Origin of the sequence: Bradyrhizobium sp. SZCCHNR3119, assembly GCF_032487775.1 — a bacterium.
Lineage (GTDB): Bacteria > Pseudomonadota > Alphaproteobacteria > Rhizobiales > Xanthobacteraceae > Bradyrhizobium.
The window spans coordinates 3,688,882-3,919,567 of record NZ_JAUEUV010000001.1; the positions used below are offsets into that span (position 1 = coordinate 3,688,882).

Here is a 230,686-nt window from a genome sequence, read left to right on the forward strand (position 1 = left end):
ATGGCACCCTGACGAAGACAGCCGTCGCGGCAAACGTGGGCAACACGCCGATTGGGGTTCCGAACGTTCAGGCCAATATTGGAGCCGAGTGGGATCTTCCGTGGATGAGGGGCCTCACCTTGAATGGGGCGGTCATCTACACGGGTAAGCAATTCGTCGATACGGCGAATAGACAACCGATCGCGGATTGGACGCGTCTCGATCTCGGCGTCCGCTATACGACGGCGATCAATGGCTGGAAAACGGTCTTTCGCGCGAACGTACAGAATGTCACGGGTGAGAATTACTGGTCCAGCGTGGCCTCGTTCGGGACGTTCTTCCTCGGAGCGCCGCGCACGTATCTCCTGTCGATGACCGTGGACATGTAATCGCTGAGCGTAGGCGTTCCTGCTGCTCAAAAGAAAATCAGGCTGGTCGATATGCAAGTTTGCCTCCTTTCTCCATGGCGCTTGATCCCGACCGAAGAGGTCGATCCCGATCGAGTGACTGAGCTGCAGGCACAGATCCTCGACGCGGCGCGCTGGGCCGCTCCGGTCACGGCGGAGAAGGACGCCCTGTTCGTGATGGACGGCCATCACCGGCTGGCAGTCGCCCGTCGCCTGCAACTGCGGCTGATGCCCGTGATTCTCCTGGACTACAGCGCAGTGCGCGTGGAGAGCTGGCGCCCGGGCGAGACGATCACGCCTACGTGCATCTTCGCGATGGTGGTTACGGTGACAGTGCACTTAATTGCTGGGTATGGGCGTCGGCGCTGGGGGCAACAATCATGATCGGGTCGCGCCGGATTAAGCACACTGTCAACGTAATTCCGGTATTCCACAAGAATATCGCGGTGGATCATGCTGCGCTGCTCCGCCCTTCGGGCTGCTGCCGACTGGAACTTCGCGGGCGAGTCAGGGCCGGCCGGTCGTGCGGTTAGACGGTCAGTATCGACCGCCACTGCGCTCTTGTTGCTTGATCCAATCCGACAACGTCCGGGGTGCTGATCCGGAACGCGTGGGACGCGATTGTTTCGACGTTGCGGTGGGCTTGCTCCGCATCGTCGTCTCCGGGTGCGCGCGCTGACGCCTCGCAGCGTCCGCCTCTGCACCAGCTCTTGATGCATGGGCGAGCTGCTCCGCGGCCTCTTTTTCGAGACGGAGTTTTCTCAGTCGCTCCATCTTCTCGCGTTCTGCGTCTAAAGCTTGAGGCGGTTGCGTCCGCTCGCGAGCGGCTTCGGCCGAGACCAGCCGTCCGAGGATGGCGGGTTCGCCGAGGGCCTTGCACGCTTCCAGCCGATGAAGCCCCTCGACCAGGACGAAGTGGTCCTTCTCGCGCCGAATCAGGATCGCATCCTGTTGTCCGATGTCCAGAATGCTCTCCGCGATGTCTTGCACCACCTCGGGGTTGAGAGCGCTCCGTTTCTTCTCGGGAACGCGGATCTTTTCGATGGGGAAGCTTTCCGGCTCGGACACAGTTGATGCTCCCTGGTGATCGCGCCCGATCCGACGGACCGGTCGGAATGTGTCGCGGATCCCAAGTCGGAACGAGCATCGCGCAAGCGATGGCGACACGGGGCACGCGCATCCACAATAGGGACATTGCGCTTCGGATCGCAAGCGTGGCAATCGGGACACGGGGGCGTGCCTTGCTTGCGCGACGGCACCATCGCGACGTCATTGAATGCAGCTGCTGCGCTCAGGTGCGGGACACCCGCAAACTCGCGCGGGACGCTGAGCCGCAACGTTCAGACGGGTCGGCGCGGCGCGCCGCGAAAATCCGCCAGCGCCTTGCGGGCGACGATGCCGAGTTCCCCGAGCGTCGTCCGCCGGCTCTGGGCGGCGTCGGCCAGGCGTTGGGCGATGAAGACGCGGACCTCATGATCGCCGCCATTCGGCAGCACGCGGCAGGTCTCTTCCAGCGCTCGTTCCATGTAGGTTTTGATGGGATCGGTCAGCTCGTACACGTTACCCTCTCGCCGAACTCGCTGAGCTCAAAGCTTCCATGCCGTCAGCATTCGCCTCGGAATGCACGCCGACTGGCCCTGAATCACATGAGCTAACCGCCGCCGGTTTGGAATCCGTTAGCCTACGGGGCAGGCATGCAACGGAGCATGCGTGCCGGCGCTGGCAGCTTCTCAAATTTGCGTGCGCCAAAATTGCGCCGCAATGCTGCATTGCGACGCGATCGGCGCGACGTGAAGACGTTGCGATCACGGGAAGCGCGCAGGGCTTGGGAAAACAGGCCGACGATGTCTCGCGCGGCCATCCTTCGAGCCGCTCGTCTCCGGTGCGTTCCTCAGGACGAGGGCGACTTCGCGGCAGAATGGCGGATCCTCACCATGAGGGTCTACGATTCACCGCGGAAAATGTCCTCATTCCTGAGAAGCCCGCCGCAGGCGGGCGTCTCGAAGGATGGCCGCAAAGAAGACTGCCCGAAGCTATTCAAGCCATAAGCGATTGCCCTGCGGCAGAAGGGGAGGCGCTGCTGCCGGCGCGCGCGGCGGGACGCGGAGCGGAAGTCGCATCGATCCGATCGCCCGGCGCGGGCACTTATTTTTTCGAGCTTGCGCCTTTCAGCGCATCCCACGCGGCCTGGTTGGCCTGGTCGAAGGTCTTGCGGGTGTCGGCGAGCGCTGCGCTCAACACGGCCCAGGAGTCCGTGCCGGCCTTCTTCAAAGTCTGCAGCCTCGCCTCGGCCTCCGCCGCATCCGACTTCATCTGCGCGATCGCGGCTTCGACATTGGCCTGGCCGGTGGCTGCGATCTTCGCGGCGGCGTCATGGAATGTCGCGGCCGCCTCGCGCCACGCCTTGGCTTGCGCCGCGGCGACGTCCTTGAAGGTGGCCTGCTGCTGCTCGATCTGCTGGCCGAGGCCGTCGAAATAGGTCTTCACCTGCGCTTCGAAGCCGTCCCACTGCGTTTCCATATCCGCCTTGGCGCGCTGCCAGGCGGCCTCGCCGGCGTCACCTTGCGATTTCAGCGCGGCCTTGAACTCGTCGCGGCGCTGCTTCAGATCCGCGATCAGCTGATCGACTTTCGGCTTCATCTCGGCGGCCGACTGGCTCGCCTTGACTTCGAACGAGGCCAAAGCGGCATCCATCTCGTCGATGCGCTCCTTGGCCCAATTCAGATAGACATGCACACTGCTCTGCTCGGGCATCCTTGCCTCCATGCGTTGATCTCGCGGGATCATCGCCGGATCGGTGCCTGCTCATATTGACGTGAGTCAACGGACCGGAACGCAACGGTTTTGTGGCGGCGCGGGTCTTTGAAGCGAGTCTTTGAAGATCGCCGGTCCCGGTGTGTTCAAAACATCTCGAAATATTCGCGCTGCTCCCAGTCCGACACCTCGGCCTGGAAACGCTCGATCTCCGCGGTCTTGATGTGCACGTAATAGTCGATGAACTGCGCGCCGAACTTCTCGCGGAAGAACGGATCGTCATGCAGCGCGAACACCGCCTCGCGCAGCGACTTCGGCAACAACTCGGCCTTGGTCTCGTACGGCGTATCCGCCGATGGACCGGGATCGAGTGCGCGGTCGACGCCGTCGAGGCCGGAGAGGATCTGCGAGGCCATGTAGAGATAGGGATTGGCGGCCGGCTCGCCGATCCGGTTCTCCAGCCGTGTCGCAGAATCGCCGGCGCCGCCGAGCACGCGGATCATCACGCCGCGGTTGTCGCGGCCCCAGATCGCGCGGTCCGGCGCCAGCGAATAGGAGCGGTAGCGCTTGTAGCCGTTGATGGTCGGCGTCGTGAACACGGTGGAGGCGCGGGCATGCGTGAGCAGGCCGGCGAGATAGTTGCGGCCGAACGCGGAGAGCGGCTCGCCGCCCGCACTCGCCATGAAGGCGTTGCTGCCATCGGCGCGCGAGACCAGCGATTGGTGCAGATGCCAGCCGGAGGCGAACACGTTCGGCAGCTTCGGCCGGCACATGAAGGTGGCATGATAGCCGTGGCGGCGCGCGATCTGTTTGATCGCCGAGCGGAACAGCACCATGGTGTCGGCGGGCTCGAGCCCCTTGCGCGGCTGGAACGTGAACTCGCATTGGCTCGGGCCGAACTCGACCTCGACCGAGCGCAACGGCAGGCCGAGCGCGAGGATGTCGCGGCGCAAGATCTCCAGCACCGGCTCCATCTGATCGAAGCGTTGCTCGGTGAGATATTGATAGCCGTGCGAGAGCAGGCTGACGGACGGCGGCTGTCCCGGCTGGCCGGCATCTTCGACCGCCATCCTGGCGTCCTCGAGCTTGAAGACGTGAAACTCGACCTCCAGCCCCGCGACATAGTCGTAGCCGCGCTGGGCGAGATCGCCGAGCACGTTGCGATAGATCTGGCGGGTGGCGAACGGCACCGGCCGGCCGTCGCTGAAATAGACGTCGCACAGCACCCAGCCCGTGGTCGGCGCCCACGGCAGCACGCGGAAGGTTGTGGGATCCGGCACCATCACGACGTCGGCGGCGCCCTCCATTTCGCTCATGCCGAAGCCGCCGCCCTTGGTGAACACCGGGAACACCGTGCGGTGCGAGGTGTCCTTGGCCAGCATCGTGGTCGTGATCGAGCAGCCGCTCTCCAGCGAGGCGACCGCCTCAGTCGCGATCAGCGTCTTGCCGCGCAGGATGCCGTGCTGATCAGGGAACGAGAGCCTGATCACTTCGAGGTTCTTCTCCTCGACGATGCGGGCAAGCCTCTGCGCCGCTTCCCGCTGCTCGTCAGTCCACAGGCCATGGCGGCTTACGAAGGTCACGCGATCCTCTTAAGTATCTTGAATGGAAAACGAGCCACATAGTCGGTCATTCCGGGGCGATGCGCACGACAAAATGGCGAAGCCATTTTGCCGGAGCATCGAACCCGGAATCTCGAGATTCCGGGTCTGGCGCTTACGCGCCATCCCGGAATGACGGGAGTCGAAAGCGCCACTACTCCGCCGCGGTGAGATGCGTCACCTTGCCGGCGATGTCCTTCGGCACCGGGGCCGCCCAGGGCGCGCCGCGCCGGCGCTTGACGTCGACCTCCATCCAATAGAGCTCCCAGCCCTTGGTCGGGCCGATGCCGTCCATCGTCGCCGGGCCCTGGATGCTGCGCGCGGTCTCCGCGTCCAGGCACAGGATCGGCTTCTCGCCGCGCGCGACCTTCTCGATCTCGCCCCGCAGCAGGCGGCGATATTGCACGATCGCCTTGTCGCTGGTGCCGAGATGCTCCTTGGTGCGATCCTGGATCGGCCCCATCGATTCCACCGCCCACTGGTCGTGCACGTTGATGTCGTGGCCCATGCCGGTATAGGTCGCGGTCTGCTGCTCGCTGGCGTCGAAGCCGTAGTTATTTGCCTTGTTCCGGCGCGAGATGTAGTCCGGCAGCTCGTACATCTGGAGGCGCTGGTCGCGCATTTTCTGCTTGTCGACCGGCGCGCCATAGCTGGTGAAGATCGAATACCAGTAGCAGTTCTCGTCGTCGATCGGCACGTGATACTGCGTGATCGTCATCTCCGTGCTCATCGGAATCACGAAGGCGTGCGGGAACAGCTGGTTGGTGACGCGCACATGCGTGCTGACGTCATCGATCTCGCGCAGCGTGATCAGCCGCAGTCCATACTCGGTGTGCTCGACATTGATGATCGGGCGATCATATTCGCGCAGGATCTTGGTCATCGGCAGGTCGGTGCCGGCGGAGGCTCCGCGGAACTGGCGGCCATAGGCGGTCGAGGTGTCCTCGTCCTCGAAGAAGCGATGCAGATAGGAGGCGTGCGACGGATCGATGCCGACCTCGAGTGCCTGCAGCCAGTTGCAGGCCCAGTGGCCCTTGAAGGCGAAGACGTGAGTGTGCGGCGCCGTGAAGCAGTCGAGCTCGGGGAAAGCGGGCGGGGTGCCTTCGCCGAGATAGGCCCAGAGGATGCCGCTCTTCTCGACCACCGGATAAGAGCGCTGCCTGATGTTGGCGCAGAGGTTGGAGCCCGCAGGCTCCGCCGGCGTCTCCAGGCATTGGCCGCTGACGTCGAACAGCCAGCCATGGAACGAGCAGCGCAGGCCGCCGCCTTCGAGCCGGCCGAAGGCCAGATCGGCGCCGCGATGCGCACACTGGCGGTCGATCAACCCGTAGCGGCCCTGCGGGTCGCGAAACAGCACGAGATTTTCGCCGAGCAGCCGCACCGGGCGCACCGGCCGCTCGCCGCTGAGCTCATCGACCAGCGCCGCCGGCTGCCAGTACTGGCGCATCAGCCTGCCGCAAGGGTCCTTGGGCCCAACGCGGGTGATCAGGTCGTTCTGCTCCTGGCTCATCATGGTGGGGCGTTCCTTCCGTGGCTGCAGCTCTTGTTCGGCTATTGAACATATGGGCGAATTATGCCATGTCCGGACAGGGCCGCAAGCACGAGTTTTCACCGCGTTGCGGCGCGGAACGAGGCAATGCCGAAGCTGAAGCGCGAGGACGGCGGCGAGGCCGCCACCGATTACGTCGAGAGCCTCGATCGCGGCTTGCGGCTCTTGCACGTGTTCGGCACGCGGCCGGGCGCGATGACGCTCAGCGATATCGCGCGCGCATCCGATTTGCCGCGGGCGACGGCGCGCCGCATCCTGCTGACCCTGCAGCGGGGCGGCTTCGTCGCCAGCGACGGCAAGCTGTTCGCGCTGACGCCGCAGGTGCTGACGCTCGCCTCGTCCTTCCTGCGCTCCAGCCAGCTCGTCAGCGTGCTGCAGCCGGTGCTGGATCGTGTGGCCGAGCGCGCCAAGGAGATCGCCTCGCTGGCGGTGCTCGACGGCCAGGAGGTGGTGTTCATCGCCCGCGGCGGACCGGTGCGCGTGTTCTCCGGCGGGCTGGAGATCGGCTATCGCCTGCCGGCGTTCTGCACCTCGGTCGGTCGCGCGATGCTCAGCCAGTTCAGCGACGCCGAGCTTCGCGAGCGGCTCAAGTCAGCGCCGCTGCAGGCGCTGACGCCGCAGACGGTGACCGATCCGCGGCGGCTCGTGGCCATGATCGCTGCCGATCGCAACAACGGCTACTCGCTGGTCGATCGCGAGGCCGAGCCGCATTTCCGCTCGATCTCGATGCCGGTGCGGCGCTATGACGACGTCATCGTCGCCGCCATCAATATCGGCAGCCATGTCGACCGCATCTCTGTCGACGAGATGATCGCGCGCTTCCTGCCGCTGCTGCAGGACGCCGCCGCATCGGTGCGGCCGCAGCTGCTTTGATCCGACGAGCGGGCGCTTCATGCGGCAGGCAATTCACCGCCGCGGCCGATTGATACACCCTTAATCATGATCATCGCATGGCTGCCTCGCCGCGGCATGGCGATGTTTCATTAAGGCCGGCGCCTGATAGTGCGCGCCTTGATGCAATGAGGCAGTCATGGAGCGGCAAGACCCGGATACGCGACGCGAGCTGGTTCATCTGCTGTACGGATCGATGCTGCTGGTCGGGACCATCTCGGTGGCGGCCGTGGTGATCGGCGCGGGGATGGCCGTCGTGGCGCGCGATCCCGGCTACGCCGTGCTGACCCTGCTGCTGTTCGTCGTCGGCGCCGCCCGCATCATCAAGCTTCACCTGTTCGCTGTTCGGTTCGATCGCTTCAATGGCGTCGATATCGTCCGCTGGGAGCGTCTCTATGGCGTCGGTGCCGCCGCTTTTGCTCTTGCAGTGGGGGCCTTGTCGGCGCGCGCCTTCCAGATCGGCGATGCCCCGGGTATCTGGATTTGCTTCGGCCTGTCGATGGCCTTCTGCGTCGGCATCGTCTCGCGGGTCAGCCCGTGGATCGTCATGTCGTCGTCGGCCTTGCTGCTGATCCCGACTGCACTTTCCTGCCTGCTGCAGCCCGAGCCGATCTATCGCATGGGCGCCGGCATGTTGGTGCTGTTCTGGATCACCCTGCGCGGCACGTCGTATCGGTTGACGGCCGCCTTCACCGAGCGGATCGAGGCCAAACAGGCGCTCGCCCGCCAGGCAAACCAGGATTTTCTCACCGGCCTGCCGAACCGCGCGGCATTTCTTGCCGCACTCGACCGCCTCGATTGTCGCGCGGCGATCGTTGCGATCGATCTCGACGGCTTCAAGCCGGTCAATGATCGCTTCGGGCATCTGGCCGGCGACGAACTGCTTCGGCAGGTCGCCATGCGCTTGCGCGGCTGTGTCGGTGCAGGGCTGGCGGCGCGCTTTGGCGGCGACGAGTTCATGCTGTTGCAGGAGGTCCCGGACGGACCGGCCGGGCAGGAAGCGGCGCTTGCGCTGACCCGCGCCGCGGTCGGGGGATTGTCACGTCCGTTCCTGCTGGCGGGCGAGAGCGTGCTGATCGGCGCCAGCGCCGGCATCCTGATCACGCACGAGCCCGGCCGCATCGGCGCCGATGCGTTGCTCGACCGCGCCGACCGCGCCCTCTATGCGGCCAAGCACGCCGGTGGCCGCCGATGGTGCTGGGCCGACGAGATTGCACCAGCTGCGGCTGATGCCGCAGCTGCGCTGTCGCTCGCGAGCCCTCCGATTCAGCCTGCGGCCGACGCTCGCTTGGTCGCAGGGTCTGTCGTGTGAGACGGTGTGGACGCCGGGCGCGCGGCGTCCGCACGAAATATCGTGACGGCAGGCCGACTTACTCCTTCCGCTCCGAGGTCCAGCCCTTGTACTCGCCGACATTGTCGCGGGTAATGAGTTTCGACGGCAGGAGCTCGACGGTGGAGGCCGGCTTCTGACCGTTGAGGATGCCGACGCCGACCTGCACGGCGCGGCGCGCCATGAAGAACGGGTCCTGCGATGCGGACGCCTGGATCTGTTTCGCGGCGGGATCCTTCAGCGCGGCCTCGATATCGGGCGCGCCGTCGACCGACGTGATGATGATGCCGGTGCGCTGCTGCTGCCGCGCGGCGAGATCGGTGCCGATCGCCTGCGGATCGTTGATGGCGAAGATGGCGTCGATCTTCGGGAAACGCGTCAGATAGCCCTGCGCCACCGTCAGGCCGCCCTCGCGCGAGCCCTTGCCGTCCTGATCGCTGGAGAGCACCTTGATGCCCGGCGCCTTGGCGAACACACTCTTGCAGCCGGTGACGCGGTCGATCACCGCCGAGACCTGCGGTCCGTTCTCGATGATGACGTCGCCTTTGCCGCCGAGCTTGTCGACGATGTACTGGCAGGAAATCTCGCCAGCCTGGACGTTGTTGGTGGTGATGGTGGCGTCGGCGCCTTCGGCGGCGGTGTCGACCGCGACGACGATGACGCCCGCGGCCTGCGCCTTCTTGATCGCAGGCCCGATCGCCTTGGGATCGCCGGGGTTCAAGAGGATGAGGTCGACGCCGGCGGCGATGAAATTGTCGATCTGCGTCACCTGCTTGCCGAGATCATATTCGAAGCCGACGGTGGTGATCTTGACGTTCGGGTTGGCCTTCTTGGCCTCGAACTCGGCGCCCTTCGACAGCGCAACGAAGAACGGGTTGCCGAGCGAGCCCAGCGAGATGCCGATCGATTTCAGCTCCTTGGCCGATGACGGCGCGGGGCTCAGCGCGAGCGCGACGGCGGCAACGCCGCAAAGCAAGACAGTCTTCAACATAGGTTTCCTCCCTGGTCCTTTCATCACTTCTCGGCACGGTGGACCAGATGCCGTGAGAAAATCGATGGAGTGGCGCGGACGCTCGCTCCTCTGTGCAGAGATGGTTCAAGTCCGCGCCGAGCCCTGCAGCCGGTAGCGGTCGAGCGCGACGGCGCCGATGATGACGAGGCCCTTGATCACATATTGCCAGATGTCGGAGACGCCGGTGAGAATGAGGCCGTTCGACAACACGGCGATGATCAGCGCGCCGACCAGCGTGCCCCAGATCGAGCCGATGCCGCCGACGAACGATGTGCCGCCGAGGATCACCGCGGTGATCGCGTCGAGCTCGTAGGACTGGCCGAGCTGCAGCCCGTTGGCCGCATAGAGCCGCGCCGCCTGCATCGCGCCGCCGAGGCCGGCGAGCAGCCCGGAGATGCCGTAGACGAAGATCAGCACCGCCCACACCTTGATGCCGGCGAGCCGCGCCGCGCTCTCATTGCCGCCGACCGCGTAGATGTGCACGCCGAGCACGGTGCGGCGCAGGACCAGCCACGACAGGAAGATCACGAGCAGCGCGATCACCGAGAGCCAGGGAAGCGAGATGACGCCGGGAATGAGCGGCAGCGAGGCATTGCCGATGAAAGCATAAGGGATCGACGGATTGAACACGGTCGTGTCGGCACCCATCAGCCGCGCGAGCCCGCGCACCGCCGTGAGCGAGCCGAGCGTGACGATGAAGGGCGGCAGGCGCAGCAGCGCAATCAGCGCGCCATTGATGACGCCGAAGCCGAGGCCGGTGAGCACGGCCGCCGGCAGCCACAGCGAGCCGAGATCGGGAAGCTTTGAGACGGTGAGACCGGCCATGGCGGCCGCCGCGAGGATGGAGCCGACCGACAGGTCGATGCCGCCGGTCAGGATCACGAAGGTCATGCCGGCGGCGAGCACCGTATTCACCGCAGCCTGCTGCAACACGATGCCGAGATTCTGTCCGCTGAAGAAGCGGCCGTCCGAGAGGAAGTGAAAGCCGATGCAGAGGATCAGCAGCACAGGCAGCATGCCGACGGCGCGGATGACCGTGCGGATGCGCTGACGCTTTGTCTCCTGTGCGGCTGCGAAGCCGGGAGCAGGGGCGGCCTTCGCCTGAACTGAACTGTTGTCAGGCATCGACGTGCTCCGTTCCGGTGGCCAAGGCCATGATATCCTCCTGACTGATAGATGATGTCGCGCTGCGCCGGACCTCGCCGGCGATATGGCCTACGCGCATCACGAGCACGCGGTCGCAGATGCCGATGATCTCTGGCAAATCGGAGGAGATGACCAGGATCGCAGTGCCGGATTTGGCGAGATTGTCGATGATCGCATAGATCTCCGACTTCGCGCCGACATCGACGCCGCGCGTCGGCTCGTCCAGGATCAAGACCTTCGGCGTCGTCGCCAAGAGGCGCGACAGCAGCACCTTCTGCTGGTTGCCGCCGGAGAGGCCACCGACGGGAACACCAACGCTGGCCGCGCGAATGCCGAGCGCGCTGAAAGCTTTTTCCGCGCGGTCGCGCGCCTTGTCGCGATCGAGAAAGCCGGCGAGCTTGGCGTCGCGGCCGATCACGGCGAGGTTGATGTTGTCGAGGCAGGACATGTCCAGAAACAGGCCGAGCGCCTTCCTGTCCTCGGTCAGATAGGCGATGCCGGCGTCGAGCGCCTCACCGGGCGTGCGGATCGCGACGGGGCGGCCGTCGAGCTCGACATGACCTGAAATCTTCGGTGCCGCGCCGATGATGAGATGCGCAAGCTCGGTGCGGCCGGCGCCGATGAGGCCGGCAAGCCCGACCACCTCGCCCGCGTGGACGGTGAGCGAACAACCCCGGACGCGCTGCCCGTCAGCCATGTCGGTGGCCGTGAGCACGGGCCGGCCTGCGGTCGCATTCGGATCGTGTTCTTTCTTATAGAATGAGGACACCTCGCGCCCCACCATCAGCCGCACGATGGTGTCGGCGCGGATCTCCGGCTTGTCGAGCGAGCCTACGAGGCGACCGTCGCGCAACACGGTGACGCGGTCGCCGAGCGCATAGACCTCGTCCATGCGATGCGAGATGTAGATGATGGCGAGGCCCTCGCTGCGCAGCTGCCGGATCAGCGTGAACAGCCGTTCGCTTTCGGCCGCCGACAGCGAGGTGGTCGGCTCGTCCATGATCAGGATCTTCGAGCGCGCGTGCAGGGCTCGGGCGATCTCGACCAGCTGGCGCTGGCCCATCGACAGCTCCGCCACCAGGGTCGACGGCGTGAAATCGGCGCCGAGCCGGTCGAGGATCGGGCCGACGCGCTCGCGCATGGTGCCGCGTGCGAGCAGCCCGGACTGCGAGACCTCGCGCCCGAGATAGATATTCTCCGCGACCGTCAGGTTCGGCGCGAGCGACAACTCCTGGTAGATGATCGCGATGCCGGCCGCGCGGCCGCCGAGCGGTCCCTCGATGCGGACCTGATGGCCATCGATGCGGATCTCGCCGCCGGGATCGGGACGATAGGCGCCCGAGAGGATCTTCATCAATGTCGATTTGCCGGCGCCATTTTCGCCCATCAGGGCGTGAATCTCACCGGCATAGACGGTCAGGTCGACCTTGTGCAGCGCCTTGATGCCGAAGAAAGACTTTGAGACCCCACGCATCTCAAGGATCGGACCGCTCATCGTGCCTCCCGGCGCACGTCGTCTTTTATGTTCCACGTCTCGTTTGCAGGCGACGCAGAACGCACATTAAACTAGAGGCTGTCGCCGAGAGCAATACTGAAGAGGTATGTGTTGACGGATCGAGGTCGGCTGCAGATTGCGGCGTTGCGCAGGACTCTCAGCGGCCGGGCCGGTAGAGCTTCCGCCAATGGGGCAGCCGTTCGGCATAGGCTTCCGCGAGCGCAGGCTCCGGCGCGAAGGTCTCGATTCGTCGCGGCGGCGTGCATACGACTTCGATGGCCTCGCCCGTGACTGCCAGGCGTCCCAGCCGTGCGGCGCCAAAGGCCGCACCGGTTTCGCCTTCGGCGAAGCGATGGATGGGAACATCGAGCACATTCGCGAGCACCGACAGCCAGAACGGCGAGCGTGAACCGCCGCCGATGGCGTCGGCTTGCGTCATCGCGATGCCGGCGCTTGCGAGCGCATCGCGGCAATCGGCGAGCGCGAAGGCCACGCCTTCCAGCACGGCCTGCACCAGCGCGGGCCGGTCGGTGGCGTGGCTCAGTCCATCGAGCAGGCCGCGCGCATCGGGATCGTCATGCGGCGTCCGTTCGCCGGCGAGATAAGGCAGGAAGCTGACGGGCGAGGGCGCCTTTGGCCGCGCCCCGAGCGGCGCCAGCAGTTCGGCCTCGGAGGCACCAAGCAGCCGCGCCAGCCAGGCTAGGCACGATGCCGCCGAGAGGATCGCGCCGGCCTGGATCCACATCTTTGGGATCGCGTGACAGAAGGTGTGGACCACACGCTCGGGATTGGCGGCAACGTGATCGGTCGGTGTCAGCACCGCGCCGGAGGTTCCGAGCGTGATGAAGGCGGAGCCAGGCCGGATCGCGCCGATCCCGACCGCGCCGGCCGGATTGTCGCCGCCACCGCCGGCGATGATCGGGTGCTTGCGCATGCCCCAGCGCTGCGCCAGTTCGCTGCGCAGCCGGCCAGCTGGCGACGAGCCCTCGACGAGACGCGGCATCTGCGCGCGCGACAGGCCGCTGGCGGCGAGGCCGTCATCCGACCAGTCCCGCTCGTGGACATCGAGCCATAATGATCCGGATGCGTCAGAGACATCCTCGATCGCCTCGCCCGACAGGATCAGGCGGAGATAGGCTTTCGGAAGCAAGACCAGTTTGGTCGCCGCAAAGATCTCCGGCTCGTGCACGGCGATCCACAGGAGCTTCGGCGCGGCAAAGCCGGGCATCGCCTTGTTGCCGGTCACCGCGCGTAAGCCCGGCCAGCGCTGCTCCAGCAGCCTGCATTCCGCCGCCGATCGCCCATCGTTCCAGAGGATGCAGGGCCGCAACGGTGTGAAGCTGCTGTCGAGCAGCACCGGGCCATGCATCTGCCCTGACAGGCCGATGCCCTCGACCTCGGCCAGCTCGCGCGGATGCTCCGCCTGCAATGCGTCCAGCGTCGCAAAGGCGGCATCGATCCAGTGCGCAGGATCCTGCTCCGAATAGCCGGGCCTGGGCGTGCTGATGGTCAAGGCGTGGCTGCGGCTTGCGACCACCCGTTGCGCCTCATCGACGAGGATGGTCTTGACCGCCGAGGTGCCGAGATCGATCCCGAGATACATGTCTTATTCGCCCGACGGCTTCGATGTCTTTGCGCGACCAGTGTGCGTCTTGATCTTGCGATGGTTCAGGCTCGTCTTCAACTCGCCGATCAAATGTTTTGCAAAGGCCTCGCTGAGCGGCGGCAAGGTGCGCCCGGCGCGCTTGATGACGCTGAGGCGTCGGGCAAAGGCGGGATCATCGATCGGCCGCGACCGCACATCGCGTTCGGCGCGGATCTCGCGCGCCGAGCCCGGCAGGATCGCCAGGCCCAGGCCGGCGCGGACCATCGCGACCGCCGTCATCATATAGGTCGCTTCGCAGGCCGGATGCGGGATCAGGCCGCGCTGATGGAAGGCGCGCTCGACCACCGCGCGCACGCTGGTGTCCGACGCCATCATGATCAGCGGATATTGCGCCAGATGCTCGGGCGTCACCATCGCCTCGCGCCCGATCCGGTGCCGCGAGGGATAGATGACATGCATCTGGTCCTGCAGGCTGAAGATGACCTCGATGCCGGGCTGCGCGACCTCGTCGCCGGCCACGCCGAAATCGACGTCTTCGTTGCGCACGAGATCGAGCACCTGCTTTGCGACCACGTCGCGCAGCGCGAAATAGACGTTCGGCTTGTCGCTGCGGAACGATTGGATCGCGTCGGGCAGCAGCCCCGAGGCGATCGAGGGCAAGGCCGCGAGGCGGACGGTGCCGCGTTGCCTGGTGCTTCCGCCGCGTAGGTCGTGCACCAGCGTCTCGATGTCCTGCAGCAGTTTCTCGAAACCCGGCAGCGCCTCGGCGCCGGTGCGTGTCAGCTCGACCGAGCGGCTGGTGCGGTCGAGCAGCCGTGCGCTCAGCGTTTCCTCGAGCCGGCGGATCTGCACGGTCAGCGCCGGTTGCGACAGGTGCAGCAGCTTTGCCGCGCGCGTGAAGCTTTTCAGGCGCGCGACGGTGACGAAGGAGCGGATATGGGCGAGGGCAACATCCATAAGAAGAGACTATTGCTGCGATAAATTCATTTCAATTGTTTAATCACCAACCCGATGGCAAGCAGCGGCAAAACGGAACTAAACGCTTGCGCGACTAGAGACGCGCCGGGGGGAAACATGCTGCCGCTGCTTGGCCTCATCACCATCGCGATCCTGCTGCTCGTCATCATGACGAAGCGGATGTCGCCCCTGATCGCACTGATCGTCATTCCCATCTTGGCGGCGCTGATCGGCGGCTTCGGCTGGGACACCTCCAAGTTCATCGTTTCCGGCCTGCAAAGTCTCGCGCCCGTCGTCGGCATGTTCGTGTTCGCGATCCTGTTCTTCGGCATCGTCAGCGACGCCGGCATGCTCGACCCGATCATCGATCGCATCCTGCGCACCGTCGGCACCCGCCCGACCCGGATCGTGATGGGCACCACGCTGCTTGCGCTGCTGATCCATCTCGACGGCTCCGGCGCGGTGACCTTCCTGGTCACGATTCCCGCGATGCTGCCGCTCTACGAGCGGCTCGGCATCGACAAGCGCATCCTGGCCTGTGCGGCCTCGATGGCCGCGGGTGTGAATTTCCTGCCCTGGACCGGCCCGATGATCCGCGCCTCGGCCTCCCTCAAGCTGCCGATTCCGGAGATATTCAATCCGCTGGTGCCGGTGCAGATCGTGGGCATCGTTTTCATCTTTGCCGTCGCCTGGTGGCTCGGCCGCCGCGAGGAGCGCCGGCTCGGCCTTGGCGCGGGCACCACCGTCGAAGCGCCGCAGCGCGTCCTCACCGACGCCGAGAAAGAGCTGCGTCGGCCGAACAATTTCTGGATCAACATCGTGCTCACCGTCGTCGTGCTCGGCAGCATGGTGATCCTGGGCGAAAAGCTCGCACCTGCGATCGTCTTCATGGTCGGCACGTGTGTGGCGCTGCTGATCAACTATCCCGACGTGGACATGCAGCGCCGCCGCATCGATGCGCATGCGAAGGCCGCGCTGCTGATGGCCTCGATCCTGATCGCCGCCGGCGTCTTCACGGGCATCATGCAGGGTACCGGCATGCTGAAGGCGATGGCGCAGACCGCGGTCAGCTTCGTGCCGGCGGATGCTGCGAAGTTCATTCCGGTCGCGCTCGGCGTCGTGTCGATGCCGCTGAGCCTGCTGTTCGATCCGGATTCCTTCTATTTCGGCGTGCTGCCGGTCGTCGCCGAAGTCGGCGCGCAACTCGGGGTGCAGAAAGTCCAGGTGGCGCAGGCTGCCTTGCTCGGCCAGATGACGACGGGCTTTCCGGTCTCACCGCTGACGCCTGCGACCTTCCTGGTGGTGGGATTGTCGGGGATCGATCTGGCGGATCACCAGAAATTCACGATACCCTTCCTGTTCGGCGCCTCGGTCGTCATGACCATCGCCTGCGTGCTATTCGGATTATTTCCCATTTGAGCCGGAGGACCGCCATGCGGAGCATCAGGATCGGCGCCGGTGCCGGCTATTCCGGCGATCGCATCGAGCCCGCGGTCGAGCTCGCCCAGCACGGCGAGCTCGATTATCTCGTGTTCGAATGCCTTGCCGAGCGCACCATTGCGCTGGCGCAGCAGGCGCGGATGAAGGATCCGGCCGGCGGTTACGATCCGCTGCTCACGGCCCGCATGCAGGCGGTGCTGCCGATCTGCCGCGCGAAGAACATTCGCGTCATCACCAACATGGGCGCTGCCAATCCGCTCGGCGCCGCGGAGGCGACGCGACACGTGGCGCGCAAGCTCGGCCTTGCCGGCCTGAAGATCGCGGCCGTGACCGGCGACGACGTGCTCGCGGCGGCGAAGGCGAATAATCTCGCGCTCGACAATGGCGAGACCATTTCCGGCCTCGGCAACCGCCTCGTCTCGGCGAACGCCTATACAGGCGCGCGTGCGATCGCCGACGCGCTGGCCGCCGGCGCCGATGTCGTGATCACCGGCCGCGCGGCCGATCCGGCCCTGTTTCTCGGCTGTCTCGTGCATGAGTTCGGGTGGGCGATGGACGATTGGGACCGGCTCGGCCAGGGCACCGTGGTCGGCCATCTGCTGGAATGTGCGGGCCAGATCACCGGCGGCTATTTCGCCGATCCCGGCGTGAAGGACGTGCCCGGCCTTGCGCGGCTCGGCTTTCCGATCGGCGAGGTACGCGAGGACGGCGATCTCGTCGTGACCAAGGTCGCCGGCTCCGGCGGCTGCGTGACGCCGGCGACCGTCAAGGAGCAGCTGCTCTACGAGATCCACGATCCCGCGCAATATTTCCAGCCCGACGTGGTCGCCGACTTCTCGCAAGTGCGCGTGGCAGAGGTTGGCCCCGATCGCGTCCATGTCAGCGGCGGGCGTGGCAGGCCCAAGTCGGGCCTGCTGAAGACGTCGATCGGCTATGTCGACAGCTATGTCGGCGAGGGTCAGCTGTCCTATGCCGGGCCCGGTGCCGTCGCGCGTGGCCGGCTCGCGCTCGACATCGTGCGCGAGCGGCTGGCGCTGACAGGCGTGCAGACGAGCGAGCTGCGCTGCGATCTGATCGGGGTGAATGCGTTGCACGGCGAGGCGAGTTCGCAGGGTAGCGAACCGTACGAGGTGCGAATCCGCGTGGCCGCACGTACTGAGAGTCTGGCCGAAGCCGTCAGGATCGGCAACGAGGTGGAGACGCTCTACACCAATGGACCGGCCGGCGGCGGCGGCGCCTGGAAATCGGCGCGCGAGGTGGTCGCGGTCGCCTCCTGCCTTATGCCGGAAAGTGCGACGCAGATGCAGTTGGCGCTGCTGGAGGTCTAGAGATGAAGCTGCGCGACATTGCTCATTCCCGCACTGGCGATAAGGGCGACATCTGCAATATCTCGGTGATCGCCTATCGGCCCGAGGACTACGCGTTTCTGTGCGCAACCGTCACCGCTGCCCGCGTGAAGGCGCATTTTGGTGACATCGTGCAGGGTGAGGTGCTTCGATTCGAGATGCCCGGCATCGCTGCGCTCAACTTCGTTCTGAAGGATGCGCTTGGCGGTGGCGTCACCCGCTCGCTGCGGCTCGATGCGCACGGCAAATCGCTGAGCTCGCGCCTGCTCGATCTGGAGATTCCATCCGCTGACGACTCGTGACGGGCTTCGACTCAACCACGTCACGCAGAAGAACATTCAGGAGGCTTGATGATGATGATTGCGAGCCGACTGCCTGGCTGTACATCCCGGTCCGGTCATGCCGCACGCGAGGCCTTCGCCGGTGCGCTGGCGGTGATGTTGCTGTCCGCCTCGCCAGGGTTTGCCGCGCCGTGCGAGCAACTGCTGATCCTGCAGATCGCGGACACGACGATGTCGGGCGCGGAGGCGCGGCCGGCCGGATCGTTCGCACCGCCCACTGGGGCCGAAATTTCCGAACTTCCTGCATTTTGTCGCGTACGCGGCGTCATCTCGCCGGTGCCGGGCTCGCGGGTCGGATTCGAACTCTGGCTGCCGCAGGCCGGCTGGAACGGCAAGCTCGAGATGGTCGGCAATGGCGGTTACAGTTCGGCGATCGCCTACAAGGCGATGGGGCCGCTGCTCCGCCGCGGCTATGCGACGGTGGCCACCGATACCGGGCACACCGGAGATGACCCGGGCTTTGCGATCGATCGCCCCGAGGCGATCGTCGACTGGGGATACCGCGCGGTGCATGTCTCGATCGGTGTTGCGAAGTCGGTGGTCGCGGAGTTCTACGGCGAAGCGCCGAAGCACAGCTATTTCGCGGGTTGCTCCACGGGCGGCCATCAGGCGCTGATGGAAGCACAACGTTACCCGGCCGACTTCGACGGCATCATTGCCGGCGATCCCGGCAACAACCGCACGCATCTGAATGCCGGCTTCCTCTGGCAGTTCGTCAAAAATCATCGGCCAGATCTCAGCCTGATCATTCCGCCGCTGAAGCTCGCGGCGATCACCGATGCTGTCGTGAAAACCTGTCGCGGCAAGGACGGTGGTCTGCCGGCGGACAATTTCCTGACCGATCCGGAAGCTTGTGACTTCCGCGCCGAGCAGATGCTCTGCAAGCAGGATGATGCTGACGATTGCCTGACGCAGGAGCAGGCCAACGCGCTGAATGCGATGTATGACGGCGCGCGCGATTCCCGCAATGGTGCGCAGGTCTATTACGGCTGGCCGAAGGGCAGCGAGAATTCCGCTCGCGTGCTCGCGGCGCTTCCCGGCTGGAGCCTGTATTGGGCCGATCCGATCCATCCCGAGCGACCGGCGCGGCTCAACTTCTGGAAGGTGTGGGCGTTTCCGGACACGAATTGGGACTGGCACAGGTTCGATTTCGGTTCGGCCATGAAGGCCGTCGACGATCGGCTCGCATCTGAGATCAACGCCATGAGTCCGGACCTCTCCGCCTTCAAGGCGGCGGGCGGCAAGCTCATTCACTATCACGGCCTCGCCGATCCCGTGGTGCCGCCGCGGGACTCGATCGACTATTACGAACGGGTGGAGGCGATGGTGAGCGCCGACAAGCGCGCTGACGCTGGCGCGGATTTCTACCGGCTGTTCCTTGCGCCGGGACTCTATCATTGCGAGGGCGGCCCGGGGCCGAACGTGCTGGACACGCAGGTGGCGCTCGAGGCCTGGGTCGAAAACGGCGAGGCGCCCGAGACGATCGGTGCCACCAAGTTCCGCAATGATAGACCATCCGACGGCATCGAGATGAGCCGCCCGCTTTGCCCTTACCCGAAGATGGCGCGCTACAGGGGGGAAGGTGATCCGGCCGATGCCGCGAACTACGCCTGCGCTGACGGGCACCGCTATCCGACGCCGCTACCGGCCGCGGCTTATTTGCGCTAGGCGCGCCCGTGCGGACCATCAGGTCGGCGCACTGCCGGCCGTTCCGGCGATCGCGCCGAAGTCTGGTCACGGAAAGCTCGGCCCAGCTCTGCGTATCGCTGCTGGAGGTTTGAGCTGGGCGGCACTTCACGGATCGCGCCGGACAGCGCAAGGTGATGCCGGCCGCTTACCTCCGGAAGTCGAGAAATAAGCTTATGCATGATATCATTGTCGTCGGCGGCGGTTCTGCCGGCGCCGCGGTTGCCGCCAGGCTGTCCGAGAGCCCCGAGAAGCGGGTGCTGCTGCTCGAGGCCGGCGCGGATTGGCGCGCCGATCAGGCGCCCTGGGAGATCACGACACCGAACCCGATCCCGATCATCCACAACCGCGAATTCCAGGAGAAATGGCAGTGGCCACATCTGCTGACGCGTCGGGTGGCGGGTCAGGATGCGCGCTTCTACTGGCGCGGCAAGGGACTGGGCGGCAGCTCGATGATGAACGGCCAGATCGCCATTCGCGGCGTGGCCGCTGCGTTCGACGAATGGGCTGAGAATGGCTGCACCGGATGGTCGGCCCGCGAGGTGATGCCGCTGTTCTCCGTGATCGAGGACGATCTCGCATTTGGTGATCGCGAAGGGCACAGCCGCGGCGGCCCGCTGCCGGTCTATCGCGCGCCGCTGGACCATTGGGGCCCGATCGATCGCGGCCTGCGCGATGCGGCGCTCGCCAGCGGTTATCCCTGGTGTGCCGACGTCAACGGGCCGGATGGCGAGGGCGTTGCATGTTACCCGATCAACAGCCGCAACGGCCGGCGCATCTCGACCAACGAAGGCTATCTGGAGCCGGCGCGCGGTCGCGCGAACCTGGAAATCCGCGGGCGCACGCTGGTCGATCGCCTTGTCATCAGGGATGGCCGCGCCACCGGCGTGCGGGTCCAGATCGAAGGCCAGGGCTTCAGCGAGATTTTTGCCCGCGACATCGTGCTGTGCGCAGGCGCGATCCACAGCCCGGCGATCCTGCTGCGCTCCGGCATCGGTCCTGCCGACGATCTGCAGGCGATGGGGATCGCGGTTGAACGTGACCTGCCGGTGGGCCGGAATTTCTTCGACCATCCGCTGTTCCGCACCACCATTCAGTTGCGCGAAGCCATTCGCCCGACCGACCGCGACACCCGTCATACCAATTGCTGCGTTACCTATTCGTCGGAGCTGGCCGACGGCGGCAAGCGCGACATGATCCTGATCGCCTTCAATCATCGCGGCGTCGGCATTGCCGGTGCGATCGGTGCGGGCCTGTTCAACGCGTTTTCTCGTGGTACCGTGAAGCTCGCCTCGGTCGATCCGGAGATCGACCCTGTCGTCGAGGAGAACATGCTGTCCGATCCGCGCGACATCGCGCGGATGAGGGATGCGGTGAAACGGCTTTCCGTGCTGACGTCGCAGCCGGCGCTTTGCGATATCGCCGACTGGATCCGCCTCGCCGATACGGATCTCAGCTTGCCGCAGGCCGCCGCGCTGCCGGATGCCGAACTCGACGCGCTGCTGCGTCGGATCACCGGCGACATCCAGCACGCGGCCGGCAGCTGCCGCATGAGCGGCTTCAAGGACGCCAGCGGCGTGGTCAATCCAGACGGCACGGTCAAGGGGATCGCGGGCCTGCGCGTCGTCGACGCCTCGATCATGCCGTCGGACTGCCGCGCCAACACCCATTTCACCACGGTGGTGATCGGCGAGGCGATTGCGCGGATGATGCTGCGGCAGAGTTGAGACGCATACAGAACCGATCGGCGGTAGAGTTGTCGTTTGCAGTTGGTCGAGTCGAGCGCGCGAGGGAGGTCAGCGGTGGCGCTGAATATCTACGACACGCCGGAGTTCTTTGCCGGCTATCAGCGCTTGAACCGTTCGGTCCATGGCCTCGACGGCGCGCCGGAATGGCCGGCGCTCCGAGCCATGCTGCCCGAGCTCAAAGGCAAGCGCATCGTCGATCTCGGTTGCGGCTTTGGCTGATTCGCGCGCTGGGCGCGAGACCAGGGAGCGGTCGAGGTCCTCGGCATCGATCTCTCGGAGAACATGCTGGCGCGGGCGCGGGCGGAAACCGACGATCAGGCGATCCGCTACATACAGGCGGACATGGAAGCGCTGGAACTGCCCGAGGCCGGCTTCGATCTCGCCTACAGTTCGCTCGCCTTCCACTACATCAAGGACCTCGGTCGGCTGTTTGGCGCCGTGCAGCGCGCGCTGCTGCCGGGCGCCCAATTCGTGTTTTCGATCGAACATCCGATCTACATGGCGCCGACGCAGGCACGCTGGCAGGTCGCCGACGACGGCCGCAAGGTCTGGCCGGTCGACAGCTACGCCATCGAGGGCAGGCGCGTGACCGACTGGCTCGCCAAGGGGGTGGTGAAGCAGCATCGCAAGCTGAGCACGACGTTGAACAGCTTGATTGGTTCCGGCTTCCGAATCGATCACGTCGACGAGTGGGCACCCACGGCCGAGCAGATCGCGAAACAGCCGGCGCTCAGGGACGAAGTCGAGCGTCCCATGATGGTCCTCATTGCTGCACGCAGCACTTAGGACGCGAAATTGCAGAGCAGTTGCCACCTTAATGGTGTTGAGCCGATTGCTTGGGCATGCGACGTTTTTCATCACGACGTATCCCGATCGTTTTTGATCTCCGGTATTCCCGGTTTCTGGAACTGGCTGCAGATTGCAATGGACCAATACGACCTGATCATTCGCGGAGGACGCGTCCTCGATCCCGAAACCAACTTCGATGCGACAGCCGATGTCGCGGTCAAGGACGGCGTGATCGCCGCGATCGGCGACGTCGCGGGATCGGCGGCGCGGACCATCAATGCCGAGGGCCTCGTCGTCAGCCCTGGCTTCATCGATCTGCACGCCCATGGCCAATCGCTGCCGGCCGACCGGATGCAGGCTTTCGACGGCGTCACCACCACGCTCGAACTCGAGGTCGGCGTGCTGCCGGTCGCGCGCTGGTATGACGAGCAGGCCGCGCTCGGCCGCGTGCTGAATTACGGCGCCTCGGCCGGCTGGGTGTTCGCGCGCATCGCGACCATGACCACGCAGCAGGCCGCGTCGAGCGTGGCGGGCATGGGCGAGGCCATGCGCGACAAACGCTGGGTGGAGGAGGTCGCAACATCAGCGGAGGTTGCCGAGATCGTCGAGCGTGTGCAGGTCGGGCTGGAGCAGGGCGGGATCGGGATCGCCTTTCCCAACGCCTATGCGCCGGGCACCGGCGTCAAGGAGTTGTCGGAGCTATGCAGCCTCGCCGCGCGGCATGGCGTGCCGACCTACACGCACATCGCCTACATGTCGAATGTCGATCCGCGCAGCTCGGTCGAGGCCTATGTCAGGCTGATCGGCCTGGCTGGCGCGACCGGCGCGCACATGCATATTTGTCACTTCAACAGCACCAGCCTGCAGGATGTCGAACGCTGCGCCGAACTGGTCAAGACCGCGCAGGCGCAAGGGCTGAAGGTGACGGTCGAGGCCTATCCCTACGGCACCGGCTCGACGGTCGTCGGCGCCGAGTTCTTTGCCGATCCTGCCTTCTGCCAGCGCCAGGGCACCGGCTATGACGCGATCGAGATGGTGGCCGAGCGCCGGCGGCTCGCCGACCGCAATGAACTCCTGGAGCGGCAGCAGCGCGAGCCGGGCGCGCTGGTCCTGATCCATTTCCTCGATGTCGCGGTCAATCAGCGCCATCGCGACCTGCTCGACATTTCCGTGATGTATCCCGGCGGCGCGATCGCCTCCGACGCCATGCCGTGGATCCTGTCGAACGGTAGGGCCTATACCGGCGATGCCTGGCCGCTGCCGGACGATGCCGTGGCGCATCCGCGCTCGTCCGCGACCTTCACCAAATTCCTGCGCGAATGGGTCATCGATCGCAAAGCGGTGCCGCTGATGGAGGGCATCGCCAAATGCACCCTGATTCCGGCGCAGATCCTTGAAGCCTCGACCCCCGTCATGCGCAAGAAGGGCCGGCTGCAGGTCGGCTGCGATGCCGATATCGTCGCGTTCGATCTGCAGACGTTGCGAGACCGCGCCGACTTCCTCAACATGAACCGTGCGTCGGAAGGCGTGAAGCATCTGTTGGTGCATGGCGAGGCCGTGATCACCGATGGCATGCTGATGCGCGAGGCGCGGCCGGGCCGTCCGGTCCGGCGCGAGCAGGCGTCATGATCGTTCCGGTGTTGCTGGTCGCCGGCTTTCTCGGCGCCGGCAAGACCACGCTGCTCAATCATCTGCTGGCGCACCCGGATGGACGGCGCATCGCGGCTGTCGTCAATGATTTCGGCGCCATCGATATCGATGCGCAGCTCTTGGGCGCGGTCTCGGACGGCGTCGTCAGCCTGAAGAACGGCTGCATCTGCTGCTCGCTGCAGGGCGACCTGTTGCGCACGCTGTCATCCGTCATCAAGCGCGATCCGGCGCCGGATGCGATCGTGATCGAGACCTCCGGCATCTCCGATCCTGCGGAGATCATCCGCAACCTGATGGACCCCGTGATCTTCAAGGTGGCGCCGCTGGAGACCGTCGTCACCCTGGTCGATGCGCGCAGGCTGTTGGATGAGCCTGCGCTGGCGCAGGACGCGTTGTGGCGCTCGCAACTTCGTGCAGCGGATTTCGTGCTGCTGACGAAGACGGATCTGCTTGAACCAGGGGAACGCACCCGGGTCGAAGCCGCGATCGTCAGCGACAAGCCGAAGGCCGCGATCTTCGATGTGGTTCATGGAGCGGTTGCGCCCGATCTGCTGTTCTCCCGTGATCTCGGTGCGCCGCGCGCGCTGCCGAGCCGGGCACCGATGGCATCGGAGCCGTTCGCGGCCGTGACCTGGACCTCGCAGGCGCCGCTGTCGCTGGCACGCTTTCAGGCCGTGATCCGGCAGATCGCACCGCGCACGCTGCGGATCAAGGGTATCCTGCTGTTCACCGAGCATCCGGGACAGCCGATCCTGTTCCAGTCGGTGGCCACGCGCGGAACGCTGGCCGCCTCGCCGCTGCTGCCGCCCGACGGCCTCACCGCTCAGCTCGTGCTGATCGGGCGGGAGGGGGAGATCGATGCAGGCGAGATCGACCGGCTGCTGCAGAGGATTGTCATAGATTGAGACGCTAATCTCTTCGTCCGTTCCGCGGGACGACGCATAACTGTCGATGAAGAGACAATGTCGTCATCCCGGGGCGAGGCCGCAGGCCTCGAACCCGGAATCTCGAAGTGAGGAAGTGCGCAAACCAATCTCGAGAATCCGAGCTCGAGGTCTTCGCGCAAAATCGCTTAGCGATTTTGTCGCGATGCGTCGCCCCGGATAACGTGTTGCAGCTGAAAGAGACGCGATCTGCGTTTGTAGCTATTGCCCCTTCCCCACATACGGGCAGCCACCTTCGGCCAAGGGCCGGAACGCCTGGTCGCCGGGCACGGTGGTCTGATAGTCGTAGAGGTCCCACTTACTCTTGGATTCCTCGGGCTTCTTGATCCGCATCAGGTACATGTCGTGCACCATGCGGCCGTCCTCGCGCACCACGCCGTTCTGCGCGAAGAAGTCGTTGACCGGCGTCTTGCGCATCTGAGCCATCACGGTGTCCGATTCGACCGAGTTGGTCGCGGCAACCGCTTTGAAGTAGTGGCGCAGCGCCGAATTGACGCCGGCCTGATAGGCGGTCGGCATCGCGCCATGGCGCTTGAAGAATTCCTGGGCGAAAACCCGCGTCTCCGGCGTCCGGTCCCAGTAGAACGAATCGGTGAACAGCAGGTCGTGCGCATGCGCAAGTCCGAGCGCCGGCACGTCGGTGAGCGTCACCTGCAGCGCGACGACCTGCATGCCCTGACGGACGTTGAATTCGTCCGACTGCGCTACAGCGTTGCGGAAGTCGGAGCCGGCATTGGCGAGCGCCAGCACCTTGGCGCCGGACGATTGCGCTTGCAGCAGGAAGGACGAGAAGTCGGCGGTATCGAACGGGTGCCTGACCGCGCCGAGCACTTTGCCTCCGGCCGCGATCACGGCCTTGCTGGCATCGCGCTCCAGCGCCTGGCCGAACGCGTAATCGGCGGTCAGGAAGAACCAGGGCGTGCCGCCGCGTGCAACGACCGCCTTTGCGGTCGCATTCGAGGAGGCATAGGTGTCGTAGGTCCATTGCACCGAGGTCGGCGAACATTGCTTGCCGGTGAGGTCGGAGGAGCCCGCGCCGGAGATCAGGAAGATCTTCTTGCGTTCGCGCGTCAGGTTCTGGATCGCGAGCGCGACCGCCGAGTTGACGCCTTCGGCGACCACGTCCACACCCTTGTTGTCGATCCAGTTGCGGACGATGCCGACAGCGACGTCTGGCTTGTTCTGATGATCGGCCGAAATGATCTCGATCTTGCGGCCGGCGACGGTGCCGCCGATCTCCTCGGCCGCCATCTGCGCCGATATCACCGAGCCCATGCCGTTGCCGTCGGAATATTGGCCGCTCATGTCGGTAATGATGCCGACGCGCAGGACGCCGTCTTCCGCATGCGCCGCCGCATTGGCCAGCAATGTCGCCAAGCTGAATGTGAACAACGCCTTCAGCGCTGAACGCGCAACTCTCTGCATTTCGCCTCCCGGAATTTTTATTAGTTATCGTCAGCCTGACCTGAAGGATCGGCACACCGCTGGCAAGGTCATGCGAAGCATGGCCGCCCTGCGACGGCGAGGCCAGGACGTGGATGGCAGACGCAAGACGTGCGATGCGAACGCGCTCGCTCGATCAGGCGGTCTGGCGCAGTTCGGCTTCGTGTTGCTCGGCCCAGGCCCAATTGCCGCCGCCGGCGCGCTTGGCGGCATAGAGCGCGGCGTCGACCCGCTGCAGAATGTCGGCCACCTCGCTCTCCGAGAGCGGTTCGTCGCTGACGAGCAGCCCGGCGCTGGCCCCGATCACCACGGGAATGTCGGACAACAGGAACGGCATCGACAGCGCGCGAATTGCGTCGCGCGTCAGGGCCAGGGCTTCCTCGCGGCCATTGGCTCCCTCGGCGACCGGCTTCAGCAGCATGAATTCGTCACCGCCAAAGCGCGCAGCCATGCCGCTGCTTCCGATGCAGTCCGACAGCCGTGTCGCGACCTGGCGCAACAGATCATCGCCGGCGTGGTGGCCGTGGCGGTCGTTTACCGGCTTGAAGCCGTCGAGATCGATGGCGACGATCGAAACGCTGCCGGCAATGGTTTCCAATGCGTTGAGAAACGCGGCGCGGTTGGGCAGTCCGGTCAGGAAGTCGTGGTTGGCTTGCCGCGCGAGCGCATGCTTGGCCTCCAGCCGCTCGATGAAGGCCTTGCTTAGATGGCGCGAGGCCTCGCGGATGGTGAACCAGAACAACACCAGCATGCCGGCGCCGAGCCGGTAGGATATTTCGGGGCGTATCAACCCGGCGATCAGCGTCGGCGCCAGCAGCACCGCGGTGGTGCTCAGTACCACCCAGGGGCGGATCGCCGCCCGCGATACCATGCCGACGCAATAGGACATCGACAGCCCGAAGGCGAGCCAGGCGCCGGGCTGGTCGTCGAGCTGAAAGGCACGAAATGACAAGGCGCCGAGTGCAAGGCCGAACGAAGCCGCGCCCGCGGCATAGATGCGCTCCCAGTGAATGACATCCTTGTCCGAGAGTCGCGCAGCCCGCCGCTTGTAGCGCAGGAGGCTCACCATCCGGCCGATCGCATTGATCACGATCGCACAGGTAATCGCGATGTAGCCGGGGTCACGATGCGCGGCCGCCAGTGCGACCGAGCCGGTGATCGAGGCGGCATTGATGGCCGTGACCTGCGGCAGCGAAGTGTAAAGCAGATCGACGAGCTCGCGGCGGATCGCCGGATTCGGATGTAAAAATCTTGAAAACAGCCCTGGTCCCATGGTGGGCACCATGGGGCAGCTTTCCTAACAAGACGTGGCCGCGGAGGTGCCGCGCCGGGAAGGCTTCTTACTACCTTAAACTTTAGTCAATGACAGTTCTGTGGAGCCGAAACCAGGCTCAATCCGCGACGCCTGCCGTATGCCGCTGCGAGACCCGCGTCATCCGCGGCGGGTCGAGCTTGAGCGGCCGCAAAGGCTGCTTCTTCGCCATGGCATCCATGACCGCGCGGTCGGCCTTCTCGATCCGTTTTGCGGCAGCCGCATCGGCGAAGGCGCGATCGAATTTGTGCAACCGATAAAACACGATGCCACGGTCGATATAGGCTTCCTTCAGCCGCGGGTCGATCTGAATGGCCTGGTTCAGGTCGGCGATCGCAGCCGCCAGATCGCCCTTCCGATACGCGGCCATGCCACGTTCTCGGTAGAATTTGGCGTCGTTGATTGGCGCCGACGCCGGCAGCGCCGCCGTGACGTCTGCATTGCAGGAACCCGCATGCGGCTGCGTGCAGGACGTGCGATCCTCGTCGGAAGCATAGACGTCATCGATCTTTTCGACCGGTAACGGCAGCTGCTCGGGCGAAGCGCTGACCATCGTCGTCGCGGAGGAGGCCGAAGCCAATTCGGCGGACGCAGCGGCGGCCTCCGACCCGGCCGCTGCGCTGTCGGCCAGCTTGGCCGGCAGAGATCCGCCCTTGATCCTGTCGACCGCAACGAGGGTCGGCCTGAGCGGTGCGACTGCAGCCGCCGACATATGCATGAACAGCAGGTAGCCGCCGACCGCAGCCGCCGACGCGACGGTCAGCGCCATCACGCCCGATGCCACCCGATGCACCTTGGCGGCGACGGCGAGCTTAGAATCCTGCTCCTGCTCTTCGTGCGCAAGCGTCAACAGATGATCGTAGGCGGCGCGCTGTTCGCGATCGCTCAGGATGTCGTGGGCACGGACGATCTGCCGGAACTTCAGCGCCGCTTCGGGATCGCCAGGATTGACGTCGGGATGGACGCCCTTGACGGCCTTGCGGAATGCGGCTCGGATCTCTTCGGCATCGTCGTTTGGAAGAGCACCGAGCAAATCGTAAAGCGTCGTCATCGTCGCTCTCGCTGCAGGGCTCCCTCGTCTCCGATCGAAATTCCCGCCGCGAATTTACGCTGGAGCACTCGTACTAACTCTTTCACACGCTGGATGATGCTCATCCAGTACGGCGGAAAAATGACTGAATTACGCGGAGTTGGGACCATTTCGTCGTCGCATCGTCGTTAACGTTCCGGACCCTTATGGTTCCCTTGTCCGCGCACCCATGCCGATCGCCGAGCGAACATCCTGAAGGACAGTCCGCTTGCAATCAGGTCGCGAGGCGACGTCTCTCGCGTGAGAGGCGCCCCTCGCCACACATGGTGAATGGAAAGTTTGAAGCAGGTTCTAACGATTAAGGTTAAGGTTTTCTTTCCTGCGCGCCTGTTGCGAGACGGCCACGCTCATCGCCGCCTTGGTTTCTTCCCTGGCCGGAGCCGGTGAGTTGAGTTGTTGCGTGTAACGCAATCAAAGGGTGTTGCGTTTCAAGTCGATGAAAGAAGCGATCCGGCACGCTCCAGCCGAAGAGGCCGGTCGCTGCGAAACCGGCGGCTGCCGCCGCGGGCAAGCTGCGTCGCTCGCGCCGCTGCGCCGCGACCTGGCGCGACGCGCTTTCTTCGTGGCGTCAGATGAGTTAGCAGTTCTCGAGCCATGTCGAGAGCTGCCTGCATGTCCGATTTCCACGGTGTGTTTCCTTATCTTGTCTCGCCCATCGATTCGGACGGCAGTATTCGCGCCGGGGTGCTCGGGCGGCTCTGCGATGATTTGATTCATGCCGGCGTGCACGGGCTGACGCCGCTCGGCTCGACCGGCGAATTCGCCTACCTCAATGCGGCCCAGCGCATGACCGTGGTGGAGGCCACGATCGAGGCGGCTGACGGCCGCGTGCCGGTGGTGGCCGGCGTCGCTTCGACGGCAACCGCGGATGCCGTGGCGCAGGCCAAGGCGTATCAGAAGCGCGGTGCCGATGGCATCCTCGCCGTGCTGGAGGCCTATTTCCCGCTCACCGATGCTGGTGTGGAAGCCTATTTCCGTGCGATCGCGGATGCGGTCGACATTCCCGTCGTCATCTACACCAACCCGCAATTCCAGCGCTCCGATCTCTCGCTCGACGTGATCGCGCGCCTCGCCGAGCATCCGCGCATCGGCTACATCAAGGACGCCTCAACCAACACCGGCCGATTGCTGTCGATCATCAACCGCTGCGGTGACGCGATCAAAGTATTCGCCGCCTCTTCGCACATCCCGGCGGCCGTGATGCTGATCGGCGGTCACGGTTGGATGGCCGGACCCGCCTGCATCATTCCACGGCAGAGTGTCGAACTCTACAATCTCTGTCAGGCTGCATGCTGGGACGATGCGCTCAAGTTGCAGAAGCGGCTGTGGCGCGTGAACGAGGCGTTCGCGAGGTTCAATCTCGCCGCCTGCATCAAGGCGGGACTTGCGATCCAGGGCTATGACGTGGGCGATCCCGTCCCGCCCCAGGCCGCGCTCACGGCCGAGCAGCGCAAGGTGGTGGAAGAGGTGCTGCAGGGACTGGGGTGAGGTTTGGCTTCGGCTTCGCTCGCACTCTCTCCACATCGTCATTCCGAGGCAGCCCGAAGGGCTGAGCCCGGAATCCATACTCCCTGGCCGGTGTGCCGAAGCACGCGGGCAACGATCGGCCGTCAAACTTCTGTTCGTGGTTATGGATTCCGGGCCCATCGCTTCGCGACGTCCCGGAATGACGGCGACTGTTGTTTCGGTCGGCAGATCGGCTAAAACGCCTGCCATATTTCGACGTAATGTGAAGGACGACGAATGAACATTCTTCCCGGCAATATGCGGTTCGGCGCAGGACAGCCCGTCAAGCGGCTGGAGGATCAGAGGCTGCTCACCGGGAAGGGGCAGTTCATCGACGACAGGTCGGAGGAGGGCGCGCTCTGGCTCTACGTGCTGCGCTCGCCGCATGCCCATGCGAAGATTGCCTCCATCGACGCGACAGCGGCGCGTCAAATGCCCGGCGTCGAAGCCGTGTTCACCGGCGAGGATCTGATCGCGGACAACATCGGCACGATCCCGACGCTCGCCATTTTCAAGCGGCCCGACGGCAAGCCGATGACGGTGCCGCCGCGGCGGCTGCTCGCGCACGATCTGGTGCGCTTCACCGGCGAGCCGGTCGCGGCCGTGGTCGCCACCTCGCGCACGATCGCACAAGAGGCAGCCGAAGCCATCAGCATCGACTACAAGGTGATGCCGGCGGTGGTCGACCCGGTCGGTGCCATCAAGCCCGGCGCGCCGGTGGTGTGGGCCGAGGCGCCCGACAACATCGTGGCCGCGATGAGCTATGGGGATGCCGCCAAGGTCGAGGAGGCCTTTGCCGGCGCCGCGCACAAGGTCTCGCTCGAGATCGCCAGCCAGCGGTTGATTCCGTCCGCGATGGAGCCGCGCTCGACCATCGCCGAGATCGAGAAGAAGACCGGCCGTCTCATCCTGCACGTGCAGTCGCAGACGCCGGGCTCGACCCGCGACGTGCTGGCCGATATCTTGAAACGGCCGAAGGAGAATGTGCGCGTGCTGGTTGGCGACATCGGCGGCGGCTTCGGGCAGAAGACCAATCTCTATCCGGAAGACGGCATCGTGGCCTATGCCGCGACCAAGCTGAACCGCAGGATTCGCTGGCGCGCCGAGCGCACCGATGAATTCGTCGGCGGCACCCATGGCCGCGATCTCACCTCGACCGCCGAATTCGCGCTGGACGCCAAGGGCAAGGTGCTGGCCTATCGCGTGCGCTCGATCGGCGCGACGGGCGCCTACTCCTCAGGTGCCGGCAACATCATTCCGCTGGTGCTCGGACCCTTCGTGCAGACCGGCGTCTACGATCTGCCGCTGGTGCATTTCGAGGTCAAGACGGTGATGACGCACACCGCGCCTGTGGGTGCTTATCGCGGCGCGGGCCGACCCGAGGCGGTGTTCATCGTCGAGCGGCTGTTCGATGCCGCAGCGCGCCAGATTGGCATCGATCCGCGCGCAATCCGCAAGGCCAACTACATCAAGCCGGCGCAGCTGCCCTACACCAACGCTGTCGGGCAGGTGTACGATTCCGGCGCCTTCGCCCACATGCTGGAGCGCGCCTCCAAGCTCGCCGACTGGGATGGTTTCAATGCCCGCAAGCGCGAGGCGAAGAAACGCGGCATGCTCTATGGCCGCGGCCTCACCAGCTATATCGAGTGGACCGGCGGCCGCGCCCACACCGAGAAGGTCTCGCTGCACGCGACCGCCGAGGGCCGCGTCATCCTGCATTCCGGCACCATGGCGATGGGGCAGGGTCTGCAGACCACTTACACCCAGATGATCTCGGACACGCTCGGCATTCCGCTGGACAAGATCGATGTCGTGCAGGGCGACACCGATCTCGCCACCGGCTTCGGCAGCGTCGGCTCGCGCTCGCTGTTCGTCGGTGGCACGGCGGTCGCGGTTTCCTCCAACGACCTGATCACGAAGGCGCGCGAGAAGGCCTCAAACCTGCTGGAAACCTCGGTCGAGGACATCGAATATCGCGACGGCGTCCTCAGCGTGGTCGGCACCGACCGCCGCATCAGCCTGTTCGAGCTCGCGCAGAAGGAGCAGGGCGCCAAGCTCTCGGTCGACAGCGAAGGCGAGGTCGATGGGCCGAGCTGGCCCAACGGCACCCATATCTGCGAGGTCGAGATCGATCCGGAGACCGGCGTCACCCGCGTGGTGCGCTACACCACGGTCGATGACGTTGGCGTCGCCGTCAATCCGATGCTGGTCGCAGGCCAGATCCACGGTGGCGTGGCACAGGGCATCGGACAGGCGCTCTACGAGGGCGTCGCTTATGATGCCGACGGCCAGCTTCTGACCGCGACCTATCAGGACTATTGCATCCCGCGCGCGGACGACGTGCCGCCGATCGCGGTCACGCTCGACGATTCCGCGCCGTGCAAGACCAATCCGCTGGGCTCCAAGGGCTGCGGCGAGTCGGGTGCGATCGGCGGTCCGCCCTGCGTCACCAACGGCGTGATGGACGCGCTGTTCGAGCTCGGCATCACCAATCTGCAGACACCGCTGACGCCGCAGAAGGTCTGGCAGGCGATCCGCGATGCCAAGGCCGCGAAGGTGCAGGCCGCGGTTTGACGCCGCCATTACGGAGACTCCAGTGATCTTCCAATCTCCGTAGTTGGAGCCGGCCTCTCATCACAGCGACGGTGCGCTCCCCTCCCCCTTGCGGGGAGGGGTTGGGGGTGGGGGTCCACGAGTCCTTCTCTAAATTTGAGAGTTCGAGTCCCAGAGACATCAGCGATCATTGTGGTTCTAGCAACTGCAACCGAGCGCATGCTCTGACCTGCGCGTGGCGGGAAGCGGCCCGATGTCCTATTCCGCCTTTCCTGGAAATACTGAAAGCGAACTCAACTAAGTTAAGCGCGCGTGGATCCCCACCCCCGCTCCCCTCCCCGCAAGGGGGAGGGGAGCGCACGGTTGTTGCGGTGAGAGCTCGAACCGCTTTCCGGGAGAGTGCGCACGCGGGGAGGACGAATTTTGATCTCGTGCCGCGCTTCCGATCAACTGGCTAAGAAGGCCTACCTGTATCCCCTGCGGGTAGCTCCATCAGCACACTGAAATCGCCATCGCCTCCGCTGAAGCGCAAGCTTCCGCCATGCGCTTGCGCGACTTCGCTGGCGATCGCCAGTCCAAGCCCGGAGCCGCGTGAGGTCTCACCCTTTTGAAAAGGTACCACAAGGCGCGCCTGCGCCTCGGGCGGAATGCCCGGACCATCATCCCGGATGCAGATCGCAAGACCAGCGCCGCTCGGCTCGACGATCACCGTCAAGCTGCTTCGCGCGCCATGAACGAGCGCATTGTGGATCAGATTGGCCAGTGCTTCGCGCAGGCTGATCGCGTCGGCCTCGATCACGGCGTCAGCGTCGCACGGCACGAAGCCGATCGAAACTTCACGGTCGAGTGTCAGCGGCACTGCTTGCGATAGCACCGATTTGGCCAAGGCATTGATATCAGTCGGAGCAAGGCGCGGCGCCTGCGCCCGGTGCAGCACCATCGCGTGGTCCAAGAGCTGGTTGGTCAGCCGTCCGAGATCTGCGATCCGTTCCCGCAAAGCCTCCAGCGCCTTGGGCTCCTCGCCATCTGCCGCGAGAAGCTCGGCTTGTGCATCGATGGCGGCGAGCGGCGTCCGCAATTGATGCGTGGCGTCGGCGATGAAGCGCTGCATGATCTTGATGCGCTCGTCGAGCCGCTGCATGAAGCCGTCGATGGCGCCGACCAGCGCCCGCACCTCCGATGGCGGCGTGACCGCGATCGGGCTCAGGTCATCCGGCTTTCGCCGCGCGATCTCGGCCTCGATCCGCGTCAGCGGCGAGAACACCAGCCGCAGGCAGAGCGCGGTGGCGGCGAGTGCGAGCACGCTCATCGCGGCGATGATGCCGATTGCTTTGGATGCCAGGTCCCAGGTCAGCGCCTCGCGCGCGGCAAGGGTCTGCGCCAGGACGATCTCGGCCCAGCCATCGCCCGGCGCCCCGTCGATCTTGCGGGCCACCGCGGCGATGCGCACCTTCTGGCCGCGGAAGGTGCCGTCGCTCAAGCGCACGCCTTTGCGCAACGCGGCCGGCGGTATGTTCGCTGCGAGGTCGTCATAGCCGGCGACCACCACGCCGCGCGGATCGGTGACGCGATAAAAGACAAGATCGTAGGCCGAAAGGGTGGAAAACGCGGCCGCCGGCGGGTCCAGCGTCACCACGCCGCCCTGCAGATAGACATTCTCTGCGATCTGAATCGCTCCGCCGACCAGGAGCTTGTCATAGGCATCGCGCGCCGCGGTGGCAGCATATTGCCATGCCGCGAAGCTGAGAACGACGGCGCCGACCGCGAGGATCGCGCCGATCGCAACGAGCAGCCGCGCGCGGAGCGAGCCGCTGAGCTTACGAAGCTGAGAGCTGATAGCCAAGGCCGCGCTCGGTTCGGATTTCGACTGACGTGCCCGCGAGCTTGCGGCGCAGCCGCGCCACGAACTGCTCGACCGCATTGGGGCTCGGGTCCTGTTCGAAGCTGAACAGCTGTTCGACCAGCTCTTCCTTGCCGACATAGCGGCCCGGCCGCGCGGCCAGGATCTCCAGCACGGTCAGCTCGCGGCGCGTGAGATCGAGCGGCTGGCCCGATACGCTTGCCGTCCGGCCGGCGCGATCGATCGTCAGCGGTCCGATCGTCAAGGTGTTGTCCGACAGCCCGCAGGCACGCCGCAGCAGGGCGCGGGCGCGCGCTTCCAGCTCGCGATAATCGAACGGCTTGACCAGATAATCGTCGGCGCCGAGATCGAGCGCGCTGATGCGGTCGTCGACGGCGGAGCGGGCGGTGAGCACCAGCACCGGCGTCCGTAATCCCTTGCGGCGCAGATGTTTCAGGATGGCGAAGCCGTCCATGTTCGGCAGCATCACGTCGAGCACGATCAGATCGTAGGATTGCACCTCGACCAGTTCGCTGGCGGTGCGGCCGTCCTTCTCCCAATCGACCGCATAGCCGATGCGCTCGAAGCGGTTCACGACGGCGCAGCCGATCTCTGGCGTGTCCTCGACCAATAGGATGCGCAACGGCGTCTCAGCTCCGAGTCAGTTTGGGGTCAGTTCGCCCGTCTATCATCTCTGCCAAGGTTGCCGAAGTGCGCCACGTAAAATTTCGCACTGCAACATGGGGAGGATCGATGACAGTGCATCAGCCGCAGACCCAATTTGCGCCCCTGCTCACCGTCGAGGGCGTGACGCTGCAATATAAGACCCCGGATACGCTCGTCACCGCGACCTACCGCGTCGACTTCAACGTCTACAATTCCGACCGCTTTGTTCTGCTCGGGCCGTCCGGCTGCGGCAAATCCACGCTGTTGAAGGCGATCGGCGGCTATTTGCGTCCGACCGAGGGCCGCATTCAGCTCAAGGGTCGCGACGTCACCGAGCCCGGGCCGGATCGGATGATGGTATTCCAGGAGTTCGACCAATTGCTGCCCTGGAAGACGGTCGGCGAGAACGTCATCTTCGCGCTCACCGCGAGCGGACGCGTCGCCCCGGCGGAGGCGCGCGAGCGGGCGCGGGCCTATATCGACAAGGTCGGGCTGTCGAAGTTCATCGACAGCTATCCGCACACGCTGTCCGGCGGCATGAAGCAGCGCGTTGCGATCGCGCGCGGCATGGCGATGGAGCCGGACATTCTCCTGATGGATGAGCCGTTCGCCGCGCTGGATGCGTTGACCCGCCGCAAGATGCAGGACGAATTGCTGCAGCTGTGGGAGGACACCCGCTTCACGGTGCTGTTCGTGACGCATTCGATCGAGGAGGCGATCAAGATCGGGTCGCGCATCCTGTTGCTGTCGCCGCATCCGGGCCGTGTCCGGGCCGAACTCAACAGCATTCCATCGGACATGATGGGCTCGCCGCAGCAGGTCGCGCTCGAAGGGCGCATCAACGACATGCTGTTCGGTCACCACTGATCGGCCATCGCCAAGAGGACACGTCCATGACCGAAACGCTGGCCCTCCGTGCCGAAATCGTCAATCCGGAAACCCCGCTCGGCGACGTCCAGGTCGAAGCGGGCCTGTCCTGGTTCGAGCGGATCTATCGCCTGGGCGCGGTGCGCAAGGCCTTCATTCTGCTGGTGCTGGCGGGCATCTGGCAGGCCTATGGAACCTGGCTCGGCAATCCGCTGCTGTTTCCGACCTTCACCGACACGCTCGCCGCCTTCTTCGACAATATCCGCAATGGCGTGATTCCGGCGCGCACGCTGGTGTCGATGGAGACGCTGTTGATCGGCTACGGCATCGGCATCGCCCTCGCCGCGGCACTGACGACGATCGCAATCGGGTCGCGCCTTGGCGCCGATCTGTTGGAAGCGCTGACCTCGATGTTCAATCCCTTGCCGGCGATCGCACTGCTGCCGCTGGCGCTGATCTGGTTCGGGCTCGGCAAGGGCAGCGTCGTCTTCGTGCTCGTGCATTCGGTGTTGTGGGCGATCGCGCTCAACACCCATTCGGGCTTCCGCTCGGTCTCCAACACGCTGCGGATGGTCGGTATGAACTATGGTCTGCGCGGGCTGAAGCTCGTGCGCTTCATCCTGATCCCGGCCGCGTTTCCCGCCATCCTGACCGGGCTCAAGGTCGGCTGGGCCTTCGCGTGGCGCACCTTGATCGCAGCGGAGCTGGTGTTCGGCGTATCGTCAGGCTCGGGCGGTCTCGGCTGGTTCATTTTCGAGAATCGCAATCAGCTCGAGACGGCGAACGTGTTCGCCGGACTGTTCACGGTGATCTTCATCGGCCTCGTCGTCGAGAATCTCGTCTTCGCCACCATCGAGCGCAAGACGGTGCGGCGCTGGGGCATGCAGCATTAATTCCGGCTACAACAACAAGTCTGACATGAGGGAGGGAATTATGTCCTGGAAGGCATCACTTGGCGCGGCTGCTCTCGGGCTTTTCGCGCTGCTCGGCAGCGGCGGCGCATCGCAGGCCGAGGTCAAGGAAGTCAGGATCTCCAAGGGTTACGGCATCCTCTATCTGCCGCTGATCGTGATGGAGGACCAGAAGCTTCTGGAGAAGCAGGCCGAGAAGGCCGGGATCGGTCCGCTCAAGGTCAACTGGCTGATGCTCGACGGCGGCAACATCATCAACGACGCCATGATGGCGGGCTCGCTCGACATCGCCGGCACCGGCGCGCCTGGCTTCATCACGCTGTGGGCCAAGGCCAAGGGCATTCCGAGCGTCGAGGTCGTCGGCGTCAGCGGCTTGAGCTCGACGTCGTTGTGGATGAACACCAACAATCCCGAGATCAAATCGCTGAAGGACTTCAAGCCGAGCGACAAGATCGCGCTGCCCGGCATCAAGACCTCGCTGTCGGCGGTGATGCTGCAGATGATGGCGGCCCATGAGTTCGGTCGCGAGAACTACGCCAAGCTCGATCCGATGACGGTGGGCCTGCCGCACCCCGAGGCCCTGGCGGCGCTCACCTCCGGCAAGACGGAGATCACGGCGCATTTCACCTCGCCGCCGTTCGCTTATCTGGAGCTGAAGGATTCGAAGGTCCATCGCGTCGCCAACTCGGCCGACGTGCTCGGACGCATGACCATGGACGTGACCTTCGCGCCGAAGCGTTTCGTCGACGCGAATCCGAAGGTCGTCCAGGCCTTTCTCGACGCGCTGGACGAGGCAGACGCCTTCATCGCCCGCGACAAGGCGGCTGCGGCGGAGATCTACGCGCGGACCGCGAAGGTGAAGACCACGAAGGAAGAGATGCTGGAGATGTTGCAGGATAAGGACACCTGGTTCTCCACGACGCCGGAGGGCATGCTGAAGATCGCCGACTTCATGCATGGCGCCGGTTCCATCAAGGTCAAGCCGGCGGCCTGGCAGGACCTGTTCATCTCGCCGCTACGGGAGCGCAACGGCAGCTGAGCGCAGCTCGCGAACCACGCCGGTCGGTCGGACCGCCATTGGCCCGACGCCCGCGCGGCCTCGAAAGACCGTGCGGCCCGTCATTGCGTCTTCACTCAACCTGTGCTGTGAGAGCTTGGGCACCGGGAGAAGGGGAGAGCGCGATGCGCAGATTTTGGACCGTGCTGGCGGCGCTGGCCACGTTGAGCCTGACCAATTGCGGCTATAACGCCATCCAGACCAATGACGAGCAGGTGAAGGCCAACTGGTCGGAGGTCGTCAACCAGTACCAGCGCCGCGCCGATCTCGTTCCCAATCTCGTCAATTCGGTCAAAGGCTTCGCCCAGCAGGAGAAGGATGTCCTGCTCGGCGTCACCAATGCGCGGGCCAAGGTCGGCAGCATCCAGGCGACGCCGGAGCTCATCAACGATCCGGCCGCCTTCCAGAAGTTCCAGCAGGCGCAGGGCGAGCTGACCAGCGCACTGTCGAAGCTGCTTGTGGTTACTGAGAATTATCCGCAACTGAAGTCGGACGCGCTGTTCCGCGACCTGATGTCCCAGCTCGAGGGCACCGAAAACCGGATCACGGTGGCGCGCAACCGTTATATCAAGGCGGTGCAGGACTATAACGTCTCGATCCGCACCTTCCCGAACAATCTCACCGCGATGATGTTCGGCTACAAGGAGAAGGCGAACTTCACCGTGGACAACGAGCGCGAGATCTCGGTCGCGCCCAAGGTCGATTTCAACGTCCCTGCGCCAGCCCCTGCGAAATAGCCTGGAGCATCCGACCTTGCGCGCAATCCTGGCAGCGAGGGCCCTCGGCGTAGCGCTCCTGGTGTGCGTCCCCTTTCTTGCATCGGCGCTCGCCGACGTCGCCGTCCCTCCGCTCACCGGCCGCGTGGTCGATCAGACCGGCACGCTCGCTGCGAGTGATGTTGCGAGCCTGAATCAAAAGCTGAAGGATCTGGAGACGCGGAAGGGCAGCCAGGTCGCGGTGCTGATGGTGCCGACCACGCAGCCCGAGAGCATCGAGCAGTTCACGATCCGCGTCGCGGACGCCTGGAAGATCGGCCGCAAGAAGATCGACGACGGCGCGCTGCTGGTGGTCGCCAAGAACGACCGGCGGGTGCGGATCGAGGTCGGCTACGGCCTGGAAGGCAGCCTGACGGACGTCACGTCGCGGCGGATCATCGATGAGGACATCACGCCGAAATTCAGGCGCGGCGATTTCGCCGGTGGCATCGCCGCGGGCGTCGATCGCATCATTGGCGTGATCGACGGCGAGCCCTTGCCGGCACCGGAGCCGCAGGCCTCGCACGGGCAGGATCTGGACTTCGAAACGATCGGATCGTTCGCCCCGTTCGTGCTGTTCGGCGCCATCATGGCTGGCGGCATCCTGCGGGCGCTGTTCGGCCGGCTGCTTGGTTCGGCCGCCACCGGCGCGGTGGTTGGCGGGTTGGCGTGGCTGGTCGTTGGCTCACTCGCCGCAGCCCTGTTGTCCGGCATGGTCGGCTTCTTCATCGCGCTGATTGCCGACAGCTTTGCCGCATTCGGGCCGCCGGGGCGCGGCCGCTATGGCGGCGGCTGGTCAGGTGGGTCGTCGGGCGGCTGGAGCAGCGGTGGCAGCCGGTCGGATGGCGGATTCTCAGGAGGCGGCGGCAGCTTCGGTGGTGGCGGCGCCTCAGGAAACTGGTGACGCAATGGGCTGGCACATATGAGCGTCAAACGGATCGCCAGGCATCTTCTGCATCACCGCTGGCTGCAGCGGCGGATCTTCACGCCGGCCGTGCTGGCGCGGATCGAACAGGCCATCAGGAGCGGCGAGGCGACCCATGCGGGCCAACTGCGGTTCGTCGTCGAAGGGGCGCTCGATGGCGCGCCGCTATTCCGCAACCAGCCGGCACGCGAGCGCGCGCTCGATCTGTTTTCGCATCTGCGGATCTGGGACACCGCTCACAACAACGGCGTCCTCATCTATCTGCTGCTCGCCGACCGCGACGTCGAGATCGTCGCCGATCGCGGCATCCACGCCAAGGTCGGCAAGGATGGCTGGGAGAGCATCTGCCGCGCCATGGAGGCAGACTTCCGCGACGGCCGGTTCGAGCAAGGTGTGCTCGCCGGCATCGCCAAGGTGTCGCGCGAACTGGCCAAGCATTTCCCGCCGCAAGCCGGCACGCCGAATGAGCTGCCGGACCGGCCGGTGGTGATGTAGGCGGGCCGAAGCCTCACCACTGCGCGGGCTGGGCCGGTGGCCTGCCGGTCTCGAACAGATTGACCGGTGGCGGGACCGGCTCGCGCGCCGTCTCCAGCCTGTCGTTGCTCCATCGCCAGGAAGCCGGTGCCGGATGTTTGACGCGCATCGGTCTCGTAACTCTCGCGCCGTCGGAGGCCGCTGGGCCGTGTGCGCGGGCCACCGAGATCGCAGCAAGTGAAATCGCAACGGCGCCGACGGTCGCAAGAATGGATTGTCGGATCATGTTGATGCTCCAAGGATGCGTGAAGGATGCGTACAGGAACTCGTGAATAAGGGGACCACGCGCGGCCTGGAGCTCTGTCCAAGGTGCGGGGCAACCGGCTCGTGTTTCCCCTCATTCGGCTTTCAGATGCATCTCGAACCCCCACGCGATTAGGGGCGAAAAGCCGAAAGGACCTTTCGGCTGAAGCCAACATTCGGACCGCTCGTCGGTTTCAGGAAGGGGGAGGATCGCGCGCACGCCATGCTGCTCGCACCGCTGTGAGCGGTGATGAGCTGATCGGCGGCTGGCGGCGCCGATGCGCCGGGACCGAGCCGCATCGGTCCTGCCGTGTGCGTCAGCGATAACGCTCCGCCATCGCGCGCGCGAGCTCGGCCATCATGGCACGCAGCTCGGCAGGCTCCAGCACCTCGGCATCGGGACCGAATCGCAAGAGTTCGGTCGCGGCATGCCATGCCGTCGTGCCGATCGGAATGGTGGCGATGCGCCAGCCGTCGGCGTCGGCCGCGTCCGAGATGCGCGTGCGCGCCCTGACATAAGGCTGGCTCACGACCTCCAACAGCCTGACCCCGCGGGGCGAAAGCCGCACCCTGGCTTCGTTGGGATGCATCTCGGCCTCGAGCCGTTCGGTGGCGGCCTGCCAATAGGTGGCGAGATCGAAATCCGCCGGCCGCGCGAACGTCTCCTCGCGCAGGCTGCAATCGAGGATGCGCGCGACCCGGTAGGTGCGCACGCTGCCGTCGATCTGGCCGGCGAGATACCAGCTGCCGCCTTTGAGCACGAGCCCGAGCGGGGCGATGCGGCGGCGCTTTTCCGCGCGCCAGCTCTGGTAGCGGATGTCGATCATCCGGTCGGCGAGCAGCGCATCGGCGATCCTGCGCAGGTGCTGCGGCTCCTCCGCTTCGCCGAACCATGCCGGGGCATCGAGATGAAACCGCGCCTGCATCCGCGCAGCGTTCGGGCGCAGGCTGGCCGGCAGCGCCGCGATCAGTTTGGCCTGCGCTGCGCTCATCGCGCCGTCGAGCCCGAGTGCGGCCGCGGGCCCCGGCAGGCCCGCCATGAACAGCGCATCGGCCTCCACCGGCGACAATCCGTTCAGGCGTACGCGATAGCCGTCGAGCAGGCGGAAGCCGCCTTCGGCGCCGCGTTCGGCATAGACCGGGATGCCCGCCGCCGAGAGCGCATCGATGTCGCGATAGATCGTACGCACCGAGACCTCGCAAGCCTCGGCCAGCTCGGGTGCGGTGACCCGGCCCCGCGCCTGCAGGGTGGTGAGGATGGAGAGCAGCCGGCTCGCGCGCATGGCGCGTTAAACCATACCTGACACAGGATGTCAGGTATGGGATGGCACAACAGGGCTGCCTTCAAAAACGAGAGGAAGCAGCCCAATGACTTCAGCCGAGAGCTCAGCCGACCGCATCACCCTGTATTATTCGCCGCAGACCCGAGCCACCGGCACCCGCGTGCTGCTGGAGGAGCTGGGCGCGCCCTATGATCTGCACGTCCTCAACATGAAGGCGGGCGAGCAGCGCCAGCCGGCCTATCTCGCCATCAACCCGCTCGGCAAGGTGCCGGCGATCCGCCATCGTGGCCAGTTCGTCACCGAGCAGGTCGCGGTCTACATCTATCTCGCCGACCTGTTCCCGGAGGCGGGATTGACGCCCGCGCTCGATGATCCGCTGCGCGGACCGTATCTGCGCTGGATCGCCTATTACGGCTCTTCGTTCGAGCCGGCGCTGATCGACCATTTCATGCAGCGTCCGCCGGCGCCGATCACGCAGTCGCCCTATGCCGATTACGAGACGATGCTGGGCGCGCTGGAGGCGCAGCTCGCCAACGGGCCTTATCTGCTCGGCGAGCGCATGACCGCGGCCGACATCCTCTGGGGCACCGCCTTCAACTGGACCTTGACGTTCGGTATCGTGCCGAAGCGCGATGTGTTCGTGAACTACGCGGAGCGAATGACCGCGCGTCCGGCCTTCCAGCGCGTGACGGCGGAGGATGTCGAGATGGCCGCCCGCCACGCCGCGGCTATTGGCGGTTGAATGCTGCGCGGCCGCGCAGCTGCGGGCCAGCAATCACGCGCCGTTCGATTGCTGGCCCGTCGCGCGCCGCGCACGCGGCTGAGAGGAAGTAGGTAGCACCCGGGCTCTACAGACAGGGGTACGGCCGCCGTTCAGCGGTGGTCGCTCACATCGCTGCGAGCTGTGATTGAAATATGGCCGCCGCGCTGCGTCGGGCGGCGATTTCCAACAGAAAGCCGCGCCACCAGCAAACTTCCGACACAGGATTGCGGCGAAACGGCGCGCTCCCGCATGGCGCGAGCGGCCGGTTTCGCATCGGTCCTCGCGCGTCACCTCGAAGGGGCCTTCGTGTCGCAGCGATTTCTTTGCACGCTCGTTTTCAGCTTCATCCTGATCGCGCATCCGGCCTTCGCCGAGAGTCGAACTGCACCGGCAGCGCCGGCCCTGCCGTCCGCCGGAGCCTTGACCCCGGAACAGGCGCGGCGTGCGCTCGACACGCTGCAGGACGCCTCCAAGCGCGCGCAGATGATCGAGACCTTGCGTGCGATCGCCAACGCGACGCCGCCGGCACAGGCGGGCGCCGCGGTGCCGGTTCCGGCTGCGGGCCAGCCGGCGCAGCCTGCGCCCGAGGAGAAGCCTGCGATCCCGCTCAGCGCCGACAGTCTGGGCGCGCAACTGCTGCTCGCGGTGTCGGAGCAGGTGACCGAGATATCCCAGGACGTCGCCGACGTCGTTCGCACGCTGACCCATTTCCAGGCGTTCTACTGGTGGATCATCCGCACCGCCAACGATCCGTTGGCCTACAATCAGCTGCTCGACATCGCCTGGAAGCTCGCGCTGGTGCTTGGCTGCGCGCTGGCGGCCGAATGGGTGAGCTTGCGCCTGATCCGGCGGCCGCTCGCCTATCTCGAGCAGCGCCTTCCGCAGGCGGCGCGGGCTCCGGCCCAGGCGGTGATGATCGCGGACCCGCCATCCTCAATTGCCGATATCCTCACGCAACCTGAGCCGCGGCGCCGCCATTTGTCGCTGGTCCGGCTGTGGCAGTCGGTCGTCCGGCTGCCCTTCGTGCTCGGGCGTTTGTTGCTCGAACTCCTGCCGGTGCTCGTCTTCGTCGCGGTCGCCACCTCGCTGCTCGGCACCGGGATCGGCGACCAGACGACCGTGCGCCTCGTGATCCTTGCGGTCGTCAATGCCTATGCCCTGTCGCGCGGCATGATCTGCGCTGTGCGCGCGCTGTTCGGCCCCTTCGGCCTGATCCGGATCCGCGGCGAAACCGCGGCCTATATCGAGATATGGGCGCGCCGCATCGTCGCGGTGGCCGTGTCGGGCATATGCTTCGCCAATGTCGCGCTGCTGCTTGGGCTGCACCGTGCCGGATATTGGGGGCTGTTACGGCTGGTCATGCTGGTCGTGCATCTCTTCATCGCCATCATCATCCTGCAATGCCGCCGGCAGGTGGCGGACGTGATCCGGGCACCGTTCGGCCAGGGCGGGCTTGCGGCGCGGGCGCGCAGCCGTGCCGCGTCGCTGTGGCATTATTTCGCGATCGCGCTCGACATGGCGCTGTGGGCGGTGTGGGCGCTCAATATCCGCAACGGCTATTCGCTGATGCTGCAATATTTCGTCGGCACCATCGCGGTGATCCTGGTCGCCCGCGTCCTGACGATGGTCGTGCTCAGCGTGATCGATCGCGGCTTTTCGATCCGGCCCGAGATCCTGGAGCGGTTTCCGGGGCTGGAGACGCGCGCCAACCGCTATCTGCCCCTGCTGCGCCGGATCGTCGCCACCATCATCGCCTTTGCCGGCTTCGTTGCCGTGCTCGAGGTCTGGGGCGTCGACGCCGTGGTGTGGTTCTATGGCGGCCAGATCGGCAGCCGTCTGCTGTCCGCGCTCGCCACCATCGCCATCGCGGCGCTGGCGGCCGCTAGCATCTGGGAAATCAGCAATGCCCTGATGGAGCGCCAGATCGATGTGCTGTCGCGCGAAGGGCATTATGTGCGGGCCGCGCGCTTGCGCACCTTCCAGCCGATGCTGCGGACGGCGCTGTTCTGTTTGATCGTCACCGTCGTCGGCCTCACCGCGCTGAGCGAGATCGGCGTCAATGTCGCGCCCCTGCTTGCCGGCGCCGGGATCGTCGGCATCGCCATCGGCTTCGGCTCGCAGAAGCTGGTGCAGGATCTGATCACCGGGCTGTTCCTGCTGATCGAGAATGGCGTGCAGGTCGGCGACGTCGTCAGCGTCGCCGGGCTGTCCGGCACGGTCGAGAACGTCTCGATCCGCACCATCCGCCTGCGCGCCGCCGACGGCGCCGTGCACATCGTGCCGTTCAGTGCGGTGACGACGATCACCAATTCCAGCCGCGGCGCCGGCAATGCGGCGGTCAGCGTCAGCATCGCCTACAAGGAGGATACCGACCGCGCCGGCGAGATACTCAAGGAGATCGTCGCCGAGATGCGCCGCGAGCCCGAATATCGCGGGGTGATCCGCAGCGATCTCGAATTGTGGGGCGTCGACAAGGTGGACGGTTCGATGGTGACGCTGGTCGGCCAGATCCGCTGCACCGATTCCGGCCGCTGGCCGGTGCAGCGCGAGTTCAACCGCCGCATGAAGCGGCGCTTCCAGGAGCGTGGCATCGAGATCGCGTCCAACGGCCAGATCATCGTGATGCCGATGCCGCAGGCCACCGATGACGCCGGCGCGGATGGCGTGCAACGCCGGGCCCTGGGGTAGGCGGAGTAGTCATGATAGGCGTGTTCTGGTCGGAGGCGCGATCGCACGCGGGCGGACGGCTGCTCCATTTTTGCCGCTCATTCGGCCGTTCTCACCATCGATCAGATGATTTTCAAGGTGCTGCGGCCTCCACCGCGACCGCGTGGCTACGGACGTGCTTGCGTTCCCATGGCCTCCGATAGATGAAGACGACATTCGCAGTGCCCGCACTTAATGCTTGAATGTCCCAGCGATGAACGCCTGGGGCGCCAACTAGACGCTTGCCGCCTTCGCGCTCCGAAAAGCCGCGGTCGGTGATGCGTACGAGCGGCAATCGGGAACTTGCTTTGGCATCAACCGCCCAGCCGTAGCCGGTTGACGGATTTTCCTCAAGTTCGACGCTCGCGGATTGACCGACCGCCAGCCTCAACGTCTGATCTGCTGCTTTCGCTCGAGCGTCAATCGCCACGATCAGAACGATCGCCACTAGATATACGAGCCGTGCATTCATTGGTTGGCTCCAGCTTTGATCTCGGCGGCAACGAGCCGACAACTAAACATATATCGGGTCGATCTGGCCGCTATTTGTTGATCCAAATCATATCGATGCCGGCCACTTCGGCCTAACAAATATGCCTCGGGATCTATGAGTACCCCCAAAAAGGGGGGGCCATGAAGCATGCCGCTATTGTCTTGTTCGCGACGGTCTTCTTGGCGAGCGGGCAACTGCCGCAAGCACGATCCATAAAAACTCTCGTTCCTCAGCCGTAGGTCCGCTTCGGGTCCAAGAGCGGCCTATCGGTCCCCCACCGCTTACTTCCGGTCGAGGCGCGGAAGATCGGGCCGTCAGAGATCCCGGCCGCTTCGAGCCACGCATCAAGCGCGGCGACCGGCGTCAAGGTCTTGCCGTTCGCCACTGGCAGCGCATCGCCCGCGACCTTCTGGTCGAATCCCAGCGCACAGAGCAAACTGCGGGACTTAAGAGCTAATACGCTTCAACTGCTCGCTCGCATCCCAATCAGGTGGGGGACGACGCCCTTTACTGAACCATTTCATTCCATTTGAAATCCACACACTTCGCCATCGCGCATACACGGCTTGGCGCTCGATTGAGCTATCTCCGGCGGCATCGTCGTATCCGAAATGAATTCCGCAACATGGGCAAATCTCGTCTGAGGATGATTGGCCCGTCCAGGGCGCGAAGTCGAGAGCGTATCCACAAGCGGGGCAGAGATCGGGCAACGGGCACTACTTCAAAGGCAGAGAATCTCCAGAGATTAGCCAACAGCGCGCTGGCCCGCTTTGGGGCAATGGCTGCCGTATCGGCTAGGGAACGACCATATCCGGTCAAGCCCCGGGGCGCTAACCAGAAGGTTTCCGAAGGGCCAGAGCGGACGTCCTTCGTTGAAGTGCCTTCGCTGATCCCCTAGTATCGATGATAAGAACATCAGGGTGGAGTGCTGCATGATGCTCGGGAATATTGACTTCATGTCCGAAGATCCGCGACAGCCGGATGTGCTCAGTCTGTTGGCCCAAGCGGACGCATACTTTCACGAACTCTATCCTGCCGAAAGCAATCATCTGATTGGCGCTGACGATCTGCGAGCACAAGATGCGGTGTTTCTTACAGCGCGTCGCGACGGAGAGCTTCTCGGATCAATCGCATTTCGGATGCTTGCCCCAGAACACGCCGAGATGAAGCGGATGTTCGTGCGGATCGAAGCCCGCGGATTTGGGTTAGGTAGACAATTGTTGCGCGCATTGGAAGATGTTGCGCGCGATCGCAACGTCAGACGTATCAGTCTTGAGACGGGAATAAAGCAGCCAGCGGCAATCGGACTCTATCGCGCCGCGGGTTATCGAGATTGTCCTCCCTTCGGCGATTACAAGGCCGATCCGCTCAGCCTTTTCATGACCAAACGCCTTGAGCCTAACCAGGCTTGAAGAAAGATCGACTCTGTCCGCAATGGGTCGATGCAGTCACTCCCGTAAGGACCGACATGCGTCCTCCAGTTAAAGGCACAAAACCACGCTCGGCTCGCTACCGGAGCCAATTGATAGCTATTTCCGCTGTGGGTCACGCTCGGAAGAACTCAGGTTGAGCATATCGAGTCCGCTTCACCCCCAAGGAGCCGACACCTTGCAGGCATGCCGGGTCAGCCGCTTGGGGCCGATTTCGTTGAAAAAGTCAGCGGTTGCGACGCAGAGATATCGGTGATTCAGTCTGTCTAGTGGGCAGGACTGAAGGTCATGATGGGGCATCGGCAAGTCGAACAGGCTGCGTTGTTCTATGAGTTCTCGCTGGAAAGGCACATCCCCGCCGACCACCTCCTGCGGTCGATCGATAGGTTCGTCGACCTTGAGGACTTACGGCGGGAGCTGGCGCCGTTCTACAGCAACATCGGGCGGCCCTCGATCGATCCGGAGCTGATGATCAGGATGCTCCTGATCGGCTATTGCTTCGGCATACGATCGGAACGGCGCCTCTGTGATGAAGTCCACCTCAATCTGGCATACCGCTGGTTTTGCCGGTTGGGTCTGGATGGAACTGTCCCCGATCACTCGACGTTCTCGAAGAACAGGCACGGCCGCTTCCGTGAGAGCGATCTCTTCCGTCGCGTGTTCGAGACCGTCTTGCGCCGCTGCATCCGGGAGCGCCTGGTCGGCGGCGAAGGGTTCGCAGTCGACGCGAGCCTGATCAAGGCGGATGCCAATCGGCAGAAGGGAATCGAAGGCGATAAGGGGCTTCCGCCGGAGGCTGCGGGTCGAGCGATCGACGAGTACCTTGCCGTTCTTGATGATGCCGCGTTCGGTGCCGCGACGGAGGTCACGCCCAAGTTTGTGTCGCCCTCCGACCCGGCGGCGCGCTGGACGGGAGCGCACGGCGGCCAAGCCTTCTTCGCCTACTCGACGAACTATCTGGTCGACGTCGAGAATGCGATCATCGTCGATGTCGAAGCGACCACGGCGATCCGCCAGGCAGAAGTATTGGCCGCCAAGCGCATGATTGAGCGTTCAATCGAAAGGTTCGATCTTTATCCAAGCCGGCTTCTCGGCGACAGCGCCTATGGCTCAGCTGAGATGCTTGGCTGGCTAGTCTACGAGCAGGGGATCGAGCCGCACGTGACCGTCTTCGACAAGTCGGCCCGCACCGACGGGACCTTCTCGCGTGAGGCCTTCACCTACGACCATACCAGGGACGTCTATCGCTGCCCCGCTGGCAAACCCCTCACCACTACAGGGACGCTGGTGAACAACGATACGACGGTCCTCTACCGTGCGAGCAAGCACGATTGTCAAGCATGCTCTCTAAGAAGCAGGTGTTGCCCCAACACCCCGGCCCGAAAAGTGCCGCGCTCGATCTACGAGGGCGCTCGCGACATGGCACGCGAGATCGCAAGCTCATGGGAAGGCCGCACTTCACGCCGGCTCCGCAAGAAGATTGAGATGCTGTTCGCGCATCTCAAGCGCATCCTCAAGCTGGATCGGCTGCGACTAAGAGGGCCGAACGGCGCACGCGACGAGTTCACCCTGGCTGCAGCCGCTCAAAATCTTCGTAAGATGGCCAAGCTGATCCCGATGTCCACACCGACGCCCGCGTGAACCACACCGCGCCAATTCGTCCTCGAAACAGCTGGCGTTCACGACGAAACTACTGCCGACTTTTTCAACGGAATCGGCCAAGAGCGGTCATCCCTTGGGTTATTTGGTTATTGAATAAGCACCGGCTATGCGTCGGGTGAAGCGGCGAATTGCACTAGCTAGATTTCCCGTCCTAAACACTAGAGTTATGACCCATTCTGGCGTTCCCAGATGACGGAGTATCTCCGCGTTGCCCTGTACAGTTTTCTCCCACATGGTTTGGTCGGTATAGAACGCATTTTCTTCACTGCACCGGTCGAGCCGCCACGTTATCTCTGCTAGCAAGGCGTCGACACCTGACAGACGTCGAGCAAAGTCGAGTTCTCTTCGAGCACAAATCCGTTCGATCCGTTGGCGTGCCGCTTCTTGGTAGCGGATACCTAACTTTTCAAGTCGTGCATGGGTTGCCTCGTGGACGATGGCGGATGCGATCCATTCGACTGTTGTGGTTTCCGAAGCGACTATACGCTCATCCAGCAAGCAGGCGTTCAAGGAGTGCAGATAGCAACCGGCTCCATGCGGAATTAGGTGCACCCAAATTCTAGCAAGGTTGTTCTTGATGCGCCGGTGGTGAAGCGGGGCACAGCGTTCGATCAGCCGAAGCGCGTCTTCAATACGTTGAATGGCTGGCTTGGCGTCCGATTGAAAGCTGCCTACCCAAATGCCATCAACGACGTGACCTTTCGAAAACCAGAGGTCGATCCTCTCCACGAGGGAGGGCCTGGTCGCTGGAAAATCCTGCCGAGACATTCTGGTTACGTTTGCTTCCTACCACATGGCATGTCCCACGCGTCAGCTAAGAAGGACTTAAGAATTTAACTCAACAAGGATCGGCCGCTCGGGCTCGGCGGTATCCGCTTTGGGGTCAAAAGCGTCGGTTCGCGCTCGCAAGGGGGGCTTCCGGTCTGGTCCAGTCAGCAGACGTTCTCAACGCTTGCGTGTTGTGGCAGCCCTTCTCGTCGCTCTTGCGAGTTCGCCGATACTGAGCGTGCCCGTCGGGCAATCCGAGCATGCACGCCATGCAGATATTGCCCGTCGTGCCACCGTGTCGCACATGCGCGCGCTTGTGTTGTCGGGCAAATCAGGACGATCCTATCCCACGTCCCGCGCTCTTCAGGAGGGGCGTTTCGCGATCGTCACGATACGTGGAGTGCGGGATGCGGTGGCCGCGACAACGTCAGGCGCTTTGCGCAAGACGACTGACGATGTAGCGGACGGTGAAGTCGTGTGGTCCTGATATCCCGACGCTGATATCAAATCCGTGACGTGCGTCTCGATATCGCTTTGCGATGCGAGGACATGGCGCGGATGACGGTGGCCAGAAAGCCCGGTGCACCGAGGAGATCACGTATAAGCCGTAAGCCCATCGCGCAGGGAAGGCCGGGTCGTCCGGCTGATCCTGTGGTACCTGCCGCCTGCATTTTTTTCCGCAGGCGGGCCACGGGCCTCAGTCGAGGTCCGGCCTTCCTTGCGCCCTCCGTTTCACCGAGGGCGAGCAACACCCAAAGCTCGGACGCCTGCTGCGCCGCGAGAAGGCGAGCCCATGCGGGCTTTCACGGGAGGTGGACCGGCCCGAACTGCCGGGCGTCTCCAATTGCGGCAGTTTTGCCACATATGGACCTTGTTCTCGGCCCAAAACTGCCCCGGAGAAATCCCTAAAATTTCGGTAAGCCGAGCCAAAGTAAGAATTTGGCAAGCAATCGAAAGTTACCAAAGGCTCAACGTGTTCTGGAGAATTCGAACGTGAGCGAACAGGCCGAACAGACAAGCGCTGGCGCCGTCGTGACCGAGCCGGCTGCATCCCCGACGTCTCCCGCCCAGCCGACCATGACGGATGCGACGGGGCCCGCGGCCCATATGCTCGTATCTCCGAGGATCGCGCCCGATCACGAGGCGCCGACGGCCGATGCGGCCAAGGCTGAGGCTGAGGTTAAGCCGGAGGCCAAGCTTGACATCCGTCCCGACGCGGCACCGGCGGAGATCGCCAAGCCGGAAGCGGCGAAAATTGACGCCAGAGTTGAAACGATCACCCCCGCGGCCGGTGCGGCGAAGCCGACGTTAACCATCTTGGACCTGACCAAGCCCGAGCCGCGCAAGGTCGAACCTGCCAAAATCGAACTCATCAAGGCCGAAGCCCCGACGAACGAACCGCCAAAGGCGGACGTGCCGAAGCTTTCGGCTCTCGGTGTGACGGCGCCGAAGATCGCGGCAACGAATGCGGCACCGCCCAAATTGGACGCGCCCGCCAAGCGGCTGATCATGTCGAGCGCGAACGATGGTGGCGCCGGCGAGACCGCGGCGTCTGTCGCCGCGCGCGTGGCTGCCGCCGCGAAGGCGAGGCTCAAGCTCGAGCCCTTCAAGTTCGACGGATCCGACAAGACTGCCGCCGCCTCCGCCGCTGCGGCTCCGAAGCCGGAGAAGGAGAAGCCGGAGAAGGAAACGCCCGCGGCTTTCATGGTCGCCGGTCGGCGCGGCACGCCGGCCCTGGCTGCCATGTTGCTGGCCGCGGTGTTGGCCGGCGGCATCGGGGGAGCGTTCGCGACCATGGCCTTTTTGCATGGCTCCACGGCGCAGCCGACCGCTGCGGCGACCGAGAATGATCCGGCGCTGTCGGCGTCGGTGGCGCGGATCGATTCCGACGTTGCCACGCTGAAGGCGGGTCTCGAGCAGGCCAACCAGACCAGCCTGGTCGAGCTCAACAAGGCCGCCGATCGCCTCGACAAGCTCGAGAAGGCGCAAGGCGAACTGGCGGCCAAGATCACCAAGCCGACCGAATTGCAGAAGCTCAGCGACGCCGTGGAGCGGCTGCGCTCCGCCCAGGCTTCGGCGGCCGCCCAGGCCACGGCAAAGGAGACGACGAACTCGATCGCGCCTGCGCACGTTGCCTCCGTCGCGCCCGCTGCGCCGGTGGAAACGGCCGCCCCCAAGCCCGATGTCAGCAAGCCGAAGATCGTCGAAGGCTGGGTATTGCGCAATGTCGGCCGGGGTGGCGCGCTGATCGAAGGCCGCGATGGGCTTTACGAGGTCTATGCCGGCGATCCGGTGCCAGGGCTCGGCAAGATCGACGCCATCCGCCGGCAGGACGGCCGTTGGGTGGTGGTAACGTCAAGGGGCCTTGTGGTCTCGCGCTGATTGTCGATCTGAGAACTTGGCAGCAACTTGGCAGCGAGGCGCTTCACCCCGACGTGAAGCGCCTCTTTTCATGCTTGCCCGCAGCTCTCCGCTTTTCGGCTATTTTCGGCGGCTACGACAGGCCTGCGCGGCAAGCGTTGGGAATAGATCGTGCTCCGCGCTGTTCATTTCGGTGAGGGAGGCGTGTCTTGCGATTGTCGGTTCTGGGTCTTGCGATGCTGGTTCTTGCGCCATTTGCGCATGCCGGCGACACCGCACCTTTGGAGCGCGGCGCCGCCGTCACCGAACCTTATGCGCTGCGCGAGCTCGATCGCACCACGTTCGGCCTCAACCGCATGATCGTGGGGGAGCGGATCAGCGAGGCGCCGCTGACGGCCGCCGACCTGTTCGCGCTGCCTGCGATGCAGCCATTGCGCAAGTCGCTCGATGCCGAAATCGATCGCTATGTCGCGCAGCACAAGGCGACGTTGCCGGACGAGAGCATCGGCGTCGGTCCGTCCTTTGCATTTGAGCTGTTCGATCGCGCGGTGCTGGATTCGAAGGACACGCGATTCGTGTTGTCGGGCGTCGTCAATCGAATGGATCGCGCCTTCGTCGATCCGGCCCATTGCGGCGAGGTTCGGCTGCTTTACCGGCTGGTCCGGACCAATCAGCCCGAGACCGCCGAGGACGCCGTCTCACCGCGGCTGCCGATGACGCTCAATCTGGTTTTCAAGGCGCGCGGCGACGATGTCGTGCGAAGCGGTACGCCTTCCTGCGCCGAGATCGCCAAGCGCTGGCTCGATACGGCGGACATCGAACTCACGGGCAGCGAGCTCGCGGCAAAGCTGACCGGGGCAGATGGTTCGCTTGCCCTGATCAGGCCTGAGAACATCCTGCGCATCGAGACCAATCTGCAGATCGCGCATGCGCCGAAATCGGCGATACGCGATTTCCGCACCGATTACATGATGAAGGTGTTCGACTATCACGCCGAGACCGGCTCGTTCGAGGAGGCGGTCATGGAAGACCAGATCGATCGCGATCGGCTCCTCGCCGATCCGGCACTGGCCGCGGCGTTCAAGGCGTGGCTTCTGGAGCCGACCCATCTTGCCGAGTTCGATCACGGCACGGTGCTGATCCCCGATCAGTTCCTGGCCAAGGTCGCGGTGGCGCCGACGCCGGTGGGCTTCGTCAATTCGGCGCTGCAGCCGGCCTTCGGCCTGATGCAGGGCGAAGACACCACGCACGCCCCGGTATTCAGCGAAGCTGATGTCGTTGGTGCGCTGGAGAAGGCCGCCGCCAACGGAGTCCAGTTGCAGAACATCCGCTCGGTTGCCGGCTTCGAGCGCCGTCTCAACGACATCGGTTGTGGTGGTTGCCACCAGACCCGGGGAATCGGCGGCTTCCATTTCCCGGGTGTCGACTGGATGGCGGCCAAGCCGTCGAACGCAACGACAGTCCCGGGCTCGCCGCATTTCTTCGGCGATCAGGTGCGTCGGCGCGACATCCTGACCGCGTTCGCGGAGGGGCGCGAGCCGGACTTCACCCGGGGCTTTGCCAGCCGGCCGCAGGAACGGGCCAGCCATGAGCTTGCCGGCACCGTCTATGATGACGGCTGGGGCGGGCATTGCTATGTGAACCGGCCGGATCAGGCCGAGAACGACAAGAGCTTTTCGGCCTGGACCTGCGCTTCGGGCCTGTCCTGCCAGGCCACAGGCAATACACGGATGGGGATGTGCTTCATCTCTACCCGATAGGGTGAAGGACGATGCGTGAACGCCCGACATGTTCGGGCGTTAGGCTCCTGCAGGCGAAAGCGAAAGGAGCGGCTGATGGCCACACAGGCGGAGATCAACAAGCAGCGCAATCGGGCGATCGCCGAGAACGAGGAGCGGCAGCAGGTCGCGGGCAACATCCGCGTCAGCGGCTGGACTATCTTTTTTGCCATCGTCGCAGGCGTGATCCTGTTCTTCATCGGCTGGGCCGGGCTGCACCGATAGGCTCAGCCCACCGCGCCGCGTTCGCGCAGGGTTTGGATGGCCATCTCGTCGAAGCCGGCATCGCGTAGGATCTGGTCGCTGTGCTCGCCAATGCCCGGAGGTTTGCGCGGCCGGACCTTGCGGGCGCCCTCGATCCAGATCGGGCTGTTGATGGTCAGCATGGTGTCGTTCTCGAACTGCACCAGGACCTCGTTCTCGAGCATTTGCTGATCGGTCGGGATGTCGTCGAGGATGCCGACGACACCGAACACGAGGCCGTTGCCGTCGAGGGTCTTGCGCCATTCGGCCAGCGGTCTGGTGGCGAAGACCCGATCGAACTCGGCGATCAGCTCGACCGAGTGCGCATGCCGGTCGGCCTTGCTGACAAAGCGAGGGTCGTTGATCAGGTCTTCGCGACCGAGACAGCGGGCCAGCACCGGGAACTGCTTCTCCTCGTTGAGCAGCGACAGCATGAGCCAGCGGCCGTCCTGGCATTTGTAGTGATTGGCGACGGCATTCAGCGCGCGTTCGCGGGGCCGCCGTTCGATGAATTTGGCGCCGCAGAGTTTGGCCTGTGCCAGCACCGAGGCGGCCCAGACCCCGTTCGCCATCAGGTTGGAGGCGACGTGGCAGCCCTTTCCGGTACGCTCGCGCTGATAGAGCGCGGTCACGATCGCGCCATAGAAGGCCATCGCGCAGGGGTGGTCTCCCATCCCGGCCACCGAGCGCGCCGGCGTGGTGGTCTCGTCGGCGCGCACCAGATCCATCAATCCGGAGCGGGCCCAATAGGCGTTACTGTCGAAGCCCGGCTTGTCGGCTTCCTCGCCTTTCTCGCCATAGCCGGTGAACGAGGCATAGATCAGCCGTGCATTGAGCGGCGCAAGCATCTCGTAGGTCAGGCCGAGCTTGTTGCGGACCGCCGGCGGGAAGTTGGTGATGAAGACATCGGCCTCCGCCACCAGGCGCTGCAGCACGGTCTGTGCTTCGGGCTTGGTCAGGTCGAGCGCGAGGCTGCGCTTGTTGCGCGCTTCGAGGCACCAGGCGTAGTTGTGCTCGCTGCGGGGATAGCCGGGCAGGTTCGGCAGGTTGCGATAGGGATCGCCGGCGCCGGGCGGCTCGATCTTGATCACGTCGGCGCCGAAATCCGACAGCACGGTCGCGGCCGCGGGCGCGGCGATGAAGCTCGCGCAGTCCAGGACCTTCAGGCCATGGAAAATGCCCTTGTCGTTCATGAGGCGTCGCTCCCGTGCTCGCTTATTGTTTCCGCGCGCTGGAATTTTTCCTGCGCGCGTCGGAGGTTAGGCGAGCATTTGACTCATCTTGGGGGAGCAAGGCAATGCGATCTGTGGCGGGCAGACCTCGTATGACGAGGAGCGTGGTGTCTCGCTCCTGTCAGGTGCTGCGCCGGCTATCATCGCTTAGAAGTTCGCGCGCGCCGGACGAAAGTCCTGCGCGTCGTCCGCTACACTTTCAGGTTCTCGGCCGAGCTTCTGCCGCGGTTGGCGATCTCCTCATACTCGATCGTCTGCCCCTCGTTGAGCGTGGTGAGACCAGCCTTCTGCACTGCAGAAATGTGAACGAAAATGTCCTTGCCGCCTGCCGCGGGCTGGATGAAACCATAGCCCTTGGTCGGGTTGAACCACTTGACCGTACCTTTAGCCATACGTTGCCTCCGCGGGATACAAACAAGTCGGGCAAGGCGGTCCCCGCGAACCGCCATGTCCGGACGATCAGGATACGCCGGTTGCGGCAGGCGTGGTAGCGCAAACAGCGGGCGGTTTTGGCCTGAAATGACCGACATCGTGGCGGCTTTGCGGCTTTTCACCGCCTCGCCCAAACTCCCGCCAACGCTGCGCGCTCCCGCCGCATCGGGTGTAGGTAGGACGGTCCTGCATGCTTGGAGGTTCAACGGTCAGCCAAGTCCGGCCTCTACGACCTTCTCTCGTTGCGCCAAGGCGGCCAGGATTTTTGCATCGGTGGCGATCCGCACGTGCATCGGCTCGGTGCGGCCGCGAATGTCGAGGTCCTGCGCAGGCAGTTCATCCCCGGCAAGTCCTGCCGTCGTGCACACGCTCTCCGAGATGATCGCCTCGCAGCCAAGATTTTTAGTCATGTCCTGCAGCCTTGCCGCGACGTTGACGGCATCGCCGAGCGCCGTGAACACCATGTGGTCGCGATAGCCGATCTCGCCGACGATCACTTCGCCACCATGGATGCCGATACCGAAGCGGATCGGTTCGCGCAGATCGTGGCCGAGCGAGGTGTTGAGTTCGTCGACATTGACGGCAATTCTCCCCGCCGCCTGGACTGCCTGCCGGCAGGCGGTCTTCGGATCGACAGCGAGACCGAACAAGGCCAGCATGCCGTCGCCGATGAACTGATTGGGCTGGCCGCCGCACGCAATCACCGCTTGCGACACCGCGCCAAGAAACCGGTTGACGATGAACACCGTGTCGAACGGCAGCCGCTTCTCGGCAAGCCTGGTCGAACCGCGCATATCCACGAACAGGCTGACCAGATAGCGCTCCTGTCCGATGCCTGCGGCCTGCGTAGCCGCCGCTCCCGAAGTCGGAATGGGGATGAACAGCTGAAAGAAGGAGACGTCGCTGACCGGGCGGAGCTGACAGGCAAGCCGGATCGAGGGATCCGTCGCGCCGACTTGCGCAAGCACGAAAGCCTCGCGCGGCGAAGCCGCCGGCAGGTCGCCGCAGTCGCCGATCACACGAATGCGGCAGGTCGAGCAGCGCGCGCGGCCGCCGCAGACACTGGCATGCGGCACATTATAACGCAGGCTCGCCTCGAGAACGCTGAGCCCTTTCGGCACTCGCAAAGTGCGGCCGTTGTTATAGGACAGCGTGATGATGCCGCCGCGTCGTTCATGCAAGGCACGGGCACCGCGCGCCAGCAGCACGGCGCCGAGCAGGCCCAGATAGGCGACGATGAAGCCATTAATGATCTGATCGATGGCCGCCTGTTCGCCCGGAGTGCCCATGTGGCGTGCGGACAGATTCTCTGCAACCCAATGCGGCTCGGAGGCCGCCGACATGACGTCGCGGCCGCCGCGATAGAAGCCGAGCAGGGCCAGGGTCGGAATCAGCACGGCGCATGCCAGCAGCCAAGGGGCGGCGCGCTTGTAGAACGGCTTCATGCGCAGCCACATGTGGAGTCCGATGCAACCATGGATCCAGGAGACCACGAGCGTGACGGTCATCAGCCAGATGCGCGACGAGGCGCCAGCCCAATAGGCGTAGAGCACCTGCGGGTAGAGCTTCTCATGCCCATAGAGCGCTTCCGCTATTCGGACGCCGGCGATATGCGAGAAGATCAGCGCCGGGATGCTCAGGCCGAGCACCAGCTGGAGCGGTTCCATCGTCTTCCAGCTGAACTCTCGGCGCTGATAGAGGGCCCAGATGCCGAGCCCGGCATGGACCAGCGCGGCGGTATAGAACGTGACTGCGACCGGCAGGAATTGCCAGAACATGGTGTGATAGTACACGCCGGACGCGAGCGCCGGCAGCGAGACGTTGCCGAGCGCATGATTGAGGAAATGGCTGAGCAGATAGCTGAACAGCACGAGCCCGCAGGCGAGCCGCACCTGCCGCACGCCGATGCCACGAATTTGTCCGCGCGTGGGATGAGACGGGGGTTTCATGCGGTCCATGGCTGAGTGAACCGCAATCCTAGATGTTTATTCCGGCCGCGAATAGGGCGGCGGGTGAGGGCGCTCTCGCGACGCAGAAGGAAGCTCGAGTTCTCTGTCGATGTCGCGACCGCGAGGTCCGGGCCGGCGTTGACTTGCCGGGAGGAGTCGGGGAAAAGCGCGCCGTGACGACGATCTCTCCCAAAAGCGCGACACTGACGTCCGGCCGATTCGTGCATCGGCCGATGCTGATCGCAGCCGCGGTGATTGCGGCCGTGACCGTGGTCCGCGTCGTCTATGCCAGCGTGCTCGATCTGCGCACCGACGAGGCCTATTACTGGACCTGGTCGAAGGAGCTGCCGCAGCTCTGTTTCCTCGATCATCCGCCTGTCATCGCGTGGTTCATCAGGCTGGGAACGTCGATCTTCGGCGATACCAATTTCGGCGTCCGCTTCGGCGGTATCCTGGCGATGGTGGCGAGCCAGCTGCTGCTCGCCGATATCGTCCGTCGCGTCACGCACAATGTACGCGCGGTCGTGCTTGCCGTGCTGCTGCCGGAGGCCGCGCTCTATTACGGGTTGCTGATGGCCAAGGTCGCGCCCGACATCGCCGCGATCCCGTTTGCGCTCGCGATGGTCTGGGCGCTGGTCCGGCTGGTGCAAAGCGGCGACGGCCGCTGGTGGCTTGCTGCGGGCCTGTTCGGCGGTCTCGCGCTGCTGTCGAAGTTCACCGTCGTGCTGCTGCTGCCGGCCGTCGCGGCCTTCCTGCTGGTGCCGGATTGGCGCCGCCGCTGGATTGTCAGTCCCTATCCGTGGCTTGCTGTGCTGATCGCGATTGCCGTGTTCTCGCCGGTCTTGATCTGGAACCTGCAGCACGATTGGGCCTCGGTCAAATTCCAGCTGGTGCGCGCCACTGCGCCGCATGAGATGTCGCTGCGCACTGTCGGCGACTATCTCGGTCTGCAGTTCGGATTGGTTGGCTCCGTGCTGTTGCCGGTGACGCTGTCGGCGCTGATCCTGACCGCGTGGCGCGGCTATCGGGCGCGCGAGCCGGTGGCGATCCTGCTGTCGACCGCGGTGTTGGTGCCGTTCCTGTATTTCCTCTGGAAGTCGCTGACCCTGCGGATCGGCGATACCTGGCCGATGTTCATGTGGCCGATCGGCTTTGCCGCCGTGGCGATCAACATCGCGATGCTGCCGCGCGAGGGCTGGCCGCTCTGGATGGTCCGCTCGACCGTCAGTTGGGCGCGGACGGCGGTCATTGTCGGCGTCGCCACGGTCGTGGTGGTTTTCCTCTACTACACCGTCGCGCCGTGGAATCTCATCGGCAGGGCCGATCCGATCGGCGGCGAGGCCGGCTACGAGCAGGTGGTCGCGCGCGCCGAGGCGGAGCTCGCGAAGACCGGTGCGACCTGGATCGCGACCACGGATTACCGCACCTATGCGATGCTGCGCTGGTTCTTCAACGGCCGCGTGCCGGTGATCCAGATCAACGAGCGCGCGCGCTTCCTGGGTTTTCGCGATCCCGGCATGACGCAGATTGCGGGACATACCGGCCTCTATGTCGGGCGCGAGCCGGACCATACCGTCGCAATCTGGGCCCAGACCACCGCGACGCGTGAGCCGTTGGAGCGGGTGCAGCGGATCTGGCGCGGGGTCGTCATGGACACCTATGCGCTGGAAAAGCTGACCGGCTGGACACCTGAACTGTCGCCGCCACCGGATTCGCCCTTCTACCAATGGCGCTGGCTTGCGGGCGAATTCGACCGCGTGGCACGCGGCTGAGCCTCACTCGTCCTCCTCGCGCTTGCGCAGGAGGTCCTTGGCGAGATCGGCGAGCACCGGGCGCGGCAGCGCCGTGAAGGGCAGGGGTCGGGTGACGTCGATCGCCGCCAGGCCTAACCTTGCAGTCAACAGTCCGTTGAGTACGCCTTCGCCGAGCCGCTGCGACAGCTTGGCTGCGATGCCATGGCCGAGCACCTGCTGGATCAGGCTGTCGCTTGCGGCCATGCCGCCGGTGATGGCGAGGTGGGCGATGACATGGCGCAGCAGGCTGATCATGCCGAGCGCACCGGGCCGGCCGCCATAAAGCCGCGCCAACTGCCGGATCAGCCGCAGCGAGGCGACGAACACGAACAGCACGTCGACCAGGGCGCGCGGCGAGACGGCCGTCACCACGGAGACCCGCTGCGCGGCAACCGAGACCATCCGGCGCGCCTCGGCGTCGAGCGGGGTCATCAGTTCGCGTTCGGCCAGCTTGATCATGTCGGCGCCGTCGATGATCTCGTCGGTGTGGCTGGTCAGCGCGGCGCGGGCCCGGGCAAGCCGCGGATTCTGGTGTGCGATCTTCAGGAGATCGACAACGACGGCGCGGCTCTCGGCGCGATCGTCGGACAGCAGCACCTCGGCAGCACGGCGGTGCAGCTTCTCGATCGTCGCAAGCCGCGCCAAGCCATGGATCTCGCGCGCGATCACCGCGGCGAGTGCAACGGCGGCTGCAGCAGCAAGCGCAGCGCCGAAATAGCCGAGCCCTTCACTGCGGGCGAACAGATCCTCGATCAGATGGGTGACGCTGAGACCCACGCCCAACAGGACCAAGCCAGCGACCGAGGTCCAGAACAGCGCGCCCCAGCGAAAGCCGCGCCGCTCCAGGACGGGGGCCCCGATCGGCACCGGCAGTTGAACCGGCTCGGCCTCAGGCGTGATCTGGACGGTGCCGCGGGCCGGGCGTCCGGCCTCATCGCTGTCGACCACGACGACGCCGGGATCGTCGAGCCGGAAGGTGGCGGGACGGCGCTGCTTGGATCGTTCGCTCATAGCAGTCGGTCTCCGATCAGGAACTGAAGCGCACGGTCGAGCCTGATATGGGGAAGCATGGGGGCGCCGCCATCGGTATCGAGCAGGGGCGGCCGAAAGCGCAGGAAACGGAAATCGGTGGTTTCCGCCGAAGCGCTCGAAAGGCCACGATAGGCCTCGCCGCCGCTGAACAGCTCCGCGGCGTCGGCCGGCAGGTCGCCCGGAAAGGTCGCGACCTCGGTGCCGCCGTCGAAGATCTCGCCATTGGCGCTTTCGCCCGCCGCCGGCGTTCCCAACAGCGACGGCAGCTTGTCGCGGCCGCGCGCGACCATTGCCTCGCGGGTGGCCCTGACGGCGGCCAGCGCAACCACATCGATCGCCGCTCCCGTGCTCTCGGCCCTTGCGACCGCCTGGTCCACCGCCCGCCGCAGCACCGCTTCCAGCCGGTCGTGGCTGGTGTGATGCAGATGGTCGGCTTTGGTCGCCGCGAACAGGATGCGGTCGATGCGCGGCCGGAACAGGGGCGACAGCAATGTGCCGCGGCCGACGCGATAGCAGGCGAGAATGCCCGACAGCGCGGCTTCCAGATCGTGCAGCGCCTCGGGGCCGGCGTTGAACGCGGCGAGCGCGTCGACCAGCACGATCTGACGGTCGAGCCGGGCGAAATGTTCACGGAAGAACGGCCTGACGACGATGTCTTTGTAGGCCTCGTAGCGGCGGACCATCATCGCCCACAGCGAACCGTCCTTCGCGCTGCCTTCTGCAGGCAAGTCGAGTGGTGCGAAGGTGAGGGCCGGCGAGCCCGCGAGATTGCCCGGCATCAGGAAGCGGCCGGGCGGCAACAGGCTCATCGCAAAGCGTTCGTCGCGGCAGGCCCGCAGATAATCGGTGAACAGGCGCGCCGCCTCCAATGTCGCCTGCTCGTCCGCAGGTGCCTCAGGTGACAGTGTCGCCAGATGCGCCTGCCACTCCTTGGCCAGATGCGCCCGCGGCGCCTCGCGCGACAAAGTGACGCTCTCGCGCGCCCATTGTTCGTAGCTCTTGTCGAGCAGCGGCAGATCGAGCAGCCACTCGCCGGGATAATCGACGATGTCTAGCGTCAGCGTTCGCTCGGCGCCGTTCGGACGCTGGTAATCGATCACAAGCCGGAGCTCGCTGATATCGACGGTCGAGCTCGGCCAGCGCCGCTCCTCGATCAGCGCGCGCAGATGGTTTTCATAGGCAAAGCGCGGCACCGCGTCGTCGGGCTGAGGCGAAAGGTGGGCGCGGGCAATGCGGCCCGACGCCAAGGCCTCGAAAACCGGAAAGCGGCCGCCCCGGATCAGCCCGTGGATCAGCGCGGTGATGAAGACCGTCTTGCCGGCCCGTGACAACCCAGTGACGCCGAGCCGGACCGTGGGGTTGAACAGGCTCTCGCCATAATCGCGCAGGGCGCGCGCTGACAGCCGCGCTTCCTCGACGATTTCGGAGAAAAAAGGGGGCATGCGCGAAGCGTGAATCCGCGGTTAAAATGCGTGTGAACGACTTGTGAAAAGTGGCGATTGAAACAGCAGAATCAAGCTCATATTTCCGGCGCGTTTCCGGGCAAGACCGGGTAAGACGGGGCTTGAACGGATCGTTGACCATCTGGCACTCATAGTTGCCGCGTTAAGACTTGCGACGGGTTCCGCATGAGCGTGTTCAAACTGAAGCAGTTCGCCTCCACCTCCGTGCACGCCGCCACCGGCGCGATCCGGTGGAATTACGACAAGGTTGAATTGATCGCCGACGGCATCGTGCACGCGGTCGGCGTCAGCAGCGGCCTGGTCGCTGCGACGGTTCTGGTCGTGCTGACGTCGATCTATGCGCGCGCGCTCGATATCGTCGTGGTGTCGGTCTATGTCGCGGGTCTGCTGTCGATGCTGGTGCTGTCGGCCACCTACAATCTCTGGCCGGTGTCGCCGACCAAATGGGTGCTGCGGCGCTTCGACCATTCCGCGATCTATGTGCTGATTGCCGCGACCTACACGCCGTTCATCGCCGCGATGCAGAACGGCGCGCTGGCGATCGCGCTGCTGGTCGGCGTCTGGGGCGTCGCCATCTTCGGCATCGTCCTGAAGCTGCGCTGGCCCGGCCGGTTCGACACCGTGGCCGTCGGGCTTTATCTGGCGCTCGGCTGGAGCGGCATCATGATGTACGACCATGTCGTCACCATCATGCCGAAGACGGTGCTCGGTTGCGTGCTCGCCGGCGGCATCCTCTACAGCTTCGGGGTCATCTTTCATTCCTGGCGGCGCTTGCGTTTCCAGAATGCGATCTGGCATTGTTTCGTGCTGCTGGGTGCCGGCTGTCATTACACGGCGGTGCTCGACCTGGTTCTGACATAACGAATTGCTTGGAGGCGACGCATGCAGGTGACCGGCAAGAATGTGGTGGTCACCGGCGGCGCCAAGGGGATCGGCAAGGCGCTGTGCGAGGCGTTCGCCCGTGCCGGCGCCGCCAAGGTAGTGGTGGCCGATCTCGATGTCGCGGGCGCCCGCGCCGTGGCGGAGACGATCGGCGGCGCGGCCTTCCGCTGCGACGTGTCGCAGGAAAAGGACATCCTCCACGTCATCGAGGAGACCGAACGCCAGTTCGGCCCGATCGCTTTGTTCTGCTCCAATGCCGGGATCGGCGGCGGCTTCGATCCGCTGTCGGTCAATGTCGGCGGCGCCTCGGACGAGCCGTGGATGCGGAGCTGGGCGATCCATGTCATGGCCCACGTCTATGCGGCGCGCCACATGATCCCGCGCTACAAGGCACGCGGCGGCGGCTATTTCCTCAACACCATCTCGGCGGCGGGCCTGCTGTCGCAGGTCGGCAGCGCGCCTTATTCGACCACCAAGCACGCGGCCGTCGGCTTTGCCGAGAACCTCGCGATCTCGCACAAGGCCGATAACATCAAGGTCTCGATCCTGTGTCCGCAGGGTGTCGAGACCGACATGCTGCGCTCGATCCCCAAGGGCCCGCAATCCGGCGACGGCGACCTCGCACCTGAGCAGGTCGCGCAGGATGCGCTGAAAGGCCTCGATGAGGAGAGCTTCCTGATCCTGCCGCATCCGCAAGTCCTGGGCTACATGCGCAAGAAGACCGAGAACTACGACCGCTGGCTCGCCGGCATGGCCAAGATCCAGGCGAAGATGCGCGAGGAGTTTGGGAAGTAGTCGCGGCGGCATATCAGTGCCGCCTCGCCGTCGTCCTCGCGAACGCGAGGACCCATGCCGCGCGATCTCTCTTTGGTCCGTGTGGCGGACATATCATTCGACAATTTCACTCTGTGGGTATGGGTCCCGGCTTTCGCCGGGACGACAGAGAAGCAGACGAGGCGTTTCCTCCTCGCGACGCATCGCGCCCGAGTTTTGCTTCAGGTCCGCCCTCAAAAACGAGAGGGCGCAGGGAAGGCCGCATAGGCGTTAAGGTAGCGCGAGCATCGATTGATACTTGCGTTTTCGAGGAGGCTCGCGAAGGTGGCGCCCCAACGCGCGTTTTCTGCGGCGCAAGCAACGGATGGTTGGTTGTGGAATGATTGCTTGCAGCAAGGATGCAACGAGCTGCTGCAGGACCCGCCAAGCGCCAGGCGTCGTTAAGCGGCCTGCGTCCAGTGGGGAGAGTCCTCGAAGTCGCTGGCAAGCGGCTCGAGCAACAGGATGATCAGGAGGTGGGCCAGCAGGTAGGGCTTGGCAGAGCGCGGATCGGTTCCTGGCGGCGTCTTGAGGCCAATCAGACTCTTCAGTCGCTTGAACCCAAGCTCGATCCGCCATCGCAATCGATAGAGCGCAAGCACATCTTTGGTGGAGAACTCGTCCCGCGCGAGCGACGTGATCAGAATGACCCAATCCGCAGCCTCCAAAGTTTCTTTGGAGATGATGCGGTTTTCATCTTTTGCGTCTTGCCGGGCTTTACGCCGAGAAGCAGCAGCCGCACCGGTGGGCTTCTTGATTGCGACCAGACGCATAGCCAGAGGCGCGCCGCCCTTGCGCTTGATCCAAATCTCCCGATCGACCAGTCCGCGCGCCTTCGCGGCACGCAATTGGGCCATCAGATCGAACGGAAGGCCTTTGGCGTCAAGCCAACGTGCGTTCTTCCAGCCCGCTCGGATCAAAACGTCGGCCCCGGCTTCGCGGACGGCCGCAATGCGGTCAGGTTGCAGATAAGCGCGGTCAGCAATGCGGATCTCGTTCTTGACCACTGGTATCCGGTCAAACGTTTCGCCCTCTTGCTGATCTGTCAGCTCGAAGTGACCAAAGCGCTCATAGGGCAGATCAAATGCGCTATGAACGCGCCAAAGCTCACTGTTCTTGCGCGCAGCCGGTCCCGCCTGAGGCACTGTCGTCGCATCGATGATGCGGATCAGGCGGCCTTGGCTCGCCTTCGGAGCTGCCGCAGCGAGCAAGCCCTCCACCAGCACCGCAAACCAATCACCACATTGACGCAGCCGATAGAACAACGCCACGCTGGTGAGGTCGGCAAGGCCAACAGAAGCCGCCCATGCGGCTGTCGATCTCAGCCCTCTTTCACCCAAACAATAGGCCAGCATCAGCCGAAGTAACGTCACCGCATCTGGAATCTGCCGCCGACGCGCGAAGGCCTTCGTCTGGCGCGCAGTTTTCTCGAGCTGCGCAGCCCCGCCCAGCTGCGCAACCACTCTCGTCCAGTCCTCGTTCAGGAGCGATTCGTCTGCCATCCCCTGTTCGAATCACGGCGGATTCCAACACTCAAGCATAAACTTAACGCCTATGGGGAAGGCCGGGTGTTGGCTCACACCCATGGCCCGCCTGCAGAAAAAAATGCAGGCGGCAGTCACCACAGGTACGAGCCGGACAACCGGCCTTCCCTGCGCGGTGGGGGAACGGCTTATACGTACTCTCCCCGGTGAACGGGCTTTCTTGCCACCGTCGTCGGCGCGATGCCCTCGCATCGCTAAGCGATGTCGAGTTGCATCGTGCCAACTTAGCGCCAGCGTCGCGGCGCCAGGACCATACGATTTCGCCGTCCATCACCCTGCCAGTCGTCTTGCGCAAAGCGCCTGACAGGACAATGGCCACCGCATCCCGCACTCCACGTATCGTGACGACGCGCACGCCCCTCTTCGACGAGGCGGGACGTGCGGAAAGATCGTCCTGATTTGCCCGACACGGCAAGCCCACGCGCATGCGGCATGATGGCACGACGGGCAATTGCCGCATGGATCGCATGCGCCGATTGCCCGTCGGGCAATGGGCTGCCTCTGTCAGGTCGCCATTTCTCCATCCGTCATTGCGAGGAGCGAAGCGACGAAGCAATCCAGTATCCTTGCGGGGCTCTGGATTGCTTCGCTTCGCTCGCAATGACGCGCAAAGATCGCGGGCTCAATGACCGTTGCGATGCCGCGCCGTTCACCTGCAGGCCACCGATGTTGCGAACGACTCAACGGCGCCCTCGTTGATCCAAGCAGTGGGATTCCACCATCTAACTTGACGCCTCCATCCCCTCTTCGACCGTCCGCCATGCCCTCAGCGCGCGGGCATAGAGCAGCATGCCCTCCCGCACCACGCGCCGTTCTCGCTCCGACAATGGCGCCAGCGCGCTTGTGACCTGATGCCGGCCGAACGCATGCAGTGCGGCCAGCGTGCGCCGGCCCTTTGCAGTCAGGGACAGCGGCTTGATGCGGGCGTCGTCCGGGTCGGCCGTCTCATTCAATTCGCCGCTCTCGATCAGCTTGCGGACCATGCGGCTGACGCTGGATTTTTCCAGATGCAGGATCTCGCCGAGCTGCATCGCGGTCAGCGGGCCACGGATGCCGATCTCGATGATGGTGTGAACCGCCGATGGCGGATAGTCGGTCGCGGCGACGGTTGCCTCCATGAAGCCGAGCTCGCGCACCATCAGGCGCGATGCGGCGCGGATATCGTCGATCAGGCCGAGATCTGAATTGCTCATCTTGACTCCCCGCATATAGTTGTATCATACAACTGTTGTCAGGCGCAACGGCGCGCCCGACCTGCTTCCGGAGGACTGCGCATGAGCGACATCCTGCACGAGCCTGGACGGTCGGCGGGCAACCGGATGCAAAGGCTGGTCTGCCTCGTGACCGGCGGCGGCACCGGGATCGGGCGCGCTACCGCCCTGAAGATGGCGGCCGAAGGCGCGGATGCGGTGTTGATCGCTGGCCGCCGTGAGGCCGAACTGGAGGCAACGGCGGCACAATGCCGGAGTTTCGGCGTCGATGCCATCGCGGTGCGCACCGACGTGACGCGCCAGGATGAGGTTGAGCGTCTGGTACAGACCGCGCTCGACCGTCATGGCCGGCTCGACATCGCCTTCAATAATGCGGGTTATCAGGAGCGGCGCGCGCCGCTCCAGCAGCAGGACGTTGCGGTCTACGATGCCGTGTTCGACGCCAATGTGCGTTCGATGTTCTTTTGCCTGCGCGCGCAAATGGCGGCCATGGTCGCGCGCGGGCAAGGGCGGATCGTGATCAACGCCTCCGTGAGCGGAGTGCGCAATCCGAATCCCGGCTTCGCCCTGTATTCCGCGTCGAAGGCGGCGGTGATCTCGCTGACACGATCGGCCGCCATGGAAGCGGCGCCGCATGGCGTCAGGATCAACGCGATCGCGCCGGGTCGCGTCGTGACCGACATGATGCTGCGGGCCGGCGTCGGTGACGTCGCAACCGTCGCGGCGGGCCTGCCATTGCGGCGGATGGGCGAGCCCGAGGATATCGCCGAGGCGGTGGTGTGGCTGGCCTCCGACGCGTCAGCCTATGTGGTCGGTCACGTGCTGGCCGCCGATGGCGGATTTTTGGCCTCGTAGTTCGGGCTGGATCGAACCCGTGGCTGCGACCGATGAGATTTTGCAGGACATGTCGAGCGGCGGTGGGCACGGCGCTTTGCGCCTTTGCCCACCCTACGCAATCTTTCAATGCTTCTGCGCGTACAGGAGCGGCACGGCGGAATCGACCATCACCTCGACCAGGCTGGCGCCGCCATGCGCGAGGCTGCGGGACAGGGCGGAAGCAAGCTCGGACGCCTTGGTGACGCGCACCGCATCGCAGCCCATGCCTTCGGCGAGCTTGACGAAATCGAGGCCCGGCAGATCGAGCCCGGGGACGTTGCGCACCTGCATGACCTGGCTGAACGAGCGCATGGCGCCATAGCCTGAATTGTTGATGACGACGATTGTGAGCGGCAGCTTGCGCTGCGCCGCGGTCCACAACGCCTGGATCGAATACATCGCCGAGCCATCGCCGATCAGGCAGACCGTGCGGCGCTGCGGCCGGCCCAACGCCATCCCGACCGACGCCGGCAGGCTGTAGCCGAGCCCGCCGCTCGCCATCGTGTAGAAAGAGTCCTGGCCCCGCATCGGCATGAATTTCTGCATCGCCGGCCGATGTGACGGTGCTTCCTCGACCAGCGCGGCATCCTCCGGCATGGCGCTGGACAGCGTATGCAGCAGGTAATCGACCGGGATCGGGTCGGCCGGCTTCGGTGCTTCCGGCGCCGGGCGGGCCTGCGGCACGGTGCGCTCGATCTCCGGCAGCAACTCCAAGAGCGTCGTGAGCGCCGAGGTCATCGTTGCGATGATGCTGGTGCCGACCGGCGTGATGGATGCGGCATCGGGATCGTCGGTGAGCTGATAGATGGCCGTCGTGCCGTCGAAGATCGCTGCATGACCCTCGACATGGAAGGTGAAGACCGGGGCGCCGATGACGACCACGAGGTCGTGCGCATTCAGCGCATCCGACAGCTGTGCCGGCGAGGCATGTAGGAAGCCGGAAAATTGCGGATGCCGTTCCGGGAACGAGCAGCGCGCCGAAAACGGGCTGGCCCACACGGCCGCCTTGGCCTTCTCCGCCACTTTCACCATCAATTCGACGGCGCCGGCGCGATCGACGCCGGGGCCGACGACGATGGCGGGATTCTTGGCGGCGGCGAGTGCCGCCGCGAGCTCCTGCATCGCCTGCCGATCGGGGCCGAGCTCACGGCTGACCTTGCGCGCGCCGATGATCCCGGCCGCCGGATGCGCCCAGTCGTCGATCGGCACCGAGACGAAGGTCGGTCCGCAGGGCGGCTGCATCGCGACATAGTAGGCGCGGGCGATTGCTCCGGGAACGTCCTCGGCGCGTGCCGGCTCGACGCTGTATTTCACATAAGGCCGCGGGAATTCGCTGGCACGCTCGGCATAGAGGAATGGATGCAGCGGCATGATCGACCGCGCCTGCTGGCCGGCGGTGATTACCAGCGGCGTCTGGTTGCGATAGGCATTGTAGATGTTGCCGAGTGCATTGCCGACGCCCGCCGCCGAATGCAGGTTGACGAAACCGGCATTGCGCTTGGCCTGCGCATAGCCGTCGGCCATGGCGACCGCGCTCGCCTCCTGCAGCGCCAGCACGTAATCGATGTCGTCGGGCCAGTCGCTCAGGAACGGCAGCTCGGTCGAGCCGGGATTGCCGAACACCTTGTCGATGCCGAAGGCGCGGAGCAGGTCCAGCGTGGCGTGCTTGACGGTGAGGGGTTTTGTTTTGGACGACTTGCCGGACAAGGCATTTCCTCGGGTGCGGTGCTTGTTGTTTTCCGTCATTGCGAGGAGCGAAGCGGCGAAGCAATCCAGACCTCGTCCTTTGCGGCAGTTCTGGATTGCGTCGCTTCGCTCGCAATGACAGCGAGAAATCTCACCACGTCGCGGTGCCCTTCATCGTCGGCTGCCGCTCCGCATTCGCGGTCCACAATTCCAGGCCGGCGTCGGTGGGATTGGCGTTGACCGAGAACTCGCTGCCCTCGAACAGCGGCTGCACGCCGCGATAGCTGAACTTGCCCGGCACCTTGCCCTTCAGCTTGGCGGCGAACTCGACCAGCAGGGCGGCCTGCAAGGGACCGTGGAAGATCAGCCCCGGATAGCCTTCGACCTTGGTGACGTAGTCGCGGTCATAATGGATACGGTGGCCGTTGAAGGTCAGCGCGGAATAACGGAACAGCAGTACGGGATCGGAGACGTGGCTCTCGCGGTGCTGCGCGACCGGTGGAGGCGGCGGCGCTTTGGCGGGCGCGGCCGGCGTGCCGCCCATGTCGCGATAGACGATGTCGTGGCGCTCGCGGATCGCCACTCCCCGCGGCGTCGTGATGGTGTGTTCCACCGAGACGAAGCAGAGCTGTCCGGTCGAGCCGGCCTTGACCGCAATGTCGGAGATACGCGAGACGCGCGTGGCGAGATCGCCGACGCGCAACGGATCGATGAAGTTGAGCTCGCCGCCGGCCCACATCCGGCGTGGCAGTGGTACCGGCGGCAGGAAACCGCCGCGCGTCGGATGGCCGTCAGGTCCGAGCTGATCGTGCGGAAACACCGGCTGCGCCAGGCACCAATGCACCGTGTAGGGCGCGATCTCGCCGGTGACGGGATCGCCGATCTCCTGGAACAGCGTGGCGCGCAGGCCCTTGGTCAGTTGCGCGGTGACGATGTCGGACGCCTCGGTGGTGCGGCCGATCCATTGCTTGAGATGATCGAGATCGAGCTGTTCGGCCATCACGAACTCCGCTTTTGTGCGAGCGCTGCGCTTTCGCCGATGGAAGGCACCGCACCATAATGACGCTCCTCGCCGACGATGATCGCGGCCGGCGCGGGATAGGTGACGACGCCCTTGGGCGTCGCGACTTCGATCCGGCGCAGATGCGGATGGATCGACAGATCGGCCATGCTGTTGACCTCCGCGAAGGCGATGTCGGCGGTTGTCAGCCTGTCGAGCAGTTCGTCGCGCGTCATCGCGCCGAAGCGGTCGGCGACGATCCGGTCGGTGAGGGCGCGGTTGCGCACGCGCTCGACCATGTTGCAGAACCGCGGATCGTCCGGCAATGCCGGCTGGTCCAACACCTTGGCGCACAGCGTCTTCCACTCGCGCTCGCTCTGGATCGAGATCAGGATGTCCTTGCCGTCCTTGGAGGTGAAGACGCCGTAAGGCGCGATCGAGGGATGCGCCAGCCCGATGCGCTTGGGCGGATTGCCGGCCTCGGAATTGAGCAGCGGCACCGTGAGCCAGTCGGCCATGACGTCGAACATCGAGATCCGAATGTCGGCGCCCTGGCCGGTGCGGCCGCGGCCGATCAGCGCTTCCAGGATCGCGGCATGCGCGGTCGCGCCGGTCGCGATGTCGACGATCGACAGGCCGACGCGCGAGGGACCGTCGGGGCCGCCGGTGATCGAGGCCAGCCCGCTCTCGGCCTGGATCAGGAGGTCATAGGCCTTGCGATCGGCGTAGGGGCCGCTGTCGCCATAGCCTGAGATGGTGCAACAGATCAGCTTCGGATAGTCCTTGCGCAACCGCTCGCGCGCAAAGCCGAGCCTGTCCATCGAGCCGGGCTTGAGATTTTGCAGCAGCACGTCGGCGCCGGCGATCAGCTTCTCCAGCTCGGCACGCCCCTCTTGCGTCGCGAGGTCGACGACCACCGAATCCTTGCCGCGGTTGAGCCAGACGAAATAGCTGCTCTGGCCCTTGGCAGCGGCATCGTAGCCGCGGGCGAAATCGCCCTCGGGGCGTTCGATCTTGATGACGTGGGCGCCGGCGTCCGCCAGCCGCGACGAGCAGAACGGCGCAGCCACCGCCTGTTCGACGGCGATGACGGTGATCCCTTCAAGCGGCAGCATCGCTGACCTCAATAAGACCGCGGCATGCCGAGGACGTGCTCGGCGACATAGGACAGGATGAGATTGGTCGAGATCGGCGCGACCTGATAGAGCCGGGTCTCGCGGAACTTGCGCTCGACGTCATACTCTTCGGCGAAGCCGAAACCGCCATGGGTCTGGATGCAGGCGTTGGCCGCTTCGAACGAGGCGTCCGCGGCCAGCATCTTGGCCATGTTGGCCTCGGCGCCGCAATCGAGCCCGGCTTCGTATTTGCGCGTCGCTTCCGTCACCATCAGCTCGGCCGCGCGCATCGACGCATAGGCTTTCGCGATCGGAAACTGGATGCCTTGATTCTGGCCGATCGGCCGGCCGAACACGACGCGCTCCTTGGCGTAGTTGGTCGCCTTGGCGATGAACCATTTGGCATCGCCAACGCATTCGGCCGCGATCAGGATGCGCTCGGCATTCATGCCGGAGAGGATGTAGCGGAAGCCCTTGCCTTCCTCGCCGATCAGGTTTTCCGCCGGCACCCGCATGTCCGTGAAGAACACTTCGGTGGTGGCGTGATTCATCATCGTGCGGATCGGGCGGATCGTGAGTCCCGCCTGCTTCGCCTCACGCATGTCGACGATGAAGACGGAGAGCCCGTCGGTGCGCTTCTGCACCTGCTCCTTCGGCGTCGTGCGCGCGAGCAGGATCATCAGGTCGGAATATTCGGCGCGGCTGGTCCAGATCTTCTGGCCGTTGACGATGTAGCTGTCGCCGTCGCGCCTGGCGAATGTCTTGAGCGAGGATGTGTCGGTGCCGGAGGTTGGCTCGGTGACGCCGAAGGCTTGCAGCCGCAATTCGCCGCTCGCGACCTTGGGCAGCCACTTGGCCTTCTGCTCGGCGCTGCCGTGGCGCAGCAAGGTGCCCATCGTGTACATCTGCGCATGACAGCCGCCGCCATTGCAGCCGGCACGCTGAATCTCTTCCAGGATCGCGGCGGCCGCGGACAGCTTCAGCCCGGCGCCGCCATATTCCTCGGGGATCAGCACGGAGAGATAGCCGGCCTGGGTCAGCGCATCGACGAAGGCGGAGGGATAGGCCATCTCGCGATCGAGCTTGCGCCAATATTCGCCGGGAAACTGGGCGCAGAGTTTCGCCACCGCCTCGCGGATATCGGCGTGATCGTCCGCCTGATGCTGTTCAGTCATTCGTCGCTCCGCGGTGCGTCCGTGTCGTCCGCGGCCTCCCTATCTCGTTGTTCATAGCCTATGGCGAAGCCGTCCAGCCTTGGCAAGCTTCGATTTCTGCATGGCCGGCCACGAGGCCAGCAGGCGAACGATTGGCTCACATGGTTTGAAAGCCGAGATGCGCGCGAAAGCGGTTCTTCAGGAACACGCCGTCGCGCGGCGGCAGCGCCCGCTCGACATGTGCGGTGCTGATTGCGATCCGGGCGAAATGCGGGCCGCTCATATCCCGCAGCATGGGACGGAACGCGTCGAGCGCATCGAGATCCCTGATCTCGGTCACGGACGGAAAGCCAGCCCCGGAGGCGATCAGCTCGAGCTTCGCACCAAGCCCGGAATGGCTCTGCTGCATGCCGGTTTCGCCGAAATGGGCGTTGTCGAGCACGACGATGGAGAGATTCCTGGGCTTCTTGGCAGCGATGGTTGCGAGGCTGCCCAGCCCCATCAATTGCTCGCCATCCCCGGTGATCACGGCGACCGGGCGCGCAGGTTGCGCCAGCGCAAGGCCGAGGCCGACCATCGCCGCCCCGCCCATCGCGCCCCAGAGATAGAAGTTGGCCGGATGATCGCCGGCATCGAACACGTCGTAGGAGGACGAGCCGAGGCCGGTGACGACGAGCAGATCGCCGCGATCCTTGAGCAGCGCCTTCACCGCCGAACGGCGATCGAGAGCGTTCATCATCACTTCGTCTCCGTCCACTTCTTGGCGCCGATCATGCGCTGCGAAATCAGCACCGCGATCGGCTGATCGCTGTCGAAGGCGAGCGCTGCGGCGGCGGAGGCGACCTCGCCGGCGTCCTCAGGCCGCTCCAGCCGGAACACGGTCACGCCCATGATCTCGAAGGCCGCTGGCGTCGCCTTGCCCATCGGGACCTGCCACGGATTGAACTCGGCCCATTCGCCACGCATGGTCACGAAGGTCAGGAACGGGAAGCGGCAGCTCGCGAGCAGCGATAGCATGTTGACGCAATTGCCGACGCCGCTCGACTGCATCAGCAGTACCGCGCGCTGGCCGCCAAGCCAGGCGCCGGCCGACAGCGCCACGCCTTCCTCTTCCGTCGTCAGCACCGTGGTCTGGATCGCGTCGTCGCCATGGGCGAGCTGGATCAGGCGGGAATGGCCGGCGTCGGGCACGTAGCACACCTGCGCGACGTCGGCCGCCTTCAGCGCGTTGTAGATGGCGAGCGGCCAGTCGGGGCGATTGTCATTCAGAGCGGGGTCGGCCATGGCATCCTGCAATCGGTGTCACGCCGGAAAGGGCGCGTCCCAGCTTTAGCGAAAAGCCGGCCGGCTTCCCACCTCATCCGGTTCAACCCGCTATACCGGAATTGTATGGGGGCAGAGGGAAGCGGGCCTCACGGTTCGAGACGCAGCGACGCGGCTCCTCACCATGAGGATCGAATTTTGCCGCTCGACACCCCTCATCCCGAGGAACTCGCCGGAGGCGAGCGTCGCGAAGGTCGGCCGCGAGAGAGATCGTCGGCCGTGTTTTCGCATATGCGATAGCCCTGCCGCTTGCGGAGAGGGACAGGAGCTCACCCCGGAATGCGCACCGGCAGTGTCTCGTAGCCGCGCACGAAGCTGGAATAGACCCGCTTCGGTTCGCCCACCACCTCGATGCGCTCGAAGCGCTTCAGGATCTCCTCCCAGACGATGCGCAGCTGCAGTTCTGCCAGGCGCATGCCGACGCAGCGATGGATGCCGAAGCCGAAGGAGAGGTGGATGCGCGGCCGCTTGCGATCGATGATGAAGGCGTCGGGATTCTCGATCACCTCGTCGTCGCGGTTGCCGGAGACGTACCACATCACGACGCGGTCGCCCTTCTTGATCTTCTGGCCGCCGAGCTCGGTATCGACCAAGGCGGTGCGGCGCATATGCGCCAGCGGCGTCTGCCAGCGGATCACCTCCGGCACCATGGTCTCGATCAGGGCCGGGTTGTCGCGCAGCTTCTGGTATTCGCCGGGGTTCTCGTTCAGCGCCAGCACCGATGCGGTCATGGTGTTGCGCGTGGTGTCGTTGCCGCCGACGATCAGGAGGATCAGATTGCCCATCAGATTGTCGGGCGTCATGTGGCGGGTAGCCTCGCTATGCGCCATCATCGAAATCAGGTCGTTGCGCGGCTCGGCCTTGGCGCGTTCCTTCCATAGCTTGGCGAAGGTAGCCGCGCATTCCTCCAGCTCGCGCCGGCGCTGCTCCTCGGATTCGACGATGCCGCTCTTGGGCAGCGCGGTCGAGACATCCGACCAGCGCGTCAGCTTGCGCCGCTCCTCGAACGGGAAATCGAACAAGGTCGCCAGCATCTGGGTGGTCAGCTCGATCGAGACCTTCTCGACCCAGTTGAAGGTCTCGTTGCGGGGCAGGGAGTCCAGCACGCGCGCCGAGCGCTGGCGGATCAGCACGGCGAGTTCGTCGAGATGATCCGGCGTGAACATCGGCGACACCGTCTTGCGCTGCTCGCCGTGAACGGGCTCGTCCATGGCGATGAAGCTCGGCCATTCGTAGCCCGGTGCGACGTCGCGGATCATGATCCCGCCATGGCTCACGTCCGAGGAGAAGATCGCATGGTTGGTGTCGACATGCATGATGTCGTGATAGCGCGTGACCGACCAATAAGGCTCGATCGGCGCCTTGGTGCAGTAATGCACCGGCGCTTCCTTGCGTAGCCGTTCGAACCAGGGCCACAGCGTGTCGTTCTGGAACAGCCGCGGTGCGCCGGGATGGAAATCCTCGATCGGTGTGGAATAGGCATCGAGCCGGGCCTGCTGCAGCAGCTCAGCCTTTTCGGGACGGATCGCGGTCTGGACGTTCATCGGCATCCTTTGCTCAAAGGCGGTTCGAGTGCGTAGGGCGGGCAAAGGCGCGGAGCGCCGTGCCCGCCGTCTACCTGATCATAGTCCATTGGTGGGCACGCTTCGCTTTGCCCACCCTACATCTCTCCGTCATTGCGAGGAGCGGAGCGACGAGGCAATCCAAAGCAGCGTGTCTGGATTGCTTCCGCCTTCGCTCTGTGAGCTTCGGCGGACAGGTCGCTTCGCTCGCAGCCCAAGATCACGCCCCGAAGGCTGCCATGCTCCTACGGACAGTTTCGCCCAAACCAAGCCCGCCGTCTTGCGAATACACGCTTCAGGCGGCGATCCGTACCGGCAACTTCTCGTAGCCCTTGACGAAACTGGAATAGACCCGCTTCGGCTCGCCCATCACCTCGATATGATCGAAGCGCTTCAGGATCTCCTCCCAGATGATCTTGAGCTGCAGTTCGGCCAGCCGCAGGCCGACGCAGCGATGGATGCCGAAGCCGAACGACAGATGCTGGCGCGGCCGGGCGCGGTCGATGATGAATTCGTAAGGCCGCTCGATCGCGTCCTCGTCGCGATTGCCGGACACATACCACATCACGACCTTGTCGCCCTTGCGGATGGTCTTGCCGTGGAACTCGACGTCCTCCAGCGCGGTGCGGCGCATATGCGCGAGTGGCGTCTGCCAGCGGATCACTTCGGGCACGAAACTGTCGATCAGCGCCGGGTTATCCTTGAGCTTGCGGTACTGGTCGGGGTTCTGGCTCAGCGCATAGATGCTGCCGGACATCGTGTTGCGGGTGGTGTCGTTGCCGCCCACGATCAGGAGGACCATGTTGCCGAGGAAGTTCTTCGGGTCCATGTCGCGCGTGGCCTCGCTATGGGCCATCATCGACAGCAGGTCGCTCTTCGGCGGCTGCTTGATGCGCTCGTTCCAGAGCCGGGAAAAGTAGCGCGCGCAATCCATCAGTTCGGCCTGCCGCTCGTCCTCGCTCGCAACCAGCCCGCCGGGACCGGGAATCGTGGTCGCGATATCGGACCAGCGGGTCAGTTTGCGGCGGTCCTCCCAGGGAAAGTCGAACAGCACCGCCAGCATCTGCGTGGTCAGCTCGACCGAGACGCGGTCCACCCAATCGAACACTTCGCCGCGCGGCAAATTGTCGAGAACTTCGGCCGAGCGCTTGCGGATGTTGATGGCCAACTCATCGAGATGCGCCGGTGTGAACATCGGCATCACGGTCTTGCGCTGCGCGGCATGGCGCGGCGGATCCATGGCGATGAAGCTTTCGCGGCGAAGATCGGGCGGGACGTCGCGGATGGTGATGCCGCCGAGCACGGACGCGGACGAGAATGCCGCGTGGTTGGTCTCGATCTCCATGATGTCGTTGTATTTGGTCACCGACCAATACGGACCGAACATCGAGTCCCTGCAGTAGTGCACCGGCGCTTCCTGCCGCAGCCGGTCGAAATAGGGCCAGTGCGTGTCGGTGCGAAACAGCTCGGGGTCGCCGGGATCGAACTCGTCGAGCGGTAAAGCTCGTGCGCGCTCGCGTGCGGCGTCCTGCCGATCCTTCTGAGGATCCTCGGCGCGGTCGATGGTGCCGTGCATTGGCGTCTCCCCTCGGTATCTCCCGTTGGCCGCTCGGCGCTGTACGCCCGGCGGCATTTGTCGCGATTACATCCCGCTTAGGGTGCAGGAGCAAGCGGGAGTTTTGCCGCGGGCAGGATCGAGGCTCGGCCGGCCAGCCGCCACGCCGCCATGCTAGCCGTGCTTCGGGGCGCTTTCCGGTCGTGACAACGCATGGATCAGGGAATATGGCTACGACCGTAACATCGACAGGACTGCTGGGAGGCCGTTGAGATGATCCCGAACGCGCGAGCCATCTTCAATTTCGATCTGGGCGAGACCGCGGATGCCATTCGCGAGACCGTGGCCAATTTTTCGCAGAACGAAATCGCCCCGCGCGCTGCCGAGATCGACCGCTCCAACCAGTTTCCGCGCGATCTCTGGCCCCAGATCGGCGCGCTCGGCCTGCACGGCATCACGGTCGAGGAGGAGTATGGCGGCTCAGGCCTCGGCTACCTCGAACATTGCATTGCCATGGAGGAGATCTCGCGCGCCTCGGCCTCGGTCGGCCTGTCCTATGGCGCCCATTCCAATCTCTGCGTCAACCAGATCCGCCGCAACGGCAATGTTGCGCAGAAGTACAAATATCTGCCGAAGCTGATCTCCGGCGAGCATGTCGGGTCGCTGGCGATGTCGGAGCCGCAGGCCGGCTCTGACGTCGTCTCGATGAAAACCCGCGCCGACAAGAAGGGCGATCGCTTCGTTCTCAACGGCAGCAAGATGTGGATCACCAACGGCCCGGTCGCGGACACGCTCGTGGTCTATGCCAAGACCGATCCGAATGGCGGCCCGCGCGGCATCACTGCCTTCATCATCGAGAAGGGCATGAAGGGCTTCTCTACGGCGCAGAAGCTCGACAAGTTCGGCATGCGCGGCTCCGACACCTGCGAGCTCGTCTTCGAGGATTGCGAGGTGCCCGAGGAGAACGTGCTGGGCGAGGTCGGCCGCGGCGTCAACGTGTTGATGAGCGGATTGGATTACGAGCGCGCGGTGCTTGCGGCAGGACCGCTCGGCATCATGCAGGCCTGCATGGATGTGGTGCTGCCCTATGTGCACGAGCGCAAGCAGTTCGGCCAGCCGATCGGCACCTTCCAGCTGGTGCAGGGCAAGCTCGCCGACATGTATACCACGATGAATGCTTCGCGGGCCTATGTCTATGCGGTGGCGAAAGCCTGCGACCGCGGCGAGACCACGCGCGAGGATGCGGCCGGCGCGATCCTCTATGCCGCGGAGAAGGCGACGCAATGCGCGCTGGATGCGATCCAGCTCCTCGGCGGCAATGGCTATATCAACGACTATCCGACCGGACGGCTGCTGCGCGACGCCAAGCTTTACGAGATCGGCGCCGGCACCAGCGAGATCCGCCGCATGCTGATCGGACGGGAATTGTTCGAGAAAACCGCCTGACGCCGCGGTTGCACGAAAAATCGCCGGGCGGATCGAACCCCGGCGTCGTGGCGCCGACAAACGACAGGGGTATAGTTGTATTGTCCGTGCGTCGTCGGAGATCAATTCCGTGAATCAGATGAATTTCATCCCGCAGCCGCCTCCGCCGCTGCCGGGGACACCGGTTACTTTTGCGGGTGAGCGGGGCGAGTTTTTCGGCCTGGTCGGCCGTGGGGCGCTGCTCGAACTGGTCACACTGGGCTTCTACCGGTTCTGGCTTGCCACCGACATTCGCCGGCACCTGTGGGTGAACACGGCGGTGGATGGCGATGCCGCCGAATATACCGGCCGCGGCAAGGAGCTGCTGATCGGCTTCCTGTTCGCGATGGCGATCCTGGTGCCGATCTATCTGGCTTATTTCATCGTCAGCGTCGAAGCCGAGCGCCTCAAAGGCTTTGCGAGCGTGCCGCTGGTCATCGCGTTCTATGCGTTCGGCCAGTTCGCGATCTATCGCGCGCGGCGCTACCGGCTCACGCGCACGGTGTGGCGCGGCGTCCGCTTCTGGATGGACGGCTCGGGCTGGGCCTATGCCGGACGCGCGATGCTCTGGACGTTGCTGGTCGTCGTCACTCTGGGGCTGGCCTGGCCCTGGCGCGAGGCCGCGCTCGAACGCTACAAGATGCAGCATTCGCATTATGGCGATCTGCGGGGTGATTTCGCTGGCAGCGGCTGGGAGTTCTTCAAGCGCGCCTGGTATCTCTGGCTTTGTGCGCCATTCGCGCTGGTCTTGTTTCCGCTGTTTCCGTTCCTTTACGCGCAGTTCAAAGCGGTCGAATGGCGCTGGTGGCTGTCGGGCATCCGTTTCGGCGGCGTGCGGTTGCAGTCGAGCTTGAGCCCAGGCGCACTTTACGGGCTCTATTGGAAGGTGATCGGCTGGTTCGTTGTGTTGTGGCTGGCCACCGGAGCCTATTTTATCGGCGTCACATGGCTGGCCTTGAAGCTCGGCGGTGCGCCTATCGCGGAGGCGAAGGTCGCAGAGGCGCTCGCCAACAATATCCCGATGCTGATCATGATGGCGCTCGGCTACGTGGCGCTGATCCTGGCGATCAATGTCGTGATGCGGCTCTATTTGTTGCGGGACGTCTGGGCGCGGCTGCTGGCGTCGGTCGAGCTGCATGGTATCGAGGCAATTGCTGACATCTCGGCCAAGGGCGATCTTGCCAGCGCGCTGGGCGAGGGCTTTGCTGACGGTCTCGACGTCGCCGGATTTTGATTCGGGCGCATTCTCCGCATAGGCGCTTGCGATATGGATGAGACGGAGCAGGATCAGTCGGCGCAGGCCGGAGACGGACAGGCGATCTATTTCGACGGACTGTCGAACCGACGGCAGACGGTCACGGTCGTCCTTGCCAACCAGCTCGTGCTGCGCAGCGCCGACAATTTCGTCTCATGGCCGTATCTGGATATCCGGCGGGTCGATGCGCCGAGCGGCATTCTGCGTGTGAGCTGCCTGTCGGCGTCGCCGCTCGCGCGCCTGGAGATTCGCGACCCTGCGCTCGCGTCCGGGATTGTGGCGCGCTGCAGCCGGCTCGACGAGAACAGGCTGACCTCCGGCGCGATCGCGCGGATCATCGGCTGGTCGCTGGCGGCTGCGGCGTCCATCGTCGTGATGGTTCTCTTCGTCGTGCCCTTTGCCGCCGATCGCCTCACGCCGTTGGTGCCGCAGGCGATGGAGCGGCACCTCGGCGAAGCCGCCGAGGTTCAGCTGCAGGCCGTCTTCGGCAACAAGATGTGCCGAGCCGCCGCCGGGCAGGCCGCGTTCGCCAAGCTGGTCGAGGCGCTCCGTGGTCCGGCCGGGCTTGATGCGGACCTGGCGGCACAGGTTCTGGACACGCCGATCCCAAATGCGTTCGCGCTTCCCGGCGGCCGCTTCTTCCTCCTGAGCGGCCTGTTGGCCAAGGCGAACGACCCCGACGAGATCGCCGGCGTGCTGGCGCACGAGCTCGGGCATCTCAAACATCGCGACAATCTGCGGCAGGCGATTCACAATGGCGGCAGCTCGTTCCTGATCGGCCTGTTGTTCGGCGACATCACCGGCGCGGGCGCGGTGATCTTCGCCTCGCGCACGATCGTCACTGCTTCCTATTCGCGCGAAGCCGAGCACGATGCCGACAGTTTCGCGATCGAGGTGATGCACAAGCTGGGACGTCCGGCCGCGCCGATGGGCGAGTTGATGTTCCGTGTCACCGGCAAGGAGGGCGGCAAACAGCCGTCGCTGCTCGCAAGTCATCCGCTGACCGAAGAACGGCTCGCGCGCATGCGCGCCGAAGACCAGCCGCCGAGCGGCCCGCCGCTGCTGACTGCGGAGGAGTGGAGTGCGCTGAAGGGGATTTGCAGGTAGTTGTCGAGTCGTATTGGTGATATGCTCGGGTAGACAAATACTCAACGTCGTCCCGGCGAACGCCGGGACCCATAATCACTGAGCACAGTTGTTTTCGGCGAGCGTTGCGCAGTTTGCCTGCTTGCAGCGCCGCGGCGTATGGGTCCCGGCGTTCGCCGGGACGACTGCGGAGTTTGGCTCTGCGCCAAGGCTCCCACGGCGAGCATATCCGTCAATCCGCCAGGTGGTTCACCTGCTTCACCCAGGCGCGGACGTCGGTCAGCACCTCCGGCAGCACGGCCTTGACCTCGGCGAACGTCATGCCCGCCTTGATGCGTGGATCGTACAGCACATTGAGGATGTACTGGTCGTAGACGTCGAAATAGCCCATCGAGACATTGTCGTTGAACATGGTCCACGGCACGCTCGATGTATCGTTGATCGGGCCGAGCGACTGCAACAGCTCTTCATAGGCGCAATCGAGGAAGACGAAATCGCCGTTGTCCACGGTCAGGATCACGTCGGAATGCTCGATCTCGAAGGCATCGTTCTTGTGGAAGCCGGAGAGGCATTGCGGATCGAGCGAGGTCTTGATCTCGCGCGCCCGTTCGCTGCCATAGTCCTGGCTGATGGTGCGGTAGAGATCGCGGTCGCGCACCAGCTTGACCCGGACATTGGCATCCTCGCCGTTGTCGGTCATCGCAATGTCGAGATGCTGGACCCGTTTGCCGATGTCGCTGACGACCCTGGCGAGCTGCGTCTTGCGATCGGCGCGGTGGCCGTCCGCGAACACGCGCACCGGCGCGTTGTATTTTCTGATGCGATCGACCCGCCCGGCCAGATGGTATTCGGCTCCGAACGCGGTCTTGAAAAAGCCCTCGATGATCTCGGCATCGGTGAAGGTCTTCTTCTCGATCCGCTGCCGCGAGACAATAGCCGGAATGTCCCCGGTCGCCGCGGGGGCGGCCGTGACCGGGACAAGGAGGATGGCGAGCGCTGCCGTCCGAAACATCCACCAGTTTCGGCCGCGCCTCGGCGCGGCACTTCGGCTTTGACCCATGTGTTAGTTCTTGACGATCACCGTGGCGCCGACCGAGACCCGATTGTAGAGGTCGGTGACGTCCTCATTGGTCATCCGGAAGCAGCCTGAGGACACCGCCTGGCCGATGGTTTCCGGTTCGTTGGAGCCGTGGATCCGGTACAGCGTCGATCCCAGATAGAGAGCGCGGGCGCCCAGCGGATTTTCGATGCCCCCGCGCATGTGGCGCGGCAGGTCCGGCCGGCGCCGCAGCATCTGGGAGGGCGGAGTCCAATCCGGCCATTCCTTCTTGGCCGTGATGCGGTGGACACCGCCCCAGCGGAAGCCGTCGCGGCCCACGCCAATGCCATAGCGCAGTGCCTGGCCGCTCGACAGCACGAGATAGAGCCGGCGCTCGGCGGTGTTTATCACGATGGTGCCGGGCGCGTAGTTGGTCGGGTACATCACGGTTTCACGCGGGATCGGGCTGGCTCCGCTCTGGTAATAGTTCGGCCCGCTGCCGAACAACTCGCGCGTGTCGAAGAATTCCGCCCGGGCCAAGCCGCTGCTGGCGAGCAGCGGCGCCCCGGCCAACGTGACAGCCGCAATCGCCATACCCAATGAACGCGTCATTTCAATCCCCCGGCAAGCTATCGAATTATGCGAAAAGACAGGCCACAACCGGCCGTTTTTCGCAACCCACGGACCCGTGACAAACGGCGTTTCGCCAGCCGCCGTAACCTAAATTCCACGTCCCGAGCATGCGCGATCGGATCTTCCAACAAAGGCGTTAGCCAATCCTTTGCGTTGTTCGTGGTGCCATGGCTGCAATGCAGCTCTGCCCTTTGACTGAGCCGGCGAACAATGATTGATCTCAAATTCCTTGTGGTAAAGCGCGGTGTGAACGGAGCGGATGATGAACGGTGCGGAAAGTCTGGTGCGGACCCTGGTCGCCGGCGGTGTTGACGTCTGCTTCACCAATCCCGGCACCTCGGAGATGCATTTCGTCGCCGCGCTGGACCGGGTCGAAGGCATGCGCTGCGTGCTCGGCCTGTTCGAGGGCGTGGTGACCGGCGCCGCCGACGGCTATTTCCGCATGAAGGGCACCCCGGCCTCGACGCTGCTTCATCTCGGGCCCGGCCTCGCCAACGGCCTTGCCAATCTGCACAACGCCAAGAAGGCGCGCTCCGGCATCGTCAACATCGTCGGCCAGCACGCGACCTACCACATCGGCTTCAACGCGCCGCTCACCTCGGACATCGAAGGGCTGGCGCGGCCGATGTCGGACTGGGTGCGGACCTCGCCGAGCGCCAAGGCGGTGGCGGCGGACGGCGCTGCGGCAATTGCTGCTGCGAAGAGCGCGCCGCCGCAGATCGCGACCCTGATCCTGCCGGCCGATACCGCCTGGAACGAAGCCGATGGCATCGCGACGGTCCCGGCTGAGACCCAGCGTCCGAGCTATTCGGCTGACGCGGTCGAGAAGGCGGCCAAGATCCTGCACGCTCATGGTCCGGAGACGCTGGTGCTGATGACCGCCAGTGCGCTGACCGAGCAGGGGCTTGCCTTCGCGCAGCGGATCGCCGGCAAGACCGGCTGCCGCGTCATGGGCCAGACCTATCATCCACGGATGGCGCGCGGCGCCGGCCGCTTCTCGATCGACCGCATCCCTTACGTGATCGAACAGGCGCTGCCGATCCTGAAGAACTACAAGCATATCGTGCTGGTCGATGCCAACGATCCCGTCGCCTTCTTCGCCTATCCGAACAAGCCGAGCATGTTGAAGGCCGAGGGCACCGAGGTGCACCGGATGACGGCGTGGGGCGAGAATTCCGTCGCCGCGCTGGAAGCGCTGGCCGGCCATCTCGGCGCCAAGGCTTCCGATGTGCAGCCGCAGAAGCTCGCCGAGCTGGTCAAGCCGACCGGCGCGCTGAACCACACCACGATCGCGCAGGCGATCGCTTACGCGATCCCGGAGAACGCGATCGTGGTCGATGAGTCCATCACCACGGGCCGCGGCTTCTTCCCGCCGACCGCGGCCGCCGCCCCGCACGACTGGCTGCAGAACATGGGCGGCTCGATCGGATTCTCGACGCCCGTTGCGACCGGCGCGGCAGTTGCCTGTCCCGACCGCAAGGTGATGTGCCTGGTCGGCGACGGCAGCGCCATGTACACGATCCAGTCGCTGTGGACCCAGGCGCGCGAGAACCTGAACGTCGTGACCGTCGTGTTCGCCAACCGCATCTATCAGATCCTGCGCGGCGAGTTCGATGGCGTCGGCGCCGGCGAGCCGGGGCAGCGCGCCCAGGACATGCTCAAGATCGACCGGCCGACGCTGGATTTCGTCGCCATGGCCAAGGGCATGGGCGTCCCCGGCCGCGCGGTCACGACCGCCGACGAGTTCAACAAGGCGCTGGCCGAGGCGAACGCGGAAGCCGGGCCGCGCCTGATCGAAGTGCAGATGTAACCCCGCTCGCCCCGCTCGTGGCGGCCGCAAAACGGCCGCCGGTTGATGGCAGCGTCATGACCTCATTATGCGGTTGGCGACTCAGGCCGATTGCGTGTTGTTGGTGACGTCTCCATCCCTTTGCTTCTTGGGCGGCATGCACAGTGAATTGAACCGATTGATCTCCGCGCTGCAGGAGTTCTATGCGCGCGAGCGCTTCATTCTTGACCGCGACCTCGGCGAACGCGCGCTGACGCATCGGTTCGCGGTGCATCTGGAGCGCAACTTCCTCGGCTGGGACATCGACTGCGACTACAACCGGCTCGGCGAACGCAGGATGATCCTGCCGCGCGGCAGCATCGTCTCGACCGACGATACGCTCGGCAAGTCCATCTATCCCGACATCGTCGTGCACCGGCGCGCCGTTCCGGAAAACCTGCTGGCGATCGAGGTCCGCAAGGCAAGCAATCACCAGCCGATCGAACATGATCGCCACAAGCTGATGGCGCTGACCGACCCGCATCTCTGGTTCGCCTATTGGATCGGGGTGCTGCTGGTGCTGGATCGGACCGGGGTGAGGGGCGCGGAAGTCTTTGCCGGCGCGCGGCTGGATCAACAGATGACGGCTTGGCTTGCCGTCCGCCTCGTGCATATGGGCCTGCTCGCATCCTGAGCGATGGAGCCGAGGCCCGGCCGCTCGACCTGAGCAAACAGACGGTCGCCCAGCGCTCGGGCGCGGACAAGATCGACGCGCGTCAGCAAACAGGGGGCTTGCGGGTTGTGGCATCCCGCAATGAGCTGCCGCGCTTCGCCTCGGACAGCGCGGCAGATCGATGGCCGCTCCGGCAACGGAGCGGCCGGGCGTCTCGAAATGCTTACTGCTTCATCGTGTCGCTGGACGACTTGGTCGACTTCTTCGATTTCTTCTTGGTCTTGCTCATCTTCATGCCGTCGCCCTTGCTCATGGTGTCGCCGCTCTGGGCTGTAGGAGCGGTAGAGCCGCCGGCCTTGTCCTGGGCGAAAGCGGTAGACGACATCAAGGCAACTGCGGCCGTGGCGATGATCAGTTTGCGCATTGCGAAAAAACCTCCATGGGGTTTGGAACCGGCGCACCATAACGGAACTTGCGCCGCGTCGTTCCGTCGCAGGGATCAGTTATTCGTGAGAGTTCCGCCATCCAAAAGCCGCTTTACGCCCTCGCCGCGCGGGAACGGCGCTGGTTCTGTGGCGATTGTCTCGCGTGCAGATACCCATGCGCAGACGAGGAGGCGGACATGGACTGGCAAACGGCAATGATCGCCCACGAGCCGCCGCACGACATGCAGGAAGATGATTTCGGCTACGCCGCTGGCTGGACCATCAGCGGCCTGGCGACGCTCGGCACCATCGTCGCGGTCTGGCTGTTCGCGATCTGATCGAGCATTCAGCACACTGACCAAGCGAAGCGATCGCGGCCACGGCAGATGCCAGAGGCGAGCGAGTGAGGAGCCGCGCGAACGGCTTGAGGTCGGCCAGGCACCGCACCCATATTGGTTGCGGGTAGGATCAGAAGGAGGCCGTCATGCTGATTTGCGATCCGAGACATTTCGCTGCCGCCTTGCTGATAGCCACGCTGCCTATGGGATTTGCCTCCGCCGCCGGGCCCGGCGGTGGCGCGACGTCCGGCGGAATAGGCGCCGGCGTGGGTGCAGGAGGCACGGGAAGTGCCGCCGTCGGAGGCGGAGCACCGACGGGAGCCGTTGGGGGCGGCATCGGTCGGGTGGGGGGCGGATCACCGGGTTCAAGCAATCCAGCCGGTAATGGATCAGCCGGAACAGGAAACCCCAGCACGAATGCCCGCGGACTCGTCGGAAGTGGTACCAATGCGTCATCGGGAGTCACGACCCCCGCGACCAGGAGCGGCACCATCGGTGGTTTGGGTGGTGCTACGGGCGTCGCGCCCGCACCCGCCGACTTGCGTGGCGGCGCCTCGCCGGCCGCATCGAACCCAGAAGGTGCATCAGCAGCAAATAAGACGGTGCCAGAAGCCGTCCACGGTGCGGCGGAGGAGCAGATGCAAGTATCGTCCACTGGACTGTCTCGGCCGGGACCAGACGGATCGACGATCACAGTTCCCGCGCGGCCGTGCGGCCTCGCCGCTCACGAAACGGACGGAACGACAACCTGCATCGGAATTCCGGTTCCGAAGAGAAGCCGCCGATGACTGGCACTGCTGCCGTCGGCTGATCATGGCGTCGATCGCGGTGCTTCGCGGCCGGCGCGCCGCATGGTTGCCGGTGGCCGAGAACGGCGTTGCGCGATCGCCTTATCCCTGGAGTTCGTCTTCCAGCGTCAGCTGCATGAAGACAAGATCGAGCCACTTGTCGAACTTTCGACCAACCGATCGAAGCTGGCCAGCCGTGGAAAAACCGAGCCGTGCATGCAGCTGCAAGGACGGCTCGTTCGTCGCTTCGATCCCGGCGACCATGACGTGCTTGTTCATGGTGCGTGCGCGCGAGACCAGTTCGCTCACCAGCGCATAGCCGACACCAAGTCGTCGTGCGGCGCGATCGACATAAACGGAGTGCTCGACAGTGTGGCGATAGCCGTCCCACGGCCTGAAGGCACCGAACGACGCATAGCCCAGTAACCTGGAACGATCTGAGGCGACCAAGACCGGATAGCCGCTCTGTCTGCGCTCGGCCAGCCAGGCCATCCGCGCCTCAAGATCGGAAGGCCGATCATTCCAGATCGCCGTCGTATGCAGCACCGCATCGTTGTAGATCGATAGGATGGAAGCCGCATCAGCTTCTGTCGCGTCGCGGATTTGCAGTTCATCTATCGGCATCGGCGGCCTCTCGGGATCGACATCCGACTATTGCATCTCTGAGAAGCGCTCAGCAATTCTCAAAGCAGCACCGCGCGAATTCTCATATATTGACCGATCGTCAGCTCCGGTTGGTACATGCGTTGCTCTTGGAGAGGACGGTCGCACGATCGGCAATGAGCCAAATTTTGCGGCTATGTCATCGATACCCACAGGAGCTACAAATGAATTATCCTCTCACGACGCGCCGCGGCGCGCTCGTCGGCGCAGTTGCGGTCGCCGCAACCTCGACGCTTGCTGCTGATAAGGCAGCGGCATCGGGAGTCGGCGGGATCAACGCTGTTCCGCCGCTCGCGGCGCACTGGAATGAGCTCGACCTCGTTGAGATCCTGTCGCGGCCGGCGGCCTACATGTCTGTGAGCCAGAACAAGTCCGTGTACGATCCCGGCGGCGTGCAAGCATCTGAAGGTCACCGCGAACGCGGAAGCCTCGAAGCAACCGTCAAGGTTGTCAACGCGGCGCGAAAGGTGAAAAATTTCGTGTCGTTCAACTGGATCGGCTATGAGGTGTTTCGCGGGAATTATCCGCAATCGGACTTCGATCGCGTGCAATATGCGAGCTGGACCAAGGGGTTGAATTTCAGTTCGGAAATGAAACGGCGAGACAATGAACTCGTCGGGGAATTGCGGGCGCTGGTTCGGCCTGGCGACAATGAGTTCAACGAGCTTGCGCTTCAGACGGCTTTCGCCGGAACGCAATTGCCGCTGGAGCTTGCGCGCAAGCGCATCCAGACGATCGTGCTTACCGGCATTCACCTTGACTGGTGTATCGAGGGAAATGCGCGCGCGGCGCGCGACGCGGGTTACCTTCCGATCGTCATCGGCGACGCCTGCGGTTGCCAGAAGCCCGAACAGGAGGCGGCTGCCATGCAGCGCATCAACAACTTCTTCGCGCCGGTTATCTCCGCGGACCGGTTCGTGGAACTTCTTTCCCAGCGGGCCTAGGATCGATCCGAAGCGTCGCCGCTGGGCGACGCTTCGGAGGGCGCGCTGATGACAGAAGAACTGGACAAAGCGATCGGGACTCGCCTCAAGCAGCTGCGAGTGAAGGCAGGTCTCAGCCTGAACGAACTCGCAGCCCGGTCAGGCGTCAGCCGTGCCATGATCGGGCGAATAGAACGTGCGGAGAGCAGTGCAACGGCGGCACTTCTCGGAAAACTGTGTGCGGCACTCGACGTCACGTTGAGCGCGGTGATCGGCCTTTCGGATCGGCCTCCTGAACGTCTCACCCGGAAGGCGGATCAACCGGTCTGGCGGGATCCGGAAACCGGATATCGTCGCCGTCATGCATCCGCGCTCGATGCGGCCAGCGGCATCGAGATCATCAGTGTCGAGCTGCCTGAAGGGCAGCGCGTGTCCTATAGTCCTTGGGGCAGGCGCGCCTACACGCAGCAACTGCTTCTGCTCGAAGGTCGATTGACGGTCTTCGTCGGAGAAAAGCGCTTTGACCTCGACGAGGGAGACTGTCTCGATTTCGACGTCATGCGACCTGTCGCGTTCGAGAATGCCGGCCACGTGCCGGCAAACTACATCGTGATCGTCAGGCATTCCTAGGCAAGTTGGGCGCATCTGTTCGTCATTTGACGCCCAGGAACGTGACGTGCAGTTCGGCCCTCTCTCAGGGCTCACAGCAAATTTAATGCTTCGGGCGCCCGGCTTGCCGGCGAAACTGCTCAAGTTGCGCTTCCAACAGCGCTTCCGTCGCGGCCCGAGCTTTTGGATCACTATCAATCAGGCTGAAATGGAGCTCGGCTCTTTGAGCAACACGCTCCCATATCTTACTTACGCGATCGAACGGTGGGTCGATCCGCCTCAGCATCATCTCAGATTCGCAGTCGTCCATGTCTTGGGACGTGAACTCGGTGGAGCCATTGGCCCAATGGTTCATCGTAAGTACCCAGAAATCGATCAACTCGGTATCTGGCAGAAGTTGGAACCGTCTCCCTCGCTTCGTGTAACCTTGGACTTTTTCGAGACGTTCATGCTTCAGCAGAGCTTCTAGCTCGTCGCGCCGGTCAATCACTATGCATTCCTTAAAGCATAAAGGCGGTATTAATATGCGAATCGCCTATCTGGTTACCGCATTCGCAGTATAGTTTCCAGCCTAGGTTGAGCGTTTTTGCTGCGGCGTCTTTCTCCCTCCTTGTCGAGAGAGCCGCGCCTGGCGCGCCAGTACCGCACGGGCAGCCACGTAGGCTGTCCGTCGGGGATCGAGCCCGTTGCTTCGTCAATTCTTCCGGCAAGCCTGCTGCAAAATCCGCTTCAGTGCTTCCGCGATCTCTTCCTGCTCGCTTCAGGTCGCGCGCATCGAGCGCATGCAGGAAGAGACCCGCCGGGGAAGACCCGAGCGGGTCTCATTGCTATTGGGGACACCCGCAACGATAAATTAGGGCATCTGGATCGATACAGGCGCCATCTGCTCAATCAGAAAGTGAGCGTAATGTGGTTACTTGTGGCGTTCATGGTCGTGGTCGTCAGCGGGCTAAACTTCATCATTGAAAGGTCGTCTATGACGAAGAGCGTGAAAGCGGTCACGCGGCTGGCGGTACTCGCCGGGGCGCTGGCGACCACCTTCTATTTGGTCATCTAGACTCGCGAAGGGGGAATTGGGACGGCACCGATGCCGGGATGGGAACACGCCCGGAACAAAGTGCACGGATTTTACACGGATATGCACGGATGTTCCTACCCTGTTCCACCCGTGCAAGTCCTGCGATACTCTCTGGCGTGCCAGCGTCGAGCTAAATTATGTAGTGATTTCAGGTACTTCGATGGTGGGCGCACAAGGGATCGAACCTTGGACCTCTCCCGTGTGAAGGGAACGCTCTCCCGCTGAGCTATGCGCCCGGATTTCGGTGGCGGGGCGGCGATGAAGCCGGCCAGCACCCGAAGCAGTCCGTCGGAGGCTGCGATTTACGAAGTGCAGGCTACCGGTGTCAAGGTTTGCACGGTCTTTCGAGGCGGAATTCCTCGGGTCAAGCCGCAAGAATCGAGCAAGTCGGCCGCATGCGTGTCGCAGGGCGCTAGCTAGCCCCGATCTGGCGGGCGCGCGAGGCGTGGGCCTGCAGGGCGCGGATGCGCTCGGCCAGGGTGCCGCCCTGGATGCCGTTCGGGCCGGTGGCGGCCGTGCCGCTCGCATTGCCGTTGGCGGGATGGGGCGGCGCCGGCTCGGCCTCCAGCATCGCCTCGATGGCCGAGTTCGGCCCCTCCAGCTGCATGGCGAGCTTGGCGACCTCCGCGGCGATGTCGTTGATCCGCTCGCGCAACAGGGCGTTCTCCATCCGCTCCTGGGCCCAGGTGCTCTCCGCCTGCTGCTGGATCGTGTTCATCTCGCGCTGCAGCTTGGCGCGTTCGTCGCGGGCGATCCGGAGCTGCTCTTCCAGCGCCGCCTTCTCGCCCTTGAGCTTCTCCACGGCCGAGGATTTGCCGCCGGAGAAGCCGGCGAGCTCCTCGCGCAGCTCCTGCATGCTGCGCTCGGCGGCCGCGTTGGCCTGGCGGAGCTGATTGGTCTCGAAATCGCGCTCGGCCAATAGCTTGCCCTGCGTTGCCAGCCGCGTCTCCAGGTCGGCGGCCCGGCCCGCCAGCATCTCGGCCTCCTTGACCTGAACGATGAGCTGGCGATCGAGGTCGGTGACGCGCTGGCTGAGATTTTCGACCCGGCCGCGCGCGTCGGTCAGCTCGCGCGAGGTCGCCTCCTGCTCGCTGCGCTCCTGCGTCAGCCGCGCCTGCGTCGCGGCAAGGTCGGTCCCGGCCTCGCCGACCCGCGCCTTCAGCTCCTCGATCTGGGTCCGCACCGTGACCAGCTCGATCTGGCGGCTATCCGCCAGCATGGCCCGGTCGTTCAGTTCGGTTGAGAGGCGGGTGAGTTCACTCTGCTTGTTCTTCAGGGCCTGCTCGGCGGCGCGTAAGCCATCGGCCTTGGCGATCACTTCCTCCTCGGTGGTGCGGAGCTGGTCCTTCAGCGCCTTCTCCCGGGCTTCGAGCGCAAAGATCGTGGCGTTCTTCTCGCCGAGTTCGATCTTCATGCGGTTGATCGCATCGGTCTTCTTGCCGAGTTCGGCAAGCTGGTTGGTGGTCTTGCTTTTGAGGGTCTCGAGGCTGAGCTCAAGCCGCCGCGCCGACATGGCGAATTCGGCGCGGAGCTGGTCCTTATCGGCCTGGATCTCGGCCATCGACAGCGGTGTGGCGGCCTCGAGGCGGCGCGTGGTCAGCCGCACCGCCCGGCTGTGCACCAGGGGCACCAGCATCAAGGCGCACAGCATCGCGACCAGAAAACCGATCGCGAAATAAATGATCGGCTCGACCATGACACGCAACTCCAGGCCAGCTCGCGTAGCGGAGTTGGCGTTCGCAACCCGCTCGCCGCGAGTCCTGATGCGAACGTTACGACCGAAACGTCACGAGCATTACGTTCGCTCGTGGTTCTCTGGTGCCGACATCCGCAAAAGTAGTTCCCAGACGGGATACGTATGTCAGCCTCAAAACCACGACTTGATAGAATCACATTGCCACGCCAGCAGGGGCTAACGCCAGCATGTCGCCGCGCCAATGTCGATCCGTCAGTGCAAAATGTGTCTGATCGGTATCAGAACGGGTTCCAGGTCGGACTCGGAGTGTATTTGAGATAGCCGACATTGGCCCCGAGCCTCAGGCCGATACCGGAGCGGATCGGCACCAGCACGATGTTGTTGGCGGTGAGCGCGGTCATGCCGAAGCCGCCGACGATATAGGCCGAGCCGTCGATGCCGACGAAGCGCTGATAGATCGCGCTGGTCGCGGGCAGGTTATAGACCAGCGTCATCGTGCGCGCGCCGTCGCCGCCCCAGTCGAAACCGACCGAGGGCCCCTGCCAATAGACACGCAGGTCGCCGGCGTTCTTGGTGTAGAGCGTGCCCTCGCCGTAGCGCAGGCCGGCCACGAACGCGCCCGAGCCTTCTTCGCCGAGCACGTAGCCGTTCGGCAGCCCCCATTGGCTGACCGCGCGCTCGATCACCGAGGCGAGGCCGCGCGAGACGTTGCCGAAGAAGTGATGGCCGGCGGTGACCAACTCGTCAGGTCCGTAATTGTCCGGCCCGGGCGCGCGCTGTGGCGGTGGCGCGCTCGGGGGGGGCGGCGCCTGCTGCGCACTCGCCGGCAGAGCCAGCGCGAGACAGGCCGCAAGCGTCGCGGCAACAACGCGGGAAACGAAGCTCATGAAAGGATCCCCTGCAATCGAATGTCCGACCGTCGCTTAACCTGACGCCAACCACCCGCGAGCGATGATCAGAGAAGGGCATGGCCCCCTTCGACTAGCATCTTATCGGCACCAACTATGACCGGACAACGGCAACAACGAAACCTCGGAGGGGCAACGTCGCGGTTTTGCCTGGGAATAGTCGCGATTCTGTTTCTGGCGGCTGCCTCCGCCGCCGTCGTCGGAGCCCGGGCCGCCACCACCGAACGCGTCATCACCAACCGCTTCAGTGGGCTTGCCATCGACGGCTACGACCCGGTGGCCTATTTCGTCAATGGTAAGCCGATGCAGGGCCTGCAGGAGTTCGAGGCCTGGCAGGGCGGGGTGGTCTGGCGCTTCCACAATGAAGGCAACCGGGCGTCCTTCCTGGCCCATCCGGAAATCTATGGCCCGCAATTCGGCGGCTATGACCCGACTGATGTCGCCCGCGGCGTCACCGTCGCTGGTAATCCGCGGCTCTGGCTCGTGGCCGATCAGCGGCTGTTCCTGTTCAGCCGCGAAGACAATCGCGACAGCTTCGCGGCCGATCCCGACCGCTATTTACGCCAGGCCGCCGAGCGCTGGCCGGCGCTCATGCAGGATCTTCCGGAATAGGAACGGCGCAATCGCTTCAGGCTGCCGGCGTGACGGCGGCCGGATCTCCCCAGGCGATGAACGCGGGGATGATGAAGCCCTCGCGCCCTTCGCCGAAGCGCAAGGGGGCGCCGGTTGCGGTGGTGACCGCGCCGCCGGCCGCAGTCACCACCGCATGGCCCGCGGCCACGTCCCATTCGGAGGTCGGCGCCAGTCGCGGATAGATGTCGACCGTCCCTTCTGCGAGCCGTCCGAATTTCACCGCCGAGCCGAGCGGCAGCTTGACCGCTCCGGGGCGGCTTTCAATGAACGCCTCGGTCCGGGGATCCCCATGCGACCTGCTGACGGCCGCAACCCAGCGGTCGCCGGCTTTCGGCAAGGGACGCGTGTGGATCGGCGTTGGCGGCCCGATCCGATCATCCTCGAACGTCAGCCGCTCAGCGCCACGGCCGACCAGTCCCCGCCACAGCAATCCCAGCGCCGGTGCGCAGACAATCCCGAGCAGGGGGGTGGCCGCTGTGACCAGCGCGAGATTGACGGTGAACTCGCTGCTGCCGGCGACGAACTCCTTGGTGCCGTCGAGCGGATCGACCAGGAAGAAGCTGCCGCGAAATGGGCTAGCTGCCGCGCTGGCCCGTTCTTCCGACAGGGTCGGAATTTCAGGCGCAATCCGCGCAAGACCCTTGGCGATCACCCGGTCGGCGGCAAGGTCAGCTTCCGTGACCGGAGAGCCGTCCGATTTTTCGGTGACCGCCATCGCCCGGCGGTTGACGGCGAGAATGGCCTCCCCGGCCTCCACGACCAGCTGGGTCAGTGGCTCCATCAGCGCCGCGGCAGCCTCGAGGTCGACGATGGGTTCTTTAGCTGCCCCGGGGGTCATGGCGATTTCGTCCTCTGGAATGACACGAGCAGGCGACACAGGATTGGCGAGGGCCCGCGTTCTGCCATGTGTCACGATTTCGGGTCTTCGCGCGAGTCTTGCGCGGCCGGTATTCGATTGTTCGGGTGTGAAAGCGATGTGGGAGCGCAACGTCTGCCCGCAAAAACCTATACGCGGTTTTGCGGATCGGTCCTAAGCTCAGGTGGCCGTTCATGCGCTCGCAGTGTATCAAGCCTGAAAGGCTCCATGATTCGTCCGGTTTTTTCAGGAACTTCGAATGTCAAGCACATCGTCTCCCGCTCCTGCGTCTCAGCATCCTGCCCCCGATACGCTCGAACTGGCAGCATTGCTCTGCTCCAAGGTGTGCCACGATCTGATCAGTCCGGTCGGCGCCATCGTCAATGGGCTCGAGGTTCTCGACGACAATCCGAAACCTGAGGATCGCGATTTCGCGCTCGAGCTGATCCGCAAGAGCGCCAAGACGGCGTCGGCCCGGCTGCAGTTCTGCCGGCTTGCCTTCGGCGCGGCGGGCTCCTCCGGCGCGCAGATCGATCTCGGCGATGCCCAGACCATGGCGCGCGGCCAGATCGAGGATGCCAAGACCTCGATCGTCTGGAATCTGCCGCGGCTGCTGCTGCCGAAGAACAGGGTCAAGCTGCTGCTCAACATGATGGTCATTGCGCAGCAGACGATTCCGCGCGGCGGCGTCCTGACCGTCGATCCGGTCGGAGAAGGCGAAGCCATCAGCTTCCGCGTGTCCGCCACCGGCCTCAACGCCCGTCTGCCGCAGAACATCGTCAATCTTCTCGGCGCAACTCATGAGGGGGCGATCGATGCGCATGCGGTGCAGCCTTATTATACGCGTCTGCTGGCGGAAGCTTGCGGGCTGAAGGTGACGCTGGTGGCCGAAGGCGAGGCGATGGTGGTTTCCGCCTCTTGATGTCCGAAGCCGCGCGCGGCCTCGCGTGCGTTATGGTTAATCAAAGCTTGCGATAGTTCTCCGGCGATCGTTGAATCGGCGGAGGCATCTTATCTCTTTGTTGAGCCCATTCATTTCCGCTTACTCAACCAATATTAAACGGTTTGCATCGAAACTGGCCACGGTTTGAAGGCGCGTCATGTCGCGTGCCGCTGCGTGCGAAGGCCTGGTTTCATGGATGATCTGTTGCGTGAGTTTTTGACGGAGACCAGCGAAAGCCTGGATACTGTCGACAATCAGCTGGTGCGGTTCGAGCAGGAGCCGAACAACGCCAAGATCCTGGATAACATTTTCCGTTTGGTGCACACGATCAAGGGGACCTGCGGCTTCCTCGGCCTGCCGCGGCTGGAAGCGCTGGCGCACGCCGCCGAGACCTTGATGGGCAAGTTCCGCGACGGCATGCCGGTGACCGGCGAGGCCGTGACCTTGATCCTGACCACGATCGACCGGATCAAGGACATTCTGGGACAGCTCGAGGCGACCGAGGCCGAGCCCGAAGGCGCCGATCGCGACCTCATCGATGAGCTCGAGGCGATGGTCGAGCGCGGCATGGCGGCCATGGCGGCGGGCGGAGCGCCGGCCGAGGCGGCGGCACCTGCAGCGGTGGAGCCGGCGGTTGCGAAGGGCACGCTGATCGATCAGACCTTGGAGCGGCCGCTGCGTCCAGGCGAAGTCTCGCTCGACGAATTGGAGCGCGCCTTCCGCGAGACCGCGATCGAAGTGCCGGCCGCGCATGAGCAGGCGAAGCCCGTCGCCCCAGCACCCGCCGCCAAGACCGACGCAAAGACCGAGGCCGCCAAGGCCGAGCCGAAGAAAGACGCCAAGCCCTCGCGGCTCAGCAAGGCCGCCGCCGAAACCGAGGTTCAGGAGAGCGACAAGGTCGCCAACCAGTCGATCCGCGTCAATGTCGACACGCTCGAACATCTGATGACGATGGTCTCCGAGCTGGTCCTGACCCGCAACCAATTGCTCGAGATCGCCCGTCGCAACGAGGACACCGAGTTCAAGGTGCCGCTGCAGCGGCTGTCCAACGTCACCGCCGAGCTGCAGGAAGGCGTCATGAAGACGCGCATGCAGCCGATCGGCAATGCCTGGCAGAAGCTGCCGCGCATCGTCCGCGATCTCGCCACCGAGCTCGGCAAGCAGATCGAGCTCGAGATGCACGGCGCCGACACCGAGCTCGACCGCCAGGTGCTCGACCTGATCAAGGATCCGCTCACCCACATGGTGCGCAACTCCGCCGACCATGGCCTGGAGACCACCGCCGAGCGTGCCGCCGCGGGCAAGCCGGAGCAGGGCACGATCCGCCTCTCCGCCTATCATGAAGGCGGCCACATCATCATCTGCATCGCCGACAATGGCCGCGGGCTCAACACCGAGCGGATCAAGGCCAAGGCGCTCGGCAACGGCCTCGTCAGCGAGGCCGAGCTCGAGAAGATGACGGAAGCCCAGATCCACAAATTCATCTTCGAGCCGGGCTTCTCGACCGCCGCCGCCATCACCTCGGTGTCGGGCCGCGGCGTCGGCATGGACGTGGTGCGCACCAATATCGACCAGATCGGCGGCACCATCGACATCAAGTCGGTGGCCGGCGAAGGCACCTCGGTCACCATCAAGATCCCGCTGACGCTCGCCATCGTCTCGGCGCTGATCGTCGAGGCCGGCGGCGACCGCTTCGCGATCCCGCAATTGGCGGTGGTCGAACTGGTGCGGGCGCGCGCCAATTCCGAGCACCGCATCGAGCGCATCAAGGACACCGCGGTCTTGCGCCTGCGCAACAAGCTGCTGCCCTTGATGCACCTGAAGAAGCTGTTGCGGATCGACGACGGCTCGTCCTCGGATCCGGAGAACGGCTTCATCGTGGTGACCCAGGTCGGCAGCCAGACCTTCGGCATCGTGGTCGACGGCGTGTTCCACACCGAGGAGATCGTGGTCAAGCCGATGTCGACCAAGCTGCGCCACATCGACATGTTCTCCGGCAACACCATCCTCGGCGACGGCGCCGTGATCATGATCATCGATCCGAACGGCATTGCGAAAGCGCTCGGCGCCGCCGGCTCGGCCTCGCAAGGCGTCGCCGACGAGCATGCGCTGCATCACGCCACCACCGGCGAGCAGCTCACCTCGCTGTTGGTGTTCCGCGCCGGCACGGCGCAGCCCAAGGCGGTGCCGCTGGCGCTGGTCACGCGCCTGGAAGAGATCGCGGCCGACAAGATCGAGATCAGTAACGGCCGCTACATGGTGCAGTACCGCGATCAGCTGATGCCGCTGGTGCAGATGGAGGGCGTCTCGGTCCAGACCTCGGGCTCGCAGCCGATCCTGGTGTTCGCCGACGAGACCCGCGCCATGGGCCTCGTGGTCGACGAGATCATCGACATCGTCGAGGAGCGCCTCCACATCCAGGTCTCCGGCTCCCGCGACGGCATTCTCGGCTCCGCCGTGATCAAGGGCCAGGCCACCGAAGTGATCGACGTCGGCCACTTCCTGCCGATGGCGTTCGCCGACTGGTTCATCCGCAAGGAGATGGCGACCGAGGCGCAGACGCAGTCGGTGCTCTTGGTCGACGACTCGCCGTTCTTCCGCAACATGCTGGCGCCGGTGCTGAAGTCGGCGGGCTACAAGGTGCGCACCGCAAGCTCGGCGATCGAGGGGCTGGCGGCGCTGCGCTCGGGCCAGAGCTACAACATCGTCGTCACCGACATCGAGATGCCGGAGATGAACGGCTTCGAGTTCGCCGAGACCATCCGCGCCGATCAGCACCTGCACCATCTGCCTGTGATCGCGGTGTCCTCGCTGGTGTCGCCGGCGGCGATCGAGCGCGGCCGCCAGGCCGGGTTCTACGACTACATCGCCAAGTTCGACCGTCCGGGGCTGATCGCGGCGCTGAAGGAACAGGTCGAAGAGCAGGCCCGCGCCGAAGCCGCCAAGCAGGCCGCCTAACCGCAGCCGTTTCAGGAGTAGCGTTAAGATGAGCATCAAGACCGAAACCAGCGACGGCGCGGTTGCCGAATATGTCACCGCCGTGATCGGCGGCCAGCTGTTCGGATTGCCGATCTCGCGGGTGCAGGACGTGTTCATGCCGGAACGGCTGACGCGGGTGCCGCTGTCCTCGGTGGAGATCGCGGGCGTCCTGAACCTGCGCGGCCGCATCGTCACCGTGATCGACATGCGCGCGCGGCTCGGCCTTGCCAAGGCCGACGACGGCAAGCCGCCGATGGCGGTCGGCGTCGACCTGCGCGGCGAGTCCTATGGCCTCCTGATCGACCAGATCGGCGAGGTGCTGCGGCTGCCCGAGGATGGCCGCGAGGAGAACCCGGTCAATCTCGATCCGCGCATGGCCAAGCTCGCCGGCGGCGTCCATCGCCTCGACGGCCAGCTCATGGTCATCCTCGACGTCGATCGCGTGCTCGAGCTCGCACAAGACAAGATGGCTGCCTAGTGCGGCGCATTCGGAGCGCCGATCGATTCCTCTGCGTATTCTCGATCGGAACTTCGATTCAAAGCCGCGCTAGATTCACAGTTGCTGGTAGCACCAGGCCCTCGATGACGAGGCGATATGCACGAGAGTATTGGGTCGGAAAAACCTGAGGGGCTGACATGAGAACATGCCTTGTAGTCGACGATTCGAGCGTCATTCGAAAGGTTGCGCGACGTATCCTGGAAGGGTTGGATTTCCAGATCCTGGAGGCCGAGGACGGCGAGCAGGCGCTGGAGATCTGCAAGCGCGGCCTGCCCGACGCCGTCCTGCTCGATTGGAACATGCCGGTGATGGACGGCTACGAGTTTCTCGGCGCCCTCAGGCGCATGCCCGGAGGCGACGCGCCGAAAGTGGTGTTCTGCACCACGGAGAACGACGTCGCTCACATCGCCCGCGCACTGCATGCGGGCGCCAACGAATACATCATGAAGCCGTTCGACAAGGACATCGTGACGGCCAAATTCATGGAAGTTGGATTGATCTGAAGCGTTTCCTCCGGGACGAACAGACGCCGTTCAGTATTGCGTTCGGCGTCGTCGTTCCGGTTCGGCCCTGGCCTGTTTGGTGAACAATGAGCGTCGCGTTAGCAAGTTCCTCGATCCCGGGCTCGAGCAGCCAGGAGCCGCTGCGGGTGATGGTCGTCGACGATTCCGTCGTGATCCGCGGAATGATCTCCCGTTGGATCGGGTCCGAGCCGGACATGGTCGTGGTCGCCTCGCTCAGGACAGGACTTGAAGCGGTCAACCAGCTCGATCGCGCCAATCCCGATGTTGCCGTGCTCGATATCGAAATGCCGGAGCTCGACGGCATCGCGGCATTGCCGCGAATGCTGGCCAAGAAGCGCAACCTCGCCGTGATCATGGCCTCGACGCTGACGCGCCGCAACGCGGAGATCAGCTTCAAGGCGCTGTCGCTGGGCGCCGCCGATTACATCCCGAAGCCGGAAAGCACGCGTCAGCCGGACGCCGCCGACACCTTCCACCACGATCTGATTCAGAAGATCCGCACCTTGGGCGGCAAGGCGCGCCGCGCCGGACATGGAGCGCCGCTGCATGCGCCGACGCTGGTGCCGCTGCCGGAGCACAGGCCGGCCACCGTGCGTCCGCTCATCGCGCCCGTGTCCTCGCACGCGATGCCTGCCGCGCCGATGGCGCTGGCACGCCGTCCCTTCAGCTCGCAGACGCCGCGTGTGCTGCTGATCGGCTCCTCCACGGGCGGGCCGCAGGCGCTGATGTCGCTGGTGACGGACCTCGGCCCGGTGATCGATCGTGTCCCGGTCCTGATCACCCAGCACATGCCGCCGACCTTCACCACCATTCTGGCCGAGCATCTGGCGCGCGCAAGCCGGCGACCGGCGCATGAAGCGATCGACGGCGAAACGATCAAGGCAGGCCAGATCTATCTGGCTCCGGGCGGGCGCCACATGCGTGTCGCGCGCCACGGAGCCGATGTCGTGATCGCGCTCGATAACGGGCCGCCGGTCAATTTCTGCAAGCCGGCCGTCGATCCGCTGTTCACCTCCGCGATCGACATCTGGCAGGGCACCACGCTCGCCGTCATCCTGACCGGCATGGGCTCCGACGGCATGCGCGGCGGCAAGGACATCGTCGCGGCCGGCGGCAGCGTGATCGCACAGGACGAGGCCACCAGTGTCGTCTGGGGCATGCCGGGTGCAGCTGCCAATGCCGGCATCTGTGCCGCCATCCTTCCCTTGAATCAGATCGCACCGAAGCTGGTCCGATTGTTCGCAGGAGACCGTTCGTGACGCCTCTGGACTATGAGTATTTGCGTAAGCTCCTGAAGGAACGTTCCGGGCTCGACCTGTCGTCCGACAAGCAATATCTGGTCGAGAGCCGTCTGTTGCCCGTGGCTCGCCGCACCGGCTTTCCCGGGATCTCCGAACTCGTGCAGAAAATGCGAAACGGTTCGGAAACACTGACCACCGAGGTGGTCGAGGCGATGACCACCAACGAGACGTTCTTCTTCCGCGACAAGATTCCATACGATCATCTGCGCGACACGATCCTGCCCGGGCTGATCAAGTCGCGCGCCGCGCGGCGCTCGATCCGCATCTGGTCGGCGGCAAGCTCGACCGGCCAGGAGCCCTATTCGATCGCGATGTGCCTGCGTGAATATGGACCGGCGCTGTCGGGCTGGCGCATCGAGATCGTGGCCACCGATCTGTCGCAGGAGGTGCTGGAGAAGTCCAAGGCGGGCCTGTACAGCCAGTTCGAGGTGCAGCGCGGCCTGCCGATCCAGCTGCTGGTGAAATACTTCACCCAGCTCGGCGAGTTCTGGCAGCTCAGCGCCGACATCCGCGGCATGGTCCAGCACCGGCAGCTCAATCTGCTGCAGGACTTCTCCCATCTCGGCAAGTTCGACATCATCTTCTGCCGCAACGTGCTGATCTATTTCGATCAGGAGACCAAGGCTCGGATCTTCGAGCGCCTCGCCAAGGTGCTCGAGCCCGACGGCACGCTGATCCTCGGTGCGGCGGAGTCCGTGGTCGGGATCACCGATATCTTCCGGCCGAGCCAGGAGCGGCGCGGCCTCTACCAGCTCAATCCGGCGCGCGGCGCGCGACCGGGGTCTGCAACCCTGCCGCCGGGGCTGAAGGTGGTGGCCGCGCGCTGATTTCTCCGCCCGGGTTCGGACCGCCGCGTTCGTCCTTGCCTCGCCGTCCACTCGCATTCGTCGCAGAATGAATCGCGAGGGCCGGGAACTTTGCCTCTTGCTGCGCGTTGGCGCCGGTTATGTCCGGGGTAGACCGCGCATCGATGCAGGGGGCTGAATGAAGGCGGGTCTGCGTCCCAAGATCGTGGCGGGGGAGCTTCCCGTCATCGCAAAGTCCCCGACGGGCATCGACGGGCTGGACGAGGTCACCTTCGGGGGGCTGCCCAAGGGGCGGCCAACTCTGCTGTGCGGCGCCGCCGGCTGCGGCAAGACGCTGTTTGCGATGACCTTCCTGTATAACGGCGCGGTTCAATTCGGCGAACCCGGCGTCTTCATCGCGTTCGAGGAGCACCCCGAAGACCTGATCAAGAATGTCAGCTCGCTCAGCTACGACATCGAGAAGCTCATCGGCGACAAGAAGATCGCCGTCGACCACATTCATCTCGACCGCAACGAGGTCGAGGAGGCCGGCGAATACGATCTCGAAGGCCTGTTCATCCGCATCGGCTTTGCGATCGACGCGATCGGGGCCAAGCGTGTCATCATCGACACGATCGAGACGCTGTTCGGCGGCCTGGACAACCAGGCCGTGTTGCGCTCCGAGCTGCGCCGCCTGTTCGAGTGGCTGAAGTCCAAGGGCGTGACCGCCATCATCACCGGCGAGCGCGGCGACGGCACGCTGACGCGCTACGGGCTTGAGGAATATGTCGCCGATTGCGTGATCCTGCTCGACAACCGGGTTCACGACCAATTGTCGACCCGTCGGTTGCGCGTAGTAAAATATCGCGGCACCGCCCACGGTACTAACGAGTACCCCTTCATCATCGACCAGGATGGCGTGACGGTGATGCCGATCACCTCGTCAGGCCTGGCGCATGACGCGTCCACCGAGCGCGTTTCCACCGGAATTCCCGATCTTGACGCGATGCTGGAGAGCAAGGGCTATTACAAGGGCTCCAGCATCCTGATTTCAGGCATGGCCGGCTCTGGCAAGTCGACGGTAGCCGCGCATTTCGCCGACTCGATCTGCGGCTCCGGTCAGCGCTGCATCTATTTCGCGCTGGAGGAATCGCCCCAGCAGATCGTGCGCAACATGCGCTCCGTCGGCCTCGATCTCCAGAGATGGGTCGATCGCGGCTTGCTGCGCTTCTCGGCGCGCCGGCCGAACCTCTACGGGCTGGAGACGCACCTCGCCGCCATGCATCGCGAGGTCAAGGAGTTTGATCCCGCCGCCGTGGTGGTCGATCCGATCTCGGCGTTGATGGGGGCTGGGGTGGCAGGCGATGTGCATTCGATGACCCTGCGGCTGATCGATTTCCTCAAGTCGCGCGCCATCACAGCGGTGTTGACCAATCTGGGCGGCGGGGCTGCGGACAGTGCGACCACCGAAATGCAGATCTCCTCGCTGACGGACACCTGGCTCCTGCTCTACAATCGCGAAAGCAATGGTGAGCACAACCGCCAGCTCTATTTGTTGAAGTCGCGTGGCATGGCGCATTCCAACCAGGTGCGGGAGTTTCTGATGACCTCCGACGGCATTCGCTTGCGGGAGGTCTATGTCGGGCCGGAGGGGGTGCTGACCGGCTCGGCGCGGCTGGTCCAGGAGGCCAAGGATCGCGCCGATCGTCGGCTGCGCGAACAGGAGATCGAGCGCCGCGCCCGGGAGGTGGAACGTCGCCGCCACGAGATCAGCTTGCAGATCGAGGCGCTCAAGGCTCAGCTCGCGAGCGAAGAGAGCGAAATTTCGTACTTGAATCGCGACGTCCACGCGCGGGAGGGTCAGCTCTCCGCTGACCGGGCCGCGATGGTGATCAGCCGCACATCCAACCGTGGGGCCAGCCGGCCTTCCGATACCAGGACATCCAGGAAGTGACGGCCGCAATGACCGAAAATGACGGCTACAATCTCCGCCTTTACGTGGCGGGACAGACTCCCAAATCGGTTGCGGCGATCGCCAACCTGAAAAAGCTATGTGAGACCCATCTGCCGGGGCGCTACACGATCGAGGTGATCGACCTGATGAGGGATCCGGCGCTGGCGCAGCGCGACCAGATCGTGGCGATCCCGACCCTGATCCGGCAGCTGCCGGAGCCGTTGAAGCGGATCATCGGCGACCTCTCGAATGCCGAGAAGGTGCTGGTCGGTCTCGATATCGCACCGAGTTGATGGAGCAGGCGTGATCTCGCCGACCACGACAACGCAGGCAGACCGGCCGCGCAACGAGGCGGAAGAGACCGTCGAGGCGATCCACCGCGGCAAGGTCGATGCCGTGGTGGTGCAAGGCCCCGAGGGTCCGCAGGTCCTGATGCTGCAGGGGGCGGACGCGCCCTATCACATCCTGGTCGAGCGCATGAGCGATGGCGCGTTGACGCTCGATGGCACCGGCAGCATCGTCTATGTCAATTCCAGGCTCTGCTCGCTGACGGCGCAGAGCGCGGCCCAGCTGGTGGGCCGAAGCTTTGCCTCGCTGTTTGCAGGTACCGTGCCGGAGCAGGGCGCGGGCGACACGGCAAGCGAAGCCCAGCTCAAGCGCGCCGGCGGCGATTGCCTGCCGGTCTCGGTGTGGATGCGGCAGATGGTCATGGGGGGCGTCGTCGCGACGCTCGTCACCTTGACCGATCTGTCGATCCATCGCCGCGCCGAGGAGGTCGCGAGCGCCGAGCGCTTCGCGCGATCGATCCTGGAGCAGGCCACCGATGCGATCGTGGTTCTGGCGCTGGACGGGCGCATCACCCATGCGAGCGGCGTTGCGGAGCAGCTCGCAGGCAGCTCGCCGGTCGGGCAGCCGTTCTCGGAGGCGTTTCCGCTCGACGCGCTGAGCGCACGGCATCAGGGCGCGTTGGCGCGCTTCTCGCGCGAGAGTCTCGATCGTGCGCTGGCGACCAAGCCGTTTCATGGGCTCGAAGTGAAATTGCGCAAGGAGGGGCTGGCAGGGCGTTCGTTCCTGCTCAGCGCAGGGCCGCTGGTGAACGAGACCAAGGATGTGGTGGGCTCGATCGTCACCTTGACCGACATCACCGAGCGCAAGCGGGCCGAAGAGCAACAGACGGTGCTCGTCGCCGAGCTCAATCATCGCGTCAAGAACATCCTGGCGATCGTTCAGTCGGTGGCCGGCCAGACCTTGCGCACCGCGCCATCCCTGCCGGCCTTCAACAAGGCGTTCTCCGGCCGTATCCAGGCCGTCTCGATCGCCCACGACATCCTCACCCAGACGCGTTGGATCGGCATCGGCCTCAATGAATTGCTGGGGACCGTGCTCGCGCCCTACGGCCTCAGCGAGGGGCGGCTGACGACGGACGGCGCCTCCGTGCTGCTCGGGGCGCGTCTGGTGCTTCCGCTCTCGATGGTTTTGCACGAGCTTGCCACCAATGCTTCGAAATATGGTGCGCTGTCCAAGTCGTTCGGAAAGGTCGCGATCTCCTGGCGCCTGCTCGACGACCGCCACAGGCTCGAATTGACTTGGCTGGAGCGCGGCGGACCGCCGGTCGAGCGTCGCGGCGCGCGCGGCTTTGGCACCAAGCTGATCGACCGCGTGGTGCGGTTTGACCTGGATGGCGAGGCCATCTTTGATTTCGCGCCGGAAGGTCTTTGCTGTGTGCTCGGCTTTGCCCTCAGCGCCGAGACCTCGCCGCAGGAGCTGCCGGCTTCGGCCGTGCAGTCCGACTAATCAGCTCTTTCCAAAGCTAGCTCCTGGAAAAGGTCTCCTCGCAGATCCGCCGCAGCGCCTTCTCGCCGAACGGCTTTGCGAGGCGCGGCAGCGAGCGGAATGCAGGCGGATACAGCGTGGCGTCGTCGTAGCCCGAGGTGATGACCAGCTTGAGCCTCTGCTCGATCAGGCGCGGCAGGACCGCGAAGATCTGTTCGCCGCGCAAGTTGACGTCCAGCAGCGCGCCGTCGAGCCCGCCGCGTTCGGCCTCCTCCAGCACCTCTGATACCCGCGACACCGGGCCGACCACCTCGCAGCCAAAGCTCTGCAGGATCGTCTCGAGTTCGAGCGCGATCAGCCCCTCGTCCTCGGCAACCAGGATGCGCAGTCCGGCCAGGGAGGAATTTGTCGTCGCCATGGGGATACGGGGGCTAGTTGCCGAAACTCGGTCGCGGTCAGGTTCGCGCCTGCCTTTCTAGCGCTCCCCGGAGCGGAGTCGAGGTGTTTTCCGGCGGCTATGCCGGAATGAGGCGCGACGATGCGTCGCCCTCAAATGATCGCATGCGGCAGGAAACGGGAGCTGTTGCCGGTGATCGGGGTCGCGTCTTCCCGGATCGACACTCCGCAGGGCTCATGCGCCACCAGCCAGCTGCCGACCACCGGGAACACGCCGCCGAAATCCGGCAGCGGCGCGAGGGCCTGGCGGATGAACCCTTCGGCCCCATAGGGGCCATCCTGCGCGCTCACCGCGACCCCGTCGGAGACCAGGCTGACATTGGCGCCCTCGCGGGAAAACAACGGCTTGCGGACGAAGCTGGGGCCGATGCCGGCCGCCTTCGGATCGTCCTCGAAAAAGGCCGGCAGAAGATTGGGATGCCCTTCGAACATCTCCCAGAGCAGCGGCAGGATTCCCTTGTTGGACAGGATCGCTTTCCACGGCGGCTCGACCCAGCGCGTCGCAGCCTGCTCGAGCCGCGCGCCGAATGTATCCTGAAACATCCATTCCCAGGGATAGAGCTTGAACACCAGCCCGATCGCAGTGCCGTCGAGATCGACGAAGCCGCCGCCCTCGCGCCAGCCGATGTCTTCGATGTCGAGGACCGTGGTCGCGAGCCCGGCTTGGCTTGCGGTGTCGGCAAGATAGGTAAGCGTCCCGGCATCCTCGCTATCGCCGGTGAGGCCGGTCAGATGCAGATGATGGCTGCCGCCAAGTTCTTGCCAGCGTGCGATCAGTCGTTCGTGGATCGAATTATACTGGTCGGCCCGCGGCGGGATGATCCGCCGCTCGATCGCCTGTTCGAGCCAGGTCCATTGGAACACCGCCGCCTCGAAGATCGAGGTCGGGGTGTCCGCATTGTATTCGAGCAGCTTCGCCGCACCGCGACTGCCATAGCTGAGATCCAGCCGGCCATAGAGACTCTTGTCGTCGCGCTGCCAGCTTTCGGCGAGCAGCGGCCAGAAGGCTTGCGGGATTTTCAGCCGGCGCAGCAGGCGTTCGTCTTCGAGAATGCGGCCGATAGCTTCGAGGCACATCTCCTCGATCTCGGCCGTCGGAGTCTCGATGTCGCGCTCGATCTCCTCGAGTGTGAACGCGTAGTAGGCGCGCTCGTCCCAGTAGCGTTCGCCGTCGATCGTGTGGAAGTCAAATCCACATTGCACGGCGGTGTCTTGCCAGTCGTTACGTTCCGGACAGGCGATGCGCCGCATATGATCATCTAGCCGCCGGCGTGACCGCCGTGACCATGCGCGCCATGGCCATGCCCATAACCGCCATGACCATGACCATGGAAGCGATGCATGGCGCCGCCGAAGCCGCCATGGACCGCGCGACAATAAAGCATCCCATCCGGCCCGGGCACCGCTTCGAGCCCGGGGCCGCAGCGCCGCGCAGGTGTGAAGCCCATGGAGACGGCGCCAACCGCCGCAGTCCCCATCATCGTCAGCACCACCCGGCGCGACCGTTTCATCGCTGGCTTGATCCCAAAGAGTCAGATCCCAAAAGAGGGAGATCCCAAAGAGTCAGAAGAGTCTTTTGTTATGATTTTGTAGTCTGTGTCAAAGATCCATGCTCGATTCACCACATAATCGCGGAGATTTCACGGCGATCGCGCGACAAAATCTCAGCCGCCACCGGAAAAGCCGAATGCATGCGCAAAGGAGCCGAAGCCGCCGCGCGTGGCATGGCTCGACGCAGCGTCAGCCGTAGGCGTCGTGCTTCGGTGACCGTCGCTGTCACTGTCGAAGAAGCTGTAGTGCGAGGTGTGTCCGGATCCGCCGCTGCCGCCGCCTGATCGTCGCGTGCAATCAGTCCTGACATCATCGGCTTGCCCCGGCACGTTTGGCTGAGGATCGCAGGTCCGCTCGCTCGGCATCAGCGCATAGGCGCCGCCGCCGACCGCAAGCGTGCCCATCAGCAGCAACGCGACGTGACCGGAGCGTTTGGCGGGCGGCGCGGTGACCTGCGATCGACGCGGCCTGCGCTTGGCGAACTCGGTGCGATGCTCGGTCATGATCAGGTGATCATCGATGCGGCGTTGAGCGCACCGGCCGAGAGCGAGGCGAGACCGAGCCAGATCGCGGGCGCAAGCTCACCGGCTGCGATCCGCTGCGACAGATTCGGCACCGGAATCCTGACGAGATAGTAGACGATGACCTGGACGATCAGCGCGATCAGCGCCCAGATCAGGCAGTCCAGCACATTGGCCGAATGGGCGATCGCGCTGACCAGGGGCAGGGTGAAGCCGAGCAGGCTCAGACCGAGCGCGACCGCCGCCGCCGGATCATTGTCGCGGATCAGCTGGAATTCGTTGTGCGGCGTGACGCGCGTGTAGACGAACAGGTACGCCGTGACCGCAATGATCGCGGTGCAGAAGTACACGAGGAATGCCGGCAGCCCGGCGAGCGATTGCAGGATCATGAGGGTCGGCCGAATGACGTCGTCAGGGGTTGGTCGCCGCATTCTGCACTGCGGTTCGATGCCGTTTCGTAAACAAGCAGAAGCATCGGCTGCGAATTACTGAGCAGATTGTGAACCAGTTCATGAAGGGAAACACAGCCTCAGGTGACATTCGGACGAGGGGGATGACCGATGGCGACCGGGTTCAACAAGGACGTTCTGCCGCTGTTTCGGGACGTCGACATCGACTGCATGAACGCGAAAGGCGTTCATCTCGGCGACGCGCAATGGATGTGCGACGTCTCGGCAAACGAGGATTTCCAGGATCACGCCAATGCACGTCGCGTCTACGCGGCACTATCGTCCGGCTTCATGCCACCGGGTCACCGGTGGCCGCAGGCCGCACTCTCCATTTATTCGAATTGGATGCTGGACGGATTCCAGCCTTAGACGAAGGGATTGCACCCATGAGATATTTGATAGCAGGGACATTTGCTTTGGGACTGAGCGCCGTTGCGGCTGGTTCGGCCCAGGCCCAGTCGGCGTCGAACCCCGCCCTGAACGCGCCGGACCAGGTAGCATGGCAGTTCTTCATCCAGGTCAATAGCCGGGCTGGCGGCAGCAACTCGGTATTCGAAACCTGGGCCAGCGACACCGACACGTTCCAGCCGAATCCGCAATTCCCCACCGCACCGACGCCCCCGTCATTGCGGCGGCCGGTGCTGCCGCAGGTCGCGCGGGAAGGTGTGCAGGCGGCTGGCGGCCTGTTGCCCGCATTGCCGCCGGGCATCTCGGACGGTGTGACCGAGGAAACCCGGCGCAACAAGGCGACGTTTGACTTCATCGTCCAGAACGATCTGTACAAGGTGTCCGGGCTGAAGGCGGCGTTCGGCAAGAATCTGTCATTTCCCGTCGACGCGGTCGAGGTGAAGGCCAATTGGGTACCGGTCAGCGCCATTCCGGCGTTCACCAACAACCGTGTCACGATCGCGCAGGTGCCGCAGCTCTATCACGTCAACAGCGCCGGTGGCGTGCAGTATGCGCTGGTGGCGATGCACGTGATCAGCAAGCTGGTGCCGAATTGGACCTGGGCCACGTTCGAGCACAAATCCAATCCCGCGCGCTGCGACATCCTCGGCTGCCGGGACGCATTCGGCGCGCAGCAGGCGGTCGTGCCCTCCAATCGCACGGCGGGGCAGGGCTATCCGGATTGCGTCAAGACGCCGGCTCTCGCTGCGCTGCTCAAGGCCGCGGATATCGATCCGGTCTACGAGAACTACTGCCTGAAGGGCTCGCAGGCCGATTTCGTCGACAATGTCGGCCTCGATATCCGCGTCGGCAACTCGGTCACGGAGGACGGCTTCGTGGCGACCGCGTCATGCATGACATGCCATGGCCGCGCGGCGTGGAACAAGAACGGGCAGGCGACCTCGCAGGCCGGCTTCCTGTCGTTCAGTCCGAATGGTCCGATCGGTCCGCTCGGCGCGCTGCTGCCGAACTGGTATTGGAGCTTCAACTCGCAGCCGCCGATCTTCGAGGGCAAGCCGGGCCTCACGCGCACCGCAACGTCCGCCGACTTCGTCTGGTCGATTCCGTTCTGCGCGATCGACGATACCCAGTCGCCGGTGCCGCAGTCCAATTGCGCAGGTAAGTGATTCCGGGGGCGGCATGACCGGGCACAAGGTCGCGCTCTCCGGCAGTCTTCGCATCCCGCCTGAGGGTGCGACCTTGATCGGCGACGTCGATCCGGACGAGCCGCTCAGCGTCGTCGTTCACGTCAAGCGCCGCACGCCCGACATGTTCGCGCCGGGCAGTGCCGGCGATCTCGCCCGCCTCACCGGCAAGCCGCTCACGCGCCGCGCGCTGGCCGCGCAGCGCCGCCGTACCCATGCGCGGGCGGCCGCGCGGATCGAGAAGCGCGCGCGGGCCTCGGGGCTCAAGGTCGGTGACATCGACCTCGCCCAGCGCACCGTCGTGATCGAAGGCACGGCGCGGCAGATGGCGGACGTGTTCGGCGCCACCTTGCGGTGCTACGACGACGGCCGGCATCAATTCCGCGCGCGGGTCGGTCAACTGATGCTGCCGTCCGAGATCGCGCCGTGGACGCGCGCCGTTCTCGGCTTCGATCAGCGGCCGCTGGCGGCGCCGGCCCATCGGCTGCAGCCGCAGGCCGGTGACGGCACCGGCGTGGGTCTTTGGCCCAGCGAGATCGCCTCGCTCTACGGCATCCCGACCGATCGCGACGTATCCTCGGTCTGTGTCGGTATCGTCGCGCTCGGCGGCGGCTATCTCGCGTCCGACCTCGCGACGGCGATGGCCGCGATGGGCCGATCCGTGCCTGATGTCATCGATGTCACGGTGGAGGGCGACGGCAATCAGTTCGTCGACGGCTTCAGCCTGGCAGAGCAGGAGATTGCGCTCGATCTTCAGGTCGCGGCCAGCCTGCTGCCGAAGGCCCGCATCGTCGTGTATTTCGCCAACAATTCGACGGACAGCCTGACGCGCGCGGTTCATCGTGCGGTGTTCGACGACGTCAACCGCCCGCAGGTGGTCTCGGTGAGCTGGGGCAACAGCGAGCGGAGCTGGACGGATACCAGCCGCGACGCGATGCAGGCGGTGCTCGCGGATGCGATCAGGCTGCGCGTCAGCGTCACATTCGCGGCCGGGGATCTGCTGGCGACCGGCGGCCTCACGGATGGCAGGCTGCATGTCTGGTTTCCGGCCTCCAGCCCCTATGCGCTCGGCTGCGGCGGCACGGCGCCGACCCTGAACGAGGCGGGGAGCGCGGTCGTCACGGAAGCGGTCTGGAACCAGGCGCCGATCGGCACCGGCGGCGGCATCAGCGACGTCTTTCCGATTCCTGCCTATCAGTCGGGGCTGGCGCTGCCGGTCTCGCTCAATGATGGCGCGGTGCGCCGTGGCGTGCCCGACGTTGCCTGCGCCGCCGCCGATCGACCCGGCTACCGCATCGTGCTCAACGGGCAGGAGGTGGTGAAGGATGGCACCAGTGCAGCGACACCGCTATGGGCCGCCCTGCTCGCCATGGCGAATGCGGGGCGCGAGACGCCGGTCGGCTTCGTCAATTCCGCGCTCTATTCCAATTCGGCGCTGTGCCGCCTCATCACCAAGGGCGACAATCGCGTCGACGGCCGCGGCTATGATGCCGGCCCCGGCTGGAGCGCCTGCACCGGGCTCGGTGTGCCGAAGGGCGCCGACATCCTCGCGGTGCTGGGCTCGCTTCCCACCGTATAGGCAGGTTGCATTACGAGGCTGCGGCTTGGTCAAGCATCTGCAACACCGAATCTCCCGTCCTTCGCGTATGCTGGCTCAGCGCATCCGCAAACCCATCCGCGTCGCGGGCGCACAGAAGTGCCATGAAGGCTTCATGCTCCGTGACCGACTCGCTCCAGCGCCGGGCGTCGTAATTGGCCACCGCACGGGCGCGGAATACGTTTCGCTGCAGCGCGCTCCACATGTTGAACAGGACGTCGTTGCCGGCGAGCCTGGTGATCTCGGTGTGGATCTGCTGGTTCAGCCGGAAATAGGCTGCGCGTTGCGCAGCCCTATGCAGCGCCACGAGCTCGGCATGCATCGCCTCCAGCCCGGCGATGTCGTCAGCTGATGCGCGACTTGCGGTCTGGAAGCCGGCGGCGCGGTCGAGCGCGACCATCACGTCGAAGATCTGGGCGATCTCGGTCCGATCGATCGGCGTCACCACGGGGGTGCGATGCGGCCGCAATTCGATCAGGCCCTCGGCCGCGAGAATCTTGAACGCTTCGCGCAGCGGCGTGCGCGAGACGCCGAAGGTCTCGCACAGCATGCGCTCGGGCAGCGGCGCGCCGGCGGCGAGCTCGCCGTCGACGATCATCTCGCGCACCTTGGCGACGAGCTGATCGTGCAGCGACATGCGCTCCAGCGGGCGTTTCGAATGGTCCGAGGACAGTTTGAGCCGGGCCGGCTTGAAGCGCGTCTTCAGCCGCGTCCGGGGGGCGGATGTGCTCATGCTGGCGACGCCGCTCCGCGAATGATGTGCCTGGAAAGCAGGCGCTGCGCCCAAGGATCGGGCATTTATTGCTCCATAAACTTACGCTCTAGCCATTGATTATACGTCAAAAAAATGAAATTGCATACCGCATCCAGATGGCACGTCGCTTGCTACCCACTTTGTTGCTCGTCTGCTGACCCATTTGCGTCGACCATGGAGATCGAAGTGACACGATGTCTGCTCGCCTTTCTGACCGCCCTGGTGCTGGCCTGGCCTATGCAAGGCTTCGCCCAGGACGAGGCCAAGATCAAACTGGGCTATGCCAAATGCGCGCATTGCACGCCGATGTCGCTGACGCCGCAATTCGCGAAAGGCGTTGAGATCGACGCGGTCAGCTTCAACACCGGCACCGATGCGCTGACCGCGCTGGTCTCCAAGAACATCGAGGTCGCGCAGGTGACCTATCTGCATTACGCGATCGCGCTGGATAAGGGCTTCGACGTGGTCGCCATTTCCGGCCAGGTCAATGGCGGTTCGGCGCTGCTGCTTTCCAACGATCTCGACGTGCCGCAGAACGATTGGGGCGCGCTGAAGAAGCTGATCGCGAAGTACAAGGCCGATGGCAAGCCGTTCCGCGTCGCCGCCTCGCGCGGCAATGCGCAGGACATCCACATGCGCGGCGCCTTCGCCAAGCAGGGCATCGACATCAACAAGGACGTGCAGTTCGTCAACATCCCGAACCCGTCCGACCATCTGCAGGCGTTGCGCCGTGGCGAGGTCGAGCTGATCTGCACGGTCGAGCCGTTCGCCACCCAGATCATGCAGGCCAAGGCCGCGAAGTTCTTCGGCTTCCCCTATGATCAGGCCGCCGGCAAGCTGACCAACCTGATCGTCACCCGCTCCGATGTCATTGCCGCCAAGCCGAAGGCGCTGGAAGAGACGGTGCGCGCGGTGGTCAAGGTCGACGAGCATATCGCGGCCGACAAGCCGGCGCTGGTCGAAGTGATCTCGAAGATCACCGGTCTCGACAAGACGATCGCGACCGGTGCGATCGAGAATCTCGATCCCGATCCGAAGATGTACCGGGCATCTGCCGTGGCCATCGCCACCATGATGCGCGATCTCAAATACATCAATTCAGACGTGTCGGCCGCGGTCGAGAAGAACATGGATTATCGCTTCCTGGAAGCGGCGACCGGCAAGCCGAAATCCGAGCTCGGCTATTGAGATGAGCGCACTTGCTCACATCAGGAAGCTTGATCGCTACCTCGTTCCCGTTCTCATTCTTGCGGGATGGGAGGCGTTCTCGCGCTCCGGCGCGCTGCCGGCGGCATTGCTGCCGGCACCCTCGACCGTGCTCCTGGCCTGGGCGGATTGGGTGTTCGGCACCGACGGCAACACCCAGACCTACAGCGGGCATTGGTTCTTCGACATGGCCGCGAGCCTGTCGCGCGTTGCCGCCGGCTTTGCCATCGCCACCGCGCTCGGTGTCGCGTTTGGCGTCGCCATCGGCTGGTCGCGGGCGACCGAGACCGTGATCGAGCCGACGCTGCAGATGCTGCGGCCGATCCCTCCGGTGTCTTGGATTCCGCTCGCCATCATCTGGTTCGGCATCGCCAACAAGCCGGCGATCTTCCTGGTGTTCCTCGGCGCGTTCTTCCCGATCCTGCTCAACACCATCCACGGCGTGAAGAGTTGCGACCGCAATCTGATCCGGGCCGGCGCGATGGTCGGCGGCAGCGAGCGCAAACTCTTGCGCTACATCGTGGTGCCGGCGGCGCTGCCCAGCATCTTCGCCGGCTTGCGCATCGGCATCGGCTCGGCCTGGATGCTGACGGTCACCGCCGAAATGGTCGCGGTGAAGAGCGGCCTCGGCTATGTGCTGTGGGATTCCTATTATTTCCTGCGCTACGACCTCGTGCTGGCGGCGATGGCGAGCATCGGGCTGCTCGGCTTCCTCAGCGATCTCGGCATCCGCATGATCATGGCGCGCGTGCTGCATTGGCAGCGCAACACCACCTTGCGCGGCGGAGAGTGACATGGCGACAATCGATATTTCCCACGTCTCCAAGATCTTCCGGGACGCCAAGCGCAGCTCGAACGTCACCGCGCTCGACGACATCAACATCTCGGTCGCCCGCAATCAGTTCCTCTGCCTGCTGGGGCCGAGCGGCTGTGGCAAGTCCACGCTGCTCAACATGATAGCGGGTTTCGAGCAGCCGAGCAGCGGCAGCATCTGCATCGACGGCCAGCCGGTGACGGCGCCCGGCGCCGATCGTGGCGTCGTGTTCCAGCAGGCCAACCTGATGCCGTGGCTGCCGGTGTGGGAGAACGTCGCCTTTCATCTCTTGCTCAGCGGCAGCCAGAAGGGCGAGCGCCGCGCCAGGGCACAGACCTATATCGACATGGTGGGCCTCACCGGCTTCGAGAACCATTATCCGTCCGAGCTCTCCGGCGGCATGAACCAGCGCGTCGGCATCGCGCGTGCGCTCTTGATGAATCCGCAGGTGATCCTGATGGACGAGCCATTCGGCGCGCTCGACGAGCAGACCCGGATGGACATGCAGAACGAGCTGGTGCGCATCTGGCAGCAGCATCAGGGCACGATCGTTTTCGTCACCCACGGTATCGACGAGGCGTTGACGCTCGGCACCCATGTCGCCGTCATGAGCGCGCGTCCCGGCCGTATCCGGGAGATCATCCCGATCGAGCTGCCGCGGCCGCGCGACATCACCAGCCCGCAATTCAACGCGATGAAACGGCATATCCTCGAGCTCCTGCGTGGCGAGCGGACGCCGTCCCCCTTGGAAGTGGTCAATCAATGAATAGCAAACGTATTCTCCTGGGCATGCTGACGCCGTCCTCCAACACGGCGCTGGAGCCGATCACCTCGGCGATGGTCTCTGGGCTGCCCGGGGTGTCCGCGCATTTCTCGCGCTTCAAGGTGACGGAGATCGCGCTGTCGGAGCAGGCGCTGGCCCAGTTCGACAACAGCAACATCTTGCGTGCGGCCGAGCTTCTGGCCCACGCCAAGGTCGATGTGATCGGCTGGAACGGCACCTCCTCGGGCTGGCTCGGCTTCGAGGCCGATGTGAAGCTGTGCGAGCAGATCACGGCGGCGACCGGCATTCCCGCTACCACCTCGATGCTGGCGCTGAACGAGATCCTCGAACAGACCAAGGTGACCAGGCTCGGCTATGTCACGCCCTATCGCGATGACGTGCAGGCCAAGATCATTGCCAATTACGAGACGCTCGGCATCGCCTGCCAGGCGGAACGGCATCTCGGACTGCAGGACAACTTTTCCTTCTCCGAAGTGACGCCGGCGCAGATCGAGACCATGCTACGCGAAGTCGCGGCCCACAAGCCCGAGGCGATCGCGATCATCTGCACCAACCTGAAGGCGGCGCCACTGGTCGCACGGCTCGAGCTGGAGCTGGGGATTCCGATCTACGACACCATCGCGACCGTGGTGTGGAAGTGCCTGAAAATGACCGGTGTCGATCCCCGGCGCGTGAGCGAATGGGGCTCGTTGTTTCACAAGCTCGGCTGAAGCCGCGTAGGGAGGCGCGAACATGACCGCGTTCGACACTGTGATCCGCCACGGCACCGTGGTCACGGCCAGCGATATCTATCAGGCCGATGTCGCCATCAAGGACGGTCGCATCGCCGCGATCGGCGAGGCGATCACGGACGCCGCCGAGATCGTCGATGCCTCGGGCCTGTTGGTGCTGCCGGGCGGCATCGACAGCCACGTGCACATCTCGCAGCCGTCCGGTCCGGGCATCGTGATGGCGGACGATTTCGAGAGCGCGACGCGCGCCGCCGCCTTCGGCGGCAACACCTTCGTGATGCCTTATTGTCTGCAGGCCAAGGGCCAGCCGCTGCGCGAGGCGCTGAAGGACTATCATGCACTCGCCGATGCGAGTTGCTACATCGACCACTCCTTCCATCTGATCGTCTCGGATCCGAGCGAGGCCGTCCTGGGGCAGGAGCTGCCGGCGCTGGTCGCCGACGGCTACACTTCGCTCAAGATCTTCATGACCTACCAGGATTTGGCGCTGAGCGATTTCGAGATTCTCGGCGTGCTCGATGTCGCGCGCGAGACGGGCGCGCTGGTGCAGATCCATGCCGAGAATTACGATGCGATCCGCTTCCTCACCGAGAAGCTCGAGCGCGCCGGCAAGATCGCGCCTTACTTCCACGGCAAGTCGCGGCCGATCGCGGTCGAGCGCGAGGCGACCCATCGCGCGATCTCGCTGGCCGAGCTGATCGATGTTCCGATCGTGATCGTGCACGTCTCCAATCGCGAGGCGATGGAGGAGATCAGGCGGGCGCAGATGCGCGGCCTGAAGATTTTTGGCGAGACCTGCCCGCAATATCTGGTGCTGACCGAGGAGGACATGCAGGGCCTCAACATGGAAGGCGCCAAATATGTCTGCTCGCCGCCGCCGCGCGACAAGGAAAGCCAGCAGGCCTGCTGGGAAGGGCTGCAGCAGGGTGTGTTCGCGCTGTTTTCCAGCGATCATTGCCCGTTCCGCTATGACGACGAGGCCGGCAAGCTGACGCCGAAGGGACGCACCAGCTTCCGCTGGGTGCCGAACGGCATCCCCGGCGTCGAGACCCGGCTGCCGATCTTGTTCTCGGAAGGCGTCGGCAAGGGCCGCATCACGCTGAACCGGTTCGTCGCGTTGACGGCGACCAACCACGCCAAGACCTACGGCCTGAAAAACAAAGGCTCGATCGCGATCGGCTATGATGCCGACATCGCGCTGTGGGATCCGAACAAGACTGCGAAGATCAGCCAGGCCGGCCTGCATCACGGCTCCGACTACACGCCCTATGAAGGCATCGAGATCACCGGCTGGCCGATCGCGACCCTGCAGCGCGGGAAATTCGTGGTGCGCGACGGTCAGCTGGTTGGCGCCAAAGGCGACGGCCGCTACCTCACGCGCGGCAAGCCGGGTGGTGTGGCATAGGTCAGCCCCCTCCCCGCAAGGGGGAGGGGGCTGACCGTCTTCGCGGCGCGACCTCGAATCCCATCTGGCGCTCCGCAACATCCCGCTCTGCCGCGGTGCATCAACCTCCGGCGGTATCGCGGCGCCATCCGAATCCGGTTCTGGGTGCGTCGAATGGCTGTTACAACTTCGGGGTATATTCTTTCAAGGAAAGGATTGCTTCGATGCCCGCCCTTGCATTTTCAAACAATGACATTGCCGTCGTCGCCTGGACTTTCGATCGCCGGCTCGATGGCTGCCTCGGCTTTGCCGTCTATCAGATCGATGTCGACTCCAACACGGAGACCGCGCTGCCGGCGCTCGCCCGCTTTGCGGGACAGACCGCCGATAAGCTCACCACCGAACAGGCTCCGATTCAGAAATTCTGGTGGAAGGATCTCTATGCGAAACGCGGCGGCACCTACCAATACCGGATCGTGCCGATGGGCGGTACGCCCGGGCAGACGTTGAGCACGCTGGCCGGCGTCGCGCCGCTGCTCAGCAACAAGGTGACGCTCACGCCCAGCCGGCCGCCGTTCCACGCCTATTTCAATCGCGGCCTCACGGCGACCCAGGCGCTCAGTCACGAGCTGAAGGATCACCCCAGCATCAACGCGCTGGCTCCGCATATTCTCGATCCCAACGATCCGATCCGCATCCATTTGATGGGACAGCTGCAGGAGGGCCTCACCTCGCTGCTGAAGCGGGCGGATGATGAAGGTGGCCAGATCCATGCTGCGCTCTATGAGCTCAACGACCCGAACGGGTTGGAGAAGCAGCTGCAGGCCAATCCCAAGAGCCGGATCGTGATCCTGGGCAACGAGCAGGGGCAGGACACCGAGGATGCCGACGCTGACAACCGCGCGGCCCTGAAGCAGGCCGGCGTCGCGGTGATCGACCGCATCCTCGGCAAGGGCGACATCCCGCACAACAAGTTCATGGTGCTGACGCAGAGCGGCGAGCCGACCGCGGTGCTGTCGGGTTCGACCAACTGGACCTCGACCGGCCTATGCACGCAGACCAACAACGCCCTGATCGTGGACTCCGGAGCGCTGGCGCAGCGCTATCTCGACTATTGGAACGCGCTGAAGGCCGATGTCGACGCGGCCGCCGGAAACCAGAGGGCGCTGCAGTCGAAGACGCTGCGCGACTTCGCCCACGCCAACAACGATCAATCGATCGACAGTCCGATCGCGCTCGACAACGGCGTCACCATCGAGCCGATGTTCTCGCCCAACACTCCCGGCAAGCTCGGCAAGAACCCGAAGACGCCGAACGACATGGGACGGGTGTTCGAGCTGATGAACGGAGCCAAGCACGCCGTGCTCTTCCTGGCCTTCGATCCCGGCAACAACTCGATCCTGGATGCCGCCGGCAGGCTGCTCAAGGAGAAGCCCGACCTGTTCGTGCGGGGAGCGCTGACCAGCCCGCAGCGGGCGACGAATTTCTCCGCGGCGCTGCATTCGGGCGGTCACACCGAGCGGCCGGCTGATGGAGGCGATCAGGCGCCGGCCGTCAAGGTGGTCGGCGAGCGCGGCACTCCGAAGCAGCAGGGGGCCAAGGGCGACATCGATTTTCGCGCGGTGCCCGCCGAAGCCGTCAGTCCAACGGACGCGTTCGGCAAATGGGAAGGTGAGCTCGCCAAATACGGCTTTGCCATCATTCACAACAAGATCGTGGTGATCGATCCCTTCAGCGACGATTGCGTTGTCGTGACCGGCTCGCACAATCTCGGCTTCCGCGCCTCCTACAACAACGACGAGAACATGCTGATCATCCGCGGCCATCGCGGCCTCGCGGAGGCTTACGCCTGCCACGTGCTCGATCTCTACGATCACTACGCCTGGCGCTGGCTGCTGAAGCAGCACCCCGAGATCTTCGGCAAGCCGCTGCAGGGTGACGACAGCTGGCAGGACCGCTACATCATGGGGGCCGAGGAGAAGTCGCCGGAACTGCGATTCTGGCTGTCGGCAGCCGAGCGCGTCGCCGGCACGAGCGACAGCGGCGGCGCTGCGGCACCGACGCTGTCAGGGCCTGCGCCGAAAAAGCCGGCGAAGACGTCAGCACCGAAGGGCTCCGCCAAGCCGTCGCAGCCGGCCAAGACGACACCTGCGAAGCCGACGGCCAAAGCCGGCCCCGCCAAGGCGAAAACGTCCAGGAAGCCGGCAAAGAAAGCCTCGAAGAAAGCCGCCGCCGCAGCCAAGGCCTCCGCCGGCCGAAAGAAGACGACGAAGAAGAAGGTCGCCAAGAAGGCCTCAAAGACTGCAAAGGCGAGCAAGGCCGGAGCCAAGAAGGCGAAAGCGAAGACCGCAAAGCAGTCCGCCAAGCGGCACGCGAAGAAGGCTGCCGCGAAACGATCGAAGAGCAAGAGAACTGCGCGGAAATCTCGTTGAGAAAGCCGCTGACGATCATGACAGCTGCTCTGCAGCCGCCTGATTGGCGGGCCAGATCGGATCTGGCCGCCGGCAGGCCACCGCAGCGAAGCGGCTGCTATTTGTGACGCGTCATGGCCGGGCTTGACCCGGCCATCCACGTGTTTCTTCCGAAGGCACTGCGCGTCATAAGGCTTGGCCGCTGCTCGCTAGCGGATCCGGTATGATCCCGATCGCTGTGGCGCCCCTAGGAGACCACGAACTTGTCGCGGGCAGACCTGACGCACGGTTTGCTGCCAACGCAAAGCCGGCCACTCTTTTCCAATTAGTGAACACGCGGCGCGGCTCTTGCGAGGATCTTCTCTAATACTGCTTGTCGAACATACGTCCCGACAAGAATCTCGACCTCATCGCCCTCTTCGGCGCCTAGCAGCGCTTCTGCGACAGGTTTCTTGAAATAGATGATTCCGTTGTTCGGATCCGATCGGTCCGCGCTGATGGTGAATTGTACGACATTCTTGTCGTGTGTTAGATAGCGCAGGCGCACTGTGTCGCCGACAGCAACGGCGCTAGGCCTTACGATCGGCTTCGGCTCTTGCTCCTTCCGAGATTTTACGATGGGCGGCAATGGCTCAGTCGAGCCATTCTTCGAAAGATCAGCCGTCGGCTTGGAGAATTCTGCCTCCCGCGCGCGAAGCTCAATAAACCGCGCTTCAATTACTCCGCGTAGAATTTCGGCCTGCTTTTTGGGATTCTGAAACCAGTCTGTGGACCAAATGCGATGGAATTTCCAACCGAGCCCCTCCAATACCTGCTGACGCAGCCGGTCGCGATCGCGCGCGGATTTTGAAGAATGGAATGTAGCTCCGTCGCATTCTACACCAAGGATAAAACCATGGGCCCACTGCGGATGACGAACGCCGATGTCGATTGAGTAGCCCTTGACGCCAACCTGGGGCACAGGCGTACACCCCATGGCGCGAATTTGATCCATCACAAAGATCTCGAAATCTGAATCTGGCTCCTTCTTGGTCGCTTCACCCGACTCAAGAACGCCCGTTGCTGCATATTCCAACCATCGCTTAAGCATGTAGGCACCCTCGTTTCCCGTCGGCTCGGCCGAGATGTCAGCCGCCGACATCGACGAGAAGGTGACGATCTGTTGCTTCGCGCGTGTAAAGAGTACGTTTAAACGCCGCTTGCCAGCAGTGCCGTTGATTGGTCCAAAACGCTGCATAACTCGAGCGCCCAGTTCCTCTGGACCGTAGACCGTTCCGATAAAGATGACGTCGCGCTCATCGCCCTGAACGTTTTCAAGATTCTTGATGAAAAATTCTTCCAATCCATCATTATGCGTCGACCAATAATCCACGTACTGGGTCGCCGTTGGACTGCTACCAAGCGCGATCTCCATTTCCTCGAAGATCAAATCTCGCTGCTTTTGGTTGAGCGTCACAATGCCCAGAGACCGGTTCGGGTTCTTGGCCATAAACTCGATTGCGGCCTGGACCATTTCTCGCGCCTCGACCGGGTTTATGCCCGCCTTATACAGGCCTGGAACCGCTCGAAATTCGACGCCCATACCAGCGACGCCTTCCGACGCTGACGGGAAAACCACGAGATCGTCACTATAGACAAGACGATTCGAAAATTTTATCAGCCCCGAATGTTTGGAGCGATAATGCCAACGTAAACGTCGTGCCGGTCGGAAAGTCGCGTTCGCTAGCTCCAGAATAGATTCGTCCAGAACCGTATCGTCCTCGCTGTCGTCTCCATCGACATCGACCATTTTTCGAAAAAAGTTGCTCGGTGGAAGCTGATTAGTATCGCCGACAATCATCGCTTGCTTGCTGCGAGACAGGGCACCGATAGCTTCTTCCGGCGGCATTTGAGAGGCTTCGTCGATAACGCAAAGATCAAACCCCACCCCTTGCTTCGGAAGATATTGCGCGACCGCTAAGGGGGACATCATCCAACACGGCTTAAGTTCAAGCAGAGCTGCGCTAGCTCTCCGCGTCAGCTCACGAACTGATAGAAATTTTTGCTTCTTGTCGACCTCGTTCGTAATTAAAGCGAGATCCGTCCACTGCGACTTTCGTCCAACGCCATTGCCGCGCGGTGGCCGGGCCTCGGCTTTTAGTTTTCGCCGCAAGTCTTTTCGCGTTTCCGCTATGATCTCGCGATCGAGTTCAGCCAAACGGTTGCGCATGAAGTCGAGGCGGGCTCCAGGGAACCGGGCCAAGATAGGTCCGCACCGGTCAGACGCGTAGACGCGGCGCGCGAGCCACCGAAACGCCAAAGCTTCGAGCGCGGCGGCCAAACCGGCGTATCCGCCGGTAGCGGTGACATACTCATCGATTATCGCATGTAGATCCGATCGGCATTCTCTCCTCGCGCCGCCAAAGGCTACATGCATTGCTAGACCTTCCGGATCTTCGGCTCCGGCGCGTAGGGCTGCTGCCCTGCTGTCCAAAGGGCCGGTTACCATCGCGGACGTCTCGACAAGCTGTGTTCGCGTTCCGAAATCCGATCCAATTTCAGCGCACATCTCTTGCGCTTCTTTGACGCGCTGGACGCATTGCGCTCCGTGTGCAGCAAGGCCAGATCCGATCGAAACGGCCAACGCCCGCCCGTTCGGCAGTTCAACTATTGTGGAACACAAGTCGAGAACGGCTTTTAGTGGTGCGGTCGTCGTCTTCGCGCCGGCATAAAGGCCGTTGAGCGCTGCGGCGATTTGGGAGCGATTATTGAGCCTTTGTTCTTGAGCGAGGTAGTTTTCAATTTTCGTACGAAGTGCGGCGACCTCGTCAGATGAGGGCCTTTCATCGGGGGTGAACAGACGCGCACGTTCTCTTAGAAGGAGAAGATCATTTTCTTGCGCAATGGCGTCTGTCTCCCACTGAACGACGGCGTCACGCAAACCGCTGAGTGTCAATTTGTCTGAATGCGCCTCCAAAATTGGAACCTCAAACAGCATCTCAACTGAGCCATTTAGCAAGAAGGAGCGGACAGCATTTTGTTCGACACGTGGGAGCCGCTCCCGGACGAGGTCGCAAAATGCTGCCATGCCTTCCATAAAGTCGAAGTCGGTATCGATCCCCTTAAATCGGACCCCGTATAGGACGGGCGCCTGGGAGCTTTTTCGAAAGTCTCTTTCTCTCGCTTTCCAATCAACAAGTTCCTCAAGGTCGCTGATTGCGGTCGCTCGCTTCCATTTACTCCGGCTAAAGCCAATATAGGCAGTTTTCGCTTTGCGGTACGTGGCCGAAAAAAAGCGAAACCGGCCAGCAGTCTTGATCGCTACGAGCCAGCGGGCAGTTTCATCCACCTCTGGTGTCACATTAAGCGAGAATCTCTGCGATAGACCTTTTCTCGCTTCCTGCAGCCGTCGCCCTTCTATGTTTAGCATTCTCAGGGAGGCGAGAGCATTCGTATCGGAAGCAAGATCTGGTCGGCGAGCATGGAGATGATCCGGGTCCGTACTATCGATAATCGACCGAAGTATCCCAATATCGCTAAACCGCCATTGATCGCTGCCGGGTACAAGCGCCGCGAACCCTTCCATTTGGCTGATTAGCCTTTTGCCAATTGAAATGGCCTCACGCTTCTTCGCAATACTTTGCGCAAGCTCATCTGTGTCTAAGTTATTGACACCGTGCTTGCGGCAGAGTTCGTCGACTTCCATCAGGGCAGCGACAGTTTTCTCATCCGGTCTAGAGCGCAATTTTGAAAGAATATGCGCTTCGAGCGCCTGAAACGATTCACACTCCTCGACGAAGCTCGCGAGATGATCGCAATCAGCTTTGCTCGCAAGGCGCGGAATCAAGCTTAGCTGTGAGCGATCCGACAGCCGCGATGCTGCCTCGAGAAGCTTCGTCATTGAAGCTAACGTAGAAGCATCTTCGCGGCCCGTAATCCCAAATTTATCGGCTTGGCGGAGGCGATCCCGCAACACCTCTAGAGCCGTAGCAAGACCCTTTGCAAGCTCTAGGATAGCGTCCTGGTCGAAAGGCGTCAGATGCGAGGCTCGTATCCCTTGCCAATGCGCGCTGACTTTTGCGAGGCGGCCCGCAGCCTCCTCCAGGATCGTCGCGCTCGACTTGGTGTCTTCGATTGTTGTCTTCGTGACGGCGAAAGTCGTCGGAGCGTCTGCGAGTTGAACTGATTTTGGCAGATTATTCAAACGATCGGACGTTGCGACGCTCTTTCCAAGAATGTCATGAATCGTGAAACCCGTTCCGTCGAAAGGGAGCCTAAGCAGTTCGACATATTCGGCGATCTGTGCTCGCGCTTCCTTAAAGCGCCGAATGTGATCCTTGAGATCTGCGACGGGTCGGCCAGCATCCATCTCTAAGCGCTCGCGTAAGGAGCTGATTACGCGTTCTCGCATGGAGTGCTGCGCTTGCAGCGGCAGCAGGAATTCACCCAGGCCAATAGCATCTAGGCGAGCGCGCACGACTTCGAGCGCAGCTGTCTTTTCAGCGATGAACAGCACTTTCTTGCCTGCCGCAAGGGCAGCAGCGATGGTGTTAACGATCGTCTGCGACTTGCCTGACCCAGGTGGACCTTCGACCGCAAGATTCACGCCGTTCGCGATGTCAACGAGTGTGCTAAACTGGGATGCGTCGGCATCCATGACAAGGTGCGGCACAAGCCGCTCAACATGCTCCTTATCGACGTCGTATTCGTCAGCAAAGGGTGATGCAACGGGAGTGCCGCTGCCCGCCAGGAGCGGCCGGATGATATCGTTGGCCGAAAAATCCGTGTCGCTTGTGTTGAGGTCGTGATACATGGCCATTCGGGCGGACGGAAATACACCAAATGCGACCTGACGACGGACGCGCCATGTTACGCCCTTCGGCGAAAGTTTGGCAATTTCGGCCAAATACTCTTCGATTGAGCCGGTCGTGAACGCAGGCAGCTCAATGCTGAATTCCTGTCTTAGTTTTTCTAGAAGTACCGCGTTCGTTTCTGGCTCTTCACCGAGACCGCTGACCCAGAACTCGGCTCCGTCTCTCGTCTTCTTCTTCTCGATTTTAACCTGGAGTAAAATCAAGGGCGCGAAGGAAGTTTCAGAACTGGTTCTGTCCGACCACTCAAGGAAACCAAACGCTCCATGTAAGACGTTGAGCCCGGTCTCCTGAAGCCACGTGTTACATTTCGAGTTTAGGGCAGAAAGCTTGCGCTCCAAATCGTCCGGTAGAAGCAACGTCTGGATAGCATCGTCCGTGTGCCGACCATCGTCGGGAGACTCTCCCGCTTGAGGCAGGTCGTAAGACGGAAAGATGCCATTGTTCCTGGCGTGCTGGACGAGGTTGAGGTCCTGTTTCGTAGGGCGCGCACTCATCCCAAGCTGCGCTCTTAACCTGTCCTTCAGCGCGCGATCTGCTTTGCGGAGGATGTCATTGTAGCCATCGGCGTCCTTGTCGAGCTTTTCAAGTTGCGCCAAATAGTCTGGATCGCTGCGTCGCGCCGCGGCTAACGCGCGCTTGAATATGTTGGACCGTTCATCGGCCGGGTCTTCGTCAAGTGCCGGCAGCGGCTCCATCTGCATCCGCTGGCCGTTGCAAAGATTGAAGAACAGCACATCAGGCAGTTCGTCCACGACGCGTACATGCGCATTTGATCGAGGGTTGAGCTTCGTGGCGATGAGCGGATTGCGTCGACTAAGGTCGAGCAATTTTGGCCGCATCGTCTCGATCCGCCTATGGACGAGCTCTTTGAGTTCCTCGGCTGCCTGCGTTGCCATTTAAACCTTGATATCTCGGCTAAAGCGCTTTGTTTCAATACTTTAAACCATGTTGCTACCAAAGCGCGAGTGGACACAAAGGGAATTCCACTGCTTACATGGTCGTAGATCTACTCCCACCCAGGAGGGGGCTGACCTCTCAGAAAATTCGCTTTCTTTATGCGCGCGGCTGCTGCGACGGTGGAAGGGCCCTTTAGTACTCCAACCCTGAGATCAGGGGACCCGAGGGACAAGGCCACGACGGACGGATTGCTTGATTTGCGATCTGCTGAGCGACGGCGCCTTGATCGGTGCAAAATTACCGTTATGAAGCGGCCAATTTTGCTAACACTTTCAATGCGACCCACCCTGTCCAGTCCCTTGCGCAAGAATATTGTTATTTCGCTTTTTCAGAATTTATGTTTCTCTTCTCTCGTCTCGCCCCAACGAGGGGATGCTTCGCGGTCGTCACGGACGTCGGGTGCGGGATGCGGTGGGCCTGTCGGGTCGCAGCATGGCGGCATGATCCGGAAAAGCGCGTAGCGGTTTTCCGAACAAGATCATGCCCAAGTCGAGTTCATGCGGACGAACGATCCGGTGCGCACGGTCAAGCCGCGTGGTCCTGGCGCCCCGGTGCTGGCGTCAAGTCCGCGATGATGCGTTTGGCGCATCGTGGATGACAGGGGCAAGAGAGCCGGTCCCTGGGGAGAGCGCGGAGTAAGCCGTCAAACCATCGCGCGGGGAAGGCCGGGTGTTCTCGGCCAGACCTGTGGTGACTGCCGCCTGCTTTTTTTCTGCAGGCGGGCCACGGGCGCGGCCAGCGCCCGGCCTTCCCCATAGGCGTTAAGTTTATGCTTGAGTGTTGGAATCCGCCGTGATTCGAACAGGGGATGGCAGACGAATCGCTCCTGAACGAGGACTGGACGAGAGTGGTTGCGCAGCTGGGCGGGGCTGCGCAGCTCGAGAAAACTGCGCGCCAGACGAAGGCCTTCGCGCGTCGGCGGCAGATTCCAGATGCGGTGACGTTACTTCGGCTGATGCTGGCCTATTGTTTGGGTGAAAGAGGGCTGAGATCGACAGCCGCATGGGCGGCTTCTGTTGGCCTTGCCGACCTCACCAGCGTGGCGTTGTTCTATCGGCTGCGTCAATGTGGTGATTGGTTTGCGGTGCTGGTGGAGGGCTTGCTCGCTGCGGCAGCTCCGAAGGCGAGCCAAGGCCGCCTGATCCGCATCATCGATGCGACGACAGTGCCTCAGGCGGGACCGGCTGCGCGCAAGAACAGTGAGCTTTGGCGCGTTCATAGCGCATTTGATCTGCCCTATGAGCGCTTTGGTCACTTCGAGCTGACAGATCAGCAAGAGGGCGAAACGTTTGACCGGATACCAGTGGTCAAGAACGAGATCCGCATTGCTGACCGCGCTTATCTGCAACCTGACCGCATTGCGGCCGTCCGCGAAGCCGGGGCCGACGTTTTGATCCGAGCGGGCTGGAAGAACGCACGTTGGCTTGACGCCAAAGGCCTTCCGTTCGATCTGATGGCCCAATTGCGTGCCGCGAAGGCGCGCGGACTGGTCGATCGGGAGATTTGGATCAAGCGCAAGGGCGGCGCGCCTCTGGCTATGCGTCTGGTCGCAATCAAGAAGCCCACCGGTGCGGCTGCTGCTTCTCGGCGTAAAGCCCGGCAAGACGCAAAAGATGAAAACCGCATCATCTCCAAAGAAACTTTGGAGGCTGCGGATTGGGTCATTCTGATCACGTCGCTCGCGCGGGACGAGTTCTCCACCAAAGATGTGCTTGCGCTCTATCGATTGCGATGGCGGATCGAGCTTGGGTTCAAGCGACTGAAGAGTCTGATTGGCCTCAAGACGCCGCCAGGAACCGATCCGCGCTCTGCCAAGCCCTACCTGCTGGCCCACCTCCTGATCATCCTGTTGCTCGAGCCGCTTGCCAGCGACTTCGAGGACTCTCCCCACTGGACGCAGGCCGCTTAACGACGCCTGGCGCTTGGCGGGTCCTGCAGCAGCTCGTTGCATCCTTGCTGCAAGCAATCATTCCACAACCAACCATCCGTTGCTTGCGCCGCAGAAAACGCGCGTTGGGGCGCCACCTTCGCGAGCCTCCTCGAAAACGCAAGTATCAATCGATGCTCGCGCTACCTTAACGCCTATGCGGCCTTCCCTGCGCCCTCAATTATGAGAGGGCGGTGAGATTGCCGAATAGCTCGAGCGAGATGCGCCGCGAGATCGCGAAGGTATGGGTCGATGAGCTGATGAGTAGCGTGGCTGACAGTGTGGCGATGTCTATTGCGGTCGTTTCTGGAAGTCGGCTTTGGCTTTTGTTGGGGGGAGGGGAGCGCACTGTCCGAGTGGCAAAACAAGGGTCCAGCATCTTCATCCCCACAAACAAAAACCCCGCCATTCGCGGCGGGGTTGAGGTTCGGGATCCGCGCGAGAAGTGCTCGCAGCCAGCCCCGGGAATTGCAGTGAGATCAGGCCGGGATACGCTCGTCCATGTCGTGCGGCTCGCGCAGCACATAGCCGCGGCCCCAGACGGTCTCGATGAAGTTGCGGCCTTCGGAGGCGTTGGCGAGTTTCTTGCGCAGCTTGCAGATGAAGACGTCGATGATCTTCAGTTCCGGCTCGTCCATGCCGCCATAGAGATGGTTCAGGAACATTTCCTTGGTCAGCGTCGTGCCCTTGCGCAGCGAGAGCAGCTCCAGCATCTGATATTCCTTGCCGGTCAGATGCACGCGCTGGCCGCCGACTTCCACCGTCTTGGTGTCGAGATTGACGACGAGGTCGCCGGTCTGGATGACCGATTGGGCGTGACCCTTGGAGCGGCGCACGATCGCATGAATGCGGGCGATCAGCTCGTCCTTGTGGAACGGCTTGGTCATGTAGTCGTCGGCGCCGAAGCCGAGACCCTTGACCTTGTCCTCGATGCCGGCAAGACCGGACAGGATCAGGATCGGCGTCTTGATCTTGGAGACCCGCAGCTGCTTGAGCACGTCGTAACCGGACATGTCGGGCAGATTGAGGTCGAGCAGAATAATGTCGTAATCGTAAAGCTTGCCGAGATCGACGCCTTCTTCGCCAAGGTCAGTCGTGTAGACGTTGAAGCTCTCGGACTTGAGCATCAATTCGATAGACTGCGCGACGGCGCTGTCATCCTCAATCAGCAAAACGCGCATGCCAGTTCCCCATAGTCGCCGCTCCGGGCGTCAGGTCGGCCGCACTTGCGGCACTCAAAACGCCTTTGAACAACTGATTCGGATCCTGACGAGAGATGGTTAACAAAATCTGATTCACCTCCGCAAGCTCCATCCGTGCAATTTTTGTCGAATCGCCCTAAGATATTGCGACGAAGCAGGTTTTCTTAGCCGTCCTCGTTCAAGCTCCATGTTAAGAGACGGGCCTAACCGACTCCTGCGACCCGCTGTTTTTTCGACCAGCAGGTCGGGCCCTCTCAGTCACCCAAGACAGTGACGCAATGATTAATGATGCGGGTAAACACGAAGTTAAGCGGGGCGGACGAAACTGCCCATACTTAAGGTTTCCGCAATGAAGGCGCTGGCCGAGCAAATCAACGACATCGACGGCGTCAATATCTATGGGCGCGTGGTCGGCGTCAAAGGATTGATGGTCGAGATCGCCGGTCCCATTCATGCGATGTCGGTCGGCGCGCGGATCGTGATCGAGACCGGCCAAAATTTCATCCCGGCCGAAGTGATCGGTTTCTCCGGCAAGAACGCGGTGGTGATGCCGTTCGCGGGCCTCGAAGGTGTGCGGCGCGGCTGCCGCGCGGTTATCGCCAATGCGGCCAACCAGGTGCGGCCGTCGCCCGCCTGGCTCGGACGCGTCATCAACGCGATGGGGGAGCCGATCGACGGCAAGGGACCGCTGCCGCTCGGCGCCTCGCCGGTGCCTTATCGCAACACGCCGCCGCCGGCGCATTCGCGCAAGCGCGTCGGCGCTCCGCTCGATCTCGGCGTGCGCGCGCTCAATACGTTTCTGACCTGCTGCCGCGGCCAGCGCCTCGGCATCTTCGCAGGTTCCGGCGTCGGCAAGTCGGTGCTGCTGTCGATGCTGGCGCGCAACGTCGATGCCGACATCTCGATCATCGGCCTGATCGGCGAGCGCGGCCGCGAGGTGCAGGAATTCCTGCAGGACGATCTCGGCGAAGAGGGCCTGGCGCGGTCGGTAGTCGTGGTCGCGACCTCGGACGAGCCGGCGTTGATGCGGCGGCAGGCGGCCTATCTGACGCTCGCGACCGCCGAATATTTTCGCGACGAGGGCAAGGACGTCCTGTGCCTGATGGATTCGGTGACGCGTTTTGCGATGGCGCAGCGCGAGATCGGGCTCTCCGCCGGCGAGCCGCCGACCGCCAAGGGCTACACGCCGACCGTGTTCACCGAATTGCCGAAGCTTCTGGAGCGGGCCGGGCCGGGGACGGGCGACGGCTCCATCACCGGCATCTTCACCGTGCTGGTCGACGGCGACGACCATAATGAGCCGGTGGCGGACGCCGTGCGCGGCATTCTCGACGGCCATGTGGTGATGCAGCGCTCGATCGCCGAACGCGGACGCTATCCGGCGATCAACATCCTCAAATCGGTGTCGCGCACGATGCCGAAATCGGCCGATCCGGTCTTTCTTCCCACCATCATGCGGGCGCGCCAGGTCATGGCAACTTATGCCGACATGGAGGAGTTGATCCGGCTCGGCGCCTATCGGGCCGGTTCCAGCCCCGAAGTCGATGAAGCCATTCGTTTGCATGAGCCGCTGGAGGCCTTCCTGCGCCAGCGCAAGGACGAAGTCTGCAGTCTTGGCGCGGGTTACCGCCAGCTGGAACAAATCCTCGGGCGCTTGGAAACGGAAAGCTAACTTTGTCGGGTAATCATGTTCGCCACTTGATGAGCCAAGTCGGCCGGCCCGCGACGGGCGGCCGGCGCAGTCCCGCGTCCGATCCGGGACTTCTGGGGAGTATGAGTCGATGAAGTCGCGCGACACGCTGATCCGCCTGAAGAAATTTCAGGTCGACGAGAAACGCCGCAGAGTGATGCAGATCGAGGGCATGATCGCTGACTTCCAGCGCATGTCGGCCGAGCTCGATCGCGAGATCATGAGCGAGCAGGAGCGGGCGGGGATCAACGACCCCTCGCATTTTGCCTACCCGACCTACGCCAAGGCTGCGATCCAGCGGCGCGAGAACCTGACCCGGTCGGCCGACGAGTTGCGCGGCCAGCTGGAGGAGGCCAAAGCCGCGCTGTCGGAGGCCTTCGAGGAATTGAAGAAGGTGGAGTTGCTCGACGAGCGCGATCAGGCCCGCGAACGGGCCGAGGAAAGCGCCCGCGAGCAGGCCGATCTCGACAGCATCGGATTGATGCGCGCCCGTCTCGGCGTGATCGCCTGACCGGTCCTGCCTGATTAGCCGCAGGCTGGAGCCCGGGCGCCGCGCCCGGGCTTTTTTATCGCCGTGATGGCGTTTACAGTCCGGGAAAGGTTGGAGGAGCCGATGGAGCAGTGCGATTTCGGGGAAAGCTGAATGCTGACGCCGGCAGAGCTGGTCTGGCTGATTGCCGCGGTCGCCAGGAGGGACGAGGCGGCCTTTGAGCGCCTGTACACGGCGACCAGGGCGAAACTCTATGGCGTCGTGCTCCGTATCTTGCGCAGGCAGGATCTCGCAGAGGAGGTCGTTCAGGAGACTTTCGTCAAAATCTGGCATAGCGCTGCGCAATTCAACCCCGCGATTTCTTCGCCGATCACCTGGATGGCTGCGATCGCGCGCAACCGGGCCATCGATCTCGTCCGCAAACGCGGCGAGCTGTCGCTCGAAGAGGAGCCGGATGCGATGGAGGTGGCGGCGGAAACGCCGGATCCGTTGGCGCGGCGCGAAATGTCGGAGGAGCTCAAGCGGCTGTTGGAGTGCATCGGCCAGCTCGAACCCGACCGTCAGAGGCTCGTGCTGCTCGCCTATTACAACGGTTGGAGTCGCGAGCAGTTGGCGGCAAAGTTCAGGGCGCCGGTAAATACGGTGAAGACCTGGCTCCGTCGGAGCATGATGGATATCCGCGCGTGCCTCGGACTTTGATCTCAGCGAGGCGGCGTGGGCCGATGATCTGGACGTGCGATGGCCTATAGCGAAGATGATATCGCGCTCGCCGCGGAATACGCGCTTGGCACGCTTGATCGTGACGAGCGGGCGCAGGTCGAGACCCTGATCGCCGCCGACGAGGGCTATGCGGCGCTGGTGGCGGCCTGGGAATTTCGCTTGAGCGTTCTCAACCAGATGGTCGGCCTAGTCGAGCCGCGTCCGGTGGTATGGGATCGCATCAAGGGCGCGATCGCCGCATCGCAGGCGCAGGCAGAGCCAGCGGTTGTCCCGCCGCAAATGCCCCCGCAGGACGTTTCTTCGCAGGATCAGGCATTGCAGGATGCGACGGTGACTTCGGCTTCGCCGGTTCAACACAAACCGCCGTCCGCTTTGCCGGAATCTGCGACTGCGATGGGCGAGGCCCTTGCCGATCAAGCGCCCGGCGCTGATGACACCATCGCCGAGCCGACCGCGCAGGCAGTTAACGACAACGCCGATGTGGTCCGGCTGGCCTCCAAGGTCAGGCAGTGGCGCGTGGTTGCCAATGCGATGACCGCGGTGGCGGCCGTGCTGCTCGCGATGATAGCGGTCCAGGTCTATCGGCCGGATCTGCTGCCAGATGGTTTGCGGCCGAAGCGGCGGATGCCGCTCTCGGCGCAATATGTCGCGCTGTTGCAAAAGGACGGATCGTCGCCGGCCTTTATTCTGACGGTCGATGCCGGCAGCAAGAACTTCACCGTGCGCCGGGTCGGCGCCGCGCCCGAGCCCGGCAAGAGCTACGAGCTGTGGCTGGTCTCCGACAAGCTGCAGCGGCCGCGTTCGCTCGGCGTGATCGGCGGCAACGATTTTACGACCAGGCCGGCGCTTAGCGCCTATGATCCCGATACGGTCAACCGCGCCACCTATGCCGTAACCCTCGAGCCGGAAGGCGGGTCGCCGACCGGGGTGGCCACCGGTCCGATCGTGTTTTCCGGCAAGCTGATCGAGACCGTGCCGCCGCCGGCGCGCTGATTGCCGCCGCAAAAAGAAAACGCCCGTGGGGAGCGGGCGTTTTCGGTAGTGGACTTGGGGTTGGGTCTACTACATATCCACGCGGCCACTGGGGGGCTGTAGCACCGCGTGAATTCCTAAAACTCCTTAGCGAACCAGCAGCGCCTCCGAGCTCGTCACGACCACCGGCTTGCCGGCCTTGATGACGCGCGCGGTCTGCGCGTAGTTGTCCGAACTGCTGCGGGCGGAGATGCCGAAACCGGCCACCACGATGCCAGCCACGAGCGCCACCACCACGATCTTCAGGTGGGTCGTCCGATCTGCGCTGTAGATCGAGTGGTTCATCGAGGTCTCCTGCCGCCTTCCGTTCGCTCTGCCTCTGCCGTTCGCCTGCGTGTGATTCGTCGTTTATTCGTCGTCTGCAGCGCGATCGCGGTTCATCGTCTCGCGCTCCAGAAACGTAGGAAATCGCAAATCCGTTCCCAAGTCACAATCACAATGGCGTGATAACTCGTGATCTGCCGCGATTGTGGCGATCTGTATCGTAAAATTGTTTAGTAAAAACAATTATATAAATAGAATTTGACCATCTCTGACCAAAAATCGCCTTGGTGAAGGAAAATTAAGAATTCGATTGCCTGTGGCGAAAAGACACTCCCGGAAAATGCTACCAAAAACAGCAACGGCCGGCAATTTGCGCCGACCGTTGATAGTATCGCATGATTTTTCTCAACTACAACGCTAAATACTGCCCACCGTCTTCAGCCGCGCTCGCGGGTGAATCTCGGCCTGCGACAACACCGTGGTCTGGGCGCGGAAGCGTTCCACCAGCGAGCGGACGAAGGGCCGGATCGCCGCCGACGTGACCAGCACCGGCGCCTCGCCTTCGCGCGCGGCGCGCTCGAAGGCATCGCGCGTCGCGGTCATGAACTCCGAGAGCTTCGAGGGCTGCATCGCGAGGCTCCGTTCCTCGCCCTGGCCGATCAGCGATTCCGCGAACGCCTGCTCCCATCGCGCCGACAGCGCGATCAGCGGCAGATAGCCCATCGGGGAGGTGTTCTGCGCGCAGATCTGGCGGGCGAGGCGCGCGCGCACATGCTCGACGATGGTTGCGGGATTGCGGGAGAAGGCCAGCGCATCGGCGATGCCTTCGAGAATGGTCGAGAGATCGCGGATCGAGATGCGCTCGGCCAAAAGCAGCTGCAGCACGCGCTGGATGCCGGAGATCGTGATCTGGCTCGGCACGATGTCCTTGATCAGCTCGCCCTGTTCCTTCGGCAGCTCCTTCAAGAGCTTCTGCACCTCGCCGTAGGAGAGCAGGTCGCTCATGTTGGCCTTGAGCAGCTCGGTCAGGTGGGTCGAGAGCACGGTCGCCGCATCGACCACGGTGTAGCCCTTCAGCGAAGCCTCTTCCTTCAGGTTGGCGTCGACCCAGGTGGCGGGCAGGCCGAAGGTCGGCTCGGTGGTGTGGATGCCGGGCACCGCGACCTGGCTGCCGCCGGGATCCATGACCATGAACTGGCTCGGCCAGATCTTGCCGGTGCCGGCGTCCACTTCCTTGATCTTGATGATGTAGGTGTTGGCCTCGAGCTGGACGTTGTCGAGGATGCGCACCGACGGCATCACGAAGCCCATCTCGATCGCCAGCGAGCGCCGCAGCGCCTTGATCTGGTCGGTGAGGCGGTCGGTGCCGTCGGGGCCGTTGACCAGCGGCAGCAGCGCATAGCCAAGCTCGATCTTGAGATCGTCGATCTTCAGCGCGGCGGAGATCGGCTCCTCCGCGGCGGCGGCTGCTGCGGCAGCGGCCGCAGCGGGGGTCGCGGCAGCGGCGGCAGCTTCCGCGGCGGCGACGACGTGCTTCTGCTTGCGCGCCTTCCAGGCGAGCGCGGCCGCGCCCGAGCCGAGCGCGAGGAAGGGCAGCGTGGGGATGCCCGGCAGCGCCGCCAGCACCAGCATGACCGCGGCCGACATGCCGAGCGCCTGCGGATAGCCGGAGAACTGCTTGATCAGCGCCTTGTCGGCGGCGCCGCTGAGGCCGGCCTTCGAGACCAAAAGGCCCGCGGCGGTGGAGACGATCAGCGCCGGCACCTGCGTGACCAGGCCATCGCCGACGGTCAGGGTGGTGTAGGTGCGGGCGGCTTCGCTGAAGGAGAGGCCCTGTTGCGCGACGCCGATGATGATGCCGCCGAGCACGTTGATGAAGACGACGAGCAGGCCCGCGATCGCATCGCCGCGAACGAATTTGGAGGCGCCGTCCATGGCGCCGAAGAAGCCGCTTTCGTCCTCCAGCGCCTTGCGCCGTTCCTTGGCGACCTTCTCGTCGATCAAGCCGGCGGAGAGGTCGGCGTCGATCGCCATCTGCTTGCCGGGCATCGAATCCAGGTGGAAGCGTGCGGCGACTTCGGCGATGCGGCCCGAACCCTTGGTGATGACGACGAAGTTCACCGTGACCAGGATCGCGAACACGATGAGGCCGATGACGAAATTGCCGCCCATCACGAACGAGCCGAAGGCCTCGATGACGTGGCCGGCGGCGTCGGTGCCTTCATGGCCGTGGGACAGGATCAGCCGGGTCGACGCCAGGTTCAGCGACAGCCGCAGCATGGTCGAGATCAGGAGCACGGCCGGGAAGGAGGAGAATTCCAGCGGCGCCTGGATGAACAGCGCGGTCATCAGGATCAGCATCGACAGCGTGATCGAGATCGCCAGGAACAGGTCGAGCACGATCGAGGGCAGCGGCAGGATCAGCACCACCAGGATGGTGAGGATGCCGAGCGCGAGCGCGATGTCGCCGCGCTTTAAGACATCGACGATGTCGCCGAGCTTGAATCCGCCGGCGGGCAGCCCGGCTCCCTGTCCTGCCGTGACGTCGACCATGGCTTTCGCCTTTCCCCGCGGGCCGCGTTTCTTGGCCCCAACCGATTGCGCGGCGGCCAAAGGGCCGCCGGTTCGAGATTGAGCGACCGCACTGGCGTCCACGGAAAGGGCCTCCCCCGTCATCCGTACCCGACTGCGACGCACTCACTTCAACCCGGCAATTTTTGCCCGGTGTATGGTTAGCATTCGGTTAATGGCGGGTTGGGAAGCGGTCGCTTGGCTGAAAGGGGAGGGCTGGGCAGGGTCCATCGTTGGCAGCGCCAGCGTGCCAGCGCCGCACTCGCTCGGCCTGCGAAGCTCGCCCGTTTGCGGCCGCGATGATTCCTTGGCCTGTGTTGGGACGGTATTGGGGCCTCATGGTTCGAGACGGCGCATTCGCGCCTCCTCGCCATGAGGGTCCAGGATCTCGCCACGAGCACGTCCTCATCCTGAGGAGCCCGCCGAGGCGGGCGTCTCGAAGGATGGCCGCGGGAGGGCTGACCAGGCAAAGCTTTGGTCAGAGCCGCTGCTTTCTCTGTGAAAACGAAAGTCGGAACTGAACTCGGCCGTTTGCTCATCGGGCATACGTCAACCCTCTCGCCGCGCCTCTGCGCCCGAGTTGTGCATCACATCCGCCCTCGAAATTGGTGGAGGGCGCGGGGAAGGCCGGGTGCCGTCCGCACCCATGGCCCGCCTGCAGAAAAAATGCAGGCGGCAGTCACCACAGGTACGAGCCGGATCATCCCGGCCTTCCCTGCGCGAATGGTTTGACGGCTTATACGTGGTCTCCCTGGTGCGCCGGGCTTTCTGGCCACCATGTCGCGCATGATGCTATCGCATCAGCGCAAGGACACCAGCGTCGGGGTGTCAGGACCACACGATTTCGCCGTGCGCATCGGGCCGTTCGTCGGCGTAGATCAACCACGCTGCGATCCAATGCGCCCATCGCCTCCCGCTTCCCACGTGCCGTGACGATCGCGATACGCCCCTCCGATGGAGGCGGGATGGAGGTAGGAAATCATGATTTCTGAAAAATGGAAATCGGAATATTTTTGAGCGGCGGACTGGACAGGGCAAATCAGCTTGAACGCGCAAGCGAAATCGGCCTTTCGGCGCGAGTGACTTTTGCCTGCCCGCGCGTCGGCCATCTCCTTCACCAAATCGCACAGCCGATTTGCCCGCCGGGCGCGCTTCTTACGCGTCATGCGCAACATCCTCTCCGCCGTCATGGCCGCGCTCGTCGCGGCCATCCACGTCTTTAGGCCGGGTTACCCTGTATGATAGTGCCTTATGCTACAAGAATGGTGAGCGCAGGAAGGCACCACATGCGACCCAGCAAGCCCATCATCCTCATGCCGAGCTCGGGCGCGCCGCGCTCGATGATGGCCTCCGTGACAAGGTGCGGGCCTCCGTCAAGGACTCGCGCCCCAGCGTTCCGGCGGCAGACGTGTTCAAACGCCAGCGGGCCCGTCACGCGAGGACGATGAAGACCGACAAACAGCGAGCCAAGTAACGAGCCAAGTAGCCCGCGTGAGCGCCAGCGATACCCGCGGTGAAATTCCCGGATGTCGCGTCGCTCATCCGGGCTACGCACCTGAGAGGAAATGGATTCGTGAGAATGCTGAACACATACGAGTTGTTTGACTTCCTGGCGCTACTCTGCGCCCTGATGCTTGCTGGACTGATGTTGACCCTGTCGACCGTCATGCGGAAGATGTGGCGCGAACAGGCGGACGCCGACGCAGCCGCCAGTTTCAAGCATTTCCTAAGATCCGCAGCGTCCAACCGGATCCTGTCGACGATGTCGATCACGCCGGTTATGGCCGCGCTTGTCATGGCTTTCGTGACGAAACCCGCAGACGCACAGGTCGGATACGCTTATGTTGGCGGCAGCATTTTCCTCGTTGGCTTTTTCTTCTGGACAGCATTCTTCAACCTGCCGATCTACAAGGCTGTGGATGGCTGGACCCTAGACGAAACGCCGTCGGATACCCGCAAGCAGATTAGCCGATTCCACCGCTCGAACGCGGTGCGCCTTGTCGCATCTCTGGTGGCCGTCGTGCTTTTCTTTCTCGCCGCGTGAAACGCGGTTGGCGAATGGGCCGAGGACCGGAACACCACGGATCGCGAGCCAGCGTAGCCCGCGTGAGCACCAGCGATACGAATTTCGGTGACAGTGCATTCAATTAAGCGAGCCCGTAGAGCCCGTCAGGAGGGGCCGAAGGCTCGGCGATGCTTGGCTGCGTCCACCACTTCGTCGGGGATATTAAGTGCACTGGACTGCACCCCTGAAGTGAGACACGATAATTTCAGTGACATCGCGGGTTGCCACGACGGTTATCGTGCTTTGTTTTGCGCGAACGCAGCTTCGAACTCAAGAGGCGATTGGTAGCCGAGCGCCGAGTGCAAGCGTTCCTTGTTGTAGACATCCGCAATGAAGCGATCGATCCGGCGACGCGCGTCTGTGATGTCGGAAAACGCCTTGCCGTTGACCTCTTCGGCTTTGAGCGTCTTCATGAAGCTTTCAGCCTTGGCGTTATCGAAGGGATTGCCTGGCCTGCTCATGCTGATCGTGATGTCACGATCAGCCAATATTTGGCGATAGGCGATCGAGGCGTATTGGGCGGATTCAAACGGTCGTCGCAACACTCCGAGGTTGGAGGTTGCGGTGAACATTCGAAAGCGGCGATCGGCACGATCAGGACGAGCGCCATTGCCATCGCCAGGGCGGCCGTCTGCTGCAGGGCGCGATGAACAGAATAGATTCTGGCGGGCGATCGCCAGGGGAGTGAGCAGCGAAGAGGCTGCGCTCGAAGCCGGAGTGTCGCAACCTGTCGGAACCAGATGGTTCCGAAAGGCGGGCGGCATGCCACCAGCGATGTTCAGATCTTCGGCCAAGCCGCTCTCTGGGCGGTACCTCTCGTTGATCGAGCGCGAGGAGATCGCACTCCTCAAGGTGCAGGGCCATTCCATACAGGAGATTGGACGCCGCCTCGGGCGGGCTGCCTCGACAATCTCCCGTGAACTGCGGCGCAATGCGGCCACCCGTAGCGGCGGGTTGGAGTACCGGGCGACGACTGCCCAGTGGCATGCAGATCGATCGGCCCGTCGTCCGAAGCTGACCAAGCTTGCGCTCAACACCACCTTGCGCACTTATGTGGAAGAGCGACTTGCCGGTGTCGTCGTGGCTCCGAGCGGCACTCCCGTTCCTGGCCCCGCCGTTCCGTGGAAGGGTCGCCGGCATGGGCCGCGCAAGGATCGGCGATGGGCCAAAGCCTGGAGCCCTGAGCAGATTGCCCGACGCTTGCCGATCGACTTCCCGGACGACAAGACGATGCGCATCAGCCACGAAGCTATCTATCAAGCCCTCTTCGTTCAGGGCCGTGGGGCGCTACGCCGCGAGCTGACGGCCTGCTTGCGAACAGGGCGTGCGTTACGGATGCCCAGAGCGCGCGTACGCAGGCGAGGCAAGGGCTTTGTCTCGCCGGAGATCATGATCAGTGAGCGCCCTGCTGAAGCGGCCGATCGAGCGGTGCCGGGACATTGGGAGGGAGACCTCATCCTCGGTCTTGGTAGCTCGGCAATCGGCACGCTGGTCGAGCGCACGACGCGCTTCACGATGCTCTTGCACCTTCCACGGTTGGCGGGGCATGGCGAAGCTCCGCGCGCGAAGAACGGGCCTGCGCTTGCGGGACACGGGGCCGAAGCCGTGCGCGACGCGATCACGCGCACCATCGTCACCTTGCCCGAAGAACTCCGTCGTTCGCTGACCTGGGATCAGGGAGCCGAAATGGCTCAGCACGATCGTCTCAAGATCGATGCGGGTATCCAGGTTTACTTCTGCGACCCGCAGAGCCCTTGGCAGCGCGGTACTAACGAGAACACCAACGGATTGCTGCGGCAGTACTTCCCGAAAGGTACAGACCTGAGCATCCACAGCGCCGACGAGATATCCGCCGTGGCAGCGACCCTCAATGCCCGGCCGAGAAAGACACTGGGCTGGAAAACGCCGGCGGAGGCGCTTGACGAGTTGCTGTCATGAGTGAAAACATTTGGTGTTGCGACGACCGTTTGAATCCGCCTTGCACGCCGCGATCGGAGTGATGGATCAGGCTGCCGCGTTGCGGGTTCCGGGCCTCGATTGCCTTGTCCAGTGCCGTAACGGCGAGCGAGGCATCGAGAGTGTTTTAGAAGGCCCAGCCAACGGCCTTGCGCGAGAAGGCGTCGAGGATGACAGCGAGGTAAGCGAAGGTCTTGGCGAGGTGGACGTAGGTGATGTCCGCGACCCAGATTTGGTCGGGAGCGGACGGCACCAAGCCGCGCACCAGATTCGGGACCACGATAATGTCCTTTGGTCGCTCCGCAGGTGGCTTCAAGAATGGCGCCGTGCGCTGCGCAAGAAGATTGTCCTCGCGCATAAGTCTAAGGACCTTCTTGGCGTTCACGACCATGCCTTTGCGCCGAATGGCGACGGTCACGCGCCGGTAACCGTAGAACGGATGCCTGAGGCAAATGCGTTGGAGCTGGTCGCGCAGTTCGCAGTCGGCCGTCTCACGACTGCGTCTGATGAGATGCCGGTAGTAGGTCGCGCGCGGCAGGCCAGCCAGGCCGCAGAGCCGTTGCACGTCGGCATTGGGATCCGTTGCCTCCGACGTCATGGCTTGGATGACTTCGATGATGCGGGTGCGGGTTTGCCTTGCGCTGCCGGCCGCTCCAATGCGCGCAAGGCTTGCCGAAAAAAATCGAGATCCATCTGCTGACGGCCGACCAGCCGCTCGAGCTCGGCGATCCGGGCATTCGCCTGTGCGAGCGCGGAGCGTTTGTCGTCATAGGCCGCTAGGGGTTTGAGTTTGCGAGGTCCGGGCTTGGGTCCGCGTTTGCGATTCAGTCCCTCGGGCCCATGGGCCTTCCACGACTTGATCCAATCGTGCAGGATTTTGCGCGAAATTCCAAGCTCACGAGCCACAGGCAGAACGCCTTCGCCTCGCTCAACACGCCTGATCGCCTTCAGTTTGTAAGCCGTCGGAAACTGACGGTTCTTTCCTCGTACTGCCACAGGTCATCCTCGGAATGCCTGTCACTGAAATTATCGTGTCTCACTTCAGGGGTGCAGTCCAGCACTGTCACCGTAACTCCCGGCCTGAAAATCGGTTTCGTTCGAAACGAGTATCAAATGCCCACCGGTATCACGATCGATCATGCATATGATGTACGAGCCACGGTCTCCTGTGCTTTGAGGTGCGATCCTTCAAGCGGCGGCGGTTTCGCGAACCTGTTTGGTCGCCTCATCCAGAAAGGCCTGAGCCAGATCCGGATCGTTGACGACCCGCGATAGCGTCAGCGCACCGACCATCGTCGAGAGAATGGCGATCGCTTTGCCATGGGGATTCTGGCCGTCGGCGTCGGCAATCAACCGGCCGAGCACTTCAAGATACGCCTTGATGCCGGCCTCGAAGACCGCTTTCACGTTGGTTCCCTGTCTGACGGCATCTGATCCGAGCGCGGCGATCGGGCAGCCGTCCATCTTCCCTTCGCGATGGTCGGCACTGAGGTACAATGCGATCACCGCGCCAAGCGGATCATGAGGATTCTCCGCGGCCGCAAGCGACCATCGCCCCGAGGCGCTCTCCAATGCCCGCCTGGATGCCTGTACCGCCAAGTCCTCCTTTGACGCGAACTGCTTGTAAAAGGCGCCTTGGGTCAGCCCGGCGCCCTCCATCAGGTCCTTAAGGCCGATGCCGTCGAAGCCGCGCTCCCGAAACAGGCGACTTGCCACATTGATCACGGTTTGGCGGTTCTCCGAGGCCTGAACGCGACTCACCCGCATCATGGATCTCCCATTAGATTTTAATCATAATCTATGCTCATATTTAGAGGCCGGACACAATCCATCAAGGAAAACGTGATCGAATGACCTTGAAAACGGGCCAGCGACCCGCTCTGTAGATCGAAAATCTGCCTGAATTTACCACATTTAAGGAATCCTGGAGAAATTCAGACCGAATATTTTTTCGTCGAGCCTTGAATTATAGATGTTGATCGACATCTATTTCTTTGAGAAGGAGTTCAAACGCAATCTATCGAAAGGAAATCTGAAATGATCCGCAAGACTCTTGGCGCATCCCTCCTGGCCATGCAGCTTTTGGCGACCCCGGCTCTTGCCGATGAAGCCACCGTTGCGCGCCCCATCGAAGGCGGTAGCCTGCACGCGGGCCACCTTGACATGTCGGTCTACTACGTCCCGGTCGACGGAGGCCTCCTGGAAGTCCACGCGATCTTTGCGACGAAAGGCGGGGACGATCCGGGGCGCGTCGTCATGGGCCTCGCCGACGGCGACTCCGTGGCGTTCGCCATACCCGGACACCGGGGCCAGCTCTACCGATTCTCGAGGTCCGGCGAGAAGGTGACGGTCTCCAGCGAGACCGAAATGGCGGCACGCGCCGACGCGCTAATGCACTGATCAGTTGTGCGGACACCGGCTTGAGTGAGCGCCAGCGATACCCGGGTGAAATTCCCGGATATTGCTGCGCTCACCGGCTACCCCCGCTCTTGCTTACCCCACCTCATCCGCACATTCTAAGAGATGCGGTTGAGCCTCACGACTGCGCCGGACCCGCAGTTCACAGTGTGACGACGTTTGGCTCACTAAGTCGTCCCGGCGAACCGTCGCGGAAAGCCTGCTGGCGCGTGATCCGGGAATTTCGTTGACAGTGCATTTAATTGAGCTAGCCCGTCAGGAGGGGCCGAAGGCTCGGCGATGCTTGGCTGCTTCCACCACTTCGTCGGGGTATTAAGTACACCGTAACTCCCGGGTTACGCTCGCGGCGATGGGAACGGCTTGGAAGGTGAATATGAGTCCGGTCGACATAGCTCCGCGATCTCTGCACACGGATCGCCTTGTTCTTCGTCCGACATGCAGTTCCGATGCTGGCCGGGCCTTCGATATTCAATCGGACTGGGAGGTCGCGCGCATGCTGCGCACGATGTCATTTCCCCCAAGCAGGGATGAAGTCGGCCGGTGGTTCGCCGATCACGTGCATCATTGGGAGGCCGGCGAGGCATACCGATTTGCGGTCGAGCTTGAGGGGCAAATGATCGGGATGGCCTATTTGGACGCGATTGCAGATGGCGAAGCGAATTTGGGCTACTGGCTCGATCGTGCGCATTGGGGGCAAGGGTATGCCTTCGAAGCGGCGCAGGCTCTCATCCTTTTTGGGTTCAACGACGTCCGTCTGCTCAAGCTCAGAGCCGGACACGCCTACGACAATCCAGCGTCTGGACGAGTTCTGGCCAAGCTCGGCTTCAAGCCCCTCGACATAGTCCAGCGAGATTCTCTCTCGCGAGGCGAGACGATCATGCAGCACCGTTATGTGCTGGAGGCAAATATAGAGTTGCGGTGACAGCGCATTTAATCAACGGGACCGTGAGCCCGTCAGGATCGGCCGAGGGCTAGGCGTGCCTGCGGTCCTCCACCGCCTCATCGGGATATCAAATGCAGTGGCGCCGTTACGAGGCCGAACTGGCTGCTCGGTCATACCTGAGCGAGAACACCATCCGCGATTTTGAAAAAGGCTGGCGGGTCCCGTCGATCGGCAATCTGGCCGTCATTCGCCGGGTGCTGGGAGGCCGCGGAGGTCGACTTCATAGCCCTCGCTTGATTTTCTCGCCGCGAGCTCCCTCCAGAGCGTTGCCAATCAGCCGAATTGGGAGCACGCTGCCTGCAAAGCATATAGACGCACGCAGGGAGAGAAAACATGAAGGAGCCGGGTCTGGATGGTCGTCACCGGGACAAGGATGGCGAGATCAGCAGAAAGCACGGCAACGCCCTGATCGGCACATTACGCAAGATCTACGGAAAGTCGTTCGCGGCGGGCTATCCGGATGCGGCAAAACTCAGCGAGGTCCTGTCTCAGTTGAATGAGACATCGCTGAGCCAGTTGCGCCGCGATCACGGCACGGGGCATCTCGAGCACAAGATCACCCAAGCTTCGAAATGATCGCCGCGCTCCACAGCCGGAATTTTGGTGGGAATTGAAATTCGTTGACAGTGCATTCAATTAAACGAGACCGTAGAGTCTGCCAGGAGGGCCGAAGGCTCGACGACGCTTGGCTGCTTCCATCACTTCGGGGTATTAAGTGCAGTGTCAGCGTAACTCCCAGGTCAAACGGCCAACAGCGAGCTCGATGGCTTACTCGCCCGCATCCTTTCGCCGTGACGAAATGCGCCTGGCTCGTCGTTAAGGGTCGAGATCGTACAAACTACTTTTTTTGATAACTATCGGCTTATTCTCTTCGAAGAGAGCAGTAAACTGGCCGACGTTACTTTCAAGCTTGATGGTGTAGGCAAGCTGTTGCCAAGTTTTGACGAAGCTGTCAGGGGTCGCGAGATTGAGTTGAATACAAATCAGGATTCGGTCGCCTTCTTTGAAGTCAGACCTCGGTATACTTATTATGCCGTCTTTTTCAGCGGTAATCCAGGTGAACAGTGCCTCAACGCCGGAAGGTATTGCGATAGCTGCCTCGACGACTTTTATTTCGCCTGGATTTAAGACAAACGGCTTCGTGTCAAATGGGATAGAAAAGACGAGTGCATCTTTTCGACTGCAATCTTGTATCTTAGGCGATCTCGAATCTAAGCGTTGGGCTGAGGCACTCAGGCCGGATATCCCAGCGGGTCGGTTGCCAGAGTTTATGAATGTCAGCAGCGGATTTCCGAACACTTTGAACTTATTGGTGGACAAATCTAGACCGACCAACGGGTGTCGATCGATCATCATCCGTACATCGTCTCGCGGGATTAATACATTGATGGAGGTGACTGCGGAAATGATCAACGAACCCAGGGAAATGCCAATGGCTACCCAATCTCGTCGTGGCCTTACGGGTTCCCCCACCAAACCTTCAACCGTCTCGCTCATTCCGCTTCCTGTGGCTTGTTTTAGTAGCGGGGGTTTCTCGTGCCGACGGCGCGCGACCCGCCGCTCTTTCCATAGTGGTGAGGCAAGGCGGATGACGCTTCGCTAAATCCGCCTTACGGCGCTCACGCGATCTGTTGGAGGCATAAAGACGTGGATGGCCGGGACGAGCCCGGCCATGACGATGACGGCCGTTCGCGGCAATCCTCACCCGCCATATTGCTGGGTCAGGTACTTCAGATAATTGAAGAGGTGGTGCTGCCAGAAATAATCCAGCTTCTGGCAACCTTTCGTGCCGTCGCTCGGGTTGCCGCCGGGGGTGGCGAACAGCGGCACCAGCGCGCCGACGTCGGCATAATCCAGCGAGAGCTGGAGCTGGTCGAGGATCTGCTGGATCACGCCCGCGACGGTCGCGCCGGTGATCGGTGCGGCGGAGGGCGCGCCGAGATCGGAGGCCTTCAGGTGGATCGGCTCGGACGGCAGCCGTGCGGAGAGTGTGGCGACCCGCTGCTGGAGCCGCCGCTTGTGATCTTCGTAGACGCGACCGACGGTCCCCTCGACGTCGACGGTCAAGCCGCCGAGCGCGAGCAGCGCCTCGGGATCGGGACTGCCCTTGAAGGCGCGCAGCGGATTTGGCGTATTGAGGTCCGACAGCCACTCCAGCGTAAACGGCACCTGCGGCACCCAATCCTGCGTCGAGGTCACGGCCCAAGCGTATCCCTCGACCGCGGCGAGCCGGGCGTAGTCATAGGCGTAATGGTCGTTGCCGGCCTTGGCGGGGGCGAACGTGTAGGTCTTGTAGACCGGCCCCTTGAAATCCACCGTCGAGTGCCGGACCAGCGAAGTCAGCAGCGTCGCGATCGAGGCGCCCTGGCTGTGCCCGGTGATGTAGACGCTCTTGGCCGACTTCGCGAGCAGCAGCAGGGTCAGGAACAGCGGGCTGTCGGTGGTGAACAGCATCAGCAGAAGGCTCAGGGCGAAGCCCGAATGCACGCCGGCCTTGACCGCGCTGTCGCCCTCGTCGCGGGCCAGATAGAACGGCAGCGTGTAGCCATCGACCTTGATGTCGAAGCGCGCGTTGATCAGGGGAAACAGCAGATCGGCCAGCACGCTGGCTGTCGTGTCGACGGTGCCGCGCACCGCGATCGCGTACTGACTCTCGTCGTTCTTGTTCTGCCAGACCTGCCAGTAATTATCGAGCAGCGTGGCGCTCGTCGGGGTGAGATCGCGACGAATAGTCCAATTTGTGCTTGGGGGCGGGACGGGGCCCACGCCGCAGGTTGCCGCCGCTTCGCTCAGCGACGGCGTGCCGGCATAGGCCTGCTGCGCAATCTCGAGCAGAAGCTGCGCTTCCGCGAATTGGAATCCGGGCTTGAGCGTCATCCTGTCCCTCCCCTGCAACGGCTGATGTTCAACCGCTCGTCTTCGGATATCGGCGGCCGATACGTCTCATTCTTTGCAGCAATCACAAGATGTGTCTACGAATAAATACAATATTGAGATGTCTTTCAGAGTCTCATCGGAAGTTCGCGTGCCGCTTCTCCGTCATTCCGGCGCTCATAAACTTTTCTTGAAGTGTGAGATCGCCCACACTCGCATCGCGCGCGCAGTGCTTCGCTTTCGGAGCTCGCATCATATTCCGGTGCTTTCGTTAGCGAACGTCAGAGTCCAAGAGCACCGGCCGCTCATTGAACTCGCTGCGGCTTTGAATTCGAAGTTCGGATGCAGAGGGCGCGGACAAGCTGATCGGACATTTCAAGTCCGCCGCGCCAGCGATTCAAATATATGTCAATCGATAGTGGAGCCTATCCGATGGACCAGGCGTCATTTTCGTTGCGGGGCATTCATCCGCCTCGCATCATCTCCCAAGCCACGCCGCAACGCACCGGCATTCTCAAGACCCTTGTGGCGGTGTTGCACCTGTCCCGGCGGCTGCAGGCCGAACACGTCCTGCGACAGCACGCCGACCTGTTCGAGAAGCATGGCGAGCTGCTCGACCTGACGAAACTGCGGGATTTCTGACGACGCCGGGCGGCGTGCGCGACGCCCGTTCAGTTTTTCATCCCGAACGACGACGCTCTTGTCGTGACCGCGATCGGCCTTGGCACCCAGGGCGTTCTGATGCTGTTATGACTAACCCCGGTCGCAGCCGGCGGAGCGCGCCGCCTGCGCTGCGCTCTCATAGGCCTGCCGGAACTCCTGCGAGGCCGGCGCGAAGTGCTGCTTGGACTCGGCCTCCTGCGTCGCCGTGTTCAGCTCGAAGCAGCGCAGGGCATGCGCCCACGGGCTGTCGTCGTTGCTGATGATGACGAAGTCCTGCGGGAAGCTCTCGATATAGCTGACGTTGAATACGTCGCCCTGCTGCGGATAATAGACGCCGTTGGCCGGCGGGTAGACGTTGAAATCCGCATCCGTGAACCGCGCCTCGATGGTGCGCGCGTCCGTGATCCTGATCAGCACGTTGTGGCTGCGGACGCGCTGGTCGTTGTAGAAATCGTTGGTGTCGTAGGAACCGGTGACGGTCGCCTGGCCCTGCGCGCCGAAGCGATGGACGAGGTTGGCGGAGATCTCGGTGCCATAGACGAGGTTGCCGACGCCGAGCACGACCCCGAGCGGGATCGGGAGCATGGCGCGTAACCGCCCCTTTCCGTCGGCGCCTCGCCGGAACGGCGGCAGCGCCTGCGCGGCCAGCGCCAGCAGCACGCAGGCCGGCAGCACCAGAAAGCGCCACTGCACCAGCTTGTAGAGAATGTGGAGGAGCGTGTCGGTCAGCATGGCGAGGCTCGAGCGAAAGAAAGCCTATTTATGCCCGATCGACGACGGCGATTTGACGGCGGCGGCAAGGAGCTCACGATGTCAAGCGCAGGACATGATTCCTCGCCGTCACAAACGACGGACACCCAACGTCCTCGCGGGCCGTTCGGGAGTGGAAGGCGAGGGCGCCCTGAGGCAGACGCGGAACGTGAGACCTGCAACGCCGACGCTGATCCGCCGCGCGCACCGTCGATGCAACCGGAAGGTGTGCGGCCCGGCGGGGCCTCGGCTTTCTCTTGCTTTTTGCCGGGCCGATCGCAACTCCCGCCATTGACATATGCGCGCCATACGCCACGGTTAGGAACCAAGCGAGATGATGGCGAGGAGCAACATGGCCGAGACGGATATTGAAGTTCTCATGAACGCGCGCACGGTGCTGGTCGAGATGCGCCAGAACTGGATCAAGACCATTGCGGCGGGTTACAAGCTGGGTGAGACCGAAGCCGCGATCAAGGGCCTGATCGAAATCCAGCAAGCCATCGATGTGGTCGACGACGCAGCCCAGGAACAAGAGCTCGAGGAAGAACTCGAGGAGCTCAGCGAGGACTGACCGGACGCCCCGCCGGTCCCGGTCTCGGATGTGACGGCGCTGGAGCCTCGTCGGCCGTCGCGCGCATCATGCGCCCGTGGCACAGTATTCGCGCCAGAACTGCCGGTAGCCGGCCTCGACGTGCTGCGTGTAGACGGCGACATTGCCGGCCGCGGAACGCGCGATGCGCGCGGGAAGCTCCGCCCGTAGCTGGGCAAGATGCGCCGGCTGCGATGCGAAGTGCTTTGCGATACTGATGTAGCCGTCGTCATCGCCGGCCACCCAATCGTCGAGGCCGATCGCCGTCAGGATGCCTCCGGCCGCGCGCGAGGCCGCACCGCGGCCGAGCTTGGCCACGACCGGCACCCCCATGTAGAGCGATTCCCAGGTCGAGATGCCGCCGTTCTGCGGGAACGGATCGAGCGAGATGTCGATGGTCTGAAGAGCCCGCAGATGGTCGCTTCGCGGGCTCGAACCGAAGCAGGCGATCCGGTCCTGCGCGATGCCCTGCGCCACGAAACGGTCCACCAGCGCATCGCGCAGGAATGTTTCATCAAGGGCGACATGCTTGATGACGATCTTGGCGCCTTCGACCTCGCGCAGCAGTCTCGCCCACACCGCCAGCGCCTCGTCCGAGATCTTGTCGATCCGGTTGAAGACGCCGAATGTGAGATGACCGTTTGATAGCATCGGCAGCGCGGACGGCGTGGCATCGGTGATCGGGTCGATCGTGATCACCGATGGCAGATCATAGACGGTTTCCGCGAACAGATGCCGGACATCTTGTGGGATCGTCATGGGGTCGGCGAAGAAATAGTCCATGGTCGCAACGCCGGTGCCGGTGCCGCTGCCCCAGGCCGTAACCTGGATCGGCGCCGGCTTGCGCGCAAACACCGCCATGCGATTGCCGGTGGTGTGGCCGGAAAGGTCGACCAGGATGTCGACGCCGTCGGCCTGGATGCGGTCTGCCAGTTCGTCATCCGACAGGTTGTTCGCATTCACCCAGACATCGGCCAGCGACTCGAAGGCAAGGGTGAACTGATCGCGTACATTCGACGACGAGTAGCAGTTGATCTGGACCTTCGTCTTGTCGTGGCATCGCAGCACCGGCAGGAACGCAAACCCCGCCGAATGCCTCCTGAAGTCGGCCGACACATAGCCGACGATGATGCGCCGGTCCGGGTCGAGCGCGCGCGCGCCCAGCTTGCGCCGCGGGAATTTGCTGCCGACCGTATCCCACCAATAACGGCGCGTCGCCTGCTGGGCTGCGAAATCCGCCTGGCTGAGAAAATCCTGATAGAAGATCTTCTTCGTGATCGCTTCGTCGTAATCCGGCCGGATCGCGATGGCGCGGTCGAAATGCGCGATCGCACCGGCCGTGTCGCCCAGCCGTCCGAGACAGGCGCCGAGCAAAGTGAGGCCGACTTCGGAACTATTGTCCTGCTCGAGCACGCGCCTGCAGGCGACGATCGCCTGCGCCACGTTGCCTCTGAGCATGCTGATCTGGGCCTTGCCCTGCCATCCCAGTTTGAGCGTGGGCTCGCGCGCGACCGCGGCATCGAAATCGGCTTCGGCCTGGTCGATTCGACCCGCCAGTATATGCAGCCGGCCGCGATGGGCGCGCACCTCCGCCATGTCGGGCCTGATCTCGATCGCGGTATTGAAGGCCGCTTCCGCCAGCTCGAAATGCCTGAGCTCGAGATGCGCCAGCCCCTTGTTGACCCAGCCTTCGAAATGGCGCGGCGCCAGCGCCAGCGCCCGCTCGGCGCTGACGGCGGCAGCATCCCAGCGCCTGACCATCAGCTCCGCGACGCCGCGGTTGCACCAGGCGTCGGCGTCGTCGGGCTTGAGCTCGATCGCGCGGGTGAAGGCGGCGATTGCCGGCTCCGCCAGTTCCAGGCGCAGCAGGGCGATCGCCAGATTGCGCTGCGCGGTCTGGGAATTTGGCCGCAGCTTCACGGCCTTTTCCAGCAGGGCGCGGGCCTCGTCATAGCGTTTGAGGTTGATCAGCGCAAAACCGAGATTGGAATTGGCATCCGCTGAACCTGGATCGAGTGCGACGACGCGCTCGAGGATCTGCCTGCCTTCCTCGAACTGTCCGCATTCGATGACCGATACGCCGAGCAGATGCATGGCATCGAAGTAGGTGGGCAAATCCTGCAGCAGCTGCCGGCACAGCGACTGCGCCTCGGCATGGCGCCCGGCGCGATAGGCCGTCATCGCTGTCGGCAGCAACGTCTCCGCCTGCTTCTTCAGTTTCTTCTGCAGCCTGGCGTTCTGGAAGGCGCGGGATCCGACATTGCTGGCCAAGGCTCGTTCTCCAGGAATTTCTTTATGATTTTGCGCAGCCGCCAGGCTGGCGGTCACGCTCCGCCGTGTCTGATCGCGCGACACTGCCCACCTTCACCCGGCAAAATTTACCCAGTACATGGTTAGCGGCTGGTTAACGGTGAGGTTCCGTGGATGTGCGAGGCCGCCGCCGGGGTCGTGCGGGGATGCTCACGCAGCTTCTGCATATGCACCCTGCGCGACTGCGGCTTGACCGCAGATTGCCGGACGACACAGTTGCGCATCGTGCCTGCTCAAATGAATCGCCATGAGGAAACGTCCGGCTTCGCCCCTGACTCGCGTCAGGCCTGGGTGCGGCTCGGCCTTGCGCTGCTGATCGGCTCGATCGGCGGGGTCGGCATGTGGTCGGTCGTGGTGGTGCTTCCGGTGGTCCAGGCCGAATTCGGCGCGAGCCGGGCCGCGGTGTCGCTGGCCTATACGCTGACGATGTTCGGCTTCGGGTTCGGCGGTGTCATCGTCGGCCGCATCACCGACCGGTTCGGCATCGTCGCGGCGATGGGCCTCAGCATCGCCTTGACCGGCGCGGCCTACGTGCTGGCGGGCGTGTCGACGACGCTGTGGCAGTTCCAGGCAGTCTATTTCCTGATCGGAATGGGCACCTCGGCGACCTTCGCGCCACTGATGGCGGAAGCCTCGCACTGGTTCGACCGCTATCGCGGCCTCGCCGTAACGGTCGTCGCGGCCGGCAGCTATGTCGCCGGGACGATATGGCCGCCGCTCGTGACGTTCGGCATCCAGCGCGCGGGATGGCGCACCACGCATATCGCGATCGGACTGTTCTGCGCGGGTGCGATGACGCTGCTGCTGTTGGTGCTGCGCGCGCGGATGGGCGGCACCGGCGCGCAAAGCCATGTCCAGGCGCCGCCGCCGCGGCTCGACCTCGGCATTTCCGCCAACACGCTCACGGTTCTGCTCTGCATCGCCGGCGTTGCCTGCTGCGTGGCGATGGCGATGCCGCAGGTCCATATCGTCGCCTATTGCGGCGATCTCGGCTATGGCGTCGCCCGCGGCGCCGAGATGCTGTCGCTGATGATGGGCTTTGGCATCGTCAGCCGTATCGGCTCCGGCTTCCTCGCCGACCGCATCGGCGGCGTGCGCACGCTGCTGATCGGCTCGCTGGCCCAGGGTTTTGCGCTCATGTTCTACCTGTTCTTCGACAGCTTGAACTCGCTCTATTTGATCTCGGCGATGTTCGGCCTGTTCCAAGGTGGCATCGTGCCTGCTTACGCGATCATCATCCGCGACACCATGCCGGCGCGCGAGGCGGCCACGCGGGTCGGCATCGTGGTCTTCGCCACCGTGGCCGGCATGTCGTTCGGCGGCTGGGTCTCTGGCGTGATCTTCGATGCTACCGGCTCCTATGCCGCAGCCTTCGCCAATGGTGTTGCCTGGAATGCCGTCAACGTCTCGATCGTGCTGAGCCTGTTGATCCTGGCACGGCGGCACCGGGCGGTCGCCGCCTGACGGTCCCGACCGCAGTTGCCGCGGCAGCTCTCAGAGACTGTTCACCAGCCGGCGCGCCGCCTTCAACCCGTTCTCGTCGCGCTTATAGAAGGTCCAGCCCTTGGCACGCTTGGCCTTGACCAGGCCGGCCGCGGTCAGGACGCGCATGTGCTCGCTCAAGGTCGGCGCGGAGACGCCGAGCTTGTCGGCGATGAAGATGCCGCAGACGCCGTCCTCGACCAGGTCGCCATCCGCCTGTCGCGGGAAATGCCGGCGCGGCTCCCGCAGCCAGTCGAGGATCTGCAGTCGCCTGTCGTTGGCCAGCGCGCGAAAAATCAACTCCGGCTTCATTTCGTGACTTTGCCAATTAGCTAATCCATGTCAAGGGTGGCGTCGGAAGAACAGTGAGGTGAAGCATGTCCGATGCGCCGAGATCGGTGAACCGCGACGGGATCGCGGCGACCTATGGGCTGATCCGACCTCATGTCCGCCATACGCCGCTGGTCACGGTCGATGCCGCCGAGTTCGGCCTGCCGCCGATGCGATTGCGGCTGAAGCTCGAATTCATGCAGCATGCGGGCTCGTTCAAGGTGCGCGGTGCGTTCGCCAATCTTCTGACCCGCGAGGTTCCGGACGCCGGTGTGGTGGCTGCGTCCGGCGGCAACCATGGCGTCGCGGTCGCGTTGGCGGCGAGCCGGCTGGGCAGGAGGGCGGCGATCTTCGTGCCGACCATCGCGTCGCCATCGAAGATCGAACTGATCAAGCGCTATGGCGCCGAGATCCATGTCGGCGGCGAGCGTTACGCCGATGCGTTGGCCGCGAGCGAAGCGATGGTGACCAGTACCGGAGCGATCCCGATCCACGCCTTCGATCAGGCCGAGACCATGCTGGGGCAGGGCTCGGTCGGGCTCGAAATCGAGCGCGACGCTGACGATATCGACACGCTGCTGGTCGCTGTGGGCGGCGGCGGGCTGATCGGCGGCATCGCCGCCTGGTACGAGGGCCGGATCAAGGTCGTGGCGGTCGAGCCGGCTGGCGCGCCGACCTTGCGCGATGCGCTCGCGGCCGGTCGGCCCGTCGATGCGCCCGCCGGCGGCATCGCCGCCGACAGCCTCGCGCCCCGGCGGATCGGCGAGCTGATGTTTCCGATCGCCCGTGACTTCGTCGCGCCCGACGTCGTGCTGGTTGATGACGACGCCATCCGCGCCGCGCAACGCGCGTTGTGGGCGAACCTGCGCGTCGTGACCGAGCCGGGCGGCGCGGCCGCCTTCGCGGCCTTGCTATCGGGTGCCTATCGCCCGGCGCCGTCCGAGCGCGTCGCGGTTCTGCTCTGCGGCGCCAACACCACGGCGGTGAATTTCGAGAGCTGATTGGCGCGGTAACCGAGAAGCAATCCAGGACCTCACGCAGGTCTCCGGATTGCTTCCTCGCCAACTCCTCGCAGTGACGGCATTTGCCCGAACGACGCTAATCTTCCGCGACCGCATCGCCCCAGGCATGGAAGATCTCGGTGGCGCCGCTGTTGGTGGCGCCGTCGCGCAGCACGATGCTCGGGCAGGCGAACTTCATCGGTAGCGTCTGCACCGGCGCCTGCTCGACGTCGAACTTCGCCGCGAGCGCCAACTGCACCCCGGCCGGCAGCCGCGTATCCGCACCGACGATGTCGCCCTCGCTGGCATCGATCCGTGGCTGGTGGATGGCCTGATCCAGATCCATGCCGAAATCCATCACGAAGGACAGCAACTGCGTCACAGCCGGGAGGATGCGGCGGCCACCGGAGGCGCCGAGCGCAAGACGACGGCCGTCGGCGGCTTGCGCCACCACGGGCGTGTAGTTGGTGAGGCAGCGCTTCCCGGGCGCAAGCGAATTGGTCGTGCCCGGCGTCGGGTCGAACCACATGATGCCGTTGTTCATCATGATGCCGCTCTGCGGAGTCTGGAATTTCGAGCCGAAGCTCGACAGCAGCGTCTGCGTCACCGCGGCCATATTGCCGTCGCGATCGACCACCGAATAATGCGTCGTACAGGCAGGCGCGAGATATTCGGCGCCGAGCGCGCGGCGTCCTTCGGCATCGCCCATGCCGTTGAGCCGTTCGCGATAGGCCGATTGCAGGGCCTCGACATAAGCGAGATAGGCGGCGGCGTTCGGGGTGCCGCCCGACTGCAGGTTCGCTTGCAGCAGGCGCAGCGTATGCGCCAGCGTGGGACCGGCGGTCAGCTCCGGTGTCGCGAACACGGTGCCGCCGCGGTAGGGAATTTTCAGCGGCTCGCGCACATGCGCCTTGAAGGCCGCGAGGTCTTCGACCGACAAGGCCCCGCCGGCGGCCTGGATGTCGCGGCTGACGGAGCGGGCGAGATCGCCCTCGTAGAAGTCGCGCGCGCCCGCACTGGCGAGATGCGCGAGCGTGGCCTTGAGCTGCTCCTGGGGTAGCCGCACCACCGATTTGATGCCCCATTGCGGGTTCGGCGGCAGGCCGTCTTTCAAGTATGCCGCGGCGCTGGCGCTGTAGCGGCGCAGATCGGCGGCCGCGCTCGAGATCATGACGGTGGTCCACCAGTCCACCAGCAGTCCTTCGCCGGCGAGCGCCACGCTCGGCGTGAGCAGGTCTTTCCAGGGCAGCTTGGCGTAACGCTTGCGTGCTTCCTCCATGCCGGCGACCACGCCGGGCACGGCGATGGAGCCAGGGCCGTGCAGATTGCGGTCGTCCTTGACCCGCGCCCAGGGGAAGATGTCGGCGGCAACGCCGCCATCTTTGCTGAGCGGATAATCCTCGATGCGCAGGCTGTCCGGCGTGCGCATGCCGTAGTCGATCACCTCGACCCGGTTTTCCTTGGCGCGATAGAGCACCATGGCGCCGCCGCCGCCAATGCCGCTCATCCAGGGTTCCAGCACGCCGAGCGCAAAGCCGGTGGCCACCAGCGCATCGACGCAGTCGCCACCGGCGGCCAGCACCTCCGCGCCGATCTCGGCCGCGCGGCGCGATTGTGCGGCGACGATGCCGCCTTTCGAGCTGACTGCTGGCTTTCTGATCTCTTGGCGGTGGGAGAAGTGGTTCGGCATGGCGGCTCCTTGCGACGTCGATGGCGCTGGTCGGCGCCGGAACACGGGCGAATTGACACCGCGCGACGGCGCGAGGCAATCCGCGAAAGCGGCTGGCCGCTGCGACGTCAGCGAATGGTCAGGTCCCCGCGCCGGTGAGGATGTATTTACCTTTAGCCACTATGGTCGTTTGCAGACCAGATCGATCTCGATCAGCGCATCATAAGCGAGCCCGGTCACGCCGACACAGGTGCGGGCAGGCAGCCGGTCTACGGGGAAGAATGAACGATAGGTTTCATTCATTGCCGCGTAATCCTGCTTGAAGCGCGTCAGGTAAATCCTAGCCATCACAATATGTTCGAGGCCAAGGTTGAGACCTTGGAGTATGTACTTCAAGTTCTGCATCACCGCCTTCGTCTGATCGATGATGCCGTCCGGCAGCACGCCCGGTGCTTCTGGTGAGTCCGGCATCTGGCCGGTGACGAACACGAAGCCGTCGGTCTCCACGGCGTGGCTGAATGGCGCGACGGGCCTGGTCGCGCCGGGGATCATGTGGAATTGCATGGTTTGGTCCTTTCCGTGATTGATTCTGTGGGGTGAGCGAAGCGACGCGAGGCGGCGCGTGCCCACCCTCCCAGTGTCGTCGCTCAGCGGTGGGCACGCTTGCTTTGCCCACCCTGCGAGTTGAGTGGAAATCAGCTTCCGTCCCCGAACAGCCGTTTGCTCAGGATCGCGTGCACGCCCCAATTGCCGTCGACCACCTGCGTCACGCCGAAGTCGACGGCGGCTGACATCAAGGCGATCGCCTCGTCCTCGCTGAGACCTTTGCTCTGCATCAGGAACCGGCGCATCTTGCGGAACGCGTCCTTCATTGCGAGGTCGAGCGAGGAGGTCGCGTAGACCTCGCTCTGCCCCTGCGCGCCGAACTCGGCGAGATAGTTCGGGTGACTGAAACCCGTCAGCACCCAATCGGTGGCGGTCTCGATCAACGGATAGCTGAGATCGGCAAACGGCTTGCCGGCGAGCTGGCCCTTCTTGTGCAAAATCACCTGAAAAGTGCCGGTCATCGAGCACTCGATCGCGGTGCCGGAGAGTTCGCCGTCGCCCTGGGTCGCATGGGGATCGCCGACCGAGAGCAACGCGCCGGGGACTGCGACCGGCAGATAGACGGCCGCGCCCTTGCCGAGCCGCCAATTGTCGAGATTGCCGCCGAAATAGGAGGGCGGAATCGAATCGACGAAGTCGACCTCGCGCGGGGCGACGGCGATGACGCCGAAATGTGGCCGCAGCGGAATCCGGATGCCGTCGAGCACGCCGTGGCGGCGCTTGACGCTACCGGGCGCAATGGGGATGCCGGGATAGTCGTAGGTCGCGTGCACGACGCCGAACGGATCGGTCTGTGGCTCCCAACGATAGGAATAGAGGGCGCGTGCATGCGGCTCGGAATCGTCGGCGAAGATCTCGTAGATCGTCACCGCCTCGCGCGGCGTCGGCCCGCCCAAGAACTCATTGTAATGATAGCCCCACCAGGCGGCGACGCTGGAGCCGAACACGCGCCCCGCATAGGCCGGACTGCGGCTCGGTCGCGGCACGATGTCGACGACCCGCACCTCCAGCACGTCGCCCGGCTGTGCGTCCTTGATCGCGACGGGGCCGGTGCAGATATGCACGCCAAAGCCCTCGCCGGCGCCACGGCCGAATACGCTGGCGTCCATCGGGCCGGCGCCGCGGCGATCGACATTCTTCTTCTCTCTCGTCCAGCCGAACACGCTCTCCGCGTCGGCATCGCCCACGATCATCCGCTCGGGATCATCGGAGGCGTGCTGGGTCAGCGTCTCGATCGTGATGGTGTCGCCCGAGGCGATCTCGAGAAGCGGCGGCAAGGAACGGCTGAAATAGCCCCAATGCACGCGGTCGGCGGCGACCGAGAGATGATGGGCATGCGCCTCTTGCCTGTCACGATCGTTGGCCGGCGCCGGCAAGTTCGTTTCGACCCTGGCGCCAAGCGAAGTTTGCGGGGCGCGCGCCTGCGCCAGCGCCGCGAGCGGCCAGCCGCGCTGTCCGCGCGGTGCCGCCGCCGATCCTTGCTCTGCCTTCTGCTGTCGGAATTCACGCGGTGACAGGCCGAAGCGCTGGCGGAAGCTGCGGCTGAAATGCGCGGAATCGGCAAAGCCGTAGCGATAGGCGATCTCGGAGATCGAATGGCTGGCTTCGGCGGGATTGGAGAGATCGGCAAGCGCGCGCTGCAGCCGCCGTTCGCGGACATAATGGCTGAAATTGTCGCCGGCGCCTTCGAACAGCTTCTGCAGGTAACGCTCGGAAATGCCTTCCGCCTGCGCAACGCGTGCCGGCGTCAACTCGGCATCGTCCAGCCGCCGCTCGATGGTCTGGCAGATCCGATGCAAGGTCGCGGCCTGCGCCGCGCTGCTGCAGCCATCATTGATGGGGGCCGCCTGCTGATGGGCCAATGTGAGCAGCAGGTCGATCAGGGATTGCGCGACGGTGCTCCATTCGGCATCGCTCAAGCCTTCGAGCGATCGTGCCGCCGCCTCCAGCGTGCGGCAGAACACATCCGCCAAGCCGTTCGGCTGGATCACTTGGGGTCTGGCGAGCTTGAGCTTGCCGCCGATACGGCCATGCAGGGCTTCTGACGTCACTGACAGGGCAAGCGCGCGCAGGTCGCGCTGAAACGCGATGCTCCATTCGCTCGCACGCGGCAGCAGCACGAGATGCCCGGCGGGTACGATGCGGTGGCCGTCCTTGCTCTTGAGAACGGCCCCATCCTCGATCGGAAGAAGTGCGATCGGCAGATCCTCGTGCGGCTGCGCGAGTGGTGCGACGGCCTGCGGTCCCGCCGCAAGCCGCGTCAGCGCGAGGCCGGGGGCATTGCGAAGCGATGCGGTCGCGTGGCCGTCATAGAAGGAGGCGTTCGACGCGGGCTGCAGCCCGATCGCGTTCAGGACGTCGCGCCACGCTTCAGGACGATCGTCCTGTGCATAGGATTCGCTGGTGAAAGGGCGAAAACTCATGGGACTGCTCGACACCCCCGGGGTCAAGCAACCACCGTGCCAGATGAGCTTCACCATTGGGCACTGGAGCGGCGGCCTATCGACGCGTGTGACGTTCAATCGTCTCTCAATGACTCATTGTGTCCAGTGCGATCGCCGCGGGCGCTCTGTTCCCCCCCCAAGGGGGGAGGGAGCGCACCGCATTCTTTGGCGGCGGATCCGATCCTACTCACACCGGAAGACGTTCTTCCGGATGGTGCCGTGAACGCCCCAATTGGCATCGACCACCTGGGTGACGCCAAAATCGGCACCGACCGACATCAGCGAAATCGCCTCGTCCTCGCTCAGATGATGCACCGTCATCAGGAACCGGCGCAGCTTGCGGAAGGCATCACGCATCGCGCGGTCGAGGCTGGAGTGATTGGCAATGTCGGTTTGCGCGTTGACGCCGAGCTCGGCGAGATAGTTCGGATAGGTAAAGCCGTACACCGACCAGGCCTGATCGGTTTCAAGCAGAGGATGGGTGAGGCCTTCGAGCGCCGTGCCGCCGAGCTCGTTGTTCTTGTGAAGGATGAACTCGAAGTCGCCGGTCAATGATGTCTCGATGGCGGTGCCGCCGAGCTCGCTGTCGCCCTGCGCGGCATGCGGATCGCCGACCGAGAAGAAGGCGCCGGGCACGGCCACCGGGTAATAGATCCGCGCGCCCTTGCCGATGCGCCAGTCGTCGATATTGCCGCCGGTATAGCCGGGCGGAATCGAGGAGACGAAATCGGCTTCCGTCGGCGCAAGCCCCATCGTGCCGAAATGCAGCCGCGCCGGCACCTTGATGCCGGGCAGGATGTTCTCGCGTTTGGCGATCGTGGCGTGATCGACACGCACCCCGGGATAATCGATGGTCGCGTGCACGATGCCGTCGGGGTCGGTCTGCGGCGTCCACACATAGTTATACACCGCCTTGGCATGAGGCTCGCCCGCGGTGTCGAGCTCGAAGATGGTGATCACCTCGCGCGGCTTCGGCTCCTCGATCAGGTCGTGATAGTGGAAGCCCCAGTTCGCCGCGACATTGGAGCCGAAGCATTTTCCGGCGTGGCAGCCGCATTGGCTCGGCCGCGGCCGGATGTCGAGGATGCGCACTTCCAGCACATCGCCGGGCTCGGCGCCTTCGATCGCCACGGGGCCGGTGAGCAGGTGGACGCCGAGGCCTTCGCCGGAGCCACGGACGAACGGACCTTCGGTGGGCCCCGCGCCGCGGCGCGCGACCGCCTTGTGCTCGCGCGTCCAGGCGAACACGCTCTCGGCGCCGGGATCGTCCTTGATCATGCGCTCGTAGTCGTCATTGGCATGATGCGTCAGAGTCTCGATGGTGGCGCGATCGCCGGAGCGCAGCGTCAGGGCCGGGGCAACCACTTTGCTGAAATAGCCCCAATGAACGGTTTTGGACGAAACCGGCAGCAGATGATGTCTCATGCAAGGGCCTCTTTGCGCACAGATCTGGGAAGAGTTCGGATTGGATCTGGTCCTGGCCTCATGGTTCGAGACGGCTCTGCGCGCCTCCTCACCATGAGGGTCTGACGTGTTGCTGCGTAAAAGGTCCTCATCCTGAGGAGCCCGCCGCAGGTGGGCGTCTCCAAGGATGGCCACGCAAAGGATGCCACTGCGGCGTTTACTGCCAGAGCCGTTCGCCTTGCTGTATGGGATATCATCGCACGGACTCCTTCTGCCGCTCCGCATCCATCACAGAGAGGAAGCGCGCGGTCAGCGGGTGGCGCGGGTTGGACAACACCTCGTGCGCCGGGCCTTCCTCCAGGATCACCCCGCCGGTGAGGAAGGCCACGCGGTCAGCGACCTCGTCAGCAAAGCGAATCTGATGCGTGGAGATGATCATGGTCAGCCCGTCGTCGATCGCGAGCCGGCGGATCACCTCCAGCACCTCGTTGACGAGCTCGGGGTCGAGCGCCGAGGTCGGCTCGTCCAACAACAGCACGCTGGGATTGGGCGCGAGCGCACGGGCGATCGCGACGCGCTGCTGCTGGCCGCCGGACAGATGCCGAGGCAATGCGTTGGCGCGATGGCTGAGGCCGACGCGGTCGAGAAGCTCCGTCGCCCGACGATCGGCTTCGAAACGTCCCATGCCGTGAACCCAGCGCAAGGGACCGGCGATGTTCTCCTTCGCCGTGAGATGGGCGAACAGGTTGAATTGCTGGAACACCATGCCGACGCCGACATTGGCGCGCTCGTTGGCGATCGCGCGCGGTGACAGAGCCCGGCCGTCTTCACCGTGACCGAGGCGCTTGCCGCCGACGCGCACCAAGCCGGAATCCCAGTTCTCCAGATGATTGATGCAGCGGAGCAGGGTGCTCTTGCCCGAGCCGCTGGGGCCGAGCAGCGCGACCACTTCGCCGATGCGCACGGTGAGATCGAGGCCGTCGAGGACGGCGTGGCCGTCATAGCTCTTGCGCAGATCCTTGACCTCGACCGCGATGTTGTTGCGGGCGATGGTGGCGGCGCGCCTGGCGCGGTCCTCGCTGGTGAGCGCGAGCGGCGGCGTCTCCTTCAGCTCGGCCGGTTCGGGCGCCGCGGTGTCGGTCGCGGGGCCGGTTGTCTCGGCCAACGCCAGCTTGGTCGCGAGATCGATGCGGCGCCACGGCAGATAGTCCGCGAGCCGGCGCTGCTTCGTGCTGCGATCGAGATCGAGCAGCCATTCCAATCCGAGCTGGACCACGCTGACCGCGCCGGTCAGCACGAGATAGAGCAGGCCGGAGGCGAAGAAGATCGAAAAGAAATCGAAGGTGGAGGAGGCGAGCTGGGTCGAGCGCAGCGTCAGCTCCTGCACCGCGATCACCGAGGCGAGCGAGGAGTTCTTCAGCGCACTCACCGCTTCGTTGCCGAAGGCGGGGATCATGGTGCGGATCGCCTGCGGGGCGATGATCCGCCGCATCAGGACTGCCGGCGTCATGCCCAGCGCCTGTCCCGCAAGCAGCTGGCCGCGATCGACGCCAAGCACGCCGGCACGCAGCATTTCGGCGATGAAAGGGGCTTCGTTGCAGGCGAGCGCAAGTCCGGCGGCCAGTACCGCCGGCAGCTTGATGCCGATATGCGGGAGCGCGTCGTAGGCGAACACCATCTGCAGGATCAGCGGCGTGCCGCGGAAGATCACGGTGTATCCGCGCGCCAGTGCGGCGAGCGGCCAGAAGCGGCTGAGCTGCATGGCCGCGATGATCACGCCGAGCATCAAGCCGCCGATCAGCCCGAGCGCCGTGACCTGCAGGGTCAGCTCGATGCCCTGGAGCAGGTATGGCAGGCTGAGATAGTGCAGGAACAGGGACATCGGTGAAGAAGGCCTGACGAGTTGCGGCTAGGTTGGTTCGGCGAGCCGTCATTGCGAGCGAAGCGAAGCAATCCAGAACCGAAAAAGGCTGGATTGCTTCGTCGCTTCGCTCCTCGCAATGACGAATTCCCTGTTTCTATGGCCGAGGTTCTTCCCCCTCTCCCAAGGGGAGAAGGGGAATCGGCGGGGGACGCTCATGGGAGCAAATCGTACGAACGCTCAATCCGCCTGGAGGATATCCGGCTCCTTGAAGTTGGCGGGATCGAGCTCCCACTTCTTCAACAGCTCCTGGTGAATGCCGGCCTTCTGCACCTCGATCAGCGCGGCGAGCACAGCATCACGGAATTTCGGCTTGTCCTTTGGCACGGCGATGCCGACCGAATAGGGGATCGTCACCGCGATCGCCTTCTCGAGCTTGTCGGGATAGGCCTTCACGGCCTGGTCCACCGTGTTGACGTCGTTGATGTAGGTATCGGCGCGTCCGGCCAGGATCGCCTGGATACAGTTGGCGTTGTTGTCGTAGAGCTGCAGCGTCGGTTCCGGCTTGCCGGCTGCCTTGCACTTCGGTCCCATGTCCTGCACCAGCGGCACCTCGACGAAGCCGGTATTTTCCGCGGCGGCCGCGCCGCACAAGGTCATGTCGATGCCGTGAATGCCCTTCGGATTGCCCTTGGCGACCAGCACGCCGTCGAACACTTTCGAATAGGTGATGAAGTCGGCGGCCTTGGCCCGCTCCTTGGTGGCGTAGATATCGGAGATCACGATGTCGGCCTGGCCGCTCGCGAGCGTGGTCAAGAGCGCTGCGAAGGTCACCGGCTTGTAGGTCAGCTTGAAGCCGAGGCAGTCGCCGATGGCTTCACCGAGATCGATGTCGAAGCCGACATATTTGCCTGGATCCTTGGGATCGATCGATTCATAACCCGGCGTGTGCGGGTTGATCGCGTTGACCAGCGTCTTGCCTTTCCAGTCCGGAAATTTGTCCTGCAGCGCCGCGCAGCCCGCGGGCGTCGCGGCCTGCACGCCGACAGGCGCCAACAGTCCCGCCGCGATCACGGCGCCGAACGCGGCAAGACACGCGCGCCGCGCCTTGGTGAATAGCCAATTCTGCATGTTGCCAGCTCCTTCGAACGGTGATGGTTGCGTGGTCCGGCGGTGCTGTGATGCCGCCGCCGCGGTCCAAGCTCGAAGGCAAGCTTAGGTGTGCGTGCGCACGGAAAACTTGTCCGTAGGCGCACAATAAGTTGCATCGCTGTAGGTCAGAGATTGAGCAGAGCTTGCCCAAAAACTATCCGCGTCAGTCCGACCCGGACATTGGTCAGCGCTCGTGTCTGAGGTGAAGCGTCGCGGACTTACGCCTACTGATCATTGCCGCGTGCCCGCTGAGGCTATGCAAGTGTGCATCGCGAGACCTTGCGCCGTGGGCTTGGCTGGCGCGTTGCGGCCGACTACTGTGCCGCCATTCGACGTCGAGTGTGTGGGGCGATCTCGTTGGTTAGGTATCTGCAATGATGTTCCGTTTGACGGAACAGCTGTCGTTTGGCCGAGTCCTGATGCGGACTCTGATCGTCCTCGCCTATCTCATCATCTTCGCGCCCGTCGTGATGATCGTGGTCACGAGCTTCTTTGCGCAGGAGCTGATCAGTTTCCCGCCGCCGGCGCTCTCCCTGAAATGGTACGCCAACGCATGGGACAAGCCCGAATTCCTGCGCGGCCTGCTCACGAGTTTCCAGGTCGCCCTCTTGGCGGCGGCGATCGGCGTGCCGATCGGCACGGCTGCCGCGCTCGCCATCGTGCGCGGCGAGTTCCCGGGACGCCAGGCCTTGAGCTCCTTCCTCCTGGCGCCGCTCGCCGTGCCCGGCGTGGTCGCCGGCTCCGGCCTCTATATGCTCTACGTGCTGGCCGAGGATTTTTTCGACCGCGATATCAAGGCGACCACCGAAGGGCTGGTGGTGGCGCACTCGCTGCTCGCAATCCCCTGGACCGTGCGTCTTGTGGTAGCGAGCCTGCAAGGGCTCGACCGCAGAGCTGAAGAGGCGGCCGCCAATCTCGGCGCTGGTCCGTTCACCGTGTTTCGCCGCATCACCTTGCCGATGATGCGGCCGGGCATCGTCGCCGCGGCGATGTTTTCCTTCATCCAGAGCTTCGAGAATCTCGACCTCTCGATGCTGCTCGTCGGCCCCGGTCGGATCACGCTTCCCGTCGCGATGCTGAACTATCTTGAATTCCGGATCGACCCCACCCTGGCTGCGGTGGCGACTGTCCAGATCACCCTGGTTGGCCTGCTGATGCTGGTGACCGACCGCTTCGTCAAACTCTCCCGGGTCGTTTGATGTCGCGGCTGTCTCTTGAAAAATTGAGCAAGCGCTTCGGCACCTCGGTCGCGGTCGATGAACTCGATCTCACGATCCAGCAGGGCGAACTGGTTGCGCTGCTCGGCCCCTCCGGCTGCGGCAAGACCACCACCTTGCGGATGGTCGCGGGATTCCTGCCGCCAACCGGTGGCCGCGTGCTGTTCGACGCCGAGGATGTCACGAGGTTGCCGGCCCACAAGCGCGGCACCGGCATGGTGTTCCAGTCCTACGCGCTGTTTCCGCACATGACGACGGCCGACAATGTCGGCTTCGGACTCGAAATGCGCGGGCTGAATGCAGCGGAGCGCAAGGCGAGGATCGACGAGGCGCTCAGGCTCGTGCGGCTGTCGCATCTTGCCGATCGCTTGCCGCGCCAGCTCTCCGGCGGCCAGCAGCAACGCGTGGCGTTGGCGCGGGCGCTGGTGATCAACCCGCGCATCTTCCTGCTCGACGAGCCTCTGTCCAATCTCGATGCCAAATTGCGCAGCGAGGTGCGGCTGGAGATCCGCGCGCTGCAGCAGCGCCTGGGCCTGACCACCTTGATGGTCACGCATGATCGCGAGGAGGCGCTGACCATGGCCGATCGTCTCGTCGTCATGGAGGGCGGCCGGGTGCGCCAGATCGGCACGCCGCAACAGCTGTACGACATGCCGAGCGACGCCTTCGTCGCGGACTTCGTCGGGCGCTGCAACATCCTGCTCGGCCGCCGCGAAGACGCCTCTCACTTCCGCACCGAGGGCGGCCTGCTGCTGCCGGTCGACTCGGCTGCGGATGAATGCAAGGATGCGACGGCCTTTGCGCTGCGGCCGGAGCGCATCGTGCTGCAGGTGGATGCGACCGCAGGGCTGCAGGGGCGATTGCAGGCCGTCACCTATATGGGCCCGCAGACCGAATATGTGATCGCAGTAGGCGATGAGACCCTGGTGGTGGTCCGCCAGACACCGAGTGCCGGTGAGCCGCTCGCTGCGCTCAGGCCCGACGACTTCGTGTCCCTGCAATGGGACCACAAGGCTCCGCGCCTTGTCCCGCAAACATCAGCATGAGTGAGAGGTCATCATGATTTCGCGACGCCATTTTCTCTCTGCAACCGCCGGCGCTGCGGCGTTGGCCTCCGCTTTCCCTGCGCGCGCCGAAGGTGGCCAGGTCGTGGTCGGCACCTGGGGCGGCGACTATGGGCAGCTGCTGAGCGATATCATCGACAAGCCGATCCTGGTGCCGAAGGGCTACGAGATCGTACAGGACATTGCCAACAATGATCCGCGCAAGACCAAGCTGCTCGCCGAGCGACAGAGCCGGCGTGGCTCGATGGATGTTGCGTGTCTCTCCGACGGCGACATGTACATCGTTGCGCAATCGGGCACGTTCGATCCGGTCGACGCCAAACAGGTGACGCGGCTCGACAAGGTGTTTCCGGAGCTGAAGAGCGAGATCGCGATCCCGCACATCTATTCCGCGCAGGTCATCCTCTACAACACCAACCTGGTGAAGACACCGCCGCAATCCTTCGCCGACCTGTGGGATCCGAAATGGCGCGGCCGGGTCGGCCTCGCCGACATCCTTTATCCCAACAACACGCTGGCTGCAGCGCTGGCCGGCGGCGGCGGCCCGTCCAATCTCGACCCGGCCGAGAAGAAGCTGATGGAATGGCGCTCGCTCGACGTAAAGATCTATCCGTCGAACGAGGCGTTGGCGGCGGCGCTGAAGTCGGAGGAGGTGTGGCTGACCACGATGTGGCTTGCCCGCGGCTTCATGTGGAAGAAGGCCGGCATTCCCTTGAACCACGTGGTCGCCAAGGAAGGCGCGCCGGCGATCGTATTCCAGGCCTCGGTGCCGAAGAACGCCAGGAACAAGCCGGGCGGCTTCGCCTATCTCGATGCCATGCTGGACGCCAAGGCCCAGGTCGCGTTCTGCGACAAGATGGGCTACGTGCCCACTGTGTCGGATGCGGTGCTGTCGGAGGATCTCGCCAAGCAGGTCAGCCTCAACGAGGCCGAGCGCGCCCGTCTGTTGAAGCCGGACTATGCCTACGCCGCTGGCCGCACCCAGCGTACGCAGGACTTCTGGAACAAGGACTTCAAGGGCTAGATCTAGGGGCTCGATGATGGCGCTGCTGGTGGTTCCCGCCTGTCTGCTGGTGCTGGCTCTGCTGGTCGGGCCGATGATCCTGATGTTTCGGATCTCGCTCAACCAGTTCAGTCCGACCCAGCTGATGGTGCAGGCCTTCACGCCCGAGAATTATATCAAGGCCGCGACCGACCCGTATTACCAGCAGATCATCGTCTCGACGCTCGGCATCGCGCTGCTTTGCACCCTGCTGACGCTTGTGCTCGCCTTTCCGGCGGCCTACTGGCTCGGCCGCATCGAGAGCCGCTGGAAGAGTTTCGTGGTGATCGCGACGCTGTTTCCGCTGCTGGTCGGCAACGTCGTGCGCTCGGCCGGATGGATGGCGCTGTTCTCGCGTGACGGCCTGCTCAACACCGCGCTGGAAAAAATCGGCCTGATCTCCGAGCCATTGGAGATCATGTACACGCCGAAGGCGGTCATCCTCGGCATCATCGCGGTGGTGCTTCCTTACATGATCCTGACCATCGCATCCGTGATCGAAAGCATTCCGCACGATCTCGAGGATGCGGCCGCCAATCTCGGCGCCTCCGGAGCGCGCGTGTTCTGGAGGGTCATCTTGCCGCTGTCCGCGCCGGGTGTCGCGGCGGGCTCGATCCTGGTGTTCGTGCTTTGCATGAATACCTATGCAACAGCGGTGCTTCTCGGCGGCCCCAAATTCAAGATGATGGCTCCGGCCGTCTACGACCAGTTCGTGCGCGGCAACAATTGGCCGATGGGCGCCGCGCTCGCCTTCATGCTGCTGGCAGTGACGATGGCATTCACGGTGTTTGGCAGCGTCGCTTTCGCGCGGCGGTACAGGACGGCGTAGGGCGATGATAACGATTGCCGTCATTGCGAGGAGCGTCAGCGACGAAGCAATCCAGACCTGCTTTCCGACCCTGGATTGCTTTACTTCGCTCGCTATGACGACAACTGATTGGAATACAAGGAAACGAGAGCATGATTGAACAGGCCGACATCCTTCCGGGCGACGAGCTCGCGCATATCAGGAACAAGGGTGAAGTGCCGATCGTGCCGAAGGCGACCTCGCGCGATCGCGGCACGGGTCCGTTCAGGCGGCTGGCGCTGCGCGGGGCCACGGTGATTGACGGCACCGGCGCGCCGCCGATCGGTCCCGTCGACATCGTCGTCGAGAACGGCCGCATCGTCAGCATCAAGAAGGTGGTCGGCTATGGCTACGACGCCGGCTCGGGCCAATCGGCCGATCATGAGATCGATTGCCGCGGCAAATGGGTGACGCCGGGCTTCGTCGATTGCCACGCCCATGCCGGCGTCGCCTATCATTCGGCGAACGGCTGGGTGCCGCCGGTCGATTATGTCTACAAGCTGTGGCTGGCGCATGGCGTCACCACGGTCCGCGAGATGGGCTCGATGAACGGGCTGTCCTGGATGATCGACCAGCGCGAGCGCGCCCAGGCGAACACGATCGCGGCGCCGCGGCTGTTGGCCTACGCCTATTTCCCGGCCGTCAACGACATGGTCAAGACGATTTATACGCCGGAGCAGGGCCGCGCCTGGCTGCGCGACGTGAAGGCGCGCGGCGCGGACGGCATCAAGTTCTTCGGCGCGCCGCCGGCGATCATGGAGGCGGCGCTCGACGAGTGCAAGAAGCTCGGCCTGCGCGCCGGATGCCATCACGCGCAGATGGCGGTGTCGCGCATGAACGCGTTGACCACCGCGCGCTGGGGCCTGACCAGCGCCGAGCACTATTACGGCCTGCCGGAGGCGCTGTTCGAGGATCGCGTGATCCAGAACTTCCCGCTCGACTACAACTACACCGACGAATATTTCCGCTTCTCGGTGTCGGGCCAGATGTTCCGGCAGGGCGCCGAACCCGGCTCGGCGAAGTGGAATGAGGTGCTGGAGCAGTTCCTGGAGCTCGGCTTCACCTTCGTTCCGACATTCACGATCTATGACGCCAACCGCGATTTGATGCGCGCGCGTCAGGCCTATTGGCACAAGGATTACACCTGGAAGTCGATGTGGGACTACTTCACCCCGCAGCGCGGCGGCCACGGCTCCTACTGGTATCGCTGGTCGACCCAGAACGAGATCGAGTGGAAGGAGAATTACCGGCTCTGGATGGCCTTCATCAATGAATACAAGAACCGAGGTGGCCGGGTCTGCACCGGCTCCGATTCCGGCTTCATCTACCAGATTTTCGGCTTCGGCTATGTGCGCGAACTGGAGCTGCTGCAGGAGGCCGGCTTCCATCCGCTGGAGGTGATCCGCTCGGCGACATCGCAAGGCGCGGCGCTGTGCGGTCTCCAGGACGAGATCGGCACCATCGACATCGGCATGCGCGCCGACATGCTGGTGCACGACCACAACCCTCTGACCGATTTCAAGCTGCTCTACGGCACCGGCGCGATGCGCTTCAATGATGCCTCCAACGCGGTCGAATGGCATCGTGGTCTGAAATACACGATCAAGGACGGCATCATCTACGACACCGAGGAACTGCTGGCCGACGTGCGCGAACTGGTCAAGGCGAGCTGGGAAAGCGACGTCCCGGAGAAGTACGCAGCCAAGGATGCCGCGGCGCCATGAGCGCTGACATCATCGACTTCTTCGTCCTGACCGGCTTTCTCGGCTCGGGCAAGACCTCGCTGCTGCGCGATCTCCTGCTGGGGGCGGCAGCGGCCGACACCGCCGTGATCGTCAACGAGGTCGGCGAGATCGGGCTCGACGGCGTGATCCTGCGCGAGAGCGGGGACGATGTGCCGATGGCCATGCTCTCCAACGGCTGCGTCTGCTGCCAGATCGGCTCCGACCTTGCATTCACGATCGACCGCCTGATCATGGCGCCGCGCCCTGCAGGCGCGGGGCCGTTGCGGCGAATCATCCTGGAGACGTCCGGCCTGTCGATGCCGGGTCCGGTGTTGCGCCAGCTCGCGACCTTGGCCGAGCATCGGATGCGCGTCGCCGTGATCGGCACCTACGATCTCACGCGGGGCGCGGCGGTGGCTGCCTTCGAGGAGGCGGCGGCGCAATGGGCGGCGTCGCACCGCATCGTCGCGACCAAGGCCGACCTGCTCGGATCAGAAGGCTTGGCCAAAGCGCCGGACGCGATCGCCAGCATCAATCCGGTCGCCGAGGTGGTTGTGACCGCCGATCGCGCCTTGGCCGTGAAGATCGCCTTCGCGCCGCTGATGGCGGCGCTGCCGTTGCGCGAACCGGCGCCGATGCTGACATCGGCGCATCCGCGGCTGGCGTTATGTCTGGCGCGGCCGGCGGGCGGACTCGCTTATTCCGATCTCGCTGCCTGGCTCGATAACCTTGCCGGCGCGCTTGGCGAACGCCTGCTCCGCATCAAGGGGCTGGTCGGGGTTCACGAGGCGCCGCGACCGCTCCTGATCGAGAGTGTCGGCACGGTGTTCTCGCCCCCGCGCCAGCTCTCTGCTGAGAATCCGCCGCAGCCCTTCATCGTGGTGATCGCGCGTGATGTCGCGCGGGTTGAGATCGAGCAGGTCGCGCCAGCGGGTCTGTTCACCTACACTTGGCGGCAGCCGGAGACCGCGCTGGATGCGCCCACAATCAAAGCGGAATGGGTGAGCTGAGCAGATGAGTGGGACCGACACGACCGCGTCGGCCTGGCGGGTGCCGCCGGCCGACTATGTGGCGGCGCGGCCAGTCGACTATCGGCTGACTCAGCCGTCCTCTTGCTACGTGACGATGCACGACGGCTGCCGCATCGCCGTCGATGCCTACGTGCCACAGCCGAAGGATGGTGCCGGTCCGGGCCGTTTCCCGACGCTGCTGTTCTTCACCCCCTACTATCGTCGCTTCAAGCTCAGGCCGGGGGGCAGCGGCGAGGTCAATCCCAACACCGGCAAGTTTCGCGACTACTTCGTGCCGCGCGGTTACGCTGTCGTCGTCGTGGATGTACGCGGCACCGGCGCCAGCTTCGGCACGCGCGACAGCTTCCGCTCCCCCAGGGAGCGTGAGGACAGCCGCGAGATCGCCGAGTGGGTCGTTGCGCAGTCCTGGTCGAATGGCGCAATCGGGGCTACCGGCATCTCTTATCTCGGGGCTGCCGCCGATTTCCTCGCCAGCACCGGACATCCTGCGGTGAAGGCGATCGCGCCGTTGTGCTCGGTCTGGGACACCTACGCCGACAATTACTTCCCTGGCGGCATTCAGCTGAAATCGCTGACCAAGGTCTATGACGAACTGATGGTCGGGCTCGATCACGATCGGCGCGACGTTCTCCGTCAGTTTTCCTATTTCGCCAATCCGGACTTCGAAGGGCCCCAACCGGTCGATGAAGACCCAGATGGCGTGCTGCTGAACGCGGCGATCACAGAGCATCTCGGCAATTTCCGCCAGACCGATTTCATGGCCGAGTTCAGGTTTCGCGAGGAGGGGCTGCCTTACGATCCCACCTTCAGCTCGGCCTCGTTCAGTCCCTATGCGGTGTCTGACGGCATCAGGCCGGACGTCGCGATCCTGTCGGTGTCCGGCTGGTTCGACGGCGCCGGTTATGCCAATGGCGCCATCGCGCGGTATCTCACCCTGCAGGACAATCCGCGGCATCTGTTGCTGGGCCCGTGGGATCACGGCGCCCGCATCGATATCTCGCCGTGGCGCACGTCGGTCGAGCCGGGCTTTCCGCTGCTCGGCGAAGTGCTGCGCTTCTTCGACACCTATCTGCTCGGCTATGACACCGGGCTGATCGACGAGGCGCCGATCCATTATTACGCGGTGCATGCGGAGCGCTGGCGCGCCGCGCATCAATGGCCCCCGGTCATGGCGCGACAGCGGTTGTATCTGGCGTCCGATGGAGCGCTTGCCGAGGCCGCGCCGCAAGCGGGCGAAGATCGATATCGGGTCGATTTCAGCCGCGGCACCGGCAACAACACCCGCTATGAGCGCATCGCGGGTATCGACAGCCGGGACTATTACGCGGACTGGCAGGGGCGGACCGAGGCGATGCTGAGCTACACCGGCGCGCCCTTGCCGTCGGCGATGGAGCTCGCCGGGCACGGGCTTGCGGAGCTCTGGCTTGCCTCGGGCGAACCGGATCTCGCACTGTTCGTCTATCTCACCGAGATCGAGGCCGACGGCACCGAGCGCTATGTCACCGAAGGCCTGCTGCGTGCGCTCCATCGCAAAGAGAGTGAAGCGCCGGACAATTATCGCACAGCATGGCCATTCCGCAGCTTTGCTCGGGGCGATGCCATGCCGCTGATCCCGGGACAGTTCGAACGTATCCGCGTGCCGCTGCTTCCCGTTGCTTGGCAATTCGCGAGAGGCAGCCGCATCCGCATCTCCATCGCGGGCCATGACGATGATCATTGCGGCCAGGTGCCGCATGGCCGTCCGCCGCTGATCACGCTGATGCGTGGCGGCGACAACGCGTCCGCGATCGAGCTGCCGTTGGTTGCGGTGTGACGAAGCCGGTCTGTTGCCGCGTTGTCAGTGCGTCACCTCCTCCGCAAGTGGGGGAGGTGACGAGCGTCGCATTCTGGCGAATGATAGACTACCGCTCCGGATAGCTCATCGCATAAGCGTCCATGAGCGCCTGCTCGAGCAGCCGACCCGCGCTGTAGCTTGCAAGTGTCGCTGGGCGCTCCACGCCGGGCAGCAGGCGGTCGCACGGCTCGGGCGCGCCGAGCACGGTGCGCACGGGAATGCGTTCGGCATGGATCGGCAGCGCATAGTCTTCCTCGTCATCGATGATGCCGGCGGAGCGGATCTTCGCCGAGGCCTTCTCGATTTCCATCGCGACAACGGCGGTCGCTTTGAGCTCCTGCTCCGTGGTCGGGCGCAAGGTTGCGGTGCGGCCAGGGAAGAAGCGATCGACCATCATGGTGAGGGCACGTGCTTTCTCGGCCTGGTCCTCGATCAGCTTCGCGTGGCCGAACGCCATCACCGCGCGGTAGTCGGCCGAATGGTGAAAACCGCTGCGCGCCAGCACCAGGCTGTCGAGATGGGTGACCGTGAGGCAGGCTGGCTGCCCCTCCGAAAGATTGCGCAGCATGCGGCTGGCGCTGGAGCCGTGCCAGTACAGCGTGGTCCCTTCGCGCCAATAGAGCGTCGGTGTGCAATAGGGCCGGCCGTCGATGACATAGGCGACATGGCACAGCGCGGCGGAATCGAGCAGGGCGTGGACGGTGGCGTAGTCATAGCGGCCACGGTCGTGGCGGCGCTTGACGCGGTTGGTCTCGTCGACGGGATAGCTGGCCGCGGCCTGCTCGGACATGGGACTTTCTCCTGTTGGATGATCGTCCATGCCATGGCAAAGTGGTTGCCGCGAGTTCCACTTTGATGCCAAACTTAGCAACCACTTCGAAACGCCGGGACGACGTTCTGGCCCTGCCGATCCGGCTCGACCGCGCCTTGCGCAATCAGCCGCAGCAGGTGCACGCGGCGCTGCGCACCGCCATCGTCGACGGGCTGCTGGCGCCGGGCTTGCGCCTGCCGTCGACACGGGCGTTGGCCGAGCAACTCGGCGTGCGCCGTAATGCCATCGTTGCGGCGTATGAACAGTTGCTCTCCGACGGGCTGGCTGAAGCGCGGCACGGCGCCGGCACCTATGTCGCGGCGCAGCTGCCGGCGCCGCCACCGGCGGCTCCAGCGGCAGACTTCGCCGTCCAGACCACGCCGCACCGTCCGTTCGCGCTCGGCTTCACGCTCGTGGACGCTCCGTTGTTGAAGCGGCTTGCCGCTGCGAGCCGCCGCCGCATTGCGCAGGCCTCAAGCGATGAACTCGGCTATGGCGATCCGTGCGGCAGCCTGCATCTTCGTACGCAGATCGCCCATTATCTTGCGGCCAATCGCGGCATCCGCTGTGACCCGAGCTGCATCCTGATCGTGTGCGGCACGCAGCAGGGCTTGCGGCTCTGCGTCGAGGCGCTGCTGAGGCCGGGCGATCCCGTCTGGTTCGAGGACCCCGGCTATTATGCGTCGCGTAACACCTTGCGCGCATCCGGCATGAAGCTGGTGCCGGTGCCGGTCGACGGCGAAGGCATCGTGGTCGCCGCCGGCAAGAAGGCCGATGCAAGGGCGGCTTACGTGACGCCGTCGCATCAGTTCCCGACCGGAGTCGCGATGAGCATGGCGCGACGGGTTGCGCTGCTTAGCTGGGCGCAAGCGACCGATGCGTTCATCTTCGAGGACGATTACGACAGCGAGTACCGCTTTGCCGGCCCGCCACTCACGGCGTTGGCCGGTATCGGCGGCGAACGCGTGATCTATATCGGCACCTTCAGCAAGACCTTGTTCGCGGGTCTCAGGCTCGCTTATCTGGTGCTGCCGCCAGCGGTCGTGCCGCGCGTGGTCGCCGCGCGCGCCTCGCACGATCGCTTTCCGCCGCGCTTCATGCAGGATGCGCTCGCCGACCTGATGGCCGATGGCGAGATCGCAGCGCATATGCGGCGCATGCGCCTGCGCTATCGCCAGGCGCGCGACGCGGTCGCCGAGGCGTTGGAACGCTCGGCCAAAGGCTGCCTGCATCTGTCGGCGCCGGCTCAAGGCCTGCATCTGCTCGCCACGTTGCCGCCTGGCGCGCCCAAGGACGCGGCGCGGCTGATCCGCGAGCGTGCGGGGATCGAGAGCAGGTTGCTGTCGGACGCACGCATCGTGCAGCGCGGCCCGGACGGGTTCATCCTCGGCTACTCCGGCTTTGCAGTCAGCGATCTCATCGCTGCGGCCAGGCGGCTCGGGCGCGCCGCGCACGACAGGCTGCACGAGCGCGATCGCCGGGGCGATCAAAAAAAATAGTCGGCGAAAATTTCGCTTTTTCGGCGCGGAGACGACGGCCGGCAATCTGCCCACGACCGGACTGGCTGGCCTGCGCAAATGCTATCGATACGGATCGCTCTGGATGTTCGGCGCGGTCTGGCGCACGCGGCGCAGCGTGATCGGCGCGCCGTCGGAGACGAATTGCAGTTCATAGGCGCGGCCGGAGCGATCCGTTGCCTGACAGGTCACGCTTGCGACCTGCAGCGCGGCGAAATTGCCGATCTGGCGGCAGACGCCGGCCGAGGTCTCTGCTGCTGGCACCGGGATGCCATCGACCTTCGGCCGGTCCTTGGAGTTCAGCAGCATCCGGTCGACCGGCAGCTCATAGAGTTCCTGCTGGGTCCGCGAGCGGTGGCCATGAAGGCCGGAAAACGCGATGATGTGGCTTTGATCGGCCGGATCGTCGAGCGCGACCGTGAAGTGGGCGCGCCCCTTTTCGCTATGGAAGAAGGCGACCGCCTTGCACGGGTAATCCTGGCCGTCGACCTTGAGCGTACGGCAGGTGCCGGACATCAAAGCGTAGAGGTCGATGTCCGGGGCGACCTCCGGCGCCGTCGAGGCCGGGGTGGGCGTCTGGGCCAGCACAGGCGTGGCGAGAACCAGGACGCCCGCGAGGAGCATCGACCGGCCGGAGAAGCGATCAAGGAACCGATCAATGTACGAAGGCATGAAGGAGCGGGACCACATCGGACGAAGGTTGGGCCAGTCGGCAGAGCTATTGCAAGCAGGGTGACGGCGGAAAGGCGGCGAAAAAACGACAATGATTCATCGAGCTTATACCGCTCGCGAGGGGGTTCGTCACGCCCGCCGAGGACCGTCTCACCACACTATCGATGTGCCGGTCGCATCGATCTGGCTGGCCGACGTGCTCGCGGGCCCGATCACTCGGCCAGCGGGATCGTCGAGATGCTGCCCTGGAACTGGAAGGCCGCAGCCGTCCCCGCCGCTGCCTGATCGGCTCTCTGGATTGCTGCCGCCGAGAGCGGCCAACCTGCGGCCTTTATCGGATGCGTTCTGAAATGGAGATACTGGCGGCTGGTTAATATTGCTGGTTCTATGGTGATGACAAGCGTCGATGATGTATGGGGCTATTCCCGCAATCCTGCGTCGAGCTGATAGAGCAATGCGTGGAGCTTGCCCTTGCTACGAGGGCGAGGCGGAAATCGCTGAACCAGCTCCCTGACTTCGGGTGATGCATGCGAAATGGCCCAGCGAACCTCGGCATCTCCCTTGTCGGACCCGTCGCTTGCGGAAAGGGCGCTGGCGTGCGCGGCGTAGGCGGCCGGGCTCAAAATGTGACTTGTTTGGTGCGATGTCGCAATCGGATGTGTGTAGGCCGTTGCAGCAGCAGTCGAAGCTGCCCGAGCTGCCGCAGCGGCTGAAGGCTCATCGACCTCTTTCGCGGCTGATTGGGCGGCCCAAGCGAGCTTCCGCAGATTTGCCGTTCGCACGCCGCTTCGCGCAAAAACTTTGGCACCGTCAATGGCATCCCGCGGACGAGCGTCGTTTGGCGCGAGCGCTTCAAAAATCGGAAGCGCGCGTTCCGCGCAATCCGCCGCCCATCCCGCGATGTGACAAAGATCGGTCATCGTCAATTCGATCGCGGGCGGAAGATCGTCCATTGATTGCACTCCACGAGGGCGTCGCAATTCGTACTACTTGCCCATCAAGGCCTGCACCCGCAGCTTCCAGAGGTTCCAGACCCGGTCCATGATCACCATGTTGACGGCGTCGGCCTTGGCGCCTTCCTCCGGACTGAGATAGGTGACCTCGCTGCCGAGTCCGATCGCCTGGGCTTGCAGCTTGGCATTGACGTCGGTGTAATAGGCGCGGAACACCGCGACCTTCACCGCGGAGCCGACCGCGACATCGCCGTGGCCGCGCATCAGCACGATCGATTTGTTGCCGAGTGCAGTCGCCAGCGCGTTGCCGATGGCGTTGTTGCTCACCAGCATGTTGGTGGGGCCGAACTCCTTGCCGATGTCCCAGACCGGCGCGCCCGCGGCCAGGAAGGCGGCGTTGTGGAACAGTGGGCGTAGCGGGGTCTTGCTGACCGAAAACGGAATCACGCCCGGCGAATGGGTGTGCACGACCGCCATCACATCCGGCCGCGCCCGGTAGATGGCGGCGTGAATGAAGCGCTCGAGGAAGACGGTGCGGCCGCGCGCGTCGACCGGCTCGCCATTCTCGTCGAACTCCATGATGTCGTTGGCGGTCACCAGTGCCGGCGCGAGCGAACGCGACATCAGGAAATGCGACGGATTGGCCGGGTTGCGCACGCTGACATGGCCGAAACCGTCGACCACGCCGAGATCGGCAAGGATGCGGCTGCCGACCACGATGTCGTCGAGCAGTTCGTGCGGGACGTTGGGAATAGTCTCCTGCGCGTGCGATGGAGGGGCGGTCAGAAGCAGCAAAGTGATGGCGACGGCAGCAAGGTGGCTGATCCTGTGCATCTGATCGCTCCGACTGTGTGTGCTCGCCGAATTGGCTTCGACCCTCTGAGCATACGCGCCAATGGCTTACGTCACCGGTGCGGGATTGAACAGGGTGAGGTCGTTATGGATGCCCCAGCGGTCCGACCATGGCTTGGTCCGGCCGGAGGCGACATCGAGGATCAGTTTGAACAGCTCCCAGCCGGTCTCCTCGATCGTCATCTCCCCGGTCGCGATGCGCCCGGCGTCGAAGTCGATCAGGTCCTTCCAGCGCCGCGCCAGCTCGCTGCGGGTCGCGACCTTGATCACCGGCGCGGCGGCGAGACCGTAGGGCGTGCCGCGGCCGGTGGTGAACACCTGCAGGGTGATGCCGGAGGCGAGCTGCAGCGTCCCGCAGATGAAGTCGGAGGCAGGCGTCGCCGCGAACAGCATGCCCTTCTGCCGCGCCTTCTCACCCGGAGCCAGCACGCCCGCGATCGGGCTGGAGCCGGACTTGACGATCGAGCCGAGTGACTTCTCGACGATGTTGGCGAGGCCGCCCTTCTTGTTGCCGGGCGTGGTGTTGGCGCTGCGGTCGGCGCCGCCGCGGGCGAGGTAGGCGTCATACCACGCCATCTCGCGCACCAGCGCGCGGCCGACCTCCTCGTTGATGGCGCGCCGGGTCAAGAGCTGGATCGCGTCGCGGACCTCGGTGACTTCGGAGAACATCACGGTCGCGCCGGCCCGCACCAGGAGGTCGGCGGCAAAGCCCACGGCCGGATTGGCGGTCACGCCCGAGAACGCGTCGCTGCCGCCGCATTGCAGGCCGATCACGAGGTCGGACGCGGGGCAGGTCTCGCGCTTGCGCGTGTTGAGCTGAGCGAGCCGTGCGTCGGCCTGGGTCATGATCGCATCGACGATGGCACCGAAGCCGTTGAAGGCTTCGTCCTGCATGCGCACGATCGCATTATCGACGCCTTCGGGCACCAGCCGCTCCGGCGCGAGCTTCTCGCAGCCGAGGCCGACCACCAGGATCTCGCCGCCAAAGTTCGGGTTTTGCGCGAGGTTCTGCAGGGTGCGGATCGGCACCACGGCATCGGGCGCGGTGATGGCGACACCGCAGCCATAGGCGTGGGTCAGGCCGACGACGTCATCGACGTTGGGATATTTGGGAAGCAGCTCGTTCTTGATCCGCTTGATCGCGAATTCCAGCGTCCCCTTGACGCATTGCACCGAGGTCGAGATGCCCAGCACGTTCTTGGTGCCGACCGAGCCGTCGGCATTGCGATAGCCCTCGAAGGTGTAGCCTTCGAGCGGGGGCAACGGGGCTGGCACGGCGGTTGCGATCTCGAGCTTGTCCAGGGCAGGCGCCTCGGGCATCTCGATGCGGGCCTCGTCGACCCACTCGCCGGCCGCGATCGGCGATTTGGCGGTGCCGATGATTTCGCCGTAGCGGACGATGGGCTGGCCCTGGCCGATATCGACCAGCGCGGTCTTGTGACCCTGCGGCACGAAGCTTTTCAGCTCCAGGCCGTCGGGAAATCTGGTGCCGGCAGGCAGGCCGAAATCATTGACGACGATCGCGACATTGTCGCGCGCGTTGAGCTTGATATAGCGCGGCTCCGCCGCCGCGACTGTCAGATGTTTCATGCCTGCTCCCTTCGGACTAACTCGTAGGGTGGGCAAAGCGAAGCGTGCCCACCGCCTTGTCGGTCAATCCGGCCGGTGGGCACGGCGCTGCGCGCCTTTGCCCACCCTACAGATCTGACTTGAATTTTCGTCATTGCGAGCGAAGCGGCTTGTCCACCCTAGCCCGAAGGGCGACGGCGGAAGCAATCCAGGCTCAAAAAGAAAGTCTGGATTGCTTCGTCGCCTTCGGCTCCTCGCAATGACGAAGCGTGTCAGCGGCTCACGCCGGATAGGTGTAGGCCGTCTTGACCGTGGTGTAGAACTCGCGCGCGTAGGAGCCCTGCTCGCGGGCGCCATAGCTCGAGCCTTTGCGGCCGCCGAACGGCACGTGATAGTCGACGCCGGCGGTCGGCAGATTGACCATCACCATGCCGGCCTCGCTGTTGCGCTTGAAGTGCGACGAGTACTTCAGGCTCGAGGTGCAGATGCCGGCTGCCAAACCGAACGGCGTGTCGTTGGCGATCGCAAGCGCCTCGTCGTAGGTCTTGGCGCGGATCACCGCGGCAACCGGCCCGAAGATCTCCTCCCGCGCGATGCGCATGCTGTTGCTGACTTCGGTGAACAGCGCCGGCTGCATGTAGAAGCCGGGAGTCTCGCGGTTGAGCAGCTCGCCGCCCCAGGTGAGCTTGGCGCCTTCGTCCTGGCCGATCTTGAGGTAGCGCTGATCCTGCTCGAGCTGGTTCTGGTCGACGACCGGGCCGATATGGGTGCCCTGCTTCACGGCGTCGTCGACCACGAGGCCCTTGAGCCGCTCGGTCATCGCCACGACGAACTTGTCATGGATGCCGTCGGTCACGATCAGGCGCGAAGAGGCCGTGCAACGCTGGCCGGTGGAGAAATAGGAGCCATTGACGCAGGCTTCGACCGCGACCTTGAGGTCGGCGTCGTCGAGCACGATCATCGGATTCTTGCCGCCCATCTCGAGCTGGAATTTCTTCAGGGGATCCGAGGTCACGCAGGCCTGCGCGATTCTGCGCCCCGTCGCGACCGAGCCGGTGAAGGAGATCGCGCTGACGTCGGGATGTTCGAGCAGGGTCTGGCCCACCACCGAGCCGGAGCCGACCACCAGATTGAAGACACCGGCAGGGATGCCGGAGCGCGCGATGATCTCGGAGAGTGCGTGTGCCGAGCCGGGCACGAGCTCGGCCGGCTTAAATACGACGGTGTTGCCGTAGCAGAGCGCCGGCGCGATCTTCCAGGCGGGAATCGCGATCGGGAAATTCCAGGGCGTGATCAGGCCGACCACGCCGACCGGCTCGCGGACGATCTCGACCTCGATGCTTGGTCGCACCGACGGACCTTTCTCGCCGGTGAGCCGCAGCGCTTCGCCGGCAAAGAATGCGAAGATCTGTCCGGCACGGGCGACCTCGCCGATGCCTTCGGGCAGCGTCTTGCCCTCTTCGCGCGCCAGCAACCGGCCGAGCTCTTCCTTGCGGGAGAGGATCTCGGCCGAGACCTTGTTGAGCGCGTCGTAGCGCTCCTGCGGGGTCGAGCGCGACCAGGCCGGGAAGGCGGCTTTGGCGGCGGCGATCGCCTTCTCGGTCTGCGCCTTGTCGGCCTTGGCATATTCGCCGACGACATCATTGGTGTTGGAAGGATTGATGTTGCGCGTGGCGCCGCTGCCGTCGACCCATTCGCCGGCAATGAAATTCTTCAAGATCGCGTTCATGTTGTTCTCCGAGAAGTTGCGCGATTGGACGGGCACCTTACCCCATCAAATGCGTTAACGCACGAGACAGGGCCGTTTGTCGTCAAACGTCCAGCCGGGGATGAGGTACTGCATTGCGATCGCGTCATCGCGGGCGCCAAGCCCATGTTGCTTGTAGAGCGCATGGGCCTTTTCGATGGCGGCGCGATCGATCTCGACGCCGAGGCCGGGACGGTCGGGAACGGCGATCTTGCCGTCCTTGATCAACAGCGGTTCCTTGGTCAACGCCTGGCCGTCCTGCCAGATCCAGTGGGTGTCGATCGCTGTCACCTTGCCGGGGGCGGCCGCACCAACATGGGTGAACATCGCCAGCGAAATGTCGAAATGGTTGTTGGAATGCGAGCCCCAGGTCAGCCCGTTGTCCCTGCAGGTCTGCGCCACTCGCACCGAGCCCTGCAGAGTCCAGAAATGGGGATCGGCCAGTGGGATATCGACCGCGCCCAGCCGCAGCGCATGGCCAAGTTGTCGCCAGTCCGTGGCGATCATGTTGGTTGCAGTCGGCAGTCCGGTCGCGCGGCGGAATTCGGCCATGATCTCGCGACCCGAGAAGCCCGCCTCGGCGCCGCAGGGGTCCTCGGCATAGGCGAGGATGCCGTGCATGTCCTTGCACAGCCGGATCGCCTCATCGAGCGACCAGGCGCCGTTGGGATCGAGCGTCACGCGCGCATCGGGGAAGCGCTTGGCAAGCGCGGTGACCGCCTCGATCTCGGCTGCACCCTCGAGCACGCCGCCCTTCAGCTTGAAGTCGGCGAAGCCGTAAGCGTCGCGCGCGGCCTCGGCGAGCTGCACGACGGTGTCCGGCGTCATCGCCTGCTGGTGGCGCAGCCTGAACCAGCCATCCTTTTCGCCTTCGCCGGTGGCGTAGGGAAGATCGGTCCTGGTGCGGTCGCCGATGAAGAAGAGATAGCCGAGCACCTCGACGGTGGCGCGCTGCTGGCCTTCGCCGAGCAGCGCTGCGACCGGCAGCCCGAGATGCTGGCCCAAGAGGTCCAGCAGCGCTGATTCCACGGCCGTCACCGCGTGGATCGTCACGCGCAGATCGAAGGTCTGCTTGCCGCGGCCGCCGGCATCGCGATCGGCAAATTTTTCGCGCATCGCCGCCAGGATGTTGTTGCAGGCGCCGATCGTCTGGCCGACGATCAGGTCGCGCGCATCTTCCAGCGTCTTTCGGATCTTCTCGCCGCCTGGCACCTCACCGACCCCGGTGTGGCCGGCATTGTCGGTGAGGATGACGAGGTTGCGGGTGAACAATGGCGCGTGCGCGCCGCTTAAGTTGAGGAGCATGCTATCGCGGCCGGCGACCGGGATCACCTCCATCGCGGTCACGACCGGCGCGCCGGTGAACCCGGTGCGGACGGTATCCTGGATCATCTGCTCCTCCTTTGGCCGCCTTGTTAGTACCATCGTCATTCCGGGGCAGCCCGTCAGGGCTGAACCCGGAATCTCGAGATTGGCTTGCGTCTTTTCTCTTCCATCAATTCTTTTCCATGAATGTCGAGATTCCGGGTTCAAGGCCTTACGGCCTTGCCCCGGAATGACACTGAAATTACTCAGCCGCCTGCCGCGCCGGCAGCGCGTTCGGCAACTTCGCCACCAGCGCGGTCAACTCCGCCATTTCCGCCTCCGTCAGATCGGTCAGCGGCGGACGCACCGGACCGGAATCGCGGTCGATCACCTTCATGCCGGCCTTGATGATCGAGACCGCGTAGCCCTTCTTGCGATTGCGGATCGCGATCAGCGGCAGGATGAAATCCTTCAGCCCTGCATGGATCGCCTCATGATCGCGTCGGCGCACCGCGGCGTAGAACTGGGTTGCGAATTCCGGCACGAAGTTGAACACCGCCGATGAATATGTCGTGACGCCCATGTCGAGATAGGGCAGGGCGAAGGTCTCGGCCGTCGGCAGGCCGCCGATATAGGTCAGGCGGTCGCCGAGCTTGGAATAGACCCGGGTCATCAGTTCGATGTCGCCGATTCCGTCCTTGTAGCCGACCAGGTTCGGGCAGCGCTCGCACAGCTTTGCCAGCGTGTCCGGCTGCAGAATCGCGTTGTCGCGGTTGTAGACGATGACACCGATCTTCACGGAGGCGCAGATGGCCTCGACATGGGCGGCGAGGCCCTCCTGCTCGGAATGCATCAGATAGGGTGGCAGCAGCAACAGACCGTCGGCGCCGGCCCTCTCGGCACCAAGCGCGATCTCGCGCGCGATCGCGGTGCCATAGCCGGTGCCGGCGAGCACGGGCACGCGGCCCTTGGTTTCCTCGACCGCGACTTTCACGACCTGCGGGACCTCGGCTGCGGTCAGCGAGAAGAACTCGCCGGTGCCGCCGGCGGCGAACAGGCCGGCGACGTCATAGCCGCACAGCCAGTCCATGTTGGAGCGGTAGGTCGCTTCGTCGAAGGAATAGTCCGCCTTGAAGGGCGTCACGGGGAAGGAAAGCAGGCCGCCGCCGATCCGGGTCGCCATCTCCTTTGGGGTCATGTTGCTCATCGCGCCGCTCCTTTGGGAAATCCGTAACGGACGCAGAACTTTCGCACCAGACATCGCGTCCTTCAGGCCTTTCGTTAAGGCCAAGTCCGATGCCGGTCCAAGCCAATCACGGTATCGATCGATATCGGATCGGCATCAATCCTCGCCGTGCTGCAGGGTCGCAAGACTGCCTGCGATGTCGACCAAGGCAGGCAGCAACGGGTTGTCGTGCTCGCGCCGCCAAACCATGAAGAGCTCGACCGGAGCAGCATTGCGCAGCTTCAGCGGGCGCAGTTTCACGTCGGCGATCTTCAGGCTGCTCGCTGCCTGCGGGACGATCGCGACGCCCAGCCCGGCGCGCACCATCGAGAGAATGGAATGGATCTGGCTGAGGTGCTGGACATAGCGCGGCAGCACCTCGGCGCGCATGAATTGCGACACCAGCAGATCGTGGAAATAGCGCGCTTCCGACGGCGAATACATGATGAAGGGCTGGCCGTCGAAATCCTTGATCGAAACACTATCGACGGAGGCGAGCCGGTGCCGCCGTGGCACGGCGGCGAGCAATTGCTCGGCCACCACGCGCTTGGTCGCGAGTTCCGGGCGTGCGATCGGCGGCCGCAGCAGGCCGGCATCGATCTGTCCCGAGGCGAGGGCCTCGATCTGGTCGCCGGAGACCATCTCCTTCAGCGACAGGTCAGCCTCGGGCAATCGCGTCCGGCAGGCGGCCAATAGCTCCGGCATGAAGCCGTAGGCCGCAGCCGCGGTGAAGCCGATCTTGAGCGAGCCGCTCTTGCCTTTGGCAATGCGGCGCGCAACCTGCGCTGCGCTTTCCGCCATTTTCAGGATGCGCCGCGCCTCGGGCAGGAAGCTGCGCCCGGCCGGCGTCAGTTTCACCGAACGGCTGGTGCGCTCGAGCAGCGCTGCGTCGATGATGTGCTCGAGCACCTGGATCTGCCGGGAGAGCGGGGGCTGCGTCATGTTGAGCCTGGCGGCGGCGCGGCCGAAGTGCAACTCCTCGGCCACGGTGACGAAGCAGCGGAGCTGGTTGAGATCGAACATCGATGCCTCCCTGGCATGGATCGAGCTGGTGCGGAACGCGCATTAGCATTGATCACACCGGGTGAAAATGTGGGGAGAAGTGCGCCGATGGCGGTCGGACCCCTCCCCCTTGCGGGGAGGGGTCGGGGGTGGGGGTCCACGAGTCGCGCTCGATACGAGAGAGCGCGCATTCAATCAGTATCCCGATCGATGAGTCATTCGGCTCAGCGACGGCTGCGGTCTTGTTCTCGCGCGTCCGTACCGATGAATTGCAATATCGGAGATACTCACGACGGTCCGCGCGTGGGGACCCCCACCCCCCAACCCTTCCCCGCTGGGGGAGGGGAGCGGACTGCGGTTGCGATACCATTTGATACGATGCACGGCGCGCGTAAAAAAAACGGCGGCCGAGGCCGCCGTTGAAGGTGAGCCACCCACGCGAGGTGCTCAGGAGGTTCGCAATTGGACTCGCTCGATCTTGCCGACGATAAAGAGATAGGCGATCGCCGCGACCAGCGCGTTAAGGCCGACGAAGACCAGGGCGCCGTTGAAGGAGCCGGTGGCGGCCAGGATGTAGCCGATCACGATCGGCGTGGTGATGCTGGAGAGATTGCCGAAGGAATTGAACAGGCCGCCGGAGACGCCGCCGGCTTCCTTCGGCGAGGTGTCGGAGACGACCGCCCAGCCGAGCGCACCGATGCCCTTGCCGAAGAAGGCCAGCGCCATCAGGCCGACCACCAGCGCCTGGCCTTCGGCATAGTTGCAGCCGATGATCGCCATCGACAGCAGCATGCCGCCGACGATCGGGATCTTGCGCGCCAGCGTCAGCGATCCGGTCCTGCGCAGGATGGCATCGGAGATGAAGCCGCCGAGCACGCCACCGATGAAGCCGCACAGCGCCGGCAGCGTGGCGACGAAGCCGGCCTGCAGGATCGACAGCCCGCGCTCCTTGACGAGATAGACCGGGAACCAGGTCAGGAAGAAATAGGTCAGGGTGTTGATGCAGTACTGGCCGATATAGACGCCGAGCATCATCCGGTTGCTGAGCAGCTGGCCGATATGCGACCAGCCAGGTCCACTCGACGCGGACTTGGCTTCCTTGGCGCCATCCAGATCGACCAGCGCGCCGCCCTGGCGGATGTAGTCGAGTTCGGCCTCGTTGACTGCCGGGTGCTCCTTGGGGTCGTACATGGTCTTGATCCAGAGCGCGCCCATCACGAGCCCGAGCGAGCCCATGACAGTGAAGACATGGCGCCAGCCGAACTCATGCGCGATCCAGCCCATGAGCGGGGCGAAGATCACGGTCGCGAAATACTGGCCCGAATTGAAGAAGGCCGAGGCGGTGCCGCGCTCATTGCTGGGAAACCAGGCGGCGACGATGCGGGCATTGGCCGGGAAGGAGGGCGCCTCGGCGAAGCCGACCAGGAAACGCAGGGCAAACAGCATCGTCACGGCCGCGCCGCCGCTCAAGAAGCCGATCCAGCCCTGCAGCATCGTGAATACCGACCAGGTGAGGATGCTGATGGCGTAGACCCAGCGCGAACCGAAGCGGTCGAGCAGCCAGCCGCCCGGCACCTGCGCGATCACATAGGACCAGCCGAAGGCGGAGAACACGTAGCCCATCGCGACCGGATCGAGACGCAGTTCCTTGGAGAGCGCAGAACCCGCGATCGAGAGTGTTGCCCGGTCGGCGTAATTGACGGTCGTGACCAGGAACAGCATGGTCACGATGAACAGCCTGACCCGCGATCGTCGCGCCTCGGCCACCGACACAATTGCGCTCATGCGCAACACCTCCCTGGATTTTTTCCTCTTTGGCCTGTCTAGAGAGGCGCAGGCCGCCGGTCCAAGCCGAAGCCTGTATCGATCGATACAAATTTTGTATCGATCGGTTTGCAGCCGCCTAAAAGTTGGATCACATCATGCGTGTCCAGCGCCGCCGATGAACGTCGTGCGCGAGGTGCGTCGGGGCTGTGAGGCGCGGGCAGAAACGCAAATGGCCGGGCTAAGCCCGGCCATCACGCTTGGCGACGAAGCTGGCGATCGTGTCAGTTCACATAGTCCGGATCGGTCTTCTCCAGCATGCGCTTGAATGCGGCCCATTCGCTGTCCGGCCGGCCTTCCTGCTCCAGCTTGTCGTAGCCCTTGGCATATTGCTCGGCGGTGTGGCGAGCGATGTTGTCCGACACGTGGTTGATCTCGGCGCCGGATGCCTGGATCGCAAGCTGTGCCTTGCAGGAGCGCTCCAGGTTATGCATCAGCTTGAAGGCTTCCGCGACCGAGCGGCCGCAGGTCAGCAGGCCGTGGTTGCGCAGCACCAGCACGTACTTGTCGCCGAGATCGTTGATCAGGCGCGACCGCTCGTCGAGGTCGAGGGCGATGCCTTCGAAGTCGTGATAGGCGACGCGATGAGCGAACTGCAGTGACCATTGATTGAGCGGCAGCAGCCCGCATTTCAGCGACGACACGGCGACGCCGGCAACGGTGTGGGTGTGCAGCACGCAGGCGACGTCGGGGCGAGCCATGTGAATCGCGCTGTGGATGGTGAAGCCCGCCGGATTGATGCCGAGTCCGAGCGGATCGTCGGTCACCTTGCCCACGATGTCGACAGTGACGAGGTTGGAGGCTGTGACCTCCTCGAAGCGCATGCCATAGGGATTGATCAGGAAGCGGTCATGGGTGCCGGGAAGCCGGACCGAGATGTGGGTGTAGATGCTGTCATCCATGCCGAGCCGGTGGATCAGGCGGTAGGCGGCGGCGAGATCGACGCGCGCCTGCCTGTTCGCATCCGTCAGGGTCTCGGGCTTCACATGCGTGGTCATCATCTGGCTTGTCCTTGTGCCGTTTGCCCGAACTTTCGTTCAGGGGCGGCGGACGAGCAAGCTCAAACTGTCGACAGCCGGCGCATAGGAGTTAGTCGCATGCGGCGGAAGCGCGGGCATTGTTCCGCGCGATGGAAGTCTCGTCACGGGAGGCCGCCAAGGATTTGGCGGTCTGCGCTTGTGCTGTCCGTTCGCGCGTGCACAATTCGGCATCTCTCAAACAGGAGTGATGTCAGGTGAAGGCCGTCTACAGCGAGCTGCATCGCAGCCACGATCCGCAATTCTACCTGGTGCGCGGTGTGGTCAAGCGCACCACCGAACAGCCCGAACGTGCGGATCGTCTGCTGGCAGGCCTGAAGGCCGGCAGCCACGAACTGGTCGCGCCGATCAATTTCGGCCAGGGGCCACGTGCGCGCGTGCACAGTCCCGAATATCTGAGGTTTCTGGAGGAGGCGTGGGACGCCTGGGCGGCGCTCGGCGATTCCGGGTCAGAGATGATCCCGAACATGCACCCGGTGCGTAACGCCGGCACCTATCCGACCCATATCGTCGGACGGCTCGGTTGGCACACCACCGACACCTCCGCGCCGATCGGTCCCGGCACCTGGGCCGGCGCCTGCGCGGCGACGGACATTGCGACCACGGCGGCGCAGCTGGTGATGGATGGTGAAGACGCCGTCTATGCGCTGTGTCGTCCGCCGGGCCATCATGCCTATCGCGATATCGCCTCCGGCTTCTGTTTCATGAACAACAGCGCTATTGCCGCCGCGCATCTGCGTCTCACCCATGAGCGCGTCGCGATCCTCGATGTCGACGTGCATCACGGCAACGGCACGCAGGGCATCTTCTACGATCGCGGCGATGTGCTGACGGTATCGATCCACGCCGATCCCACCTATTACTATCCGTTCGTGTGGGGCTATGCGCATGAGCGCGGCGAAGGCGCCGGCTTAGGCGCCAATCTCAACATTCCGCTGCCGCTGAAGACCGGCGATGACGGTTACATGGCGGTGCTGGGAGATGCGGACAAGACCATCCGCGCCTTCGCGCCGGGCGCGCTGGTGGTGGCGCTCGGGCTCGATGCTTCCGAGCACGATCCGCTCGCCGGCCTTACCGTCACCACGCCCGGTTTCAAACGCATTGGGGCTGATATCGCGCGGCTGGGGCTGCCCACGGTGTTCGTGCAGGAGGGCGGCTATCTCTCGGATATTCTCGGCCAGAATCTCACCGCAGTGCTGGCGGGATTCGAGGAGGCAAGGTGAGGGAACCGCTCTCGGTTCGTCGGATCGCAGCCGCGGGCGGCCTATCGAGAATCATTCGCGGTGGTGGGACGTTTGTGCCGAGACGCTTGAGCTTCGGTCCCATCACTCCGCGTTTAGCAACTGCTAGTCTTTGCGGACTACCTTCCGTCTGATTCTGTTCGGAGGGAAAGCATGAAGCGGCAAATGACGGGGCACGATCGGTGTCGTGCCAACGCTGACATCGTAGCAGCCGATCCAAGCGTCGGACTTCCCGAGCAGGAGTTCGGGCTTGCAGCAATGGCGGGACAGCTCTCCCGCCGGCGCCTATTGACGTCGGCAAGCCTGGCCTTTGGCGCAGCCGCGCTGTCCATCCCAGGCGGTCCTGCTGTCGCCCGACCGCAGGCATCAAGCGGCGCCGGCCTCGGCCGTCCGGTCCGTGTGGCCAAGGATCGGCTCGACGCTCTTGCGGCAAAATTCCATGCGGTGTTCAACGAGCACAACATCCTCCCGCCATTCTCCGCTGACAAGCAGGGGGCGCGCGTCGATGTCGAGCTGCGGCGGCTCACCACCTTCACCCGTGTTCCCGAGACGGGCGAGCGCGTCAAGGTCAGCGGCCTGCTCGCGCTGCCCGCCGATCACAAAGGTCCGCTGCCGGTGGTATCATGGCAGCATGGCACCATCCTGTCCTTCGATCAGGTCCCGTCCAATCTCATCAAGCTGGCGGATCCGAACTACGAGCTGCGCGACAACGTCGATTCGATCGAGACCTTGTTCAACATTCAGCGACTGGTCGGGAACGGTTTTGCGCTGATCGCAGCCGATTATCTCGGCAAGGGGCCGTATCGGGACGGCCGCGGCGAAGCTTATGCCGTAAAAGATGCCACGGTGCAGTGCTGCCTGGACGTGCTGAACGCAGGTCTTTTGGCGCTCGACCAGCTCGGCTTTCGCAAGAGAGCGCTGTTCCTCAACGGCTGGTCGCAGGGCGCGTTGAACACGCAGTGGCTGCGGCAGGAGCTGCAGCGGCGACGCGTGAAGGTGGCGGCCAGCGCGGCGCAGAGCCCGTTCAACAATCTTCCGGAGTCGATGCGCTATTGGGTCACGGCCGGCGCCGACCCGTCGGCCGACAGCGCCTATCCGAAGCCGCCGATCTGGATCACGCCCTGCGTCATCATCCTGCTCGGAAGCTATCGCCTGCAGTATCGGCTCACCGATCTGTTCAAGACCGCGATCAAGCCGCAGCACATCGCGCTGGCAGAGAAGTACTGGTCCGACTACAGCATGGATGACGCCTTCAGCCGAGCGGTGCCACAGCCACCGGACCTTTTGGTCGATGGCTTCTTCGACCGCTTCACCCACGAGACCAACAGCCGCTTCCTGCGTCACCTCGCCGCCAACAGCACGACCTATTGGGATTATGACGCGCCGATGCGGTTCTACTATGGCGCGGCTGACGAGGCGCTACCGCCACGGCTGGTGAAGATGTCGCTCGCGGCGAACGGCCACTTCATGCAAGGCGTTTCAGTTGCCGGCGCCAGCCATCGTGGCACGTTCCTGGCGAGCTTGTACGGTGAAGGCGACGTGGTGGGCGGCAACTCGACCGTGCTCGACTGGTTCAAATCGGCGTTGTGACGGATCGGATCGCGGCAGACAAGTCGTGGGCAGACAACAAGCCGAGCCCGCCGCGGTCTTGAAGGAAGCACCGCGACGGGCTTGCAGGGTCATGCCGATCAGCCGATCGGCACCGCCACGAAGTGAGTGTTGTCGGCGGTCTTGACCCGGATCAGCACGTCATGCTTGCCGTCCGACTTCGCCGTGGACAGCGCATTGCGCAGATCGGATACATTGGCGACGCTCTTGCCGCCGACATCGAGGATAACGTCGCCGGATTTCAGCCCGTGTTCGGCGCCCGGGCCGTCCGGATCCACCGCCGTGATCACGACGCCCTTGCTGCCGGCGCCCGCGACCTGATCCGCCGGCGCAACCGACAGGCCGAGATGCGGCAGGCCGGGAACTGATCCGTTCTCATGCTCGCTCGCGTTGGCCTGCTTCTGCTCGCCGGGCATTGTCGCCAGGGTGACGTTGATGCTCTTGGGTTCACCCTTGCGCAGGATGTCGAGCTTGACGCTGGTCCCGGGGCTCATGCCGGAGATCTCGCGGGCCAGCGTGCGGGAGTCCTTGATTGCGTTGCCGTTGACCGCGGTGATCACATCGCCTGCCTGGATGCCTGCCTGCGCGGCTGGCGTGTCCGGCTGGGCCTCATCGACCAGGGCGCCCGCGGCGTTCTTCATGCCGATACTCTCTGCGATCCCTGCGGTGACCGGCTGCACCTGCACGCCAAGCCAGGCGCGCGTCACAGTGCCCTTGTCCTTCAGCTGCGCGATCACCTGCTTGGCGGTGGCGGCGGGAATGTCGAAGCCGATGCCGACCGATCCGCCGGACGGCGAGTAGATCGCGGTATTGACGCCGACCACATTGCCGTTGACGTCGAAGGTCGGGCCACCGGAATTGCCCTTGTTGATCGGCGCGTCGATCTGGATGTAGTCGTCATAGGGACCGTTGCCAATGTCGCGCCCTTCGGCGGAGACGATGCCGGCCGTGACCGTACCGCCGAGGCCGTAGGGATTGCCGACCGCGACCACCCAGTCGCCGACACGCGGCATCTGGGTCTCGAAATCGACATGGGCGAAGTTGTGGTTGCCATCGACCTTGATGAGGGCGAGATCGGTCTTGGGATCGGTGCCGATCACCTTGGCGGTGTAGGTCTGACCGTCGTCGGTGGTGACTTCGACCGACTTGGCATGATCGACGACGTGATTGTTGGTGACTGCATAGCCGTCAGCGGAGATGAAGAAGCCTGAGCCGAGGCCGGTGATCAGCTGATGCCCCTGCATCTGCGGACCGTTGCCGTTGCCGTAGCGGCGAAAGAATTTCTCGAACGGGGTCCCGTTCATGAAGGGTTGCAGGTCCGGAAGCTCGTCATTGCGGCTGAGCACGTTGCCGTCGGAGGCTTCATCGATGCGCACCCGCACCGAGATCACGGCGGGCTTCACCTTGCTGACGAGGTCGGCAAAACCACGCGGTCCCTGTTCGGATTGCGCTGTGGGCGTGGCTGCGAATGCGCTCTCGGTGAAGTGTCCGGTGGCGAGCGGGCCGGCCAGCATCACGCCGGCGCCGATAATGGCGACCGAGCCGAGCAGGGCCAGCCGGCGCTTGGCAAACGGCCTGCGGCGGGGTGGCTGATTGGTATCTGTCATGATCGTCTCTCTCCGAAATGCGAAAGCTCAACTGCCCCGCTTCGGAGGTACAACGACGGGATTACGGTGTCCTGTCGGGCGAATTAATTGATCCTGTCCGCGGAATTAATTCGCCGTAATCAGGTTGCCGTCATCAAGTTCTTGCCGCGCGTGACCAGGCGCGGACGTCAGCTCGCCAGCGCCTGTGGAGCGCGGGCGGCCAATTCCCGCTCGGCTTCGCGCACGATCTCCATGGTGCGCAACACGCTGGCGGGATTGACGCTGATGGAGTCGATGCCGAGCTCGGTGAGGAAGCGCGCGATCTCCGGATAGTTCGCCGGCGCCTCGCCGCAGATGCCGACATGGCGGCGGTTGCGCTTGGCGCCTTCGACCGCGAGCGTGAGCATCTTCAGCATGCCGGGATCGCGCTCGTCGAAATCGAAGGCCACGATGTCGGAGTCGCGGTCGACGCCGAGCGTCAGCTGGGTCAGGTCGTTGGAGCCGATCGAAAAGCCGTCGAACAGCTTGGCGAACTGATCGATCAGGATGACGTTGTTCGGAATTTCGCACATCATGAAAATCTCGAGGCCACCTTCGCCGCGCTCGAGGCCGTGTCCGGCCATGGTCTCGATGACTTTGCGTGCTTCGTCCACCCGGCGGCAGAACGGAATCATGATCTTCAGATTGGTCAGCCCCATCACGTCACGCACGCGCCGCAGCGCCGCGCATTCGAGTGCAAAGCCAGCTGCATAGGCGGGGTGCGCATAGCGCGAGGCGCCGCGGAAGCCGAGCATCGGATTCTCTTCTTTAGGCTCGAAATCGCGCCCGGCAATGAGGCTCGCATATTCGTTGGTCTTGAAGTCCGACAGCCGCACGATCACCGGATGCGGGTAGAACGCGGCCGCGATGGTGCCGACGCCTTCGGACAGCCGTTCGACGAAGAAATCCGCCGGTGCCTTGTAGCGCGCGGTGAGGTTCTGGATGGTCTTGCGGTCCTTCGCGGAATTGACCTTGTCGGGTGTGGCGAGCGCCATCGGGTGGATGCCGATGTGCTGGTTGATGATGAATTCCATGCGCGCAAGGCCAACGCCCGCATTTGGCATCATCGCGGTCTTGAATGCGACTTCGGGATTGCCGAGATTGACCATGATCTCCGTGCGCGGTCTCTGCAGCGTGTCGATCGCGACCTTGGTCACTTCGAACGGCAATGCCCCGTCATAGACGTGGCCGACGTCGCCTTCGGCGCAGCAGACGGTCACGGTCGTGCCGGTCTTTGCGTGCTTGCTGAAGTTCTCGGTGCCGACCACGGCAGGGACACCGAGCTCGCGGGCGATGATCGCCGCATGGCAGGTGCGGCCGCCATGATCGGTGACGATCGCGGCGGCCGTCTTCATTACCGGCTCCCAGTCCGGGCTGGTCGAGGTTGCCACCAGCACCTCGCCGGGGCGGAAGGCGCGCAGGTCGCGTTCGCTTTTGACCAGGCGGATCTTGCCCGCGGCGATCTTCTCGCCGACGGCGCGCCCGGTCGCGATCGCCTTGCCGGGCTTTTTCAGCGCGTAGGTTTCCAGCGCATCGGGCGTGCGCCGCGAGGCCACCGTCTCCGGCCGGGCCTGGATGATGTAGAGTGCGCCGTCGTTGCCGTCCTTGGCCCATTCGACATCCATCGGCGTCGGCCGGCCGGCCTTTTGCGAATAGTGATTTTCGACGACGATGGCTGCCTGCGCGAGTTCGAGCACGTCGGCATCGGAGATGCAGAACTGGCTGCGCTCGGATGGCGGCGTCGCGACGTTGCGCGTGGTCGTGCCATGTGTCTTCGTCTTCGCATCGGTCTTGGCATAGACCATGCGCTTTTCCTTGGCGCCGAGCCGGCGCGATAGCACGGCACGGAATCCCGCGTTGAAGGTCGGCTTGTGCACATAGAATTCGTCCGGATCGACCGCGCCTTGCACGACGTTCTCGCCAAGGCCGTAAGCGCCGGTGATGAACGCGACGTCGCGGAAGCCGCTTTCGGTGTCGAGCGTGAAGATGACGCCACTCGCGGCGATGTCGGAACGCACCATCTTCATGATCGCGACCGACAACGCCACCTTGAAGTGATCGAAGCCGTTGTCGATGCGATAGGAGATCGCGCGATCGGTGAACAGCGAGGCGAAGCAGCGCCGGCAGGTCTCGAACAGGTCTTTCGTACCGCGGATGTTCAGGAAGCTGTCATGCTGGCCGGCAAAGCTTGCATTGGGCAGGTCCTCCGCAGTGGCCGAGCTGCGGACCGCGACGGCTGCCGCCCTGCCATATTCCTGCTCGAGCAGGCGATAGGCCTCGTTGACCTGCTTGCGCAAATCGGCACGATCGGTTGCGTCATAGACGATCGCGCGCGCCTTGGCCGCGCGCTTGGCGAGATCGGCGATACGGCGCTTGTCGAGGCCGTCGAGCAGCTTGCGAAGCTCGTCGTCGGCCCCGCTCTCGCGCAAAGCGTCGCGATAGGCCGCGGCCGTGATGGCAAAGCCGTTGGGTACCCGAACACCCTGCGGCGCCAGCGCCGAATAGAGCTCGCCGAGCGAGGCGGTCTTGCCGCCGACCAGGGGCACATCCTCAATGCGGAGGTCCTTGAACCAACGGATATAGTCAGGGGCAGTTTGAATTGCCGTCATTCGCCAGTTCTCCCGCACTGCAGCGTCATCGGAACAGTTTGCCGGGTCGCGGGAGGAGTGCCTTGCGGAGGATCAAGCCGGTGCGAATGATAGGCTCTAACATTATGAGCGCGAAGAGAAAGGGAGTGGGAGGAGAAAGGGCATGTCAACGAAATGACGTTAGCGTATCTTCACCGACCTGCCCGCTCGCGCACGATGCATGCTGAAGAAGGATAATGCGATGACGTCCGCTGTCAGGGTTCATCGCGGCACGGATCGCAACGAGCCATGATGCCCGAAGACATCGAGGAGGACGCCAATCGCGAATGGTCGCGGTTCTGGCTCACCGCCCGGCGCTTCTGGTGCGGGTCCGCGGCTTGGCGCGTGTGGGTCCTATGCGCCGTCCTGGTGGTCGTTGTCGTGCTCCAGCTCTACGTCCAGTTCCGCTTCAATTATTGGAACAGGGATTTCTTTGACGCGCTGGACAGCCGCGATCCGGCGCGCTTGCGTCATCAGGCCTATTTGTTGGTCCCGCTCTGCGCCAGCAGCGTCGTGCTCGCCGTTACTTCAGTGTGGGGCCGCATGACCATGCAACGCAATTGGCGGGAGTGGCTGACGAAGAAGGTGACCAACTATTGGGTCGAGAACGAGCGCTACGCGCGGCTCGCCGCCGTGCAGGGCGACCAGAAGATACCGGAATATCGGATCGCCCAGGATGTCAGGGTCGCGACCGATGCGCCGGTCGATTTCGCGCTCGGCGTGATCTCCTCGCTTCTCACCGCGATCATCTTCATCCAGGTGCTGTGGGAGGTCGGTGGATCGATCTCGTTCAGCCTGTCGGGCCATCGGTTCTGGATCCCCGGCTATCTCGTCGTGAGCGTGGTGGTCTATTCCGGCCTCGTCACCGGGGCGATGATCTTGGTCGGTTCGCCGCTGACGCGTGTGATCCAGACCAAGGATCAGGCCGAGGCCGAGCTGATCACCGCGGCGCATCTGCTCCGTGACATCGGCGAAGGCGTGACGCCGAAGCAATTGGCTCCTGGCGTCATCAGCGGGCTCTGGCAAGCGCTGCAGCACGTCATCAAGCAATGGAAGCGGTTGTGCTGGCAGCTTGTGCGCACGACGCTGGTGTCGCACACCAACTCGCTGCTGGCGCCGATCATCGGGCTCGTGCTGTGCGCGCCGAAGTTCCTCAACGGCTCGATCACACTCGGTGAGCTGACACAGGCAGCGGCGGCCTTCACGCTGGTGCAGGGCTCGTTCAATTGGCTGGTCGACAATTACGGCCGCGTCGCCGACTGGATCTCCTCGCTGCAGCGGGTCGGCGGATTGCTGCTGTCGCTCGACCGCCTCAACCATCACGGTGCAGCGGCCGATGCCGGCTGTAGTGATGTCACGCCGCCTGCAACTGTACCTCTCCGGCGAGACGGCTGACGTCAATTGGATCGCACAGCGCCGTGCCGGGATGCAGGAGCGCCGCAGCACCGGCGGCAACGGCCCAGCGGAAGGCCTCGTCGATTGCAGCGCCCGCGGCGAGCTTGGCGACGAGAGCGCCGAGAAAGCTGTCACCGGCGCCGACCGCGCTGACCGGCGTGATCGCAAGCGGCCGGGCGCGCAGCACGAGGTCGCGCGTGACCAGGACCGCACCAAGATGGCCCATGGTGAGCGCCACCGTCCCAACCTTGCCGCTGTGAACCAGCGCACGCGCGGCGGTCTCCCATTGCGCCGCATCGGCGAGCTCGCCCCCGGCGAGTTCGCGCATTTCGCGCAATGACGGCTTGATCAGGTCGACTCCCGCCTCTGCGGCGGCGGCCAGCGCCGGCCCGGACGTATCGAGGATGAACCTCGCCCCGCGCTCACGCGCGAGCTTCGCCACCCGGCCATAGAAGTCGATGGGCACACCATGCGGCAGGCTGCCACTGCCGATGACATAACGGGGAAATGGCTCGAGCGCGGTCAGCAGCGCGAGCCCCGCCTGCCACTCGCGCTCGTCGAGCGTCGGGCCCGGCAGGATGAAGCGGTAGGGCTGCCCGGTCGCAGCTTCCTGTACGAAGAAATCCTCGCGCGTCTCGTCGGCTGTCGGAAATGTCAGGCTGGCCACACCCTCGCGTGCGACCAGCTTGTTGAGCAGGGCACCGGTCGCGCCGCCGACCGGGTAGACCGCGGTGACGTTGCCCCCGAACCGGGTGATGACACGCGCGACATTGATGCCGCCTCCACCGGGGTCGCGCCGCTGCGTGGTGCCGCGCAGCTTCATCACCGGCACGATCTTCTCGACCTCCGTCGAGAGGTCGACCGCGGGGTTCGGCGTGATCGTAACGATGTTGCTCATGGCTTAGCGGACCGTCGCCCCGGCTTTGGCCATAACGGCCGTCTCGAAATAGGACTTCAGGCCGAGGAAGCTGATGTCCGGCCGGGTGACGATATAGGCGGGGATGGCTCGCAAGTACGCATCATAGCGTCCCTTGCTCTCGAACTGGCTGCGGAAGTCCGATCGCGCCAGATAGTCCGGAAAGCGCGGGGCGATGCCGCCCGCGATATAGACCCCGCCGCGTGCGCAGAAGGTCAGCGCGAGGTTGCCGGCGACGGTGCCGAGCCAGCCGCAGAACATGTCGAGGGTGGTGCGGCAGACCGTGCAGCTGCCGTCGAGCGCGCTATGCGTGATGGCTGCAGCATCGCGCTCTGGCACCGTCACGCCATCGAGCGTGGCAATGGCCTGGTAGATGTGTTCGATGCCCATGCCGGACAGCGCGCCGCGCTCGACCGAGACATGACCAAGACGCTCGCGCATCTTGGCGACGACCTTGGCCTCGCGTTCGCTCGTCACCGGCAAAGTGACATGGCCGGCTTCGGTGACGACAACCACGGGGTGACCATCGCCGGGCAGATAACAGGCGGCACCAAAGCCGGTTCCAGGACCGAGCACCAGCATCGGCGCGCCGGCCGCAGCCCGTCCGCCACCGAGCGGAAAGAGGTCGGCCGGTTGCAGCGCCGGCAGCGACCAGCCGACGGCCTCGAAATCGTTCAGGAGCTTTGCCGAGGCGAGCTTGAATTGCCGCGCGAGTTCGGCGCCGTCGATGGTCCAATGGCTGTTGGTGAGGACGCCGCGATTCTGTTCGATCGTCGCCGCAACGTCGAGCACGGCGGCGGTGGGCGAGGCTCCCGCGGCGCATCGCGATAGAAACGATGTGATGGCGTCGGCAATGGAGCGAAAGTCGGCGACCTTCAGATGCTCGATCGGCCCAATTGCGCCATGACTCATCAGCGCGAAGCGCGCATTGGTTCCGCCGATATCGCCCAGAAGAACGTGATCGCTCATCCCTCAGCCGCTTCCACCCGGTTGGTGCGGACAGAGCGACCTTTAGTGGCCCGCTGCGCCGCAATCATGTCCGCATACCACCGCGCAGATGCCTTGGGAATGCGCCGCTGCGTGGCGAAGTCGACATAGATAATGCCGAAGCGCTGTGAATAGCCCGAGCCCCATTCAAAATTATCCAGAAGCGACCAGACGAAATAGCCGCGCACATCGGCGCCAGCCGCCATCGCCTGTGCCATCGCCTCCGTATAGGCCTTCAGGTAGGCGATGCGGCTGTCGTCCTGGACGCCGCCCGCGGCATCAAGCGTGTCGTCAGCGGCGGTACCGTTCTCCGTCACATAGATCGGCAGCTGGAACCGTTTGTGAATGTCGAGCAGGGTATCGCGGAATGCGTCCGGCACGATCGGCCAGCCGATCGCCGTGCGCGGCACGTCATCGGGCGGCGCGCCGAAGCTGGCGCCGATCAGGTTGCTGTCGGCCTTGATGTAGTGCGGCGAATAGTGGTTGAGGCCGAACCAGTCCAGGGGACGGGCGATCTGCGCCATGTCGCCGGGCTGGACGTAGGGGGCAACCGCCTCGGCGAGGGTCGGGGGATAGCAGGCGAAATGTTGCGGCAGCGGGAATGCGTCGTTCCAATATTCGGCGAACCGCAGCGCAGCCGCGGCGTCGGCCGGGCTCTTGGTGCAGGGATAGCAGGGCTGGCGGTTGTGGACGGCGCCGAGCCGTGCCCCGGGCACGCTCGCGCGCAACACGTCGATCGCCTTGCCGTGGCTCAGATTGACATGGTGGATCGCCTTGTGGAGCGCGGCTCTGTCGGCGACCCCGGGCGCGTGCCAGCCGAAGCCATAGCCGAACAGCGTGAACACACATGGTTCGTTGAAGGTGGCGAAGTGTTTGACCCGGTCGCCATAGCGCTTCGCGATCAGCGCGGCGTAATCGGCGAACCAGCCGGCGATATCGCGGTTCTGCCAGCCGCCGAGATCATCGAGCGCCTGCGGCAGATCCCAGTGATAGAGGCAGATCCAGGGTTCGATCCCGGCTGCGAGCTGGGTGTCGATCAGCCGGTCGTAAAAGGCGAGGCCCTTTTCGTTCGGAGCGCCGCGGCCTTGCGGCAGCACGCGCGGCCAGGCGATCGAGAAACGGTAGGCATTCAGGCCAAGCTCCCGCATCAACGCGACATCGTCGGGATAGCGATGATAATGATCGCAGGCGACCTCGCCGCTGTCGTTGTTCTTCACCCGTCCGGGCGGACGCGCATAGACATCCCAGATGCTGTCGGCGCGACCATCGACATGCGCCGCACCTTCGATCTGATAGCTCGACGTCGAGGCGCCCCAGAGAAAGCCGCGCTGTGACGGGGCGGCGGCGCCAGGGTGTCGAGTTCTGTCGATGTTGATGGTCATTTCCAAACTTGCCTGCACGTCATGGCCGATCTCACCGGGTCATGATGCCGGGGCTGCGGAACCACCCATTGACCAGGATCAACACGCCCTGACGTCTGGCCCATAGGCTCAGTTTCAGGAGCCGCGTGTGTTTGCGAGGCGCGGCTATCATGCAAGAGGTTCAAGATTCATGTTGTGTCGCAATCCGCTCCCGCTTCCCGGTCGCCTGGACGAGAAGCTCGAACCCCTGCACGCGCTCTGGCGAGGCTTGAGGCGCGCTGAAAACGGCATGCCCTTTGCCGACGATCTCGCACTTCCGGCGCTGGAAAAGCTGCTGGGCAAGGCCTTCCTGCTGCAGGTGTTCACCGGCCCGGAGCGCTTCCGCTTCGAATTCGCCAGCGCAGGACTGCCGGCGGTGAGCCAAGGTTCGTTCCTCGACGAGATCGCCCCGAACTCAGAACTCAGCTATCTGCGCGCGCAGGCCAGCGCCACGGTGGAGGCGGGCGAGCCGACCCTGCTGCGGCTGACCGAAGCGTCGGGCCGCGAGCTGTCGCGGGTGCTGCTGCCGTTGTGGGGCAACGGCCAGGTCAGCCTTCTGCTCGGCGCGGTCGCAGGCTGATTTCGAGGCGTGTCAATTGAACGCCATGCCGCCGCTCATCGCGATGGTCTGGCCCGTCATATAGGGATTGTCGAGCAGCAGCATCACGGCCTTGGCGACTTCCTCCGGCAGGCCGAAGCGGCCGAGCGGAATGCGCGAAACCAGCGCCTGTTGCTCCTTCATCATGTCGGTCGCGATCAGGGATGGCGCGACCGCGTTGACCGTAATGCCGTCCTTGACCAGTCGGGCGGCGTAGCCGCGCGTCAGCCCCTCCATCCCGGCCTTCGAGGCGTTGTAATGCGGACCGATCGCGCCGGCGCCGCGCGCCGCGCCCGAGGAAATGTTGACGATGCGGCCCCATTGGCGTGCCCGCATCCCCGGCAGCACGGCCTGGGTGCAGAGAAATGCCGATTTCAGATTGACCGCAATCGTGGTGTCGAAATCGGCCTCGGTGAGCTCCTCGACGGCGCGGGTGATCGCAATGCCGGCATTGTTGATGAGGATGTCGGCCGGGCCGAGCTTGGCGTCCACCGCGGCGACCAGATCGGCAACGGCGGCAGCCACCGACACATCGGCCTGAAGGGCCGCGGCAGGGACGCCCTTGTCACTCAGCTCTGCCGCCAGCCGCTCGGCCTCATCGGCGCGGTTCCGGTAGTTGATGGCGACGGACGCGCCGGCCTCGGCCAGGGCGCGGCAGATGGCAGCGCCAATGCCGCGCGAGCCGCCGGTGACCAGAGCGCTGCGCCCGCGAAGGAATTGATCGGCCATGACTGTCTCCAGGACTGTTTCGCGCGTTGATGGGAAGCCGAGCTTTAACGCCGGGGAGTGCCGACTTGGCCGCAAATCTCGGTGAGGGCCGCAAGATGCAGGAGCAGATGATGACCGTCATGGACGACCAGGAGATCAGAACCCGCGCCCATCAGCTCTGGGAGCAGGCCGGCCGCCCGAGCGGCCGCGACGCGGAATTCTGGCTGGAGGCGGAGCGGCAGATCAAGGAGGAGCGGGTCCGCCACGAGCTGAAAACGCCGGATAATCTCTGACCGATCAGCTCCCCGGGCTGACCGGCCATACCTGTTGTGTCAGACGTGTGGTTGGCGCCATGCGCGTTGAGATTGCTTGCATCGGGCCGCGATCCCGTGGATCGTGCCGCCACGATGATGAAGGCTTCGTGACTTCGGATGAGCGTATTCCTGCTGCGACGATTTCTGACCCTGGTTGCGACCCTGGTCGGCGCGTCGCTGATCATTTTCCTGATATTGGACGCTCTTCCGGGCAATGCGGCGCAGATGCTGATGGGGGCCGACGCCTCGCCTGACGCGGTGCGCGCGCTTGCGGTCAAGCTGGGGCTCGACCAGCCGCTCGTGGTTCGCTACGCGCATTGGCTCGGCGGCATGGTGGGGGGTGATCTCGGCAACAGCTATGCCTATGGCACGCCGGTCGCCGGCCTGATCGCGGAACGGCTGGTTCTCACCATCCCGCTTGCGATCATGGCGATGACACTCACCGCGGTGCTGGCGCTGGCGGCCGGCATCTACACCGCGGCCAACCACAACAAGCTCGGCGATGTCGGGGTGATGTCGCTCACCCAGATCGGGATCGCGCTGCCCAATTTCTGGTTCGCGATCCTGTTGATCCTGCTGTTCGCGGTGAAACTGCAATGGCTGTCCGCGGGCGGCTTTGCCGGCTGGGATGACGGGCTGTGGTCCGGCATCAAGTCGCTGCTGTTGCCGGCGATCTCGCTGGCGGTGGTTCAGGCCGCGATCCTCGCGCGCGTGACGCGCTCGGCGGTGCTCGAAGTGCTGCGCGAGGATTTCGTGCGCACGGCGCGCGCCAAGGGACTGACGAGACGCGAAGTGCTCTGGCAACACGTGCTGCGAAATGCGATGATTCCGGTGCTGACCGTGATGGGCCTGCAATTCGCCAATCTGCTCGCCGGCACGATCGTCATCGAGAACGTGTTCTATCTGCCGGGACTCGGCCGGCTGATCTTCCAGTCGATCGCCAATCGCGACCTGATCGTGGTGCGCAACTGCGTCATGCTGCTCGCGGCGATGGTCATCATCGTCAACTTCGTGGTCGATGTGCTCTATGCCGTCATCGATCCGCGCATCAAGGTTCACGAGCTGTGACGTCATTCTCGCCTTTGGCTTCCGGCGCCGTGACGATCAGCCGTCCGACTTCACGGAACGGATTTTGGCGTCGCGCGCTGCGCCACCGGAGCTTCGTCGCCGGCGGCGTGCTGTGCCTGCTCGTGCTTTGTGCTGCGCTGCTCTCGCTGTTGTGGACGCCGTGGTCGGCCTACGATCTCGACATTGCCGCAAAGCTGCAGCCACCCTCTCTGGCGCACTGGCTCGGCACCGACGTGCTCGGGCGTGATATCGTCTCGCTGCTGCTGGTGGGGGCGCGCGCGACCATCCTGGTCGGCATCATTGCCGTCGGCATCGGGCTCAGCTTCGGCGTCTGTCTCGGGCTGACGGCTGCGGCACAGAGGGGCTGGACCGATGAGCTCGTCATGCGCCTCTCCGATTTCACCTTCGCCTTTCCCGCCGTGCTCTCGGCGATCATGCTGGCGGCGGTGGTCGGTCCCGGCATGGTGACGTCGATCATCGCGATCGGCATCTTCCAGATCCCGGTATTCGTCCGTGTCACCCGCGGGTCGGCCGGCGCAATCTGGGTGCGCGAATTCGTGCTCGCGGCCCGCACCTCCGGCAAGGGACGCTTTCGTATCACGATCGAGCACGTGCTGCCGAACATCATGTCGGTGTTGATCGTGCAGGCCACGATCCAGTTCGCGCTCGCCATCCTGGCGGAAGCCGCGCTGTCCTATCTCGGCCTCGGCACCCAGCCGCCGCAACCGTCCTGGGGCCGCATGCTCAACGACGCGCAGAGTCTGCTGTTCCAATCGCCGATGCTTGCGGTCTATCCCGGCATGGCGATCGCAGTCGCGGTGCTCGGTCTCAATCTGCTCGGCGACGGGCTGCGCGATCTGCTCGATCCCAGACTGGCGCGGGAGCGTTGAACCGTGAGCGCAGCAAGCAAGGCACCTCTGCTCGAGGTCGACAATCTCGGCATCAGGCTCAGCACCGCCCGCGGGCCGGCGCAGGCGGTACGCGAGGTCTCATTTGAATTGAAGCGCGGCGAGACTTTGGGACTGGTCGGCGAATCCGGGTCCGGTAAATCGATCACCGCGCTCGCGCTGATGGGCCTGTTGCCGGAGCGCGCTGTTGTCAGCGGCAGTCTTCGGCTCGATGGCCGCGAGCTGCTAGGCCTGCCGGATCGCGATTACTGTGCGCTCCGCGGCAATCGTATCAGCATGATCTTCCAGGAGCCGATGACGGCGCTCAATCCGATGCACACGATCGGGCGCCAGGTGGCCGAGCCGCTGCGCAAGCACACCAGCTGTACCGCTGCGGAGGCGCGCGACCGTACGATCGCACTGCTCGATCGCGTCGGCCTGCCCGATGCGGCCAGGCGCGTCGATGCCTATCCGCACCAGTTCTCAGGCGGCCAGCGCCAGCGCATCACCATCGCGATGGCGCTCGCCTGCGAACCGGATTTGCTGATCGCGGACGAGCCGACCACGGCCCTCGATGTCACGATCCAGCGCCAGATCCTCGATCTGATTGCGGGCCTCGTCGAGGAACGCGGCATGGCGCTGATCCTGATCAGCCACGATCTCGGCGTCATCGCCGAGAACGTCCGGCGCATGATGGTGATGTATGGCGGCACGGTGGTGGAGAGCGGAGCAACAGATGCGATCTTTACGCGCATGGCGCATCCTTATACGCAAGGGCTGTTTCGCGCGCGGCCTCGGCTTGGCGCCAGAAAGGGCGAGCGGCTGAGCACGATCCCCGGCACCGTGCCGGAGCTGGTCGACCTGCCGCCCGGCTGTCCGTTTGCGGATCGCTGCGCGCTCGCCGTCGATGCGTGTCGCGCGGCCTTGCCGCCGTCTGTCGATCTCGGCGCGGGTCACGGGGCGCGATGCATCAGGACCGATGCGGCGATGGCAGGAGCGGGGGCGTGAGCATCACGGAGCAGTCACCACCTTCCGAGCCGCCGCTGCTGGAGGTCAACGACCTTGGGCAACGCTACAAGCTGCCGCGCGAAAATCTGTTCCGCCCGCCGGGCCAGGTGAATGCGCTGAACGGGGTCTCGCTCAGCTTGAACGCCGGCAAGAGCCTGGGCATCGTCGGCGAATCCGGCTCCGGCAAGTCGACTTTCGCGCGGCTGGTGATGGCGCTGGAGCGGCCGTCATCGGGCTCGGTCCGGCTGCTGGGACGCGACCTCAACCGCCTTTCGGCCGAGGAATTGCGCCGGGCGCGGCGCGACGTCCAGATGGTATTTCAGGATCCGTACGGCTCGCTCGATCCGCGGCAGACGGTCTGGCGCATCGTCGCAGAACCGCTGAGCGCGCTTGGCCGGCTGGATCGTGCCGAGACGCGCGAGCGCGTGGCCGCCGTGCTGCGCGAGGTCGGCCTGCGCGAGCCCGACATGGACAAGTACCCGCATGAATTCTCCGGCGGGCAGCGGCAGCGCATCGCGATCGCGCGTGCATTGATCACCCGGCCGAAGCTGATCGTCGCCGACGAGCCGGTCAGCGCGCTCGACGTGTCCGTCCAGGCGCAGGTGCTGAACCTGATGCAGGACCTGCAGGAGCATTTCGGCTTGAGCTTCATCCTGATCAGCCACGATCTTGCAGTGGTCGACTATCTCTGTGATGAGGTCGCGGTGATGTATCTCGGGCAGATCGTCGAGCAGGGATGCCCTGAGGATCTGTTCGCGCGCGCCGCGCATCCCTACACGCGGGCGCTGCTGGATGCCGTGCCGCGCGCGCGGGCCGGAGCCATCAGACCGCGCCGCGAAGCGCCGGTCGTTGGATCGCAGGCGCTCGGCAGGGCCGGTTGTCCCTATGCTCCGCGCTGTGTGCTTGCGGACGGGCATTGCCGCGAACACGCGCCGACGCTGCGCGAAATCGGCGCTCGACATCTTGCGGCATGTCACAAAGCCGAGGCGGTGCTGGCGCAGCCGGCGCCGGTCGAGGCGGGCGAAGCCCTTGTCTCGCATCGGCATTGATGGGTAGTTTTGATCCTCTGGGGAGAGAACCGATGTTGAAGAAACTATCGACCGCCATCATCGCCGCCGCGTTGGCGGCTGCGTCGCTGCCCGCGTTGGCGCAAAGTAAGAAAGACAGTGTCATCATGGGCATGACGCTGGAGCCGACCGGGCTCGATCCGACCAGTGCGGCGGCCGCGGCGATCGCGGAAGTCACACTTTATAACATCTATGAGGCGCTGACCAAGATCAACGAGGACTCGTCGGTCTCGCCGCTGCTGGCCGAGAGCTGGAAGGCCTCGCCCGACCTGAAGAGCTATACGTTCAAGCTGCGCAAGGGCGTCAAATTCCAGAACGGCGAGCCGTTCGATTCCGCTGCGGTGAAGTTCTCCTTCGACCGCGCGGCAGCGCCTGCCAGCACCAACAAGGACAAGGCGCTGTTCCAGGGCTTTGAGTCCGTCACCGCAGCCGATGCGGACACCGTGGTGATCGCGCTGAAGAATGCCGAGCCGAATTTGCCGTTCCTGCTCGGGCAGGCGACGGCCGCGATCGTCGAGCCGAAGAGCGTCGCCACCGACGCGACGCAGCCGGTCGGTACGGGCCCTTACACGCTGGGCACCTGGGCCAAGGGCTCTTCAATCACCTTGAATAAATGGCCGGACTATCGCAATGCGGGCGCAATCAAGCTTTCCAAGGTGACAATCCGCTTCATCAGCGATCCCGCGGCGCAGGTCGCGAGCCTGCTGTCGGGCGATGTCGATGCGTTTCCGCGCGTGTCCGCGGGCCGCAGCCTGGCGCAGTTCAAGGCCGATCCGCGCTTCTCGGTGCTGATCGGTGGCTCCAAGGCGAAAACCATTGTCACCATCAACAACAAGAAGAAGCCGCTCGACGATGTCCGCGTCCGCCGCGCCATTCTTGCCGCGATCGATCGCAAGGCCATGATCGAGGGCGCCGCCGACGGTCTCGGGACGCCGATCGGCAGCTTCTACGTTCCGGGCTCACTGGGTTATGTCGACACCACCGGCATCAATCCCTACGATCCCGAGAAGGCCAAGAAGCTGCTGGCGGAGGCCGGCATCAAGACCCCGCTTGAGCTCAGCCTCAGGCTGCCGCCGCCGCCTTATGCGCGGCAAGGCGGCGAGGTGCTCGCAGCAGAACTCGCCAAGGTCGGCATCGTCGCCAAGATCGAGAACCTGGAATGGGCGGCTTGGCTGGCGCAGGTCTTCAACGGCCCGCACGATTTCGACCTTACCATCGTCTCCCATGTCGAGCCGTTCGATTTGGTGAAGTTCACCGAGAGCAACTACTATTTCGGCTATCACTCCGACGCTTTCGACAAGCTTTATCAGTCGATCGTCGCCACGGCCGACGAGGCCGAGCGCGCCACGCTGCTGGGCGATGCGCAGCGGATGCTGGCCACCGATGCCGCCGCTGGTTTCCTGTACCAGCCGCAATTCATCACGATCGCCAACAAGAAGCTGAAGGGCCTGTGGAAGGACGTTCCGCAGTTCGAGAACGATTTTTCCAGCTGGGCCTGGGAATAACGTTAGAAGGCGAGGGGCGGATGCGGCAGGAGTGCCTGCCGCGCCCGCCTCAGCTTCGAGACGAAGGGGCGGGGATCAGTGCGGCCACTCGATCGGCGTGAACCGCATCTGCCGCCGTCGCATCTCCGCCTGCAGTTCGGTCGCATATTGCTTGGCGCGCTCTCCGATCAAGCGGTAGGGCCCGCCGATCCGGCTATCAGCAGCGACCTGTTTGCGGACACTTTCGTAGTATGCCAACAAACTCTCGTCGGTCGAATTCACAAACCTCATCGACGCCCCTCATCACTTCACAACTTCATAACATCACACGGACGCGCCCCCCGGGCAGCGTCATAAGTTAAAGTTCCCAACCCCGTAAAAAGTTCCGCACCGGGTGCGAGTTCCCTGTGGATTCCGCCCGTGAAGCGGTTCCGGTCCGAGTGGCCGCGGCTTCCGTCCGGTGCCGTGATCAACACGGCGGCAAGCTGCAAATTCCATTGTCGGCAAGAACTTTTCCCTCTCGAATCTCTTGGGTTTCAGAGACTTTACCGGGGGCGACGTCGAGCGCATCCGGCGTCCTGTGAACCCCATGCGAAGGTCATATGCATACTGAGGTGCTGATCATCGGCGGCGGGCCGGCCGGTCTGATGGCTGCGATCTATCTGGCGCGTTTCCGTCGCAACGTCGCGGTGGTCGACAGCGGTGCCTCGTGCGCCGCCCTGATTCCTCGCAGCCATAATCTGCCCGGATTTCCCGACGGCATTCCCGGGCCGCGAACTGCTCGCACGGATGGAACAGCAGGTGATCGGGCTCGGGGTTCCCATCATTCGCGGCTTCGTCAGTTCGCTGGAACGGCATGGCAGGCCATTGCTGGCCTCTTACGCGAGCGGCGTGATCGAGACGCAGCGGGTCGTCTTGGCGACGGGGATCATGGACAAGCAGACGCGGCTGGCGGAATGGGTGGACGCCGTCAGGCGCGGCGAGTTGCGCTATTGTTCGATTTGTGACGCGTTCGAGGCGATCGGGCGCAAGATCGCGGTGGTCGGGCCGTTCGGCCACGCGATCGGCAAGGCGTTGTTCATGCGGGTGTATAGCGCCGAAGTCATCCTGGTCCCCGCCGACGACGTCCGCGACGAAGCCGGGGTCCAGCAGCTTGCCGATGCCGCTGTGCAGGTTGCCCCCTGCCTCGTTGCCCTCCAAAGAAAAGAGGGGGGCATCGAGGCGGTGTTGGCCGACGGCACCCGCGAGCGTTTCGACGTCGTCTATCCAGCGATGGGGGCCGATGTCCGCTCCGAGCTCGCGGTTCAACTCGGGGCGAGCCATACGTCGGACGGGTTCCTGAAGGTTGACGATAAGCAACGCAGCAATGTCGATCACCTCTACGGCATCGGCGACGTCGTGACCGATCTGCACCAGATCTCGGTCGCCTTCGGGCATGCTGCGGTCGCCGCTTGTCACGCCCACCACTCGCTGCCGATGAGATATGCCTGAGAGCGGGCAGAGGAGCTCGAACGGATCGGCCTCGATCAAATCACGCGCGAGGGCAGCTTAGGTTAATGCCGCGGACAAGGACCGGCCACAGCATGGATGATGGACAGAAGATCGGCATGTTGGGTGGCGGCCACGAGCTGCCGTGAGGAAGCCGAACGCGATCCGTCGCGCCGCGATCTTTGGCTGCAGGCGGCGGAGCGATGGATGTCGCTGGCCGGCAAGACCGTCGTGGCTGCCATCAGCCTTGAAAGGACCGAGGGGGACATGATCGAAACAGTCTCGGTGGTCCCAGCAAACAGCACATTCCTGAGCGGCATGAGCCCCGACGGCCCGGTGCAATTGCACGCAAATGAAGGGTTGATCGTCGCCCGACACTGAGCGGGGGAAGGGCGGCGACTTGCGGCCTTATTCGGCGAGGCCGAGTGCCGTCAGATGGGCCGCGCCCGCGCGCACATGGTCGTGGTTGCGAAGCTCGAGGATCAAGCGCGGGTTGGAGGTCAGCCGGCCAAGCGCTCGGAAAACCGCAGTCCAAGCGATATTGCCTTCACCCGGCGCCCAATGCCGGTCGGCATAGCCGTCGCTGTCGTGCAGATGCACATGGCTCAGCATGTCGGAGGCCGCCTCGACATAATAATCCACCGGCGGCGCCCCGGTGGAATGATGCGCGTAGTTGGCGTGACCGGTATCGAGCGAGACGCGCACCTTGGCGCTGCCGAGCGCTTTGGCCAGATTGACGCGGTCCCTCGGATCCTTGTCCTCGATGTTTTCAATCACGATCTCGCAGTTCGACTGCTCGGCGCGCGCGACGACGTCGGCGAGCGTGATGCGAACGCGCTCGGCGAGGTCCTGACGGCTCTCGGGCGTCATGTCGAAATTGTTGTGGTCCCAGGTCGTGAACGGCGAGTGGATCACCATCTGGGTCGCACCGAGGAATTCGGCGACTTCGAGCCCTTGCAGCAGGCGCTTGGTCACGGCGCGGCGGATCAGGGGATCGTGGCTGTCGATCTTGAAACCCCAGAACGGGCCATGGATGCCGCGCCGGCCGGTATGGCCATCGAGCATCCGTTTGATCTCGCTGGCGACGGCGCGCCAATCGCCATCGAGCACCTCGGCGCGGGAAAAATCCTGAATCTCGAGATCGCGTTGGCGCTCGAGCAGCCAGTCGCGGTGCGCCGGAATGGATTTGACGGAGAGCGCGGCGCCCAGCAATGGCAGCGGTGCGGACATGTCATTGATCCCTTGACGATCGTCTGAGCGAAGCGCGACCGCTAGCTCGGTTCGATGACGGTCTGGTGAAACGGATGGAGTGGATATCGGGGCGCTTCCTTGCCCGGGTCCGCGCGCATTTGCAACCGAATCGCTCGAGTAGTCAGATCGTCGGCCGCGCTACTTGACGTAGGCGTCAGTTTAGCAACAATGCGGTAATATCGTGTCGAAAAGGGGAGGGCAGCTGTGGGCGCTCGACTTGCGACGTTGCTGTTCGTGATGCTGGCCCTGGTGTATCCCGCCCATGCGCGAGGTCCTTACGGCTCGATTTCGACGGCAGGGTGGTCGGGCGGAGCCTACACCGACGACAAGACCGGTGAATTCACCAGCTGCATCGCGGGGGCGAGTTATGCGAGCGGCATCACCTTCAGCGTCGTGGTGTCGAAGACCTATGAATGGGCGCTTGCCTTCATCCATCCGAGCTGGACGCTTACGCCTGGTCAGAAATTCCCGATCGTGCTGAGCTTCGATGGTCGTAACAGCTTCAACGTCGCTGGCACCGTTCTGTCGACCAACATGGTCGCGGTGCCGATGCCGATCAATTCCGCGCTGGTTAAAAGTTTCCGCGCGGCACGAACCATGTCCGCCTTCGCGCAAGGCAATCTGTTTCAGTTCAGCCTCGACGGCACCGCGGTGTTGCTCCCCTCGCTCGTCAAATGCGCAAAGACGGTCAATGAAGGTGGGCTGGCTGCAGCGACCAACTTCACCGTGAACCTAGGGCAGGCGAATGCAGCGCCACGGCCGGCAGCGCCGCCGACCTCGGCATCGAGCCTGCAGCCGTCCCGACCGCAGGAGGGGTCGGCCGAGTTGCAGTTGGAGGCGATGCAGATCGCCTCCAACTTCATCCTCAAGGCCGCGCTGTCGCACCCTTCGATCCTGAGCCGCGGCGAGGCGCCGGTGTGGCTGACGTCGAGCGGCGTAGCCTGGAAGGCCGACAACGCGACCGGCTTCGTCCGGATCGTGCCGCCGGAGCGCAACGTCGACGGGCTTGAGGTCGCCGCTACGATCGTCGGTAATGACGCCAGGGACTGCAAAGGCAAGTTCATCTCGGCGCGCAACAGCGAGCTGGTCGACAGCCAGGTCGTGTTCCGTGGCATGTCCTCATGCGAGGACAGCGCGAAGTCCGATATCGCCGAATATTTCATCTTCCCGCGCAAGGCCGGCGGCTTCATCCTCTTCTCGGTCGTGACGCCGACCAAGGCGCTCGGCCAGCAGCCGCAAGGGGCGCAGCGCGAGGAGGCCAATGCCGGCTTCCGCAAGGCCGCGTATAGCTCGATCGGTCAGTGAGATTGCGGCGCTTGCCTCCGAACAGGAGACGGTTTGGTTCGCCGCACGCTCTGCCATTCGCGCAAACGTTTCCGAGACGGCAGGCACAGGCGAAATACCGAGTCTGTGCATGGCTAGCCGTTCAATGATCACGTCGCCGCGCGGCTACCGCCTTGGCCGCCGCACCGCGCGCACTTTGCCGCTGCTGCCGCCGCCGCAGTAGAACTGATCCTTTCCATCGGACTCCAGCCCGGAGACAGTGATGCCCTCCGGCATGTCGAGCTGATCGAGAACCTCGCCGCTCTGCGGGTCGATGCGGCGCAACGCGCCGGCTTCGTCTTCCCAGCTGCCGTGCCAGAGTTCGCCATCGACCCAGGTCACGCCGGTGACAAAGCGCGTGCAGGGGATGGTGCGCAAGATCTTGCCCGTGTCCGGATCGATCTGATGGATCTTGCGCTCGCGGTACACGCCGACCCAGAGTGTCCCCTCGGCCCAGGCCATGCCCGAATCGCCGCCGCCACCCGGTGCTGGGATCGTCGCCACGACCTCGCCGCTCGCGGGATCGATCTTCTGGATGCGGCTTTCGGCGATCTGAAACAGATGCCGGCCGTCGAACGCGGTCCCGGCATGCGCGGGCACGTCCAGCGAACGCTGCACCGAACCATCGGCCGGGTCGAATGCCTTCAATGCATCTCCTGCTGCGAACCAGACGTTCCGGCCATCATAGGTGACGCCGCCGACCCGTGCGGCCTCCCCAAACGGGCCGTATTCCCTGACGATCTCCGCCACTCGTGGCTTCATCTGTCCGCTCCTGTGATCTCAATGCAAGGATGCTATTCCGCCGGCAGCGCGGCGGGGAGTAACAAGGTCGTCGCGAATCCCGGCAGCAGCGGGCTGGTCCAGCGCCGCGCCCGTCCGTGCCCGAAGGCCTGCACTTTGCCGGCGAGCAGCAGTTCGTCCAGCGCGCGCTGCACGGTGCGCTGGCTGGAGCCGAGCGCAAGCGCCAGGCCGGAGCTCGACCAGGCCTCGCCATCGGCGAGACAGGCCAGCACGGCCGCATGCTCGTCTTCGATCGGCTGCGTCAATACGACCACATCCTGCACACGGATCGGTAACAGCGCAAAGCCCACTTTGGTCGCTGCGACCTCGGCCAGAGGCTGCAAGGCCTGCCGCAGCCGTCCGATCTCGACACGCAGCCGCGCGCGATGCGACTCGTCTGCCTCCTTGCCGCGGAACGCCTGTGCAATCAGCGCGGCTCGCGGCGCGTCGTTGGGCCATGCCTCGGCCAGCGCCCGCGCGAGCGCGAACAGAACGGGCCGCCGCGCAAGACTAATAACAACACGGCCGTAACGCACGGCAAGCCGGCAGGCGTCGACGACGAGCGCATCGGAGCGAAGCAGGGCTTCGACTTCGGCCAGCTGCAAGAGCTGGTCCTCGCCGCGCGAGATCAGTCGCGCCGCGGGCGCAGCCAAAGCATGTGAGGCCTGCTCGATCTCCGCGATCAGTTCATGGATGCCGGAGCGTCGTGCGGCATGGTCGGCGCGTTCAAGGGCGGCGCGCGCGGCCTTGGTCTGCAGCCGTCGCATCGCAAGTCCCGCCACGATCAACTCGTAGATCGCGCGCGAGGCCGGCGGCAATGGCGCCGGGTCAAGTTGGGCGAGGCGCTGCTCGGCCTCGTCGAGCTGGCCGATCAGAAGCAGGCGGCGGATTTCCAGGCTGCGCGCATGCGCGGCATTGAGCCGGTCGCCATGCTTGTCGAGCATCACCCGCGCGGCTTCCAGTGCCTTGGTCGGCCAGCGCAGATCGCGCGAGGCGAGCGCAATCTCGGCTTCGGCGACCACACAGCGCGCGCGCGCCACCGCTTCGCTGGGGCCGAACGCGCCGGCCGCGCGTCGCAGCAGCGCCTTCGCTCGCACGAAATCCCCGAGCCGCGCCATGGCGATGCCACGCAACGCCAGCGCCGGCGCATCCTCGCGCAGTGCCACCCGGTTCAGCGCCCCGAGCGCATCCCCCGAGGCCAGCGCCAGCGCCGCGGCCGTGATCAGCGAGTCCATGCAAATCCCGTCACACTTGTAACTCCCACCTGTGCCGGGGCCGATCCTAACGTAACTCGCGATCAACATTCAAAGGATCACGCCATGGCCACACACCTTACGGGAACACGCGAAGACTGGCTGGCAGCACGGCTCGAACTGCTGCAGGCCGAGAAGGAGCTGACAAGGCAGAGCGATGCGCTGGCGCGGCGGCGCCAGGCGCTGCCCTGGGTTCGGGTCGACAAGGATTACCATTTCGACACCGATGATGGCCCGGCCTCGCTGCCCGATCTGTTCCAGGGACGTTCGCAGCTCCTGGTCTATCACTTCATGTTCGGGCCGGATTTTGCGGCCGGCTGTCCATCCTGTTCGATGATCGCCGACGGCTTCAACGGCTTCGCAGTCCACCTCGCGCAGCACGACGTGATGTTGTGGGCGGTCTCGCGTGCACCACTCGCCAAGCTCAAGGCCTACAAGAAGCGGATGGGTTGGTCTTTCCCGTGGGCCTCCTCGGCGAGCAGCGATTTCAATTTCGACTTCAACGTCTCGACCACCGAGGAGCAGCAGCTCAAGGGCGGTACCGAGTACAATTACCAGCCGACTCCGGCCCGCACAGCAGCGGATGTGCCGCCGATGGTCGCGCGGGTGGCGTCCGCCTGCGGAACCGATGGCGCCACCTTCATGCGCGATCGCCCCGGCATGAGCGCGTTCGTTAGCGAAGACGGCGCGGTCTACCACACCTATTCGGCCTACGCGCGCGGTCTCGACGGACTATGGGGCAGCTATCAATGGCTCGATCGCGCGCCGAAGGGACGCAACGAGCAGGGCATGTGGTGGCGCCGCCGTGACGAATACGGCGTGCAATCGTAATACGGGCAGAGGCGGCAGATCGATGGAACAATCGTCAACTGCAACCAGAGCAAAGCCCGGCATGGCCGATTGGCTCAGCCTCGCCGCCGCGCCCACCTTCGCGATCATGGCGCTCGCGACCTGCGTGCCCGGCGCGAGCGCGCCGGACCCGATGTGCCTAGCGTCCCGAGAAGGAGCTATCATGAATCCGATGCTGCTGATGTACGTGCTGATGAGCGTCTTTCACTTGGCGCCGTGGTTCAGGCTTGCTGCTTGGTGGCGTACCGGCCGCCGCTCGATCGCGGCCGCAGCGCAGTATCTGCCATGAAGGGCCGCCGGCCGTGCCTTTCAATTTTGGATAGCGGGCCTGCGTCGCAACCTTCGACGCCTCAATCGGATATCTTCCGCCAGTGTTCATCGAGGACGACGAATTCAGCGGAGGTGCGGACCATGGAACCCGCCTTTGAGAGATGATGGGCGTCCTTCAACTTGGGCAGCGAATTAGATGCGGTCGATTTTGAAGGCCGATGACGTGATTGCGTGTTATGCTCCGCACGTCTCCCGGGGAATACGCGTCGATGTGCACCAGTCGCTTGTCGTCCGCCACGCCGCAGCGAACCGACAATTTCGTTGGTTTTAGGAGGACGCTCAACATCTTAACGCTCTGCCTCGCGGCCGCTTTCACCGGCTGTGGCGAGCAGCAGCCGCCGCCTCAGGCGGCCGCTGCTCCACCTGTCACCGTGGCTCAGCCGGTCAAGCGTACGGTCACCGACTGGGACGAGTTCACCGGCCGCTTCGAAGCGGTGGAAGAGGTGCAGGTGCGCGCCAGGGTCGGTGGCTATATCACCTCGGTCGAGTTCCAGGACGGCGCGATCGTCCATGCCGGCGATCTGCTCTATGTGATCGATGCACGGCCGTTCGAGGCGGTGGCCGAGCAGGCCGAGGGCCAACTCGCGGACGCCAAGGCCAAGACCGAGCTGGCGCGGCGCGAATTTGACCGCGCCGAGACGCTCAACAAGACCCAGGCGGTGTCCGATTCCGTGGTCGACCAGCGCCGTCAGGCGTTGCAATCGGCGCAGGCGGCGGAGACCCAGGTCGAGGGCGTGATGAAGGCAGCCAAGCTGAACGTCGAATTCACCCATGTGCTGGCGCCCATAACGGGCCGGGTCAGCCGGCATCTGGTCAGCGCTGGCAATCTCATCCAGGGTAGCGACACCGGCACCTCGACGCTGCTGACCTCGATCGTCACGCTCGATCCCATCTACATCTATTTCGACATGGACGAGGCGACCTATCAGAAGAACTCCAGGCTCTGGTTCGAGGGCAAGCGTCCGAGCTCACGCGACACGCCGAATCCGGTGCAGGTCACCTTGACGGGCGAGACCAAGCCCTCGCATGACGGTACGGTCAATTTCCTCGACAACCGGCTCGACGTCTCGACCGGCACGCTGCGCAGCCGCGCCGTGATCCAGAACAAGGATCTTTCGATCCTGCCCGGGCAGTTCGGCCGCGTCCGCCTGATCGGCTCCTTGCCTTATGAGGCGCTGTTGATTCCGGACACTGCTGTTGCCACCGACCAGTCGCGCAAGATCGTCTTTGTGGTCAAGGACGACGACACGGTCGAGGCGCGGCCGGTCACGCTCGGTCCGCTCGATGAGGGTCTACGCGTGATCCGCGAAGGCCTGAAGGCGGAGGATCGCGTCATCATCGACGGTATCCAGCGTGCGCGCGTGGGTGCCAAGGTGGCGCCACATCCGGCGTCGAGCGGGACCTGACGGCGACAATCAATAGGCGCAGATCATGAATCTCGGGCGGCTCTCCATCAACCAGCCCATCCTGGCGATGGTGCTGTCGATCGTGCTGCTGATCGTCGGCGCGATCGCCTATCCGACCTTGCCGGTCTCGGAATATCCGCAAGTGGTGCCGCCGACCGTCGTAGTCACCACGCAATATCCCGGCGCTTCCGCGCAGACCGTCTCCGACACGGTAGCCGCGCCGATCGAGCAGGAGATCAACGGCGTCGACGACATGTTGTATCTCTACAGCCAGGCGACCTCGAACGGCCAGTTGAACATCACCGTCACCTTCAAGCTCGGCACCGATCTCGACAAGGCCCAGGTGCTGGTGCAGAACCGCGTCGCCATCGCGCAGCCGCGGCTGCCGGAGGAGGTGCAGCGCAACGGCGTCGTCACGCGCAAGAACAGTCCCGACCTGATGATGGTCGTGTTCATGCTGTCGCCGGACGACACTTTCGACCAGACCTACATTTCGAACTACGCGCTGCTGCAGGTCCGCGACCAGTTGCTTCGGCTCGATGGCGTCGGCGACATCACGATCTTCGGGGCGCGGGACTATTCGATGCGGCTATGGCTCGATCCGGACAAGATTGCCAATCTCGGCATGACGGCTGGCGACGTGGTGGCGGCGGTCCGCGCCCAGAACCTGCAGATCACGGGTGGGCAGATCGCCTCGCCGCCGATCGCCGACCGAGCCTTTCAGCCCAACCTGACATTCACTGGCCGGCTGAAGGAGCCCCAGCAGTTCGAGGACATCGTCGTCAAGGCCGGCGCCGACGGCCGTACCGTGCGGCTGCGCGACGTGGCCAGGATCGAGCTCGGGGCGCTGGATTTCTCCACCAACGGCTTTCTGCTCAGGAAGTCCGCGGTGGCGCTTCTGGTGTTTCAGCGTCCGGGCTCGAATGCCCTCGCCACCGCCAAGCGGATCTCCGATACGATGGTGGGCTTGAAGGCCAATTTCCCCAGGGGCCTCGACTACAATATCGGCTATAACCCGACCGAGTTCATCGCCCAGTCCGTCAGCGAACTGGTGAAGACCATCTATGAGGCGATGGCGCTGGTCGTCATCGTGGTGCTGGTGTTCCTGCAGGGCTGGCGGCCTGCGATCATTCCGATCGTCGCCATCCCGGTATCGCTGGTCGGCACTTTTGCGGTGATGGCGGCCCTCGGCTTCTCGATCAACAATCTCACTTTGTTTGGTCTGGTCCTCGCGGTCGGCATCGTCGTGGACGATGCGATCGTGGTGGTCGAAAATGTCGAACGCCATCTCGAGCATGGCCTGGGCAGGCGGGATGCGGCGCTCAAGACGATGGAGGAGGTCGGCGGCGCGCTGGTCTCGATCGCGCTGGTGCTCTGCGCCGTGTTCGTGCCGACCGCGTTCCTCGGCGGCATTTCGGGTCAGTTCTTCCAGCAATTCGCCGTCACCATCGCGGTCGCGACCGCGATCTCCTGCTTCTGCTCGCTGACGCTGTCGCCGGCGCTGGCGTCGCAGATCCTGCAGCCGCATGGCGAGCGACGCCCGCCGGCGCGCTGGAATCTGATCGCGCGGGGCTGGGACGCCTTTACCAGCCTGTTCAACCGGATCTTCGATCGTCTATCGCACGGCTATGCGCGCGTCGCGGGCTTTGTGATCCGGCATTCGGTCGTGATGCTGCTGGTCTATGCACTGCTGATCGGCAGCGCCGGATGGCTGCTTGCGACGACACCGCAAGGCTTCATTCCGGCGCAGGATCGCGGCTACGTCATCGTGTCCGTGCAATTGCCCGGCGCCGCCTCGCTGGCGCGTACCACCGAAATCGTGCGCAAGATTGAGAACATCGCGTTGGCCACGCCGGGCGTCGTGCGGGTTCCGGCGTTGGCGGGTCTGTCGGGGGCCACACGCACGCAGGCGAGCAATTCCGCTGCGCTGTTTCCCGTGTTCGACGAGCCCGAGGTCCGCGCCAAGAAGGGGCTGACCGCCAATGTGATCACGGCCGAGTTGCGCAAGCGCCTTGCGGGGATCGAGGGTGCGTTCATCATCGTGATTCCGCCGCCCGCCGTGCCGGGCATCGGCACCGGCGGCGGCTTCACGATGCGCATCCAGGACCGGCAGGGACGGGGCAGCGAGCTGCTCGCCGCCGCGACGGACGAGTTGGTGGGGGCGGCGCGCAAGGCACCGGGATTGACCGCCGTGTTCTCGCCCTACAGCGCCAACACCCCGCAGGTGTTCGTCGATATCGATCGGGTCAAGGCCGAGAAGCTCGGCGTGCCGATTGCGAACATCACCGATACGATCGAGACCTATTTCGGCTCGACCTACGTCAACGACTTCAACCTGTTCGGCCGGACCTATCACGTCACGGCGCAAGCCGATTTGCCGTTCCGCAAGGAGACCGCTGATCTGGCGCGGCTGCGCACGCGCAACGCGGCGGGCGACATGGTCATGCTCGGCAGCGTGGTCGATTTCAAGGACGTCGCAGGGCCGGACCGCGTTGCGCGCTACAATCTCTATCCGTCGTCGGAGGTGCAGGGCGATACCTTGCCGGGCGTGAGTTCGGCGACCGCGATCGACATCATGAAGCGGCTGGCCGATGAGACGCTGCCGAGCGGCTTTGCCTATGAGTGGACGGACCTGTCCTTTCAGCAGGTGAACGGTGCCAGCGCCGGTCTTTATGTGTTCCCGATCTGCGTGCTGTTCGTCTATCTGGTGCTGGCGGCACAGTATGGCAGCTGGACCCTGCCGTTTGCCGTGATCCTGATCGTGCCGATGTGCCTGTTGGCCGCGACGATCGGCGTTCGCATCATGGGCCAGGATGTCAACATCCTGACCCAGATCGGATTCGTGGTGCTGGTCGGTCTGGCCGCCAAGAACGCGATCCTGATCGTCGAGTTCGCCCGCGACATCGAGAATGAGGGCCGAGAACGGCTCGATGCCGTGATCGAGGCTTGCCGGCTGCGACTGCGGCCGATTCTCATGACATCGTTCGCGTTCATCCTCGGCGTACTGCCATTGGTGATCTCGACCGGTTCCGGCTCGGAGATGCGCCAGGCCGTCGGCGTCGCCGTGTTCTTCGGCATGCTTGGCGTCACGCTGTTCGGCCTCATGTTCACGCCGATCTTCTACGTGGTCGTGCGCAATCTCGCCGAGGGACGAGGACGCAAGAAGCCGGCGCTGGGATGAGATCAGCAGTTCCTGACCCTTGAGGGTAGGATCGCGCGCCATTGGATGCTATGAGCTTCCCTCCGCGGGACGACCGCAGATTCAGCCGAGGGAGTAGCCGGGATGACCAAGGGCGGAAACATGCTGAAGACGATAGGAGCAGCGCTGGCCCTGGTGATGCTGACAAGCGTCGGCGAGAACGCCATTGCTGCGCAGTGCGGCAACGGGCCGGGCGGCTTCGAAGCCTGGAAGCAGCAGTTCAGCGAGGAGGCGCGCGCCAAGGGCGTCGGACAGACCGCCGTCGGCGCGCTGATGCAGACCAACTACGCCAGCGCCACCATTGCCGCCGATCGCGGCCAGCGCAGCTTCGGCCTCTCGCTCGATCAGTTCCTGGCCAAGCGCGGTGCGGCCGCTATCGTGGCGCGCGGCCGGTCCATGAAGCAGTCGCATGCGGCGCTGTTCGCCTCGATCGAGCAGCGCTATGGCGTGCCGCCCGGACCCTTGATCGCGATCTGGGGCATGGAGACCGGGTTCGGCAGCCAGCGCGGCAATCAGCACATGCTGTCGTCGATCGCGACGCTCGCCTATGACTGCCGGCGGTCGGAATTCTTCACCGACCAGCTCTATGCGGCGCTCAAGCTGATCGACCACGGTCAGCTGTCGCCGTCGCAGCGCGGGTCGATGCATGGCGAGGTCGGGCAGACCCAGTTCATGCCGAAGACCATCCTGAACTATGGCATCGGCAATCTCGACAATGCCGCCAACGCGCTGACCTCGACCGCGAACTTCCTGCACGCCAATGGCTGGCGGGCCGGAGCCGGCTATCAGCCGGGCGAACCGAATTTTGCGGCAATCGAAGCTTGGAACGCGGCGGGCGTCTACCAGAAAGCGATCGCGCTGATGGGCCGCCAGATCGACGGCGGCGGTTCCGCCGCGGCGCGGTGAAGGTTGGATGGGCGTTGTAGTAGGTCGCGCGGAGTACGAGATACAAAGTCGGGTGGGCAAAGGCGCAGAGCGCTGTGCCAGAAAGTGGACACGCGTCCACGTTCACCTGCCCGTCGGCCTTCGGCGGACAGGTCGATTTGCCTACCAGTGCTCGATAGTATCGTCATTGCGAGGCGCGAAGCGACGAGGCAATCTAGGCCTTCGTGGCTCTTGATTGCTTCGCTTCGCTCGCAATGACGACCGAGAAAAAGAGCGGCGCTTCGTTTCCGAAGCGCCGCTCTCGTTATTGCAGTCGATCAGCTTCTGATCGCAGGGCTCATGCCTGCAGCTCGAAGCGGTCGAGGTTCATCACCTTGGTCCAGGCCGCGACGAAGTCCTTCACGAACTTCTCTTTGGCATCCGAGCTCGCATAGACCTCGGCGAGCGCACGCAGCTGCGAGTGCGAGCCGAAGATCAGGTCGGCACGAGTCGCGGTCCACTTGACCTCGCCGGTCTTGCGGTCACGGCCTTCGAAGGCATGCTCGCCCTTGTCCAGAGGCCGCCAGGCCGTGCCCATGTCGAGCAGGTTGACGAAGAAGTCGTTGGAGAGCGTCTCCGCCTGCTTGGTGAACACGCCGTGCTTGGAGCCGTCGGCGTTGGTGCCGAGCATGCGCATGCCGCCGACCAGGGCCGTCATCTCCGGCGCGGTCAGGGTCAGGAGCTGCGCCTTGTCGACCAGCAACTCCTCGCCTGACAGCCACTGCTTGCCGCTGAGATAGTTGCGGAAGCCGTCGGCCTTCGGCTCGAGCACCTCGAAGGACTCGACGTCGGTCTGCTCTTGCGAGGCATCGGCGCGACCGGGCGCAAACGGCACCTTGATCTCGACGCCTGCCTTTTTCGCCGCCGCTTCCACCGCAGCGTCGCCGCCGAGCACGATCAGGTCCGCGATCGAGACCTTCTTGCCGCCGGCTGCCGTTGCGTTGAAGTCCTTTTGGATGCCTTCGAGAGTCTGCAGCACCTTCGCGAGTTGGGCCGGCTGGTTGACCTCCCAGTCCTTCTGCGGAGCGAGGCGAACGCGCGCGCCATTGGCGCCGCCCCGCTTGTCGGAGCCGCGGAAGGTCGATGCCGACGCCCAGGCGGCCGAGACCAGTTGCGAAATCGAAAGCCCGGATGCGAGGATCTTGGCCTTGAGCGCCGCGACGTCGGTCTCGTCGATCAGCGGGTGATCGATCGGCGGCAGCGGGTCCTGCCAGACCAGGTTTTCCTTCGGCACCAGCGGGCCGAGGTAACGCGCCTTCGGGCCCATGTCGCGATGGGTCAGCTTGAACCAGGCGCGGGCGAAAGCGTCGGCGAACTGATCCGGATTCTCGTAGAAGCGACGCGAGATCTTCTCATAGGCCGGGTCGAACCGCAGCGCGAGGTCGGTGGTGAGCATCGACGGCGCGTGGCGCTTCGACGGATCGTGTGCGTCCGGCACCGAGTTGGCACCCGCGCCGTGCTTGGGCTTCCACTGGTGCGCGCCGGCCGGGCTCTTGGTCAGCTCCCATTCATAGCCGAACAGGTTCCAGAAGAAGTTGTTGCTCCATTTGGTGGGCGTAGAGGTCCAGATGACTTCAAGCCCTGACGTGATGGCGTCGCCGGCCTTGCCCGAACCATATTTGCTGGCCCAACCGAGACCCTGCTCGGCCATATCAGCACCTTCCGGCTCCGCACCGACCAACGAGGCATCGCCCGCGCCATGGGTCTTGCCGAAAGTGTGACCGCCCGCGATCAGCGCCACTGTCTCCTCGTCGTTCATCGCCATGCGGGCGAAGGTCTCGCGGATGTCGCGCGCCGCGGCCAGCGGATCGGGATTGCCATTCGGTCCCTCCGGGTTGACGTAGATCAGGCCCATCTGCACGGCGCCGAGATTGCCGGCGAGTTCACGGTCGCCGCTATAGCGTTCGTCGGCGAGCCACTTGCCTTCCGGCCCCCAGAAGATGTCCTCATCTGGTTCCCAGGTATCCGGGCGACCACCGCCAAAGCCGAAGGTCTTGAAGCCCATCGACTCCAGCGCGACGTTGCCGGTGAGGATGAAGAGATCGGCCCACGAAATCTTCTGGCCGTATTTCTGCTTGATCGGCCAGAGCAGCCGGCGCGCCTTGTCGAGGTTGGCGTTGTCAGGCCAGCTGTTGAGGGGGGCAAAGCGCTGCTGCCCGCGGCCGCCACCGCCGCGGCCATCGCCGATCCGGTAGGTGCCGGCGCTGTGCCAGGCCATGCGGATGAACAGCGGTCCGTAGTGGCCGAAATCGGCCGGCCACCACTCCTGCGAATCCGTCATCAAAGCCTTCAGATCCTTGATCACGGCATCGAGGTCGAGGCTCTTGAACGCCTTGGCATAATCGAATGTCTCGCCCAGCGGGTTGGAGAGGCTCGAATGCTGGTGGAGCACCGACAGGTTCAGCTGGTTCGGCCACCACTCCTTGTTCGTGAATCCCTTCAAGCCGCCCGAAAACGGGCACTTGCTGACGTCGTCCATTGTTGCCTCCTGCCGTGCTGTGGATGGTTTCCCCTAGCTTGGGTCGCAACACTCTATGAAACGCCAGCCATCAGGGGAAATCGATATTGATGATCAGAAGGGTAAGAAAATCTGATCATAATCGTGTGACGGTTCGTGCAGCTTCAGCGCGCGATTGTATCGCACCACAGCTTCACCGGAAAGGTTCTGGCGGACCTGCTGGGATGCTCGGTTGCCGCGCTGCGGGATGACCGATGCGAACAAACTCCCGCCTTGCCCGCTACTTGGCCGACATGACACGCTTGGCAATCGCCACGAAGCGTTCGGCGGCCGGCGACAGCCCGAAATCGGCGCGGCTCAATAGCGACACGTGCCGATGAATCGTCGGTTGAGACAATGGAATGGCTGCCAGGGTCGGAAATTGCGCCCTGGGCAGCATGTGCGCGGGCAGGATGCTGATGCCGGCACCTTCCGCGGTCAGCGCCAGCGCCGTCGTGATCAGCGACACTTCCAAAGCCGGTTTCAGCTCGCGTCCGGTTCGTGCCAGCGCCTCGTCGATCTGGCGGCGAATCCGGGTTCCGCGGCGCATCGTGATGAGGTCGGACTTGGCGATGTCGTCCCAGGTCAGCCGCCGGTGCTTCTCGAACCGGCCATCCTTGAGTCCGATCGCCGAGAGCGAGCTTTGCATCAGCGTCTCGATCCTCGCCTCCGATGTGCCATCGTTCTCGAAACTGCCGATGCCGAATTCGGCGCGTCCCGCCATCACGAATGCCAAGAGCTCGTCGGGCGCGACGTCGTGGAGGTCGATCCTCACGTCGGGATGACGGGATCGGTAGGTCGCGAGCACCCGGGGAAGCAGGGCGGAGGCCACGCCGGCCGAGACCGCGACCGCAACCCGGCCGGACTTGATCTCGGCAAGGTCGCGCATCCGCCGCGACAATCCCTGCGCGCCGGCGAGGATGCGTTCCGCGACCGGGATGGCCTCTCTGCAGGCGGCCGTCGGGTGCAATGCGCGCGTCGTCCGGTCGAACAATTTGAGCTGAAAATTCTCCTCGACTTGCCGGATCAGCAGGCTGATCGCCGATTGCGTCACGCGCAGTTCGGCCGCCGCCTTGGTGATGCTGCCGAGCCGATAGACGAGGACCAGTGCCTCGAGTTGCCGCAAGCTCGGACTCATAAGGTAACCTCATGAATTGATCAGAATTTTGTGGCTAATCGAAAGAGTCCAAACGTGCAACATATTTGCGACTCGATGTCATCGCCCCAGGGGTCATCGCCCAACGGCGCGCGCATCGGTCCAGAAACGACAAAAAACAAACGGGGAGGGAGATTTGGCGCAGGGGATCAATATCGGTCGCTATGTCGACGACCGTCCGCTTTCGGCATTCCAGGTCCGTGTCATCTGCTTGTGCGCGTTGGTGGTCGGGCTGGACGGCTTCGACGCCCAGGCGCTCGGCTTCGTCGCGCCGGCGCTCGGCAAGGACCTGCATCTGGCGCCCGGGGCCTTGGGGCCTGTGTTCGGTGCATCCCTGTTCGGTGTCATGGTCGGCTCGCTGCTGTTGGGCGCCTTGGCCGACTATTTCGGTCGCAAGTGGCTGGTCGTTGCCGGCGTCGTCGTCTTTGCGCTGGGGTCGCTGGCCACGAGCCAGGCCGGCAGCGTGTCCGATCTTGTGATCCTTCGATTTGTAACGGGCCTCGGTCTCGGCGGCGTCCTGCCCAACACCATCGCGCTGACCGGCGAATATGCACCGCAGCGCCGCCGGACCCTGCTGATCATGCTGATGTTCATGACGGTGTCGCTGGGGTCGGCGATTGGCGGATCGGTCGCGGCAAAGCTGATCACCGCCTATGGATGGCGGATCATCTTCGTGATCGGCGGTGTCCTTCCGCTCATTCTCTGTCCGGTCCTGATCGCATGGCTGCCGGAATCGTTGTCACTGCTCGCTCTCGACGGCAGAAAAAATGATCGGGTGCGCGCGCTGCTGATGCGCATCGATCCGTCGGCGAGCTTCCCCGCCGATGCGCGCTTCACGATCGTCGAGGAGAGCGGCAAGGGCTTTCTGCTGCCGCAGCTCTTCACCAAGCGTCGGCTCGTCCCGACGTTGCTGCTGTGGGTCATGTTCTTCATGAACATGCTCGACATCTACTTCCTTAACAGCTGGCTGCCGACCCTCGCGCATGGCGTGGGTCTTGACGTCCAGGCGGCGATCGCCGTCGGCGTGGCGTTCCAGCTCGGAGGAATGCTCGGCACGGTCGGGCTCGGATTGCTGATCGAACGGCTCGGCTTCGACCGCGTCCTGTTCCTGACCTATATTGCTGGCTTTGTCTCGATCGTCACGATCGGCTTTGCCGGAGCCGCATTGCCGATCCTCGTGCCAGCGGTCTTCGTCGCCGGGGTTGCGGTGATCGGTGGCCAGATCGGTTGCAATGCCTATGCAGCACGCGTCTACCCGACCTACATCCGGGGCACTGGACTCGGCTGGGCGCTCGGCATCGGCCGCTTCGGCTCCATCCTCGGCGTCACCATCGGCGGACTGATGCTGGCCGCGCAATGGAGCATCCCATCGCTGTTCCAGGCGAGCGCCGTGCCGCAGCTCTGCTCGGCCCTGGTCATGGTTGGCCTCGCACTTCTTGGCATGCGCCGGGGGGCGACAGTTTCCGAAGAGACACAACGTGGTGCGCTTTCGGTGCCCGAGCGGGCCTGAGGGCAAGCGAGAGAAGATGACATGACGAAAATTCAAACCCAGGTTCTCATCGTCGGCGCCGGTCCGGTCGGATTGACCGCGGCGATGGACCTCGCTTCGCGCGGCATCGACGTCGTTGTGGCCGAGATTCGCCGTGCTGGGGAGCCGCCCAACGTGAAGTGCAATCACGTCTCTGCGCGCTCGATGGAAGTGTTCCGCCGGCTCGGCATCGTGCGTGAGGTGCGGGAAGGCGGACTGCCGGCCGATTTCCCCAACGACTGCGCCTATCGCACCGCCGTCGTCGGGCGTGAGCTCACGCGTATCCCGATTCCATGCCGCGCGGACCGCTACACGGCGAGCGGTGGGCCGGACACGGATTGGCCGACGCCCGAGCCGCCGCATCGCATCAACCAGATCTATCTCGAGCCGATCCTGTTCGCCTGTGCCGAGGCGAGACCTGGGATCAGGATCCTCAATCGTGTGCAGATCGAGCACTTCGACCAGGGCGCAGACGGCGTGGTCGCGCGGGCGCGCGATCTCGAGGCGAACCGGGACATCACCATCGCCGCCGACTATCTGATCGGCTGCGACGGCGGCCGCTCCACGGTGCGCAGGTTGATCGGATCGCGCCTCACGGGCACCGATGTCGTGCAGCGCGTGCAGTCCACCTATATCCACGCGCCGGCCCTGAAGGACCTGATCACCCAAAAGCCGGCCTGGATGACCATGTCGCTCAATCCGCGCCGCTGCGGCACCACCGTCTCGATCGACGGCCGCGACAACTGGCTGATCCACAACCACCTCGCGGCGGAAGAGCTCGAATTCGACAGCGTCGATCGCGATTGGGCGCTCCGCACCATCCTCGGCGTCGACGATCGTTTCCAGTACGAGATCATCAGCAAGGAGGATTGGATCGGCCGCCGCCTGGTGGCCGATCGTTTCCGCGAAGGTCGCGCCTTCATTTGCGGCGATGCCGCGCATCTGTGGATTCCCTATGCCGGCTACGGCATGAATGCCGGCATTGCCGATGCCGTTGATCTCTGCTGGATCCTCGCCGGCGTGCTGCAGGGATGGGCGAGCCCCGCGTTGCTCGATGCCTATGAGGCCGAGCGCCAGCCGATCACTGAGCAGGTATCGCATTTCGCGATGAACCACGCCCTTGCCGTGATGAGTCAGAGAAAGGCGGTCCCTGCCGAGGTCGAACTCGACGGTCCGGTCGGTGACGCCGTGCGCAGCAAGGTCGGTCAGGCTGCCTACGATCTCAACGTCCAGCAATATTGCTGCGCCGGCTTGAACTTCGGCTACTACTACGACCGCTCGCCGATCATTGCCTATGATGGTGAGACGCCGCCATCCTACAGCATGGGTTATTTCACGGCCTCGACCGTGCCCGGCGCCCGCGCGCCGCATGTCTGGTTGTCCAGCGGCCGCTCGCTGCTGGATGCGCTTGGCCCCGCCTATACGCTGGTCCGCTTCGATCGTGCGGTCGATGCGTCGCCGCTGGTGGGAGCGGCCGCCCGGTCGGGCGTTCCCCTGACGCTCCTCGATGTCGATCGCGCCGGTGCCGGCTTCGGCTTCCCCGAGAACCTGCTGATCGTCCGCCCGGATTCGCACATCGCCTGGCGCGGCCAGCTCGCACCCGGTGAGCCCGATCGGTTGTTCGAGCGGCTGCGCGGTCTTGCGGCTCAGTCCGGCGCGGCGCGCCGCGACGAAGCCGTCCTGGCCTAGTTCCGACCATCGCAGCCGCCATGGCAAGCTACAGCACTGCGCACTACTTCCTCGAAGCCCTGGTCGATCTTGGCGTCGATTACATCTTTGCCAATCTCGGTACCGACCATGTCTCGCTGATCGAGGAGATCGCGCGCTGGGACAGCGAAGGGCGCCGGCATCCCGAGGTCGTCCTGTGTCCGCACGAGGTGGTCGCGGTCCACATGGCGGCCGGCTATGCGATGGCAACCGGACGCGGTCAGGCCGTGTTCGTCCATGTCGATGCCGGTACGGCCAATGCATGCATGGCGATCCAGAACCTCTTTCGCTATCGGCTGCCGGTCATGCTGTTTGCGGGCCGCGCTCCGTTCACGCTGCATGGTGAGCTGGCGGGTTCGCGCGACACCTATGTTCATTTCATACAGGATAGTTTCGATCCGGCCAGCATCGTACGCCCCTATGTGAAATGGGAATACACGCTGCCGTCCGGCGTGGTGGTGAAGGAGGCGTTGGCGCGCGCTGCGGCCTTCATGCACAGCGATCCGCCGGGACCGGTCTACATGATGCTGCCGCGTGAGACGCTCGCTGAGACCTGGGACGAGCAGGCAATGCCCGCTTATCCGCCGGCGCGCTATGGCAGCGTGAAGTCGGGAGGCATCGAGCCGGCACGTGCAGAGGCGGTGGCGGATGCGCTGATGGCTGCGGACGATCCGATCGCGCTGACGGCTTACCTCGGTCGCAACGCCGAAGCGGTCGCGGTGTTCGAACGGCTGGCGCTCGTCTGTGGGATCCGGGTTGTCGAGTTCAATCCGGTGACGATGAACATCTGTCATGACTCGCCGTGCTTCGCCGGCTCCGATCCGGCTGCGCTCGTGACCAATGCCGACCTCGGCCTCCTCGTCGACACTGACGTGCCCTTCGTTCCGCAGGCGCTGAAAGCGGCGGAGGCACTGCGCTGGATCCAGATCGACATCGATCCGCTGAAGGCCGACATTCCGATGTGGGGATTTGCGACCGACCTGCGCATCCAGGGCGATTCGGCGGTGATCCTTCGGCAGGTGCTGGAGATCGTCCTGGCGCGGGCCGATGAATCCCACTGGACGAAAGTGCGAGACCGGGTCGCGAGTTGGCAGCCCGCGCGCGCGGCCGCGCAGGCGAGGCGGACATCCGCGGCAGCCCGCAAGGGCGAGCCGGGTGCGATCAATCCCGCCTTTCTCTTCGCGCGCCTTCAGGCGCTGTTGTCGGAGGACGACATCGTTCTCAATGAGGCGGTCCGTAATGCGCCGGTGCTTCAGCAGCAGCTGCGCCGAACCAAGCCGCTGACTTATGTCGGTCTTGCCGGTGGCGGCCTTGGCTTCAGCGGCGGCATGGCGCTCGGGCTCCGCCTGGCAAATCCTTCGCGGCGGGTGGTGCAGATCGTGGGCGACGGCGCCTTCCATTTCGCCGCGCCGGATTCCGTCTACGCCGTGTCTCAGCAATACCAGCTGCCGATCTTCACCATTGTCCTCGACAATGGTGGGTGGCAGGCCGTGAAGGCGTCGGTTCAGCGCGTCTATCCGGACGGAACCGCGCAGCGAACTGACTCATTCCTGTCAAGGCTTCGCACCGGGCGTGAGGGGGAGCAGCGGCACTTCGCTGACGTCGCGCGCGCGTTTGGGGCTCATGGCGAGCGGGTCTCCGATCCGGACGAACTTGACGCGGCGATAGCTCGCTGCCTGGTCGCACTGGACGACGGCCGCGCCGCGGTCCTGCATGTCGATATCACCCCGCTCTGAAGCGGGGCGATCCATTTTACCGGTAAGGCGGAACTTGCTCCGCTCGACTGCTTGTCGACGACGGCTTGCTTTCCGCGAATGCTCGGCTGCGAATTAGTAGCATTCCGAGCTGTGAGGCGATGAACCATTTCGTTGTTTCGTAACTGCGCGTGGTGGCAAAAACCGCATGCGGCGCGTCGATCTTTGAACGGCCATTTCATTGACCGGCGTGTAGTTCGCGCCGATATTCAGCCTGCATCGCCGACCAGAGGTCATCGCATGACAGACAGCAGAACAGTGTATCGACATGCGCGCACGCGCAATGCCGGGCGCTGCTTCTCTGCGGCGACCGGTGCCTGTCGCTGATCAATACGATCAGCAAGCTCGATCCCAACACCACAGATCAGACAGGAGCGCCGTGCGGAAGCCGGCGAATGAGCCGCCATGTCCAGCGCCTACATCATCGAAGTCTACAATCGCACTGCCGGTATCGTCACACGGGACGAAGGTGGCTTCAGCTTCTTCTCCTCGGAACGCGCCTTCGACAGTCTCGAAGGCCGGCGCTTTCCCTCGGCACGCGATGCGGAAATCGCGGCCCGTGCATTGGCCAACTCCGGACGCGGACCCGCGCGCCGGCAACCGCTCTGAAATCCCTTCACTTCAACAAGGAACCAAAGGTCATGAGTTTTTACCGAGACTTCAACGACAAGCTGGCAATCGAGGCCTGGACGACAGCGCGGCGTGCACCTTACGAGACGATCCAGGTGCGGCAGCTCAGCCCGACGGTCGGCGCTGAGATCGGCGGTGTCGATCTCTCCAAGGACCTGTCCGACGCGCAATTTGCGGAGATTCGGCGCGCGCTCGACGAAAACCTCGCGATCGTCTTCCGCGACCAGGAGATCTCCAAGGAAGACCATAAGCGGTTCGCGCGGCGCTTCGGCAAGGGACTGCATCGGCACGAACTCGCGGCCACGCGCTTCCGTCACGACGGTCCGTTCGATCCAGAATTCCTGTCCTGGAAGACCGACAGAGATTCGCGCTTTACCGCCGGCGACGGCTGGCATCCGGACGTGTCCTGCGATCCAAGCCCGATTGCAGTCTCGCTGCTCCGCGTGACCAAGACGCCGCCGCTCGGCGGCGACACGGCCTTCGCCAACATGTATCTCGCCTATGAATTCCTGTCGGATCCGATCAAGCAGTTGCTCGATGGCCTGACCGCGATCCACGACGGCTCGCTCGCCTGGACGGCGGGCTATGGCGCCAAGCCGGATCCCGGCAAGACCTATCCGCAATCCGAGCATCCGGTGGTGGTGATGCATCCGCGCACGGGGCGGAAATTCCTGTACGTCAACGCATCCTTCACGTCGCATATCGTGCAACTGACCCGCAAGGAAAGCGACGCGCTGCTGCAGTTCCTGTTCCGCCATGTCGAAGGTCAGCTTGCGTTGCAGGCGCGCGTGCACTGGCAACCGAATTCGTTGCTGGTCTGGGACAATTGGGCAAGCCAGCACCATGCGGTGTGGGACTATTATCCGGAGGAACGCTGGGGCGAGCGCGTCTCGGTCGTCACCGGCGAGATACCTCAGGCGCGACTTGGACTCAGCGAGGCTGCGGAGTAGGCGGCGATTGAGAGGCGCGGAACCGGATCTGCGCCTCTCGATGCCGCTTGAATCGAGGCATGTCGATGCCTCAAGCCCCGGTGATGCGGGCAACCAGGAGGCGTGGAGCCGTCTCCGCAAATTCGTCGGCCATGTCGTAATAGCTGGCAGCCTCCGCCATCGTTGCGGCACGGATCTGCAATTGGCCGCCCGCGCCTAGACGCTTCGCTCGGCAATAATCGTCCAACGCTTGCAGCAGCCGTTCCGAACGCGCGAGCCGGCGCGCTCCGTCGTGGTCCGCGGCCTCGAAGGCAAATGCCGGCCGTCCGGCGATGTCGAGCACGAAGACCTGTGTGCGATGTAGGCACATGCGACCGCGACGTGGAATGTCAAAGCCGCCACACTAGGGATGTTGCCGCGGGCGTCAATGAAATGATCGCAACGAACTAAGCGAGGCCGCGCAACGATTATGCTGTCGATGCCTCCAGGCGTGGAAGCGATCCGTTCGGCAATTTCGCCAGAGATCGAAGAGACGGAGCAAAGGTCCGGCGCATGATTGACGCACGGTGCGCGGCGTCGTCGTCGGAGCAGAACGACTCTGTGTGACAACAGGACCTTGGCGCAAGGATTTGCTCCGTCCACCGCATCCGAGAGCAAAGCCATTGCTATTTTGAACGTCCACTTGTCGCCGCGCGCTTTGCGGACCAACATTCATGCAAGTGCTTTAAAGTGACGGAGATGACCATGACCGTGCTGGAAAGAAGGATCGAATCGCTACCGTTCGTAACGGCTGAGCTGAATTACCTTGCGCCCGTCGCCGGCAAGCCGCGGACCTATGCCTTCGATCCGCCGCCGGGTGAGCCGAAGTCGACGGCGCTGGCTGAGCCGCATCAGCTGCCCGTGTTCGACGCGCGCTCGGTCGCGCAAGGGTTCTCGCTCGACCGCGAAGGATTTGCGCTTGTACGGCATCCGACGGTGGTGCGGGATTTCTACAACGACAAGGAGGTGCGCAGCGTCTATTATCCGGCGGCCGAGGCGTTCCTCCGCGCGACGCTACGGGCGGATCGCGTCGTCATCTTCGACCACACCGTGCGTAAGCGGGTTGAAGGCGCTCCGGACGTTCGCGATGGCGGGCCGCGTCAGCCGTCGACGCGGGTCCATGTCGACCAGACCGAACATTCCGGCGTCAATCGGGTCCGCGAGCATCTCGGTGCCGAGGCGGAGGATCTGCTGAAGGGGCGGGTGCAGGTGATCAATCTGTGGCGTCCGATTCGTGGGCCGCTGCGCGACATGCCGCTAGCGATGTGTGATGCGACTACGGTCGCGCCGGATGATCTCGTCGCTTCCGACCTGATCTATCCGAACCGGAATGGCGAGACCTACGCGGTCAAATACAACCCTGCGCATCGTTGGTTCTATTTCCCGGAGATGACCACGGACGAAGTGCTGCTGCTGAAGTGCTATGATTCGGCGACCGATGGCCGCACGCGGTTCGGTCCGCACACCGCCTTCGTCGATCCGGTCACGCCGGCCGATGCGGCGCCGCGCGAGAGCATCGAACTGCGAACCTTGGTCTTCCATCGGCAATAGTCGTTCGCATCGGAGGCGACTGGCAGGCGATTTTTCCTCCGATGGCGCTCTGCATTCGACTCAAAACCGCATCGGGCCGTGTACGAGGAGGAAGAATTTTCTCCACCGCGGCAGGGGCGAGGAAGCTTCGCCCACCGTGCTGCCAATATCTGAAATTGCCACCAGGACCCGGCCGGGCCATGTTCGGCCCGTCTGGTTGCGCTGCAGCACATCGAACTGCAGCCTATCGAAAAGGGTCCTCCGATGAATGCCCATCCATCTCTGGCGGTCGCAGAGCCGATCCAGGCCTCCGAGCCGATCGTGCCTGCTATGGCCGTGGCGGAGCCGATGGTCCGGTTCGAGCGTCTGTCGAAAGCCTATCCGGCCTATCGCGATAAGCCGAGCGTCCAGGCTCTGCAGGACATCGATTTCGCCATTGCGCGCGGCTCGATCACGGGCGTGATTGGCCGCTCGGGTGCCGGCAAGTCGAGTCTGGTGCGGCTGATCAATGGCCTTGAGAAGCCGACTGCGGGTCGCGTGATCGTCGACGGTCGCGACATCTCATCCTTGAGTGGCAGGCCGCTGCGGCTTGCACAGCGCTCGATCGGCATGATCTTCCAGCACTTCAATCTGCTGTCGTCTCGCACCGCCGCCGACAACATCGCGCTGCCGCTCGAGATCGCCGGCTGGTCGAAGGCCGACATCAAGGCCAGGGTGGCGGAGCTTCTTCAACTGGTCGACATCGCCGACAAGCATGACCGCTATCCGTCGGAGCTGTCGGGGGGGCAGAAGCAACGTATCGGCATCGCTCGGGCGCTGGCAACGCGGCCCAACGTATTGCTGTCGGACGAGGCGACCTCGGCGCTGGATCCGCAGACGACCCGCGCGATCCTCGATTTGCTGGCCAACATCAACCGCGAACTCGGCGTCACGATCATCCTGATCACGCACGAGATGTCGGTGGTAAGGCAGCTCGCCAAGGAGGTCGTGGTGATCGACGGCGGCCGGATCGTCGAGCGTGGCCACGTCGCCGACATCTTCACGCATCCCAGACATCCGACCACGCAGACCTTCCTGTCCGAAGTGCTCGGCGATTCCGTGCCGGTGTCGCTGGCAAGCCGGCTCGAGCCGCAGCCCGTTCCGGCGGGCAAGGCCGTCATTCGCGTGCAGGTGCGCGGCAGCGACGCTGGCGACACGGTCGTGGCGCGGCTCGCGCGGGAGCTGTCGGTGGACATCGCGCTGCTGTCGGCACGCATCGATGAGATCGGCGGCCAGCATGTCGGCTCACTGATCCTCGGCGTCCCCGGCGGCGAGGCGGCGTCGCGGCGGGCGCTGTCCTATCTGGCTCAACACGATTTCGCGGCGGAGCGTCTCGGCTATGTCGCCTGAACTCATCAACCTGATCATCCAGGCGACCGGCGAGAGTCTGTTCATGGTCGCCACGGCCGCGCTGGTCGCAACCACGCTGGGGCTGCCGCTCGGCATCTTTCTCGCCACCAGCCGCAAGGGCGAGTTGTTTGCCGCTCCCTCGGCCAACGCGATCCTCGGCGTGATCGTCAATGCGGCGCGCTCGACGCCATTCATCATCCTGGTCGTCGCCATCATCCCGTTCACGAGGCTGATCGCCGGCACTTCGATCGGATCGGCGGCAGCGATCGTTCCATTGACGGTCGCGGCAACGCCCTTCATTGCGCGACTGGTGGAGGCTGCGATCCGCGAAGTGGACGGCGGCCTGATCGAGACCGCGTCGTCGTTCGGCGCGAGCCCCTTGCAGATCGTCTTCAAGGTGCTGATTCCCGAGGCGCTGCCCGGGCTCGTGATGGCGCTGACGCTCGCGGTGGTCAGCCTCTTGGGCTACTCCGCGATGGTCGGCGCGGTGGGCGGCGGCGGGCTGGGTGATCTCGGCATCCGCTACGGCTATCAGCGCTTCATGCCCGACATGATGCTGGCGGTGGTCGTGGTGCTGATCGCGCTGGTGCAGACGGTGCAGACGGTTGGCGACCATCTGGCGCGCCGCCTCAACCGCCGGCTGCGGTATCGCTGATCGCAGGAGGCAAAGGAGTTCGTCCTGAGCATGTCCAGGGACGTCATGCTCCGATGCCGAGATCGGGCGCCTGCTGCCGGGGCGAAGCCATTCCGGCAGTCTCAGCAGATCAAGGGGCGAGCGGCGAGCCATGTGTCGCATCGAAAGAGGTCAGCGGATCTCGTTCGAATAATGATGGTGTGCGGTCGTCGCGCGATGCCGGCTGCGGATCGCCAATGCGCCGGTCTGGTCGTAGGCCTCCTCATCGATGACCAGCACGGCGCTCGGCGAGGTGAGATGGAGCAGGCGGCAGTCCTCCTCGGTGGCGAGTTCAGCGGTGACCTTCTCGCGCACGGCGGCGATGCGCATGCCGTAGGCTTCGAGCAGATGCCGATAGATCAAAGCGGGCACCTTGGCGGGCTCGTGCGGAAAGCCCGGAATGCGCTCGGCGACGAGCGAAATGCGCGAGTGCAGGATCGGTGCGCCCGTGACGCGACGGACCCGGTGCAGGCGTAGCAATGGCGCGCGTGCGGGCAGGGCGAACAGCGCGACCTCGGCGTCAGTGGCATCCTCAGTCGTGACCGACAGCACTTCGGCGTCGGACTGCAGCAGGCTGCCGTCCTCGCCCTGCAGGCGGAAATATTGGAAGAAGAAGCGCAAGCCGTGCCGTGACGCGCGCCCGGTGACCACCGTTCCTGTCTTGCGCCGGCGCATCAGCATGCCCCCGGATGTCAGGTCGGCCAGCGCGCGGCGGATGGTGCCGACGGCGACGCCATACTGCGCAGCGAGCGCGACCTCGCCGGGAAGCACGGTGCCCGGCGGCAGCTCGCCGATCAGGATCGCCTCGGCGATCTGCCGTTTGACGTGCTCGTAGAGCGGGACCGGCAGCCCTCCCGGACTGACCTCCGGCACCTCTGCCGCTTTGCTGACCACCGCCTGCCTCATTCCTGCAATTGACAATGCCATCGGCTGAACTCTATTTCTATATAGAATATAGTTTTGAGCCGATCCAGATGGTCTGTGCCTTGACATCCGATGGCCGAGCTTCGCCAACTCTGGCCGATGCTTTTGCCGTCATTGAAGAATCTGCTTCGGCGGCGGTCGATGATCTGGCCCGGATGGTCGCCGTCGATACGTCGTTTCCACCCGGCAGCGGCTATGACGCCTTCGCTGAGCTGATGCAGTCGCTGGTCGCGCCGCTCGGTCTCGATTCTGAGCGGGTGGTCGTGCCCGAGCAGCTCTGGCGCGCGCCGGGAGCGCCCGTGCATGGCACGCGAACCAATCTGATCGCGCGTCGCCGCTCCGGCAAACCGGTACTGGGGCTCTATTTCCATGT

At 64.1% G+C, this 230,686-nt stretch carries 201 protein-coding genes, 1 tRNA gene and 2 pseudogenes (2 of these 204 running past the window's edge); 109 read left to right on the plus strand and 95 right to left on the minus strand.

Annotated features, from left to right (window positions below):
- Both QX034_RS17130 and QX034_RS17135 read left to right on the plus strand, forming a co-directional pair.
- Positions 1-368: the 3' portion of a TonB-dependent siderophore receptor gene (locus QX034_RS17130; RefSeq protein WP_316196085.1), read on the plus strand. 1,915 nt of this gene lie to the left of the window's left edge; only the last 368 of its 2,283 coding nucleotides appear in the window; the start codon falls outside the window, past its left edge; the stop codon is at positions 366-368.
- 51 nt (positions 369-419) lie between these two features.
- A pseudogene (locus tag QX034_RS17135) lies at positions 420-704 on the plus strand (hypothetical protein); the annotation flags it as partial.
- Positions 705-923: 219 nt separating this feature from the next.
- On the opposite strand, the gene QX034_RS17140 reads toward QX034_RS17135, so the two are convergent.
- The 5 genes from QX034_RS17140 to QX034_RS17160 form a co-directional block, all read right to left on the minus strand.
- Entirely contained in the window at positions 924-1,454 is a 531-nt protein-coding gene (locus QX034_RS17140; protein ID WP_315730300.1) for a ParB N-terminal domain-containing protein, read from the minus strand.
- A 272-nt stretch (positions 1,455-1,726) separates the two neighbouring features.
- Positions 1,727-1,945 (minus strand): hypothetical protein, encoded by a 219-nt coding sequence (locus QX034_RS17145; RefSeq protein WP_315730298.1) that lies wholly within the window; start codon positions 1,943-1,945, stop codon positions 1,727-1,729.
- Between the two features lie 586 nt (positions 1,946-2,531).
- A complete protein-coding gene (locus QX034_RS17150) occupies positions 2,532-3,140 on the minus strand; it encodes a hypothetical protein (protein ID WP_315730297.1) in 609 nt (202 codons plus the stop codon).
- Positions 3,141-3,286: 146 nt separating this feature from the next.
- Complete coding sequence (locus tag QX034_RS17155) at positions 3,287-4,723, minus strand: glutamine synthetase family protein (RefSeq protein WP_315701397.1); 1,437 nt, start codon at positions 4,721-4,723, stop codon at positions 3,287-3,289.
- Positions 4,724-4,895: 172 nt separating this feature from the next.
- Positions 4,896-6,254: an aromatic ring-hydroxylating dioxygenase subunit alpha gene (locus tag QX034_RS17160; protein ID WP_315730296.1), complete on the minus strand. Its 1,359-nt coding sequence runs from the start codon at positions 6,252-6,254 to the stop codon at positions 4,896-4,898.
- Positions 6,255-6,377: 123 nt separating this feature from the next.
- Here QX034_RS17160 and QX034_RS17165 point away from each other — a divergent pair, with 123 nt between their 5' ends.
- Together QX034_RS17165 and QX034_RS17170 are read left to right on the plus strand one after the other, a co-directional pair.
- A complete protein-coding gene (locus QX034_RS17165; protein ID WP_315701395.1) occupies positions 6,378-7,163 on the plus strand; it encodes an IclR family transcriptional regulator C-terminal domain-containing protein in 786 nt (261 codons plus the stop codon).
- Positions 7,164-7,320: 157 nt separating this feature from the next.
- Positions 7,321-8,493 (plus strand): GGDEF domain-containing protein, encoded by a 1,173-nt coding sequence (locus QX034_RS17170; protein WP_315730295.1) that lies wholly within the window; start codon positions 7,321-7,323, stop codon positions 8,491-8,493.
- Positions 8,494-8,551: 58 nt separating this feature from the next.
- Here the strand turns inward: QX034_RS17170 and QX034_RS17175 are convergent, their stop codons facing one another.
- The 5 genes from QX034_RS17175 to QX034_RS17195 form a co-directional block, all read right to left on the minus strand.
- Positions 8,552-9,502 (minus strand): ABC transporter substrate-binding protein, encoded by a 951-nt coding sequence (locus QX034_RS17175; protein WP_315701393.1) that lies wholly within the window; start codon positions 9,500-9,502, stop codon positions 8,552-8,554.
- 105 nt (positions 9,503-9,607) lie between these two features.
- Positions 9,608-10,648, minus strand: coding sequence for an ABC transporter permease subunit (locus tag QX034_RS17180; protein WP_315730294.1), 1,041 nt, complete (start codon positions 10,646-10,648; stop codon positions 9,608-9,610).
- A complete protein-coding gene (locus QX034_RS17185; protein WP_315701391.1) occupies positions 10,641-12,164 on the minus strand; it encodes a sugar ABC transporter ATP-binding protein in 1,524 nt (507 codons plus the stop codon). The genes QX034_RS17180 and QX034_RS17185 overlap by 8 nt, the downstream gene beginning before the upstream one ends.
- Before the next feature lie 157 nt (positions 12,165-12,321).
- Positions 12,322-13,767, minus strand: a complete 1,446-nt coding sequence (xylB, locus tag QX034_RS17190) for a xylulokinase (protein ID WP_315701390.1) — start codon at positions 13,765-13,767, stop codon at positions 12,322-12,324.
- Positions 13,768-13,770: 3 nt separating this feature from the next.
- Positions 13,771-14,727: a LysR family transcriptional regulator gene (locus tag QX034_RS17195; protein ID WP_315701389.1), complete on the minus strand. Its 957-nt coding sequence runs from the start codon at positions 14,725-14,727 to the stop codon at positions 13,771-13,773.
- Positions 14,728-14,844: 117 nt separating this feature from the next.
- Between QX034_RS17195 and QX034_RS17200 the strand changes: the two genes are divergently transcribed.
- The 8 genes and pseudogenes from QX034_RS17200 to QX034_RS17235 all read left to right on the plus strand — a co-directional run bounded on the left by QX034_RS17200 (position 14,845) and on the right by QX034_RS17235 (position 24,632).
- On the plus strand, positions 14,845-16,146 hold the full coding sequence (locus QX034_RS17200; protein WP_315701388.1) for a citrate:proton symporter: 1,302 nt from the start codon (positions 14,845-14,847) through the stop codon (positions 16,144-16,146).
- A 14-nt stretch (positions 16,147-16,160) separates the two neighbouring features.
- Complete coding sequence (locus tag QX034_RS17205) at positions 16,161-17,495, plus strand: acyclic terpene utilization AtuA family protein (protein ID WP_315730293.1); 1,335 nt, start codon at positions 16,161-16,163, stop codon at positions 17,493-17,495.
- 2 nt (positions 17,496-17,497) lie between these two features.
- Positions 17,498-17,815: a hypothetical protein gene (locus QX034_RS17210; RefSeq protein ID WP_315701386.1), complete on the plus strand. Its 318-nt coding sequence runs from the start codon at positions 17,498-17,500 to the stop codon at positions 17,813-17,815.
- Between the two features lie 48 nt (positions 17,816-17,863).
- Positions 17,864-19,522, plus strand: coding sequence for a tannase/feruloyl esterase family alpha/beta hydrolase (locus tag QX034_RS17215; RefSeq protein ID WP_315701385.1), 1,659 nt, complete (start codon positions 17,864-17,866; stop codon positions 19,520-19,522).
- 194 nt (positions 19,523-19,716) lie between these two features.
- Entirely contained in the window at positions 19,717-21,267 is a 1,551-nt protein-coding gene (locus QX034_RS17220) for a GMC family oxidoreductase (RefSeq protein ID WP_315701384.1), read from the plus strand.
- Positions 21,268-21,342: 75 nt separating this feature from the next.
- Positions 21,343-22,074, plus strand: a pseudogene (locus tag QX034_RS17225) (class I SAM-dependent methyltransferase).
- Between the two features lie 138 nt (positions 22,075-22,212).
- Positions 22,213-23,706 carry an amidohydrolase family protein gene (locus QX034_RS17230; RefSeq protein ID WP_315701382.1) on the plus strand — a complete coding sequence of 498 codons (1,494 nt, stop codon included), beginning with the start codon at positions 22,213-22,215 and terminating at the stop codon, positions 23,704-23,706.
- Entirely contained in the window at positions 23,703-24,632 is a 930-nt protein-coding gene (locus QX034_RS17235; RefSeq protein WP_315701381.1) for a GTP-binding protein, read from the plus strand. The genes QX034_RS17230 and QX034_RS17235 overlap by 4 nt, the downstream gene beginning before the upstream one ends.
- Before the next feature lie 240 nt (positions 24,633-24,872).
- Here QX034_RS17235 and QX034_RS17240 read toward each other — a convergent pair whose 3' ends face one another.
- From QX034_RS17240 to QX034_RS17250, 3 genes are all read right to left on the minus strand, one after another.
- Entirely contained in the window at positions 24,873-26,096 is a 1,224-nt protein-coding gene (locus tag QX034_RS17240) for an ABC transporter substrate-binding protein (protein ID WP_315730827.1), read from the minus strand.
- 154 nt (positions 26,097-26,250) lie between these two features.
- Positions 26,251-27,399, minus strand: coding sequence for a diguanylate cyclase domain-containing protein (locus tag QX034_RS17245; protein ID WP_315701379.1), 1,149 nt, complete (start codon positions 27,397-27,399; stop codon positions 26,251-26,253).
- A gap of 106 nt (positions 27,400-27,505) precedes the next feature.
- Complete coding sequence (locus tag QX034_RS17250) at positions 27,506-28,477, minus strand: DnaJ domain-containing protein (RefSeq protein ID WP_315701378.1); 972 nt, start codon at positions 28,475-28,477, stop codon at positions 27,506-27,508.
- 651 nt (positions 28,478-29,128) lie between these two features.
- On the opposite strand from QX034_RS17250, the gene QX034_RS17255 reads away from it, so the two are divergent.
- Both QX034_RS17255 and QX034_RS17260 read left to right on the plus strand, forming a co-directional pair.
- Positions 29,129-30,004, plus strand: a complete 876-nt coding sequence (locus QX034_RS17255; RefSeq protein WP_315730283.1) for a dihydrodipicolinate synthase family protein — start codon at positions 29,129-29,131, stop codon at positions 30,002-30,004.
- 255 nt (positions 30,005-30,259) lie between these two features.
- Positions 30,260-32,596: a xanthine dehydrogenase family protein molybdopterin-binding subunit gene (locus tag QX034_RS17260; protein WP_315728855.1), complete on the plus strand. Its 2,337-nt coding sequence runs from the start codon at positions 30,260-30,262 to the stop codon at positions 32,594-32,596.
- A 433-nt stretch (positions 32,597-33,029) separates the two neighbouring features.
- Here the strand turns inward: QX034_RS17260 and QX034_RS17265 are convergent, their stop codons facing one another.
- Both QX034_RS17265 and QX034_RS17270 read right to left on the minus strand, forming a co-directional pair.
- Positions 33,030-34,418: a sensor histidine kinase gene (locus QX034_RS17265; RefSeq protein WP_315730825.1), complete on the minus strand. Its 1,389-nt coding sequence runs from the start codon at positions 34,416-34,418 to the stop codon at positions 33,030-33,032.
- Complete coding sequence (locus QX034_RS17270; RefSeq protein WP_315728853.1) at positions 34,393-35,058, minus strand: response regulator transcription factor; 666 nt, start codon at positions 35,056-35,058, stop codon at positions 34,393-34,395. The genes QX034_RS17265 and QX034_RS17270 overlap by 26 nt, the downstream gene beginning before the upstream one ends.
- 110 nt (positions 35,059-35,168) lie before the next feature.
- Between QX034_RS17270 and QX034_RS17275 the strand changes: the two genes are divergently transcribed.
- From QX034_RS17275 to QX034_RS17300, 6 genes are all read left to right on the plus strand, one after another.
- A complete protein-coding gene (locus QX034_RS17275) occupies positions 35,169-35,948 on the plus strand; it encodes an ABC transporter ATP-binding protein (protein ID WP_315728852.1) in 780 nt (259 codons plus the stop codon).
- Between the two features lie 26 nt (positions 35,949-35,974).
- Positions 35,975-36,841: an ABC transporter permease gene (locus tag QX034_RS17280; protein WP_315728851.1), complete on the plus strand. Its 867-nt coding sequence runs from the start codon at positions 35,975-35,977 to the stop codon at positions 36,839-36,841.
- A 40-nt stretch (positions 36,842-36,881) separates the two neighbouring features.
- On the plus strand, positions 36,882-37,898 hold the full coding sequence (locus QX034_RS17285) for an ABC transporter substrate-binding protein (RefSeq protein WP_315728850.1): 1,017 nt from the start codon (positions 36,882-36,884) through the stop codon (positions 37,896-37,898).
- A 143-nt stretch (positions 37,899-38,041) separates the two neighbouring features.
- A complete protein-coding gene (locus tag QX034_RS17290; RefSeq protein ID WP_315701370.1) occupies positions 38,042-38,653 on the plus strand; it encodes a LemA family protein in 612 nt (203 codons plus the stop codon).
- 16 nt (positions 38,654-38,669) lie between these two features.
- On the plus strand, positions 38,670-39,575 hold the full coding sequence (locus QX034_RS17295) for a TPM domain-containing protein (protein WP_316195637.1): 906 nt from the start codon (positions 38,670-38,672) through the stop codon (positions 39,573-39,575).
- Positions 39,576-39,593: 18 nt separating this feature from the next.
- Positions 39,594-40,091 carry a TPM domain-containing protein gene (locus tag QX034_RS17300; RefSeq protein ID WP_315728847.1) on the plus strand — a complete coding sequence of 166 codons (498 nt, stop codon included), beginning with the start codon at positions 39,594-39,596 and terminating at the stop codon, positions 40,089-40,091.
- Positions 40,092-40,104: 13 nt separating this feature from the next.
- Here the strand turns inward: QX034_RS17300 and QX034_RS17305 are convergent, their stop codons facing one another.
- Entirely contained in the window at positions 40,105-40,356 is a 252-nt protein-coding gene (locus QX034_RS17305) for a hypothetical protein (protein WP_316189478.1), read from the minus strand.
- 334 nt (positions 40,357-40,690) lie between these two features.
- A complete protein-coding gene (locus QX034_RS17310) occupies positions 40,691-41,656 on the minus strand; it encodes a YafY family protein (RefSeq protein ID WP_315767161.1) in 966 nt (321 codons plus the stop codon).
- Between the two features lie 85 nt (positions 41,657-41,741).
- Here QX034_RS17310 and QX034_RS17315 point away from each other — a divergent pair, with 85 nt between their 5' ends.
- Both QX034_RS17315 and QX034_RS17320 read left to right on the plus strand, forming a co-directional pair.
- Positions 41,742-42,398, plus strand: a complete 657-nt coding sequence (locus QX034_RS17315) for a glutathione S-transferase family protein (protein WP_316195639.1) — start codon at positions 41,742-41,744, stop codon at positions 42,396-42,398.
- Between the two features lie 270 nt (positions 42,399-42,668).
- Complete coding sequence (locus QX034_RS17320) at positions 42,669-45,107, plus strand: mechanosensitive ion channel family protein (protein ID WP_315701364.1); 2,439 nt, start codon at positions 42,669-42,671, stop codon at positions 45,105-45,107.
- 112 nt (positions 45,108-45,219) lie between these two features.
- Here QX034_RS17320 and QX034_RS17325 read toward each other — a convergent pair whose 3' ends face one another.
- Positions 45,220-45,597 carry a protease inhibitor I42 family protein gene (locus QX034_RS17325; protein WP_315701363.1) on the minus strand — a complete coding sequence of 126 codons (378 nt, stop codon included), beginning with the start codon at positions 45,595-45,597 and terminating at the stop codon, positions 45,220-45,222.
- 250 nt (positions 45,598-45,847) lie between these two features.
- Positions 45,848-46,054: a hypothetical protein gene (locus QX034_RS17330; RefSeq protein WP_315767162.1), complete on the minus strand. Its 207-nt coding sequence runs from the start codon at positions 46,052-46,054 to the stop codon at positions 45,848-45,850.
- A 496-nt stretch (positions 46,055-46,550) separates the two neighbouring features.
- On the opposite strand from QX034_RS17330, the gene QX034_RS17335 reads away from it, so the two are divergent.
- Both QX034_RS17335 and QX034_RS17340 read left to right on the plus strand, forming a co-directional pair.
- Positions 46,551-47,030, plus strand: a complete 480-nt coding sequence (locus QX034_RS17335) for a GNAT family N-acetyltransferase (RefSeq protein ID WP_315730277.1) — start codon at positions 46,551-46,553, stop codon at positions 47,028-47,030.
- 306 nt (positions 47,031-47,336) lie between these two features.
- Positions 47,337-48,689, plus strand: a complete 1,353-nt coding sequence (locus tag QX034_RS17340; RefSeq protein ID WP_315764670.1) for an IS1182 family transposase — start codon at positions 47,337-47,339, stop codon at positions 48,687-48,689.
- Between the two features lie 99 nt (positions 48,690-48,788).
- Here the strand turns inward: QX034_RS17340 and QX034_RS17345 are convergent, their stop codons facing one another.
- Positions 48,789-49,439: a hypothetical protein gene (locus tag QX034_RS17345; protein ID WP_316189481.1), complete on the minus strand. Its 651-nt coding sequence runs from the start codon at positions 49,437-49,439 to the stop codon at positions 48,789-48,791.
- Between the two features lie 1,032 nt (positions 49,440-50,471).
- Here QX034_RS17345 and QX034_RS17350 point away from each other — a divergent pair.
- From QX034_RS17350 to QX034_RS17360, 3 genes are all read left to right on the plus strand, one after another.
- Positions 50,472-51,860: a hypothetical protein gene (locus tag QX034_RS17350; protein WP_315767163.1), complete on the plus strand. Its 1,389-nt coding sequence runs from the start codon at positions 50,472-50,474 to the stop codon at positions 51,858-51,860.
- 215 nt (positions 51,861-52,075) lie between these two features.
- On the plus strand, positions 52,076-53,599 hold the full coding sequence (locus QX034_RS17355) for a hypothetical protein (RefSeq protein ID WP_315730344.1): 1,524 nt from the start codon (positions 52,076-52,078) through the stop codon (positions 53,597-53,599).
- Positions 53,600-53,674: 75 nt separating this feature from the next.
- Positions 53,675-53,842 carry a hypothetical protein gene (locus QX034_RS17360; protein WP_315701356.1) on the plus strand — a complete coding sequence of 56 codons (168 nt, stop codon included), beginning with the start codon at positions 53,675-53,677 and terminating at the stop codon, positions 53,840-53,842.
- Positions 53,843-53,844: 2 nt separating this feature from the next.
- Here QX034_RS17360 and QX034_RS17365 read toward each other — a convergent pair whose 3' ends face one another.
- The 3 genes from QX034_RS17365 to QX034_RS17375 all read right to left on the minus strand — a co-directional run bounded on the left by QX034_RS17365 (position 53,845) and on the right by QX034_RS17375 (position 57,482).
- The gene (locus QX034_RS17365; RefSeq protein ID WP_315701355.1) at positions 53,845-55,053 is read right to left on the minus strand and encodes a CoA transferase; all 1,209 of its coding nucleotides are present in this window, start codon (positions 55,051-55,053) and stop codon (positions 53,845-53,847) included.
- Between the two features lie 230 nt (positions 55,054-55,283).
- Positions 55,284-55,484, minus strand: a complete 201-nt coding sequence (locus QX034_RS17370; RefSeq protein ID WP_006609369.1) for a cold-shock protein — start codon at positions 55,482-55,484, stop codon at positions 55,284-55,286.
- A 249-nt stretch (positions 55,485-55,733) separates the two neighbouring features.
- Positions 55,734-57,482, minus strand: coding sequence for an adenylate/guanylate cyclase domain-containing protein (locus QX034_RS17375; protein WP_315767164.1), 1,749 nt, complete (start codon positions 57,480-57,482; stop codon positions 55,734-55,736).
- Between the two features lie 224 nt (positions 57,483-57,706).
- Between QX034_RS17375 and QX034_RS17380 the strand changes: the two genes are divergently transcribed.
- Positions 57,707-59,245, plus strand: coding sequence for a glycosyltransferase family 39 protein (locus QX034_RS17380; RefSeq protein ID WP_316196087.1), 1,539 nt, complete (start codon positions 57,707-57,709; stop codon positions 59,243-59,245).
- 3 nt (positions 59,246-59,248) lie between these two features.
- Here QX034_RS17380 and QX034_RS17385 read toward each other — a convergent pair whose 3' ends face one another.
- Positions 59,249-60,277 (minus strand): TIGR01620 family protein, encoded by a 1,029-nt coding sequence (locus QX034_RS17385; RefSeq protein ID WP_315730272.1) that lies wholly within the window; start codon positions 60,275-60,277, stop codon positions 59,249-59,251.
- Positions 60,274-61,740 (minus strand): YcjX family protein, encoded by a 1,467-nt coding sequence (locus QX034_RS17390; protein ID WP_315701352.1) that lies wholly within the window; start codon positions 61,738-61,740, stop codon positions 60,274-60,276. Before QX034_RS17390 ends, QX034_RS17385 begins: the two co-directional genes overlap by 4 nt.
- Before the next feature lie 186 nt (positions 61,741-61,926).
- Between QX034_RS17390 and trhA the strand changes: the two genes are divergently transcribed.
- Positions 61,927-62,622: a PAQR family membrane homeostasis protein TrhA gene (gene trhA, locus QX034_RS17395; protein WP_315701351.1), complete on the plus strand. Its 696-nt coding sequence runs from the start codon at positions 61,927-61,929 to the stop codon at positions 62,620-62,622.
- Between the two features lie 21 nt (positions 62,623-62,643).
- Positions 62,644-63,438, plus strand: coding sequence for an SDR family oxidoreductase (locus QX034_RS17400; protein ID WP_315701350.1), 795 nt, complete (start codon positions 62,644-62,646; stop codon positions 63,436-63,438).
- A gap of 419 nt (positions 63,439-63,857) precedes the next feature.
- Here the strand turns inward: QX034_RS17400 and QX034_RS17405 are convergent, their stop codons facing one another.
- Positions 63,858-64,958, minus strand: a complete 1,101-nt coding sequence (locus tag QX034_RS17405; RefSeq protein WP_315701243.1) for an IS4 family transposase — start codon at positions 64,956-64,958, stop codon at positions 63,858-63,860.
- A gap of 764 nt (positions 64,959-65,722) precedes the next feature.
- Entirely contained in the window at positions 65,723-66,193 is a 471-nt protein-coding gene (locus tag QX034_RS17410) for a MarR family winged helix-turn-helix transcriptional regulator (protein ID WP_315701349.1), read from the minus strand.
- A gap of 126 nt (positions 66,194-66,319) precedes the next feature.
- On the opposite strand from QX034_RS17410, the gene QX034_RS17415 reads away from it, so the two are divergent.
- The gene (locus QX034_RS17415; RefSeq protein WP_409997797.1) at positions 66,320-67,066 is read left to right on the plus strand and encodes an SDR family NAD(P)-dependent oxidoreductase; all 747 of its coding nucleotides are present in this window, start codon (positions 66,320-66,322) and stop codon (positions 67,064-67,066) included.
- 105 nt (positions 67,067-67,171) lie between these two features.
- Here the strand turns inward: QX034_RS17415 and mdlC are convergent, their stop codons facing one another.
- The 8 genes from mdlC to QX034_RS17455 form a co-directional block, all read right to left on the minus strand.
- Positions 67,172-68,794 carry a benzoylformate decarboxylase gene (mdlC, locus tag QX034_RS17420; RefSeq protein WP_409977731.1) on the minus strand — a complete coding sequence of 541 codons (1,623 nt, stop codon included), beginning with the start codon at positions 68,792-68,794 and terminating at the stop codon, positions 67,172-67,174.
- A gap of 130 nt (positions 68,795-68,924) precedes the next feature.
- Positions 68,925-69,773, minus strand: a complete 849-nt coding sequence (locus QX034_RS17425; RefSeq protein WP_315701346.1) for a MaoC family dehydratase N-terminal domain-containing protein — start codon at positions 69,771-69,773, stop codon at positions 68,925-68,927.
- Complete coding sequence (locus QX034_RS17430) at positions 69,773-70,888, minus strand: CaiB/BaiF CoA-transferase family protein (protein WP_315701345.1); 1,116 nt, start codon at positions 70,886-70,888, stop codon at positions 69,773-69,775. The genes QX034_RS17425 and QX034_RS17430 overlap by 1 nt, the downstream gene beginning before the upstream one ends.
- Positions 70,889-70,896: 8 nt before the next feature.
- Complete coding sequence (locus QX034_RS17435) at positions 70,897-72,063, minus strand: acyl-CoA dehydrogenase family protein (RefSeq protein ID WP_315701344.1); 1,167 nt, start codon at positions 72,061-72,063, stop codon at positions 70,897-70,899.
- A 136-nt stretch (positions 72,064-72,199) separates the two neighbouring features.
- Positions 72,200-72,781 (minus strand): thiamine pyrophosphate-dependent enzyme, encoded by a 582-nt coding sequence (locus tag QX034_RS17440; protein ID WP_315701343.1) that lies wholly within the window; start codon positions 72,779-72,781, stop codon positions 72,200-72,202.
- Positions 72,781-73,326: a thiamine pyrophosphate-binding protein gene (locus QX034_RS17445; RefSeq protein WP_315701342.1), complete on the minus strand. Its 546-nt coding sequence runs from the start codon at positions 73,324-73,326 to the stop codon at positions 72,781-72,783. The genes QX034_RS17440 and QX034_RS17445 overlap by 1 nt, the downstream gene beginning before the upstream one ends.
- 308 nt (positions 73,327-73,634) lie before the next feature.
- Positions 73,635-74,909 carry a cytochrome P450 gene (locus QX034_RS17450; protein ID WP_315703094.1) on the minus strand — a complete coding sequence of 425 codons (1,275 nt, stop codon included), beginning with the start codon at positions 74,907-74,909 and terminating at the stop codon, positions 73,635-73,637.
- Positions 74,910-75,222: 313 nt separating this feature from the next.
- Positions 75,223-76,503, minus strand: coding sequence for a cytochrome P450 (locus QX034_RS17455; RefSeq protein ID WP_315701341.1), 1,281 nt, complete (start codon positions 76,501-76,503; stop codon positions 75,223-75,225).
- 252 nt (positions 76,504-76,755) lie between these two features.
- Between QX034_RS17455 and QX034_RS17460 the strand changes: the two genes are divergently transcribed.
- The 3 genes from QX034_RS17460 to QX034_RS17470 all read left to right on the plus strand — a co-directional run bounded on the left by QX034_RS17460 (position 76,756) and on the right by QX034_RS17470 (position 80,308).
- Positions 76,756-77,928 (plus strand): isovaleryl-CoA dehydrogenase, encoded by a 1,173-nt coding sequence (locus QX034_RS17460; protein ID WP_315701340.1) that lies wholly within the window; start codon positions 76,756-76,758, stop codon positions 77,926-77,928.
- 118 nt (positions 77,929-78,046) lie between these two features.
- Positions 78,047-79,180, plus strand: coding sequence for a DUF898 family protein (locus tag QX034_RS17465; protein ID WP_315703093.1), 1,134 nt, complete (start codon positions 78,047-78,049; stop codon positions 79,178-79,180).
- Between the two features lie 33 nt (positions 79,181-79,213).
- Positions 79,214-80,308, plus strand: coding sequence for a M48 family metallopeptidase (locus QX034_RS17470; protein WP_315701339.1), 1,095 nt, complete (start codon positions 79,214-79,216; stop codon positions 80,306-80,308).
- Positions 80,309-80,519: 211 nt separating this feature from the next.
- On the opposite strand, the gene QX034_RS17475 is transcribed toward QX034_RS17470, so the two are convergent.
- Positions 80,520-81,299, minus strand: coding sequence for a DUF2927 domain-containing protein (locus QX034_RS17475; protein WP_315701338.1), 780 nt, complete (start codon positions 81,297-81,299; stop codon positions 80,520-80,522).
- 51 nt (positions 81,300-81,350) lie between these two features.
- Positions 81,351-81,938, minus strand: coding sequence for a L,D-transpeptidase (locus QX034_RS17480; protein ID WP_316184258.1), 588 nt, complete (start codon positions 81,936-81,938; stop codon positions 81,351-81,353).
- A 283-nt stretch (positions 81,939-82,221) separates the two neighbouring features.
- Here QX034_RS17480 and QX034_RS17485 point away from each other — a divergent pair, with 283 nt between their 5' ends.
- Both QX034_RS17485 and QX034_RS17490 read left to right on the plus strand, forming a co-directional pair.
- A complete protein-coding gene (locus tag QX034_RS17485; RefSeq protein WP_315701336.1) occupies positions 82,222-83,769 on the plus strand; it encodes an acetolactate synthase large subunit in 1,548 nt (515 codons plus the stop codon).
- A gap of 136 nt (positions 83,770-83,905) precedes the next feature.
- Positions 83,906-84,421: a hypothetical protein gene (locus QX034_RS17490; protein ID WP_315806938.1), complete on the plus strand. Its 516-nt coding sequence runs from the start codon at positions 83,906-83,908 to the stop codon at positions 84,419-84,421.
- A 202-nt stretch (positions 84,422-84,623) separates the two neighbouring features.
- Here the strand turns inward: QX034_RS17490 and QX034_RS17495 are convergent, their stop codons facing one another.
- Positions 84,624-84,824 (minus strand): hypothetical protein, encoded by a 201-nt coding sequence (locus tag QX034_RS17495; RefSeq protein WP_315701334.1) that lies wholly within the window; start codon positions 84,822-84,824, stop codon positions 84,624-84,626.
- A 198-nt stretch (positions 84,825-85,022) separates the two neighbouring features.
- On the opposite strand from QX034_RS17495, the gene QX034_RS17500 reads away from it, so the two are divergent.
- Positions 85,023-85,163, plus strand: coding sequence for a hypothetical protein (locus QX034_RS17500; protein ID WP_315701333.1), 141 nt, complete (start codon positions 85,023-85,025; stop codon positions 85,161-85,163).
- Between the two features lie 890 nt (positions 85,164-86,053).
- Here QX034_RS17500 and QX034_RS17505 read toward each other — a convergent pair.
- Positions 86,054-86,575: a GNAT family N-acetyltransferase gene (locus QX034_RS17505; RefSeq protein ID WP_315767174.1), complete on the minus strand. Its 522-nt coding sequence runs from the start codon at positions 86,573-86,575 to the stop codon at positions 86,054-86,056.
- Positions 86,576-86,730: 155 nt separating this feature from the next.
- Here QX034_RS17505 and QX034_RS17510 point away from each other — a divergent pair, with 155 nt between their 5' ends.
- Both QX034_RS17510 and QX034_RS17515 read left to right on the plus strand, forming a co-directional pair.
- The gene (locus tag QX034_RS17510; RefSeq protein WP_315701330.1) at positions 86,731-87,558 is read left to right on the plus strand and encodes a cysteine hydrolase; all 828 of its coding nucleotides are present in this window, start codon (positions 86,731-86,733) and stop codon (positions 87,556-87,558) included.
- Positions 87,559-87,606: 48 nt separating this feature from the next.
- Positions 87,607-88,167: a helix-turn-helix domain-containing protein gene (locus QX034_RS17515; RefSeq protein ID WP_409977732.1), complete on the plus strand. Its 561-nt coding sequence runs from the start codon at positions 87,607-87,609 to the stop codon at positions 88,165-88,167.
- Between the two features lie 82 nt (positions 88,168-88,249).
- Here the strand turns inward: QX034_RS17515 and QX034_RS17520 are convergent, their stop codons facing one another.
- Positions 88,250-88,636 (minus strand): hypothetical protein, encoded by a 387-nt coding sequence (locus tag QX034_RS17520; protein WP_315701329.1) that lies wholly within the window; start codon positions 88,634-88,636, stop codon positions 88,250-88,252.
- Positions 88,637-88,732: 96 nt separating this feature from the next.
- Here QX034_RS17520 and QX034_RS17525 point away from each other — a divergent pair, with 96 nt between their 5' ends.
- Positions 88,733-89,203, plus strand: coding sequence for a hypothetical protein (locus tag QX034_RS17525; RefSeq protein ID WP_315730260.1), 471 nt, complete (start codon positions 88,733-88,735; stop codon positions 89,201-89,203).
- 182 nt (positions 89,204-89,385) lie between these two features.
- On the opposite strand, the gene QX034_RS17530 is transcribed toward QX034_RS17525, so the two are convergent.
- From QX034_RS17530 to QX034_RS17540, 3 genes are all read right to left on the minus strand, one after another.
- Positions 89,386-89,460: transfer RNA gene (locus tag QX034_RS17530), tRNA-Val, on the minus strand.
- A gap of 176 nt (positions 89,461-89,636) precedes the next feature.
- Positions 89,637-90,920: a hypothetical protein gene (locus tag QX034_RS17535; protein ID WP_316195642.1), complete on the minus strand. Its 1,284-nt coding sequence runs from the start codon at positions 90,918-90,920 to the stop codon at positions 89,637-89,639.
- Between the two features lie 278 nt (positions 90,921-91,198).
- Entirely contained in the window at positions 91,199-91,807 is a 609-nt protein-coding gene (locus QX034_RS17540; protein WP_315701270.1) for a DUF1134 domain-containing protein, read from the minus strand.
- 117 nt (positions 91,808-91,924) lie between these two features.
- Here QX034_RS17540 and QX034_RS17545 point away from each other — a divergent pair, with 117 nt between their 5' ends.
- A complete protein-coding gene (locus QX034_RS17545; protein WP_315701269.1) occupies positions 91,925-92,440 on the plus strand; it encodes a YHS domain-containing (seleno)protein in 516 nt (171 codons plus the stop codon).
- Positions 92,441-92,456: 16 nt separating this feature from the next.
- Here the strand turns inward: QX034_RS17545 and cysQ are convergent, their stop codons facing one another.
- A complete protein-coding gene (gene cysQ, locus QX034_RS17550; RefSeq protein WP_316195643.1) occupies positions 92,457-93,299 on the minus strand; it encodes a 3'(2'),5'-bisphosphate nucleotidase CysQ in 843 nt (280 codons plus the stop codon).
- A 277-nt stretch (positions 93,300-93,576) separates the two neighbouring features.
- Here cysQ and chpT point away from each other — a divergent pair, with 277 nt between their 5' ends.
- From chpT to QX034_RS17595, 9 genes are all read left to right on the plus strand, one after another.
- Positions 93,577-94,239 (plus strand): histidine phosphotransferase ChpT, encoded by a 663-nt coding sequence (gene chpT, locus QX034_RS17555; protein ID WP_315701267.1) that lies wholly within the window; start codon positions 93,577-93,579, stop codon positions 94,237-94,239.
- A 213-nt stretch (positions 94,240-94,452) separates the two neighbouring features.
- A complete protein-coding gene (locus QX034_RS17560; RefSeq protein WP_315701266.1) occupies positions 94,453-97,218 on the plus strand; it encodes a hybrid sensor histidine kinase/response regulator in 2,766 nt (921 codons plus the stop codon).
- A 28-nt stretch (positions 97,219-97,246) separates the two neighbouring features.
- Positions 97,247-97,717: a chemotaxis protein CheW gene (locus QX034_RS17565; RefSeq protein ID WP_315732722.1), complete on the plus strand. Its 471-nt coding sequence runs from the start codon at positions 97,247-97,249 to the stop codon at positions 97,715-97,717.
- A gap of 158 nt (positions 97,718-97,875) precedes the next feature.
- The gene (locus QX034_RS17570; RefSeq protein WP_315701264.1) at positions 97,876-98,241 is read left to right on the plus strand and encodes a response regulator; all 366 of its coding nucleotides are present in this window, start codon (positions 97,876-97,878) and stop codon (positions 98,239-98,241) included.
- 86 nt (positions 98,242-98,327) lie between these two features.
- A complete protein-coding gene (locus tag QX034_RS17575) occupies positions 98,328-99,521 on the plus strand; it encodes a chemotaxis response regulator protein-glutamate methylesterase (RefSeq protein WP_315701263.1) in 1,194 nt (397 codons plus the stop codon).
- Positions 99,518-100,390, plus strand: a complete 873-nt coding sequence (locus tag QX034_RS17580) for a protein-glutamate O-methyltransferase CheR (RefSeq protein ID WP_315701262.1) — start codon at positions 99,518-99,520, stop codon at positions 100,388-100,390. The genes QX034_RS17575 and QX034_RS17580 overlap by 4 nt, the downstream gene beginning before the upstream one ends.
- Before the next feature lie 157 nt (positions 100,391-100,547).
- A complete protein-coding gene (kaiC, locus tag QX034_RS17585; protein WP_315728716.1) occupies positions 100,548-102,302 on the plus strand; it encodes a circadian clock protein KaiC in 1,755 nt (584 codons plus the stop codon).
- Positions 102,299-102,595, plus strand: coding sequence for a circadian clock KaiB family protein (locus QX034_RS17590; protein ID WP_315701261.1), 297 nt, complete (start codon positions 102,299-102,301; stop codon positions 102,593-102,595). The genes kaiC and QX034_RS17590 overlap by 4 nt, the downstream gene beginning before the upstream one ends.
- Before the next feature lie 10 nt (positions 102,596-102,605).
- Positions 102,606-104,096: a sensor histidine kinase gene (locus QX034_RS17595; protein ID WP_315701260.1), complete on the plus strand. Its 1,491-nt coding sequence runs from the start codon at positions 102,606-102,608 to the stop codon at positions 104,094-104,096.
- 16 nt (positions 104,097-104,112) lie between these two features.
- On the opposite strand, the gene QX034_RS17600 is transcribed toward QX034_RS17595, so the two are convergent.
- The 5 genes from QX034_RS17600 to QX034_RS17620 all read right to left on the minus strand — a co-directional run bounded on the left by QX034_RS17600 (position 104,113) and on the right by QX034_RS17620 (position 106,992).
- The gene (locus tag QX034_RS17600) at positions 104,113-104,493 is read right to left on the minus strand and encodes a hypothetical protein (protein ID WP_315701259.1); all 381 of its coding nucleotides are present in this window, start codon (positions 104,491-104,493) and stop codon (positions 104,113-104,115) included.
- Positions 104,494-104,624: 131 nt separating this feature from the next.
- On the minus strand, positions 104,625-105,782 hold the full coding sequence (locus tag QX034_RS17605; protein ID WP_315701258.1) for a glutathionylspermidine synthase family protein: 1,158 nt from the start codon (positions 105,780-105,782) through the stop codon (positions 104,625-104,627).
- A gap of 8 nt (positions 105,783-105,790) precedes the next feature.
- Entirely contained in the window at positions 105,791-106,042 is a 252-nt protein-coding gene (locus QX034_RS17610; RefSeq protein WP_315701257.1) for a hypothetical protein, read from the minus strand.
- Positions 106,043-106,195: 153 nt separating this feature from the next.
- A complete protein-coding gene (locus tag QX034_RS17615) occupies positions 106,196-106,585 on the minus strand; it encodes a hypothetical protein (protein ID WP_316195645.1) in 390 nt (129 codons plus the stop codon).
- Between the two features lie 2 nt (positions 106,586-106,587).
- Positions 106,588-106,992, minus strand: coding sequence for a DUF350 domain-containing protein (locus tag QX034_RS17620; RefSeq protein ID WP_315703091.1), 405 nt, complete (start codon positions 106,990-106,992; stop codon positions 106,588-106,590).
- A gap of 171 nt (positions 106,993-107,163) precedes the next feature.
- Here QX034_RS17620 and QX034_RS17625 point away from each other — a divergent pair, with 171 nt between their 5' ends.
- The 3 genes from QX034_RS17625 to QX034_RS17635 are packed head-to-tail and all read left to right on the plus strand — an operon-like array spanning position 107,164 to position 110,223.
- The gene (locus QX034_RS17625; RefSeq protein WP_315701255.1) at positions 107,164-107,421 is read left to right on the plus strand and encodes a hypothetical protein; all 258 of its coding nucleotides are present in this window, start codon (positions 107,164-107,166) and stop codon (positions 107,419-107,421) included.
- 17 nt (positions 107,422-107,438) lie between these two features.
- The gene (locus QX034_RS17630) at positions 107,439-108,626 is read left to right on the plus strand and encodes a hypothetical protein (RefSeq protein ID WP_315744872.1); all 1,188 of its coding nucleotides are present in this window, start codon (positions 107,439-107,441) and stop codon (positions 108,624-108,626) included.
- Positions 108,627-108,639: 13 nt separating this feature from the next.
- Positions 108,640-110,223, plus strand: coding sequence for a S53 family peptidase (locus QX034_RS17635; protein WP_316195646.1), 1,584 nt, complete (start codon positions 108,640-108,642; stop codon positions 110,221-110,223).
- A gap of 10 nt (positions 110,224-110,233) precedes the next feature.
- Here QX034_RS17635 and QX034_RS17640 read toward each other — a convergent pair whose 3' ends face one another.
- The gene (locus QX034_RS17640) at positions 110,234-110,974 is read right to left on the minus strand and encodes a GntR family transcriptional regulator (protein WP_315701252.1); all 741 of its coding nucleotides are present in this window, start codon (positions 110,972-110,974) and stop codon (positions 110,234-110,236) included.
- Between the two features lie 258 nt (positions 110,975-111,232).
- Between QX034_RS17640 and QX034_RS17645 the strand changes: the two genes are divergently transcribed.
- The 6 genes from QX034_RS17645 (at position 111,233) to QX034_RS17670 (ending at position 118,346) form a co-directional block, all read left to right on the plus strand.
- Positions 111,233-112,183 carry an ABC transporter substrate-binding protein gene (locus QX034_RS17645; RefSeq protein ID WP_315703090.1) on the plus strand — a complete coding sequence of 317 codons (951 nt, stop codon included), beginning with the start codon at positions 111,233-111,235 and terminating at the stop codon, positions 112,181-112,183.
- A 1-nt stretch (position 112,184) separates the two neighbouring features.
- On the plus strand, positions 112,185-112,994 hold the full coding sequence (locus QX034_RS17650; RefSeq protein WP_315701251.1) for an ABC transporter permease: 810 nt from the start codon (positions 112,185-112,187) through the stop codon (positions 112,992-112,994).
- Position 112,995: 1 nt separating this feature from the next.
- On the plus strand, positions 112,996-113,781 hold the full coding sequence (locus QX034_RS17655) for an ABC transporter ATP-binding protein (protein ID WP_315701250.1): 786 nt from the start codon (positions 112,996-112,998) through the stop codon (positions 113,779-113,781).
- Positions 113,778-114,509, plus strand: coding sequence for an aspartate/glutamate racemase family protein (locus QX034_RS17660; protein WP_316195648.1), 732 nt, complete (start codon positions 113,778-113,780; stop codon positions 114,507-114,509). Before QX034_RS17655 ends, QX034_RS17660 begins: the two co-directional genes overlap by 4 nt.
- Positions 114,510-114,531: 22 nt before the next feature.
- Complete coding sequence (hydA, locus tag QX034_RS17665) at positions 114,532-115,935, plus strand: dihydropyrimidinase (RefSeq protein WP_316195650.1); 1,404 nt, start codon at positions 114,532-114,534, stop codon at positions 115,933-115,935.
- 203 nt (positions 115,936-116,138) lie between these two features.
- Positions 116,139-118,346, plus strand: coding sequence for a phospholipase D-like domain-containing protein (locus QX034_RS17670; RefSeq protein WP_315701246.1), 2,208 nt, complete (start codon positions 116,139-116,141; stop codon positions 118,344-118,346).
- A 304-nt stretch (positions 118,347-118,650) separates the two neighbouring features.
- Here QX034_RS17670 and QX034_RS17675 read toward each other — a convergent pair whose 3' ends face one another.
- Positions 118,651-124,074, minus strand: a complete 5,424-nt coding sequence (locus QX034_RS17675) for a DUF4011 domain-containing protein (RefSeq protein WP_315730254.1) — start codon at positions 124,072-124,074, stop codon at positions 118,651-118,653.
- Positions 124,075-124,943: 869 nt separating this feature from the next.
- Here QX034_RS17675 and QX034_RS17680 point away from each other — a divergent pair.
- Positions 124,944-126,044, plus strand: coding sequence for an IS4 family transposase (locus tag QX034_RS17680; RefSeq protein WP_315701243.1), 1,101 nt, complete (start codon positions 124,944-124,946; stop codon positions 126,042-126,044).
- Positions 126,045-126,541: 497 nt separating this feature from the next.
- Here QX034_RS17680 and ctrA read toward each other — a convergent pair whose 3' ends face one another.
- Entirely contained in the window at positions 126,542-127,243 is a 702-nt protein-coding gene (gene ctrA / locus QX034_RS17685; protein ID WP_012046382.1) for a response regulator transcription factor CtrA, read from the minus strand.
- Between the two features lie 370 nt (positions 127,244-127,613).
- Here ctrA and fliI point away from each other — a divergent pair, with 370 nt between their 5' ends.
- The 4 genes from fliI to QX034_RS17705 all read left to right on the plus strand — a co-directional run bounded on the left by fliI (position 127,614) and on the right by QX034_RS17705 (position 131,157).
- Positions 127,614-128,936: a flagellar protein export ATPase FliI gene (gene fliI, locus QX034_RS17690; RefSeq protein WP_315701241.1), complete on the plus strand. Its 1,323-nt coding sequence runs from the start codon at positions 127,614-127,616 to the stop codon at positions 128,934-128,936.
- A 109-nt stretch (positions 128,937-129,045) separates the two neighbouring features.
- Positions 129,046-129,465 (plus strand): flagellar export protein FliJ, encoded by a 420-nt coding sequence (gene fliJ, locus QX034_RS17695; RefSeq protein ID WP_315701240.1) that lies wholly within the window; start codon positions 129,046-129,048, stop codon positions 129,463-129,465.
- A gap of 132 nt (positions 129,466-129,597) precedes the next feature.
- Positions 129,598-130,143, plus strand: coding sequence for a sigma-70 family RNA polymerase sigma factor (locus QX034_RS17700; protein ID WP_315701239.1), 546 nt, complete (start codon positions 129,598-129,600; stop codon positions 130,141-130,143).
- Between the two features lie 39 nt (positions 130,144-130,182).
- Positions 130,183-131,157: an anti-sigma factor domain-containing protein gene (locus QX034_RS17705; RefSeq protein ID WP_315701238.1), complete on the plus strand. Its 975-nt coding sequence runs from the start codon at positions 130,183-130,185 to the stop codon at positions 131,155-131,157.
- 126 nt (positions 131,158-131,283) lie between these two features.
- Here the strand turns inward: QX034_RS17705 and QX034_RS17710 are convergent, their stop codons facing one another.
- The 3 genes from QX034_RS17710 to QX034_RS17720 form a co-directional block, all read right to left on the minus strand.
- A complete protein-coding gene (locus QX034_RS17710) occupies positions 131,284-131,481 on the minus strand; it encodes a hypothetical protein (protein ID WP_315701237.1) in 198 nt (65 codons plus the stop codon).
- Between the two features lie 396 nt (positions 131,482-131,877).
- Positions 131,878-134,013 carry a flagellar biosynthesis protein FlhA gene (gene flhA / locus QX034_RS17715; protein ID WP_315701236.1) on the minus strand — a complete coding sequence of 712 codons (2,136 nt, stop codon included), beginning with the start codon at positions 134,011-134,013 and terminating at the stop codon, positions 131,878-131,880.
- Between the two features lie 896 nt (positions 134,014-134,909).
- Positions 134,910-135,197, minus strand: a complete 288-nt coding sequence (locus QX034_RS17720) for a hypothetical protein (RefSeq protein WP_315729233.1) — start codon at positions 135,195-135,197, stop codon at positions 134,910-134,912.
- A gap of 413 nt (positions 135,198-135,610) precedes the next feature.
- On the opposite strand from QX034_RS17720, the gene QX034_RS17725 reads away from it, so the two are divergent.
- Positions 135,611-136,075 carry a DUF1772 domain-containing protein gene (locus tag QX034_RS17725; RefSeq protein WP_315729234.1) on the plus strand — a complete coding sequence of 155 codons (465 nt, stop codon included), beginning with the start codon at positions 135,611-135,613 and terminating at the stop codon, positions 136,073-136,075.
- A 254-nt stretch (positions 136,076-136,329) separates the two neighbouring features.
- Here QX034_RS17725 and QX034_RS34065 read toward each other — a convergent pair whose 3' ends face one another.
- Positions 136,330-136,890: a transposase gene (locus QX034_RS34065; protein WP_410050911.1), complete on the minus strand. Its 561-nt coding sequence runs from the start codon at positions 136,888-136,890 to the stop codon at positions 136,330-136,332.
- Between QX034_RS34065 and QX034_RS17735 the strand changes: the two genes are divergently transcribed.
- Positions 136,859-138,034, plus strand: coding sequence for an IS30 family transposase (locus QX034_RS17735; RefSeq protein WP_315767476.1), 1,176 nt, complete (start codon positions 136,859-136,861; stop codon positions 138,032-138,034). The genes QX034_RS34065 and QX034_RS17735 overlap by 32 nt on opposite strands.
- A gap of 145 nt (positions 138,035-138,179) precedes the next feature.
- Here the strand turns inward: QX034_RS17735 and QX034_RS17740 are convergent, their stop codons facing one another.
- From QX034_RS17740 to QX034_RS17750, 3 genes are all read right to left on the minus strand, one after another.
- The gene (locus QX034_RS17740) at positions 138,180-138,650 is read right to left on the minus strand and encodes an IS3 family transposase (protein WP_315729235.1); all 471 of its coding nucleotides are present in this window, start codon (positions 138,648-138,650) and stop codon (positions 138,180-138,182) included.
- The gene (locus QX034_RS17745) at positions 138,647-139,048 is read right to left on the minus strand and encodes a helix-turn-helix domain-containing protein (RefSeq protein WP_315729236.1); all 402 of its coding nucleotides are present in this window, start codon (positions 139,046-139,048) and stop codon (positions 138,647-138,649) included. Before QX034_RS17745 ends, QX034_RS17740 begins: the two co-directional genes overlap by 4 nt.
- A gap of 192 nt (positions 139,049-139,240) precedes the next feature.
- Positions 139,241-139,819: a TetR/AcrR family transcriptional regulator gene (locus tag QX034_RS17750; protein WP_315729237.1), complete on the minus strand. Its 579-nt coding sequence runs from the start codon at positions 139,817-139,819 to the stop codon at positions 139,241-139,243.
- 270 nt (positions 139,820-140,089) lie between these two features.
- On the opposite strand from QX034_RS17750, the gene QX034_RS17755 reads away from it, so the two are divergent.
- The 3 genes from QX034_RS17755 (at position 140,090) to QX034_RS17765 (ending at position 141,989) form a co-directional block, all read left to right on the plus strand.
- Positions 140,090-140,452 (plus strand): hypothetical protein, encoded by a 363-nt coding sequence (locus tag QX034_RS17755; RefSeq protein WP_315729238.1) that lies wholly within the window; start codon positions 140,090-140,092, stop codon positions 140,450-140,452.
- Positions 140,453-140,843: 391 nt separating this feature from the next.
- Positions 140,844-141,392: a GNAT family N-acetyltransferase gene (locus tag QX034_RS17760; protein WP_315730060.1), complete on the plus strand. Its 549-nt coding sequence runs from the start codon at positions 140,844-140,846 to the stop codon at positions 141,390-141,392.
- Positions 141,393-141,746: 354 nt separating this feature from the next.
- Positions 141,747-141,989 (plus strand): hypothetical protein, encoded by a 243-nt coding sequence (locus tag QX034_RS17765; RefSeq protein WP_315728527.1) that lies wholly within the window; start codon positions 141,747-141,749, stop codon positions 141,987-141,989.
- A gap of 240 nt (positions 141,990-142,229) precedes the next feature.
- Here QX034_RS17765 and QX034_RS17770 read toward each other — a convergent pair whose 3' ends face one another.
- Both QX034_RS17770 and QX034_RS17775 read right to left on the minus strand, forming a co-directional pair.
- The gene (locus tag QX034_RS17770) at positions 142,230-142,910 is read right to left on the minus strand and encodes a hypothetical protein (RefSeq protein WP_315701223.1); all 681 of its coding nucleotides are present in this window, start codon (positions 142,908-142,910) and stop codon (positions 142,230-142,232) included.
- A gap of 204 nt (positions 142,911-143,114) precedes the next feature.
- A complete protein-coding gene (locus QX034_RS17775; RefSeq protein ID WP_315701222.1) occupies positions 143,115-144,290 on the minus strand; it encodes a lipase family protein in 1,176 nt (391 codons plus the stop codon).
- 402 nt (positions 144,291-144,692) lie between these two features.
- Here QX034_RS17775 and QX034_RS17780 point away from each other — a divergent pair, with 402 nt between their 5' ends.
- On the plus strand, positions 144,693-144,929 hold the full coding sequence (locus tag QX034_RS17780) for a hypothetical protein (RefSeq protein ID WP_315701221.1): 237 nt from the start codon (positions 144,693-144,695) through the stop codon (positions 144,927-144,929).
- A 111-nt stretch (positions 144,930-145,040) separates the two neighbouring features.
- Here QX034_RS17780 and QX034_RS17785 read toward each other — a convergent pair whose 3' ends face one another.
- Positions 145,041-145,682, minus strand: a complete 642-nt coding sequence (locus tag QX034_RS17785) for a hypothetical protein (protein WP_315701220.1) — start codon at positions 145,680-145,682, stop codon at positions 145,041-145,043.
- Between the two features lie 370 nt (positions 145,683-146,052).
- On the opposite strand from QX034_RS17785, the gene QX034_RS17790 reads away from it, so the two are divergent.
- Positions 146,053-146,271, plus strand: coding sequence for a hypothetical protein (locus QX034_RS17790; protein WP_315701219.1), 219 nt, complete (start codon positions 146,053-146,055; stop codon positions 146,269-146,271).
- Between the two features lie 66 nt (positions 146,272-146,337).
- Here the strand turns inward: QX034_RS17790 and QX034_RS17795 are convergent, their stop codons facing one another.
- Positions 146,338-148,560, minus strand: a complete 2,223-nt coding sequence (locus QX034_RS17795) for a tetratricopeptide repeat protein (protein ID WP_315701218.1) — start codon at positions 148,558-148,560, stop codon at positions 146,338-146,340.
- 276 nt (positions 148,561-148,836) lie between these two features.
- Between QX034_RS17795 and QX034_RS17800 the strand changes: the two genes are divergently transcribed.
- Positions 148,837-150,063, plus strand: coding sequence for an MFS transporter (locus QX034_RS17800; RefSeq protein WP_315701217.1), 1,227 nt, complete (start codon positions 148,837-148,839; stop codon positions 150,061-150,063).
- Positions 150,064-150,093: 30 nt separating this feature from the next.
- Here QX034_RS17800 and QX034_RS17805 read toward each other — a convergent pair whose 3' ends face one another.
- Positions 150,094-150,393: an ArsR/SmtB family transcription factor gene (locus QX034_RS17805; protein ID WP_315701216.1), complete on the minus strand. Its 300-nt coding sequence runs from the start codon at positions 150,391-150,393 to the stop codon at positions 150,094-150,096.
- A gap of 65 nt (positions 150,394-150,458) precedes the next feature.
- On the opposite strand from QX034_RS17805, the gene QX034_RS17810 reads away from it, so the two are divergent.
- Entirely contained in the window at positions 150,459-151,412 is a 954-nt protein-coding gene (locus tag QX034_RS17810; RefSeq protein WP_315701215.1) for a threonine/serine dehydratase, read from the plus strand.
- 97 nt (positions 151,413-151,509) lie between these two features.
- Here QX034_RS17810 and QX034_RS17815 read toward each other — a convergent pair whose 3' ends face one another.
- The 6 genes from QX034_RS17815 to QX034_RS17840 form a co-directional block, all read right to left on the minus strand.
- Positions 151,510-153,102: a gamma-glutamyltransferase family protein gene (locus tag QX034_RS17815; protein WP_315701214.1), complete on the minus strand. Its 1,593-nt coding sequence runs from the start codon at positions 153,100-153,102 to the stop codon at positions 151,510-151,512.
- A gap of 159 nt (positions 153,103-153,261) precedes the next feature.
- Complete coding sequence (locus QX034_RS17820; RefSeq protein ID WP_315701213.1) at positions 153,262-153,645, minus strand: RidA family protein; 384 nt, start codon at positions 153,643-153,645, stop codon at positions 153,262-153,264.
- Positions 153,646-153,776: 131 nt separating this feature from the next.
- The gene (locus tag QX034_RS17825; RefSeq protein ID WP_315701212.1) at positions 153,777-156,110 is read right to left on the minus strand and encodes an acetamidase/formamidase family protein; all 2,334 of its coding nucleotides are present in this window, start codon (positions 156,108-156,110) and stop codon (positions 153,777-153,779) included.
- A gap of 204 nt (positions 156,111-156,314) precedes the next feature.
- On the minus strand, positions 156,315-157,556 hold the full coding sequence (locus QX034_RS17830; protein WP_315701210.1) for an acetamidase/formamidase family protein: 1,242 nt from the start codon (positions 157,554-157,556) through the stop codon (positions 156,315-156,317).
- Positions 157,557-157,788: 232 nt separating this feature from the next.
- Positions 157,789-159,417, minus strand: coding sequence for an amino acid ABC transporter permease/ATP-binding protein (locus QX034_RS17835; RefSeq protein ID WP_315701209.1), 1,629 nt, complete (start codon positions 159,415-159,417; stop codon positions 157,789-157,791).
- Between the two features lie 219 nt (positions 159,418-159,636).
- The gene (locus QX034_RS17840) at positions 159,637-160,527 is read right to left on the minus strand and encodes an ABC transporter substrate-binding protein (RefSeq protein ID WP_315701208.1); all 891 of its coding nucleotides are present in this window, start codon (positions 160,525-160,527) and stop codon (positions 159,637-159,639) included.
- Between the two features lie 395 nt (positions 160,528-160,922).
- Here QX034_RS17840 and QX034_RS17845 point away from each other — a divergent pair, with 395 nt between their 5' ends.
- From QX034_RS17845 to QX034_RS17875, 7 genes are all read left to right on the plus strand, one after another.
- Positions 160,923-161,747, plus strand: a complete 825-nt coding sequence (locus tag QX034_RS17845; protein ID WP_315701207.1) for an ABC transporter permease — start codon at positions 160,923-160,925, stop codon at positions 161,745-161,747.
- Entirely contained in the window at positions 161,747-162,811 is a 1,065-nt protein-coding gene (locus tag QX034_RS17850; RefSeq protein ID WP_315730061.1) for an ABC transporter ATP-binding protein, read from the plus strand. Before QX034_RS17845 ends, QX034_RS17850 begins: the two co-directional genes overlap by 1 nt.
- A 13-nt stretch (positions 162,812-162,824) precedes the next feature.
- Positions 162,825-163,853 carry an extracellular solute-binding protein gene (locus tag QX034_RS17855; RefSeq protein WP_315730062.1) on the plus strand — a complete coding sequence of 343 codons (1,029 nt, stop codon included), beginning with the start codon at positions 162,825-162,827 and terminating at the stop codon, positions 163,851-163,853.
- Between the two features lie 16 nt (positions 163,854-163,869).
- A complete protein-coding gene (locus tag QX034_RS17860) occupies positions 163,870-164,700 on the plus strand; it encodes an ABC transporter permease (protein ID WP_315730063.1) in 831 nt (276 codons plus the stop codon).
- A 131-nt stretch (positions 164,701-164,831) separates the two neighbouring features.
- Positions 164,832-166,442 carry an amidohydrolase family protein gene (locus QX034_RS17865; protein WP_315742998.1) on the plus strand — a complete coding sequence of 537 codons (1,611 nt, stop codon included), beginning with the start codon at positions 164,832-164,834 and terminating at the stop codon, positions 166,440-166,442.
- Positions 166,439-167,452 (plus strand): CobW family GTP-binding protein, encoded by a 1,014-nt coding sequence (locus QX034_RS17870; RefSeq protein WP_315701202.1) that lies wholly within the window; start codon positions 166,439-166,441, stop codon positions 167,450-167,452. The genes QX034_RS17865 and QX034_RS17870 overlap by 4 nt, the downstream gene beginning before the upstream one ends.
- Before the next feature lie 4 nt (positions 167,453-167,456).
- Positions 167,457-169,286, plus strand: coding sequence for a CocE/NonD family hydrolase (locus tag QX034_RS17875; RefSeq protein WP_315701201.1), 1,830 nt, complete (start codon positions 167,457-167,459; stop codon positions 169,284-169,286).
- Between the two features lie 88 nt (positions 169,287-169,374).
- Here the strand turns inward: QX034_RS17875 and QX034_RS17880 are convergent, their stop codons facing one another.
- Positions 169,375-170,097 carry a pyridoxamine 5'-phosphate oxidase family protein gene (locus tag QX034_RS17880; RefSeq protein WP_315701199.1) on the minus strand — a complete coding sequence of 241 codons (723 nt, stop codon included), beginning with the start codon at positions 170,095-170,097 and terminating at the stop codon, positions 169,375-169,377.
- A 65-nt stretch (positions 170,098-170,162) separates the two neighbouring features.
- Here QX034_RS17880 and QX034_RS17885 point away from each other — a divergent pair, with 65 nt between their 5' ends.
- Entirely contained in the window at positions 170,163-171,617 is a 1,455-nt protein-coding gene (locus QX034_RS17885) for a PLP-dependent aminotransferase family protein (protein WP_316173246.1), read from the plus strand.
- Positions 171,618-171,698: 81 nt separating this feature from the next.
- On the opposite strand, the gene QX034_RS17890 is transcribed toward QX034_RS17885, so the two are convergent.
- The 10 genes from QX034_RS17890 to QX034_RS17935 all read right to left on the minus strand — a co-directional run bounded on the left by QX034_RS17890 (position 171,699) and on the right by QX034_RS17935 (position 183,785).
- Positions 171,699-172,259: a hypothetical protein gene (locus QX034_RS17890; protein ID WP_315701197.1), complete on the minus strand. Its 561-nt coding sequence runs from the start codon at positions 172,257-172,259 to the stop codon at positions 171,699-171,701.
- A gap of 467 nt (positions 172,260-172,726) precedes the next feature.
- The gene (locus tag QX034_RS17895) at positions 172,727-173,260 is read right to left on the minus strand and encodes a putative immunity protein (RefSeq protein ID WP_315701196.1); all 534 of its coding nucleotides are present in this window, start codon (positions 173,258-173,260) and stop codon (positions 172,727-172,729) included.
- 33 nt (positions 173,261-173,293) lie between these two features.
- Positions 173,294-174,094 carry a class II aldolase/adducin family protein gene (locus QX034_RS17900; RefSeq protein ID WP_316173249.1) on the minus strand — a complete coding sequence of 267 codons (801 nt, stop codon included), beginning with the start codon at positions 174,092-174,094 and terminating at the stop codon, positions 173,294-173,296.
- A 66-nt stretch (positions 174,095-174,160) separates the two neighbouring features.
- Positions 174,161-175,702 carry a galactarate dehydratase gene (gene garD, locus QX034_RS17905; RefSeq protein WP_315701194.1) on the minus strand — a complete coding sequence of 514 codons (1,542 nt, stop codon included), beginning with the start codon at positions 175,700-175,702 and terminating at the stop codon, positions 174,161-174,163.
- A gap of 259 nt (positions 175,703-175,961) precedes the next feature.
- On the minus strand, positions 175,962-177,410 hold the full coding sequence (locus QX034_RS17910) for an aldehyde dehydrogenase family protein (protein ID WP_315701193.1): 1,449 nt from the start codon (positions 177,408-177,410) through the stop codon (positions 175,962-175,964).
- Positions 177,411-177,464: 54 nt separating this feature from the next.
- Positions 177,465-178,820: a glucarate dehydratase gene (gudD, locus tag QX034_RS17915; RefSeq protein ID WP_315701192.1), complete on the minus strand. Its 1,356-nt coding sequence runs from the start codon at positions 178,818-178,820 to the stop codon at positions 177,465-177,467.
- 175 nt (positions 178,821-178,995) lie between these two features.
- Positions 178,996-179,940, minus strand: a complete 945-nt coding sequence (gene kdgD, locus QX034_RS17920) for a 5-dehydro-4-deoxyglucarate dehydratase (RefSeq protein WP_315701191.1) — start codon at positions 179,938-179,940, stop codon at positions 178,996-178,998.
- Positions 179,941-180,075: 135 nt separating this feature from the next.
- Positions 180,076-180,981 (minus strand): LysR substrate-binding domain-containing protein, encoded by a 906-nt coding sequence (locus QX034_RS17925; protein ID WP_315701190.1) that lies wholly within the window; start codon positions 180,979-180,981, stop codon positions 180,076-180,078.
- Between the two features lie 426 nt (positions 180,982-181,407).
- Positions 181,408-182,745 (minus strand): MFS transporter, encoded by a 1,338-nt coding sequence (locus tag QX034_RS17930; RefSeq protein WP_315701189.1) that lies wholly within the window; start codon positions 182,743-182,745, stop codon positions 181,408-181,410.
- Positions 182,746-183,008: 263 nt separating this feature from the next.
- A complete protein-coding gene (locus tag QX034_RS17935) occupies positions 183,009-183,785 on the minus strand; it encodes a class II aldolase/adducin family protein (RefSeq protein WP_315701188.1) in 777 nt (258 codons plus the stop codon).
- A gap of 233 nt (positions 183,786-184,018) precedes the next feature.
- On the opposite strand from QX034_RS17935, the gene QX034_RS17940 reads away from it, so the two are divergent.
- On the plus strand, positions 184,019-185,044 hold the full coding sequence (locus QX034_RS17940) for a histone deacetylase family protein (protein ID WP_315701187.1): 1,026 nt from the start codon (positions 184,019-184,021) through the stop codon (positions 185,042-185,044).
- 171 nt (positions 185,045-185,215) lie between these two features.
- Complete coding sequence (locus tag QX034_RS17945; RefSeq protein WP_315701186.1) at positions 185,216-186,652, plus strand: lysophospholipase; 1,437 nt, start codon at positions 185,216-185,218, stop codon at positions 186,650-186,652.
- Between the two features lie 98 nt (positions 186,653-186,750).
- Here QX034_RS17945 and QX034_RS17950 read toward each other — a convergent pair whose 3' ends face one another.
- Both QX034_RS17950 and ppsA read right to left on the minus strand, forming a co-directional pair.
- Complete coding sequence (locus QX034_RS17950) at positions 186,751-188,277, minus strand: Do family serine endopeptidase (protein ID WP_315767205.1); 1,527 nt, start codon at positions 188,275-188,277, stop codon at positions 186,751-186,753.
- 167 nt (positions 188,278-188,444) lie between these two features.
- Entirely contained in the window at positions 188,445-190,904 is a 2,460-nt protein-coding gene (gene ppsA, locus QX034_RS17955) for a phosphoenolpyruvate synthase (RefSeq protein WP_315701185.1), read from the minus strand.
- Positions 190,905-191,174: 270 nt separating this feature from the next.
- Here ppsA and QX034_RS17960 point away from each other — a divergent pair, with 270 nt between their 5' ends.
- Positions 191,175-192,317, plus strand: coding sequence for an SbmA/BacA-like family transporter (locus QX034_RS17960; protein ID WP_315742971.1), 1,143 nt, complete (start codon positions 191,175-191,177; stop codon positions 192,315-192,317).
- Here QX034_RS17960 and QX034_RS17965 read toward each other — a convergent pair.
- From QX034_RS17965 to QX034_RS17975, 3 genes are read right to left on the minus strand one after another with little or no spacing between them, the layout of a single operon-like run.
- Positions 192,277-193,215 carry a 1-phosphofructokinase family hexose kinase gene (locus QX034_RS17965; RefSeq protein ID WP_315701183.1) on the minus strand — a complete coding sequence of 313 codons (939 nt, stop codon included), beginning with the start codon at positions 193,213-193,215 and terminating at the stop codon, positions 192,277-192,279. The two genes, QX034_RS17960 and QX034_RS17965, sit on opposite strands and share 41 nt — an antisense overlap.
- Positions 193,216-193,218: 3 nt before the next feature.
- Positions 193,219-194,202 carry a glucokinase gene (gene glk, locus QX034_RS17970; protein ID WP_315701182.1) on the minus strand — a complete coding sequence of 328 codons (984 nt, stop codon included), beginning with the start codon at positions 194,200-194,202 and terminating at the stop codon, positions 193,219-193,221.
- Positions 194,199-195,602 (minus strand): GH1 family beta-glucosidase, encoded by a 1,404-nt coding sequence (locus QX034_RS17975; RefSeq protein ID WP_315701181.1) that lies wholly within the window; start codon positions 195,600-195,602, stop codon positions 194,199-194,201. Before QX034_RS17975 ends, glk begins: the two co-directional genes overlap by 4 nt.
- Before the next feature lie 268 nt (positions 195,603-195,870).
- On the opposite strand from QX034_RS17975, the gene QX034_RS17980 reads away from it, so the two are divergent.
- Positions 195,871-196,200, plus strand: coding sequence for a hypothetical protein (locus QX034_RS17980; protein WP_315701180.1), 330 nt, complete (start codon positions 195,871-195,873; stop codon positions 196,198-196,200).
- Positions 196,201-196,212: 12 nt separating this feature from the next.
- On the opposite strand, the gene QX034_RS17985 is transcribed toward QX034_RS17980, so the two are convergent.
- Positions 196,213-196,947 carry an SDR family NAD(P)-dependent oxidoreductase gene (locus QX034_RS17985; RefSeq protein WP_315701179.1) on the minus strand — a complete coding sequence of 245 codons (735 nt, stop codon included), beginning with the start codon at positions 196,945-196,947 and terminating at the stop codon, positions 196,213-196,215.
- Between the two features lie 65 nt (positions 196,948-197,012).
- On the opposite strand from QX034_RS17985, the gene QX034_RS17990 reads away from it, so the two are divergent.
- The 6 genes from QX034_RS17990 to QX034_RS18015 all read left to right on the plus strand — a co-directional run bounded on the left by QX034_RS17990 (position 197,013) and on the right by QX034_RS18015 (position 202,775).
- Entirely contained in the window at positions 197,013-197,219 is a 207-nt protein-coding gene (locus QX034_RS17990) for a DUF2934 domain-containing protein (protein WP_315701178.1), read from the plus strand.
- 138 nt (positions 197,220-197,357) lie between these two features.
- Positions 197,358-198,308, plus strand: coding sequence for an ABC transporter permease (locus tag QX034_RS17995; RefSeq protein WP_315701177.1), 951 nt, complete (start codon positions 197,358-197,360; stop codon positions 198,306-198,308).
- On the plus strand, positions 198,305-199,198 hold the full coding sequence (locus QX034_RS18000; RefSeq protein ID WP_409997824.1) for an ABC transporter permease: 894 nt from the start codon (positions 198,305-198,307) through the stop codon (positions 199,196-199,198). The genes QX034_RS17995 and QX034_RS18000 overlap by 4 nt, the downstream gene beginning before the upstream one ends.
- Before the next feature lie 3 nt (positions 199,199-199,201).
- On the plus strand, positions 199,202-200,203 hold the full coding sequence (locus QX034_RS18005) for an ABC transporter ATP-binding protein (protein ID WP_315701175.1): 1,002 nt from the start codon (positions 199,202-199,204) through the stop codon (positions 200,201-200,203).
- A gap of 2 nt (positions 200,204-200,205) precedes the next feature.
- On the plus strand, positions 200,206-201,252 hold the full coding sequence (locus QX034_RS18010) for an ABC transporter ATP-binding protein (RefSeq protein WP_409997787.1): 1,047 nt from the start codon (positions 200,206-200,208) through the stop codon (positions 201,250-201,252).
- A 32-nt stretch (positions 201,253-201,284) separates the two neighbouring features.
- Complete coding sequence (locus tag QX034_RS18015) at positions 201,285-202,775, plus strand: ABC transporter substrate-binding protein (protein ID WP_315701173.1); 1,491 nt, start codon at positions 201,285-201,287, stop codon at positions 202,773-202,775.
- Between the two features lie 75 nt (positions 202,776-202,850).
- Here the strand turns inward: QX034_RS18015 and QX034_RS18020 are convergent, their stop codons facing one another.
- Complete coding sequence (locus QX034_RS18020) at positions 202,851-203,045, minus strand: hypothetical protein (RefSeq protein ID WP_315701172.1); 195 nt, start codon at positions 203,043-203,045, stop codon at positions 202,851-202,853.
- Between the two features lie 356 nt (positions 203,046-203,401).
- On the opposite strand from QX034_RS18020, the gene QX034_RS34070 reads away from it, so the two are divergent.
- From QX034_RS34070 to QX034_RS18030, 3 genes are all read left to right on the plus strand, one after another.
- Complete coding sequence (locus QX034_RS34070) at positions 203,402-203,761, plus strand: hypothetical protein (RefSeq protein WP_409997788.1); 360 nt, start codon at positions 203,402-203,404, stop codon at positions 203,759-203,761.
- Positions 203,685-204,245, plus strand: a complete 561-nt coding sequence (locus tag QX034_RS34075) for an FAD-dependent oxidoreductase (RefSeq protein ID WP_410050910.1) — start codon at positions 203,685-203,687, stop codon at positions 204,243-204,245. The genes QX034_RS34070 and QX034_RS34075 overlap by 77 nt, the downstream gene beginning before the upstream one ends.
- A gap of 123 nt (positions 204,246-204,368) precedes the next feature.
- Positions 204,369-204,623 (plus strand): hypothetical protein, encoded by a 255-nt coding sequence (locus QX034_RS18030; RefSeq protein ID WP_316195651.1) that lies wholly within the window; start codon positions 204,369-204,371, stop codon positions 204,621-204,623.
- 27 nt (positions 204,624-204,650) lie between these two features.
- Here QX034_RS18030 and QX034_RS18035 read toward each other — a convergent pair whose 3' ends face one another.
- Entirely contained in the window at positions 204,651-205,472 is an 822-nt protein-coding gene (locus QX034_RS18035) for a sugar phosphate isomerase/epimerase family protein (protein WP_315701170.1), read from the minus strand.
- A 225-nt stretch (positions 205,473-205,697) separates the two neighbouring features.
- Between QX034_RS18035 and QX034_RS18040 the strand changes: the two genes are divergently transcribed.
- Positions 205,698-206,798 (plus strand): hypothetical protein, encoded by a 1,101-nt coding sequence (locus tag QX034_RS18040; protein ID WP_315701169.1) that lies wholly within the window; start codon positions 205,698-205,700, stop codon positions 206,796-206,798.
- A gap of 144 nt (positions 206,799-206,942) precedes the next feature.
- On the opposite strand, the gene QX034_RS18045 is transcribed toward QX034_RS18040, so the two are convergent.
- Both QX034_RS18045 and QX034_RS18050 read right to left on the minus strand, forming a co-directional pair.
- A complete protein-coding gene (locus QX034_RS18045) occupies positions 206,943-207,578 on the minus strand; it encodes a PQQ-binding-like beta-propeller repeat protein (RefSeq protein WP_316195652.1) in 636 nt (211 codons plus the stop codon).
- A gap of 32 nt (positions 207,579-207,610) precedes the next feature.
- On the minus strand, positions 207,611-208,831 hold the full coding sequence (locus QX034_RS18050; RefSeq protein WP_315701167.1) for a helix-turn-helix domain-containing protein: 1,221 nt from the start codon (positions 208,829-208,831) through the stop codon (positions 207,611-207,613).
- 84 nt (positions 208,832-208,915) lie between these two features.
- Between QX034_RS18050 and QX034_RS18055 the strand changes: the two genes are divergently transcribed.
- The 5 genes from QX034_RS18055 (at position 208,916) to QX034_RS18075 (ending at position 215,539) form a co-directional block, all read left to right on the plus strand.
- Positions 208,916-209,680 carry a DUF899 domain-containing protein gene (locus QX034_RS18055; protein ID WP_315701166.1) on the plus strand — a complete coding sequence of 255 codons (765 nt, stop codon included), beginning with the start codon at positions 208,916-208,918 and terminating at the stop codon, positions 209,678-209,680.
- A gap of 61 nt (positions 209,681-209,741) precedes the next feature.
- Positions 209,742-209,987 carry a hypothetical protein gene (locus QX034_RS18060; RefSeq protein WP_315701165.1) on the plus strand — a complete coding sequence of 82 codons (246 nt, stop codon included), beginning with the start codon at positions 209,742-209,744 and terminating at the stop codon, positions 209,985-209,987.
- Positions 209,988-210,237: 250 nt separating this feature from the next.
- Positions 210,238-211,434 (plus strand): efflux RND transporter periplasmic adaptor subunit, encoded by a 1,197-nt coding sequence (locus QX034_RS18065; RefSeq protein WP_315701164.1) that lies wholly within the window; start codon positions 210,238-210,240, stop codon positions 211,432-211,434.
- Positions 211,435-211,459: 25 nt separating this feature from the next.
- Complete coding sequence (locus QX034_RS18070) at positions 211,460-214,615, plus strand: multidrug efflux RND transporter permease subunit (protein ID WP_315701163.1); 3,156 nt, start codon at positions 211,460-211,462, stop codon at positions 214,613-214,615.
- A gap of 102 nt (positions 214,616-214,717) precedes the next feature.
- Positions 214,718-215,539, plus strand: a complete 822-nt coding sequence (locus tag QX034_RS18075; RefSeq protein ID WP_315701162.1) for a lytic murein transglycosylase — start codon at positions 214,718-214,720, stop codon at positions 215,537-215,539.
- A gap of 316 nt (positions 215,540-215,855) precedes the next feature.
- Here QX034_RS18075 and katG read toward each other — a convergent pair whose 3' ends face one another.
- Both katG and QX034_RS18085 read right to left on the minus strand, forming a co-directional pair.
- Entirely contained in the window at positions 215,856-218,036 is a 2,181-nt protein-coding gene (gene katG / locus QX034_RS18080) for a catalase/peroxidase HPI (protein WP_315701161.1), read from the minus strand.
- 259 nt (positions 218,037-218,295) lie between these two features.
- Entirely contained in the window at positions 218,296-219,192 is an 897-nt protein-coding gene (locus QX034_RS18085) for a LysR family transcriptional regulator (protein ID WP_315701160.1), read from the minus strand.
- A gap of 154 nt (positions 219,193-219,346) precedes the next feature.
- On the opposite strand from QX034_RS18085, the gene QX034_RS18090 reads away from it, so the two are divergent.
- From QX034_RS18090 to QX034_RS18110, 5 genes are all read left to right on the plus strand, one after another.
- The gene (locus QX034_RS18090) at positions 219,347-220,720 is read left to right on the plus strand and encodes an MFS transporter (RefSeq protein ID WP_315701159.1); all 1,374 of its coding nucleotides are present in this window, start codon (positions 219,347-219,349) and stop codon (positions 220,718-220,720) included.
- A gap of 21 nt (positions 220,721-220,741) precedes the next feature.
- The gene (locus tag QX034_RS18095) at positions 220,742-222,427 is read left to right on the plus strand and encodes an FAD-dependent oxidoreductase (RefSeq protein WP_315701158.1); all 1,686 of its coding nucleotides are present in this window, start codon (positions 220,742-220,744) and stop codon (positions 222,425-222,427) included.
- 20 nt (positions 222,428-222,447) lie between these two features.
- Positions 222,448-224,181 (plus strand): thiamine pyrophosphate-requiring protein, encoded by a 1,734-nt coding sequence (locus QX034_RS18100; RefSeq protein WP_315701157.1) that lies wholly within the window; start codon positions 222,448-222,450, stop codon positions 224,179-224,181.
- A gap of 423 nt (positions 224,182-224,604) precedes the next feature.
- Entirely contained in the window at positions 224,605-224,808 is a 204-nt protein-coding gene (locus tag QX034_RS18105; protein ID WP_315701156.1) for a hypothetical protein, read from the plus strand.
- Between the two features lie 32 nt (positions 224,809-224,840).
- Positions 224,841-225,779 carry a TauD/TfdA family dioxygenase gene (locus QX034_RS18110; RefSeq protein ID WP_315701155.1) on the plus strand — a complete coding sequence of 313 codons (939 nt, stop codon included), beginning with the start codon at positions 224,841-224,843 and terminating at the stop codon, positions 225,777-225,779.
- A 70-nt stretch (positions 225,780-225,849) separates the two neighbouring features.
- Here the strand turns inward: QX034_RS18110 and QX034_RS18115 are convergent, their stop codons facing one another.
- Positions 225,850-226,128 (minus strand): hypothetical protein, encoded by a 279-nt coding sequence (locus QX034_RS18115; protein WP_315701154.1) that lies wholly within the window; start codon positions 226,126-226,128, stop codon positions 225,850-225,852.
- A 374-nt stretch (positions 226,129-226,502) separates the two neighbouring features.
- Here QX034_RS18115 and QX034_RS18120 point away from each other — a divergent pair, with 374 nt between their 5' ends.
- The 3 genes from QX034_RS18120 to QX034_RS18130 all read left to right on the plus strand — a co-directional run bounded on the left by QX034_RS18120 (position 226,503) and on the right by QX034_RS18130 (position 229,371).
- The gene (locus QX034_RS18120; protein WP_315701153.1) at positions 226,503-227,348 is read left to right on the plus strand and encodes a CmcJ/NvfI family oxidoreductase; all 846 of its coding nucleotides are present in this window, start codon (positions 226,503-226,505) and stop codon (positions 227,346-227,348) included.
- A gap of 243 nt (positions 227,349-227,591) precedes the next feature.
- Positions 227,592-228,716, plus strand: a complete 1,125-nt coding sequence (locus tag QX034_RS18125; protein WP_315701152.1) for a methionine ABC transporter ATP-binding protein — start codon at positions 227,592-227,594, stop codon at positions 228,714-228,716.
- Complete coding sequence (locus QX034_RS18130) at positions 228,706-229,371, plus strand: methionine ABC transporter permease (RefSeq protein ID WP_315701151.1); 666 nt, start codon at positions 228,706-228,708, stop codon at positions 229,369-229,371. Before QX034_RS18125 ends, QX034_RS18130 begins: the two co-directional genes overlap by 11 nt.
- Positions 229,372-229,521: 150 nt before the next feature.
- On the opposite strand, the gene QX034_RS18135 is transcribed toward QX034_RS18130, so the two are convergent.
- Positions 229,522-230,283 (minus strand): GntR family transcriptional regulator, encoded by a 762-nt coding sequence (locus tag QX034_RS18135; RefSeq protein WP_315701150.1) that lies wholly within the window; start codon positions 230,281-230,283, stop codon positions 229,522-229,524.
- A gap of 80 nt (positions 230,284-230,363) precedes the next feature.
- Between QX034_RS18135 and QX034_RS18140 the strand changes: the two genes are divergently transcribed.
- Positions 230,364-230,686 carry the beginning of a M20 family metallopeptidase gene (locus QX034_RS18140; protein ID WP_315703089.1) on the plus strand. Its footprint extends 988 nt past the window's final position, so 323 of the gene's 1,311 nt are visible here — the first part of the coding sequence; its start codon is at positions 230,364-230,366; the stop codon falls past the right edge of the window.

Bases quoted from the DNA above. Each gene is read 5' to 3' on its own strand.
- QX034_RS17320 (WP_315701364.1), top strand. From the start codon at position 42,669: ATGGCGCGAGCGGCCGGTTTCGCATCGGTCCTCGCGCGTCACCTCGAA.
- QX034_RS18085 (WP_315701160.1), bottom strand. From the start codon at position 219,192: ATGAGTCCGAGCTTGCGGCAACTCGAGGCACTGGTCCTCGTCTATCGG.
- QX034_RS17570 (WP_315701264.1), top strand. From the start codon at position 97,876: ATGAGAACATGCCTTGTAGTCGACGATTCGAGCGTCATTCGAAAGGTT.
- QX034_RS17440 (WP_315701343.1), bottom strand. From the start codon at position 72,781: ATGATGAACGCTCTCGATCGCCGTTCGGCGGTGAAGGCGCTGCTCAAG.
- QX034_RS17560 (WP_315701266.1), top strand. From the start codon at position 94,453: ATGGATGATCTGTTGCGTGAGTTTTTGACGGAGACCAGCGAAAGCCTG.
- QX034_RS17770 (WP_315701223.1), bottom strand. From the start codon at position 142,910: ATGAGCGAGACGGTTGAAGGTTTGGTGGGGGAACCCGTAAGGCCACGA.
- QX034_RS17230 (WP_315701382.1), top strand. From the start codon at position 22,213: ATGGACCAATACGACCTGATCATTCGCGGAGGACGCGTCCTCGATCCC.
- QX034_RS17800 (WP_315701217.1), top strand. From the start codon at position 148,837: ATGAATCGCCATGAGGAAACGTCCGGCTTCGCCCCTGACTCGCGTCAG.
- QX034_RS17290 (WP_315701370.1), top strand. From the start codon at position 38,042: ATGCGCAGATTTTGGACCGTGCTGGCGGCGCTGGCCACGTTGAGCCTG.
- QX034_RS18115 (WP_315701154.1), bottom strand. From the start codon at position 226,128: ATGTGCCTACATCGCACACAGGTCTTCGTGCTCGACATCGCCGGACGG.
- QX034_RS17280 (WP_315728851.1), top strand. From the start codon at position 35,975: ATGACCGAAACGCTGGCCCTCCGTGCCGAAATCGTCAATCCGGAAACC.
- QX034_RS17870 (WP_315701202.1), top strand. From the start codon at position 166,439: ATGAGCGCTGACATCATCGACTTCTTCGTCCTGACCGGCTTTCTCGGC.
- QX034_RS17755 (WP_315729238.1), top strand. From the start codon at position 140,090: ATGATCCGCAAGACTCTTGGCGCATCCCTCCTGGCCATGCAGCTTTTG.
- QX034_RS17410 (WP_315701349.1), bottom strand. From the start codon at position 66,193: ATGAGCAATTCAGATCTCGGCCTGATCGACGATATCCGCGCCGCATCG.
- QX034_RS17535 (WP_316195642.1), bottom strand. From the start codon at position 90,920: ATGGTCGAGCCGATCATTTATTTCGCGATCGGTTTTCTGGTCGCGATG.
- QX034_RS18050 (WP_315701167.1), bottom strand. From the start codon at position 208,831: ATGGACTCGCTGATCACGGCCGCGGCGCTGGCGCTGGCCTCGGGGGAT.
- QX034_RS34075 (WP_410050910.1), top strand. From the start codon at position 203,685: ATGGACAAGCAGACGCGGCTGGCGGAATGGGTGGACGCCGTCAGGCGC.
- QX034_RS17725 (WP_315729234.1), top strand. From the start codon at position 135,611: ATGCTGAACACATACGAGTTGTTTGACTTCCTGGCGCTACTCTGCGCC.
- QX034_RS17310 (WP_315767161.1), bottom strand. From the start codon at position 41,656: ATGCGCGCGAGCCGGCTGCTCTCCATCCTCACCACCCTGCAGGCGCGG.
- QX034_RS17890 (WP_315701197.1), bottom strand. From the start codon at position 172,259: ATGCTCCTCGCGGGCGTCCTGGTTCTCGCCACGCCTGTGCTGGCCCAG.
- QX034_RS17180 (WP_315730294.1), bottom strand. From the start codon at position 10,648: ATGCCTGACAACAGTTCAGTTCAGGCGAAGGCCGCCCCTGCTCCCGGC.
- QX034_RS17900 (WP_316173249.1), bottom strand. From the start codon at position 174,094: ATGCACAGGATCAGCCACCTTGCTGCCGTCGCCATCACTTTGCTGCTT.
- QX034_RS18105 (WP_315701156.1), top strand. From the start codon at position 224,605: ATGTCCAGCGCCTACATCATCGAAGTCTACAATCGCACTGCCGGTATC.
- QX034_RS17235 (WP_315701381.1), top strand. From the start codon at position 23,703: ATGATCGTTCCGGTGTTGCTGGTCGCCGGCTTTCTCGGCGCCGGCAAG.
- QX034_RS17165 (WP_315701395.1), top strand. From the start codon at position 6,378: ATGCCGAAGCTGAAGCGCGAGGACGGCGGCGAGGCCGCCACCGATTAC.
- katG (WP_315701161.1), bottom strand. From the start codon at position 218,036: ATGGACGACGTCAGCAAGTGCCCGTTTTCGGGCGGCTTGAAGGGATTC.
- hydA (WP_316195650.1), top strand. From the start codon at position 114,532: ATGACCGCGTTCGACACTGTGATCCGCCACGGCACCGTGGTCACGGCC.
- trhA (WP_315701351.1), top strand. From the start codon at position 61,927: ATGAGCGTGTTCAAACTGAAGCAGTTCGCCTCCACCTCCGTGCACGCC.
- QX034_RS17885 (WP_316173246.1), top strand. From the start codon at position 170,163: ATGCCAAACTTAGCAACCACTTCGAAACGCCGGGACGACGTTCTGGCC.
- QX034_RS17805 (WP_315701216.1), bottom strand. From the start codon at position 150,393: ATGAAGCCGGAGTTGATTTTTCGCGCGCTGGCCAACGACAGGCGACTG.
- QX034_RS17210 (WP_315701386.1), top strand. From the start codon at position 17,498: ATGAAGCTGCGCGACATTGCTCATTCCCGCACTGGCGATAAGGGCGAC.
- QX034_RS17385 (WP_315730272.1), bottom strand. From the start codon at position 60,277: ATGAGCGAACGATCCAAGCAGCGCCGTCCCGCCACCTTCCGGCTCGAC.
- QX034_RS17765 (WP_315728527.1), top strand. From the start codon at position 141,747: ATGAAGGAGCCGGGTCTGGATGGTCGTCACCGGGACAAGGATGGCGAG.
- QX034_RS17200 (WP_315701388.1), top strand. From the start codon at position 14,845: ATGCTGCCGCTGCTTGGCCTCATCACCATCGCGATCCTGCTGCTCGTC.
- QX034_RS17625 (WP_315701255.1), top strand. From the start codon at position 107,164: ATGGCGACCGGGTTCAACAAGGACGTTCTGCCGCTGTTTCGGGACGTC.
- QX034_RS17860 (WP_315730063.1), top strand. From the start codon at position 163,870: ATGGCGCTGCTGGTGGTTCCCGCCTGTCTGCTGGTGCTGGCTCTGCTG.
- QX034_RS17195 (WP_315701389.1), bottom strand. From the start codon at position 14,727: ATGGATGTTGCCCTCGCCCATATCCGCTCCTTCGTCACCGTCGCGCGC.
- QX034_RS17450 (WP_315703094.1), bottom strand. From the start codon at position 74,909: ATGAACGTCCAGACCGCGATCCGTCCCGAAAAGGCTGAGCTGCTGCAG.
- QX034_RS17260 (WP_315728855.1), top strand. From the start codon at position 30,260: ATGAACATTCTTCCCGGCAATATGCGGTTCGGCGCAGGACAGCCCGTC.
- QX034_RS18065 (WP_315701164.1), top strand. From the start codon at position 210,238: ATGTGCACCAGTCGCTTGTCGTCCGCCACGCCGCAGCGAACCGACAAT.
- QX034_RS17495 (WP_315701334.1), bottom strand. From the start codon at position 84,824: ATGCGCAAACTGATCATCGCCACGGCCGCAGTTGCCTTGATGTCGTCT.
- QX034_RS17480 (WP_316184258.1), bottom strand. From the start codon at position 81,938: ATGACGCGTTCATTGGGTATGGCGATTGCGGCTGTCACGTTGGCCGGG.
- QX034_RS17455 (WP_315701341.1), bottom strand. From the start codon at position 76,503: ATGCACGGCACCATCGACCGCGCCGAGGATCCTCAGAAGGATCGGCAG.
- QX034_RS17510 (WP_315701330.1), top strand. From the start codon at position 86,731: ATGAGCCAAATTTTGCGGCTATGTCATCGATACCCACAGGAGCTACAA.
- ppsA (WP_315701185.1), bottom strand. From the start codon at position 190,904: ATGACGGCAATTCAAACTGCCCCTGACTATATCCGTTGGTTCAAGGAC.
- QX034_RS17750 (WP_315729237.1), bottom strand. From the start codon at position 139,819: ATGCGGGTGAGTCGCGTTCAGGCCTCGGAGAACCGCCAAACCGTGATC.
- QX034_RS17895 (WP_315701196.1), bottom strand. From the start codon at position 173,260: ATGGACGATCTTCCGCCCGCGATCGAATTGACGATGACCGATCTTTGT.
- QX034_RS17945 (WP_315701186.1), top strand. From the start codon at position 185,216: ATGAAGCGGCAAATGACGGGGCACGATCGGTGTCGTGCCAACGCTGAC.
- QX034_RS17335 (WP_315730277.1), top strand. From the start codon at position 46,551: ATGATGCTCGGGAATATTGACTTCATGTCCGAAGATCCGCGACAGCCG.
- QX034_RS17925 (WP_315701190.1), bottom strand. From the start codon at position 180,981: ATGTTCGATCTCAACCAGCTCCGCTGCTTCGTCACCGTGGCCGAGGAG.
- QX034_RS17680 (WP_315701243.1), top strand. From the start codon at position 124,944: ATGGCAGACGAATCGCTCCTGAACGAGGACTGGACGAGAGTGGTTGCG.
- QX034_RS17775 (WP_315701222.1), bottom strand. From the start codon at position 144,290: ATGACGCTCAAGCCCGGATTCCAATTCGCGGAAGCGCAGCTTCTGCTC.
- QX034_RS17675 (WP_315730254.1), bottom strand. From the start codon at position 124,074: ATGGCAACGCAGGCAGCCGAGGAACTCAAAGAGCTCGTCCATAGGCGG.
- QX034_RS17705 (WP_315701238.1), top strand. From the start codon at position 130,183: ATGGCCTATAGCGAAGATGATATCGCGCTCGCCGCGGAATACGCGCTT.
- QX034_RS17430 (WP_315701345.1), bottom strand. From the start codon at position 70,888: ATGCTGCCGCTTGAAGGGATCACCGTCATCGCCGTCGAACAGGCGGTG.
- QX034_RS17565 (WP_315732722.1), top strand. From the start codon at position 97,247: ATGAGCATCAAGACCGAAACCAGCGACGGCGCGGTTGCCGAATATGTC.
- QX034_RS17245 (WP_315701379.1), bottom strand. From the start codon at position 27,399: ATGGTGCCCACCATGGGACCAGGGCTGTTTTCAAGATTTTTACATCCG.
- QX034_RS17305 (WP_316189478.1), bottom strand. From the start codon at position 40,356: ATGATCCGACAATCCATTCTTGCGACCGTCGGCGCCGTTGCGATTTCA.
- QX034_RS17220 (WP_315701384.1), top strand. From the start codon at position 19,717: ATGCATGATATCATTGTCGTCGGCGGCGGTTCTGCCGGCGCCGCGGTT.
- QX034_RS17575 (WP_315701263.1), top strand. From the start codon at position 98,328: ATGAGCGTCGCGTTAGCAAGTTCCTCGATCCCGGGCTCGAGCAGCCAG.
- QX034_RS18045 (WP_316195652.1), bottom strand. From the start codon at position 207,578: ATGAAGCCACGAGTGGCGGAGATCGTCAGGGAATACGGCCCGTTTGGG.
- QX034_RS17405 (WP_315701243.1), bottom strand. From the start codon at position 64,958: ATGGCAGACGAATCGCTCCTGAACGAGGACTGGACGAGAGTGGTTGCG.
- QX034_RS17505 (WP_315767174.1), bottom strand. From the start codon at position 86,575: ATGCCGATAGATGAACTGCAAATCCGCGACGCGACAGAAGCTGATGCG.
- QX034_RS17490 (WP_315806938.1), top strand. From the start codon at position 83,906: ATGCACAGTGAATTGAACCGATTGATCTCCGCGCTGCAGGAGTTCTAT.
- QX034_RS17540 (WP_315701270.1), bottom strand. From the start codon at position 91,807: ATGAGCTTCGTTTCCCGCGTTGTTGCCGCGACGCTTGCGGCCTGTCTC.
- QX034_RS17205 (WP_315730293.1), top strand. From the start codon at position 16,161: ATGCGGAGCATCAGGATCGGCGCCGGTGCCGGCTATTCCGGCGATCGC.
- QX034_RS18020 (WP_315701172.1), bottom strand. From the start codon at position 203,045: ATGAGGTTTGTGAATTCGACCGACGAGAGTTTGTTGGCATACTACGAA.
- QX034_RS17700 (WP_315701239.1), top strand. From the start codon at position 129,598: ATGCTGACGCCGGCAGAGCTGGTCTGGCTGATTGCCGCGGTCGCCAGG.
- QX034_RS17710 (WP_315701237.1), bottom strand. From the start codon at position 131,481: ATGAACCACTCGATCTACAGCGCAGATCGGACGACCCACCTGAAGATC.
- QX034_RS17930 (WP_315701189.1), bottom strand. From the start codon at position 182,745: ATGAGCGCAATTGTGTCGGTGGCCGAGGCGCGACGATCGCGGGTCAGG.
- QX034_RS17355 (WP_315730344.1), top strand. From the start codon at position 52,076: ATGCTGGTTCTTGCGCCATTTGCGCATGCCGGCGACACCGCACCTTTG.
- QX034_RS18015 (WP_315701173.1), top strand. From the start codon at position 201,285: ATGTTGAAGAAACTATCGACCGCCATCATCGCCGCCGCGTTGGCGGCT.
- QX034_RS17360 (WP_315701356.1), top strand. From the start codon at position 53,675: ATGGCCACACAGGCGGAGATCAACAAGCAGCGCAATCGGGCGATCGCC.
- QX034_RS17415 (WP_409997797.1), top strand. From the start codon at position 66,320: ATGCAAAGGCTGGTCTGCCTCGTGACCGGCGGCGGCACCGGGATCGGG.
- QX034_RS17875 (WP_315701201.1), top strand. From the start codon at position 167,457: ATGAGTGGGACCGACACGACCGCGTCGGCCTGGCGGGTGCCGCCGGCC.
- QX034_RS17460 (WP_315701340.1), top strand. From the start codon at position 76,756: ATGATCCCGAACGCGCGAGCCATCTTCAATTTCGATCTGGGCGAGACC.
- QX034_RS17545 (WP_315701269.1), top strand. From the start codon at position 91,925: ATGACCGGACAACGGCAACAACGAAACCTCGGAGGGGCAACGTCGCGG.
- QX034_RS17315 (WP_316195639.1), top strand. From the start codon at position 41,742: ATGACTTCAGCCGAGAGCTCAGCCGACCGCATCACCCTGTATTATTCG.
- QX034_RS18100 (WP_315701157.1), top strand. From the start codon at position 222,448: ATGGCAAGCTACAGCACTGCGCACTACTTCCTCGAAGCCCTGGTCGAT.
- kaiC (WP_315728716.1), top strand. From the start codon at position 100,548: ATGAAGGCGGGTCTGCGTCCCAAGATCGTGGCGGGGGAGCTTCCCGTC.
- QX034_RS17910 (WP_315701193.1), bottom strand. From the start codon at position 177,410: ATGAACGCGATCTTGAAGAATTTCATTGCCGGCGAATGGGTCGACGGC.
- QX034_RS17635 (WP_316195646.1), top strand. From the start codon at position 108,640: ATGACCGGGCACAAGGTCGCGCTCTCCGGCAGTCTTCGCATCCCGCCT.
- QX034_RS17445 (WP_315701342.1), bottom strand. From the start codon at position 73,326: ATGGCCGACCCCGCTCTGAATGACAATCGCCCCGACTGGCCGCTCGCC.
- flhA (WP_315701236.1), bottom strand. From the start codon at position 134,013: ATGGTCGACGTCACGGCAGGACAGGGAGCCGGGCTGCCCGCCGGCGGA.
- QX034_RS18070 (WP_315701163.1), top strand. From the start codon at position 211,460: ATGAATCTCGGGCGGCTCTCCATCAACCAGCCCATCCTGGCGATGGTG.
- QX034_RS18095 (WP_315701158.1), top strand. From the start codon at position 220,742: ATGACGAAAATTCAAACCCAGGTTCTCATCGTCGGCGCCGGTCCGGTC.
- garD (WP_315701194.1), bottom strand. From the start codon at position 175,702: ATGAAACATCTGACAGTCGCGGCGGCGGAGCCGCGCTATATCAAGCTC.
- fliJ (WP_315701240.1), top strand. From the start codon at position 129,046: ATGAAGTCGCGCGACACGCTGATCCGCCTGAAGAAATTTCAGGTCGAC.
- QX034_RS17610 (WP_315701257.1), bottom strand. From the start codon at position 106,042: ATGAAACGGTCGCGCCGGGTGGTGCTGACGATGATGGGGACTGCGGCG.
- QX034_RS17645 (WP_315703090.1), top strand. From the start codon at position 111,233: ATGCAAGGCTTCGCCCAGGACGAGGCCAAGATCAAACTGGGCTATGCC.
- QX034_RS17160 (WP_315730296.1), bottom strand. From the start codon at position 6,254: ATGATGAGCCAGGAGCAGAACGACCTGATCACCCGCGTTGGGCCCAAG.
- QX034_RS18060 (WP_315701165.1), top strand. From the start codon at position 209,742: ATGGCCGATTGGCTCAGCCTCGCCGCCGCGCCCACCTTCGCGATCATG.
- QX034_RS17960 (WP_315742971.1), top strand. From the start codon at position 191,175: ATGCCCGAAGACATCGAGGAGGACGCCAATCGCGAATGGTCGCGGTTC.
- QX034_RS17650 (WP_315701251.1), top strand. From the start codon at position 112,185: ATGAGCGCACTTGCTCACATCAGGAAGCTTGATCGCTACCTCGTTCCC.
- QX034_RS17720 (WP_315729233.1), bottom strand. From the start codon at position 135,197: ATGACGCGTAAGAAGCGCGCCCGGCGGGCAAATCGGCTGTGCGATTTG.
- QX034_RS17670 (WP_315701246.1), top strand. From the start codon at position 116,139: ATGCCCGCCCTTGCATTTTCAAACAATGACATTGCCGTCGTCGCCTGG.
- QX034_RS17855 (WP_315730062.1), top strand. From the start codon at position 162,825: ATGATTTCGCGACGCCATTTTCTCTCTGCAACCGCCGGCGCTGCGGCG.
- QX034_RS17735 (WP_315767476.1), top strand. From the start codon at position 136,859: ATGCCACCAGCGATGTTCAGATCTTCGGCCAAGCCGCTCTCTGGGCGG.
- QX034_RS17175 (WP_315701393.1), bottom strand. From the start codon at position 9,502: ATGTTGAAGACTGTCTTGCTTTGCGGCGTTGCCGCCGTCGCGCTCGCG.
- glk (WP_315701182.1), bottom strand. From the start codon at position 194,202: ATGAGCGATCACGTTCTTCTGGGCGATATCGGCGGAACCAATGCGCGC.
- QX034_RS18125 (WP_315701152.1), top strand. From the start codon at position 227,592: ATGAATGCCCATCCATCTCTGGCGGTCGCAGAGCCGATCCAGGCCTCC.
- QX034_RS17170 (WP_315730295.1), top strand. From the start codon at position 7,321: ATGGAGCGGCAAGACCCGGATACGCGACGCGAGCTGGTTCATCTGCTG.
- cysQ (WP_316195643.1), bottom strand. From the start codon at position 93,299: ATGACCCCCGGGGCAGCTAAAGAACCCATCGTCGACCTCGAGGCTGCC.
- QX034_RS17150 (WP_315730297.1), bottom strand. From the start codon at position 3,140: ATGCCCGAGCAGAGCAGTGTGCATGTCTATCTGAATTGGGCCAAGGAG.
- QX034_RS17500 (WP_315701333.1), top strand. From the start codon at position 85,023: ATGGACTGGCAAACGGCAATGATCGCCCACGAGCCGCCGCACGACATG.
- QX034_RS17300 (WP_315728847.1), top strand. From the start codon at position 39,594: ATGAGCGTCAAACGGATCGCCAGGCATCTTCTGCATCACCGCTGGCTG.
- QX034_RS17425 (WP_315701346.1), bottom strand. From the start codon at position 69,773: ATGGCCGAACAGCTCGATCTCGATCATCTCAAGCAATGGATCGGCCGC.
- QX034_RS17810 (WP_315701215.1), top strand. From the start codon at position 150,459: ATGTCCGATGCGCCGAGATCGGTGAACCGCGACGGGATCGCGGCGACC.
- QX034_RS17325 (WP_315701363.1), bottom strand. From the start codon at position 45,597: ATGAATGCACGGCTCGTATATCTAGTGGCGATCGTTCTGATCGTGGCG.
- fliI (WP_315701241.1), top strand. From the start codon at position 127,614: ATGAAGGCGCTGGCCGAGCAAATCAACGACATCGACGGCGTCAATATC.
- QX034_RS17815 (WP_315701214.1), bottom strand. From the start codon at position 153,102: ATGCCGAACCACTTCTCCCACCGCCAAGAGATCAGAAAGCCAGCAGTC.
- QX034_RS17375 (WP_315767164.1), bottom strand. From the start codon at position 57,482: ATGGACCGCATGAAACCCCCGTCTCATCCCACGCGCGGACAAATTCGT.
- QX034_RS17820 (WP_315701213.1), bottom strand. From the start codon at position 153,645: ATGCAATTCCACATGATCCCCGGCGCGACCAGGCCCGTCGCGCCATTC.
- QX034_RS17835 (WP_315701209.1), bottom strand. From the start codon at position 159,417: ATGTCCCTGTTCCTGCACTATCTCAGCCTGCCATACCTGCTCCAGGGC.
- QX034_RS17840 (WP_315701208.1), bottom strand. From the start codon at position 160,527: ATGCAGAATTGGCTATTCACCAAGGCGCGGCGCGCGTGTCTTGCCGCG.
- QX034_RS17285 (WP_315728850.1), top strand. From the start codon at position 36,882: ATGTCCTGGAAGGCATCACTTGGCGCGGCTGCTCTCGGGCTTTTCGCG.
- QX034_RS17185 (WP_315701391.1), bottom strand. From the start codon at position 12,164: ATGAGCGGTCCGATCCTTGAGATGCGTGGGGTCTCAAAGTCTTTCTTC.
- QX034_RS18075 (WP_315701162.1), top strand. From the start codon at position 214,718: ATGACCAAGGGCGGAAACATGCTGAAGACGATAGGAGCAGCGCTGGCC.
- QX034_RS17830 (WP_315701210.1), bottom strand. From the start codon at position 157,556: ATGAGACATCATCTGCTGCCGGTTTCGTCCAAAACCGTTCATTGGGGC.
- QX034_RS17630 (WP_315744872.1), top strand. From the start codon at position 107,439: ATGAGATATTTGATAGCAGGGACATTTGCTTTGGGACTGAGCGCCGTT.
- QX034_RS17620 (WP_315703091.1), bottom strand. From the start codon at position 106,992: ATGATCCTGCAATCGCTCGCCGGGCTGCCGGCATTCCTCGTGTACTTC.
- QX034_RS17215 (WP_315701385.1), top strand. From the start codon at position 17,864: ATGATGATGATTGCGAGCCGACTGCCTGGCTGTACATCCCGGTCCGGT.
- QX034_RS17780 (WP_315701221.1), top strand. From the start codon at position 144,693: ATGTCAATCGATAGTGGAGCCTATCCGATGGACCAGGCGTCATTTTCG.
- QX034_RS17845 (WP_315701207.1), top strand. From the start codon at position 160,923: ATGATGTTCCGTTTGACGGAACAGCTGTCGTTTGGCCGAGTCCTGATG.
- QX034_RS17935 (WP_315701188.1), bottom strand. From the start codon at position 183,785: ATGATGACCACGCATGTGAAGCCCGAGACCCTGACGGATGCGAACAGG.
- QX034_RS17640 (WP_315701252.1), bottom strand. From the start codon at position 110,974: ATGAGCACATCCGCCCCCCGGACGCGGCTGAAGACGCGCTTCAAGCCG.
- QX034_RS17370 (WP_006609369.1), bottom strand. From the start codon at position 55,484: ATGGCTAAAGGTACGGTCAAGTGGTTCAACCCGACCAAGGGCTATGGT.
- QX034_RS17980 (WP_315701180.1), top strand. From the start codon at position 195,871: ATGCCCTTTGCCGACGATCTCGCACTTCCGGCGCTGGAAAAGCTGCTG.
- QX034_RS17790 (WP_315701219.1), top strand. From the start codon at position 146,053: ATGGCCGAGACGGATATTGAAGTTCTCATGAACGCGCGCACGGTGCTG.
- QX034_RS17485 (WP_315701336.1), top strand. From the start codon at position 82,222: ATGAACGGTGCGGAAAGTCTGGTGCGGACCCTGGTCGCCGGCGGTGTT.
- QX034_RS17475 (WP_315701338.1), bottom strand. From the start codon at position 81,299: ATGTTTCGGACGGCAGCGCTCGCCATCCTCCTTGTCCCGGTCACGGCC.
- QX034_RS17660 (WP_316195648.1), top strand. From the start codon at position 113,778: ATGAATAGCAAACGTATTCTCCTGGGCATGCTGACGCCGTCCTCCAAC.
- QX034_RS17865 (WP_315742998.1), top strand. From the start codon at position 164,832: ATGATTGAACAGGCCGACATCCTTCCGGGCGACGAGCTCGCGCATATC.
- QX034_RS18055 (WP_315701166.1), top strand. From the start codon at position 208,916: ATGGCCACACACCTTACGGGAACACGCGAAGACTGGCTGGCAGCACGG.
- QX034_RS17435 (WP_315701344.1), bottom strand. From the start codon at position 72,063: ATGACTGAACAGCATCAGGCGGACGATCACGCCGATATCCGCGAGGCG.
- QX034_RS17255 (WP_315730283.1), top strand. From the start codon at position 29,129: ATGTCCGATTTCCACGGTGTGTTTCCTTATCTTGTCTCGCCCATCGAT.
- QX034_RS18035 (WP_315701170.1), bottom strand. From the start codon at position 205,472: ATGTCCGCACCGCTGCCATTGCTGGGCGCCGCGCTCTCCGTCAAATCC.
- QX034_RS17950 (WP_315767205.1), bottom strand. From the start codon at position 188,277: ATGACAGATACCAATCAGCCACCCCGCCGCAGGCCGTTTGCCAAGCGC.
- QX034_RS34070 (WP_409997788.1), top strand. From the start codon at position 203,402: ATGGCTGCGATCTATCTGGCGCGTTTCCGTCGCAACGTCGCGGTGGTC.
- QX034_RS17825 (WP_315701212.1), bottom strand. From the start codon at position 156,110: ATGAGTTTTCGCCCTTTCACCAGCGAATCCTATGCACAGGACGATCGT.
- kdgD (WP_315701191.1), bottom strand. From the start codon at position 179,940: ATGAGCAACATGACCCCAAAGGAGATGGCGACCCGGATCGGCGGCGGC.
- QX034_RS17785 (WP_315701220.1), bottom strand. From the start codon at position 145,682: ATGCTGACCGACACGCTCCTCCACATTCTCTACAAGCTGGTGCAGTGG.
- chpT (WP_315701267.1), top strand. From the start codon at position 93,577: ATGTCAAGCACATCGTCTCCCGCTCCTGCGTCTCAGCATCCTGCCCCC.
- QX034_RS17250 (WP_315701378.1), bottom strand. From the start codon at position 28,477: ATGACGACGCTTTACGATTTGCTCGGTGCTCTTCCAAACGACGATGCC.
- QX034_RS17600 (WP_315701259.1), bottom strand. From the start codon at position 104,493: ATGGCGACGACAAATTCCTCCCTGGCCGGACTGCGCATCCTGGTTGCC.
- ctrA (WP_012046382.1), bottom strand. From the start codon at position 127,243: ATGCGCGTTTTGCTGATTGAGGATGACAGCGCCGTCGCGCAGTCTATC.
- QX034_RS17275 (WP_315728852.1), top strand. From the start codon at position 35,169: ATGACAGTGCATCAGCCGCAGACCCAATTTGCGCCCCTGCTCACCGTC.
- QX034_RS18120 (WP_315701153.1), top strand. From the start codon at position 226,503: ATGACCGTGCTGGAAAGAAGGATCGAATCGCTACCGTTCGTAACGGCT.
- xylB (WP_315701390.1), bottom strand. From the start codon at position 13,767: ATGTATCTCGGGATCGATCTCGGCACCTCGGCGGTCAAGACCATCCTC.
- QX034_RS17470 (WP_315701339.1), top strand. From the start codon at position 79,214: ATGGATGAGACGGAGCAGGATCAGTCGGCGCAGGCCGGAGACGGACAG.
- QX034_RS17880 (WP_315701199.1), bottom strand. From the start codon at position 170,097: ATGTCCGAGCAGGCCGCGGCCAGCTATCCCGTCGACGAGACCAACCGC.
- QX034_RS17760 (WP_315730060.1), top strand. From the start codon at position 140,844: ATGAGTCCGGTCGACATAGCTCCGCGATCTCTGCACACGGATCGCCTT.
- QX034_RS17615 (WP_316195645.1), bottom strand. From the start codon at position 106,585: ATGACCGAGCATCGCACCGAGTTCGCCAAGCGCAGGCCGCGTCGATCG.
- QX034_RS17850 (WP_315730061.1), top strand. From the start codon at position 161,747: ATGTCGCGGCTGTCTCTTGAAAAATTGAGCAAGCGCTTCGGCACCTCG.
- QX034_RS17400 (WP_315701350.1), top strand. From the start codon at position 62,644: ATGCAGGTGACCGGCAAGAATGTGGTGGTCACCGGCGGCGCCAAGGGG.
- QX034_RS17365 (WP_315701355.1), bottom strand. From the start codon at position 55,053: ATGAACGACAAGGGCATTTTCCATGGCCTGAAGGTCCTGGACTGCGCG.
- QX034_RS17465 (WP_315703093.1), top strand. From the start codon at position 78,047: ATGAATTTCATCCCGCAGCCGCCTCCGCCGCTGCCGGGGACACCGGTT.
- QX034_RS17965 (WP_315701183.1), bottom strand. From the start codon at position 193,215: ATGAGCAACATCGTTACGATCACGCCGAACCCCGCGGTCGACCTCTCG.
- QX034_RS17240 (WP_315730827.1), bottom strand. From the start codon at position 26,096: ATGCAGAGAGTTGCGCGTTCAGCGCTGAAGGCGTTGTTCACATTCAGC.
- QX034_RS17380 (WP_316196087.1), top strand. From the start codon at position 57,707: ATGCTGATCGCAGCCGCGGTGATTGCGGCCGTGACCGTGGTCCGCGTC.
- QX034_RS17975 (WP_315701181.1), bottom strand. From the start codon at position 195,602: ATGACCATCAACATCGACAGAACTCGACACCCTGGCGCCGCCGCCCCG.
- QX034_RS17740 (WP_315729235.1), bottom strand. From the start codon at position 138,650: ATGACGTCGGAGGCAACGGATCCCAATGCCGACGTGCAACGGCTCTGC.
- QX034_RS18110 (WP_315701155.1), top strand. From the start codon at position 224,841: ATGAGTTTTTACCGAGACTTCAACGACAAGCTGGCAATCGAGGCCTGG.
- QX034_RS18130 (WP_315701151.1), top strand. From the start codon at position 228,706: ATGTCGCCTGAACTCATCAACCTGATCATCCAGGCGACCGGCGAGAGT.
- QX034_RS17655 (WP_315701250.1), top strand. From the start codon at position 112,996: ATGGCGACAATCGATATTTCCCACGTCTCCAAGATCTTCCGGGACGCC.
- gudD (WP_315701192.1), bottom strand. From the start codon at position 178,820: ATGATCCAGGATACCGTCCGCACCGGGTTCACCGGCGCGCCGGTCGTG.
- QX034_RS17390 (WP_315701352.1), bottom strand. From the start codon at position 61,740: ATGCCCCCTTTTTTCTCCGAAATCGTCGAGGAAGCGCGGCTGTCAGCG.
- QX034_RS17985 (WP_315701179.1), bottom strand. From the start codon at position 196,947: ATGGCCGATCAATTCCTTCGCGGGCGCAGCGCTCTGGTCACCGGCGGC.
- QX034_RS17340 (WP_315764670.1), top strand. From the start codon at position 47,337: ATGATGGGGCATCGGCAAGTCGAACAGGCTGCGTTGTTCTATGAGTTC.
- QX034_RS17995 (WP_315701177.1), top strand. From the start codon at position 197,358: ATGAGCGTATTCCTGCTGCGACGATTTCTGACCCTGGTTGCGACCCTG.
- QX034_RS17515 (WP_409977732.1), top strand. From the start codon at position 87,607: ATGACAGAAGAACTGGACAAAGCGATCGGGACTCGCCTCAAGCAGCTG.
- QX034_RS17605 (WP_315701258.1), bottom strand. From the start codon at position 105,782: ATGCGGCGCATCGCCTGTCCGGAACGTAACGACTGGCAAGACACCGCC.